The following is a 193,893-nucleotide window of genomic DNA, read 5'->3' as shown; positions in this document are numbered from 1 at the left end:
CTTGCCTCCCGGCCGTCTTTACTTCGTCATCTGCTTCGCAGAATGACGGGTCGCACTATGCGATTATCTGTCTGTCTCATTACGGAAAAGAACAACATCTTGAAGCTCTCTGAACACAAAAATTCAGAGCAAAAAATTGGGTTGAAATCAATTCGAAAATTGGCTTCAACCCATCTCCAAAACGGAAACAAAATATACGACTATAGGGCAGGCATTGTCAATGTTTTTTTGAAAGTTTTTTCCATCATCTTCTTTGAAGCCAAACCTTATGCACTGTCAGGATCTGGACCCAACAAGCTAAATTCCGAAGGATCTTCTTCGTAATTCCTAAATAATTTAACCCCAAGATAAAAAAGTGGGGTATCAAACAATGCAAAGAAGAACTTGAACAGATAGGAATTGAGAATAAGGATGGCCAGGGCTCCGATATTGTCCACATTGTCTCCCAAATTGCCTGCCACATACAAGATTGAGAGAATCGCTGTAGAATCAACCAGTTGACTTACGGTTGTAGAGGCATTATTGCGCAACCAGAGGTGCTTACCCCGGGTCAAACGTTTCCAAAAATGGAACAGGCGTACATCAACTGTTTGAGCCGTAAGGTAGGCAATCATGCTGGCAATAGTATTTCCTACCATAAACTCATAGACTCCCTCAAAAAGACTGGTTCCACCGCTGACTCCTGCCGTATTGGGGAGCCAGTGATTCACGCTCATCAGAAAAAGCATAAATATGTTCATGGCAAATCCCACCCAGATAACCATCTGTGCCTTTTTCCGTCCAAATAGTTCCGAAATAAGATCGGTTGCCAAAAAAGTGAATGGATAGGCGACAACCCCGACCGGAACACTCATCGTATAGATATTTTCGTCCCGCACAAGACTGGGGGTAATTGATTTCAGCCATCCCGGCAACTCTAAGGAGAAAATAGTAACAAATTTAGTCGTGCCGATAACATTCCCCAACACCAGGGAGGTCAGGAAAATGCCGGACAGGGAAAGGAACAAAACATCGCGTTTAAAAGGCGTTCGTTCTGTGAACAGCTTCATCTATATAGCAGGCAGTTTGAGTTGGTCTGAAATGGTATGGGATTTTTCACACTGAGCGTACCGCAAATACCGAAAAACAATTTAAATCCACAATAGTTTCATTTTTTGAGATCAGCACCTAAACTCAATCCAAATTTAGAGCACCCGAATACAGAACACTGCAGACAACAGGAAGCTCAGATCTGAGCACGATCGGTCGCAGAGTCGTAACAGCCAACTCAATACCGGATTAATTTGCCCTCCACTCCTGGTAAGCTTCCCTCAGTGTTTCTGCCACCAGCTCCTGCACCTGACTCCACCGCTTGCCGGAAGAGCGATTTTCGGGAAATTTCTGATTAACCTCGATCTCCAGTCCGGCATATTCAGAGTCGGTATATTTAGTACGCAAATAGGTGGAAAATCCATCCATGACACCGGGATATGGATTGTTAAACTGGATATTCAGATCGGAATCACGCTCAAGCAGTCTTTTCCAAATATGACAAAACCGGGTCTCGCTGGATCGGGACGGGTCAAACAGCAATCCGATATCGACTTCCCGCAATGAACCGTCCAATATGGGGGTAAAGGTGTGTACGCTCACGTGCAGCACCTGGACTTCCTTGCTTACCATCTTCTCAATCTGTGCCTCTACAGTATTTCGGTGCGGCTTGTAATATTGTTCAAGAACCATCTGCCTTCCTTTTTCATCCAGCGATTCCATAAACTCGGAAAACAGTTCAGGGCTGTGAAGAGATCGGTTCAGGTCCACCAGCAAACGAGTGACCGAATGCAGATACGGGCTTACTTTCAGTTTCCTGGCACAGGTGCGGGTGAGCTCAAGCGCCCCGATGTCATAACCTCTATGAGTCTTCAGAATTTCGGGATCATCTTCAAATAGTGACCGGTACCCGCTGGGAACTTCATTGCCTGCATGCTCACAGGTTATGATAAGCTCTTTATCCATACTTTTCGAGGATATCTTCTGGTTCCTGGTAGTTGACAGATCTTGGTTCTATTCGGCCGATTTCAGGTATTTTTACCCTGTTTTGCGAGAGTATTGGTATTTGCCTGACAGACTTAACGCAAGTATTTACCACTATAATTGAAGTGGCAGAAATGAAGTTTCATTCCATTTTCCTTTCCCGGCAGAAGCTGGTCATCCCATGATTTGGATCAGTCAAATTAGTACTTGCGGAGTTACTTTTTTAACAGTACATATGCTAATGGCAGCTTCTCGGAGATCTGCATGAAATAAACCATCTTAAGCCTTTAATGAAAAGATATGCAACGCTATTCCTTTTTCCCGTTTCCCGTCAATATCCGAACCGTTTTCCGGTATCTTCCATGCCTTGCACTATTTATATTTTCCCTGGGTGTTACAAGCTCCCGCGCACAAGAATACACCGCCACTTTTGAGCACCAGGCTATTGTAGTAAGCGACCTGGACAAGTCTGCTGAATTTTACCAGGAGGTCTTGGGCCTTCAGGAAGTAGAAAATAAAACAGAAAAGCCGACCCGCCGCTGGTTTTCAATGGGAGAACATCTGGAACTTCACCTGTTGCTGGAGGAGGAGATGGTGAGCGTTAACAAATACTTGCACATGGCCCTGGCGGTCTCAAATTTTGACAATTTCATTCAGAACCTGCGTGATAAAAAAATTCCTTTTTACAATTGGGAGGGAGATCCCAATAAAATAAAACTGCGTCCCGATGGAGTTCGGCAGGTATACCTTCAGGATCCGGATGGTTACTGGATTGAGATCAATAGCAATGCGCCGTAAACTCAGGGGTAACAATCGCAGCTTCTGAAATAAACCACAGGAGACTTTACAAAATCGCTTTTGTTGCCTGACATCAGTTGTACTGCAATCGACATGCTCATAGAAAGGGTCTCAACTGAGACCCTGAATTCAAACAGTCGTTGATGTTAGTCCACACTCTTGATTTTTGAACTCCACTTTTAAATAAATCCATGCGTTCGCTGTGTCGCTACTGCTTCTCGCCCCGCATCACAACAATCTAATGGCCTGGAAAGAGGCACTGCTGGAGGAAGATCCCAACCTTGACATCGAGATCTGGCCGAATATTGAAGACAGGGAGCGCGTTCAGTTTATCCTTAGCTGGAATCAGCCGAAGCAGACACTGAACCGGTTTCCCAATCTCAAGGTGATTTCTTCGCTTGGAGCCGGCGTGGATCATATTCTGCGGGATGAAGTGCTTCCCGAGAATGTAACCGTATGCCGGATTGTCTCTCCCTCCCTGGTGCGCCAGATGCAGGAGTATATATTAATGACCGTTCTCAACTATCAGCGCAACATGTATGCCTACTACCAGCAGCGAACAGAACGAAAATGGAGCGAGCACCCAAACAAAAAGCCAGACGAGATACCGATCGGAGTTATGGGACTGGGAACACTGGGCAAACCGGTGGCCGAAATCCTGGCACAAAACGGGTACCAGGTAAACGGCTGGTCGCACACCAGGAGGACAATCGAGGGGGTTGACACTTTTGCCTCTGATGAACTCGACCAGTTCCTGGAGTCGACCCGTGTGCTGGTGTGCCTGCTTCCACTGACGAGCGATACAGAAGAGATACTTAACCTGGCCCTTTTCAGGAAATTGCGGCGCCCGGCATATCTCATTAATGCCGCTCGCGGAGAGCACCTGGTGGACGAGGACCTGATCTACGCCATGGATACCGGGTGGATCGAGGGCGCGTGCCTTGATGTGTTTTCTGAAGAACCGCTGCCCGACCGCCACCCGTTCTGGAACCGCCAGGATATTATGATTACTCCCCATTCCGCCAGCTTCACTCTCCCCCGCGAGGTAGCTGGACAAGTGATCGAAAACTACAAACGAGCTCTATCAGGAATGGAAGTAAAAAATAAAATTGATCGGGATAAAGGATATTAATGCCGTTGTACATACCGGCTTATTTCCCGGAACAATTAAAAATGAGGGGTTAAGAAACCCTGCGAGGAATTTTGACAAATGCGCAGACTGTAGAAAATCTCTATTTTAGATAAGTCTGCTACCGGGAACATCTGAGTTTCTTTTAGCCGAAGGGGAAGCGATGACAGACGGTGATTTTTTCGTTTTGTTCACACAAAAAGGAACACGCCTGTCCCGGAAAAAGGCCTGCCGTGACTTTTTGAGGAAGGCCTATATAGTTCATGGATGAGGAGTCACCAACGTCTCTTTGCTTCTGTTTACAGGTCCACCGGGTGAATCCATTGGAAAGGATCTTGCCGCCTGCCAGTTTGAATACCGTAAATTTCGTCATACAATCGCTGTCCCAGCGGACCCCGGCCTTTATCGTGAATTTTTATCGTACCTCCATCGTGCGAAATAGATTTTACCGGAGAAATGACGGCTGCCGTACCCGTTCCGAAAACCTCCTGCAGCGCGCCGTTTTCACCCGCTTCCATGACCTCCCTGATCGGCACGGGGCGTTCTTCAACAGGAATGTCCCAATACTTGGCCAGCTGGATGACCGAATCCCGCGTAATGCCCGGTAGAATCGTACCCCCCAGCTCGGGCGTCACAAGTCGATCTTCAATTAAAAAAAAGATATTCATCGTGCCCACCTCTTCCACATACCGGTGCTGGTCGGCATCGAGCCAGAGAACCTGGTCATATCCCCTGTCGTTTGCCTTTTGTACGGGATACAAGCTTGCGGCATAGTTGCCGGCGGTTTTTATCTCCCCAGTGCCTCCTTTGGCTGCGCGTACATAGTTTCCAGCCGTTACCAGGCTCACCGGCGCAGAGTAGTACGATCCGACCGGAGATGTAATGATATAAAATCGGAACACCTTGGCGGAGCGGGCCGAAATCACCGGCTCAAAAGCCATGGCAAATGGCCGGATGTACAGGGCATTGCCCTCTTTTTGGGGAATCCACCGGTGGTCCAGCCGAATCAGTTGCTCAATGGCCCGCATAAACAGATCAGGGTCCACTTCCGGAATACATACCCGTTTGCAGGACCTGGCCATACGCTCAATATTTTTCTCAGGCCGGAACAGGTTTACCGTATCATTCCCCGCATAATAGGCCTTGGTCCCCTCAAATACCGACTGCCCATAGTGAAACACATTGAGCGCGGGTTCAACCTCTATCGTCCCGTAAGGTTTGATACCGGGCAATCCCCAATGACCGTTCCGATACTCCATTTCAAACATATGGTCGGAAAAGATCCGGCCAAACCCGGGACTTTCAAGATCCACTTCCTGGAGACGACTTTCCTTTACTCGCTGAATTTCGATAGTAGCGTGTTCACTTGGCATACAGACTTACCATTTTAAATGGTTCGGATAAGAGATACGAGAAACATAATAAATGTAACGAAATGGAAAACGTATTGCATTTTTATTGAAAACAAGGGGCTACTTTATTTTCTTCTCATCCGTACACCGATATTTTTTATCATGTTGAAGGCTTTGCAAAACCCTCATATGGTTAACTTCAATCCCGGACCTGAATAAACTACTGTGAAAAAAAGATTAGACCATCTGTTCAACCTCTTGGAAGAAACCCCGGAAGGGTCGTTCTTTAATCCCTGGTACCAGCAGGATGAGAAGCATGATCTTGATGAGAAATCGCCCCGCAGGCGACGCCGGCAGCTACGGACGTACCTTGCCGACCGCCTTGACTCCGCAAAATACCTGTGCGTAGCCGAAGCGCTGGGATATCAGGGGGGACATTTTACCGGCATTGCCATGACCTCCGAGCGTATCCTGCTTGGCCACCAACAAAAACCACACAACATTCCGCCGGATGACGTGTTCCGGGAGTTGAAGCCAGAGCGAACGAGCAGTCCCGAAGTAATTGAAAAAGGGTTTTCTGAACCCACTGCAACCATTATGTGGAAGGCGCTCTACACTCTGGGTTTAGACCCGTTCGAGGTGGTACTCTGGAACGCGCTGGCGTGGCATCCATACGATGCCGGAGATGGGATGCTCAGCAACCGGACTCCCACCGATGCCGAACTGGAGGCCGGTATTCCCGTGCTGGAAGCATTTTTTGATCTCTTTCCTTCCGCAAAAGTCATTGCGGTTGGCCGAAAATCGGAACAGTGCCTTGACAGGCTTGAACTGGATTACATCCCCGTACGGCATCCCGCGAATGGTGGAGCTCCCAAGTTCCGGCGCCAGATGAAGGCGATTATGAACCGCAGAATATCGAACAAGAAATCTCGGATACCGAAGTAAGGAAAATCAAAATTCGGCATTCCTTTTTCTGCGGTTCGATATTCCTACCCGGTGCTCTGCATGGCGGCGGCAATGCCGTTGATGCTGAGAAACAAGGCTTCGCGGAGCTCTTCCTCCTCTTTATCGCCCGCCGCTCTCCAGCGTTTGAGCAGGTTTACCTGCATGAGGTTGAGGGGATAGGTGAACGGATTTCTGAACCAGATGGACCGCTTGATCACCATGCTGTTGTCCAGAATGTCATCCAGCCCGGTGATGGCCGTTATCGCCTCTTCCGCCTTCCGGAAATCATCCGATATGATCCCGTAGAATTTGCCGTCGGCTTCGGCCGTGTATGATTTTGCCGTTGGCAGGTGCGTTCGCGCCATTTCACGCTGGGCGTTATCCAGGATCGTTTTGAAGAAGATCCACTCGTTGTACCACCTGCGAAACAGCTCCAGGTTTTCCTTGTCCTGGTCAATCATCTCCTTGAGTGCCACCCCGATGCCGTACCATCCGGGCACGTTAAATCGCACCTGGGTCCATGCAAAAACCCACGGAATTGCGCGCAGGTTATCAAAATCCGCCGCATCCGGTCCCTTGCGGGAAACCGGTCGTGAAGCGATCGGCAGGCGGCTGATATGCTCAATCGGGGTGATTTCGGTATACCACGGCCAGAATTCCGGATCGTCGATTAGGTCGCGATAGGCCTTCATCGAGCGCCGGGCAATCTGCTCCATAACCTCTTCCAGCTGGTCCCGGTTGCCCTGGGTCGGGTCCTCGTCGGAAACCGTAATTCGCAGCATCGCGTTTACAATCTGTTCAAGGTGCCGGCGGGTAATCGAGGAAAGAGAATACCGGAACGATATCACTTCGCCCTGTTCGGTAAACCGTATGCGCCCATTATTGCTAATGGGCGGAAGTGCCAGAATAGCCTGGTTCGAGCGGCCACCGCCACGACCTACCGTTCCGCCGCGACCGTGAAAGAGCCTAAAATCCACATCATACTCGCGGCATACCTTTCCAAGATCCTGTTGAGCTTTTTCAAGGGCCCAGTTCGCCATCCAGTATCCGCCATCCTTATTACTGTCGGAATAACCCAGCATAATCTCCTGGAAATCGTCCCGGGCGATGACCTGTTTGTGATACAGGTCATTCTCATAGATTTTACTCATTATGGCCCCGCAATCCTCGAGATCCTCAATCGTTTCAAACAGCGGAACCAGGTCGAGCTGGCTTTTAACCTCATCCTGCTCGTAACTCCACAGCCCCGTTTCCTTCGCCAGAATGAGTACCTCGAGCATATCGCTTATACCGTGCGTCATGCTGATGATATAACAGCCAAAACTGTTTTTATCCAGCTCCTGCATCTCCCCAATCATGGAAAAAACATCAAGCAGTTCGCGCGTATTGTCAGAGATATTGGCCTTGGCGGGGCACAGCGGGCGCGGGTTGGAAAGCTCCTGAGTTAACACATCAATTTTCTCCTGTTCCGAGAGTTCGGGGTAGTCATTGGTGACTTTTGCCAGGGAAAGCAGTTCCGTTACCGCCTGCTCATGCAGCTTGCTGTGCTGGCGGATATCCAGTCCCGCAAGATGAAACCCGAAGGTACGCGCTCGAATCAACAAGTTGTTAAGCTTGCCGTAGCTGCTAACTCCTTTCAGTCCACCCTCGGCCAAGCTCTCCCGTATCAGCTGAAGATCCCCGATAAAATCGGACGCCGTATACTTTTGCGCCTCTTCAATCACTTCCGCTTTTCTACCCTCGCGAAGGGCTTTCAGCTGGTGGCGGAGCTTGTGCATGATAAGCGTCACTTTTTGCCGGTACGGCTCATGCTTGTATAATCGCTGGTACCGGTCAGAAAGGGTGAAATGCTGTTTGTCTTGCTCAATAGAAGCTTCAAGGGCCTCCGTGATCGAATACTTGTTGTTGGACACACTCAGGTATCGGCGCATCTCGTCCAGCTCCTCCAGGTACAGCTTCAACACGTTTTCGCGCTGTTCCAGAATTGTGTTCCAGGTTACATCCGTGGTCACTTTCGGATTTCCGTCGCGGTCGCTCCCGATCCAAGACCGGTATTTGAGAATAATCGGCAGTTCGGGGACCGTATCGTAATACGTCTTGAACGCCTCGCGAAGATCATCGTACAGTACTGGAATCGTCTCCCAGATGGAATTCATAAAATAGAACATGCCGTTTTCCACCTCGTCTTCCACCGTAACCCGGGCGGAACGAACCTCATCGGTGGCCAGCAGCAGGTGGATCTCATTCAAAATCTCCAGGACCGCCGTTTTTCGTTCATCCGGGGTGTACTGCTCCTGTTCCAGCTTGGCTATCATCGAGGTAATGTGCTGCTGTTTCACCAAAATACTGTGGCGACGCGCTTCGGTCGGGTGGGCGGTGATGGTGGGCTGAATATCGAGCTTGCCGATAACCTCCAGCGCCTCCTCCTTGCTGTACCCTTTCTCGCTTAGCTGATAGACCGCCTCGGCGATGCTTTCCGTCCGGGGCGCATCGGCCGTGGTATCAAATGATCGCTCCCGGTTGATACGGGTGATTTCGTGCTGTTCCAGCGAATTGATAAGATGAAAATAAACCGTATAATATCGGAGAAGCGAACTGATTTTTTCGGTGGACAAGCTGCCGATTTTTTCTTTCAGCTTTTCCATTGTCTCCTCATCGCCCTCGTCAAAAGCCTTTGAGGCCAGCTTCGGCAGTTCCGTGATATCTTCAATCAGATCGGCGTCATCCTTGTCTCTTATCGCCTCCTCTAAAAATTGAGAAAGACTTTTAATCTGATCTCCGAGTTTTTCACTAATTCCACTTTTCTCGGCAAAATAATTAGTAGTTTGTTCCCACAGCATTCGTATTGGTCTTGTTTAATTACTTTTAACTTGTTCTGTTATTACGCAGGCATTTCTAATCCGACGGAGGCCTAATATATGAAAAATAGATGTGAGTGGTGTGAGGATACTTTCCCCGAATATGTACGATATCACGATAAAGAGTGGGGGGTACCGGTAACCGACGACCGGGTACAGTTCGAGTTTTTGATCCTTGAGAGCGCCCAAGCCGGCCTCAGCTGGAGCACAATTTTGAAGAAACGAGCGGGATATCGCCAGGCATTTTCCGACTTTGACGTTGATAAAGTGGCCCGTTTCAGCGAGAAAAAAATTCAACAGCTTACATCAAATCCGGAGATCATACGGAATGAGCAGAAGATACGGGCGGCGGTCAACAATGCCCGAAAATTTATCGACATCCGGGAAGCTTTCGGCAGCTTCAGCAAGTATATCTGGTCTTTTGTGGGAGGGAGACCGATCAACAACCGCTGGCAGTCCATCCGCGAAGTTCCGTCCACCTCGGAAGAGTCTGACAAGCTCGCATCCGATCTCAAAAAGCGGGGATTCAAATTTGTCGGGAGTACTATTATGTATGCGCACATGCAGGCAGTTGGCATGGTGAATGACCATACGGTTGACTGTTTCCGACACAAAGAGGTTGAAAAAGAGCATCAAAATTTTAGTTTATAAAGGTATTTATCAGCGTTGTCATATGGTTTCAGGTATTGACAAGTGACTAACAGGAAGGGGAACCAGTACGTTTACACGGGATCAACGGCTGGGTAAATTCTAAACCGTTTTTTTAGATTGAAATGTGGGAATTTGAATCCGATAAACCGGCTTGCGAACTCAGGTAGTGGTTTTGCAAAGCTCCCTGCTATTACTCAATCAACACGAAACAGATCAATCATTCTTGCGGGGGAAAAATCTAAAAATATCTTGAATTCCACTAAAGCAAAGTTTTTTCTATTTTATATTTCGTCATAAATCCATCGAATGGTCTATTTCATCTACAATAAAACGAATAAAGCTTACCGCTATGCGTTCAAAATTTTCTATTGAAGAGATAAGTCAAATGCTCGGCATGAAGCCATCAGAAGTTGAATCTGAGATTGACGATGGCTACTTAGGGTATACCTACGACAATGGCGAAAAAAAAGTGACGCTCTACGACCTGGAGAAATATATGGGAGCTGAACGAACCCGGGAAATTACCCAGGAATTTTTACAGGAAAACGGGTAAATCCATTTTGGATATAACGAAAAATCCTCATCATCAGGTATAAAAGTTTAACCATACCTGTATCACTTTTCGCCTGGATGCAACCAGGTGAACAAAGCGGTCGTTTGTTCATTTTCCATTCACCTACTCTAATGGAGACTTTGGAAAAATAGCCCCTTATGTGCCCCCAACCGTTTACGGGGGAACATTTAATGCCTTTCGATTAAATGTTGACTTGTCAGAACCATTCCCCTTACCTTGCGTGATCTTTTTAGATTCACCAACAGCAGACTCTTATGTTTACACTTGGCACTTATCAAACACTGAACGTAGCGCGAAATTCGGAATACGGCTATTTCCTGCGGCATCCCTCCCACCCGGCAGACGGGGAAGTGCTGCTGCCCGGAACGCTGGCCTCACGAAAGCTCCGGAAAGGAGAAAATGTTCGCGTGTTTCTCTATAAAGACGGGGAAGAACGCCTTACAGCCACAATGCAGGATCCCAAAATAACGCTCAACAGCATCGCCTTGTTACGGGTTAACGAGGTCAATATCTACGGGGCGTACCTCGACTGGGGACTTGACAAAGATCTTTTTGTTCCCCACAGCGAGCAAACCCAGAAGATGCAGGAGGGCCAGACGCGGCTGGTTTACATGTATCTTGACGATAAGAGCAACCGCCTGGTAGCAACCTCCAAAATAGATCGCTATCTCGATAACAGTGATATCACGGTGGCCGAAAAAGAGGAGGTAGACCTTTGGATCTGGACTGAAACCGAACTTGGATACAACGTGATCATCAATGAACAGCACAAGGGCCTGATCTACCACAATGAATTTTTCCGGGATGTATATTACGGCGATAAAACCACCGGCTACATCAAAAAAATACGGGATGACCAGAAAATTGACGTGACCCTCCGCCCCATCGGATACGAAAAGGTAGGACCCAACGCCGAACATATTCTGCAGCACCTTAAACAGCTGGACGGCTACCTGGACCTGCATGACAAAAGCGACCCTGCAGAGATCCACCAACGGCTGGAAATGAGTAAAAAAACGTTCAAAAAAGCGATCGGCCGCCTCTACAAGCAGAATATTATAACCATTGAAGACGATGGCATATACCTGGCAGTTTGAGCGGCAAACAGAAAACCGTACGTGTTTCGCATCCCCTCCCTTCGTCCCACAGATTCCCGGCTCTCATTATACGGAAAACAGATCATTGCCTGCCAGATACTGTTGCAAACCCGACAAGAAGCATACTTTTTCCCGAAAAATTAAAATACACTAATTTTTGTAACATTTTGTACCCGGACCACTCTTTAAAGTAAGTGGCAACCAAAATGGAAAAATCATGGAATTTGCAACTGAACTTTTGAACCTGCTGTTCTCCTACGGGGAGCTTGTGGTCAATGTCATTCTCCAATATGCTTCTCCATACAAGCTCGAAATTGTAATGGGTTTGCTGATTACTACCTTTTTCTTTGGGCTGGTTCAAGGATTTAAATAGGATATATCATCTACCAATTCGGTATACGTATTACCCCATTGTGCTTGCCACAATAACTACGTATACCGAATTTTATTAACGGCGTCGTTGGCCATATCGGTGTAGTCCTTGTTGTGAATCTTGAAATGTGCAAGCATGCCCTGACCATCTGCGTCGAAAAAAGCGCCACCTCCCTCCTCAGCCCTTTGACCGTTGCTGTTCTTCAATTCCCCATACTTCCAGATATCCGCCAAAAACTCTGCCTGGGCCTCCCGGTTGAAGAGAGTCCATTCAGCTCTTTTTCGGTCACTAATCTCTTTCTGCCAGTTGTACGCATCGGGGAGAAACCACTGGGCCATCAGGGCATCGCTGGCATATCGCGCACCCATATGCTGATATTGCCATGCGTGGGTGGCTTCGTGAATCAGCAGATAATCGGGGAATATTTCCGTTTTCATGTAGAGCGTATTCCCCAGAGTAAATGCACGCTCACTCAGCCCGAACAGTCCCGAGCGCCCTTCCACCACTCGTACTACGTGGCAGTTTAGCGAATCCCTGAAGACTCTTTTAAGCATTCTCTCCTCGGATGTGGTTAACGGCCGTTCAAAATCCTGGATAGCAATTGCTGCCTGAATCAGGGCGACCAGCTTGCCCGCCACGAGAATAATACTCCCGAAAATCACGGAAACGATATCCCCGGCCCCTTCAGCCATTACCCGTCCCTGTGCTGTCAGCAGTCCACCCGCTATCTTTATGAATCCCCCGACAAGCCCACCAGCGATGCCCAAAACCGCGTTGATGACCGTTGACAAAAGCGAAAATATACCTTTCAGGCTTCCTCCCATCCAGGTAAACAGCGGTTCAATCGCCCTCTTTGCACCTGTGCTGTGCAGCGCGTCGGCAACACCCACACCTGCCGATTCAACAAGAGAGGCCACAATATGGGCCAGCTTGTTGCTCCTTTTTTCTACGGTATCACCCGCAATCCTGACACTTTTTCTGATCCGATTCCAACCAGTCATCGCCGGACCTCCCACCTATTTTCATTTCAAAGAGTGCTTTGAAAAACCAGGAGTTTTGGTCAAGATCAACCCCTGAACGGATTCGGAACCACAGTTTATATCTCATAAATGAGGGGTTCGCATCCGCAAAAATGACGATATTGGCCAAAAACAACGGTTTTGCAAAGACTTTCAAACATACCGTCTTTATTCATCCAGTGAGGCGATCAAATCCTCATCCGCATCGTCAATGACCGAAGAGAGGCCGGTGGTGTCCATAAAATCATTGGAAAACACGCGGGCCATCTCAGGGGAAAGCAGGGCACTCCGCAGCTCTTTCCACTTGTTCACCACATCGGTCCCGTACATATGGTTTACCAGGTTCGGGTATCCCCAGTCGGCATTTTTACCCCAGTGCAGAGTAAACGGGATGTCATTTTCCTGCAGCGCCTCGATCATCATGCGGGAAAATTCGGTGAGGCTGGGAAGTTTATCCGACTTTTCCCACAGCACCCCGTCAATCTCAATCATGCAGGTTATTGGAAATTTTGTGAACGCCAGCATGGCCTCCGACTGCTTGACAAACCGCATGGCAAAAAGCCCGGGAAAAGGACCTTCCTCCCTCGCAACCTTTGCCAGCACTTCCCACGCCTTCGAGGAGTTCCGATGGTCCACCCCGAAAGAGCAGGCAAAAGCCGGTCCCTGGTACTGCGAATCCCAAAAGAGCTCAGCGTGGGTTCCAATCGTCGTTTGGTCAACGGAGGGCAGGACCACATCATTCAGCTGTTTAATGAGCTTGGGAATAATATTTGGGAGATCTTCCGCAATCTTGACAAAAAGATAAATCAGCTCCCGGTATACCGATTTTTGAACAACCGGAAAGGGATCGGGATACGGCACCTCGTACGGCTTTTTATAGATCGCCTCCACCACATACTCCTCCTCGTCATTGTACGGATTCATAAACACTTTGTAGTGATAGGGACGGAGCGGGTTTCCCTCCTCATCGGTTTCCCCCTCGATCTTGAATTCCGAGTTCCTGAAATCCATCGAATCGGCCAGTTCAAGGGCAACATCTTTGTCAACTTTCACCACGTGGCGCCGCAGTAAAAACTTGTCCTCTGCCTCTATCGTTACGCCGTGAATAAATCCAAATCCCCCGAGGCCAACCAGCGCTGCGTTGAACAGCTTGTCATTCCGGATGACTCTCGCCCCTATTTTGTCGGCAAAGGTATTGCTCAGGGCGGGGCGGGTGTGTCGCTCCAGGTAGATAATATCATCAGGCTCCGGGCCGATAATAAGGTTCAGTCCCACCACGTAATCCTGTATGGAGCCGACATCAATCGCGGATCCGTGGACACCGGTTGAAACAGAACCTGCAATCGTCTGGCCGTTGCTGGCCCCGCTTGTCTTCAGCGATTTCCCGTGCGAACTTAACGTCTGGGACAGCTCTTTGATCGTATTCCCGCACTCGAAGAAAAAAAGGTCGGAAGGATCATAGCCAGTCTGCGGATGATAATCCTCACCGGCCAGTGGAAGGTGCAGGTTCATGTATCCGTTGTAATGCATCCGGTCTCTGTGGTGGGCAATGTTCGAGAGCGACCAGCGGGAACCGTATGCCCGGAATCCCTCTCCTGCCTCTGCCGTTTCCCGGATCAGGCGCTGAACCTCTCCCGCGGCGTCCTTGTATCGCTCGGTCTTGGAGGGGAACATGCTCTCTCCTCCCAGCTCAGTTACATAAAGCAGTTTTAACGGGAACGGACCGTTATTGTGCAGCGTATCCCATTCCGACTTTTGATAAGGTGTTGTTTTTGCCATCGTCCTTTAGTTTGAAGGTTTCATGCAAACGTATTTGAGTTTTACCTGTCGTTTTCTTCCGAATGTGATTCCGCTCAGCAAAACACCGCCAAGCGTATTTCTATACTCCACGGTATGCAGCCCGTCGGCCCCACATTCTTTGATCAACATGGTAAAATCCTGTTCTACCGCTCCCATATTTATCACCGTATCCTTTTCTATCACCATCATATCGCGGTAGTAGTCGGTACGGTCACTGACGGGATCGGGCATCGGCACCCCCTCCACCGTCTTGATCCTGACACTGTAACAGGAGCTCAAAAACAACGCTATCAACAACAACCCGAGTGGCTTTATACTTGAAATCATGATTTTTTCCATAACCTGATACTATGCTTTGCAGATATGATTAAAAGAACATTTTTCACTACCGGCGAACGGGAGAAGCCGCTTTTTGTAACGCCGGAAGCTTAATTGACCCATTTAAATTTGGTCAGATTCCGCCCTGGACAAAACTTCTAATTTTGCAAACCCTGCCGGACTGCAAGGGTACTTCTGTTTGCGGCAATATCTGGGTAAACAACCCGGTTTGTGCCCCTCCATGCCACAATTAAACACCACCTTACCCCGAACTTTAAGTTAATTATAAAGTTAAAAGAAATGACTGAATATCAAAGCAGAACCCGGTTTCATCCTTCAACAGGGTATTCACCTTTTTTAACCGGTTCCTGAATAATCTGCGGTACATCATAATGTTACGGCAAATCCTTGATTTCGGTCTTTTCCTGGAAGAACACCAGTACTACCGATATTGCCGATCACCACGGAATATCAGCTTTCACATGATCTGTCTGCAGAGATCGGCTTGACCGGTGTCATCTGCGTTCCGACGAACCCGGACCTTCATCGTTGCTCTATTTTTTTTGGAAGTAGTGCCGAACCGTCCTTACTTTTTCATGCATTAAATTAAACACACCAGAGGAAGAAAGAGATGACCCACGGCACCCACAACGCCCTTGAAGATCCGCGTAACAAAAACGTACTCATTTATATCAACGGGGAATTGAAACCCCGCGAGGAAGCCAAAATATCAGTATTCGACAGCGGATACCTGGTGGGGGACGGCGTCTGGGAGGCCCTGCGCCTGCATGACGGCGTGCTGGTATTTCTGGATGAACACCTGGATCGGTTGTGGACCGGGGCGGCCACCATCGGTCTGGATATCGGGATGAGCCGGGAAGAGCTTACCGACAAGATTTGGATAACCCTGGAAGCCAACGACATGCACAACCACGTACACGTTCGGGTAATGCTGACGCGTGGTATCAAAAAAACTCCCAGCCAGGATCCGCGATTGACGATATCCGGCCCAAACCTGGTCATCGTCGCTGAACACAAAAAGGCTGATCCCGAGAGCCGGAAGCGCGGGGTCACCCTGTTTACCAGCACCATACGCCGGGGTTCGCCGGATTATCTCGATCCCCGGCTAAACTGCCACAGCAAGCTACATGAGGTGCAGGCACTCATCCAGGCGCTGGAAGCCGGGGCTGATGAAGCACTCATGCTTGACATCAACGGGTTTGTATCTACCTGCAACGCCACCAATTTTTTCATGGTCAACGACGAGGAAGTCCAGACCTCCACCGGGCAGTATTGTATGAACGGCATCACCCGGGGCAAAATCATTGAGGTGTGCGAAGAAGCCGGCATTCCCTGCCATCAAAAGAATTTTTCACTGTTCGATGTCTACGGCGCAGATGAGGCCTTTGTGACCGGCAGCTTCGGGGGCGTAACGCCCGTTACAAAAGTAGACGGGCGAACCATCAGTCGCTCGGTACCGGGTCCGGTGACCCAAAAAGTGCACGAACTGTATACGGAAGCGATCCGCAAAGCGGTACAAAAAGGAGACAACTGATGAGTGACACGAAGCGAATCTGCTTGTGGAGCGGACCTCGCAATATCTCCACCGCCCTGATGTACTCTTTTGCCCAGCGAGAGGACACCACGGTGGTCGATGAGCCGCTGTATGCCCACTACCTGACCTCCACTGACGCCGACGAGTATCACCCCGGAGCGGAAGAGATTATTGCCGACCAGCTTAATGACGGTGAACAGGTCATACGAGATGTAATATTCGGTGAGTATGAAACCCCGGTGGTTTTCTTCAAGAATATGACTCACCACCTTGTGGATCTGGACTGGAGTTTCATGAAAGAAACGATCAATGTTATATTAACCCGCGATCCCCGGGATATGCTGCCCTCCTACGCCCAGAAGGTGGAACAGCCGACGATGCGCGACGTGGGCTATGCCAAACACCTGGAGCTGCTGGAATACCTGATTACTCTCGGGCAGGAACCGCTGGTCATCGATTCCAGGGAGGTGCTGATAAACCCGGAAGAAAAGCTGTCCGAAATTTGCGATACTCTTGAAATTCCATTCGACAGAGCGATGCTTTCATGGCCGGCCGGTCCCCGTCCCGAGGATGGAGTCTGGGCCAAATACTGGTACCAGAACGTACACCGGTCCACCGGTTTTCAGCCCTACAAACCCAAAACCGCTCCCTTTCCGGAGCATCTGAAGGAACTTCTGGCAGAATGTGAGCCTATCTACGAAAAGCTCGTCACACGCTCTTAACCAGGTTGGGGAGAAACCGACACCCCCTCCAATTTTGCTTGAATCTAAATTTATCCGCCCAAAATTGGTTATTAGAAGGGGCCTTTGGAGAACCTGCCTTTGATGGGAGGTAGTTATACTACCGACCTTGGTGACCTTTTAACGGGAGTACAACTCCCTCTGAACGAGGAATTGAGGGTTTTGCAAAGCCCTCTAGAAATTACAAGATCCGGTCCTTGTCACTTAAATCGGGAGTACTCCCCCGGTAACCGAATATTTTTTTAATCAGTTTTACCTGCCATTCCGACTGGTTTTTCACATACCACTGGTCGGCTGCCCTGCGAACTCCCAGCCCAAAGGTGGGATAGGGATGAATAGTATCGGCGATATTCCGGAGGGTGACGCCATTGCGCATGGCCAGGGCGTATTCACCGATCAGGTCACCCGCCTGTTTTCCAAAAATAGTGGTACCCAGGATTTTCCCGTTCCATTTTTTGGCAAATACTTTAATAAGCCCATCCGTGGCGTCTTCGGTGAGGGCTCGATCAATTTTATCATACGGGAACCGGTAGGTTTCAAAGGAACTGCCATTCTCTTTCAGCTGCTGCTCGGTTGCCCCCACGTGTGCCAGCTCGGGATCAGTGTAGGTACTCCACGGTACATGCCCGGAATCTATTTTCATCGGCACTTTGAGCAGAGCATTCGTCACCGCCACCTTGGCCATGTGTTCCGACATGTGGGTAAACTGGTACCGGCCGGTCACATCCCCGGCCGCGTAGATATGTTTTTGACTGGTGCGGCAGCGATCGTCAACCGTAATACCTTTTTTGGTGAAGTCGACTCCGGCGTCCTTGAGATTCAGATTTTGATGGTTGGCTGCCCTTCCGGTAGCCACCAAAAGAGCTTCGCCCGACCAGTTTGCTGATTCTCCTTCAATATCGGCAGCTATTTGAACTGTTCCGGACCGGGTCTCCGATATTTTGTTTACAGAAGCCGAAAGCCGAAAATCGATCCCCTCGCGCTGCAGCCGTTCTTTCAGCATGCCGGCCAGTTCCTTGTCGTCATTGGAGAGGATCCGGGGCAGCATGTCGAATACCGTAACCTGGGTTCCCAGCCGCTGAAATGCCTGCGCCATCTCGATACCGATCGGGCCTGCGCCGACAACAGCCTGGGTTTCAGGTTGCTCAGTCGCCTCAAAAAGAGTTTCATTGGTAAGATAGGAAACTTCCGCCAGGCCCGGGATTGGTGGGACAGTCGCCCTGCTGCCGGTTGCAATCACAAAATAGCGAGAGGAGACATCCCTGCTCGCCCCGTCGCCCTGAATGTTCACGGTATGGGCATCCACGAACCGCGCCCGACCAAATTCAATATCGATCCCCATATCGCGATAAATATCCGGGTCGTCGGCTTCCCGGTATACCTCTTCCCGCTTGGCCCGAACATGCTCCATGACGGCGGAAAAGTTTACATTTGAGGATATCTCCAGCCCGAATTTTCCCGCCTCACGGGCATTTTGTGCCAGTTTAGCTGCGTGAAGCAGCGTTTTACTGGGTACGCAGCCGGTCCAGGTGCAATCGCCGCCCAGCTTATCTGCCTCCACCATCATTGTCTTTGCCCCGAAATTTGCGCCCATTCCGGCGGCCGTGAGTCCCGCCGCACCGCCCCCGATTACCAACAGGTCATAGTCGTAACTCATACAGAAATCTCTTTTTTCTTGTTCTTGATTTTATTGAAAGTGGCATAGATGCCGTATCCCAGCAGTCCGACCACAACCACATATACCCAGCCCGGTACATTCTCACCCGCTATCAGCAGGTAAATATAGGCTGAAGAGAGGAAAAAGCCGGTGGAAAAGACCGGCAGGGTGATCGGTTTATCGCGCTTTTTGTTGCGGACAACCCAGGCTACGGAGGCGGTAAAAAAGGGTATCGCCCCCACGTAGATAGCCGCAAATATATAGGGATTCACATTGTAGTCGGCCGACAGATTCATCAGCCACTGGTGGATTGCTTCCAATTCCATAATTTCACTATTCCTTTCATTTATTATGAACACAGAGCGGGTACATACCAGCTATTTCACACGCAGGCTTTGGGGATATTCATTCCCAAAATATTTAAAAAAGCGCCATCTGGTAATATATCACATACGCGCCCGCAAGAATAAGTAATCCGCCGGTAATGCGTTCCATGTGAGGCAGGATTTTTCTCAGGGAGCTCATGAGCAGATCTTTGGCAACCGTGGAGAGCAATATCGTGGCGATCATCATGCCGCTGATTCCCACAAAATACGCCCCGATATAGGATGCGCCCTGCCAGGCCGTCGGGGCTGCCATAGCCTGGGTGGCTACGACCAGGAACAGCGGGAACAGGCACCCGAGCGCCCCGATGGCGTAGGCCACTCCGAAGACAAAGGCCTCGACGAATTCTGTTTTATGCGTCGGGTTGTTAAGGTTCAGGGAAAACGAAATGTTTTTTCCCGCCACCATCAGAATACCCAGCAGAATCAGCACTGCTCCCATACCGATGGTGATCCACTTCATGTACTCTTTCAACACCTGGGCGGCAATAATAATCATCGCCCCGGCGACAGCATAGACCACCAAAATGCCCAGGATGCTGAGCAGCGCCAGTTTAAGCCCCCGGCCCATGCGCGTAACCACGGCCGGATCCCCTTCGGAGTTACGGGAAATAAACGCCACGATATAACCGGGCAGCAAAGCCACGGCACAGGGCGCCAAAAACGCCAATACACCCTGAATAAACGAGAAATAGACAAAGTCCATATCGGTCAGTTCACCAACTCGTCAAAAAGGGCGCGGTACTCTTCCTCACTGAGGGCGGTTTTATTTTTCTGGAAAACGATATCTCCTTCACGATTCACTCCAACCGTGGTGGCCTGGCTCTCCACACCAAAATCGACCATCACATCCGGATATCCCCGGGTAATCGGGAAGGTAAATCCCTTTTCCTCGGAAAGCTCTCTCATCACCTGTTCATCATCAGTCGGATCGATGCCAATCGCGACGAAATTCAGTTTGTCTTTATAATCGGGATATACCACCGAAAGGACCGGCCAGTTTTTTGCGCAGATCGGGCACCATGAAGCGGTAAAATAGACAACCAGCGGCTTGTTTTCTGCCAGCGATTGCTGCAGGCTCACTGTTTCGCCCGCAATGGTAGTCACTTCAAAATCGGGAGCTTCCCCCAACTCGGTTTCACTACCTGTGGATGACTGCTGTTCAGTTGACTCTGACTGTTCAGAAGTACAAGCCGTTACAAGTAGCAAGAGTATTACCAAAAAAGTGGTGCTATTTATTGATTTATACATATACATGAGTACTTAGTGTAATTGAATTATTGATATTGACAGGAGCCCCGTATTGAACTCGTATCTTTCTGACAATCCATTCCGGAATTTCTGTTTCCATTCTTATTGATTGGATCACAACTGGCTTTCTTACGAAATTCGTCTCCAAACTGCCGGCGTGTCGATGACCAAATACAGCCCGTTATCAACACTTTATCAGTGGATTGTCCCAACCTTGTTCTTCCTCTACCGCAATGTGAGAAATGCTTCAACAGGTTGCCGAAAATTGTTCATACCATCGCTAACGAAAGAGTACCTGCCAGGCTCACAGCACCCGGCAGGTACAAAATGCAGTCCAACTTACCCGGTCACTGCTTTTGTGTGATTGATCGTACCGGAGATCGGGGCCCCGTTTGCGATATTGTCGAACATGGGGGAGTTTTTCTCGGCAGCCTCCTTAATTTTCTGCAGCGTTTCCTCATCCGCATCGGTCTCCACATCTACCTCGTAATTAATTTCGGGGAAACCGGGGCGTACGTCGTCGTCAATATCCAGGTATCCCCGCAGGTCGAAGGGAGCCGATACCTTTATCCTGAGATTTTTATAGTCGATATTATGAAAATTGGCGTTGGTCACCCACCCGATCGTAAGACAGGAACCCAGAGAGGCCAGCAGAAGCTCCATCGGATCAATCCCGGTATCTCCACCACCCAGCGGCTGGGGTTCGTCGGTGGTTATCTCAAAACTGCGGGCCTTGTTGACAGCTACAGCCCCATCTTTCCAGATCGTTTCCGTCTCAAAAGCACCCTTGCCTTGCGAAGGGTCCTCTTTTACCGCTTCTTTTGTTTTCGTATACGTTTCGATATCAAGTGTTTGGCATGTACCAGACATAGTGTATTGCTTTTTTGGGTTCGTATTAAAAATAAAAAAGCCTCACCACAAATCGTTGTGATGAGGCTTGATGTTGTAATCAGAACGGTTTTAGCACATTCTGCACATACCCCCATCACACGTTGTTATACAACAGCAACAACAATCAGCGACAGAAAGTATGTGCTTAGAAAAAATCATATCTGCTTTTAGCGTGATCCACCCGTCTAAAGGACAAACACACCGTTCCAAGCGATGGTTCCCGGCAAACGGGTGTAGTTGCCATCCAGTTAACACTGCCAGTTTTTATTGACGACCCCAAGCGACAGGTTCTTACTTTTTCTTAAAGGGACCTTTACAGAACCTGCTATTTTGCTGGGAGGTGGCTTACCACCGACTGTATCGACCTTTTAAACGGAGTAGAACTCCCTCGGAACGAGGAATTGAGGGTTTTGCCCTCTAAAAGACCAAAAAAACATTCGTGGGGAACAAACTCTGTATGACATACCTACACAGCAAACCCGGTTATTTTAAAGGTGCCCTTCTATTAATCCATCCCGGTGGATAAGTAACATATTAAAATGTTAGGGATGGATAGTTAACTAGATGAGGTCGGCCTAATATATTCTAATACAGCGACATTGAAAAAGCGCGTCGATATTCAGCGGATAGCGGGTTCTGCTCACCAAGCATCGTAAAACAGGCGATACATGCTTTTCTCGGCCCGTCATCATCAACAGTTCGATCTACCTGCAATACCCGGATAAATGTGGACAGGGCGGTGTCAAAATCTTTTTCCATCATTGCCGCTGCAGCGTCCCGGTAGAGCTGCAGGGCTTCTTCACTTCCCGAGACTTCCGCTGCTCCCTGCACAATCTCCTTGAGGTGAGACACCGTTTCCAGGACCTGGAACTCGATCTCATATTCATATCTCGCTGCCTCGTCGATCTCCTCCATCCATTCCCGGGCTTCCTCCAGCCGATCCGGCAGCAACAGCATGGCATACCGTACCTTTAATTCCGCGCTGGACCTCTCGGTTACCTCGGCATCAGCAAATGAGCGAGCCCGGTCCCGCTCTCCCTCTCTCAATAGCTGCTCTATTTTTTCCAGGACTTCCTCCGAATGGGCGGCATCGCCGTCGGGAAGGTTTTCCTCCAGCCAGTTCCGGATAAGATGCTCCGGCTGCGCCCCTGTAAATTCGGCAATCACCTCTTCCTGGTATATCATCTTTACCGCCGGAATGCCCCGTACCCCGAATTTGATGGCAAGATCGGGATTTTTTTCGGTATCTATTTTTACCAGCTTCCATCGGCCCTCTGCTTCGCCCGCCAATTTTTCGATCGTGGGACCCAGCTGGCGGCAGGGAGCGCACCACTCCGCCCAAAAATCGATAACTACCGGGGTTGAGCGTGACGCTTCAAGCACATCCTTCTCAAAATCTTTTAAATCGTACTCCATCTTCACTGTCTTGGAAAATTCGGAATTGGCAAACTAATATTGTCGGTCTATTGATTTGTTATCCAGATTCAACAATCTGACACACAGGTTAAAAAGAGGGTTTGTGATCTTTGGACCCCTCGACTCGTTCCTGTTTTTTCTTTTTGTTAATAGTTTGCAGGCGTCCATTATGATCTCGGCGGGATTCGTGCAGCTGGGAATCCTTGATCCAGGCACGGCCTCCGTCATGCTGAAATCGCTTGGTGTTTTTAAACATAAAGGCCTGCTTGTGAAGATCGGGTAGTTCTTTGCTCATCACTGATCTGTTTAATTGGAAAAAGTTCTGTTCGTCTCGGTACAAAAATACTATTTTAGGAATAATCATTCAGCATAATTTTCACTTTGTATTAGGATTGCAAAAGCTTATATTTGGAATCTGTTCAAAAGAAGAAATTATTAATCTAACATCACATTTTCGATGTACGCAGTAGTAGAAATTGGTGGACATCAATATAAAGTATCCGAAGGCGATGTCCTGTTTGTTGACAAGCAAGCCGATGAGTCCGGCGGTACGCTGACGTTTGACCGCGTGCTGTTGATTAACGACGGCAATGGAAAAGTAGACGTCGGCCAACCGGTTGTGGAGGGGGCTTCTATTGAGGCTACCTTGCTCGACAATGTCAAGTCTGACAAGGTAATCGTCTTCAAAAAGAAACGCCGCAAGGGCTATCGCGTCAAGCGTGGTCACCGGCAGCCGATGTCCCAGATCGAAATCAACAAAATCGATACTTCCGGCAGTGGGAGTACAGGCGCTTCGGCCGGAAAATCAGCCGATGAAAAGGAAGAGCCGAAACAGGAGTCTGCACAGGTTTCCACCGATATGACGGCCAAAGAAGCGATCAGTCATATCAGGAACACCCCGCTGGAGGAGCTCGAAGGATTTGTTCCCGAAACAGAAGACCGGGTAACGGTATTGGATGCCTGGGAAAGCAAGCAAGAAGGATAATCAACGAAATTTAGTTCATTATGGCACATAAGAAAGGTCAAGGATCTACCAAGAACGGTCGCGATTCGATTTCCAAACGCTTGGGCGTTAAAAAGTACGGCGGGGAACACGTCCGTGCAGGCAATATTATTGTGCGGCAGCGCGGAACCAAGTTCCACCCCGGCGAAAATGTAGGTCGCGGCAAGGATGACACGCTTTTTGCCAAAGCTGACGGGCAGGTCATGTTTCATGTCCGCGGCGGTGGTCGTAAATATGTAAGCATTGAAACGGCTCAGTAAAACACAATTTTAAAATCTGAAGCCTTAATTCCAGCTGGAATTAAGGCTTTTTTTATGCAGACGGATCTATGAATCGCCCAAAAATACCGGGACTCTCTCCGGCCCTTGAGATTAACACCATTTTCTGTATCGGCCGGAATTATGTGGAACATATCAGGGAGCTCAACAACGAGCAGCCCGACGAACCGCTCGTTTTTTTGAAACCGATCACCAGCCTGCTGTTTAACGGTGGAACGATTCAGCTTCCCAGGAAGAGTGCCGATGTACATCACGAAGTGGAGCTCGTCGTGGCGATCAGTAAAAAAGGAAAAAACATCGCTCCCGGGCGGGCGCTCGAATACGTGGCCGGGTATGGAGTGGGAATTGACATTACGGCCCGCGATCTTCAGCACCAGGCCAAAAAGTCAGGCCATCCCTGGTCTGTTGCCAAAGGTTTTGACACTTTTGCCCCGATCAGTTCGTTTGCTGACGCCAATGCCGGGAAAAATCCGCAAGACCTGGATCTCACGCTGGAAGTAAACGGCACGGTTCGGCAGAGGGGCAACACCAGCCTGATGATTTTTCCGATCAAGCAGCTGATCTCGTATCTTTCGGAGGTGTTTACGCTGCATCCAGGCGACCTGATATTTACCGGAACCCCGGCAGGCGTTTCCCCGCTAAAAAAAGGGGACCAGGTTAAAGCTACACTTGGAGATGAACTTTGCACGTTATCTGTAAACGTCGACAACCAGTAATTACGGGCAATGAGAACTACATCCCTGTTATGGATCCTGCTTATATTTCCTTCCGCTGTTTCGGCCCAGTTTACGCCGGACACGACAGACTATCTCTGGCCCACCAATGCCAGTCCCTACCTCAGCGGAACGTTCGGTGAGACGCGCTCCCGTCACTTTCACGCCGCGCTGGACATCAAAACCTGGGGGCGGCGCGGATATGACGTATATGCTACCCGTGACGGGCAACTCCACCGTATTGCCATCGGTCCCGGTGGGTATGGCAAGGCGATCTACCTGAAACATGATGACGGCTCCTACTCGGTATATGCCCACCTGCTCTCATTTGAAAAAAACATTCAGCAATTAGCCGATTCTCTCCGGTTTCGCGACTACTCCAATAAAATTGACATTGTAGTGGATTCCCTGGAGATCCAGATAAACCGGGGAGACCGTATCGCCTATTCAGGGGCCACCGGCATAGGTCCCCCTCACCTGCATTTTGAGCTGCGCACCCCTTCCGAAAAGCCCTTTAACCCGTTGTTAACGAATTTATCCATACCCGACAACATACCACCCCGGTTTTCAGGACTCGCGATCGAGCCCCTTTCCCCCACATCGCGCATCGAGGGGCGCAACCAGATATACACCAGACGCCCCACCCGCGATTCTACTTTCTATGACTTCGGCACGGTTGTTACCAGCGGCCGCGTCGGGCTGGCAGTCGATATTTATGACCGGGCAAACAGGGTCCACAACGCGTACGCCGTTTACGACCTGAAGCTGATGCGGGATGAAGAGCTCCTGTTCCACTCGCGGGTTGACAGCTTCTCCTATGATGACACCGGCCAAATGTTCCTCGACCGCATCTATCCCCTGCTGCAGCGTACCGGCAAGGCGTACCAGCGGTTATATGTTGCTGATGGAAACACCCTTCCATTTTATCGGGCGGGCTCTCAAAAAAGAGGGATAAACCTGCCGGAGGGACTCCACGAGCTGCGCATTATAGCCGAGGATTATAACGGCAACCAGTCGGTTGCCCATGTAAAAATAGATGTACAGCCCCGCACCATGGCTGAACACGAATACCAGACAAACGAGCCTGGTGGCCCACACGGTGGAAATGGTACGCCGAGATACCCGAAAACGCTTACCGCTGCACAGGATAGCTGGCAATGGCACAAGAACTGGATTAATATCAACAGTGCGGCTGACCGAAGCCAGCCCTATACCCTGATTTCGATAGATCGAAACGGCAGATCGGTGTACCCGAGGAAAGCAACTCCGGATTCTTTTATCGCGATCGATGAATCTGACCTGCTGACGATTCACCAGCCCGGATATGGCCGGCAAGGCAGAACATTGCACCTGTACCGGATGTTCCCGGGCCAACAGGGGCGAGCCTTCGGAGACGGCATTCGTGCGTACGCTACGTTCCTCCCAAACACCGTGTATGATACACTTTCAGTAAGCCTGACCGGTCACATCCATTCGGCCGACTCTGTGGAAATTAATATTCAACCCGATACGCAACCCCTCAAAGGCAGCTTTGAGTTAACCTATATTCTAGACGAGGCGCAGCAGCAGGACACTACCCTTGCACTTTATGAATATGACAAGCGAAAAGGGCGGTTAAACTATGTTGCAACCCGGCGCGGGGGTCCGGTCCTGAAAGCGAAAGGGGACAAGCTGGGCACCTATTACCTGCTACCCGATACCGCCGCTCCCGAAATTCACAGTCCCCGTATCCTCAGGCGGGCAGACGGGACCTGGATGGGGATGGTTCGGGCAGAGGATACGCGTTCCGGTATTGACTATCGCACGACTGAATTTTACATCAATGGTGTACGGGGCATTGCCGAGTTTGAACCTGAAGACGAGCGGATTTTATACTACCACCCGGATTTTAAACCGGCATCGAGCTATATCATGCGGGTGGTCGCAACCGACAGGGTCGGCAACCGTGTAGTGAAAGAGTTTGTGCTCGACTAACCCAAGGCCCATACAGCCAAATATATGCCACTAACCTGCATTTTTCACCAAGAAATTGGTTCATACACAGGTTAAAGGTAAGCGATACAGCTAATCTCGACCTTTGCATTTTTAGGTAGTGTATCTATGGCAACCGTCTCGCGAGCCGGCGGATCCTCCGGAAAATACTCTCCGTAAATTTCGTTTACCACCCCAAAATCATCCATTTGGTCCAGGTAGATAGAGCATTTGATCACTTTGCTGAAATCAGATCCCGCCGCCTTCAGCACCGATTCCAGATTTTTCATCACCTGCCGGGTTTGGGATTGCACGTCCGTGCCTGCAAACTCCATGGTACCAGGGTCCAATCCTATCTGCCCGGAACAGTGTATGAGTCCGTTGTATACGACCGCCTGGCTGTACGGACCGATCGCTTCTGGCGCTTTAGTGGTGTGAATAATCTTCTTCATGTTGTTCCTCGTTGTTTCTTGAACATTGATTCGTTTCTAAAAAATTGATCAGACGGGCGGCAAACTTGTCGGGATGTTCCATCATCGGGGCGTGCCCGCACCGGTCTATCCATGCGAGGGTGGCGTTCGGGAGTTTCTCGCAGAAAAGCTCCGCTACTTCGGGAGGCGTGATCACATCATTTTTTCCCCAGATCAGCAATACCGGCTGCTGTACCTGGTTTAGCTTATCCTCAAGATTGTGCTCATGCGTTGACCGGGCGACTCTCAACAACCGTCCCAGTTTGGAGGGAGATTGCAATATCTCCAGGATCTCGTCAATAATCGTATCATCGACTAGGTCTTCATAAAAAGTAAGTGAAGCGCGCTCTTTCACATATTCGCGGTCATATCGTTTGGGGCGGCTCGAGCCCAGGTCATTTTCAAAAAGCCCAGAGCTGCCCGTCAGGACCAGCGCCTCGACCTCATCAGGATGAGTCAGCGCATACTGCAGGGCGATATGTCCCCCCATGGAATTGCCAAGTAAAATTGGTTGTTTAACAGCGTGTTCTTTCAACACCTGGCTCAACCAGTTCGCGAGCTCGGGAATCGTAAGTCTCGCTTTTTCGAGGGAATAAACCGGAATTTCAGGAACAAAAACAGATCTGTGCTGTACTCTGTTAAGCAGAGGATCGAAATTGCTGAGTCCTCCAAACATGCCGTGAAGCAGGACAAGCGTCCGGCCTTCCTTTTTGGAATCGGCAAGGTCAATATACCGGTATCCCTCGGCTTGCCGGACCTCAAATTTCGTTTTGCCAAACATAAATCCTGAATTTTATCCTGTGATGCCGTTATCTTGACAACTGTTGAATGAGGAACTTTGAAAACGTCATCTTCCCCGGTCCTGGTATTTTTCGTGAATTCGACATCCTCATTTACGTGATATAAACTCCGGTTTCGAATTCACTCAGGTTTGGGGCCAGGGCAAAATCCCTGGTTTTTCAAAGCACTCTTGAATATAATAAATTCTGTAAGGCCATATTGCAGAAAGCTCTTTATATAGTTACTTTAAAGCGGATTTTGGATATGTAATCGCAATTTTTACTTAACTCTCATTATGTTTAGGAAAACACTTTCGTTATCAGTGATCACAGTTCTTATCGGGATTCTTCTGGCCGGGTGTTCCAGCACCAACCCCTATGTTGATGATGCCATATCCCAGATGCAGGATGGGAATCTGGATGCAGCACTTGAGGCAGCACAGGAATCGATAAAAAACCAGCCGCAAGATCCGCTGGGCTATTACTACCAGGGCGTCATTTATGGTGACATCGCCCAGGAGGAAGAGGACCCTGCTGCCAGACAGGAAATTTACAAAAAGATGAATGAATCATTTGCCCAGGCCCAGGAGCTTGCGGAAAAAATGGAAGATCCACCGGGTGAACTTGAGAATCTCGGGGCCGTCAAAACCACGATATGGAGCAATGAACACAACCGCGCTATTGAGCTCGCCACCAGCGACAGCTTGCGCCAGACCATGGAAAACCCTGTTGAGCTGGCTGCCCAGCACCTGCAAAATGCCACTACGATCATGCCGGACAGTGTCCTCTCCTGGGATGTCCTGTCCGAGATCCAGGCGATGAACAACAACATCAGTGGTGCAATCGAAGCCAAGGAAAAGGTCCTGCAGCTAAAAAAGACACCCAGCGCAACCGACTACAACAGGCTGGCTGACTTCTACCGGTTTGAAGAAAACTTCGACCAGGCGATCAATATTTTGAACGAGGCACAGCAGGCATATCCCGACAGTGTTTTCTTGAGCGAAAAACTGGCGGATTCCTACATGAACAATGGTCAGTTTAATCAGGCTATTTCCACGGTGGAGAACTTAATCGAAAGGGACCCGGATAACCCGCAGTATCACCTTGCGCTGGGCACCCAGCTCTACCAAACTGTCCTCCAGCTAAACGATTCGCTCAGCACCAATTACGACAAAATATTTGAGCTGGAACAACAGCTTAAAGAAAACTCCGGCAACAGCAGCAGTATTAAAGAGCAGATATCGAGCCTGCAAAGTACGAACGAGTCTTTACAGAACAGGATCAACAACCTGACAGACCGGGCTATCGAGGAGCTCAATACCGTTCTCGAGTATCGACCGGATGACGCCTCTGCGTACAATACGCTCGGGGTAATCTACCAGAACAAAGCTTCGGCCCTGTTTGAGGAGCGCAATCAAACGACCGACAATCAAAAGGCTGCCGAACTCGATAAACAGGCCCGGGAAAACCTGCAGCAAGCCATGGAGTATTATGAAAATGCCACCGAGATAGATCCGGAAAATACCAGCTACTGGGAGTCGCTCTACCGGGTTTATGTTGCGCTCGGAATGGATGAAAAAGCCAAGGAAGCTGAGCAAAAAGCAGGCATGTAATTCAAACTTTTAAATAGTAATATTTTTTTGAAGCACACGTATTTTACCCGAATGGTGATCCCGGTTATCGGGATTGCATTCGGGTTCTTTATTGGAACCGGATGTTCGACACTGGCACCGCAGAACAGCACGGAGACCGAACGTACCGCAGCTGATCGGGATCTGCAAAAACGTCTTGCCCGTATCGATTCACAAATTGCTGACAACCCCGAAAATGCCGAGGCATATTTTCAAAAGGGAGAGGTGCTGAGCAGTCTTGCCCAGCGGCAAACTCCGCCGGAAAAACGGGCAGATTATTATCGGCAGATGCAACAGGCACTTGCAGAAGCCGGTATCCTGCATCAAAACGAAGGCAATCCGCAGGGAAAAGAAACGGTCGATGAGCTGTTGCAAGTGAGCTGGAGCTTTGAACACAACCAGGGGGTCGAAATTCTCCAGACGGACAGCACCCTCAGCAGCACCGATTTCAACACGGCAGCGGCCCACTTCAACAACGCCATTATCATTATCCCCGACAGTGCCATATCGTACAGGATGAAGGCGCGGGCCCTTTACCGGGATCATCAGACCGGCCAGGCGATTCAGACGCTGGAGGCCGCTCGCCGTCAAATTGATCGCCTGCCCGGATCCTACCTGGAGCAGCTGGCCTACCTGTACCTCGAAAACAGCCAACATCAACAGGCGGTGGAGCTTTATGAAGAGGCAGAAGCTTTTTCAGATGACAATCTGAACCTGCTGCACGGGCTCGCTAACGCTTATATTACATCAAACCGGCATCGGTCAGCAGCGCAGCTGCTTGCCCGGCTGGTGGAAAACGAGCCTGAAAACATCATCTACCTGGAGTCTTACGGGACCGAGTTATACAAGCTGGCAATGCAGCAGCTGGATTCGCTGCGATCCCGTGATATTCAGGATTCCCAGGCGATACAACAAGTAAAAGCCCGCTCCGACACGTTAATGCAGCGGGCCCAAAATCAGTTCAAGAAAACGCTTCAGCTCGACCCCGAAAATCCTGAATTTAAACAGCAGCTGGCCCACAGCTATAAAAACTATGCCGCAAAGCTTAGCCAGGTACAACCGCTGTTCCCCGAAGAGTACCAGGAAACAATTTCGGACCAGATCGAATCCAATTTAACGAATGCTGTTACCCTATATGAAGAGTTGGTTGAACAGCAACCGGATCAGGCCGGGTTCTGGGAGAGCCTGTACCAGGCCTATTCCTACCTCGGAATGGAAGACCAGGCAAACGAGGCAAAAGTCAAAGCAAACTTATAGCTCATTTATGAAATTCAATACCAAAGCAATCCACGCCGGACAAGAACCGGAAGAGACCTCCGGCGCGGTGATGCCCCCGATCTTTCAAACTTCAACGTATGCACAGCAGGCCCCGGGTGTTAACAAGGGACACGAATATGCACGGGTAACAAATCCCACACGAACGGCGCTTGAAAAACTTATTGCCGGCCTGGAAGATGCCGACCAGTGTGCCTGTTTTGCAAGTGGGTGTGCCGCTATGGATGCCGTTATCAAGATGTTTCGGCCGGGCGACCATGTCATCGCCTCCGACGACCTGTACGGTGGCACCTACCGCCTGTTTCGCGAGGTGTTTGAGCCCTACGATATCCATTTCAGTTTTGTGGATATGACCGATACTGATACGGTCCAGGAGGCGATCACTCCCGACACCAAACTGATATGGATTGAAACCCCTACCAACCCGATTTTGCGGGTTGTCGATATCGAAGCGGTAACCGAAATAGCCCGCGACAAAGATATCTGGACGGTGGTAGACAACACGTTTGCCTCTCCCTACCTGCAAAAACCGCTGAACCTGGGGGCCGATGCCGTCCTCCATTCCACCACAAAATACCTGGGGGGACACTCCGACGTGATCGGCGGAGCCGTGGCAAGTTCAAATGAAGAAATTATGGAAAAACTTCGGTTCCAGGTTAAAACCACCGGGGCCGTTCCGGGACCGATGGATTGCTACCTGACCCTGCGCGGCATTAAAACGCTGCATGTACGTGTGCAGCGGTCGGTGGAAAATGCCCGGCAGGTAGCCAAATTTTTAGATGCGCATCCGGAAGTCGACCAGGTCAACTATCCGGGTCTTCCCTCCCATCCCCAGCACCAAATCGCAAAAAAACAGATGAGCGATTTTGGAGCGATGGTTTCATTCTCGCTCAAAGATGATTCGGTGGAAACCGCACAAAACTTTATGGCACAAACCGATATTTTCCTCTTGGCAGAAAGCCTGGGAGGGGTGGAATCACTGATCAGCCATCCCGCCTCGATGACTCACGCCTCCATTCCCAAAGAAGTACGGGAAGCAGCCGGGTTGAAAGATTCACTGATCCGTCTGTCGGTGGGAATTGAAGATGGGGACGACCTCGTTAAGGATTTGGAACAGGCATTTTAACTGTTTGCTGCAAATCAGGGAGTGAATATTTGCAGCAACCCAAGACCCAAGACCCATGAAAAAGGTAGTAATTGCAGAAGCAAAACGAACGCCCATCGGGGCTTTTGGCGGAATGCTCTCTACCTATACTGCCCCCGAACTTGGGTCTTCCGTAATCCTGGAGATAATCAAGTCAACCGGAATTAAACCGGGGGATATTAACGAGGTTGTGCTTGGCAATGTCTTGTCAGCCGGCATCGGTCAGGCCCCGGCACGCCAGGCAGCGTTAAAAGCCGGACTCCCCGACCTTACCCCCAGTACCACAGTTAACAAGGTCTGTGCCTCCGGTATGAAAGCGATAATGATTGCAGCCAATCAAATCCAGCTGGGTGAAGCGGATATAGTGATAGCTGGCGGAATGGAGAGCATGAGTAACGTGCCGTATTACCTGCCGGATCACCGGTTTGGCTCAAAGCTGGGACACGGCAGTGTACAGGATGGCATCCTGGTGGATGGACTCTGGGACGTGTACAACGATTTCCACATGGGAAATGCGGCAGAAATATGCGCCCGCGAATGCAATATCAGCCGGGAGCAGCAGGACCAGTTTGCCGCTACCTCCTACAAGCGGGCGATACAGGCCCACGAGAACGGGTATTTTGAGCGGGAACTCATCCCGATGAAGGTGAAAGATCGAAAGGGTAACACCCAAAAAATGACGATGGATGAAGAACTCAAAAAGGTAAACTTTGATAAAATCCCGCACCTTCGGCCGGTCTTTGAAAAAGAGGGTACCATAACGGCTGCCAACGCCAGCAGCATCAATGACGGTGCCGCCGGCGTGTTATTGATGACTGCTGAAAAAGCGAAGTCCCTGGGGCTCACCCCGCTGGCCCGCATTCTGAGCCAGGCCAGTACGGCCAAAGCCCCTGAATGGTTTACCACAGCTCCCTCCGAGGCGATCCCAAAAGCACTCGAACGTGCCGGGCTCGATAAAAGCAGCATGGATCTTTTTGAGATCAATGAAGCATTTTCCGTGGTTTCCCTGGCAAACAACCAGATCCTGGAACTGGATCCCGAAAAAGTGAATATTCACGGGGGAGCGGTCAGCCTGGGGCATCCCATTGGGTGTTCGGGCGCACGAATTGTCGTCACCCTGATTCACGCGCTGAAACGAACAGGAGGACGGCTGGGATGTGCCGGTATCTGCAATGGAGGAGGCGGGGCCTCGGCTCTGGTACTTGAACGGATGGATTAAACTCCGGACCGGAATGAAAGCCTCCCGGGCCAAGCAGTTCCTCGGCATGCAGAAACAGGTCAGCAAGAACCTTGTCTTTGGGCCCTTTATTATCGCGCAACGGAACTTTAAACAGGAATATGAGGCAAATTCAACGATAAACAACATCGGGAGAGGCGGGGATACAACATACTGTCGCAAACGTAATAAATAATTTCATTGCGGGATAATCGTTGGAAACTTATTCAAATAGCATAATTTTCGCTGCCATTGTTTGCTATAAAGATCAGATTTTCCTGAATTTGGCATTCAAGGACTTAAAAAACGGGTAGGAGCGGAATCAAAGCCCGGGCAAATTCAGAATTTCTGTTTGTATCCCAAAATTGAGGATTTCGAGTGCGAAAGGATGCCGGACGAAGCAAGGCGACGGTTCCGTAATGCCCTCAAATTTCGTTTGAGAAACAGAGGAACTTATACGTGGAACAGCGCTATACTTCAACGCATCATCTTATTCATTATATTTACTGAAACAATACTGATTGAAATTTAGCTGATATGCTTAGAAAAGTACTCTACTCTCTGTCCCTCATATTATTCGTGCTGACGCTCTCCCCATTGAAAGCACAAGTGGGAATTACATCGGTCCCCTTCCTGCAAATTGAGCCCGACTCACGGGGAGCCGGCATGGGGAATACCGGGGTGGCCATTGCCGACAATGCTTCTGCGGTATTCTGGAACCCGGCCGGACTGGCCTATCAGAAGGGAAACCAGATCAGCATCACCCACGCCGAATGGCTGCCCGCGTTCAATGCCGACCTTTTTTATGATTACCTGGTCGGTAAATATTATGTTGAGGGAATCGGTACCATAGGGGGCCATATCACCTACCTGAATCTTGGAGAACAGATCCGAACCAACGAGCAGGGCCTTGAGCAAGGGCGGTTTAATAGTTACGAGTTCGCCGGGGGCGTCTCCTACGGTGGAAAAATAAATGAAAATGTTGCCATCGGCGGGGGAGTGCGTTTTATATACAGCAGCCTCGCTGAAGGCACCGTAGGACAGCAGACCATCAACCCCGGATCCAGCATCGCAGTGGACCTTTCTACCCTGTATCGCAGCAACTCGTTCGAATTTCTACGCCGCGATGCCCAATTCAGCGCTGGTTTTAACCTCTCGAACCTGGGGCCCGGCATACAGTATACCGACAATGCCCAAAAAGATCCCCTGCCCACAGTACTGAGAATGGGCTGGGCACTGGAATGGAACCTGGACCCGGAGGGAATCAATACGATTACCATCGCCAACGATATTTCAAAAATTATGGCCCGGGGCGACTCCACCGGGTCAGAGAGCCCCCTGAAAGCACTGTTCTCCTCATGGGATGAATTCACCCGCAACAACGGGACTGAAAATGTTACGCTGGGTGTAATGGACCAGTTTATGATCGGCACCGGCATTGAATACTGGTACAACGACCTGTTTGCCATCCGCGGGGGTTATTACTATGAGCATCCTGAAAATGGCGACCGGGTATTTTTTACCCTCGGGGCCGGACTTCGATACAGCCTGATTGGCGTTGACTTCAGCTATATCGCCGCACTTGAAGAGGAACACCCGCTGGCCAACACCACGCGATTTAGCTTGCTTATCAACTTTTAACGGGCTGAAATCTGACATTAATGTCGACGCCTGGATCCCATCATTTTTTTCCTGTCAAGAGCGTGCTGTTATCAGGCATGCTCCTGCTTTTGGGGATCTCGCCGGCCTACGGCCAGCAGAATATAGAACGAAGTCGTCCGCTATCCACTAATGAACATGTCGATCTCTCCACCCGTCAAACCGGCAGCGGAACCCTCAATATAGTGGCGGTTCGGGTAGCATTTCAGCCCGACTCAAACCGGCTGACTTCGGGAAATGGAACGTTTCAGCCCGGTTCCCTTCCCTACCTGGAAAACAATGAGGTCAGCATTGATCCCCTTCCCCACAATCGGTCCTATTTTGAGGCTCACCTGGAGTTTGCCAAAAATTATTTTGAGCGCGTATCCGGAGGTGCGCTTTCTGTCGATTACCGCGTACTGGATGACGTCTATCATCTCGAACAGAAAATGGAGTTCTACGCCCCCACCGGAGAACGGTTTACCAACGAAAAGCTGGCACTCCTGGCCCGTGATACCTGGCAGGCCGTGGAGACAGCCGGCGGTTTTAACACTACCGGCCTGAATCCGCAGAACACGGCATTTGTGATCTTCCACGCCGGGGTCGGGCGCGACATTCAACTAACGGGGACCTCCCTGGATATTACGCCTCAGGATATCCCGTCACTCTATCTGAGTACGGAATCGCTGGCTGGCCTGCTTGAGGATCCCGCTTTTGAGGGGTTTCCAGTCAACAACGGGACGTTCAACGTATCCAACTCCCTTATTTTGCCACGCACGCTCTCCCGCCGCGGAGTCGATGTGACGGAGACCGAGTTCGTGCTGCAACTCTCCACAAATGGTCTCATCTGCGCAACCCTGGGAAGCCACCTCGGGCTGCCGGACCTGTTCAATACCCGCACCGGCGCTTCCGGGATCGGGCGCTTCGGACTCATGGACGGGGCGGCCATCTTTTCCTACAACGGTCTATTCCCGCCAGAACCCTCGGCATGGGAGAAGACTTACCTGGGATGGATCAGCCCGTTCAATATAGACCTGGATTCCCCTTCGCCGATCTCCCTCACCGCCACCTCGCTACGCTCCCCTTCCCGTTCGGCGGCCCGGCACGCGCTCTCCAGCAGAGAATATTTCCTTGTCGAAAATCGCCATCGCGATCCCGCCCGGGACGGGGCTACCCTCACCATCCGGCAACCGGATGGATCAGAATTACAGACATCGTTTGACAACTACGACGAGGCGTTTGTCAACCAGGAATCCGGTTTTGAGGAGGAGTTGCCCCCCGGCGTGCTGGTTGATATTGACAATTTTGACTGGAGCCTGCCCGGCGGACTTGATCGGGGGGCAGACGGAGAGCCCGGTACCTCGGATGATCGATTGCTCAACGGCGGGGTGCTGATCTGGCACATCGATGAAGCGGTTATTGAGCAACAGATCGCGGAAAATGGAGTAAACGCCAACACCCGTCGACAGGGAGTTGACCTGGAGGAAGCGGATGGAGCCCAGGATATCGGGCGCCCGGTTGAAGGACAAAACACCAATTTTTCCAACGGCACAGCATTCGATTTTTGGTGGGCAGACAATGATGCATCCGTGATAACCGCTCTCGGGGATACCCTCAGCCTCTATGAAAATCGGTTCGGTCCCGATACCCGGCCCAATAACAACAGCAACTCCGGGGCAGCATCATTTTTTGAATTTTACAACTTTTCCTCCCCCGGTTCCGTCGCGACCTTTCACGCCCGACGCACCGGCAGAGAGACCGTGCAGCCCGTTTCCCTTCCTGAAGAAAACCTGCCCGAAGGGCAAACCTATACTTCAGGCAGCGATTACCACTGGAAAAGTTACCCTCTCTCAATTTCCGGGTACGCCTCCCGGGAAGACAGCTTCCTGGTGATTCCCAGCCGTTCCACCACCTATGCCCTTCAGCTTAATGAGCCTGCGGCCACGCTTTTTGACTTTCAAACAGGTCCCCCGCAACAAGCCTATGTGGGATCAACCCTGGTGCTGGCCGACAAGCCGGAACAAGACGACATCACCATAGCGGCATGGAGCTGGGACGGTAACCAGTGGCAAAACCGCTGGCGTAATACCGGAGTTCCCAATCAGGGATTTTTGAGCTCGGACAGCGACCATATTTTATACCTGGATTTCACCGATCACCGTTACAATATGTCCGATGGCACCCGGCTCACCGACCTGGAGGCTCCCCAGCAACGCGCTTCCAAACTGGGGGGGGGCTACTCATTTCTGTCACAAAACGAACTGCGGATTGAGGGGAGTTCGTTTCGCCTTTCCCTCCCTTCTGGCAGTGCACGGCTGTATACCGGGGCCTTGAAGCTCACTTCCGACCGCAGCCTGTTTTACCTGGCCGAGGATGACTTTTTCTATCTGATCGATCCAGAAGCCGAAAATCCACGCCAGCTGCTTTTTAAATCTCCAAACTACGGCTGGCCGGCCATGGCTGATTTTGACGACGACAACCGCCTCGATTTTCTTTTCGTAAACCACGAACAGAACCGGCTGGATGCCCTCAATGCCAACGGCGCGTTTCTCGGCGGGTTTCCTCTCACACCTCCACAGGGAGCCCAGTTTACCGGGACCCCGCTCATTACTGATCTTGACGGCGACCAGTCGCTTGAGGTTATCGCTGTGGTGCAGGATTCCGTTTCCATGAACCTTGCGGCCTACAATCAGCAGGGCGAAATGATTCCCGGATTTCCCCTGTATGTCGGTCCGGCTGTTCAAGCAGGCCACCAGCCGGTTCATCCGGTTATTTTTGGGACGCGGTTGTATGCTGTGAGCCACAGAGGTGATCTCAAGGCTTGGGCGCTTCCCCGGCTGCAAGATACCCGCTGGGGGAGCCGCTACGGCAATGAACCGTATAACAAGGTTACAGGGCGCATTTCAGGAAGCGCCCCGCCGGAAGCGACATCCTCCATACTGGTTCGGTCAGAGACCTACAACTGGCCCAACCCGGCCAGGGATGAGACCCACATTCGATACCAGACTTCTGGTCCCGGAGAGGTGAAAATAAAAATTATTACCGTGAGTGGCCGCATCATCTTTGATCAGCGTTTCGATGTGCGCGGGGGATCCCCGGAGGAGCAGCGTATTTCCACAGCCGGCTGGGGCAGCGGCATCTACCTTGCCCGGGTTACGGCCAATGTCAATGGAAAAAAAGCAAGCAAACTGGTCAAAATTGCGGTAGTACACTGATGTCGAATCGATCCAAACATATTGGACTCCTGCTTTTCTGTCTCGCAGCCTGCATCTTGCTGCCGCAACAGGGTGCGGCCCAGCTCTCACCCTCAAACTACGACTATCCTTTCCACCACCTCAAATGGTATACTTTGGAGAGTGAACATTTTCTGGTTCACTTCCAGGAGGGGAACAGCCGATCGGCACAGGTAACCTCCCGTATCGCCGAAGAGATTTATCCCCATATTACGGAATTATACGGGCTCGAACCGACCTCCAGGACCAGCATTGTGCTCAATGACCGGGAGGACTACTCCAACGGTGCGGCCTACTTTTTCGACAACCAGATTGAGATCTGGATTCCCGCCCTCAACTCCCCCCTGCGGGGCACCCACAACTGGCTTCGGGATGTGATAAGCCACGAATTTACTCATATCGTACAGCTGGAAAGCGCCATGAAACGGGGACGCAATCTACCCGCAATCTATTTCCAGTGGCTCTCCTACGAGGATGTCCGCCGCCCCGATGTACTGTACGGATATCCCAAAGGATTGATTACCTATCCCTTTTCTTCGATAAGTGTACCGGGTTGGTTCGCCGAGGGGGTCGCCCAGTACCAGCGCACGGGGTGGAGCTATGACACCTGGGACTCGCACCGTGACATGGTCCTGCGCACAGCCGTGCTCAATGACCGGTACCTCTCCTTTGACGAGATGGGAACCTTCAGCTCCAAGACCAGCCTGGAGCGCGAGCAAGTATACAACCAGGGATTTGCATTTACCCGTTATCTCGCCCAGCAGTTCGGGGAGACGATATTTCGCGATATCAGCCAGGCCCTGGGCCAACGGGGTATCACAACCATTGACGAAGCCATTCAGCAGGCCACCGGAACGAGCAGCGGCCGGCTTTTTAGCGAATGGGTCGCCCGGCAAACATCTTTTTACGAGAATGCTGTACGGTCGATCCAACCGGGACGTACCGACGTAGTCGAATCGCAGGGTTTTTTCAACTTCCATCCCCAATATTCTCCGGACGGCTCCCGGGTAGCTTACCTTTCTAACAAAAGGATTACCGAGTCGGCCGTCTCTCTATATGTCAAAAAGCGGAATCAGCAAGATGGCACCCTCACTATGCTGGATCTCGGTTCAGTGCCCGCCGGGAACCAAATCCAATACCAATGCGGGTTTAGTGAACAGCCGCTGATCAACCGCATCCGTTCGTCATTTTCGTTTTCACCGGATGGTAACCGGTTGATTTTCACGAGAGCCGGACTCAACCCGCACGGAGAACGGTATAACGACCTCTTTTTCTATGATTTTGAGACCGAAAAAACCGACCAACTGACGCAAAGTGAAAGGTTGTACGATCCTGCCTGGAGTCCCGGCGGACATCATATAGCAGCTGTCCAGCTGCAGCAGGGAACGGCCAACCTGGTGCTGGTAAATCCCGCTGATGGCTCTATAGAAAAGCTGACTGATTTCAACGACGGGGAGCAAATTTATACTCCAGCATGGCACCCGAACGAGCAATCGATCTATTTTGCCTACGGCGAAAACCACGGCCGTTCCATACGGAGCATAAACCTGCCAGACGGGCAGACCGAGACAGTGCTCAAGAAATCACTGCTTGACTACCGTGATCCCCTTGTGGGAAAAAACGGGCGGTACCTTTACTACAGTGCCGATCCTGATGGAATTTTCAACATCTACCGGATTCCGCTGCAGGGGACCCCAAATCCCCAAAAACTTACCAGCGTTACGGGCGGTGCATTTATGCCTGACGTGGATAGCACTGGAACACTTATGTACGCAGAATATCGGTCGGAGGGATACAAAATCGTCTCCAAAAAACTGCCGGAAACCCAGGACACAGCCGCTCGGGGCCGCTATCAACCCGATTATGGCACACTAATATCGGCCGTTGCTTCCGGAGATTCCGCCAGGTCGTTTGGCGAATACTCAAATATCCTCCAATATGACGATCGGGATCTCGACCCTCTACCGGAATCCACCATTGCGCGGGCTGATACGGGCACCGTTACGTTCAACGTGGCTACCGCCAACACCAGTGACCGGCGGCAACTGTATCGTTATGAGCAGGAGTTCACCAATTTTAATTTTTATCCCGTCATTCGATTCGACAATTACTCCAAGTTCCATGGCAGCAACCATTCGCTGCTCAAGGCGGGCCGGGTCGGGGAACTTGGAGAAAACCTGCTGCGGGATCTGAAAGTGGGGACCTATTTTGACTCCCGCGAAGTTACCGATCGGCTCAACATCTTCGGTGGGGCGCTCTTCGGGCTGGGCTCCCGCGATGCGGATGGTGTAGGCGATTTCTTCAGCCTCTCGCGTCTCAGCGACCTGGATCGCGACCTGTCTCTCATTACGGAATACCGGGGGCTTCCGTTTATCAAGAAACGATGGTCACCCACGCTTGCGGTAGAGCTGTACAACATGCGCCGAAATGTTGACGGTGGACTTTCCGTCGAGGAGTTTCCCTGCACCTCCTGCCTGCCCGATACCACAGCCGTGGATATCGCATACAACATATGGGAGATCGACCTGTTTCTGCGAAGTAAAATAAACGCCTATTCCATGGTTGAGCTCGGGCTCGGCTACACCCCGTACCGCGTACAGACCGACGCCTTTTTCTCACGCGAGCTGCAGCAGCTGGTTCCCTCCAGCTCCACCGAATATTACCGCAGTACCATGCTGACCGCAGCCTATGTCTATGAGGATTTTCTGCCCTATCCACACAGTGACAGCGCTCCCCTCGGCCTGCGCGCCAGCCTGCGGTACAATTACCGGCCCAGCGAACTGCTCGAAAATTTTGAGATTGAGGAAGGTACCCTGTCCCCTGTTTACCGCTCCTCTCGCAACCATTCGATGGAACTGAGTGCGCGCTACGGGTTCAGGATGGGAGAACGCTCCACGGGACAGGTCTTCTCCCGGCTTTTCAGCTACTTCAACAATCCTGCCGACTCCTTTTATCTCGACTACATCGGCGGGTTTACCGGCATGCGCAGTTATCCCTATTTCGCTCTTTCCGGGAATAAGACGGCCTTTTCTCAGCTTTCTTATATTTTCCCGCTGTTTACCGATATCAACGAACAGGTTGGGCGTCATACTTTTGACAAGCTCTTCCTCCGACTGTTCGGGGAGGTCGGCAACGGCTGGAACGGGCCGGAGGGCACAGGTCAACAGCTTAAAACCGGGCTTGGAGCGGAACTCCGATTTTCACTGAACAGCTATTACCTGTACCCGCTCAAATTTTTTATCAGCGGAGCTTACGGATTTAACCAGTTTGATGTTACCTTACCTGATGAATTTATCACCGGATCGGCTTCCAACAAGGTTACCTACGGAAGAGAGCCTCTTATTCATTTCGGGTTAACATTTGATTTCGAAATTCTGAACAAATGACTAGAATATTCAGCTATAGCCTGGTTTTCTTGCTGGCATCCGGAACTCTGGCGGCCCAGCCGTTGAGGAAGAACCTCTCTTCGGATCCGGTAAAGACGGGAAACAGGTTCTCCGTTGAGACCCCGCTAACGATGCGGGATTTCCGCTATCAGGGAGGCCGCTCCTCTTCACCATCCGGACTCGTTCAGGCCATGCGAACCAAACCGGGCGTCGCCCTCCTCAGCTCAGGACTGATCCCCGGGCTTGGACAGGCTGCCAACAGCAAATGGATGCGGGCCGGCGCTTATTTCCTGGCGGATGCGATCCTGCTGGCCGTCCACCTGCGCAGCCGGCAGCGGGCAGAAGAGCTCCAGCAACAGTATGAACAGTTTGCTGACAGGAATTGGAGTGTCGTCACCTATGCCCAATGGCTGGTCGACTACCATAAATCGAACGGGATATACAGCCAGAATGAGCATATCGATGAACTGGAGCAGCAGGTGAACGGGCGGCAGGCCGCCTATAATCCCGACATAGACTGGGAAACAGTAGATTTGCAAACCCTGCGGGAGGTGGAACGCCATACCCCGTTCATTACACCCGACGGAACGGCGGGAAACAACTTCTCCCATTTTATGCCGGAGTACGGGTCCCAGCAATACTACGAACTGATCAGCAAATACTACCAATACGGTCCCGGCTGGAATGATTTTGGGATAGATCGCCACGGAGAGCCCCTGGACAGCCAATATCAACTTTCATGGAACGGGGAGGATATGCCACCCCATTTTTTTGAAGGTGCCAGCCTTGCCGATCAATTTAACGACAAATACCGCGTGGCCGGGAACATGCTGGCCTACATGCTCTTAAATCATGTAGTTTCCGCATTTGATGCGTTTATTACGGTCAAAATCAACAACAACCGGCTGGAAACGGAATCAAGCCTTTTCGGGGCTCGTCAATTTATCCTGAAATATCACTTTTAAGATAACCGTTATGAACCGTATCTTCGAGATATCATGCTACATTACCTGAAAGACATACTAACCAGCAAAAAATTCTACGTTACGCTTTTGAGCGTAATACTTGTGGGATCAGGACTGTTACTGGTCCTCGACGAATATGTCATGCCTGAATACACCAATTACTACGAAGGGGTGACTGTACCGGACGTGCGTGAGCTGTCTCTTGATGAGGCGGAGGAACTGCTGACCTCCTACGGCCTGAGATACGAGGTAACCGACCGCCGGGCAAACATGGCCTTTCCCGCAAATTACGTGATAGACCAGACCCCGATTCCTGCTGAAATAGTAAAACCAAATCGAAAAATATATCTCACGGTAAATACTGAATCCAACCCCACGGTGACGGTACCCAAGGTGGAGGATCTCTCGTTCAGGAACGCAAAAATCCAGCTTCAAAATTACGGACTTGCCGTGGGAACGGTCAGTTATGAGTCCTCGAGATTCAAGAACAGCGTGATGCGCCAGTCGATTGAGCCCGGCCGAACGGTTGACAAGGGAACCGTCGTGGACCTGGTCGTGAGCGACGGACTGGGAGAAAAGATGGTTGACGTTCCGGACATTGTCGGCCTTCGCCTTACCGAATCCCAGCAAAAACTGCGGGAGGCAGGGTTGCGGGTGGGAGAGCTCCGCTTTCAGCCCAGCAAAGAGGTTGAGCCTAACTTCGTGCTTGATTATACTCCCCGGGAGGATCAGGTGGTGGAGGGCGAAACGATAAACCTTGTTGTCTCTGAACGGTTCGACGTCAAAGAGGAGAGCGAATCGGGGGCGGTTCAGGCAGATACCACCTACATTGAATCTGATACCCTCCAGCAAAACGAACAAAATTAACAAATGGATTTTACACTCCCGGTACTGGCACCTTCAATACTGGCCTCTGACTACGCCAATCTGGCCGAACAGATTAACAAGTGCGAGCAGGGGGGGGCGCAATGGATCCACTGCGACAGCATGGACGGCCATTTTGTACCCAATATCACATTCGGGCCCGGAATTATTGAGGCGGTCGGCCGGGTTACCGACCTGTTCCTGGATGTACACCTGATGATTGAGCAGCCCGACCGCTACCTCGAAGATTTTATTGATGCGGGAGCCGATCAAATTACGGTTCACTTTGAAACCTGTACGCACCTGCACCGGACCCTGCAGGTGATCAGGCAGCACGGGGCGCTGGCGGGAGTGGCGGTAAATCCGGCCACCTCTCTCCGAAACATAGAACCCGTACTTGATCTGGTGGACCTGGTATTGATTATGAGCGTCAATCCCGGTTTTGGCGGACAAGATTTTATTCCCAATACCTATGACCGACTGAAAAAAATGGCTGCCTGGCGCAGAGAGGGCAACTTCAACTACCTGATATCAGTAGACGGTGGGGTAAACTCTGAAAATATTGAGAAGGTGACCCGCGCCGGGGCCGACGTACTGGTGGCCGGCAGCGCCGTTTTCAAGGCGAAAAATATCCCCAAACGCATTCAAGTGCTTCAAAAAAAGGCTGTCGCGGGAAGCCAGGAGTGGGTATAGGAACCGGTGACATGCCAGCTGCATGACATGCAGAACATTCGGATCGGCGATCTTCTTCACTCACAATTTTTTTAATACATTTCACATAAATCCTTATCTTTATTTTTGAAATTGGTTTTGGAAACCATGGCGTTTGCCCAAATTCAATTCCCTGAACAAAAAGGGTAACCTGCGGTTTCCCAAAGCCCGTGAATTAAGTGTAATTAAATGTGTTGAGGAACGCCTATCGCGACAGAACAGAACATCGGTGAAGAGACCATTCATATAGAAGATGTAGAACCTGTCCTTGTCCTTGGTTTTGAGGATGAGCATCTCACCAAACTTGAAAAGGCATTCCCGGATACCACCATTACCGTGCGAGGCCGCAGCATCAAACTGAAGGGGCCGGAAAAAGATCTTGATGAGCTGGCAGAAGTGCTTGAAGAGCTTATCGACATGGTCGACCGAAATGGCGACCTGACCACCGGTGATGTCGACACCGTTCTTGCCCTTAAAACGGGTGGCGACTCGACAACCACCACAACCAACCCGCTGCGCGGGCCGTCCGGTACCTCGGAAGATTTTATCCTGAACTCTCAGTCCGGCCAGACCATTACGGCCAAAACGCCCGGACAGAAAGAGATCGTAGAAGCTTCTGAGCAGAATGATATCGTTTTTGCCATCGGTCCCGCCGGAACGGGCAAAACCTATACTTCGGTGGCACTGGCGGTCCGGGCGCTCAAGTCCCGGCAGGTTAAAAAAATCATTTTGGCCCGCCCGGCGGTGGAAGCCGGCGAAACACTCGGATTCCTGCCCGGCGATCTCCGCGAAAAGATCGACCCCTACCTGCGCCCGCTCTACGATGCGCTCGAGGAGATGATCGAGTATGACCGGCTGGAACTGCACCTGGCCAAAAATGTGATCGAAATTGCTCCGCTGGCGTACATGCGCGGTCGTACCCTCAACAACGCTTTCGTTATCCTGGATGAAGCCCAGAACGCCACCAACATGCAGATGAAGATGTTCCTGACCCGCATCGGGTTTAACAGCAAGGCGATCATCACCGGCGATATTACACAAACCGACCTTCCCCAAAAAAGACACTCCGGACTGATCTCAATCCAGGATATCCTCAAAGATATCGACGGCATCCGCTTTGTCTATCTCAATCAAGACGATGTAGTTCGGCACCGGCTGGTTCGCGAAATTATTGACGCCTACGACCGGCATGAATCAAAGAACGACCGTGGCAAGTAGCCTCGGCTTCACACTTTTTTGAATGTTGAAATGTCAGGCCGGAGCAAAAACTAATATTCAGCACTGGATCTTTTAATGGCAGAACAACCCGGAACAAAAACCAGCGCAACAGTCCACCCGCTTTACGAAGGCACCTTCAGCGTGGGCACCGACAAAAAATTTAATAGAATTGATCGTGACGATCCCCCGGCGAAGGGAGCCCTTAAAATATCCCTGAACCCCTTTTTGATCAAAACCGAAACCAGGAACTACCTGTTTGATGTGGGTATCGGCGATTTTGGAGAAGGTACCACCACTGAAACCATCAAGGAAAATCTATCAACCCACGGGGTCGCCGACTATGAAATCACCGACATCATCTGCAGCCATCTGCATTACGATCACATCGGCGGACTCGCGGGACGCAGCTCAGGATTCTGGGAACTGACATTTCCCGATGCCCGGCTCTGGGTTTCGGGCCGGGCCTGGCAGCAGGCCACTCAAAAAGACACCTACTACGACGATGAGAAGACCCAGTTCCTGCACTTTGTCGATGCCCGGGCCGATCTTCATTTTTTGGATGAGCAGGCGGCCCCCTACCCGGAAATTACGGTGGAGGAAGTAGGCGGCCATACCGAGCACTCCCAAATAATCTGGTTTGATGATGGAGAATCCCGGTACATGATGGCCGGTGACGTGCTGGCCGTGCGCGGCGAGGTTAACCGGAAGTTTGCCGCCAAATACGACTTCGAACCGGAACGCAGCATGGAAATACGAAAACGAATATTGGAAAAGGCATATGAGGAAGATTATATCATCATGGGTTATCACGACAGTCACCATCCCCTCTTCCGCCTGAGTGACTACAGTGAAAAAAAAGGCTACACGATCGAAAAGATCGCCGCCGATGCCGATTCCTGATTATATCAGTGAAATTACACGATACCTGTTCAGGAAAGGAGTTCCGGATGCTCCAACATCCGTTATCATACTGGGTTCGGGTCTGGGTGACTTTACCGGTCAGATCGACATTACGGGCGCGATCCCCTATGCTGATATTCCCCGCTTTCCCACAACTTCTGTCGAGGGACATAGGGGAAATCTGATCTGCGGGAAGGTTGGCAGCAGCAACGTTATCGCTTTTTCGGGGCGGTTCCACCATTACGAGGGCTTCTCTTTTGAACAGACCGCCCTGCCGGTATACCTGGCCCGGGCTCTCGACGCGGAAAAGCTGATTATCTCCAACGCTGCGGGCGCCATCAACACCACTTTTTCGGTGGGCGACCTGATGGTGATTGAGGATATAATACGCCAGAACCACGCTGTCTCTCCAACGGGGCACGCAAAGTTTCGCTATTCACATCGCCCGTGGGTGGACCGCGTTCGTAAGCTGGCGGCGGAACGGGACATCGTTACCCGGCAGGGAACGTACCTCTATGCCAAGGGCCCCAACTATGAAACCAAGGCTGAAATTCGCGCTTTTCGCACTATGGGAGCCGATGCGGTGGGAATGAGTACCGTCCCGGAACTGACGGAAGCAGCCCGGCTCGGCATCAAAACCGTCGCAATTTCACTGATCAGTAACATGGCGACGGGAGTCAACCACGGCAAGTTGAGCCACGAGGAGGTCGCCGAGGCTGCCGGCCTCCGAACCACTGATTTCAGCGTGCTGATAAAAGCACTTATCAAAATGTTATAAATTCTTCAGCTTCACCTTTGAATACTTTTTGATATGAAAATAGAAGCCCTTTTTAATAATTCGGAGGGACCTTTGCAGAACCTGCTATTTTGCCAGGCGGAAACGAGGGGTTTGCAAAGCCTTCTAGAAAGCTATTGTTACCGGCTACAATTCCCTGAATACGGTCAAATTACATTCTGTCATCTCTCCGGAATGATCTAACAGGTAGCGAGCTGCATCAACCGGAAAACTCGCTGCAGGATACTGGTACTGCATCCAACTAATAGAGATTCACAATCACACCAAAAATCAATTCTGAACAGATCTGTAACAAGATCACTTCGTTTTTTTGACTGATCTCCCGGCAAATTGTAACACCTGAAGCAATTTTTCGTTAATTCACAACGAGTGTATGCGAGAACAATCGCCAGTTGACAGTTTTATCTCGATCATTATTTTATCATTTCAATGTTTAGAATTCATGAGGTACAATTTTTTTGCATATTTATTCAAGCAGCTCAACAATTCTCATCCAACTTCAAACATTAATCCAATCAGGAGACGCATGAAGTCTAACAACCTGCTCCTCACTATCTGCCTTGCGTTGCTGCTCTTTTCTACGGGGTTCAATGCCGGGGCGCAATCTCTTGAAGATTTCGAAGAAAAAGTAACCGAGTTCACCCTTGACAACGGCCTTACATTCCTCGTCGTCGAGCGACCGATCGCGCCGGTAGTCAGCTTTGTGACCTACGTTGATGTCGGCGGGGCCAACGAACCGGTGGGGCACACCGGCATCGCCCATATTTTTGAGCACATGGCGTTCAAGGGTACCCATTACATCGGCACCACTGACTGGGAAAAGGAGAAAAAAGTCCTGGAAAAGCTGGACCAAACCTACCGGCAGTGGCTCAGTGAGAAGTACAGCGCCACTCCGGACTCTGCCCGGCTCTCCACCCTCTGGGAGCAGTTTCAGCAGCAGCAGGAGGAGGCAAAGCAGTACGTGGTCAACAACGAGTTTTCACAGATTATCGAACGCAACGGGGGGACCGGCCTCAATGCCGGGACCGGCGCCGACCAGACGGTCTATTTTTACAGCCTCCCGGAAAACCGGACCGAACTGTGGTTCAGCCTGGAATCGGACCGTTTTAAGAACCCGGTATTCCGCGAGTTTTATGTTGAAAAAGAGGTCGTCCGCGAAGAGCGCCGCATGCGCACCGAGTCGAGCCCGGTCGGACGTTTGGTGGAAGAATTTCTGGCGGTGGCCTACACAGCCCATCCCTACGGGCGCCCGGTGGTCGGCTGGGATTCCGACATCACTGCCACCACAATGGAGGATGCCCGCCAGTTCTACGACACGTACTACGTCCCCAACAACATCACGATCGCCCTCGCGGGGGATGTGAATCCCGATGAAATAAAAGAGCTGGCCGAAACCTATTTTGGTGACCTACCGGAAGGTCCGGAACCCCCGCCCGTTTATACCGAGGAGCCGGAACAGCGGGGGGAGCGCCGGTTTGAGATGATCGAGCAGAACCAGCCGATCTTCCTGATGGGCTATCACACCGTGGCGCAGGATCACCCCGACTTTGAAGCGCTTCAGCTTTTAGGCAGCGTTATTTCCGAGGGTCGTACCTCCCGTCTTTACCAGCGCATGGTAGAGGATGAGCAGACCGCCCTGCAGGTTTCGGCGTTCAACGGGTTTCCCGGCACCAAGTTTGAGACGATGTTCATGACACTGGCGGTTCCCAACCAGGGCGTCAGCCTGGATACGGTGGAGACGACCATCTACGAGGAGATCGAAAAAATCAAGAACGGTGACATCACCCGGGCTGAACTGGAACGGGCCAAGACCAACGCCCGTGCCAACCTGATCCGCAGCCTTGACTCCAACACCGGGCTGGCCCGCGCCTTCGCCGCTGCCGAAGCTCAAAAAGGCGACTGGCGCAGTGTATTTACCGACCTCGACGACCTGCAGGCGGTCACGCTGGAGGACCTGCAACGCGTAGCGCAGACCTACTTTACCAAAGACAATCGCACCGTTGGTATCATCAGGAACGAAGAACAGTCACAGTCAGAGGAGGTCGCCGATGCAAACTGATAAGAAGAGTAACGTGAATCTCATGAACCAGTCAGGAGAACGAATGATGAAACGGTTTACCAGTCTTGTAGTTCTGATCTTGTGCGCAGGACTTGCAACTGTGCATGCCCAAAAACGGTACGACGAGCTCAACTTCCCCGAACTAAATGAGTTCCAGCGCCCGGAAGTAGAGACCTTTACGCTGGACAACGGCATCAGGGTTTTCCTGGTGGAAGATGACGAGCTCCCGCTCATCGATCTCTCCGTCAACATTCGCACCGGCGGCGTGCTGGTACCCAACGAAAAAGCCGGCCTCGCATCCATCACCGGCTCGGTGATCCGCTCGGGCGGCTCCGAGAACTATCCCGCTGATACGCTCAATAAAATCCTGGAAAATCGGGCCGCAAGCATGGAGACGGGTATCGGTTTTACCTCCGGCGGAGCCAGCATGAATGTACTGAAGGAGGATTTTAGCGAACTCCTTCCAATCTTTGTGGATCTCCTGCAGAATCCGGCCCTGCCACAGGAGAAAATTGAGCTTGAAAAGAAGCAGGTCAAAAGCAGTATTTCACGACGCAATGACAACCAGCAGCAGATCGGATCCCGTGAGTTCGAACGGCTGATCTACGGGGAGGACTCGGTATACGGGCGGCTCACGGAATACGAGACGGTGGATAACATCACGCGGGAGGACCTGGTCAATTTCCACGGCGATCACTTTGTTGGAGCCAATATGATGGTCGGTGTTGTCGGGGACTTTGACGCGGATCAGATAAAAAAGCAGTTGAGCAACGCATTCAGCAGCATTGAGGCGGGGCAAAAAACGGCACTCGACTTCCCGGAAATTGACTACGAGTTCAACCGCACGATCAACCTGGTTGACAAGCCGGATGTAAACCAGAGCTATGTGCTGATGGGACATATCGGCGGGCTGCGCAGCAATCCGGATTACCCGAAAGTGCAGGTGATGAATGAAGTGCTGAGCGGCGGCTTTTCGGGACGGCTGTTCCAGGTGGTGCGTACCGACCTTGGGCTGGCCTACGCGGTATTTGGCTCCTATGAGATGAACACCTTCTATCCCGGGCAGTTTTACACCGGGGTGATGACCAAGAGTTCGACTACGGCCGAAGCGATCGACGCGATCATTGAGCAGATCAAGCGCCTGCAGGAGGAACCGATTCAGCCGGAGGAACTCCGTGATGTCAAGGACCAGTTCCTTAATTCAATGGTGTTCCGGTACGACAGCTATGAAGAGGTGTTGAGCCGCCGCCTATCCAACGAGTACCGAGAACTGCCGCCCGACGCTTTTGAAGAGTTTATCGAAGGGGTCCGCAACACCACCATAGAAGACGTTCAAAAGATGGCACAAAAGTACCTGAAGCCAGACAGCATGCAGATCCTGGTGGTGGGCAACAAGCAGGAGATCGGAGACCAGCTTGAAAAATATGGAACCGTCAACGAAATCGATATCAGTATCCCACAACCGGGGCAGGATGGCGCCGGTGAGGAGGTTGCCGGTGATGCCCAGAAAGGCCGCGCCCTGCTGGATAAAATGTCAGATGCGATCATTGCGCCAGACCAGCAGCTCGACAGCGTTACCGTGGAGGCGGAAGTCACACAGTTTGGCTCCAATGTTCCCGGTGGCAGCATGACCGTGCAGGTTACGCAAACCGTGGACTATCCCGATGCGATTACCCAGACGGTGGAGACCCCCAACGGTACCATCACGCTGAACTATGAAGGCGGTAAAGGCACGATGTCCATGATGGGCCAGGAACGTCCCCTGCCACCGCAGCAAGCACAATCGCTCAGGGAGAGCCTGAACCGAAAATACCTGGCCGTGGCACTCAACAGTGACGAACTGAATCCCCGGTTTATCGGTATGGAAGAGGTCGAAGGCACGCAGTACGCAAAGCTCAGCATCAAAATAAATGATAAAAACATCACCTATCTGGTTGATCCCGAATCCGGTTATCCCGGGATCATGCGGTACCAGCAGTTCAATCCACAGGAGGGGAGCCAGGTGCATGTGGAGGAACGCTATTCCAACTGGCAGACCGTAGATGGCATATCATATGCCTACTCTGAAACTACATTCAGTGACGGTGAAAAAGCGGCTGAATCCGTTATAAAATCTCATGAAGTACATTAAATCCGAACGTGGTTATCGCGTTAAAAACGACCCAGCTTTATTAAAAACAAAAGTTCATTCGCCCTAAGTCTCTCTTCTCCAGAGGGACTTTGGGTATGGCTTTTCAACACTCCTTAAAATAAATTTCAATACTGGATCCATGAAATCTATCTGGAATCCCCGTCCTGCTACTGAAGAATACGGTTCATTCTACCAAAAATATATCGATAAGCTGCCCCCGGGCAATGTCATCGATATATTGGTCAAACAGCGGGATGAGGTTTGTACACTCATCGATTCGCTGGACGAAAAAAAAGCGCTATCCCGCTATAAAGAAGGGAAATGGACGGTCAAAGAGGTGATCGGGCACCTGATCGACAACGAACGCGTTTTTTCCGTACGGGCCCTGGCGATCTCCCGCAACGACCCGGGAGAATTACCGGGGTACGACCAAGAGGCATATGTGAGAGAATCCAATTTGAATCAACGGAGCCTGCAAAATCTACAGGGAGAATATGAAGGGCTTCGCACCTCCAACATTCAGATGTTTTCCGGGTTCAGCGAACAGATGCTCAATCGAACGGGTATTGCTAACAACTACTCGCTGTCGGTCCGTGCTATCCCGTTCATTATTGCCGGGCACGAGCGGCACCACCTGGAGCTGCTGGAAAAGCGGTATGAAATTGAGCTACCCGGTGGATAGGGAATGAAACAGCTCAGCCCGAATTCGTCCCCAAACGCAACTGATGTTCACAATTCCTGATTCCTCGATGAGGCTGTATCTGCGATTTATTCCCTCACCAACTGCTCCTCTTTAACGAAAGAGGGAGACCTGTTTTCCGCGTTACCCAGGGAGAGTATTCCCATAACCACCTGCTCGATATTCGCCACCTCATTCAGGGTGATAATCCGCCCGCATTCCAGCCACTCTTCCAGATGATCTTCCTCCCCAAAGAGCGACTCCAGGACCGTCACCCCGAGCTCTTCCATAGCCGCGGCGTTGCACTGCTGTTCATACTGGTTCCGGATCGGTATCGTAAGCAGTTTTTTCCCCATAAACATCGCCTCTGCGCACATCTCAAAGCCGGAGCTGCTGATGACCCCGCCACAGCTTTCAACACTTTCGAGAAACTCGTTGTTGCCAACCGGGTGTACCAGCACATTCCTCCTCCGGTAAAACTGCTCGCAATCAGGTGAAAAAACATGCCATTGATGGTGATCAAATTTTTGAAATATTGAGATCAGGAGATCCGGGTCGTAAGCCGGAAGATAAACCGTAATATGATTCTGGTGTTCGGGCGACAGCTCAAGAATATCAGACCGGATGATCGGCGGCTCCACAAACCGATCGTACGGCCTGAAATGGAACCCGATGGCGTGATCGGCCGGGGCAAAATGCTTGAGGATCGCCTCGGCCGCCGGCGACCGCTTTTGGGGGCGCGGCGTCTCTTCCGAAAGAAACGCGGCCTGGTGACTAAGCGCTACACTTGGCACATTTTCCTTTCGTGCGGCCCACGCTGTCACCGGCTCATAATCACTGATCACCAGGTCATATTCCAGGACCGGGATGGAATGGATATCGGCAAGGAAGCGGACGGGGCGAAGCGCGCGCAGCGTCTCGAGTATCGATACGCCCCCGGTGTTGTCGTAGTTCATGCTAATGCCATACTTTCGATAACGAACCGGGCGCTCCAGGTTCAGCTGGCAGTTGTGGCCGCTGATCAGCACATCCACCTCTGCGTGCCTCCCAAGTTCCGGCAGCAATTCCCGGGCCCGGCTCAGATGTCCGTGACCGGTGCCCTGTATTCCGTATAATATCTTCATCCTATAACAGCCACTTCGTTCACAGATTTACGGACAGGAATTTCAACCGTGGTTTCTTTATTGATGAACTGATCCTCGTTGTATTTGTACATCGACCACTCCTGTCCGTCAAACTCAAGGGCGGTAAGGTTTTCGACCCAGTCGCCCGAGTTCATATAGATCACGGATCCCTCCTCACTCGTAAATCCCCTGATCTTCGGCTGGTGAATATGACCGCATATCACGTAATCATACCTGTTCTGGATGGCCAGCTCTATCGCGGATATCTCAAAATCATCAATAAATTTGACCGCTTTTTTTACGCTGTCCTTTATTTTTTTGGAGAGCGAGATTTTCCCGTATCCCAGCTTTTCACCGACATAGTTCACTAGACGGTTCAGCAGGATCAACAGGTCGTACCCCTGACCGCCAATTTTGGCTATCCACTTGGTGTGTTTCATGGTAATGTCGAATATATCCCCGTGAAAAATCCAGACTTTTTCCCCGTTCAGCTCCAGTACCAGTTTGTCCCTGACGAAGAGCGGACCAATCTGCAGGCGCGATATCTTGCGGATTACTTCATCATGATTTCCCGTCAGGTAGTAAATATCGGTACCGTTGGCCAGCATGCTCAGGAAACACCGGACCACCTGCATGTGGGAGTCTGGCCAGTAATACTTTTTAAAATTCCAGATATCGAAGATGTCTCCGTTCAGCACCACGATACGCGGTTCTATGGAATTGAGATACTGGGCCAGCTCCACTGCATGGCAGCCCACCGTCCCCAGGTGGAGATCCGAGAGGACGACAACATCAACAGGGCGTTTATTCATGGGTTTGTCAATCATTTATCCCAAATTAAAGAAACCTGTGTTACCTGTTGATATCCAGAATATTAAATTAGTGTGATTGTTCTAACCCGGGTTTACCTCACCAAGAGATTTGTTTTTCAGCAAGGAGAAGGGCAAATGGCTGCGCAGGTGTACATCGGTACGTTGAACAGGTGATTTGTGCTTCAACGCAGCTGGAAAAGGCCAATTTCCAGCCTTTTCCAGACAATAATGATAATTTAAATGATATAAGTTATTGTCACTCATAAAGTGACGTAATTTTATCCGAAATACTTGTGAGAAATTCGGGCTAATATGGTGTGGTAAAAAAATGGAGAAGGGAACGCGGAATCTCGCAGGAACAAACATACAGGGCCGTGTACTCCTTTTTTAACCCCAAAGTTGAAAAAAGTTTGGGCTTCGGGAAACGGCCTATTTTCTTACCTTGACGGCACAAGTTTAACAAAAAAGAGATCCAATGGCTGACGATTCGAAGCAAAAAATTGTACACGGCTTTCTGCCAAAAGATGAGACCTATTCCGTAACCCTCAATGCCGGGAAACACCAGCTCAAGGGCGATGAACCCGAGTCCGTAAAGGGCGGGAAAGATACCGGCCCCGACCCCTACGACTACCTGCTGATGGCCCTGGGATCATGCACGCTCATGACAGTGAAGATGTATGCCAACCACAAGGAGTGGCCGGTAGAGGACCTGTACGTTGAACTCCGGCACAACAAGCGGCACGACGAGGACTGCGAAAACTGCGATGATCCCAAAAGCAAGATCGATTTTATAGAAAAAGAGCTCATAGTAGAGGGTGACCTCTCGGAAGAGCAGATCGAGCGCCTCCTGGAGATTTCAAATCGATGCCCGGTCAACCGGACCCTTTTGGGAGAGATCAAGATCGAAGGGTCCATAACACATAAATAGCGCCAATCCCCATAAAAAAGCCTGCCCGAACATCGCGCAGGCCCTGCATAAAAAATGCCGGGTGTCAAGCCCCGGCTTCTTCCAGCAAATTCACGATACTGTCGTGATGGTAATAGTTGGCTTGGTCTTTGGCAGACCAGCCCCGGTCGTCGACAATATCGACCTCGCATTTGTGGTCAATTAACATTTTAACTATATGGTTGTGCCCCTTGCTTGCGGCCCAGTAGAGGGCGCTGGTTCCACGATTATCGCGGATGTTCACATCGGCTCCCTTGTTTAACAACAGCTGTACAATATCCGCATGGCCGTGCTTGGCCGCCTTCATCAACGCCGTGCGTTTATGTTCGTCACTGGTGTTTACGTCGATACCGCCCTGAATGGCTGACTGTATTGCATCAATATCACCGTTCTCCGAAGCGTCCAGAAAGGTTTTCTTGTCCATACTCTATACCTCCGTATTACTAAATTTAAGGTGGGAATACATTTGTATTGTACGTCATTGGCGGTATATAATCAACTGAATTTGTATTTCTGTGACAGCTCTTTCCGCTGTAACAAGCGACTGGCAAACCGTGTATGTGCCCTCCCGGTACAATCCCCGAGTATCCCCAGGTATGAGAGACAACCTGGGATTTCAAATTTCGTTCAGTCTTTGTCCTTCGATCAGCATCCTTTTTAAAACGTCCCCGAGAAGGAAAACAGATATATTTTTTTACTTTGGATAAGCTTATTATCTTGTATTCGGTCATATACTATTACCTTTTGCGAAATTTGATATATTAGATGCAAATATATGCTTTAATAAATACCATCATCTAAAAGCAATATATTTCAGCATTCAGTGAGAACCGTGCAGCACATAATTTCGACTTTATTCCGTCCCGCCTCTTTTTTTAAAAGAGCTTGTACTCCTTTTCTCCTCTTTTTCCTGTTGCTTGGCGGGATGGCTCATGGCCAAGCCGATGTCGACAATATTTTGAACCGGGTTTCGACCGCTGAACGGAGCGATGGAGAGGGATATGTGGTCCGCTTTCATCTCGAACAGCAAGTCGACTCGTTCAAGGTTATGCAGTCCCGGACCGACCTCATCCAGATGACCCTGTATGGCGAGCAGATCAACAGCTCCGAAATCGAATACGATACAACCACCGTCGTCTATGATGAGATCGGTTTCTACAATCATCCTTTGGGCGTGGGAGTCGACCTCTATATCCCCGAGGATCAATATTTTATTGCCAATGCGTACCACGATCGCCACAGCAGCGACCTGTTGCTGGGGCTTACCTTTTCCAGTGAAGAGCGTGTTTCAACAATAGCTGAAAATATCGACCCGATCATATGGTCCAGTTTAACGATTTCAAGGGACAGCCTGCTGGCAGGTCCCTCAGGCGGCTTTTCAAGCGATAATGACTACCAGCTGATGAAAGATAAGATCCGGTTTGATGTCGTGGTCATTGATCCCGGTCACGGCGGACACGATCCGGGGGCCATCGGCTACAAGGGGACCCGCGAAAAGGATGTGGTTCTGGATATATCCAAAAAGCTGGGAGGCTACATCAATGAGTACCTGCCGGATGTAAAAGTGGTCTACACCCGTGAGGACGACAGCTTCGTGGGCCTCGAAGAGCGGGGAGAAATTGCCAACAAGGCGGAAGGCGACCTATTTATATCTATCCACTGCAACGTATTCAGCAACCGAAATACCCGCGGTACAGAGGTCTATTTCCTGGGACTTCACCGGAGTCAGGCAGCTTTTGAAGTGATGAAAAAGGAAAACAGCGTCATCCGGTTTGAAGAGGGTCCCGACAGAAGCGAAGAGCTCACCGAGGAAGACCTGCTTATTTATGAATTGGCCAACTCTGCCTATATGGCTACCAGTGAAAAACTGGCCGGGATGCTGGAACACCAGTTCGACCATCGTGCCAAACGCCATTCCCGCGGTGTAAAACAGGCCGGGTTTATTGTCCTCTTCCACGCCTCAATGCCGGCTCTTCTCGTGGAAACGGGCTTTATCAGCAATCCGAGTGAACAGCGCTATCTGACGAGCGACTATGGCCAAAGCATTATCGCTTCTGCCATATTCAGGGCCATTCGAAATTACAAGCTCGAATATGAAAAAAGCCAGAATTTTAAGACAAACTGAGATTACTTTTGGATCCCCTCGTCATAGGCGTGGCCGGAGGTACCGGTGCTGGTAAAACGACCGTCATCCGGCGTATTGCCGACCAGATTAACCCTGGAAATATGGTGGTGCTGGAACACGACTCCTACTACCAGGATCTTGCTCACCTCTCTTTCGAAGAGCGTAAAAAGCAGAACTTTGACCATCCCTCCGCGCTCGAAACCGAGTTGCTGGTCCGCCATATAGAAGCACTGAAAAAAGGCTGCCAGGTGGAAGTACCGATCTATGATTTTTCCCGCCACGTCCGAAAAGAGGGAACCAGGGTGGTAACACCTAAACCGGTGATCCTGGTTGACGGCATCCTTATTCTAAGCGAAAAGCAGTTGCGGGAGCTGATGGAGATTAAAATATTTGTCGATACGGACGATGACATCCGGCTTTTGCGGCGTATTCGCAGAGATATCGTTGAACGAGACCGCAGCCTCGAAGGGGTGCTCAATCAATATGAAAAGCATGTGCGACCGATGCACCTGGAGTTCGTGGAACCCAGCAAGCGGTATGCCGATATCATCATTCCGCGAGGAGGAGAAAATGAGGTCGCCCTGGAGATGGTCCAGGCCCTGATCCACAAAAAACTATCTGGTTAGCCAGCATTATCCGCCAATGGGATATTAACGGTATAGCCCGGAACGGTTTTTTACGCTGCTTTGCTCTTACATATGTATCTTCAAAAACAGATAACCTAAAAAACCCAGATCATGAATCTACAAGGCAAAAAGGCGATTGTTACCGGAGCCAGCCGTGGAATTGGCGCGGCCTTTTCACACGCTCTCATCAACAAGGGAACCACCGTCTACGGACTGGCCCGCAGCGAGGATAAACTTCGGCGGATTCGAGAGGCCTTCGGGGATCGTTTCATCCCTGTCAAAATGGACGTCACCGATCATGGAGCGATAGAGGCGTGGATTGCGGAGGAATTTGCAGGTTCTGAAAGTCCGGACATACTAGTGAATAACGCCGGACTGGGCTATTTTGGCAATGTGGATGATCTGCCGCTGGAGGAGTGGAACCGAATGATCGCAACCAACCTGTCGGGAGTGTTCTACCTGACCCGGCAAGTGGTTCCATTAATGAAAAAGCACCCCGGGGTTTGTCATATAGTGAACATCGCGTCCATTGCCGGTAAAATCGGGAACCCGCAGATCTCCGGATATAATGCCAGCAAGTTTGGCGTCAGCGGTTTCAGCGAAGCCCTGTTCAAAGAGCTGCGGTACGACGGCATCAAAGTTACCTGCCTGTATCCAGGCTCTATCGCCACCAACTTTTTTGACAACGCCGACCAGGAAACCCATTCCAACATGATGCAGCCCGAAGACGTAGCCACCGTCTTGACGAACGTGCTTGAGACGCCCGATAATTTTCTTATCAGTGACGTTACGATGCGTCCACTCAATCCCAAACGACCGGAAAATGAATAGGTATCAGGCTGTAATTTGTTTCCTGCTGCTGTCTCTCCTTGCAGCAGGGGTGGGTTGTTCAGAGGAGCTGACCAATCCACCGCCGGAAAATTTGATCGGGGAGGACACCTATATCGATTTGATAATTGAACTGCAGTTGCTTGAATCCTACCGCACCTCGATGCCCAGGGATTCACTCAGGGTCAGTATCGACTCACTCAGGCAGGTTATATTCGACAAATATGACGTTACCGAGCAGCAATTTGTGTCCAGCCATCAATATTTTCATCGGCAGGTAAAACCGCAGGTAGATCGTATCTCGAGGGCGATCGACAGTCTCCGGCAACAAATGGTGCGGGATGGAATCATGGACAGCACCCGGCTCGGCCAGTAATGGATGGGAGACCTGCCTGCGGCCGGCTTCTCTAACTCCAGTAAAATTTATTTTCCCTTGTTATAACCCGGCCCTCCCTGATCAGGAACGACAGCAGTGTCTTCAGCTCTGACCTCTTTTTGCCGGTTATTTCAGCAATTTCCCCGATCGCCTTTCCTCCATCATCCTGTAAAACATTTTGGATTTCCTGCAGATGCCTGCGACGAAGGTGTGCCTCCGGCTTATTGATCACCTCCAGGCAGTTGTCGCAATGGCCGCAGGGCTGAATATTCTCTTCTCCAAAATAATTTCTCAGGTAAACCTCCCTGCAGCCATCCGTCTCGATATATCCCAGCATATACTCCAGCTTCTTCAACAGGCTGTTCCGGTGTCCCTCCAGTTCCTGCTTTTGGAACGGGAGCCTGGAGACGCGCTCTTCGATCAACCGAACGAGCGGCATCTCCCCGATCGCCTCAAACTGCAGGAGCTGGTCGTGATCCTGCAACACCTGCAAGCCCTTAATAACCCCGTTTCGGGAGGTATCCAGCTTTCGTTGCAGGTAATCGAGCTCCAGGTGCTTCTTCTCCGCAAACGCCTCGGCCCCGAACTGCCGGTAGATCGTGTCCAGAAACGCCGACTTTCGCTGGTTCTCCCACTCATCAATCAACTCCCTGATTCGATCCTGGCTGGCCACAAACTGAAGTACGACCTGGGGAACCACCTTCTCAATCAGCTGAATAACACCCAGCTGATTGAGCACTTTCAGGGAAGAGTGCACAATCTTTTTAGGCAGATGCGATCGCTTGGTCAATGCTTCAATCGAAACCTGTTCAGCCTGTTCCATCTCAGATCCCAGGGCCAGGTTCAGCTCATCACACAAAACATGATACACCTGCTCAAGCTGCTCTTGCTCAGGATAAGAATCCTTGAGCCGCCGCTCCGCTTTTACGGCATCTGAAGGATTAAAAAGCAGTATGGGGAAGCTCTCAGTTCCGTCGCGCCCCGCACGCCCCGCCTGTTGGTAATAGGCTTCCAGCGAATAGGGCATCTCATAATGAATGACATACCGGCAGTCTGCCTTGTCGATACCCATGCCGAACGCGTTGGTGGCGACAACCAGCGGCACCCTTCCCTCGAGCCAGTCCTCCTGGATCCGATTCCGCTCCTCATTTTCGAAACCTGCATGATAGGCCGCCGTTTGAATACCAAGCTTCCGGTTTATCAGGTTTGCCAGTCGTTCACAATTACGCCGCGTTCCACCATAAATTAGTCCTGCACCATTATCAGCAGCCCTGCTTACCGCTTTCAGCAGCTTCGCATCCTTCCTGTTGCTTTGAATCACCCACCATTTCAAATTTGGCCGGTCAAAACCTTTGGAGATAATATTCGGGCTTTCAAATCCGAGGTTTTTAACGATGTCGTCACGCACTTCCGGGGTGGCCGTAGCCGTAAGGGCCAGCCATGTTACCGAATCGGCAATCGGTTCCAGCGACGGGCGGATATCCCGGTAGCTCGGTCGAAAATCATGTCCCCATTGCGAGATGCAGTGCGCCTCGTCAATGGCCACCAGGGTGATGTTCAATTTTTCCATTTCGGCTTCAAACAGATCTGTTTTGAGGCGTTCCGGGGAACAGTAAAAAAGCTTGTACATCCCGTTCCGGGCGTTTACGAATCGCTGCTCAATTTCCCAAAAAGATAGCGTGCTGTTGACAAATGTTGCCGGAAGTCCCCGCTCGTTAAGCTGTTGCACCTGGTCCTGCATCAGGGCGACAAGCGGAGAGATAACAAGGGTCAACCCCTCTTGTATGGCTGCCGGCACCTGGTAACAGAGCGACTTCCCCCCGCCCGTGGGAAAAAGCACCAGGGTCTCCTTTCGGTTCAGCACCGAACGAATCGCCTCATCCTGGCCCGTGTGAAAGGATGTATATCCCCAAATCTTCCGGAGACTCTGTTCTGCTTTCTCAAATAGTGATTCGCTCATAGAGTAACAAATATAAATATTAATAAGGGACCTTTGCAGAACCTGCTATTCTGTTGGAAGGGGGTTCCGTATCGACCTTTTAAACGGGAGTCCAACTCCCTCAAAACGAGAAATTGAGGGTTTTGCAAAGCCCTTAATAAGTTAAGTGTTGAAAGGATAAAAGTTGCATGTTTTCACTTCTGTATTCTCTTGCAATATTTAAAATGCAAAACACCTGAATAAATATTTGCATTATGCTGCAGGGAACCGTTATATTTCGATGCATGTTAAAATCAACGGGAAAATATTGTCAATTGCTAAACAGCAGCTTTGCTGTATACGCTCTTCCTGTACCACCACGATGCCTTCCTCTTCTTCCGCCGCGGCCCCTCCGGGCCTCATAAGATATCTCCATTCATCGGAGACAGGTTTACGCCCCTGCTCCGAATCAAACCGCCAAATCAACACCAATCACCAGACAGAATTCCTCTGAACGCTCTGTCTTACGTAAACTTACTACCAACATGGATATCAAAGTCACAATAGCCGACGATTCGCATCAAAAGTATGCCGAGGAGATATGTCAGCTTATGGAGGAGGCTGCTCATAAGCGGGGTACCGGGATTGCCAAACGGGAACCCGGTTATATACGGGCCAAGATGCGGGATGGAAAAGCGGTCATTGCCCTGGACAACGACAAATTCGTGGGATTTAGCTACGTCGAATCATGGAGTAACAAAGAATATGTTGCCAACTCCGGCCTTATCGTCCACCCCGACTATCGCGGCATGGGACTGGGGAAAAAGATCAAGCACAAAATTTTTGAACTTTCCCGCAAGAAATATCCCAAATCCAAAATATTCGGCATCACCACCAGTCTCGCGGTTATGAAGATCAACTCCGACCTGGGCTATGAGCCGGTTACCTTCTCGGAACTGACGCGTGACGACACCTTTTGGGACGGCTGCCAGAGCTGCCCGAACTACGATATTCTGAACAGCAACAATCGTAAAAACTGCCTCTGCACCGGCATGCTCTATGATCCCGAGGAGAAAAAGAAGAAAGAGAAGAAGCGCAAGCAGCAGGAGAAGGAAAAAAGGTGGGAACGCTTTAAACGCTTTCTCAAACTGAAGAAGAAACAGTTTATCCGTAAAACCGAATCGATTCTAAAATTCAAAATTGGATGGCAATGAGTAACAGCAAAAAAGTAGTGCTGGCCTACAGCGGGGGGCTCGACACCTCCTACTGCGTGGCCTACCTGAAGAATGAACTGAATCTCGAGGTTCATACCGTCCTGGTGGAAACCGGCGGATTTACCGAAGAAGAACTGAACGAGGTGGAAGAAAAGGCACTTTCGCTGGGGGCCGCCTCCCACAAAACCATCGACGAAGTAGACGATTTTTACCAGCAGATCATCCGGTACCTCGTATATGGAAACGTGCTGAAAAATCACACCTATCCCCTTTCGGTGAGCGCCGAGCGGGTTTCGCAGGCCATCGCCGTGGCAGAATACGCGAAGACGCTGAATGCTGATTACATCGCCCACGGAAGTACGGGCGCCGGCAACGACCAGATCCGGTTCGATCTCGTATTTAACGTGATGGTCCCCGACCTCGAAATCCTGACGCCAATCCGTGACCAACAGCTTTCGCGCGAGGAGGAAGTCGAATTCCTGAAAGGCTACGGCGTAGACCTGGACTGGGAAGAAGCGCAATACTCGGTCAATAAAGGACTGTGGGGCACCACGGTTGGAGGAGCGGAAACACTGACCTCGCACCTGCCACTGCCGAACGACGCCTGGCCCAGCCAGCTGGAAAAAAACGGCTCAGAAATTGTGGAACTTGAATTTGACGAAGGTGAACTGGTCGGGGTTGGCGGGCGGAACATGGACCCCGTTGAAGCGATCCGCACGCTGGATGAGCTGGGCTCCGCCTACGCCATCGGCCGCGATGTTCACGTGGGCGATACGATTATCGGCATAAAAGGGCGTGTGGGATTCGAAGCCGCCGCACCGCTGATCATCATCAACGCCCACCGGCAGCTTGAGAAGCACACCCTCACCAAGTGGCAACTCTACTGGAAAGATCAGCTCGGCGAATGGTACGGGCAGATGCTCCACGAGGGACAGTTCCTGGATCCCGTAATGCGCAACATAGAGGCGTTTATGGAGGATACGCAGGAGACAGTCTCCGGAACCGTGAAAGTGAGCCTTCATCCATACCGGTATGAAATCCTGGGAATCAGCTCCGACAACGATCTCATGCAATCCTCCTTCGGCGACTACGGCGAAATGAACAAGGCCTGGAGCGGAGAGGATGTGAAAGGATTTTCCAAAATTCTGTCCAATCAAATTAATCTTCACCGATCAGTCCACAACGACCAATCATGATTACCACAGGCATTGTAGGCGGGGGCGGATACACGGCGGGCGAACTGATTCGCCTGCTGCTCCACCACCCCGAAGTAGAACTCGATTTTGTATACAGCCGCAGCCAGGGCGGAAAACCGGTTGCTTCAATTCACCAGGATTTGGTGGGGGAAACCGACCTCATATTTTCCGACGAAGTTAACACCGGTGTAGATGTTATCTTCCTCTGCATGGGACACGGCAACTCGCGACCCTTCCTGGAAGAGCACCCTCTACCTGACGATGTCAACATTGTGGACCTGAGTCGCGATTTCCGGCTCCGGGAGGATGCGAGCCACAACAACCGGGAATTTGTTTACGGTCTGCCGGAACTGAATCGCGAAGGAATCTGCAAAACAGATCAGATTGCCAATCCCGGCTGTTTTTCCACCGGCATTCAACTGGCGCTGCTCCCGATGGCCGCCAACAAAAAACTGCTGGAGGATATAAATATCCACGCCATTACGGGATCCACCGGGGCGGGACAACAGCCCCGTAGTACCACACACTTCAGCTGGCGCGAGGGCAACGTCTCCATCTACAAACCCTTCACCCACCAGCATCTTGACGAGATAAAGCAGAGTGTGGGACAACTGCAGGGCGTCTATAACAAGGATATCAATTTCATCCCGATGCGCGGAAATTTTACGCGCGGCATCTTCGTATCGGCCTACACCAAAACGGATTTGACGGAACCGCAGGCGGTGGAACTCTATGCCGAATACTACAAAGAGGCCACGTTTACCCATGTTAGCAGTGAGCCACTGCATCTTAAACAGGTGGTAAATACGAACAAATGCCTGCTCCATGTCGAAAAGCACGGCGACAACCTGCTGGTTACGAGCATTGTAGACAACCTGCTGAAGGGCGCCTCCGGCCAGGCGGTCCACAATATGAATCTGATGCTGGGACTGCCGGAAGATACCGGGTTGAAACTTAAATCGAGTTACTTCTAGTGTCTTGTTGACAGAACACGGTTAACTCGGATCAGACGGATGAACACCGATAATACTTCTTGATATCCGTGTTTGTCAGCTGAATCCGTTTTATCTGCGTTCTCAATTGAACGAATAGTTTTTATAAAAATCATTGACAAATGAATAAATTCACCCAGGTTTCCGACGTCGAGGATGTCAGTGCGTTAATTACCGAGGCGATCCGCCTGAAAGCCGACCCGTTTCTCTCGGATATCGGTTCCCAAAAAACGCTGGCGATGATCTTCCTGAATCCCAGCCTGCGTACCCGTATGAGTACCCAGAAGGCCGCACAGAATCTGGGGATGAACACCATCGTCATGAATATGGGCAAAGACGGCTGGGCGCTGGAGTTTGAAGATGGCGTGGTCATGGATGGTAACACCGTTGAACACATTAAAGACGCCGCACAGGTGATCAGCCAGTATTGCGACATCCTGGCGATCCGGTCGTTTGCCAAATTCGAGGATCGCAAGGAGGATTACAACGAGCAGGTGCTCAACCAGCTTATCGAACACGCCTCCGTACCGGTGGTCAGTATGGAGTCGGCCACCCGGCATCCGCTGCAGTCGCTGGCCGACCTCGTGACGATTGCGGAAACAGGAATTAAAAAGCCAAAAATTGCGGTAACGTGGGCCCCGCATCCCAAACCGCTGCCCCACGCGGTGGTGAACTCCTTTTTGGAGTGGATTCAAACCACCGAGGCCGACGTAACGCTGACCCATCCCAAAGGGTATGAGCTGGATGAGGAGTTCAGTGGCGGTGTGGAGGTCAATTACGACCAGGAAGAAGCGTTGCGGGATGCTGACTTTGTCTATACCAAAAGCTGGGCCAGCTACACGCAGTATGGCCAGCGGCCGCCGGTCGAGGGCAACTGGACGGTTACGGCGGAGAAGATGAACCTGACCAACAACGGGCGGTTCATGCACTGCCTGCCGATCCGCCGCAACGTGGTGGCCGAGGATACCGTCATTGACAACTCAATTGTTTACGAACAAGCCAGGAACAGGGTATGCTCCTGCCAGGCTGTACTGAAAAATATTTTGTAGGCTCACTAAATGGATTCACTTCACGTCATTAAAATCGGTGGTAAAGTTGTGGCCGATGAACCACTGCTGACCGAATTTTTAGATGATTTCAGCAATATTGACGGGCACAAAATTCTGGTCCACGGCGGCGGTAACATCGCCAGTCAGATCAGTGAAAAACTGGGCGTGGAGGTAAAAATGAATAAAGGTCGCCGCGTCACTGACAAAGATTCGCTCGATGTGGCTGCCATGACCTACGCCGGGCTGATCAATAAAAACCTGGTGGCCAAGCTACAGGCCCGCGGTTGCAACGCGCTGGGGCTTTCCGGGGCCGACTTGAATGCGATTAAGGCTTTCAAACGGCAAGATGCCGAAATCGATTACGGCTTTGTCGGCGATGTGGATGACGACAGCGTAAATGTTCCCGGCCTCAGCAAGCTGCTCAAGATGAACATTTCACCCGTCTTTTGTGCCCTGACGCACGACGGCCACGGGCAGCTGTTCAATACCAACGCCGATACGCTGGCGGCTGTACTGGCGCACTCCCTTTCCAAAAATTTTGAGGTTACCCTGACCTTCTGCTTTGAAAAACAGGGCGTTCTCGCTGATGTGGAGGATGATCGTTCCGTCATCCCCGAAATCGACCGGGAACTGTATGTCGAGCTTAAAGAAGACGGCACCATCCATGAGGGAATGCTCCCCAAAATGGAGAATGCCTTTAAAGCCCTGAGCAAGGGCGTACGGCAGGTTGAGATCAAACATCCTGCCAATCTACTAACCAAAACAGGAACAATACTGACATGATGATTCAGACCTCTACTTCATTACATACCGAAGCGATCGAACTGCTTAAGCAGCTGATTGCCACCCCGTCCCTCTCCAAGGAGGAAGACGATACCGCGGAGGTCATTATTGACTTTCTCGAATCGCACGGCGTGACAACCCATCGCTTGCACAACAATATCTGGGCTACCAACAAGCATTTTGAGCCGGGCAAGCCGACCCTGCTGCTCAACTCGCACCACGACACGGTAAAGCCGAATGACGGGTACACCCGCGACCCGCACAGCCCGGAAGTGGAAGACGGCAAGCTGTTCGGACTCGGAAGTAATGATGCCGGAGGTCCGCTGGTCTCCCTGATGGCGACATTCCTCCATTTTCACGATCGTGAAGACCTGGCCTGGAACGTGGTATTCTGTGCCTCGGCGGAAGAGGAGATCTCCGGTGACAACGGCATGCGCGCCGCCCGCGATGTACTGCCGGAATTTGACTGCGCCATTGTCGGTGAACCTACGCAAATGAAAATGGCCATTGCCGAGAAGGGATTGCTGATCCTCGATTGTACGGCCAGGGGCACGAGCGGGCACGCCGCCCACGACGGCGCCGACAACGCCATCTATAAAGCGATGAAGGATATTGAATGGTTCCGAACCTTCGGGTTCAGCCAGGTTTCTGAATCGCTGGGTCCCATCAAAATGACGGTAACGATTATCAATGCCGGCAGCCAGCACAACGTGGTGCCAGACCGCTGTACCTTTACCGTCGACGTACGAACGACCGACGCCTACTCGCTGGAGGATGTGCTGCAAATCATTGACGACCACACGGAATCGGAGATCGCACCGCGCTCAGTACAGCTCCGGCCCTCCTCGATTCCAACCGACCACCCGCTGGTGACTACGGGAAAAGCGATGGGGATCGAAACGTATGGTTCGCCTACGCTTTCGGACCAATCCCTGCTGCCTGTGCCCTCTCTTAAAATGGGTCCCGGCGACTCCAACCGCTCGCACACGGCCGACGAGTTTATCAAGCTGTCGGAGATCGAGGAGGGCATCGACACCTACATTGAACTGTTAAGCAAGGTTCTGACCATATCATGAAAGTCTGGGACAAGGGTTTCGACACGGAAACAAAGGTAGAAGAGTTCACGGTGGGCAACGACCGTGAACTCGATCTGCTGCTGGCAAAATATGACGTGCAGGCTTCCATTGCCCACGCCAGGATGCTTAAAAAAGCAGGTATTCTCTCCGAAGAAGAACTCGACGGATTGGTTACCGAGCTCCAACAAATCGGTATCGAGGTGGAGGAAGGTACGTTCACTATCGAGCAGGAGTTCGAGGATATCCACTCCAAAATTGAGCACCGATTGACGGAAGCGGTAGGCGATGCAGGCAAAAAAATTCACACCGGCCGTTCGCGCAACGACCAGGTGCTGGTCTGCATGCATCTGTATGCCAAGAGCGAGATTGACCAGATTAAATCACTTATCAAAAGCCTTTTTGACCGACTCATAGAACTGAGCGAACAGCACAAGGACGTACTGATGCCGGGTTATACCCATTTCCAGGTGGCGATGCCCTCTTCGTTTGGACTCTGGTTTGGCGCGTACGCCGAGCAGCTGGTTGACGATCTTCATCAGCTGAAGGCGGCATATAGTGTAGCTGATCAGAATCCGCTGGGTTCGGCAGCGGGATATGGCTCGAATCTCCCGATCGATCGAACACATACAACGAACGAGCTGGGCTTTTCCACGCTTAAATATAATTCGGTGGCGGCGCAGATGAGTCGCGGTCGGCTGGAGCAGTCGCTGGCCACCGGACTATCATCTGTAGCAGCCACGCTTTCTAAAATGGCGATGGACGCCGTGCTCTATGCGGGTCAAAATCACGATTTTATCTCCTTCCCGGATGAACTGACGACCGGCTCCAGCATCATGCCGCACAAAAAGAACCCGGATGTGTTTGAGCTGATCCGGGGCAAGTGCAACGCCATCCAGGCGCTGCCCAACCAGGTGGCGATGATCAACAGCAACCTGCCGAGCGGCTATCACCGTGAGTACCAGATCCTGAAAGAAGCGCTCTTCCCGGCCGTGGAAGTACTGAAATCGTGCCTGGATATGGCCGAGTTCATGCTGCAGCATATCGAAGTCAACAAACATATTTTGGATGATGAGCGGTATAAATACCTGTTCAGCGTGGAAGTGGTGAACCAACAAGTGGGCCGGGGCGTGCCGTTTCGCGAGGCGTACCGGGCGGTGGCGGAGCAGATTGGCAAAGGAACGTTCAACCCGGAGAAGCAGGTGGAGCACACCCACGAGGGGAGCATCGGCAATCTTTGTAATGAGGAAATCCGGAAGAAGTTTGATAACGCTTTTGAGGGATAGCTGTTTAACCGCAATACACGCAGTGATTTAACCTGGGTATTTTTGCGCATTCTTCGCGTCCTTTGTGGTTACATGACTGTTTGAAGAAAGAATTTAATCCAAAACAAAACGCACAACATCATGAAAAAAGAAGTAGCAATTCTGGGTGGAGGCAATCTCGGAACGGCACTGGCCAAAGGACTGGTCGGTACCGACGAAGCCCGTGATCAGTACAATGTAACTATCACCCGGCGGCGAGTAGAGCTGATCAAGCATCTGGAAGAGGATGGAATCAACGTTACCTCCGACAACCTCGAAGCTGTAGAAAATGCAGAGCTTCTCATTCTGGCGGTTCAACCCAACCAGATTGAAAAGCTTATTGAACAGATTAAACCCGTACTCGATCCGGAAAAACATATTCTGATCTCTGCCATTACCGGCCTGACGGATGAAGAAATTGCTGAATTGACCGGTACCGGCTTCCGCATCATTCGTGTAATGCCCAACACGGCGGCCGCCATCAACCAGTCGATGACCTGTATCGAGGAAACCCCTCATAAAGAGGCTGAAGAATCCACCGTAAACCTGTTTAAAACCATTGGTCGTACGCTGGTCATCGGCACTGAACTGATGGAGGCGTCTACAGTGCTGGGAGCCTGTGGCGTTGCATTTTTCCTGCGCTTTATCCGTGCGGCCTCGCAAGGAGGTATTGAAGTTGGATTCCATGCCGAGGAAGCGCAGCTCATTGCGGCCCAGACGGCACTCGGGGCCTCGGCCCTGCTGCTGGAGTCGGGCGGTCATCCCGAACATGAGATCGACAAAGTGACCACGCCCAAAGGCTGCACTATCGCAGGTCTGAACGAAATGGAACACTACGGACTTAGTTCAGCCTTGATCAAGGGGATTAAAACATCCTATGAAAAAATCGAAAAAATCCGGTAAGCGATCTGCCATGTGCGGCACATCCCGCCGGTGCCGCACCAATCTTCCGGAAGGGATGGCAAGTTTCTTCCTTGCTTGTTAAACTTATAGCAGCCAACTAAGACAACGTAGTATTAATTCCCAAAACCTTTTTCATGTTACTTTCCAAAGCTTGCGTATATGGAATCCGGGCTTCCCTCTTCATGGCCTCCAGCTCAGATAACAATTATATGCCGATCAGGGAGATCAGTGAAAAACTGGACATCTCTTACCATTTCCTAACCAAAATTCTACAGGAACTAACCAAGGCCGACCTTGTGGAATCCCTGAAAGGTCCCAATGGCGGAGTTCGACTGAAAAAGCCGGGAAATAAAGTAACCTTGCTCGAAGTGGTCGTGGCCGTCGACGGAATGGATCTGCTGACCGAATGTGCCCTCGGCCTGCCCGGATGTGGCGTCGAAAAACCGTGTCCGCTGCATGACCAATGGGCGGAAACCAGGGACGAAATCCGTAATATGCTGGAAGATACCACCCTCAAAGAACTGGCCGGAAAGGGCAAAGAGGGAAACCTTCGGATTTCAGCCGACGGGAGCTTCGACTGGCAGTAGATGAGCAGGGGATGTGTTATACAATCCTTTATCGAGCTCTGGTACCTGTTACTGTTTGGTAACCCGCAATTTTGAGACAGTCCGTAAATTGCACATAATGTTAACATGAGCTCAATATAACGTCCAACTTTAAAATTGTTTTTTAATTTCTTGGGGGCTGCACTTTAATCTCCCCTTGAGGGGAGCCCCGCTGAAGGCGGGAGGGATGTTATTCTCTGTTTTAGGCTTACACCTCCCGACCCAATCGCGCGCGAACCACGCGATTGGGCCTTCTTCAAGAAGGGTTTTTTGTTTCTATTTCAAGGTAAACGGGCATTCTGGTTGAGATAATTATGTCAAATTCAGGTTAATGTTAGTATATGCAGGTTCGTGCCCCGTTGATCTACTGTTTGGGACCTTTGCAGAACCTGCTATTTTGTTGGGAGGTGGTTGTATTACCGACCTTATTGACCTTTTAACGGGAGTACAACTCCCTCAGAACAAGGAATTGAGGGAGTTGCAAAGCCCTTTGTTTAAAAATTCAGTTCCCGGTTTAACAAAATCCCGCTGCTAATGAAAAAAAAACTGATCTACCTTTTCTCAGGAGTACTGCTCTTGGTGCTTGGCCTGCTTGCCTATCATTTTTATGCGGCCCGCAATGCCGAACAGACTATTGACGAAACGATCCGGGAGATCACCTCAAAATCAACCCCGAAATTGACGGTAGATTTTTCCGCTATCGAAGTGAGCCCTTTTTCCGGGGATATTCACTTCTCCAATATCAATATTATTCAAGACCGGAATATACAGCGCGCCACCTCAGCGCGGTTTAACCTGGCCTACACCGACTTCCTCAAGTTTATGGTATGGGGCACAGAATCAGGACTGAAACAGGTGGAGCACGGCGTGCTGGAACTTGCCGATATCTCCTACACCGACCGTGAAACATTCCTGGAAGTCAAGATGGATTCGCTGACCATCGACTACAGCGGAAATTTATGGAATCTGATTCTGCAGGCACTCACGAACCGGCCTGCCCAGCTTCAGCACAATATTAAAGCCCAGGGCCGGCAGTTTAGCTTCCACCAGCCGGAAGAGGGGATCGGATCCGTGCAGGCCGACTCCCTTTTTGCGGATGCCTACTTTGGGAAGCCCGGTAATGAAACCGACTCTCTGCAGAACAGGATCGAACTCTCAGGTATTACCTGGTCCCCGGTGCCCCCGTTCCGGGAGAAATACCAATTTTTTATCCGGGGATTTGGATTTCAACCAGAAGCGATCCCCCTCGCCGGGGCTTCACTCACGTACCAATATACGCTGGAAGACCACCTTTTCTTTATCAGCGAAATGAGGCTTGATTCCGAACTTTTTACCCTCACGCTCAATGGCCACTTTTTGTTGGATCCGGCCCAGTTCCGGCAATCGACCCTGAGAGATGCCACCCTGCGAATTCACGATACCTCTCCCCGGTTCCAGACATTCCTTCAACAGCTTCAGCAGATCACCAGTCTCAAGCTTCCGGATAACGGTACCGACCTGCAGCTCCGGCTGAATGGACCGCTGGCTAAACCGGATATAACATTTCAACCCTGAATCTTACATTACTAATATATGACCGAGCAGAAATACATCGCAGTTTTTACAAGTTCGCGGCACAATATTTTCGGCCAAAAAACGTTAGACTCCACGAAAAAAAGGTTAACACAAATCGTTAAACCGAAGGAGGAGATTTCACCCCGGTTTACGCCCGAAAAATGAGCTGGAGGCAGATGTAAACGAGATACATTTATATGCTCCGATTATTATTTCTTTTGTGGATAATTCCGGGCTGGACCTCCCCTTTCATTTATTTAAACGACAAGAGGTGGTTACCATGGCTGATGATCGAAAAAAACCGGAGGCCGATCTGCGCAATTATTACACACTGCTCCTGGAAACAGGCCTCATTTTTGTCTTGGCGGTCTTCCTGGTTGCTATGAAAGTTGAAATACAGGCCGTTGAAAAAGAGGTGAACTTGACGGAAGAGCAGGAGGTCGTTGAAATTGAAGACATCGTACGGACCGAACAGCGCGAAAAGCCGCCACCCCCGCCGCGACCTCCCGTTCCGGTGGAAGTTCCCAATGATGAAATCATAGAAGACCAAAATTTTGATATCAGTGCGGACCTCAACTTGCATGAGAAACTCGAGCTGCCCCCGCCTCCCGATGATGAAGGAGCTGAAGAAGAGGAGGAAGACTTCTTCGTGGTTGTTGAACAGATGCCCAAGCTGAAAGGAGGACTGGCCGAGCTGCAGGGCTGCGTTAAATACCCTGAAATGGCCAGAAAAGCCGGTATTGAGGGGCGCGTTATCGTTCAGTTTATCGTAAATGAGCAGGGACAGGTGGAAAACCCTCGCGTAACCCGCGGCATCGGCGGCGGAGCTGACGAGGAAGCTGTCCGCTGTGTAAAACAGGCCGAATTTGAACCGGGTCGACAGCGTGGAGAGCCGGTTCCCGTACAGTACAGCTTGCCGGTAGTCTTCAGGCTGCAAAACTAGGATATCACTACTTCGCGAAAAATAATTTCGCCAAAATGTATTGAGCAGCGGCGGGCCGGAATTGCGTGAATGGTTTACCGGCCCCGGATCTGCTTCTACATCTCCCTCCTTATAACTCCGTTTATTTAGTGCTTCCTTCCTCCAAAAGAGACATTATCACCTTTTCTATGACAGAGGTTCATCATGATAACAGGGTAATCTGTGGCGTATTTGGAGGAAGTGGACCGCATAAATGCAAGGTTTTTGGGCAAACAAGGGAAACTCCTTGCACGTAATTGTCGTAACAAATACTCTAATTTGCTGGTAACCAATGAGTTGATGAGGCCCTTTTTAAAGCAGGCCTGATGCCCATTTTCTGATCACAGTGCCAGTCAGATCCAGCAGATTACGAACGGCCAGACAACTCATCGGCCTTGTTGGCCAGCCGTTTCAGGTACAGAGACCGTGTGACCAGTATCCCCAGGGTCAACAGCGTAATAGGCACCACAAACCAGATCATGACAGTATTGAATCGTGGCAGCAGCTCATGGCCGGTGGTGTCTAAAAACAGGTACACAAGATAGGCCGCATAATAAAACAGAAAGACGCCCCCTTCCCAACGTGCAATACGGTGTCCGGTAAAAAAGATCGGCAGGCAGGCGATACTGACTGCCACCATAAAAGGTATGTCGAGCGCAACCGCCGCCGGCGATACTGCAAAACCACCACTTAGCACAACACTTAAGCCCAGCACCAGCAAAAGATTGAAAATATTGCTGCCCACTACATTTCCCACGGAAAGGTCCTGCTCCCCCTTCAGTGCTGCAATGACAGAGGTGGCAATCTCCGGCAACGAGGTGCCAACTGATATTACCGTTAGGCCAATAATCAGCTCGCTCATTCCCCAGGCCAGGGCTATTTCCACCGCGCTGCCAACCATCCAGCGGGCGCCCAGTATCAGGGTTCCCAGCCCTGTAACGAACAGTCCTATTTGTATCGGCAGGGGGCGGACTTCTCGTTGAACGGGAGGTTCAGCCTCTGCCGGTTCGGGCATGCTGTCTCTTTGAATCTGCTTAATCTGAAAAACAAGAAACCCGGCAAACAGGGTAAGCAGGAGTCCCCCCTCCCACAGCTGCAGCACTCCATCCAGGCTCAGCAGGTAAACCAGGAGCGATAGTACAATCAGGATCGGGATGTCAAGCAGAACAATTCGGCGCCGGATGGCAATTGGAGCGATAACGGCGGTAACTCCCAGAATCAGGAGCACATTTACGATATTACTCCCAACTACATTTCCCAGGGCCAGGCTAGCCTCTCCCCCCAATGCCGCGCCTAGACTTACCGCCACCTCGGGCGCACTGGTCGCAAAGGCGACAATGACCACCCCTACAAACAGTGGAGAAATCTCATAACGGGCAGCAATGCCGGTAGAGGAGTCCACGAGCCATTGCGCCCCTGCCAGCAGAAAAACAAGTCCGATGATAAAAAGGAAGTAAGTAAGCATCATACACAAAAATACGATTTAACTTAACACTATCTAATTACAGGGAGCCTGGTGTAACCTCTCCCGTTCTTCTTCATGACAAAAACTCATTGAGCCCGTTAATCGATCATTACCCCATTCGGTGACAAATCCATAAAATCCGTCTTGGAGAGGACAACGTCACGGAGATTGATCCATTGGGTAAAAAACGCTGTGCCACTTTCTGAAACAGTAAACGTGGTTACATTAATGGATACCACACTCAATTTTGGTTGATACAAGAGAGCTAAAAAAATTGATCCCGGGTTGCTTTATTTTTTCTGCTACTAATTTACTTGCCGAGTAATACGGGTTAAAAAGGCCCAGATCCTATTTACATTTTTTTAAGAAAAACTTATAACTACATACAACCATGTTTTGGAAATCTGATGTACAGTTTATATTCTCCAATCATTAAAATTGAGTTCTGTAAAAAGCAGCGACAATGCTCCGATCATTTGCATTTATATCATTGCAGGAATATCCGAATATACGTTGAATGACCCAGGCGAATTCATTTTGAGGATTCCCCTTTTTTGATATTTTAAGAGCCCGCAATTATCTCTATCAACATAACTGGTTAGAACTTTGAAGTTATCAGCAAAAAGTCTGCTCCTGTCGTTTATTAGCCTGATGGGGTTTTGGTATCTTATGAGTGGCTTTTTTGACCTTGTCCACACGATCATGGGATTGATAAGCGTGGGTATTGTCATGGGGATTAATCACAAGCTCAAAACCTTCTCGTTTTATGAAAATGAAACCGATGTTCTAAAAGACCTTCGCATCTTGTACGCTCCCTACTATTTCGGCTGGCTGCTGGTGCAGATTGTGATATCGGGAATCGAGGTGGCAAAAATTTTGCTAAACCCGTCGCTGCCCATTCAAACCACCGTTGTCCGTTTCAAGGTAGATTATCCCAACCCCCATTGTAAAATGATTTTGGGCAATTCCATTACGCTCACCCCCGGAACGTTGACGGTGGATATTCAGGATAACGAATTTGTTGTACACGCCATCACTCCTTCATCATTTGAGGGGATCGCAAGCGACAAAATGCCGAAACAAGTGTTACGGCTCTTCACTGCCGAAGACCGTTCGGTCGTATCAGACTTTGAGGTTATCAAAAGCAGGGAGGAAATATAATGGAAACCTTTTTTCTGATCAGCGCCGTCGTTTTAACTGCCATTATAGCGGTTCCTGCTTATCGCGTTATTAAGGGGCCTACTGTATTTGACCGACTTGTCGGCACCAACGCCATTGCTACCAAAACGATCGTGCTGATTATTTTAATCGGGTACGTTTTCGGGCGGATCGACATGTTTATCGATATTACGCTGGCGTACGCCATTCTCGGGTTTATAGGATCGCTTACTATTGCAAAATACTTTTCAACAACCAAGGTGCGATTTGATGACTGATATCACCGCTGTTTTAACCATCCTATTTATTGTACTGGGTATTTTCTTCCTGCTGATCGGCAGTATAGGGACCATTCGTCTTCCTGATTTTTATTCCCGCACCCACGCCACCAGCAAAAGCGACACGCTGGGCATGATCCTGATCATTATCGGGCTGATTATTTTTGAAGGGTTTACCCTTAACAGCGGCAAGTTATTCCTGGTACTGCTTTTTATACTCCTGGCCAATCCTATTGGAGCACATGCGCTGGCCAGAGCAGCCTACTCCTCAGGACTTTCGCCGCAATTTCTCGACAAAAAAAATGACTAACGAATGTACTGGGCACTTGAACTCATACTTTTTTTATTTCTGCTGATTACCGCCTATATCGCCCTGGAAGCGGATGACCTGCTTGTGGCAGCCGTCATGCTGACCACATTCAGCTTTTTGATGGCCCTGCTTTTTACAACGATGGGGGCTGTAGACGTAGGTTTTACCGAGGCCGTGGTCGGAGCCGGGGTAACAGGGATCCTACTTGTAATAGCAATTTATCAAACCAAATTCACCACAGTAGATTGAAGTACTTAAAATTACTTTTAATCCTCACATTTACCCTGGTGCTTGTTTTTGCCGCGTCTGATCTGCCGTACCGCGGCAATCCCGACAATCAAATGAACCAGGAAACAAGCATGACGGGTACCGAAGTGCCGGGCAACTACTATATCCAGGAAGCATACAATGATGCTCATACGCCCAATATCGTCACGGTTATCCTGGGCGATTATCGTAGTATCGATACGCTTGGAGAACAGATCGTAATTTTCTCAGCTGGCTTGATATGCTTTTTACTGTTAAGGAGACGGGGGCAGGAAGATGACGAATAGAGAACACAGTCCCATTATTTTATTGGGCACCCGATTTTTGAGCCCCTATATCATGATTTTCGGCTTTTATGTGATCTTCCACGGGCACTACTCCCCGGGCGGGGGATTCCAGGGCGGCACGCTGCTGGCTGCATCTCTGCTGTTGATCCGTATCTCAAGCGGTACCGAAATTGCCAACCTGCAATTCAGGGATTACCTGGCCACCCCCTACGCCGCGCTTGGCGTTCTCATCTATTTTGGAACCGGACTCGTCGCACTACTCTGCGGAGGATATTTCCTGGATTACGAGCAGCTGCCCATTCCGGGGTTGGAAGGCGCAGATCTTCGGTACTGGGGCATCCTGATCATCGAACTGGGCATTGGCATAACCGTGATGACCGTACTCGTACTCATTTATGACAACATGGTAAAAGGTGAAGACTATGCTTGATTTTCTTATGGGCCATTACGCGTACTGGTTTACCATTATTTTACTGGCCATTGGCCTGTACGGCATGCTCCTGAAAAAAAACCTTGTCAAAAAAACGATCGGGCTTTCCATTTTTCAGGCCGCTGTAATTCTGTTTTTTGTATCCGTAGCCATGAAAGACGGTGCCACCGTTCCTGTAAAATCAGATAACCTCCCGGTTAGTGAAGTCTCGAATTACATGAATGCCCTTCCGCACACCCTGATGCTGACAGCTATTGTCGTGGGAGTGGCAACATTGGGTGTGGCCTTTGCACTGATCATCAGAATATATAACCGCTACGAAACACTCAACGAAGAAGAAATTTTAGATAAGATTCAATGATCGGATCAGAGATACCGGCTTTAATCCCCATTACGTATATCTTATTTGCGATCCTGATTCCCGTTATCGGGCTGTGGAAGCGGGATATAACATGGCACCTGGCCCTGCTGGGCTCAGGCATCGCCACCTTCTTCTCCACTTATGGATTGTGGTATTTACTTCAAACCGGTGAAACCGTTCGGTACTTTTTCGGCGGATGGCCGCCCCCCATCGGCATTGAGTTCGTTTATGACGGGCTTGCCGCGTTTATTGTGCTCGTGATTAACGCGATTTCCTTCCTGGTTCTTATTCATTCCAGGGAGATCAGTCAAAATGAATTTCCCGGCAAATTAATGGGATATTATTCGGTAGCCATGCTGATGATGCTTGGCTTCAACGGCATGGTGCTTACCGGCGATCTGTTTAACCTCTACGTGTTTTTGGAAATCTCTTCCCTCTCCAGCTATGCACTCATCGCTATTGGAGAAAAACGGGCCCCTTATGCTGCTTTCCGGTACCTGATTATCGGTACGGTTGGCGGATCGCTCTACCTGCTGGGGGTTGGATTTTTATACACCGTCACCGGCACGCTGAACATCATTGACATGCACGACATGCTGCCGCAGGTTATCGGGCACTCTTCCGTCATAGTAGCAATAATATTGATGGTCGTCGGTATCGGCGTAAAAGCGGCACTGTTTCCCCTGCACGGCTGGCTGCCCGATTCCTACACCTATGCTTCATCGACCTCATCAGCCATTATTGCCCCCATCGGCACCAAGGTAGCAGCCTACATTCTCTTCCGCGTGGTACTGTTTTTGTTTGGAGTAGAGCTTATTGATGCAGCTCTTCCAGTTACAACCATTATCGGAATATTTGCGGGTATCGGGATCCTCTACGGATCGATTATGGCGATTGCCCAGAGCGAGCTCAAAAAGATGCTGGCCTACAGCAGTGTTTCGCAGATTGGCTACATCATTATGGGACTCAGTCTTGCCAATCCCTTCGGTTTTATTGGCGCCATACTTCACGTGTTAAATCACGCAATAATGAAAGCCCTGCTATTCCTTGTATCGGGGAGCATGCGACTTAAAGAGGGCCACTCCCTGATTACAAAATTTGACGACAGCTATCGCAAAAAATATCCGTGGACCATGGCCGCTTTTACTACCGCGGCGATCTCAATGGTGGGATTGCCGCCGCTGGCAGGTTTTTTCAGCAAGTGGTACTTGGCACTGGGCACCATCGAAAACAGCAGCTGGATGCTACTGGCTGTCATTTTAATTAGTTCACTGCTCAATGCGGTATACTTCTTTCGAATTTTGGAAAAAGTGTATCTGCGCAATCCCGAGTCCGAAGAAACCGCTGTTACCGAGACTACCCGAACCAATGAAGTTGGCTTTAGCATGATGATGCCGATGGGCATAATGGCGATCGGACTTTTGATCGTAGGGATCTTCAATGCCTACATCGTTGATATCATTGTAACTATGTTCCCGGCAGGATTTTAACCAAAGTATTTACCCATTAACATGGAGCTTACGTATATCCCCTTATTGGCAGTCCTGGTATCGCTGGCAGCGGTACCGTTTATATTACTGAGTTCTGGCAAGCCGAACATACGCGAATTCTGGACCATCCTGGCCGGAGTCGTCAAGTTTTTGCTTGTTCTTACACTCCTCCCCTCGGCCCTGGATGGCGAAACCGTTTCCATCACCCTCTTGGAAATTGCTCCTGGCCTACCGCTGGTTCTTGAGGCGGATATCTTTGGCGTCTTTTTTGCCATTATTGCCTCAGGCTTATGGATTTTCACCTCATTCTATTCGATCGGCTACATGCGCGGTCATCACGAGAAAAAGCAGACCCGCTATTTTGCCAGCTTTGCCGTCTGCCTGTCTTCCACCATCGGCATCGCGTTTTCCGGCAACCTGCTGACGTTTATTATCTTTTACGAGATGCTCACGCTGGCCACCTACCCGCTGGTCGTTCACAGTGAGAATAAAAAAGCTGTTGCAGCTGGCCGCAAATACCTGACCTACACGTTAACGGCGGGCCTCCTGTTAATCGCCGCAGCCGGAATTACCTATTCCATTACCGGTACGCTCGATTTTCAGGCTGGCGGAATCTTTGGAGACTCTGAGCTTTCCCCCGCCATGGCCGTTACCATCTTCCTGCTTTTTTTAGGCGGAGTTGGAGTTAAAGCGGGTATTATGCCCCTGCACAGCTGGTTACCCTCGGCGATGGCGGCGCCCACTCCCGTCAGTGCTCTATTACACGCGGTAGCAGTGGTTAAATCGGGGGTATTCGGGGTCATCCGTGTAGTTGGATTTATCTTTGGTCCCGATGTGATGGCGGCCTTCGGTCTAAACGAAATTTTGTTGGTGCTGGCCGGCTTTACCGTTATTGTGGCATCACTGCTGGCATTTGCCCAGGACAATCTCAAGCGGCGGCTGGCATACTCTACCGTGGGACATTTATCATATATCGTACTCGGTGCTGCCCTGCTCACCGAAACGGGACTCATCGGCAGCATCATGCATATTTCCACCCACGCGACCATGAAAATTACCCTCTTTTTCTGCGCCGGGGCTATCATGGTGAATCTCCATAAAAAAAATATCAGCAACATGAACGGCATCGCAAAAGTTATGCCGTGGACGATGGGAGCATTCACTGTTGGATCGATGGGGCTGGCCGGCATACCGCCTGTCAACGGGTTTGTAAGCAAATGGTATCTCGCTTCCGGCGTACTGGAGGGAGATATGATAATCCCCCTCATAATTCTGGTCATCAGCGGATTGCTGAACGTGGGATATTTCTTTCCCATCATCCACCGGGCCTATTTTAAAAAGGGCGGACCGGAACTCGAGGGCCATACCGAGGCTTCCCCGTTTATGGTTGTTCCGCTGACCGGCACCGCCATACTTTCGGTTTTATTTGGCATATATCCCGACCTGTTTTTCAGCTTTTTTGATCTGGCAACATCAATAGCTTCAACTATTTTCTAACACCTGTATCTATGAAGAAGTGGCATTGGATAGCACTCGGCATTATTTTCGTCATCAGCTTGATCCTGGAGTTCACCTTCCTGGCAGGCTATGACTCCCACTGGTGGAACCACATTCCCGCATTTTATGCCATCTGGGGATTTGTGGGATGCGTTGCTGTCATCTACATCTCAAGGTGGTTAGGCAAACTTTTCATTTTAAGCGACGAAGACTACTATGATCGTTGAGCTCCTTACCGTCCCTGCAATTATATTAATTCTGGGAGCCTTCCTGCTCCCGCTGATACCGAAACGTCTTCGGAGTAGCAGTTTTATCCTGTTTCCCCTGATAGCTTTAGGAGTACTGTGGACCCTACCTGAAGGCAGTTTGCTGCAACTGCCATTTGCCAGTTACGAGCTACACCTGCTCACGGTTGACCCGCTAAGCCGCATATTCGGTACCATCTTTGCGATGATTACGATCATCGGCGGGGTGTATGCCTTCCATCTTAAAGACCTGGGGCAACAGACCTCGGCCCTGGCCTATGCCGGCGGTGCACTCGGCGTTACTTTTGCAGGTGATTTCTTTACCCTGTTTATCTTCTGGGAAATTATGGCTGCGGCTTCAACATGGCTCATCTGGGCTCGCAAGACCGAAGCATCCGACAAAGCCGGCATGCGTTACGTGCTGGTTCATATTTTTGGAGGCGGACTTCTGTTTTCCGGAATTTTACTGCACCTGAATAGCGGCGGATCTTTTTTAATCGAAAACCTGGAACAAACCTACACCCTTGCCAATGTATTGATACTTTTAGGAGTGGGACTTAACTCTGCGATCCCTCCCCTGCACGCCTGGGTGGCCGATGCTTATCCAAAAGCGACCATTACCGGTGCCGTTTTTATGTGCGCCCTGACTACCAAATCCGCCGTATATGTTTTAATTCGGATGTTCCCGGGCTGGGAAATCCTTATTTGGGTAGGCGTTGTGATGGCTATTTACGGTACCATTTATGCCCTGCTTGCAAACGATATCCGCGAGATCCTGGCTTACAGTATTATCAGCCAGATCGGGTATATGGTCACCGCTATCGGTATTGGTACTGAACTTGCCCTAAATGGGGCCACCGCTCACGCTTTTAACCACATTATTTATAAATCCCTCTTATTTATGGCAGCAGGAGCTGTCATCCACGCCACCGGGAAAAGCAAACTGAGCGAGCTGGGAATAGGCGCAAAAAAAATGCCGCTGATTATCGGTTTATACATGGTGGGTGCCCTCTCTATTTCGGGAATGCCCCTGCTAAATGGGTTCATCAGTAAAACCATGATCTCAACAGCCCTTGGAAATGCTCACCTGGAATGGCCAATTTTACTGTTGCTTTTGGCCACCATCGGTACCTTTATACACACCGGGCTCAAACTCCCCTATTTCACATGGTTTGGGAAAAATAAAAATGAACTCAGCCTCTCCAATATTCCATTCAACATGAAAATTGCGATGGGAATCGGCGCCTTTTTCTGTCTGCTTTTCGGCCTGTATCCTGCACTTCTCTACAACTATTTGCCTTATGCGGCTGATTACGAACCCTACACCATCTATAACCTTGTAGAGATGACTCAGATCCTCGTATTCGCTTTCATCGGTTTTTGGCTGCTGCGTAAAAAGCTGGAAGGAACGCCCCAGATTGCCCTCGATACCGACTGGTTTTACCGGCGTCCGGCGGATAGTGTAGAACGCCTGTTTGTAACGATGCCCAATACATTGTTTGGGAAGGCGGAGAAAATCGCACTGAATATTGCAAATTCCCTGTCCGGAACGTCCAGGAATCCTCTCAAACTACTGTTACCAGCCTTTATAACAGAAGGCCGGAAAGTGACCTCCGATGACTTTAGCAGTCCAATTGGCACGGCCCTGGCGTTTATCCTCTTCGGCTTTATTTTCGCCAGCCTGGTCGTCCTTCTCTGAATCTATTAAGGGCACCATCCGTTCTGCTGCTTATCCAACCAGGGCTTTTCTCAAAAGTCACGGTAGGCTTTCCCCTTCTGGGGCTTTCTAATCACTTTTCCATGTTCGTTTTTTAGTCATTTAAAAAATAAACAACCCATTTCGTTGGTTATGAGTGGTTATGTTTTGTCAGGGCCCGGGGTGGGTGCCACACCCGTAACAAATTCAATGAAATTTGAAAAAATCCGTAAAACCCGGCATTCAAAAAAGCCTGTTTTTCCATAGCTATTGATAAAATAAGTTCCATTACAAAATGGGAACCTACGAGCCACGACAAAAAATACGCAATCTACAGACTTTGACGGCTTTCAAAACCATCACATATCCTGGAGTCTACCAGCACCTGATCTACAATACCATAAAATAACAAAGAAGCAGAGAGCTCCCCTGAACAAGCCTTAATTACCGCCCCTCTTTAACCTCCTCACTTCGTCGATATCTTCACTATCACCTATGATGGAAAGTTCATCATTTTCATGGATTTCAGTATTGCCGTGGGGTATGATAATATCATTGTCACGTTTCAGGATAGCGACAAGACTTTTACCCGGCAGCTCAATATCTTTTATTTTTTTCCCAATCATCTTGGCGGTCATGTCGTCGGTGGTGACCTTAAGGTTGATAAAGCGTTCGTCGCGCAGCATAATTTCACGCAGCGCCCCTTCATCCTCGGCAGCCAGCCAGCGATCCATGAAATGCTTGTTGTCAATCATTTCCGCAAGATGGGCCAGAATACGCAGATGCGAGCTCGAATGCTTTTCCGAACTTATCAGGAAGATAAAGGCCCGTACTTTCTGGGATGGATCTTCCGCACTTTGGCTCAGCTGTTCAAAATGATCAGTATCCATCGTGATTCCCTCCTTCATCCGCACCAGCACCATCTCGGAACTGATATCCTTCTCAACCCGCAGGTGGTTGAGCGCCACCCCGCGCCCCATCGGTATCAAACCCGACTGATTGATATTACAGAACGAATCGAACATCTCGCTCTGGTCAAGGTTCACCCGAACAGCCAGCCGGGAAGAGGCCATGCGTATGATCTCCCGGTAGGTGGTATTCGGTTCAAGATCGTCAATAACCATGGAGCGGGCCACCACCTCTTCGTAGGGGTCCTCCTCCCGCAGTCCCTTTTCACGGAGTATGCCCCTCATTTCGTGCTCAAGTCCGCTGTCCTGCTTTTCGCCGAGACGAGCATGGATGTGAAATATCGCTCCCTGGCGATCAATTTCGCTGTGGGCGTAGTAATAATACCAACCCACGGAAAATGCCGACACAGCTACCGTAAACAGTATTGACAGGATGCCCATCTCAAAAATAAGAACAAACGACAGTACCATGCCGGCAATTTGTAGCCAGGGATACCAGGGTGCATTGAAGCCGGGATCGTACTCCTCAATCTTGCTCTCCCGCATCACAATAACCCCGAGGTTCAACAAGGCAAAAAGCAAAAGTTGAAAGGCGCTTGCCAGCTTGGCGACAGATGCAACATTAAACGCAAGCAGGAAAAAGATCATCAGGCCCACCGTGGCCAGGATAGAATTTTGGGGCGTATTGAAACGTCCGAGTTTTGCAAAACGCGGTTCAAACAGGGAATCCCGCGCCATCGCCATCGGGTAGCGGGAAGCGGACATAATCCCGGCATTTCCCGTTGAGGCGAAGGCAGCTATGGCGGCAATCACAATCAAGATCAGCCCGACATCTCCCGGCAGCCAGTCCATAAACACCTCTCCGGCCGTGGCCACAGGGGTCAAATCCTGGCGAAACGCCTCCGGCTCCAACACGGCAACCATTAAATAGACCCCCAGCACATATACCGTAATCGCCGACAAGACCGACAAAAACATGCCCAGCGGAATATTGCGATCCGGGTCTTTTACCTCTTCGGCAATGCTGGCAACTTTGGTAAGTCCGGCGTAGGAAACAAACACCATTCCTACTGTTGCAAAAAAACCGCTGGCACCCTTTGTGAAAAACGGTGTGAACTGCTCCTCGGTTATCCCGAGAATATCCATTGAGAGCAGATAGCCGATACCCTCAACAAGATAGCCAAACATAATGGTGATCAGGGCAGCCACAAGCACTTTCTGCAGGGTTGTTGTCTCTTTGGCCCCCACAATATTCAGCATGCCAAAAGCGATGGTGAGACCTATGGCCACAACCGTAATGTTAATATCATAAAACAGGGCGATATAGGCTCCCATCCCGATCAGGGCAAATGCACTTTTAAGCACCAGTGCCAGCCAGGATCCAAATCCCCCGATACTGCCCATCAAAGGTCCAAGGCTGCGGTCAATAATATAGTATGTCCCCCCGGCCCGGGGTAGCGCAGTAGAGAGCTCAGCCACGCTGAACATCGTGGGGAGAATGAGCAACCCGGAAACCAGGTATGCCAGGAAAACAGAAGGACCCGTTTCTGCAGCGGCGATACCGGGAAGCAGGAAAAACCCTGAGCTGAACATAGCCCCTGTTGCTATGGCGTATACGTCAAATAAGTTGAGCTCTTTTTTTAGCTTGTCGGACTTCTTCAGTTTTGGCAAAATGCTGTGATGCTTTAAATATTTGTTTTAAAAAATAAAAAGGAATAAATCTTATCCTTCAATTCCAATTAACTTATCATCTCTTTGATCGCTTCTATATCCTGTTTCTCTCCAATGATCGACAACTGGTCCCCCTCCTTAATAATAGTGTCTCCGTGAGGGATCGTGATTTTGCCGTCTCTTTTAATGATCGCCACCAGACTTTCACCCGGCAGATCGACCTCCTTGATTTTCTGCCCGGTCAGCGTTCTGGTTTTATTTTCCATACTGATCGTAATATTGATAAAACGTTCGTCGCGCAGCAACACCTCCCGGAGTTCGCCTTCATGCCGCGCATTGTTCCAGCGATCAATAAATGATGGATTATCAACCATCTCAGCCAAATGCGCCAGCGTTCGCAGGTGCTGGCCGGAATTGTTTTCTGAACTTACGATAAACAAAATTGCGCAAATTTTTTCTGCCTCGGCCTGCCCGTTTTTATTAAGCGGATGGTATCCCTCGGTCTTCAATTTAATACTTTCGGGAATTCGAACCAGTGCCATTTCCGTGGGACGGTCGCGGTCGATCCTGAGATGATTGATGACCACACCACGCCCCAGTGGCACCGTACCGGTATCCTGGGCTTTGATAAAAAGCTCACTCAGTGCGTCAGCTTCAATATGGAAACGGGGGGCAAGCTGCTGTGATACCTGCTTGATGATCGTGTGATAACTGAGATCGCCCCGTTTTTCATCGATAACCACCGATCGTGCCACAATTTTTTCATACGGATCCTCCTCGCGCAGTCCCTTTTCCCGGAGAATATCACGCATCTCGGTCTCCAGCCCGTGGTATCGGCGCTCACCCAGTCGTGCGTGCACGTGGTAAATAGCCCCCTGCCGCTGCACCTTTGCATATGCATAGTAAAAATACCACCCGATGCAGGCTACCGTCATAAGACCGGTAAAAGCGATGGGCAATATCCCCATCTCGATAATCAAAAATGTGGAGACCAACATCCCGGCCAGCTGCAGCCACGGATACAATGGGGAATTGAATCCGGGATCATACTCCTCAATTTTACTTTCCCTCATCACAATTACAGCCAGGTTCAGCAACCCAAAAATCATAAGCATGAACGCGCTGGCGAGCTTGGCGATATCCTCCACATTCATAACCAGGATAAAAAACACCATCAGCAGGGAGGTAATTATGATGGAGATGGTCGGTGTTTTAAATTTGCCAACCTGAGACATCTTCTTCCAGATCAGGTTATCACGAGCCATTGCCAACGGGTAACGCGCCGCCGACATAATTCCCGCATTCCCCGTAGAAGCAAAAGCCGCAATGGCGGCAATAACTATCAAAATTAATCCCGTTGGCTCAGGGAAAAGATCGAAAAACTCAACAGCAGCGGTAGCTACCGGGGTCAGGTCTTCGCGAAGCATATCGGGATCAAGTACGCCCACCATTACAAATACGCCCAGCACATAAATAACGGTAGCCGTGAGAAGCGACAGAATCATTCCCAGCGGGATGTTGCGGTCCGGGTTTTTCACCTCCTCGGCCACGCTGGCTATCTGGGTCAACCCGGCATATGATACGAACACCAGTCCGATTGTTGCCAGCAATCCCTCGTATCCAAACGGCAGGAACGGTGTCAATTGCGTTGAGGCAACTTGTTGCATTCCTATTCCAAACAGCTCAAATAACCCTTCTACCACGAAGAGCAGCAGTATCCCGACAAGGATGATCACAAATGAGTTTTGCAGGCGTGTCGTCTTTTTGACCCCGATGATATTCATAATCATAAAAAGGAAGGTCAGCGTAACGGCAACAGGCTTAATTTGAACATCAAAAAACAGTCCCAGGTAAGCGCCCATTCCTACCAGGGCAAATGCACTTTTGAAGATAAGGGCCATCCATGTTCCCAGTCCCCCAACGGTACCTACCATGGGACCTAAACTTCGGTCCAGGAAGTAATACGGTCCGCCGGCACGGGGTAACGCTGTTGACAGCTCGGCTACACTCAACATTGCCGGCAGCACCAGTATACCACCGATTAAATATGCAATAATTACAGAGGGACCGCTGTATGCACTGGCAATACCGGGAAGCAGGAAAAATCCAGAGCTGAACATAGCGCCGGTGCTAATGGCATACACATCAAATAATCCAAGTTGCTTTTCTAGTTTTTCGTGCTTCATGCATTTACAAATTTGGTATATCTAATGTTATTCTGATGGTTACTGTTTGGAACTAAAGAGAGTGGCAGGCAGGCAGTTCCCGGCAATATGATTGATAAGTACACTACTTATTGGATGTCATAGTGTCAACCTCGTTGCAATGGGTCCATAATCTAATAAATATATCCCGATTCAGGTAATCGCAGATAGTTTACAGATGGTCTTTTCATAGTGTCGTACTGCTTTTATAATCAATAAACAGGTGATTTAAGTATGCACTAAACTGACAATTAAATATAAAGCGTTTCGAGTTTCTACAAAGTTTTTCTTTTAGGGATTGTATTCACCCGGGAAGATAAAAAATAGATACCATCCTTACCTATCCTTTACGTTTTTTAACCCTGCTCTTGAAAACATGGCACCGATCAGGACTTACTACTTCAAGCAGGTAACCCTGTATTTCGAACTGTGGAACATCCCATTTATCAAATCCGGGAAATACGGTAGTAAGTACTGATGGAACCCGACATAAGTCCAGCTAAATTTTCCCTCACTAATGAGGACTGTCCGACTTGTTATGTTCTGGCTGTCGAGGATAATGTCGATATCTACAAAAAATGTAAGAACACCGTTATGGGATGCTGCAACAAAGTCCAACCCGGTTTACATGTCTCTGGTTTAACAGGGAGCGTTAAAAAACCCTCAATTTCTCGTTCTGAGGAAGTTGTCCTCCCGTTTAAAAGGACCAATGGTCGATGGTAAAACCACCTCCCAACAAAAGAGTAGGCTTTCAACGCCCTTTAACAACAGTAAAGATATCAAATAACACTGTTGAGTATAAATTTTTTGTACAAATTCAGAGTGCTTTGTTAAATAATTACTTTTAACTTGGCCCCCTTTGGGTCTCCACACCAATCAGCGGTTCATTTCACTGATAGATTTTATGAATTTCCCCGATTTATCTCTCCCTTTTCAAGATCCCGTGCTGGTATTCGCCATGGTAATGCTCATTGTGTTTCTGGCGCCCATGCTCTTTCGGCTCATCAAAGTGCCGGGGCTGGTCGGACATATTGTTGCCGGTATTATTATTGGTCCTTATGCCCTTGGCGTGCTACAGCGCGGAAGCACGATGGAGCTGTTAGGAACGGTGGGACTACTCTTTCTGATGTTCATTGCCGGGCTGGAGATTGACCTCAATAAGTTTGAAAAATTAAAGGGACGCAGTATTGTCTTTGGATTAGTTTCATTTTTTATCCCCCAAATTGGCGCCCTGATCGCAGGCATATACCTGCTCGATTTTTCGCTCTACCAAGCCCTTCTACTGGGCTCTATCGTAGGTTCTCATACCCTGCTGGCCTATCCGGTGGCCGAGCGAATCGGTATCACCAAAAACACGGCTATTACCATGACGATGGGGGGTACCATTGTCACCGATACCCTGTCGCTGCTTATTCTGGCGATTGTCTCGGGTGCGGTAACGGGAGATATCGGTCCCGCTTTTTGGATTACATTCATTACGCTGGTTGCTGTTTACACTTTCGTAATGATTTACGCCCTTCCCCGTTTGGGACGCTGGTTTTTCAAAGACACCCGCAACGATACCAATACCGAGTTCGTATTTATGGTCACCGTGCTGTTCCTGGCCTCATTTATTGCTGACTTTGTCGGCCTGGCCGCTATCATCGGTGCGTTTCTGGCCGGATTATCGCTGAACCGTCTCGTTCCCGGATCAAGTCCGCTGATGAGCCGGATCCAGTTTGTAGGTAATACGCTTTTCATTCCCTTCTTTCTTATTTCAACCGGCATGCTGGTGGATGTATCCGTCCTCCTGGAAGGCACCGAAATCTGGATCATGGCCGGAGCTTTTACCGGCCTTGTGCTCGTCGGCAAATTTTTAGCGGCCACCATAATCCAAAAAATTTACGGATACACTCCCACTGAACGGACTTCGATATTTGGTTTGTCGGTCGCACAGGCAGCTGCTACCCTGGCCGTTACGCTGGTGGGATATGACATTGGACTTTTCAGCGGTGAAGTCGTCAATGCCGTCGTAATTATGATTCTGTTAACCTGCCTGATCGGTCCCTGGCTCACAGAAAAATATGGACGCAAACTGGCACTCGAAGAGCAAAAAAAGCCCTACGAACCCTCCGAAGCTCCACAACGTATCCTGGTTCCGTTGGCTAATCCCGTGACCTCCCAGGCCATGATCGACCTGGCGATGATCATTCGTGACGAAGATTCCCCGGAGCCGATTTTTCCCTTGACCGTGGCTCCTGAGAAAGGCGATATTGAGGCCGAAGTAGCCGCAACCGAAAACATGCTGGGACACGCCGTTGTGCATGCTGCGGCTGCCGACGTTCCTGTAACGCCCATCACCCGGGTAGACATGAATATTGCCAACGGCATCATGCGAGCGGCCAAAGAACTGCGTATCTCCGATATCATTATAGGCTGGAACGGCGAACCATCGGCCAAACAGCGAATTTTCGGAAGCATCCTGGATCGGGTGCTCGAAGAGAGCAAACAACTTGTTATCGTCTCCCGAATCGTGCATCCCGTCAATACTTCCGAAAGAATTATCCTTGCCATCCCTGAAAATGCCGACCGGGAACCTGGATTTCCAAGTGCCATTCGTGATATTAAAAATATCATCAATGAGCTGGGAACCCAGCTTATCGTTTTTTCTCCGGCAACCATGCACCGCTCCCTCCGCACTGTTATCGAAAGTACCGAGCCGGAACTGGAGGCCACCTTCCTGGATATTAAACATTGGCGGAATCTTCTTTCCGATAAACTGACGATCGATGAAGACGACCTGTTTATACTGCTGAGCTCGCGGGAAGGATCCATCTCGTGGGATAAAGATCTCGAACGCCTGCCCGGCCTTATTGCCGAACGCTACCCCGGCAACAACTTTCTGACCGTTTATCCCAATGAGCAGGCAGCAGGCAACAATACCGGACTCAAACTCAGGATCGAGCGCAAAGCCCAGCTGCCTGATATCGAATCCCGGCACATCGCTTTCGACCTGAATACCCCAGATGCCGCTGACGCTCTTACTCAAATGCTCAATCCCCATTTCGGAGACAAACCTGACATCCTCGAAAGCCTGGTTAAAAATATTCTGAATGTGAATCCCGACAACCTCCCGGGAGATATTCCGGGTGTTGCCATTACGAAACTCCGGTCTTCGTTTGTAAATGATCCCACCTTGTTCCTGGGGATCAGCCCGGACGGGGTAAATTATCCTGGGCTAGACCAAAAAGTACACGTAATTTTTCTGCTGATCTCTCCCCGCACCGTACCCTACGAAAAAAGCTTGAAAATGCTCGGGAAACTGGCCTCCCACCTGAGCCAGGCCGAGGCCATAGATCACATAAAAAACGCCAAAACCATAAAGGAAATCAGTACCTTCTTTAAAGAAGGTGAGCTAAAGACCTAATCCGGATTATTCACAAAATGAATCAACAATCCTGGGATATTTGGATCGACACGGGCGGGACTTTTACCGATTGCATTGCCCGCGATCCCCACGGTACATTCCATAAAACCAAAGTGTTGAGCAGCAGTGCTCTCCGTGGTACCATTACCGAATGGATTGATTCCCGAACTCTCCGGGTTGAAGAGAGCTGGAATGCACCAGACGATTTTATCAGGGGATTCCATTTTCAATTACTTGATTCGAGCCATCCGCCTGTCGAAATTCATGCATTCGATGCCGAGACCTCCGTCATCGTACTCAAGCATGCCATGGACGTACGGGAGCTATCCGCTTTCGAGTTGACGAGCAATTTTGAGGCCCCGATTCTTGCCGCGCGGCTCATCACCCAAACCCCGGCCGGTGAACCCCTTCCCCCCGCCGACCTGCGACTGGCCACCACCAAGGGCACGAATGCCCTGCTGGAGCACAAAGGCGCCCACACCCTGCTGCTGGTCACCGAAGGCTTCCGCGATCTCCTGAAGATTGGAAATCAAAAACGACCCGAACTTTTTTCGCTGCAAATCAATAAGCCGCAACCACTGTATGAGCAGGTTATTGAAGTACCCGAACGAATTGATGCCGATGGTAAAATTATCCGGCCGCTGAATCTGAACCTGCTCAGCAAACATCTGCACTCCGTAGAAAAACCCGCTGAGATATCTGTAGCGCTCTGCCTGATAAACAGCTACAAAAATGATGAACATGAGCAGCAAATTGCCGGTTTGCTGGATGAGCTCGGCTTTAATCATGTCTCGGTTTCTTCGGAATTAAGTCCATTCATCAAGATTTTGCCGCGGGCGCAAACGGCGGTAGTCAATGCATACCTTGCTCCTATTCTGCACGAATATGTCTACAATGTACGGGAACAGCTCTCGGCAGGCTCGTTCCGGTTGATGACCAGTGCGGGCGGCCTGGTACAGTCTGAAAAGTTCAATCCCAAAGACAGTCTTCTCAGCGGTCCCGCAGGGGGCGTGGTCGGGGCCTCCACCGCGGGGCGGCAAGCTGGATTCAACCACATCATCTCGTTCGACATGGGAGGAACCAGCACCGATGTTGCCCGCTATGACAATGAATACGACTATCTTTTTCAACACCAGGTCGGGGATGCACAGGTCGCCGCCCCGGCTCTCTCTATTGAAACGGTCGCCGCGGGGGGAGGATCCATATGCTCCTTTGATGGGTTTAAACTGTCAGTCGGGCCGGAAAGTGCGGGGGCCGACCCCGGACCGGCCTGTTATGATGCTGGCGGTCCTCTCACAGTAACGGACGTCAACCTGCTGCTTGGACGACTGGAACCTGAGAACTTTGGTATCCCCATAAACAAAGAGGCGTCACAGAGGCGGCTGGAGGAAATCCTTGCCGAAGTCCGGAATCTCAACAACCGGGACGTTACACCAAAACAGATCCTGGAAGGGTTTCTGCAGATTGCCAATGAACGCATGAGCGATGCGATCCGGAAAATATCGCTGCGAAAGGGATACGATCCCGCAGAATACGCTCTCGTTTCATTTGGCGGAGCGGGTGCCCAGCACGCCTGTGCCATCGCCGGGCAGCTCAATATCAGCAATATTGTGATCCCGGCCGATGCCGGTTTGCTGAGCGCTTATGGACTGGGAAATGCCGTCATAGAGCAATTTGAGGAACAGCAGGTGCTGGAACCGCTGCGCGAGCTGGGAGACAGGCTGGAAGTGATGTTCAGTGAATTGGGGAATAAAGCGGTTCGTACCCTGTCAGAGCATATCCCGAAATCGAAAATAGAGCTGCGCCGGCATTCAGTCTTTATGCGACTTGCGGGCCAGGAGTCGACTCTTGAAATCGCTTTTGAAGAAAACAAAAATCTTGCGGACGCATTCCGGCATGCCTATCAAACCCGCTATGGGCACTGGGTCAGTGACCGTGAAATTGAGGTGGAATCGATCCGGGTGGTGGCCTCCAGCCGCAAACCTGAACTCAACCGCAGTATAGAGGCAGCCTCCCCCCGTTCCGATAAGCCGGCTAAAGTCCGGCCGGTGGTATTTTCCGGAAATAAGATCGATACCCCGGTCTACAATCGCGGGCAGCTCGCCCCGGGGGAGAAACTTGACGGCCCCGCCCTGATCCTGGACCCGTACAGCACTATCGTTGTTGAGCCGGGGTGGACGCTTGCCGTTGAGGGAAACGGTTCCCTGATCCTCTCACAGTTGAAGAACAGGAACCACCAGAATTCTTCAGATCACGATTCCCGATCCGAGGCGGTAGCGCTGGAACTCTTCACCAACCGGTTTACCTCAATAGCCGAGGAGATGGGAGAGATGCTCCGGCGGACGGCGCTCTCGGTCAACGTCAAAGAACGAATGGACTACTCCTGTGCCCTGCTCAACGCCGAAGGGGAGCTCATCGTCAATGCACCCCATATCCCGGTTCACCTGGGAGCGCTCGGTATCTGCGTTCGACGCCTCAAAAAAACTATCGAAATGCGGCCGGGAGATGTGGTAGTTACCAACCATCCCGCCTTTGGTGGGTCGCACCTTCCGGATGTTACTGTAGTCACGCCCATTTTTACCGGCAAGGATGAACCGGAACTGATCGGTTTTGCTGCCAGCCGGGCCCACCATGCAGAGATCGGCGGAACGCGACCCGGCTCCATGCCGCCCGGAGCAACGACCCTGGCAGAGGAGGGCGTTGTTCTGCCCCCGACGCACTTGATCCGGCTGGGGAAGGAACGGTGGGACGACCTCCGCAACCTGCTCAATTCTGCAGAGCATCCCACGCGAAGCATTGAAGAAAATATGGCCGACCTGCAGGCAGCTGTTGCAGCAAACCAGCGCGGCAGCCGATCACTGCAGGCGCTGGTGACCGCCCACGGGAGAAAACAGGTACTGCACTACATGCACGCCCTAAAGAGTTATGCAGCCCAAAAAATGAGGACGACGCTCCGCCGGCTGCCGGATGGCACGTTTGAGACCACTGAAAAAATGGATGACGGCACCCGCCTGCACGCCGCTATCACTATTGCTGAAGAGACGATCACATTTAATTTCGAGGGAACCGCCCCGGTACACCCCGGCAACCTGAATGCGACTCCGGCCATCGTGAGCAGTGTGATTATCTACATCCTGAGGCTCCTGGTCGATGAACCGCTTCCCCTGAATGAAGGATTGCTCGAGCCCGTCACCATACAGCTGCCGAAGGGATCTATCCTGAACCCGGACTTTGCGAGTGATCCCCGCAAGTCGCCCGCGGTTGTGGGAGGCAACGTGGAAACAAGCCAGCGGCTGGTGGATCTGTTGCTAAAACCCTTCGGAAAAATGGCCTGCAGCCAGGGAACCATGAACAACGTGCTGTTCGGCAGCGACACGTTCGGCTACTACGAAACCATTGGGGGAGGAACCGGCGCCGGACCTACTTTTGACGGCGCAGATGCTGTTCACCATCATATGACCAATACCGCAGGTACTGACCCGGAAATTCTGGAACAGCGCTACCCGGTGCGGCTTGACCGTTACAGCATTCGTCCCGGCTCGGGTGGCGAGGGCGCTCACTGCGGTGGAAATGGAATCCGGCGTGAAATGACCTTCCTGAAACCCGTACGCCTGTCGCTGCTCACCCAGCACCGGGTGGAGGGACCCTACGGCCTGGAAGGAGGGAAAGCGGGCGCCAACGGACAGCAGTGGATTGTTCGAAAAAACGGGGAGCGGGAACCGCTCGCCTCTATCGACGGGGCGGACCTGGAGCCGGGCGACCGTTTTATAATCCTGACGCCGGGCGGCGGTGGTTATGGAGTCGACCACTCTTCAAGGAAAAAATCATGACTCCGATACCGGAATATACGCAATAGTCTGCCCGGAACGTTGTAATAAACAGTCAGGAATTCAACGCAAAAGAATAATGGCCCAATGCCGGGAAGAGACGCCAAATTCCTGCAGACCTGTTCCATTATTTTTTAGCTAAAACAGCGGTTTTGCAAAAACCTCACAAATCAAACCGTAGGTGAATGATTTTCTTTAGACAGATCGGCCTCTGTATAGCAGCATTCATGTTCATATCGGGATGTGTCTCTACGGAACTAGGAGTACAATCGTCCTCCGCGGGAAGTGATAACAGGCGCAACCTGCAGGAGGAGTATACATCCGCTTTTCCCACGAAAGATATATCTGCAAACATCAGTAACGTTTTTCGGTCCGTAAGGCGAATCACGATATCGGGAATTTACCGTATCTTTTATTTTGAAGAGGAACCGGTAACGCTCCCTCAAATCCGTGGCGCCGACTTGATGCAACTCTCCTCCCGCTCAACAACCAAAGAGGAGAGCGTTGCCGGAACAGCCATCTCCATTGCCCAGGATAGCCGGTTCATATCGCTGCTCACATGCGCGCATATAGTTCAGTTCCCGGATACACTGATCGAATATGTTGAAACAGGCGATCTTCCTGAAAATGAATATATCCGGTCTGTAGCCGTAAAATTCACCCAACACAACCTGGTTTATGGAGAAAGGCACCTCGCTCCTTTTGAAGTAAAATCAGTTGACCCCGTCAAGGACCTGGCACTTATTCAAGTTCAGAGGCAACAAGAGCCCAACCTGCAAATACCACCGCTTTCGATTCAGCTGGGAAATTCAAAGGATCTGAAATGGGGATCATTTCTCTATATTGCCGGCTATCCAAGAGGGAGAGCTGTAGTAACCCGCGCCATCGTCAGCGATCCAAATCGTACCAGTCGAGGAGACTTCCTGACCGACGGACTTTTTAACCAGGGTATGAGCGGTGGTATCATATTGGCCAGCAGAGATCATTATTCCAGCTTTGAATGGGTTGGAATGACCAATACCGCATCAGCCGAAGAAGAACACATTTTGGTTCCCGCCCCGAATCGATCCACCAGCGACAAACTAACAGAGCCGTATGACGGTCCCGTCTACCAGGAAAAAAAAGTTCGTATTGCATATGGCGTTACCCAATCAATTCCCACCGGAGATATCGCTGATTTTTTAGATGAAAACCGGCAGCTCCTCCAAGCTTCAGCGGTTAGTTTTCCCAGCTTTTAGCTGGCGCAAACCATGCAACTACCGTTTTCATCATTCTTCTCAACCTGCAAGATATCATTCCGATTTTATCGATACTTGGGTTCAGGTAATATTTGAAACGAGCATTTCTATTTAAATCTGTAGCCTCAGTTTGGTATCTTTGGCACTGTTTGTTTCAGCTTATAAAATGGTATCATGAAGACAACACGCGTACTCAAATTCGGCGGCACTTCCATGGGCGACGAGCACACATGGCGCATGGTGCTGGAGATCGTCAAACAATATGAACAGCCCGTGGTTGTGGTCTCTGCCACCTCCCGAACTACGCGACAGCTGCTGGCCGCCGTCGAGGCGGCACCGGACCGCTATGAGCGCTCGCTCGAAATAAGCAGTGAAATACGTTCACGTCACGAAACCCTGATCCGCCGATTTCTGCAGGAGTTCGACCATCATGATGCGGCCGATGCCCTTGAGCAGTGCCTGGCATGGATTGAAAAGAAGATCCGTGATCTGAACCGGCATCTCAGGGAGATCAACAAAAGCAAAAAAACAGATGCTGCCCGCAAAGATGCCGTGGCAAGTATCGGGGAACAGCTCTCCTCCGGGCTTTTTGCGACATGTGGAAAAGTGTTTGGCCTGAATACCACGTTTATGGATGCGCGCGATATTATCAAGACGAACTCCGATTTCGGTCACGCCACTCCCGACCTCCGCAGGATTAACCAACAAGCCCGGAAAATACGCCAGAACATTGAGCAGTCGATAATCCCGGTCATCGGCGGGTATTACGGCGAAAACGATCAGGGAGAACTAACCACCCTCGGATTCGAGGGATCCGACTACACCGCCAGCCTGATCGGGGCCGCCCTCAACTGCGAGGCGATTGAAATATGGACCGATGTCAGCGGTATTTTTACCTGCGACCCACGGGTGGTGGAGGAGGCCCGGCCTATCCCGGAAATCAGCTTTCGGGAAGCCACCGAGATGGCCTATTTCGGGGCACGGGTGCTGCATCCTTCCACACTGAAACCGGCGGCACAAAAAGAGATCCCGGTATATGTCCGCAACATTTTTGATCCCGGTCATCCGGGAACCAAGATCTACTCCAATGCCGAATCCGGGCGGCCGGTACGCGCACTTGCATTCCTGGAAGACGTTGTTATCATAACGGTCAACGCCCCCAGCACGTTGATGGGATTTCGTTTCCTGTCGAACGTGTTCCAGATCCTGGAGCATCATCATATTACGGTAGATGTGGTAACCACCACTGAGGCTTCCGTTTCGATCGCCCTGGAACGGCCGGAGAAGCTCGATCTGGTTATAAACGAGCTGCAAGGAATTGGGGAAGTCACAATAACGGAGCAGCAGGGCCTGGTCAGCCTGATCGGCTTCGGGCTTTCGAATGTGGAGTCGATCACAAGCCGCGTCTTTTCCTCGGTCAGGGGCGGTCCCCTTTCGCTGATCTCCTTCAGCCGGGATAAACGGAACCTGAACCTGGTGCTCCCGGAACAACAGCTGATCGCCACCGTTCGCTCGCTTCACCGCTCACTCTTCAGAACCGAACTTTCTTCAACATCCTGACATGCTGGCACTTGAAAATATATCACTTACGCTGGGAGATCAGCCCCTCTTTAATTCGATCGATGCGCTGATCAATCCCGGGGAACGGATCGGGCTTGTGGGACCCAATGGAGCGGGAAAATCGACCCTCCTCAAAATTATTGCCGGGCAGATCGAGCCAGACGAGGGCCAACTGAAGCTGTCCAAATCGGCCACGGTCGGATACCTCCCGCAGGACGGGGTGGATCCGGACCCGTCACTGACCGTGCTGGAAGAGGTGAAAAGCGCCTTCTCCGACCTGCAGGAACTGCGAGAAAAAACCCGGAAAGAACAGCAAAAATTGAGCCACCTGGAGTCCGACAGTGATCAATACAAGCAGACCCTGGAGCGCATGGGGCGGTTGCAGGATCGCCTGGAGCAGTCGGGGGCCTACTCACTGGATTCTGACATCGAAAAAGTGCTGATGGGTCTGGGCTTTACGAAAAAGGATTTTAACCGGTCGACCACTGAATTCAGCGGGGGCTGGCTAATGCGAATTGCCCTGGCCAAGCTGCTGCTTCAGCAGCCGACCTATCTCATGCTTGACGAGCCGACCAATCACCTGGATATCGAATCCCTGCAGTGGATCGAGAATTTTCTCCTTAGCTACAAGGGGGCGGTCATCGTCGTCTCCCACGACAAGGCATTCCTTGACAAAATCACCGGGCGAACGCTTGCGCTGGACCGTGGAAATCTTTACGACTATGCGGGCAACTATTCATACTACGTGGAAAAGCATGAGGAGCGGATGGACCATCTCCGCAAGGCCTACAAAAACCAGCAGCGGGAGATCAAGGAACTGCAGGAGTTTATTGACAAATTCCGATACAATGCCAGCAAGGCTTCGCAGGTACAGAGCCGGATCAAGCAGCTGGAAAAGATGGACAAAATTGAGCTGGATGAACACGAGGAGGAGATCACGTTTCAGTTCCCCCCGCCCGAGCGAAGTGGTGCAGTAGTCATGAAGCTGCAGAATATCAGCAAGAGCTACGGCGAAAACCAGGTATTTGACGGCCTGGACTATTCCGTGGAGCGCGGGGATAAAATTGCCGTCGTAGGTCCGAACGGCGCGGGAAAATCCACCATGGTGCGCATTCTGGCCGGACTTGAAGATTATGACGGGGGCAGCCGCGAGCCGGGACACAATGTCACCACAAACTATTTTGCCCAGCACCAGGCCGACGAGCTCGACCTGTCGAAGACGGTGTTTGAAATTATGCGAGAAGCGGCCCCCAACGCCCGGGAAACCCGCTTGCGCACCATCCTGGGCTGCTTTTTGTTCCAGGGGGATGAGGTCTTTAAAAAAGTGTCGGTGCTGTCGGGGGGCGAAAAAAGTCGCCTTGCCCTGGCCCGTATGCTGGTGAACTCGGCCAATTTCATGATTTTTGACGAGCCGACCAACCACCTGGATATGCAGTCAAAACAGATCCTCCAGCAGGCTCTCGACCAATATGAGGGGACATTCATTATCGTTTCGCACGACCGCGATTTTCTCGATCCCATCGTCAGCAAAGTGCTGGAAGTTCAGCCGAATCGCGTGCGCACGTTTCTGGGGAATGTTTCCTACTATCTTGAAAAAAAGAGAGAAGAAGAGAATGAAACGTTAAACACGGCCTCAGCCAACAACAGAACGGGGCCGCCACACTCAGCAAACGGCTCCGGTTCCGGGTCTACCCTCTCACGTAAGGAAGAACGCCGGGTAGAAGCTCAAAAACGGCAGGAAAAGTATAACAAGCTCAAGCCGTTTAAAAAGAAGATCGATCCCCTGGAAGAAAAAATAGAAACCCTGGAAAATCGCAAGCAGGAGATTGAGCAGGAGATGGCAGAGCCCGATTTCTACGATGATGAAGTGCAGGTGAAAGAGATCTCCCTGGAGTATGAAAAGCTGAAGGCCGAGCTCGTGGAGACCTACGCGGAATGGGAGAAGCTGGCCATGAAGATCAGCGAAATTGAGGAGGAGTTTGAATAGCAAGACCCAAGAAAAAAAGATATGAAGAAACTAGACGGTAAAACAGCTATTGTTACCGGTGCCACCCGGGGGATGGGGCGCGCCGTGGCCGAACTTTTTACCGCTGAGGGGGCTCGCGTAGTCATGAATGGACGAGATACACAGCAGGGACGGGAGGTGGTGACGAAGATCACTTCCCGCGGGGGAGAAGCCATTTTTATCCCGGGCGATGTCAGCTCTCGGGATCTCAACAAGCAGCTCGTGGAACGGGCGGTCTCCGAATTCGGCGGACTTGACCTGCTCGTGCCCAACGCCGGGATGCTGGGACTGGGATCGATCACAGAGGTGACCACGGAAACCTGGGACAAAACGCTGGATACCAATCTGAATGCCGTTTTTTACCTGCTGCGTGCCGGCATCCCGAAAATGCAGCAGACAAAAGGCGGCGGAGCTGTGGTTGTGACCGGCTCCATTGCTGCACACAAAGGGTTCCCGAATCACGCCGCCTATTGTGCATCAAAAGGTGCATTGGAGGCGTTGGTACGGCAGGCGGCCGTCGATTACGCCCCGGATATTCGGATCAACCTGGTGCAGCCCGGTCCGGTAGACACCAAGCTCTATAACGACTCTGCAGAAGCATTTCCCAATCCGGATACCATCCTGGATGAAGTGCCCGGCACGCTGCCGATGAAACGGATCGGCTCCCCGGAAGAGATTGCAAGAACCGTGCTGTTCCTGGCCAGCGATGACGCAGGCTGGACGACCGGCTCCGTCGTCACGGTGGACGGGGGCGCCTCAGCGGCGGGATGATTGTTTGTTTGTAGACGTGAGACGTCAGATGTGAGATGGGAGACGAATTTGACATCTTGTTCTGTACCTCTCACGTTTGACGTCTCACATCTCACGTCTGTCCTCCTCATCCTCGTCCGAGACGATACCGAGGCGGGCCGCGCGTTCTCTCCACTTTTTACGAGCCAGTTTCTGCATATCTTCATAGGCATCCACCTCGTCAATAATCTCCATGCCCAACAGGGTTTCCACCAGGTCTTCCATTGTCACCACACCTGAAAATCCGCCATATTCATCCACTACCAGCGCAATATGATCCTGCTGCTCCAGCAGCCGTTCAAAAAGGATTTTCAGGTTGGCATTTTCCGGGACAACCAGAATCTCCCGTTTCAATTCTTTGAGCTTTTTATGCTTCTCATCGCGCGCCAGTTGTATTAACAGGTCGTTTTTAAGCACATACCCGGTGATGTTGTCTTCGTTGTCCTCATAAAGCGGGAGCCGCGAAAAACGCAGATCTTCCACCTTGTCTGGAATCTCCTCAATTGTCCGTTCCTGGTTGTAGTATTTAACGACAATCCGGGGCGTCATGATATCCTTGACGCGAAGCGAGCTGAACCGGATGAGATTCTTAAAAATCATTGACTCCTCCTCCTCAAAGATTCCCTGCTCCACCCCACGCTCGGCCAGTGCGCTGAATTCTTCCCGGCTGAAGGAGGGCGGACGGTTATCGCTTGAAAGCAGACGCGTGATGCCGTTTGACAGTGCTACAAAAGGATACATCAGGAACATAAGCACCCGCAGCGTGCGCGCAGCCAGCGGCGAAAGCGTTTTCCAATAGGTTGCTCCCAGCGTTTTGGGGATAATTTCTGAGAAGACGAGAATAAGCAGGGTAAGTACAGCCGATATTATACTGACGTATTCATTGCCGAAAACCGCCTGGGCCTGGGCTCCGACACCCGCCGCTCCCACGGTATGGGCAATGGTGTTGAGGCTGAGAATTGCCGACAGGGGACGATCGATATCCTCCTTGTACCGGGCAAGCAACTCTCCACCCTGCGTGCCCTTCCGCTTCATAACGGCAACATACGATTCGCTGACCGACAACAGCACCGCTTCCAGAATAGAACACAGAAACGATACTCCCAGAGCGAGGAACAGGTAGAATAAAAGCAGTGTCATAGGCTGGATTTGAGACTCAAAAATTTAATCGGAAAATGAACATTGTATAATCCCACTATCAATCTGTTACCCTGCAAAAATTTGATCCTCATTTTTAAATGTTTTGAACTCCATGGTGTTGCCGCTCGGGTCCCTGAAAAACATCTTGCCCTCCTCTTCCGGCAATCCTTTGTCTCTGACATAGGGCTCAAAGACAAAATCGTGTTCCGAGGCCCGAATCCGCTCGGCCAGTGCTTCCCATTCGTCCCACTCGAGGATCACCCCGAAGTGGTGCACCGGTACCGGGTTACCGTCAATTTCATTGGTGCCGTGTTTTCCCGCGAATTCCGGGATCAGGTGTCCGACAAGCTGGTGCCCCCAAAAATTGATATTAATCGTCCGTTCGGAGCTCCGTACGATGTCACATCCCAGTATTTCCCCGTAAAATTTACGAGTCTCCTCAATATCGGATATGGGAAATCCAAGATGAAAACGTTTAAAAGATTGCTCAGCCATCAGTTTCTAAAAATTGCTCTGGAGTTAATGTTTCGCTTAAAATAGGTATTTCACGTGAAGTGAAAAATTTTGACCGAAATTATATCCGTATTTTGTGGATACTGGTCGTAAAATATTATTTTTTGCAGACTACCGGCCCTCGGCTGGTACCGTACTCTTACCCACCCAACAAATATTCCACGAAAACACCCATCTCCTTTTTTAAAACGGTCAATCAAATTTGCAGATGTATCCAACATAAGATTTATTGAATGCCGAAGCCTGGCAAGTTGTTAACAACTACCCGTAATTTCTAACAAAATATTTCTCTAAACCATGAAACACATTTCAAAAATATTTTCGATCCCTCTCATAATTGTAGCATTTGTAATCGCCGGTTGTGCGCAGCCGCAACAGCAGGAGTCTGCCGAAGAGGAAACCACTACCGCTCCTTCTACCAATTTTACTAAAGCGGTTGCAGTTGTCCATCCCACGGAAGGCAATGAGGTCAGTGGTACCGTTACTTTTGAGCAGACCGCAGAAGGCGTGCAGGTGACGGCTGAATTGAGTGGACTTGAGGAAGGCCGGCACGGGTTCCACATCCACCAATATGGAGATTGCACTGCCAGCGACGGGACTTCTGCCGGCGGTCACTACAACCCGGCTGGAAATGATCACGGTGCGCCCACCCAGGATGATCGTCACATGGGGGATATGGGCAATATCGTTGCCGACAGTGAAGGAAATGCGACCATCGACTACACTGATTCCGTGATTGAGCTGAATGGTCCTGACAGCATTATCGGTCGCGGTATTGTGGTGCACGGCGGAGAAGATGACCTGGAGTCGCAACCCTCTGGTGCGGCCGGTCCCCGCATTGGCTGTGGCGTAATCGGTATTGCGAATACTTCCCAGTAATAGAGTTTCAACGACAGGCAGGGGACATATCATTTAGGATATGTCCCCTTTTCTTTTGGAATCGTTCTCTTTCTTCTTTCGACCCGATTTTTCCTGGTTTTCATGAACCCTTCCTCCCATATATTCACCATTACTCAGAAGCAACCGGCATCTGCCCGTTCGTGCGGTTGTAATTCGTGAGCCAGAAGAACAGAACCAGGCCCGACAGAAAAATTCCGGCCGAAAACAGAATCAGCATCCCGGAGGGACGGATAATCAATATGGCGCTGACGAACTGTACAAGCAGGATAGCATAGAGTAAAACGGCAATATACAAGCGGTTTACCTTGCTGATGACGTAAGCCCCCATTGGTGCTCCCAGGACGACCACGGGAATACAGACCAACCAAAAGTTGATCGCTTCCGGCTGTAGATCCTGCAGTATCAGCCCGTGCAGCAGAGTTCCCACCACGGCATTCATCGCCATCAGGATGACGGAAGTTGGGGTCGCGATTTTCTCCGAGAGACGATATTTCAGCGTCACAAATGCGAACGAGCAGATATCTATCCCGTTGCCGAGGATGGCACTCAGGATACCCCCGACAAAGCCGACAGCCACCAATTCGATCTTTTGTCCCGGGGTGAGAGCGGGCAGTGCCTCTGCCGATGTTCGCTTCCGGATGTGATTGATAAAAAAGAGCGCGATTCCGTAGCTGAGCCAGAATGATACAAACATCATTTTGGCGTAAGCCGGTAAAACGTAGGGGGCGATGAGGTAGGTGCCGAAGATGATGCCGCCCGTCCCGCCAGCGGCTACGATCCAGAGGTACGTTTTCTCAATTGGAACCTTTTGGGCAATTATCCAGAGGGAAGCCGCCGTCATCCCCACACTTTGGATCGCCAGGCTGAAATTACGCGCCACCGAAGGATCGATCTCGAATATCAGCGTCATTACCGGGTAGGCGATGGCACCGCCACCCTCAGAGCTGGCTCCCGCGATAAACGAGCCAAATACCATGGTCAGGGTCATGTACCAGTCTGACAGGAACAGATGCCATCCATTTTGGGAGATCATCCAGAAGAGCCAGATTCCGTAAACCAGTAACACCGGACCAAGAAAAATGAGTATACGCTGCTTGGCGAAATCTGTTGGCCTGTGCTTTTGCAAATCGGGCGATTCCAAAGAGTTAAGGCGGGAGCCATCCAACCCGGAACTAATCTTCCGGACTCCAGGATTTCATTTTGTCGTTGATCACTTCTTTAAGACGACTGACCGGCACGCGATCCTGCGTCATATCATCGCGGTAGCGGATGGTGACCGTATCTTCTCCCTCTGACTCAACCCCGTCAAAGTCGACCGTGATGCAAAAGGGCGTACCGGCCTCATCCTGCCGGCGATAGCGTTTCCCGATAGATCCGGATTCATCATAAAGCACGGTGTATTCCTCTCGCAGGTCCGCTTCAATCTTTTTGGCCAGGTCGATCAGCTTGTCTTTTTTGATGAGCGGGAAAATGCCCAATTTTCGGGGCGCCACTTCCGGATTCAGTTTTAATACCGTACGCGTGTCTCCGTCCACTTCTTCCTCGCGATAAGCGTCGCAGAGCACCATCATGACGGTCCGATCAAGTCCCACGGAGGTTTCTATAACATAGGGAATGTAGCGTTTCTGCTTGGCCTGGTCGTAATACTCCAGCTTTTTACCGGAAAACTCCTGGTGCTGGCCCAGGTCAAAGTCGGTGCGGTTGTGGATGCCTTCCACCTCCTGCCAGCCGATCGGGTATTCATACTGGATATCAGCCGCAGCTGCAGCGTAGTGTGCCAGCTTGTCTTCGGGGTGGGGAGCTGTACGCAGCTTTCGGGGGCGGATGCCCAGGTTTTTGTGCCACTCCAAGCGGTCCGCAAGCCAGTTGTCATACTCCTCCTCGTCGGTGCCCGGCTCCACAAAGTACTGCATCTCCATCTGCTCGAACTCCCGCATGCGGAATACAAACTGCCGGGCCACCACCTCGTTACGGAACGCCTTGCCGGTCTGGGCAATGCCGAACGGCACCTGCTGCCGGGCGGTATCCATCACGTTCTTGAAATTCACGAAAATGCCCTGGGCCGTTTCCGGGCGCAGGTATACTGCATCGTCATCATCCCCAGAAGAGACCGCTCCGAACTGGGTCTTGAACATCAGGTTAAACTGGCGGACTTCGGTCCAGTCGAACGCCCCGGATTCGGGCGCCCGGATTTCGTTGTCGATGATGATCTTGTGGAGATCCTCGCACAATCCCTCGCGCGTGCCGGCGGTATCGAGCAGTTCCTGTAGCTGGTCGGCCTCCTCCGCCTTTTCTTTGCTGCGGAGCTTGGCGATATGCCCTTCAATAAGCATATCGGCCCGGTACCGCTTGTTCGACTGCCTGTCATCGATCATCGGGTCGTTGAAGCCGGAAACGTGTCCGCTGGCCTCCCACACTTTGGGATGCATGAAAATGGCGGCATCAATGCCCACGATGTTATCATGCTTTTGGGTCATCTCCCTCCACCACAGGTCACGGATATTGCGCTTCAGCTCCACTCCCAGCGGGCCGTAGTCGTAAACGGCCCCGAGCCCGCCGTAAATTTCAGAAGATTGAAAAATAAGGCCGCGCGCTTTGGCCAGCGATACGATTTTATCCAGACTGTCGAGTTCGGTTACTGCCATTGAAGTGTGTAAAAATTATTTTGGGTTCAGATTCATCGATGCCAAAGATAAAAAAAGTACGTTTAATTAATGAATTCTAGTTTTTTAATTCCGATATTCCCTGCCTCCTGTATTTCCGGCCCGGTTTACTCCCGGAAACCGGCAGCGGGAGCAATCAACTTTTTAAACCCACAGAAATCATAATACAATGCACAGTTTCAACGTAGGAATTCTCGGCGCAACCGGCGCTGTCGGACAAAAATTTATCCGTTTACTTCGCAGGCATCCCTGGTTCACGATCAAGGCCCTGGGTGCTTCCAAACGTTCGGCCGGAAAGACCTATAAACAGGCCGCTCACTGGATTGAGGATATTGAACTTCCCGGGCAGGTAGCCAAACTGAAGGTTTCTACGTGTGAACCTGCACATTTTGAAGGGGTCGATTTCGTGTTTTCCGGGCTCGATTCCTCCGTGGCCAAAGATATTGAGCAGGCCTTTGCGACTGCGGGTATCCCGGTAATTTCCAATGCAAAAAATCACCGGATGTTTGACTCGGTACCGCTGCTGGTCCCGGAAGTGAACCCGGATCATGTTGAAATGATCAAATCACAGGATTTTACCGCCGACGGCAGCGGTTGGATCGTCACCAATCCAAACTGCGTGTGCGTGCCGCTGTCGATGTCGCTGCGCCCGATCTTTGACGCCTTTGGGATCGAATCGGTCGTTGTTACCTCGATGCAGGCGGTTTCGGGGGCGGGATATCCCGGCGTTCCCAGCCTCGATATTCTGGGCAACGCGGTTCCCTTTATCGGAGGCGAAGAGGACAAAATTCACACTGAGCCGCTGAAGCTGCTCGGAACCCTTAACAGCAACGGTACCGTGACGCATGCCGACTTTGGCGTTCAATCCACGGCTGTTCGCATTCCCACCGTTGAGGGACACCTGCTTTCTGTTGCCGTTAAATTAAAAGAGAAGCCCTCGGATATCTCGGACGTACAGAAGGCGATTGAAGACTGGAAGAGCCCGATTGCCGACCTTGATCTCCCCTCGGCGCCCAAGCAGCCGGTCAAGCTGTATGAAGAGGAGCGCCATCCACAACCGCGCCTGCACTCTGCCCGCGAAAACGGGATGCAGCTCGGTATGGGACGCCTGAGAACGGGCTCTGTATTTGACATTTCCTATATCGCGCTGGCCCACAATACCGTTCGCGGTGCAGCCGGCGGAGCGATCCTGAATGCAGAGCTGCTGGCCGAGAAGGGCTATCTGAATTAGCAAGTTGAGAATATCGAACAAGGAATGTCGACTGAAGGGACGTTCCCTTTACCATTCCTTGTTCTTTATTCGATGTTTACTCTTCATTCAGGTCGTTTAACTTAATTTCTGACATCACAAGGCGTATTTTGGAGACCAGCTTTTCGGCTTCCTTTCTCTCCTTTCGCTTTATCTTGAGTATACATTCGCCCTGGTCAGCGCCCGGGATTTCATCAAAGACCCGCAACGAATCTGCCTCCAGGACAATCCTGGAGCTGAACCATCCTTTTTTGTATTCAACGGACTGCAGCGCCCGGAGCGGAATGGCGACCTCCTCCACATCCGACTTGAATACTTCAAACAGGGCGTCTTTCACCTGGAATTCGATCAGAAGCTCTTCCCCCTCCAGCTTAAGTAATCCGCTGGCCGTTTGAAGCCCGTAATTTACTGCAGGGATCTCAAATTGTACCGCTTTGGTCTCAAATGGCATGGTATGTGTAACGCAATTGAATTTATGGGAGACATTTGCAACGAAAATTCCATCTTGAACATACAAATTACAAACTTTTCAGGATCCGAATTTTGCAAAAACCTGTTCGCCACATCTGCTACCTGTCACTTCAAGTTATTTTCACGTCAAACCCTGGATAGCGGCCTCTCCCTGACAAACCGAGGATAACACCGATCATGCCGATCGATGTAGACAGGTCATGTATCAGGTACTGCCTGAACTGCTATCCCGTGATGATCTGCACCTTTCGTGTCATCTGCGCTCCGGTAAGCCCTGAATGTTCATAGTTAAAATCGCGCTGTTATATCCTCCAGCTCAGAAAAAAATTAATTTTTTTTGTAAGGATTGCCCTGTTTACCGGTCTAGTAAGTAGAGATGAAGATAACTCATCTTTCACAAGCCGTTGAATGAGAGAGCACATTCAATGTCCTTCCGAGGTGAAGAGGCTGACCCCTCTTCACCTTATTTTTTACCGTTGGCTTCCAACCCGCCCCCTTACCTCAGATATGAACATCAAAACAAGAGAGCTATGAACAATTTCCTCGCAACGTTACTTGTCGTTCTTTTAATTCTGCTACTGCCTGGGCAGACAAGTGCCCAGACAACCATTATTGACGAAACCTTCAGCGACGGCGATTTTACCGCTGATCCTGCATGGACCGGATCCGTGGATGACCATATTATTTTCGACGACCAGGGAAACAGCAAACTTCGGCTGGATGCCTCCGGTGGAGGCGCCTCCTATTTAACAACCGAAAGCACCGCGGCCTACGGAACCTGGGAGTTCCTGGTGGAGTTCGATTTCAACCCCTCCTCAACCAGCTATTCCAGAATCTACCTGTTGGCCGATCAGCCCGAGCTTGCTGAACCGGTCAACGGCTATTACGTCCGGGTGGGCCATACAGATGACGAAGTCAGCCTCTTCCGGCAGACAGGAACCGAGCAAACAAAAATTATTGATGGAGCAAACGATTTAATTGATCATGATCCCGTTGCCGTTCGCATAAAAGTTACAAGAGACCTGGAGGGACACTGGAAGTTCCTTGCAGATTCCACCGGGGGTAATGATTTCACATCCCAGGGATCTGCCCGGGATAACACTCATCGTTTCAGCAACGTTTTCGGGATCTACAGCCAATATATCGGAAGCCGCACATCCCACTATTTTTATGACGATATACAGGTGCGCAAGGTAACACCCCCGCTTAAAATTGCAGATATAATTCCCTCCGAAAACAGAATTATGGATGTTGTATTCAACACCAGAATTGCGCCCAACAGTGTTGCTGCCGCAGACTTCACCTTAAATAACGGTATCGGGACTCCCTCTTCTGCACGTGTAACCGACCTGAATACGGTACGGCTGACCTATTCCCAACCGCTCCCCGGCGGCGACTACACACTGACGGTCAACAACATCGATGATGCCGCAGGAAATACCATCAATACGGATTCAACAATCGATTTTGTTCTTTTTGACATTTTTAACCAGGGCGATATCGCTATTACCGAGGTTATGTATGACGAGCCCCGGGAACAGGCTGAATATATTGAAATCACAAACAGGAGTTCAAAACGCCTGAACCTGGAAGACTGGCTGATTGGTGATGAACAGGCGATGGTCTCCCTCAGCAGGGATACTCTGGTGATCGGGGCTGGTGATTTCCTGGTATTTTCCTCCGATACCACTGCTCTCTTCAACACCTACGGTTCCCGGAATTACGTTCCCGTGGCCTCGCTTCCCGCCTTCAATAACGGGGGAGATGCAGTCCGGATCCATACCGAGAGTGGCATACGGGTCGACTCCCTCTTTTATTCTCCCGATTGGGGTGGCTCAGAGGTCGCCCTGGAACGACGTTCAACCTCCACGACTGCAATCTACCGTTCCAACTGGGGAGATTCGCCGCACCCCACCGGCGGAACACCCGGGCGGCCGAACACCATACCCGATGACACCATGCCTCCCTCCGTCATCGAATTTAATATTCTTGAGGATCAAAAACTGCAGCTCCTGTTCAATGAGAGGGTAGATCGACGTACAGCCGGCGCTATTTCGCGCTACAGCATCAGCGGGGAAATTGGCTTCAGCGGCGTACAGGTTTCAGAGCCGGATACCGTACTTCTACTGCTGGATACCCCACTGAAAAATGCGTCCCGGTACACCCTCACCATCTCCGGCGTAGAGGATATCTTCGGCAACTCCCAGGTGTCGAGCAACATCGATTTCACATACTACCATATCTCGCGCGCCGACTCCGGTGATATTTTTATCAATGAATTTATGTACGAGCCGCCGGAAGGCGGTACGGAGTTTGTTGAGCTGTACAATCCCACTCAGCGGTCGTTCGACCTGCAGGGATGGACGCTCAGCGACAATACCGGCAACCGGAAGGTACTTGCCTACAAACCGTTTGTACTGCCCCCTGATTCGTTCGCCGTCATTGCCCCGGACAGCACCCTGGCATCCCGGTATCCGGGCATCCATATCCTTACGACCGGGAGCCGGTTTCCATCGCTAAACAACGGTGGCGACGACATCGTACTCCGGCGGCCCGATGGAACGCTGGTGGATTCTCTCCGGTACCACTCAGGCTGGGGCGGCGACAAGGTTTCGCTGGAACGACGCACATCCCGTGTTCCCGCCTACCACCAGGCCAACTGGGGAGACACGCCCCAAGGCACCGGCACACCCGGAACCGGCAATGCAATACCCCCGGACACTACCCCTCCGAAGTTATCGAAATTCCGGATTCCCGACGCTTCAACGATGAAGCTGGTATTTTCTGAACCCGTTTCCAGCGAAAGCGCCCGCAATCCTTCCAACTACTCGGTCACTCCTCCGGTGGATATTCAGATGAGATCGGTGGCAGGCGACACCGTTACGCTCCTTCTTGCCGAAGATCTTGTCTCGGGCACCGCATATAACATAACGCTCAGCAACCTGCAGGATATTTTTGGGAATGCGATGGAGACCGTTTCCCGGACCCGCGAATACCTGGAGTTTGCCTCTGCAGAGCGCGGAGATATCGTGATCAACGAAATCCTGTATCATCGATCCGGGGCCTCAGGGCCTGAATTTGTAGAGCTGTACAATCCCGGCAGCGAACACTACGACTTGTCGGGCTGGCAGCTGGGCGACGGGGTCGCTGTAACGGATCTCTCCCGCGGAATTCAGCTCAAAGCGGGAGAATATGTTCTGTTGACGGGTCACAAGAAATTCGCCTCCACTTTAGACAACGGATACTATCTATCCGGCTTCCCGTCTCTCAATGATGATGAAGACGCGATATACATACGTTCAAGCCAGGGTACAACAATAGATTCACTTTACTACAAGGCCCGATGGGGCGGTGATGAAGGAATATCGATAGAGCGAAAAGACCCCCTGGCGGCCTCCAACGACGGGTCCAACTGGACCAGCAGCGGATCCCCGGAAGGAAGCAGCGGGGGAACAAAAAACAGCCGTTTTTCACCAGACCGATCACCTCCCGGCGTGCTCTTTTCAACCCGCCGGCCGGATGGCCTGATCGAAGTCCGGTTTGACGAATTTATTCAACTTTCGCCGGAACTTACTTTTATGCTGGAAGGAAAGTCATTATCGGTAGAAACATTCACTCCCGGGAATGGCAACACAATTTTACTGCAGCAACCGGCTTCGGGTAGCAGCAACCCCAAACCGAGGGAGCTCAATATCCGAAACCTGGCGGATGTAAAAGGAAACATCACCAGAGCAACATCCATACCGGTGGCTGAGCCGATCGAAGCGGGCAGCGTAGTAATCAACGAGATCATGTACAATCCGCTGAACGACCCGGAGGATAACCAGCCTGATCAGCGTGAATATATTGAACTCCGGAACACCCGGGATTACGCCGTCTCGCTTGAGGGATTCACCCTGCACGATGCGCCCGATGAAACCGGGGCAACCCGTTCGCTCATACCGGTTAACTCCCGCGCAAAATTTCTGCCTCCCCAGGGACACGTATTGGTCTATGCGGATGAAAAAGACACATTTTCCGACAGCCAGACCGCCCTCTTTTTTGAACTCGACGATCTCTCTCCCACCCGCACAGTGAGAATTGACCGGGGAACATTAAGCCTCGCTTCCAGAGATGATGCGATCTACCTGGCCGACAGCACCGGGGCTACGATCGACTCGGTCTACTATGATGAAAGCTGGCACAATCCCAATATCATTGACACACGCGGAGTGGCTTTAGAACGAATAAATCCGTCCGGTCCCAGTGGAAGTGCCTCCAACTGGAGCTCCAGCACCACAAAAAAGGGCGGAACCCCCGGAACGGAAAACTCGATCTACCAGGTACCCGGGCAACCGCCGGACGAGATCGGCATCAGCTTCAATCCCAATCCCTTTTCCCCGGATGGGGACGGCCACGAAGACAACCTGTTTATCAACTATACGCTGGATCACCCCAACTACCTGTTGAAGGTTCGCATTTTTGACCGATATGGACGCCTGGTCCGTGAACTGGCGGACGGCAAGCAGGCGGGCTATGAGGGCTCCCTCCAGTGGGATGGCACAACCGATGACGGGAATCGCAACCGGGTGGGCATCTATATTGTGCTGTTCGAGGCGTACGACAGCAGCAACGGCAGCAACCGCACATTCAAAGAAGTCGTCGTGCTGGCACGGCAAATGTAGGAGGTTAAATGTTTGATGTTGAAGGTTGAAGGTTGAAGGTTGCAAAGTTGAAGGTTACAAGGTCCGAGATGGAAAGGAATTTCGAGTGTCGGACTTTCAATAACGCGCGGTTCAGCATTCGTTACGCTAAATCCCTTGTTCGATATTCCTTTCTTCAATACTTTGCCCTCTCCTGAAATTACAGTTTTAAAGCGATCTACATGAGTAAAAAAGCGGCTCCCATCGGCATTTTTGATTCCGGCATCGGCGGACTTACCGTTGTAAAGGCAGTTCGCGAGGCGCTCCCCAACGAGAATATTATCTATTTTGGGGATACCGCCCGTGTACCCTACGGTATTAAATCGGAAGAAACCGTACGAAATTACGCGCTACAGATCACTGATTTTCTGTTGGATCGGAATGTGAAGATGATCCTGATCGCCTGCAATACCGTTTCGGCTTCCGCCAAACGAGAGGTACAGAAGGCCGCCGGAGACATTCCCGTGCTGGATGTAATCACCGCCGGAACGCGCGCCGCGATGCAGCACAAACATCGACATATTGGAGTAATTGGTACGCTTGCTACGGTGGGCTCAGGAGCCTATGAGACCGCAATCCGGGAGTACAACGGGGGCATCACCATTACCTCAGCGGCCTGTCCACTGCTGGTGCCGCTGGCCGAAGAGGGATGGACCGACAACGAAATTGCCGAAAAAACCCTGCAGACCTATCTCAAAAAATTTGAAGGCAGCAACATCGACAGCCTGATTCTCGGCTGCACGCACTATCCGCTCTTCAAGGAATCGATTCGCCGAATCCTGCACGATCCAAAGATTGAGATCGTGGACTCGGCCTTGTCGATAGCTGAGATGGCCCGCACAGAACTGCAAAACCTGGAGCTGCTGAATGATGAAGCAGAGGGAAAATTAGAAACATTTGTGAGCGACCGCCCCCAGCGTTTTCATGAACTTGCGGAGCGCTTCCTGGGCCACCGTATTGAGGATGTGGAGATTGTTGCCCTTCCCTGATCATTTCACAGTAGCGCTAATTTATCTAAAGAAGGCACAGAAGTTCACAAAGTTTTCTTTGATATTCTTCGTGACTACTTCGTGTAACTTTGTGATATAACCTTCTCAGCGGTTTAACTAACTTTAAAATGTCTCAAAATTCCTTTAACAAAAAACTAGCTGTCATAGGTGGTGGTGCAGCCGGCTTTTTCGGGGCCATTCGTGCGGCCCGGAATAATCCTGATCTCAATATCACTATTTTCGAACGCAGCCGGGAAGTGCTCTCCAAAGTGCGCATTTCAGGTGGCGGGCGGTGCAACGTAACGCATCACTGCTTTGATCCCGAGCTGCTCTCCAAAGCCTACCCTCGGGGCGAGAGGGAACTGCGCTGGGCGTTTGAACGATTTGATGCCAAAAATACGGTGCGATGGTTTGAGGAGCGCGGCGTGGAGCTCAAAACTGAGGAGGATGGACGCATGTTCCCGGTTACCGATGACTCCGCCACCATCATCAATTGCCTGAAGCGGGAAGCCCTGGAAAGAGGTATTCAAGTACGCACCAAAACCAAGATCGAGCGAGTGGAGCCTCTGAAGAATGGACGCTTCAACCTGCATATCCACAACTCAAATCCGGCAACTGTGGATCTCGTACTTATCGCAACCGGCGGCAGCAACCGCCGTAAGTCCTACGCCTGGCTGGAGGAGCTGGGACACTCCATCGAAGAGCCGGTGCCCTCACTATTTACGTTTAACTTTCGGGATAAAATTTTCAGCGATCTGGCGGGCATTTCGGTGCCGGAGGCGGAAGTCAGTATAACAGACAGCCCCTACACGCATACCGGTCCGCTGCTGATTACGCACTGGGGGCTCAGCGGTCCGGCGGTGCTGAAGGCCTCGGCCTGGGCGGCCCGCTACCTGCATGAGCAGGAGTACCGGTTTACGATCCAGGTCAATTGGCTGCATCCCAAAACCGAACAGGAGGTGCGAAAAATACTTAAAAAGCTGAGGCAGGAAAACGCTAAAAAGCTGGTCACTAAACAGGACCGGTTCCCCATACCCAACCGACTGTGGAAGCGTTTCACTGGGCTCGTACAGATCAATGCCAATACCCGCTGGGCCAATCTTTCCAACCAGCAGATCCATGAACTTGCTCATCAGCTGGTCAATGGCACTTACCAGATCCAGGGCAAAACCACTTACAAAGAGGAGTTCGTCACCTGCGGCGGCATTCCACTCACCGAAATCGATTTCGGGACGATGGAGAGCAAGAAATGTCCCGGCGTTTATTTTGCCGGCGAAGTGCTGGATATTGATGCCATCACCGGCGGCTACAATTTCCAGTCGGCCTGGACCACGGGCTGGATTTTTGGGGAGAATTGGCAATGAGTGATAAGTAAGGAGTAATACTTCAGTCTCCTTAGTGATAAGCTGTGGCTTTTCGTTTTACCTATTTCGTATTGCGTACTGCGTATTTTTCTTGTCCTTTATCTCTGTGCAGATCTGTGGTCTACAGCAGTTTGCTTGCCAGGTTGGCCAGTTCGGAGCGTTCGCCTTTCTCCAGGTTGATGTGGGCATACAGGTCGTTGTCGTGCATGCGATCCACCAAGAAGGAGAGCCCGTTGCTCTGGGTATCCAAGTAGGGCGTGTCAATCTGGTAAATATCGCCGGTAAAAATGATCTTGGTATTTTCGCCGGCCCTGGTGATGATGGTCTTAACCTCGTGCGGCGTCAGGTTCTGGGCTTCATCCACAATGAAAATGACGTTGGACAGGCTGCGACCCCGGATGTAGGCCAGCGGCACAATGCGGAGTTTCTCGGTTTTCACCATCTCTTCCACCCGCTTGTACTGCTTGCTGGTTTCCGGGAACTGGTTTTTGATAAAGTTCAGGTTATCCCACAGCGGCTGCATGTAGGGATCGATCTTGGACTTGATATCGCCGGGCAGGTAACCGATATCCTTGTTGCTGAGCGGCACGATGGGGCGCGCCATATAGATCTGCTTAAAATTGCGACGCTGCTCCATAGCCCCGGCCAGTGCAATCAACGTTTTTCCTGTACCCGCAGCCCCGGTAATGGTTACCAGTGATATTTCAGGGTCCATAATAGCCTGCAGGGCAAAGGTCTGCTCGGCATTGCGCGGGTTTACCCCGTAGGCTGCCATCTTGCGGACGGGTTCAATGTGCTGGGTCCGAGAATTATAAAATCCGAGCGCCGAGCTGGAGTGGTTTTTAAGGATGAAAAAGTGGTTGCTCACCGGCTTGTCATCCCCCACCTTTTTGGGATCCAGCTTGCCATCGTTGTAAAATTCATTGATTACTTCTGAATCGTTGTATTTCACCTCGGTTTTGCCCTTGTACAGGTGATCGATATCCTTGACGCGCACCGTTTCATAATCCTCCGCCTCAATGTTCAGCGCCCGCGCCTTGATACGCAGATTGATATCCTTGGAAACCAGGATCACTTTTTTATCCGGCTCATTCTCCATCAGCTTCAGGGTGGCATTCAGTATGCGATGATCTTTCTTCTTGGAGCCAAATACTTCAGCGGCATCCGTCTCGCTGCCTTCATCGTTCAACACCCGCAGCTTGCCGTGCGAGCGACCATTGAGGGAGATCCACTCCTGCAGCATGTTTTTGTCTGAAATTTTATCCAGATAGCGGATAAACTCGCGGGCGTGCAGGTTGATAACGTCGTTGCCTTTCTTGAATGTGTCAAGCTCTTCAAGAACGGTAATGGGAATGGCAATGTCGTTTTTCTGGAAATTTTTTACGGCATCAGAATCATACAGGAGAACGGAGGTATCGAGTACAAAAATCTTCTTTTGCTTGGCTCTTGGCATAGACAGAAGTCCAATTTAGTTATAAAAGAACGTCGCAGATGATAGCGAAACCTAGTCTATTTGAACGATAGCTAAACAGAGGAACAGAAGCAATTCTGAGGGGCTTGTTTATGAAAAATTAATTTGATATTGGCCAGGAATGATTTTGGTGGATCTGCTGAGGGTTAAAGGTATGCAAGAACATTATAAATGAACCGTACCGCGAGCTTCAGCTCGCGATCTCAGCCCTATTTAAAAGCTGCTGCTCATCCAAATTAACACTTTTGATCATTAATGCCCTTTCACACCAGCAGACGCTGTTCTAAATCTAAGTCGCGAGCAGAAGCTCGCGGTACAGGTTGCTTTTATCAGGACTCCTTAGTTATTACTCAGGTCTGGCCACTCAACGCATAAAGTGCTATGGAAAGCGCAATCGAGGCATTCAGGCTCTCTACCTGTTTCTCTTTTTGGGGATGGGGAATTTCGACAACTCTGCGGTTTCGTCCAGCCATTAAACTCGGATCAACGCCATTTGCTTCGTTGCCGATCACCACAATGGTTTGGGGGGCGGCCTCAACCGTACGCAGGCTTTCTGCATGTTCGGAGGTATCGAGCAGCAGCACCTGCCAGCCCTTCTCCTCAAAAAAAGAAAGTGTTTGCTCCAGGTTCACATTCACAAACGGGATTGTTCCCGTGGCCCCCGCCGTGCTGCGCACCACTTTGGGATTAAACAGATCTACCGTTCCCTTGCCCAGCAGCAATCCCTGCACGCCAAACCACGCTGCCGAGCGCAGAATAGTGCCCAGGTTGCCGGGATCCTGGATGCGGTCGGTTGCCACAACCACTCCCTGTTTGTCCGAAAGCTCGTCGAGCGCAACCTCCGGCGGCATCTCGCAAAGCGCCAGTATCCCCTGGGGATTGTCCGTGTCGGTAATTTCACGGAATGACTGAGGATCTATTTTGGCAGAGAGTAGTTGCCCGGCCCGCTCGCTCCAGCCCGGCCTCTTCCACAGCTGCTGGTTTTCATCCCAAAAAAGATGCGTCACTTGAACTGTCCCGTTTTGGATAACCTGTTCTACAGCCCGCTCGCCCTCCACGAGGAACAACTGCTCACGTTCGCGATATTTTTTCTTCTGCAGTTTTCTCAGAAGTGTCAACTGCCGATTTGAAATGGTATCCATACAAATTCTTAGATTCTTTCGTGTGATTCCCGGGATAATACAAAATACGCAGCCGGCAAGAAAAATAACCCGGACTATTCACAAAATTATAAATATAAAAGGTTAAGCCTTTGATTTTGGTTGACATATCGAAAATAACCTGTAGCTCAAATTTGAGTGTCGTTGCAACGGGCTGCAAAATTTGGCCGTGCCCTTCGTTGTCCCGACAATGGCTCCTCAACGTACCTCGGTACGTCTGCTGGTGTCATTGTCAGGACGCCTCGTTCACAACCAAATTTCTTGGTGAATAATCCGGGTTAAGCAGATGATCAGGGTTTAAAACCTCCGCAGTATCGTTATCTTTACAGTGTACAACGAGAATAAATAAGCAAGGATCGTCATGGAGTTTTTGAAAAAGCTTGGCATTGAGGGTACAAATTACGGCACCAGTACGGGGCAACAATCGCTGGGCGACGGCAGTGAGCCGCACATTGAAAGCAGCACGCCGATTGACGGCAGCCATATTGCTGACGTCACTGTAACCACCCGCGAGCAGTATGAACAGGTGATAGAACAAGCGCAGCAAGCGTTCAAGCAGTGGCGGATGACGCCGGCACCCAAGCGCGGGGAGATTGTACGACAGATCGGCCTGCGGCTGCGCGAATACAAGGAGGACCTGGGCAAGTTGGTAACCTACGAGATGGGAAAAATTCACCAAGAGGGACTCGGCGAGGTGCAGGAAATGATCGACATCTGTGACTTTGCGGTAGGGCAGTCGCGCCAGCTCTATGGCAAAACGATGCAGTCTGAACGTCCTGATCACCGTATGTACGAGCAGTGGCATCCGCTGGGGCCGGTGGGCATTATCACGGCCTTCAACTTCCCGGTGGCGGTGTGGTCCTGGAACGCCATGATTGCGGCCGTCTGCGGCGATGTGATGATCTGGAAGCCCTCCGAAAAGGTGCCGCTGTGTGCCGTGGCCGTGCAGAATATTGTGGCGGATGTTCTCAAGGAAAATGACCTGCCGGAAGGCATCTTCAACCTCGTCACCGGTGACAAAGAGGTGGGCGAATGGATGACCAACGATGAGCGGCTGCCGCTGATCTCGGCCACCGGCTCCATCCGGATGGGGCGGCAGGTGGCGCAGACCGTAGGGGCACGCCTCGGTAAAACAATCCTGGAGCTGGGCGGTAACAACGCCATCATCGTCACAGAAAATGCTGACCTTGAGATGGCCGCCCGTGCCACGGTGTTTGGCTCAGTAGGTACCTGTGGGCAACGCTGTACCACAACGCGCCGGCTGATTGTTCATGACTCTATTTTTGATGAGTTGAAAGATCGGCTGGTAGAGCTGTACAAGGGCGTAAAAATCGGGAATCCATTGAATGAAGATACCTTGGTCGGTCCGCTGATTGATGAACAGGCCGCCGAAAGCATGCAACAAGCCTTGGAGGAAGTGCAACGGTCGGGCGGCGAGCTGATCTACGGTGGTGAGCTGCTGGAGGGCAACAATCTGGAAGTCGAAGGCGGTCACTATGTGTGCCCGGCCATCGTTATCGCTGAGCATGACTACCCTATTGTGCAGGAGGAGACTTTTGCCCCCATTCTCTACCTGATGAAGTACAGCGAGCTGGATGAGGCGATTGATATCCACAACAGCGTGCGGCAGGGGCTCAGCTCGGCAATGTTTACCCTGAATGTGCGGGAGGCGGAGAGCTTCCTTAGTGCACGTGGTTCCGATTGCGGCATCGCAAATATTAATGTGGGTACCAGCGGTGCGGAGATCGGCGGGGCATTTGGCGGCGAAAAGGATACCGGTGGCGGACGCGAATCGGGATCGGATGCATGGAAAGCCTACATGCGCCGGCAAACCAATACCATCAACTGGAGTGATGAGATGCCACTGGCACAGGGTATTGAGTTTGATGTTGACCCATGAGCCACAACCTGCAATCTACGGATCGTTCAAAGAATGCTGTAGGAAAATCCCACGGAAAGAACCTGTTTGAGCTGAACCTCCCTGGAGAAATCTTCGTCATAGACCAACACAAACTGGAAGGTCGTATTAAGGTAGTCGTTGATCTTTCCGACTATTTCGTTTGAAAAATTAATATCTGTTTTTCTCACATTCTCCTTCAGGTTGGTGAAGGTCTCCAGCGTACTGTTTAGCCTTACATTACTTACAATTTTTTTCTCGAAATTGAATATTAATGAATATCCGGGCTCAAACCGGAATTTTTCTCCCCTTTCCAGGCCATATCGTTCAGACAGGGTTTTATCCCGCACAATGGTCTCCTTCATCGCTACGCCCCCCTCTGCAGAGAAATAATCTGCGGGGTGAAATCCCAGGCCGAACACCTGCGACAGGTAGGCCGGGGCCAAAAACCTTGAGAGCAGCAATTTGGGATCTTCCCCGTAATCATATCCCCTGTCAAACTGGGTAGTAAAATTGATGTTTCCAAATACATTAAACCGCTCATCCCGGAACCGGTAACTAAATTTATTTGCGATGGCGATCCTGTCATCGGTTTTCCGGGTACCCTCGTCCTCGATCCGCGCCTGCCCGTATTTAAAGTTGGTCACAAGCTGGTAGCCAAATCGTTCTTTGCGGTATTTCAGGTCAAAAAGAGTAGACGCTGTTACACTGATGGTGTTGACCCCACCCTGGCTCCAGTTTCGATATGAAGCCTGTGATCCATTCAGTCCTCCAACCCAGTTGAAGCCCCAGCCGTTGGTCGTGTCTTGCAGTATTACATCGCTTTCCGCCGAAGTAGAATAGATCATATCCACGTAGTCACGGTCGCTCTGGCCAAATCCACTCCTGACAAGGATACACAACAGTATCGGGATTAAAAATAGAGACAGCTTAAAATGCATGAAAACTTTACAAAAATCGTGTTATTTGGTTACAATGATGAAGTTCGGCCTTACCCCATCTGCAGTACCACTTTTTCCACCTTTTCCTGTTGAACCACGACAGAGACATGTTCCTTCAATTTTGTTGACAGTTCCAGCCCTACAAACTGGGCCTGGATCGGAAACCTGCGATGCCCCCGGTCTACGAGAACGGCAGTATGTATTTCATCAAAACTGAAAAAATCATAGATATGGTTGAGCGTGGTAAACATGGTATGCCCGCTGAAGATCACATCATCTACAACCAAGAGGTAGCACTCCCTCAACCGGCGGGGGGAGATCTTCTTGCCGGAAAGTGTTTTTTGGGGTTCCAGCCGTGTGAGAACAAATTCAGTGCCGTAAATATCAGCAAGGTAAGCGTTCAGTCGAGAGGCGACGGCAAAACCGCGGGAACCGATTCCAAAGAGGCAAATATCCCGGTCCTGTCGATTGTCTTCTGAAACCTGATAGGCCATCCGTTTGAGCGTACGACCTACCCGATCGCTATCCATATAAATTAACTCAGAACTATCTGACATAAAAAAATTATATCTTGAAAATAACGTCTAAAATATGAATTTATAACCTGCTTTACGAGTACTAAACTCCGGAAAAATCACGTTCAAGGTTTAGAGAACGATCTCAGGTTTATTAAATTTTATTCCCTGCAAAAATGAAAAGAGAGGACTATCAGCGATGAAAGAGAAAAAAAGCATGAGGCTGTTTCTCGTTGCCGCCAGCTCATTTATCGGAGGGGTGGGACTTGGCCTTCTTATGGCTCCAAGAAACGGGCGACAGAACCGGCAGTGGCTGATCCAACACGTCTCAGAATGGTCTCCACGCCGGACGAACAACAAAAAGCAGCACACCCTCAAACGGCAGCTCCGCAAGCTGCGAAACCGTGTGAAACGCGGGTATCACAACCGCGTACCAGACCTGTATGCTGCAACAGACCAGCTGGATCTCGGCTATTAAAAATCACAGATGAAAGATCTTGAAGAGAAATACCATGAGCACCTGCTCCACTGGATTTGGCAGACTCTCCATTTTGATGCCGGCAACCTGGAAACTACATGCGGACAGCCTGTTACCATTCTTGAACCGGGAAGACTGAACTCCTCTGGCGGACCTGATTTTAAGGAGGCGCGCCTGCAGATCGGCGATCTCCGCTGGCACGGCGATATCGAATTTCACTGGTCAGTCGCCGACTGGCGGAGACACGGGCATCAGCACGATCCCGGATACAACCAGGTAATTCTCCATGTCGTATATCAAAATCCCGACGGGAAAAGGACATACCGCCAAGACGGCTCCGCTCCCTTTCTGCTGCATCTCCGCCCCCACCTGCCGGAAAACCTGGAAGAGCTGCTCGCCGCCTTCCGTCAGCCCGACCGGCTGCCGTGTGCCGGACAGCTCCGCTATATTTCCCGGGAAGCACTGGAACAGCAATTCAGGAAGGCTCATCGCGAATATTTTGAAACCAAGGCCGATGCCCTCCTGAACTTTTATGACCCGGATTTAGCCCCTGCAACAGCCTGGAAAAAAGTATTTTCTCTCGGATTGTTTGACGGGCTCGGTATCTCCCTGAACCGGGAACCGATGCTCCGCGTCGGCCGCCGCCTTTACAATCATGTGTTACAGGAGGAGACGTTCCCGGCGGTAGAAGAGCTACAGTTCCTGGCCTTGCAATTCGGTGGGTTCGGATCTGCCCGCTCCGCCGCGCGCTGGAGCTACAAGGGCGTCCGGCCCGCCAACCGTCCCAAAATTCGGTTGCAACAAGCGGCCACGCTGATGGGGACAATTCACCATGAGCCGCTGGATGCGTGGTTCAAGGGAACCCCGAGCGACCGATGGGAGAGGCTACTCAACACGGTTGACACCGAAACAGGAATCGGCCGGCAACGAAGTGACATCCTGTACGGCATCGTCTACCTGCCCGCCCTGTGGCTGCTGGGAACCCTCTTTCATATTGACCGCCTGAAACAACGCGCCTTTGAACTTTGGATGAATCACCGCGCACAGGTTCCCTCCACCCTGTTCAAGCTTTTCGCACAATCAGATTTTCCGCCGGATCTTTACAAGCAACGACTCGGAGCCGTATTTCAGCTCAAACAGTATTGCAAACCCCGCAGGTGTAGCCAGTGCAAAGTATTAAAAGAAATAATTTCTTCTTGATTCCAAATCGGTAAATTCATATCATCTGAATCTCTCGAAAACGACATTGCCCGGTCGTCTAATGGCAGGACAGCGGTTTTTGGTACCGTCAGTGGGGGTTCGAATCCTCCCCGGGCAACAAGGGTAATATTAAACTCTTAGAAAGGATGACTGTAAAGCCATCCTTTTTCTTTTATTTTGAACCACTGAATGCTTTGCCTCGTTGGACACACCTCTAGCCATATTTGCCGGACGCAGCAACCTGGCGCTAGCTCGGGCTATTGCGGAACATTATGGCACTACGCTTGGAGAAGTTACCATCAAGCCGTTTTCGGACGGAGAACTTTATGTTAAATACGAGCAGAGCATACGCGGCGAAGATATTTTCGTGGTTCAATCTACGCCTCCGCCGGGCGACAATATTATTGAATTATTGATGATGCTCGATGCAGCCAAGCGGGCTTCGGCCAAGCGGGTAACGGCTGTCATCCCCTATTTCGGGTATGCCCGGCAAGACCGGAAAGATCGCCCGCGGGTCTCCATCGCCTCCAAGCTGATGGCAAACCTGCTGACCGAAGCCGGGGCCGACCGCGTGTTAACGATGGACCTGCACGCAGCGCAGATCCAGGGTTTTTTTGACATACCGATGGATCACCTGTATGCAAGCCGATTGTTTATTGACTACTTCAGGGAAAACCCGATTGAAAACCTGGTGGTGGTAGCCCCGGACGTCGGGAGCCTGAAGATGTCCCGGTCGTATGCCAAACGCATTGGAGCGCGACTGGCATTCATCGACAAACGGCGCCCAAAGCAGAATGTGGCAGAGGTGATGAATATCGTTGGTGAAGTGGAAGGCAAAAATGTATTGATTGTAGATGATCTGATTGATACGGCCGGCACTTTGACCAACGCCGCCGCAGCGTTAAAAGAACGAGGGGCGTTAAACATTATCGCCACGTGTACGCATCCCATATTGTCGGGGCCCGCGTACCAGCGGATTGATGATTCACCTATTGACGAGTTGCTGGTTACGGATACCGTACCGCTGCAGCGCCCATCGGATAAAATCCGGGTGTTGAGTGTCGCAGGAATTTTTGCCGAGGCGATACAGCGTATTCACACCAACGACAGCATTAGTGTTCTATTTGATGATTAAATTCAATTGTTAAAATTATGATTACGCCAGAAGTAGTTACCCTAAAGGGAAAAGTAAGAGAAACCGGACGTAAAGTGGCAGATGCCCTCCGCGATTCTATGAGAGTTCCTGCCGTCCTCTACGGACCTGAAGTTGAAGAGAATGTCCATTTCTCTATTGATGAACTTGAGCTCGAAAAAATTCTTTCCAACAGAAAGCGTCAAATCATCGAACTTGAAATCGATGGCACGACGTACCGAACACTCCTCAAAACCACCGATTTCCACCCGGTCTCGGATCGGGCCGTTCACGCCGATTTTTATGTGCTCGACGACGACCACAAGGTAACCCTCAGCGTCCCCCTCAGGCTGACGGGGACCGCCATCGGGGTTACGGATGGGGGAGGCCGCGTATTCCAGCCGATGCATATCCTCAGAATTCGCACCTATCCCGACAGAATACCGGGTGAATACAGCGTGGATATCACGGAACTGGCTATTGGCGATTCGGTCCACGTACAGGACCTGGAGCTCGAGGGCATTGAAGCTCTCGACGAGGGCAGCCGAACAATTGTGACCGTCGTACCTCCGAAATCCGAAGCCCTGCTTACATCTACACTCGTTACCGAAGAGCCTGCTGAAGAAGAGCTTGAAGAAGGTGAAGAACCTGTTGAAGGCGAGCTTGAAGAGGGTGAAGAGCCCGCAGAAGGCGAAGAAGAGGATGGCGAAGAAGAGGATATTGAATAAAACGTATCCATCACCTGTACTAAATAACTATATGTTGACCCCATGCCCGTAATTGTTGGCTTAGGTAATCCCGGCAGAAAGTACGCCGGCACCCGTCACAATATCGGGTATGAGGTTATTGACAGGCTGTCCGATCGCCTTTCTGTCAGCCTGGGGCCTGGGAAGGGCCCTTTTCATATCGGGGACACTCATTATCACGGACACAAATTACGGCTGGTAAAACCGACCACCTACATGAATAAAAGCGGAGACGCTGTTGTTCAGGTACTCAACTGGTATAAAACTGAGATCTCCGAATGTCTGGTGTGTTACGATGACCTGAACCTGCCTGTAGGTGCCATTCGAATACGTCCCGGGGGCAGTGCCGGCGGACATAATGGAATCAAGGACGTCATCAACAAGGTTGGAACCAAGCAGTTTCCACGCCTCCGGATCGGCATAGGAGACGACTTCCGCAACGGTAACCAGGTGGGATATGTACTCTCGAAGTTTTCAGATGAAGAGCGGCAACTTATGGATGACACGCTGGATCGAGCTTGCGATGCCGTGCTTACATTTGTAGAGTATGGCATAGATACTGCGATGAATAACTATAACTAAATCTTAACAACGCTAACTACCAGAAACCTAAACCGTAAACATGAATACACTCATAACCTATTTAGTACCTGCAGCAGGGATCATTGCGCTGTTATATACCTACCTGAAGTCTTCCTGGGTAGGGAAACAGGATCCCGGTACCGAAAAAATGTCAAAAATAAGTGCTCACATTCAGCGGGGCGCCATGGCGTTTCTCAAGGCCGAGTACAAAGTACTGTCCATTTTTGTAATCTGCGTAGCCATCCTGCTGGGTGTAACTGCAAATCCTGAAACCTCTCACTGGCTGATTGCAGTTTCATTTGTTGTGGGAGCTTTCTGTTCGGGCCTGGCCGGATTCATAGGCATGAGAGTGGCGACCAAAGCTAATGTGCGAACAACAAATGCCGCCCGTAACAGCCTGGGACAGGGCCTTAATATCGCATTTGCCGGTGGTTCGGTCATGGGTCTTGGCGTTGTTGGTTTGGGCGTTCTCGGCCTTGGCGTGCTGTTTCTTGTTTTTGGCGATATGTTCGGCATCGGAAATGCTGCCACTGTCAACAAGGTGCTGGCGGTTGTTACCGGGTTCTCTTTCGGGGCCTCTTCCATCGCTCTTTTTGCTCGTGTTGGCGGCGGTATCTACACCAAGGCGGCAGATGTTGGTGCAGACCTTGTCGGTAAAGTTGAAGCAGGAATTCCCGAGGATCATCCCCTGAACCCCGCCACTATTGCAGACAACGTTGGGGATAATGTAGGGGACGTTGCAGGAATGGGCGCTGACCTGTTTGAATCGTATGTCGGCTCTATTATTGGCGCCATGGTTCTGGGCGCGGCATTTATTGGACTGGACGGCTTTGCAAGCGCCAACACCTTTGGAGGACTCAACGCCGTTCTTCTACCGCTGGTTCTTGCCGGAGTCGGTATACTGACTTCCATCCTCGGAACGTTTTTCGTACGGGTCAAAGAGGGCGGCGATCCCCAAAAGGCACTAAATATCGGAGAATTTGTTTCCGCCGCTGTCATGCTGGTGGCTTCGTACCTGCTCATACACTGGATGCTGCCAGGCAGCTGGACGTTTAACGGAATTGAGTATACTCCCGGTGGCGTCTTTTGGGCCACCATTTTCGGTCTCGCGGCCGGACTCCTCATCGGGCTTATCACTGAACACTACACCGGTACCGGCACCGGACCCGTCACCTCCATCGTTCGGCAGTCGTCCACGGGGGCGGCAACCAACATTATTTCCGGGGTAGGCGTTGGCATGATGTCAACCGCTATTCCGATCGTCATTATCGCAACTGCCATTATTGGTGCTTACCACCTGGCCGGTCTCTACGGAATTGCTATTGCTGCTGTGGGAATGCTCTCCAACACCGGGATCCAGCTCGCTGTAGATGCCTACGGCCCGATCTCCGACAACGCCGGGGGAATTGCAGAAATGTCTGAACTGCCGGGCGAAGTGCGCGAACGTACCGACAAACTTGATGCCGTTGGCAACACCACGGCGGCTATCGGTAAAGGATTCGCTATTGGATCTGCAGCCCTTACGGCACTTGCTCTTTTTGCAGCTTTTATCACTTCCTACGAAGCGGTAAATCCGGGTGCGAACATATCAATCAGCGTTACCAACCCGTATGTCATGGCTTCCCTCTTTATCGGAGCGATGCTCCCATTCCTGTTTTCCGCCCTCTCCATGAACGCAGTGGGCCGGGCAGCCATGTCGATGATTGAGGAGGTCCGCCGCCAGTTCAACGATATTCCCGAATTACGCGCCGGCCTTGATGCCATGAACAACAACAAAGGTGAAAAACTGGAAAACTGGCCAGAGGAAGACCGCAAAGCGTTTGAAGCGGCAGACGGCAAGGCGGAATATGAGAAATGCGTCGCCATTTCCACAACTGCCTCTATTCGCGAGATGGTCGCTCCCGGCGTACTTGCCGTTGCAGTTCCCGTGGCATTCGGGTTTCTGGGAGGACCTGAGATGCTTGGCGGACTGCTGGCCGGTGTTACCGCCGCGGGCGTACTGATGGCCCTGTTCCAGTCTAATGCCGGCGGCGCCTGGGACAACGCCAAGAAGATGATTGAAGAAGGCTTTGAACACAATGGGGAAATACTTGGAAAAGGTTCGGAAGCTCACAAAGCCGCCGTTGTAGGCGATACTGTCGGCGATCCCTTCAAGGATACTTCCGGCCCCTCCCTGAATATTCTCATCAAGCTCATGTCTGTTGTGGCTCTCGTTATCGCAACCATGATCTAAGTTGAAAATATACCTGTTTTTATCGCCTCGTCGCGTTACCGCGGCGAGGCTTTTTTATTTGATTTACCGCGTACCTTGTATTTCGTATTTTGGAATCTGCAGACACATCAAAATATCTAACTGGTTTAACAACGTTATGGCTGACATTTTCAAGCTTTTTTTCGAACACGATCTCCGACTTGACAACCTGAGAGAACGACATACCGCAAAGAATCCCGAAACAGGAATCTCTATTGAAGATTTTATGACTCCGGATCCCACCTACTCCAAATTCTATTTCACCGGTACTGTGCTCAAAGAGGAGAAATTTGGCCTGAACACGCTCAGCAATTATAACGAGCTTCTGCTCTGCCTGGAGGATGCTTTCCACGACCTGTACTTTATCACGGCATACGGTACAAACTCCAGTCTTGGAGAAGCCCTTCAGCGAATTTCCATCGGTGAGGCTATCCTGATCAGTCCTAAGCCTGAAACCGATTTCAACCCGCCGGACCTGCACGTAGACCGCAACTCAAACGTGGGGCATTTCAAGGAAGAGCTGAGCCAGGTGTTGGAAGCAGGCTTGCTGGTTCTCTATAAGGAGAAAGCGCACCATGGATTTGACCTGCATCTTTTTTCGCGGGAAAATATCTATGAAAAGCTATTCTATCCTCTCCGGGGGCTGGTAAACAGCACCTTCCGCTTTTTCAGCATCAATAACAAGCGGATCGGTTCAGAACGGAAGTTTTATTTTGAGACGTGGACGCTTGACAAACCTCCCCATGGAGTCGAGGAGGTTTCAGCTGAGACGGTTTTGTAACCTATCCCGGAGCGCAGGAACCGATAATTCAACCTTTTAAAAATCGACCGATTCCGAGAGGGCCTTGCAAAAGACTGAATTCCTTGTTCTGAGGGAGTTGCACTCCCGTTTAAAGGTCAATACGCTCGGTGGTACAACCAGCTCCCAACAACACAGCAGGTCCTGCAAAGATCTCTCCAACATTATTTCGTTTTCCCGGCTCTCTCTCGTAAAACCATTTCGCTTATTCCAGGTGACTCACAATCATCAGGCGGGGACTGCTTTCAGGATCGAACCTGTGGCCGTGATAATCGCCGTACAGGTGATCGATCTGTAAGTTTCGCTTCTCAAATTCCTTTTTAAACCAGTCCAGTTCATAAAGCTTAACTCGCTCAGAATACTGTTTCTTTCCCTTGATGGGTCCCCCGGAAAACTCAATATCCTTGATAATCGATCCGCGGCTGATATACCGGTGCACTTTAAAACTGATATCCCGGAACCGTCCATGATCTGTTGGCTGGAACGTCTTTTTCACCTTGTTTGAATTCATATAATCCAACACGAACATTCCGCCGGGATCCAGCATCTCGGTGACGCTGTCCAGCACGCGGGTATTTTCCTCATCCCTTGCAAAATAGCCAAAGGTGGTGAAAAGGTTTACGATCGCATCAAACTTCCGGGGCAGTGGGTTGCGCATATCGCGGACCTCAAACCGGATCTTCAGCCCCATGCGCTTCGTTTTCTCACGAGCCGTTTTTATCGCCTCTTCAGACAGGTCAATTGCCGAGACCCTGTAGCCCCGCTGAGCCAGGCTGATTGCATGACGTCCCCGGCCGCAGCCCAGATCCAGTATTTCGGAACACCCGCTCAAATTGAGCGTTTTTTCCAGCAGGTCGATCAGCTGTTTAGCCTCCTCTTCATCACGGTTTGCATACAGCTTTTCATATAGTGGGCTGTCGAACCACTCTTCAAACCAATTCGCTGTTTTCTGCAGTTCTTCTTTCATAGAGGGCTGAATATAATGATTACACCTGTATTAATTAATGCGAACTTCAGGAAGATATTTTAGATGACCAGAGACTGCGTACGAACTGTTCATCCTTGAAAGCAGTAGCCACCACAAGGTAAATACAACTCGAATTCGTAGCACAGTATTTGTACCTTCTACTGGAATTTAATATCAGAATTATGGCAACATTCAGCGATAAAATAAGGCAGTCGATCGGGGCGGCCGGTTCTACCCTTTGTGTCGGGCTTGATCCCCATCTCCACCTTTTGCCCTCGCACCTGGCGGAGGAGTTCCCGGATCAAAACGAGCGCGTGACCTATTTCTTGAAAAAAGTTATAGATATCACTCATCCCTACTGCGCTGCATACAAACCCAACCTTGCTTTTTTTGAAGCTCTTGGCAGGCAGGGGCTGGAGACCTTTTCGCAGGTTCTGGAATATATTCCCACAAATAAAATCGTCATCGCCGATGCCAAACGTGGCGATATCGGCTCCACTGCCGCCAACTACAAAACAGCATACTTCGACCACTGGGATGTGGACGCCATAACGCTGAATCCCCTCATGGGTTTTGAAACACTTGAATCCTATTTCAACTACCCGGAAAAAGCGATCTATGCCTTGACGCTCACCTCCAATCCCGGTGCTGCGGACTTCCTGGAAAAACCATTCGCGGGATATCGTTCAATGGCGGAATATATCGCTGCCAACCTCGAGCGACACCAATCCAACAGCAAAACGGCATTGGGACTTGTAGTCGGGGCTACCCAGCCCGCGCATCTTGAATCTGTGCTCTCCCAACACCGCACCTCTCCACTGCTGATTCCCGGTGTCGGTACACAGGGCGGCACAGTCGGGGAGCTCGTATCAGTACTGAAAGATCACTCCGGCATCCCCTTGGTGTCCTCCAGTCGCAGCATCCTTTTTGCGGGCGGCGACAGTACGAACTGGCAAGAAGCCGTGCTGGAAAAGGTCACTTCATACCGAGAACAGCTAACTCCCATAACGGAACGATATGCCTGACCCCAAAAAACCTTTTGTATTAATTTATACTGACGGCGCCTGCAGCGGGAACCCGGGCCCGGGGGGCTGGGGCGCTCTGCTCAACTGGAACGGCAAGGAGAAGGAGCTCTCGGGAGGCGAACCTGATACTACCAATAACCGGATGGAGATGCGGGCCATTATCGAGGCGCTCAAGGCCCTCACCAAACCGTGCAAAGTGGAAATCCGAAGCGACAGTGCCCTTATTATCAACGCCTTTAAACAGGGCTGGATTGACAGCTGGCAGAAACGGGGATGGCGAAAAGCCAATAAGAAGCCGGTGGAGAACCAGGACTTGTGGAAAGAGATGCTCAAAGCGATGGAACCCCACGAGGTCAAATGGACCAAAGTCAAGGGACATGCCGACGACGATCGAAACAATTACGTAGACGGATTGGCGGTCGAGGCCTCAAAGCAGTTTCAGTAGGTCATGGGTCTTGGGTCTTGGGTCTTGGGTCATGGGTCATGGGTTTCACTCACCACCCAAGACCCACGACTACCTTAATTGCGCGAATGGTTTTAAATTCATATCCGAAAATTTACCGCGCTCTGCCAGCATTGCTCCAGTTATGGCTATCATTGCCGCGTTGTCGGTACAGTATTCGATCCGGGGGATATGTATGTTCAGCTCTTTTTCCCTGGCCAAATGCCCGGTTTTCTCCCGCAGCATGGAGTTTGCAGACACCCCCCCGGCCAGTAAAACCGTTTTCACCCCGGTCGCTTCCACCGCCCGGGAAAGCTTTTTCACCAATACTTCTGTGATCGCGTGGGAGACACTGGCACAGATATCGTTCAGATGTTCGTTCACAAAGCGGTCATCCTTCTCCTGGAGATAATACAATACAGAAGTTTTCAGGCCGGAAAAACTGAATTCCAATCCACCGTCCAGCATCGCCTGCGGAAAATCATGAAATGATGGATCGCCTTCTTTGGCCTTTTCATCGATCACCGGCCCCGCCGGGTAAGGGAGACCCAGAATTTTCCCAATTTTATCAAACGCTTCACCGGCGGCATCATCGCGGGTTTTACCCAGCATGCGGTGCTCGAAAGGCGCGGTCACATGCACCAGGTGCGTATGTCCTCCGGAGACAGTCAGGGCTACAAAAGGATACTTGGGCTTCTGTTCAATGAAGTTCGCATAGATATGCGCATCCATGTGATTAACACCGATCAGCCTCATCCCCCTTGCAAGTGCCAGGCCCTTGGAAAAGCAGAGCCCCACCAGCAACGCCCCCATCAGACCGGGTCCCCGGGTCACGGCAACAGCTTCTATCTCATCCAATGAGATGTCTGCCTCGTCCAGGGCTTGCTGTACGGTCCGCCATATCGTCTTATGGTGGGCCCGCGAGGCCAGCTCGGGGACAACCCCGCCATACTGCTCATGAACTGTTTGTGAGGCGATAACATTGGATTTGAGGCCATCAGAAGTATAAACGGCGGCCGCGGTCTCATCGCAGGAGGATTCAATACCGAGAATAATCATGTGTGTTACGTATTGCGTATTGCGTATTGCGTATTGCTTAAAGGCTCGCCAAAATACACGGTACGCAATAAAATAAAAAGCCCCGAATCCCGGCGGACGCCGAAATTCAGGGCTAAATCTTCATTAAATATTAGTCGCTTACTTATCGTCTTCGTCTTCGTCGACCACCTCGAAATCGGCGTCAACCGCGTCTTCTCCTTCATCGGAATCCTCAGCCTGTCCCTTTTGACCGTTGCCCGGACCGCCGGCAGCCCCTGCGGCTCCGGCAGCTCCAGGTCCTCCTGCGGCCTGTTGCGCGGCCTGATAGATCTCCTGGGAGGCTTCATTCCAAACTTCGTTGAGATGCTCCATGGCCGATTCGAGCTCTTCCATGTTCTCTTCCTGCCGAACCTTTTCTACCTTGTCGGCTGCTTCTTTGATCTTCTCTTTGTTTTCGTCAGAGATTTTGTCTTTGTGCTCGTCAAGCTGCTTTCGGGTTGAAAAGACGAGGTTATCCGCTTCATTGAGCTTTTCAGTTTTTTCTCTGATTCGCTCATCCTCTTTGGCATGCTCTTCCGCATCTTTTTTCATCTTTTCGATCTCCTCTTCAGAGAGTCCGGAAGACGATTCGATACGGATGCTCTGCTCTTTGCCCGTGCCCTTGTCCTTGGCGCTTACATTCAGCACACCGTTGGCATCGATATCGAAGGTTACCTCAATCTGCGGGACACCGCGCGGGGCCGGAGGAATTCCATCCAGGTGGAACCGGCCGAGGGTGCGGTTGTCTTGCGCCTTGGCACGTTCACCCTGCAACACGTGGATCTCCACGCTGGTCTGGTTGTCAGCAGCTGTGGAGAAGGTCTCGGTTTTGCTGGTCGGGATGGTGGTATTGGCCTCGATCAGCTTTGTGGATACGCCCCCGAGCGTTTCGATACCGAGGGTAAGCGGGGTCACGTCAAGCAGTACCACATCGTCGACATCGCCTGACATTACGCCTCCCTGGATGGCCGCTCCGATCGCAACCACTTCGTCGGGGTTGACACCCTTGCTCGGATCTTTGCCAAAGAACTCCTTGACGACCTCCTGGATCTTCGGAATCCTTGTCGATCCGCCAACCAGGATAACCTGGTCTATCTCGTCTTTCGTAAGACCTGCATCATCAAGAGATTTTTTGCAGGGATCGATTGTTTTCTGAATCAGATCGTCGATCAGCTGCTCAAACTGGGCGCGCGTGATATCGATATTCAGGTGCTTGGGACCCGAATCCGTGGCGGTAATAAACGGCAGATTCACATTCGTTTTCTGCGAGCTGGACAGCTCAATTTTGGCTTTTTCAGCCGCATCTTTCAGCCGCTGCATCGCCATCGGATCCTCACGCAGATCGATGCCCTCATCCTTTTTGAACTCTTTGGCCAGATGGTCGATCAGGCGGGAGTCGAAGTCGTCGCCGCCCAGGTGGGTATCGCCGTGCGTGGACTTCACTTCAAAAACGCCGTCACCCAGCTCAAGGACCGACACGTCGAAGGTACCTCCACCGAGGTCATAAACAACGATTGTTTGATCCTGATCTTTTTTGTCAAGGCCGTATGCCAGTGAAGCGGCCGTCGGTTCGTTGATAATACGTTTTACATTGAAACCGGCAATTTCACCCGCCTCCTGGGTGGCCTTACGCTGCGCATCGTTGAAGTAGGCCGGCACCGTAATAACGGCATCGGTCACCTTTTCTCCGAGGTATTCCTCGGCAGTCTGCTTCATCTTTTGCAGCACCATCGCAGAAATTTCCTGCGGGGCGTATGTTCGGTCTTCAATTTTGACGCGGGCCGTATTGTTTTCGCCTTTTACGATTTGGTAGGAGGCCTGCTTGGCTTCCTCCTTCACCTCATCGTAAAATCGGCCCATAAACCGCTTGATTGAAGAGATCGTTTTATCAGGATTCGTAATCGCCTGACGCTTTGCAGGGGCACCGACCAACCGCTCTCCTTCTTTGGAGAAGGCAACGACAGAGGGAGTCGTACGCCCACCTTCGGAGTTCTGGATAACCGTGGGTTCATTGCCCTCCATCACGGCTACGCAGGAGTTGGTGGTACCTAAGTCAATTCCTATGATTTTTCCCATAATATTAATGTTCCTTTTTGGTTATGTGTTTAATTTTCTTCAAACAGGTATTCAATTTCTTTTTGTGTAGTACCGGTAAAGATTTCCTCATTTAATCGGAATCGATTGCGTGTCATTGAGAACTTCCGATTTCGGCAGTGTAATACTTAACACTCCATTCCTGAGCTGTGCTTCAGTCTCGGCGGTGTTGACGTTCTCAGGCAGCGCAAATGACCGGGAAAACACTCCGGATTTGCGTTCCTGCCTCCGGTAGGATTCCTCCTCCGAAAGCTGGTCAGCCCGTTCGCCTTTGACCGTTAACACATGCTCTTTCAACGCAATATGGATCTCCTTCTTCGACAAACCGGGAAGGTCCAGCAGAATTTTAACCTGCTCTTCACTTTCTATGATGTCACACGCGGGAGTGAAATCATGCCCCTGGTCTTCCAGCGGGACGATCCGCTCCACAAAATCCTGAATATCCTTTCCCAGCTTGCTCAATTGTCTTTCAATATCAATTACAAATTCACTCATAAGCTTTTCCGCTTGTTCAGTTTCACAATATTATGAGCAATCACAATGCCAAGGGATAGAGGAATCCCCGTTTTATGACGTATTGACATTAAAAAGAAATGAGGCCGCGGTATTTGTCAGAATTGCGGACGAATAACGGGCGGTGAGCTCAATTCGTCAGGAATTGCAGGTCATCCCAGAAGGAGGGATAGGAGATGGCCGTACACTCGGCTCCGAGTACCGTACTTGGGCTGTCGGCAAGCAGGGACAGTACGCCGGCCGCCATTGCAATGCGGTGATCGTGGTAGCTGTTGTAACGGGCCGGACGAGGAGTGAAGTCCGGACTGCCGTTGATTTCGAGACCGTCCTCGTATTCCGTAAAGTCGGCCCCGGCATTTTCCAATATCTCTGCCACCGCATTAAGGCGATCCGTCTCTTTGTGTCGCAGCTCTTCAGCGCCCGATATACGGGAGACCCCATCCGCAAAAAGCATGGCAACAGCCAGTATCGGCAGCTCATCGATACAGTTGGGCACGCGTTCGGAAGAGATGGTAATCGGCTTGAGCTCGCTGCCGGCCACCGTTATGTCGCCCACAGGCTCCTGGCCTGCCCGGCGCTCCTGCTCAATCCTGATGTTGGCTCCCATCTCCCGAAGGATATCCAAAAAAGCGGTGCGCGTGGGATTAAGCCCCGTACCCGGGAGCTCAATCTCTGCCCGGGGATGTATAGCTCCCGCCGCCAGCCAAAACGCCGCCGCCGAAAAGTCTCCCGGAATGGTGTAACTCTGTTCCGGGATCACATCCTGCCTGCTGCTGGAAATAATGCGTGTATTCCCCGCCTGTTCAATACCCAGCTCCAGCAGGCGTTCGGTATGATCCCTGCTCGGGATCCGCTCAATAACCTGCGTGGGCTCTTTTCCAAAAAGGCCGGCCAGCAGTACACATGATTTAAGCTGGGCACTGGGAATCGGCAATTCGAAACGTAGTGGGATGAGGGATCCCGGGCGGCTGATACTCAGCGGGGCGTAGTCATCCTGGCGGGCTTTAATCCTGGCTCCCATCTTCTCCAGCGGATCAATAATGCGGCGCATCGTCCGGGCGGAGAGCGACTCATCGCCCACCAGCGTACAGCTGAGACCTGCGCCGGCCAGTATTCCCGACAGCAGCCGCATGGTGGTGCCTGAATTTCCACAGTCCAGATCTTGCTGTGGGTCCCGGAATCCATCTCGTCCCACCCCGTGCACTGTTAGTGTTGAACGGTGCTGCTCAATCTCCACGCCCAGCGAACGAAAGCAGCTAACGGTGCTGTGGGGATCGGCCGCTTCCGAAAAGTTTTCGATCGTGGAGACCCCCTGGTGCAGGGCGGCAAACATAACCGACCGGTGAGAGATTGATTTGTCTGGAGGAGGAGCAATCGTGCCCTTGAGTTGTGCTGCCGGTAAAACCTTCTGATCCATCTGTTTAGTTTGCGTTGAGCATCTGTTTAGCTTTTTCTGCTTCCGGGGTTCCCGTATAATTCTCCATGATGGCGTTGAGCGTGCTTCGCGCCTCTCCGGTATTGCCCAGTTGAATATAACATTCCGCACTTCTCAGCATCGCTTTGACGACCCATTCATCAAACGCCTCGTACAGCACGCTGACGTTGGAATAAGCTTCCAGCGCCTGCTTGAAATTTTGCTGCTGCTGAGCCACATAGCCAAGCAGGTACTGCGCTTCCGCCCCGATTTCCGTGGTGTTGGATTCAGCCACGAGCCCCAGCAGATCGCGGGCCTCCGAGTAATTCCCCTGCTGGAGCTCCACTTTACCCAGCCCCACCTTTGCCGGGTCATAGTCGTTATTTACTTCAAGAGCCGCCTCATAATGCTTGCGCGCCGCATCCACATTACCCATGGCCAACTGCGACCGCCCCATGCCGACGTGTGCTTCCATGCTGAAATCCGATCGTTCATTCAACAACTGCTCGTAGTACTGAAAGGAGGTGGAATACTCGCCGCGCTCGTAGTAGATGCGGGCCAATGCAACCAGTGCTGAGCCCATCTGTTCAGAGTCGGAATAATTTTCTATAATCGCCCTGTATGAGTCGATCGCATTTTGAATCTCTCCGGTCTGTTCATACGCATTGGCCAGGCTGAAATGAGCCTCGGGCAGCAGGTTCTGATTATTGGTAATCCGGATATACTGGCGAAACTCCTCTATGGCGCCGGTGTAATCTCCCGACTGAAACAGGTTTTCGGCTTGCCGGTAACGAAGTCGATCTGCCGTTGACGACTGGGGGTGATCGTCGAGGAAGCTCTCCAGAATCGCCGAACTCGAATCCTGCTGTCCCGATGAGAGCTGGGCGTATTGTATGCCGTTGATCGCCTCGATCAGGTAATCGCTTTGGGGATAGTCCTCCAATACTTTTTTATACGCGGCTATCGCTTTTTCGTAATCCCCGGCGTTGTAGTATGCATCACCGATATTATACTGGGAGCGGGCCGCCCAGCTGGTATTCGGGTACTTGTTAATAGCGGCCTGAAACTCATCAATCGCCTGGGTATAATTCCCGGTATTCAGGTAGATATAGGCGATATTGTACTGCGCCTGCTCCCGGAGCTGGGTATAGGGATATATACGGAGAAGCCGGCGAAAGGTGGTCACCGCTTCATACGTTTGGTTGGCCCGGTAATAGCTGTTGGCCACCTGGAACATCGCATAATCTCCTCCGGGCTCGGCCCCGATCGCCCGTTTGTAGGTTTCAATGGCCTCATCGTACTGGTGGGACGCGTAGTAGGAGTCGCCCAGCCGCAATATCGCATCCGTGTCATACGGGTAAAGTGCAATGGGTGGCGGATCATACTCCTCCAGGAACCGGGTAAAGGGGTCGATGGCGTTCTGGTACGCGCCGTTGTTAAAATAGCTCCACCCCAGGGAATAGCGTGCGGCCCCGTTCAGCTCATGGTCCGGGTATCGATTTACAAAGGCCGAAAACCGGTCGCTGGCCGACCCGTACTGTCCCATCTGGTAGTAGCAGTCGGCACTCCAGAAAAGGGCCTCTTTACCGAGATCGCTGTTCGGGGCTTCGTTGTAGATACTCTCAAACACCGGCTGAGCCTGCTGATACGCCTGGTTGCGATATTGTACCCATGCTTTCTGGAACCGCGCCTGGCGTTTTACGTTGTCCTCGATATCGGTAAGTTGTTCGGCCTCCTCAAATGCCTGCAGGGCGCGGGTATATTCTTTATTGGCATAATATGCCTCCCCTAGCAGGGTATACACCTTTCCCGCCCAGTCCAGGTCATCGTCATTGCGGACAATGGTGAGCAGCGTTTCAATCGCCTCGGCATAGATTCCCATCTCGTAAGCTGTTACAGCCCACTCGTAATACGCCTCCTCTACCCAGAGACCTTCGTTGTACTGTGATCCGAAGTTGCGGAAAGTCTCGATCGCCTGGTCGTACCGCCCGCCCAGTTTTTCATTTACCGCCTTGTAATAGAGCGCCTTGCGGGCCGTTTCGTCATCTCCCTGCGCCGCCTTGCTGAAGGAGTCGGCCGCCCAGTGATAAATCTGCTGCTTGTGGTATATCCACCCGAGACCATAATGGGCAATGCGCACCCGATCTGTCCCTTTGTTCATGTTGATATACTGGAGATAATATTTTGAGGCCTCATCAAAATTATTCAGGTAGTTGTGGCTTTCCGCAATCAGGTAGACCGCCTTTGAACGCAGCTCATCCTCGAGGTAGGCCATGGCGTTGTCAAGAGCGGTTATCGCCTCTTTATATTTTCCCTGCTGGTAATAGGATTCTCCCAGGGCCGTACCGATACGGCGGGTCATCTCGTGGTTGGGGTAGCGGTCTTTGAGCACCTCAAAAGCGATGGAGGAGGAATCAAATTTGCTGTCACTCAGATAAAGCCTGCCACGCGAATAGAGTGCTTTTGGCGCCCACTCCGACTCGGGATACCGGTCGGCAAGCCTCAAAAAGTAGTTGCGGGCCTGATGGTTATTCCCGTTTAGCACCGAAGTTTCCGCAAGCCAGTAGTGAATCTGTGCACCCTGCCGGTCGTGCGGCTTATGCTGCAGCGAACGCTCATAATACCGTAATGCTTCTGTATAATTGCTGTCTGCTTCAGATGCGCTGGCAAGTTCAAACAGCAGCTTTCGGGCAAATTCGGTATTGGGATACTCCTGTATATACTGCTCATAATTGTGTTTTTTCGAGGCGGGATCGAGGCGGGCCTGCGCACGGATACGATAGAATTCGGCCGATTTTCGCAATTCATGGCCGTGATATTTTTCACCAAACTGTGCAAGCAGGTCAGCCGAGTCGTCATACAAGCCCCTGTCAAACAGGGTTATCCCTTTTTGATACAGGGCTTCAGGAGAGTCCGATTTCTGCTGACCTGATACAATGACCGGAAACAAGATGAACAGAAGGATGGAGAAGTAACAAACATTCCGGATCGAGATCATTCAGATTTTGGTGCCTTTTGCTTTATGGTTTTGTATAAAATATACCAACTATACGAAAAATGTTCCCAGATTTAAAGAGGAATCAATCCAAAAAGAAGTGAATAACCTACATATCAATATATTTAAGTAATTCATCGGCCCGGTTTTCCATATCGAACCCGAATACATCTCTGCTGATATCGTCAACAATCACATCATAATCATGGCGGCGCAGCGCCGACGTTATGCGGGAGGCATCTCTCAGATTGATCTTGATGGAAATTCTGAACGTTCCACCCTCAGATTTTGGACGCTCCACGGAAAGAGCCAGGATTTTGGCCCCCTCCACTTCGATCAAATGGATAATTTCGGACAGTGAAAAATCGACCCTTTCCAGCTGTATGGTCAGTATCGCGCCGTTCGTCACCAGATTCATTATATCGGGAAGCGTTTGCAGGATATGCTGCTTTTCTATCGTCCCGAGAAACGTGATCTCCTCGTCAACGACCGGGAGCAGCTGCAGCTCATACTGCAGCATCAGCCGGGCCGCCTCAAAAATATGCTGGCGGCTGAACACCTTCACCGGTTCATCCAGCTCCAGGGTTGCAATGGTGGCCTGCGGATCTTCCTTTTCCCGCAACTGCGAACCGCGAACCTGGCCGATCAATTTTTTTGTCGTCGGGTCCACAACCGGCAGGCAGTCGATCTCCAGCTCCTGCATCTGCTGTAAAGCATCGGTAATGGTATCTTGCCCGCTGAGTGGAGCTATATCGGTGTTAAGTATATCTGCTGCCTGCATATCTGCATCGTTGGTTAATGGAACTATCTACTTCTATTTAAACAACTGATTCGGGAGAGTCAATATTATCCAACAAGTTTTCCAGCCGCATAAAATCTTTTTTTGAAATGCTGAAGGTTATCTTCACGTTTGCTCCCACATATTCTTTAGAATGAATATGGGCTTCACGATGCAGAAACGCCACTCCTTCATATTTTGCGGCGGGAATTTTCATCGTTTTTTTGATGTAGTCTTCTTCGATCAGGACTTCAATCTGCTCTTTGAGCTTTCCGATGCCGATACCCCGTTCCGCCGACACAAATATGGCATCCGGGTAGGCAGATTTAAGCTCTGCAATTCGGTGGGGCTGCAGTTTGTCAATTTTGTTAAAAGCCAGGATTCCCTTTTTGTCCTTCGCATCCAGGTCTTCGAGTGTATCCCGGACCACTTCAATATAATCCTCGATCATCAGCGCCGAAGCGTCTACCAGGTGAATAAGAATATCGGACTCGCGCACCTCGTCGAGGGTGGACTTGAAGCTTTCAATCAGGTTGTGGGGCAGCTTCCTTATAAAGCCAACCGTATCGGATATCAAAACCTCGTGGTGACCGATATTACAGCGGCGCACGGTGGAGTCGAGGGTGGCAAACAGCCGGTCTTCGGCCAGGACTTCCGTATCGGTCAGGGTATTCATCAGCGTTGACTTGCCGGCATTGGTATATCCTACCAGGGAAACGCGAATCATTCCGGAGCGACCTTTTCGCTGCGTCTGGCGCTGCTGGTCCAGCTTGTCGAGCTTGTCTTTCAGCGTGGTAATGCGTTTGTCGATCAGCCGGCGGTCCGTTTCAATCTGGGTTTCTCCCGGTCCCCTTGTGCCGATCCCCCCCTGCTGCCGCGAAAGGTGGGTCCAAAACCGGGTAAGGCGGGGCAACAAATATTGCAGCTGGGCGAGCTCAACCTGGGTTTTTGCCGCAGAAGTTTGCGCCCGCGTGGCAAAAATATCGAGAATCAGTCCACTGCGGTCAAGCACCTTTGCTTCTGTTTCCCTCTCCACGTTGCGGATCTGTGTGGGAGAAAGATCGTCATCAAAAATAATAGTTTCCAGGTCATGTTCGCCCACCATCCGCCGGATGGTGCTTAACTTCCCTTTACCGATATAGGTAGAGGGGTCGGGATGGGTCCTGTTCTGCAGGATAGTATCAATCGGTATGCCTCCCGCCGTTTTGGTAAGCATGCCAAGCTCTTCGATATATTCCTCAGCTACCACTTTTGGCGTTTCCGGGCCATATACGCCCACCAAGAGGGACCGTTCTTGTATTATGTCGGATTTTTTTAAGTCTTCTAACAAAAATATGCAGGTGTGAGTAACGTTTTTGTCAATGTAACATAAGGTATCACTTCAAATCAAACTGTTCCAGATCAAAGCTGGCTGTATTATAACAATTTATCTGTCTTCCGAGTTTATGCGCCAGCAGTTTATGGAAGTCCTCGAGATGTTTTTTGGGTACATCCAGCTCCAGCCTGACAAACTGGGTGTCCTGGTCTACTTCATCCTCCTTGTATAAAAATATATATTTCTGATATCGATCCTGATCCTGTTCCAGGTAGTCCCGAATTTGGTACCACTGCACAGACTGGGAAGGGTCATTAATATTTTTGACAATGCCGTTGTCGGTAATATACCGCTTTGAAGCCAGGTAACTGTTGACAAACCAGCCGCCGCTCATCCAGACATAGAGCAAAAAGCCCACCCAGTGCGTGGCCGATCCCGTGTGGAATGCCAGGGCGAAAAGTCCCAGGCTGAAAAAAAGAAAGAGGGTTGAAAACAGGGGATACCCGTTCAGCTTTCCTGCATTCCAGCTCAACCGTACATTGCGCAGTCGATACTTATTCAACAAAGTGGCTGCAGCCATGACTGTTGCCGAAAAGGCAAAAGTGGCAACCAGCAGGATAATAAAAAATCCCGGTTCGACAGGTAGTGATGATTCGTTCATGTTATGGACTCTGCCCTGTAGAGCTTTGAAATGAGTGTTTCGGCGACCAACAGTGCCAATGCAGCCCAGATAAACCAACTCCAGATTTCCCGCCCCATACCGGCGGACTGCAACTCGGCAACCAGGTTGTCTTGCGAGAGCTCATTCGTATTCAATACGGTGGTTATAGTTACGGGGATTTCGGAAAAATTTTCAAGTTCTTCTTCTGATAATGACTGAAAATCGGACTCTGCCACCTCTTGATTTACGGCAACCAGGCGCTGCTGATCACCCGCGCTTATCTTGAGGAGACCCGGATTCCATTCCCTTCCTGTGTATTGAACGGAAACACCGTTGGGTATATTTTGCACTTCCGGCTTGTATGTGAAGTCATTTAGTGATAATTCCACGGATGGGTTGGCCAACACCCCGTTCCAGGCGAATGTGCTGCCCAGCTCATGGCTGTTGAGCCCGCCCTGTTCAGAAGCCGAGGCATACAGTACCGACCGGAAGTAGATCGGCGCAAAAAGCGCGTTTACCGGGAAATTGGACCATCCGGGATCGGCACCCAGCGTTGAAACCAACAGCCGCCCGTCGCCAAAACGTTGTTCAACCAAAATTTCATCCTCCGTCGTAGATGAAAGTATGGTATACGTTCCGGTGCCGGAAGCCTGCTCCAGCTCGTAATAATAAAACAGTTCGGGAAGATCTACCTGTATCTGCTCATCCTCCTCTTTCTCGAACATCCCTTCCAGGATCGGGTGCCCCTCTACCAGCCCGGCTACTCTGCCCACCGGCTTAAAACTGGCATACTCACCGCGAATTCCAGTAAACCGGCCGGCATTAAACAATCCCAGGAAGCGGTTATAGTTTTCAATACTTCCCTGCTCTGACGGTAAAAAGAGCAGTCCCTTCCCGTTTTGCACATATCGCTGCAAGTCCTCGCTCCAGTATTCGGGAATCTCCTCCAGCCCGTCCAGGATAATCACATCATTCTGCAGCCAGGTTGACTGGTCTACTTCCTCCGGTTGTTGGCGGGTAAACTCAATCTGGGTATTGGCGCGCCGGGCTGCCTCCAGCGCCGGGCGCAGGTAGGAGACAAACTCCGAAGCCTCATCTTCCGAATCGCTGATTAACAACACCGTTCGGGTCTCAGGAATCCTCAGCACAAAATAGCGCTCATTGTCGTAGCTGATCTCATCCCCTTCAATCACAACTTTTCCCGCAATATCCCCCACATTTTGAGGTACAATTTCAAAACCGAGCTGTCTTGTTTCCCCCGGATCCAGGTTAACCTCATACTGGCCCACCATGCGGCCCTCCACTTCCAGGGAAACGAACTGGTTTGCAGCTCCCGCATCTCCATAATTACGCACCTCCACCTGCAAGGTAACAGGGGTTCCCTGGCTGAGCATCCGCGACTGAAGCTCTAAATCCGCAACAGCAACATTGGGCTGGCTGGAGGCCCCGAGGGTTATAATCTGCAGTCCCACCCGCCTGCTTTCATCCAGTTGCAGGTCATCCAGCTCCTTCAAGTCGTCCAGCTGGCTTTTCTGGGCATCAGTGATCAGGTAGATAACGGCGTGCTGCATCGCCGAATTCTTGAGCTGATTGGCCACCATCTCAATAGCATGATTGATCTGGTTACCCGTATTCGTCACAGAAATCTCCTCAATCAGGTCCAGCGCACGCGCCCCATTCACCATCTGCGCGCCCTGTTCTGAATGGTTTGTACCCGTAACAATAAACCGGTCGTCACTCTTTGACTGCTCGACAACCTGCTTTGCCACTTCCCGGGCCTGCTCAAAAAAAGGTCCCTCCGCCCCAATACGGTTCATACTGGGACTGTTATCCATCAACAAAACAGCGAGCTTGGGTTCATTGGCGTCCGATGCACCTCCCAGTGTGGGACTCAGCAGCGGTCTCGCCAAAGCCAGGGCCAGCATTAACACGGCCAGCACGCGCAGGGCCAGCAAAATGTACTGTTTGATCCGAATCTTGCGAATGGTACTTTTCTGCAGCTCTTCAAAAAAGGCGAGCGTTGAAAATGAGACCTTCTGCGGGCGCCTTAGGTTAATGAGGTGTATGACTACGGGAATAGCCACCGACAAGGCCCCCAGCAAAAAAAAGGGATTCAAAAAATTCATTTAGTTTTAAAATTATTACTTTTGAGCTGTCTGATTTGCAAGTAACAGTTTCGAAACTTTTTTTCGTTGTTGGTATAAGCTATAAAATAAAACATCCTATTCCCTAACATTATTTCACTGAATTTTCAATTCCATTTTTTATGAAGAAGTTTGTTCTTCCTGTTCTTTGCACAGTGTTGACGCTCGTACTGCTTTCGTGCCAGGGCCTCCCGGAAAAGCACTGGGTAACATCGATTCCGCAAACGACGCCTGCCGTTATTATTCCCTCTGAAGAACTTTCTCCCCGTGAGATGCTTGAGCAGGACTATACCCCGTTTGTGGATGACATCACCTCCTCGGCTCTTCAGCTTGTTTCCGAAATCGACTCCTACCCCACCGTCAACCTCCGGGTCAACGCCCTTGCACTCTATCCGGGCGCAGATGATCAGTTACAACCCGTATGGCTGATCCAGGCTCCCGACCAATTTGCAAAAAACCTTCACCAAACGTTTTACAAGGATTTCACCCAAAACAGGTACAATTTTCACCAGCAGGTCATCTATACACTCCACGTCAAAAACCGCGTGATCTATGCCAGCCAGCTACACGGCCTGTTGATTCTCTCAGAATCGAGCCTGGGAATTGAAGATGCTATCCGCGCATACCTGGGCCGGGTACCATCCATCCAGCTTGACCCTGCAGAGCTTCGGCCCTCCTCACTGGTATTGAACACTCCATCCCTGGACCGCTGGATTGAGCAACTCGCAAAAGTTGAATATCGGCCGTCCATCAAGGGAGCCTTCCGCGGAACCGGGCCTGTTGTACTTGATCTGGAAACCCTTTCTGACGAAGAGGAGAACAGCCAGTACCGCTTTACCGGGAATATTCCCCTGGCTGAAGATGACCGGACGGGGTTGGTCGACGCTTTCTCATCCCAAAATGCTCCCATCTCGCTCGACCGGTATATTTCGGGCAACGCCTCGTCATTCGGTATCTTTCGTCTCCCCCCCCGTACGGTTCCTCCGGATTCCGTTCCCAACAGCACCCGGCTGGATTCCCTTTTAATGGCGGAAAGTGGACCGTATTCCGCGCTTGCCGCAACCCTGAACGCCGAATTCTCCATTGTTACCTATACCGAATCGGGATTTCTTTCTACCGGGGAATACCTGTTTTTACGCAAATTGCGGGACCCCGCAGATCTCGCCGGCCAGCTCGATGACCTCGTCTCGCGGCAATTTATACAAAAATCCGATGACACCTATTTTATTCAAAGTCAGGTACTGGGAAGCCTGATCGGCTCCGAGCTCTGCAATTACACCGATTTCTACCTGAATATCACCGGTGATGCGGTCGTCATATCAAAACGGAAAGGACTGGCAGAGATCGTTGAATCTGACCGCAACCGAAGGCGGGTGATCTACTATGATCAGAATTACATGGACATACGAAGCAATCTGCCCGAAGAGGTGAGCGGCTACCTTTTTGCCAACAGTGATTTCTACGATTTCATCAGCACCTATCTTGATCCGGGAACCTATGTGAATGCCATTACCTCCCAATTCAATCAGCTGACAGCCTCATTCCAGCTGCAAGAAGAGCAGCAGCTGGCATTTGAAATGCGCACCTATACACGCCAACAGAGCGATATTCCCTATGAAGAGCAGTGGTTGTTTCCCACCGGGGGCGCTGAACTATCCGGGGCGCCGGTCCTTTCCGACCTGAGGGGCAGTGCACGCAATGAAATCATATTTGCCACCACTTCGGGCAGCGTGTACGCCCTGGCCTCTGATGGTACTACCGTGATGCAGGCCAGTACCGGGAACGATGAACCCGTCGGCTCTCCCGTGGTATATGACTGGTATGGCACCAACCAGCAGGTGATATTGCTAGCGGCGGGCAACAAAATCTACGGGTGGAACGACACCGGATCTACTCTCCCAAAATTTCCGTTTGAGCTTACCGAGACTATCACTACGCCTCTCACCGTAACCGATATCGACCAAAACGGTTTGCCCGAAGCGGTAGTGGCCACCGCCAACCGGCAGCTTCACGCGCTCGACGGACGCGGAGAAAACATCAGCGGATGGCCGGTAACTACCAATGCCGTGATCCGCAGCAAACCGGCCGTTGAGCTTTTCAGGGGTGGAATCGGGGTAGTGGCATTCTCGGAAAACGCCGTTCATGCCTGGAACCAGGATGGCTCTCCCAAGGCCGACTTTCCCAAGTTCGTTAATGCTTCCCTGAACGGTTCACCCGTGCTGCACAAGGGGAACATCCTGGGAGGGGCCGCCGATGGATATCTCTACGCGGTGGGCGGGGAGCCGCTGTTTCCCGACTCCGTTGACGTGTACAGCAACCGGACGGAGACGGACGAACTGCAGGCTGTGTATGTCTCCAACAGTGCCCTCTCCGGTACGCCCTCCCTCCATTCTGCTTCTGTACAGATAGACGAGGATCGGACTGTCTCCGAAGATATGATCCTGACCATGAGCAGCAACGGCTCCCTCTTTTTGATCAATGAACAGGGACAACTGCGGTTTACGGCAAGCATGGGGCAGCCGGCGGCCCAAAATTTCTCCCCATTTATCACCGATATCAATGGTGACGGCACGGATGAGATTATCGGCCTTGCCAGTTTCGGACGGCTGTATGCCTGGCAGGTACGTGACGGGGAGCGCCTCTATTCGCTTCCTACTAGCGGCATGCAGTATCCTGTGGTTACCGACCTGGACGGGGATGGCTACAAGGAACTGATTGCCCAAACCAGCGAGGGCGTACGCAGCTGGACGATATACAGGACCAGTGACTAGATGGCAGAGACTATTGGTTTTAGATTTCGTTTCAAAGTCATTTTTTGGAAATACAGTATTTTGGGTACTGCGTGATAAATAAAGAGGAGGATACCTGTTCTCGCATTACATACCACGAATTATGTATCTGGCATCTGCGCAACTCCACCGGGCTGTTTGGCGAGGCCATAAAATTAAATAAATTCTCTATTGAATTTACCCCCGCAAGATCCCTATATTTGCACTCCAATTGAAATGGTGCCGTAAGTAGTTGAGCAGCTGGAGGGTTGAATAGAAATTTTATGCTTCAGGAATTGCTCACATCCTGTTTCAATTGCACTTTCTTTATTGTCAAGCCCAAGTGGCGGAATTGGTAGACGCGCATGCTTCAGGAGCATGTGACCATCTTGGTCGTGGAGGTTCGAGTCCTCTCTTGGGCACTCTGGCCCTTGCAAGTCGTTGACTTGCAAGGGCTTATTATTTACACCCATTCAATATACTGGCAATATTGCCATCTCTTCTCAATACGTTTAATTACGGTGTTGCTTAGCCCTCTTATCGGTTCCCTGCTTTATCATTTTCAATCAGCCTCTCAAAATTGTTCTCTGCATTTGCTTTAAAGTGATGCGATGTAACTGTTGCCTCAGTTTACGATAGTGCAGAAGTCTGGTACTTTTTAGTGTGAAACGTAACAATTTTCCCGGATTTGGTCCTTAACGGAACAAATCTGCAATTTTCCCATAAGAATAGACGTAGCATTCACTGAATATTTAACCATCAACCTAACAAATACAGGTTATTGTTATGTTTAACTTTAACAAGGCAACATTTTTTACCACTATTTTGGCGCTTATCTTCAGTTTGAGTTTCTCCACCAGCTATGCGCAGGAGAACAACTCAGATACCGAAAAATACAAGCTGACGCTGAATGTGGTGGATGCTGAATCCGGGGAAGCTTTAATGAATGCCAACATTCAAATCCTGGGAATCTATTCCCCGCATACCACCAATCAGGAGGGACAACTGGTATTTGAAGAAATTGAGAACGATCCCCACACATTCAAAATCTCTGCCGATGGGTATCAAACCTGGAAGAAAACAGTGACGGTTACTGACGATTCCAAGCTAACCGTTGAACTTACTCCCACTGGATAAGCATTCGCTGCCAGTTTTAAAGCACCGGGTTTGCCACCCGGTGCTTTTCATTTTTCGTTACTTAAAAGAGGGCTTTGCAAAACCCTCAACTCCTCGTTCTGAGGGCGTTGTACTCCCGTTAAAAGGGCACCAGGGTCGGTAGTACAACTACCTCCCTCAAAATAGCAGGTTCTGCAAAGGTTTCTTGAAAATGATACGTCACCGGCTATCCACAGGATATCAGATGTAAGATCTCGTCAATATTTAACCTGGCAGGAGTTTACGTTGCGTTTGACTTCTGAAAAAGTTTGGAAAGTCTCCCGTTTTTTAGCTTTACCGTTATAACAAATATTTCCCCACCTTACATTACGCGGCGAGCCCCAAGGTAGCGGTTGGCCCAGTAGCTGTCATACAGGCTGCTCAGCGTCACCCCCTGGGAGGTCGAGGCATGCAGGAACTCTCCATCTTCCACAAGAATCCCCACATGAAAGGTTCGCCTACCGGTTTTAAAAAAGATAAGATCGCCGGTGCGTACCGAGCGTCGCCGGATGCCTTCGCCCCGGTTTAGTAATCGCTGCGTATGCATCGGCAGGTCGATGCCGAAATACTCATCAAAAATAATGCTGACAAAAGAGGAGCAGTCTACCCCGGAAGCCGACCGGCCGCCCAGCAGGTAAGGCGTTCCCTTCCAGTCGCGGTAGGCCTGCTTTAATGAAACCCGGGTCTCACTGTATTTATTGACGGAATAGGCCACGGGAGAAGAGGAACTACTGCCCGAAGAGTGTGTGGCACGTCGGGTTGAAATACCACAAGCCGTCAACAGGGTGGTTATCACTATGTATATGATCAGATGCCTCATTAGAAAGTGTTGCCGTGGCTGTCTATTTTGTCCTCTAAATGATCTATATTTAGAGAATGAAACACAACCCGAAAATGCTTAACAAGTAACCAATATGCGACTTTTGGTTAATATCGACCATGTAGCTACACTCCGAAACGCCCGGGGAGAGGGATATCCCGACCCTGTGAAAGCGGCCCACGTATGCGAAGAGGCCGGGGCCGCCGGAATTGTTTTTCACCTTAGAAAAGACCGCCGACACATCAGGGAAGCGGATGTTTACCGGCTGAAGGAGTCGGTCCGGGGCATCCTGGATTTTGAAATGGCGGCTACCAAGGAGATGATAGAGACAAGTATCGACGTAGACCCGCACCTGGTGACGCTGGTCCCCGAGAGTCGTGAAGAGCTGACAACCGAAGGCGGACTGAGCATGGATACCGTGTTTGAGGATTTCAGAAACCGGGTATTTCCCCGTTACAGGGATACCGATATTGAAGTAAGCCTGTTTATTGATCCCAACCCGGAAGATATTGACGATGCGGCCGAACTGGGCAGCGACGCCGTGGAGCTCCACACCGGTACCTATGCAAATGCGCGAACCGACGAGGCCCGAAACCATGAGCTGCAGCGGCTGAAAGAGGCGGCTAAACGCGCACATAACCTGGGGATGAAGGTAAATGCCGGGCATGGATTAAACCTCGACAATCTTGAAGCACTAGTCAAAACCGTGCCCCACCTACATGATGTAAGCATCGGGCACGCCCTGGTTTCAACAGCTGTTTTTAACGGATTAGAGAACACGGTAAAGGCGTTTCTCAATATCATGAACAAATACAACGATTAAATTTCAGCTTTAGATGATTTCAAATTTCGAATTTTCATCCACGGAGATAAATGACTGAGAATCCAAACAAGGAGGAACACAAGTCCGGCTACGTGGCCATTGTTGGCAAGCCCAACGCGGGGAAATCAACCCTGATGAACCAGATTCTGGGCAGCAAAATATCGATTACCACTCCCAAGCCGCAGACCACGCGTCACCAGATCATAGGGATCCATTCGGAAGAAAATCTGCAGATCATCTTCCTGGATACCCCCGGCATCATCCACCCGCGCTACGAGCTGCAAAAAGCGATGATGAGCTTTGTAGACCGGGCACGCAGCGATGCCGATATCATCCTCTTTTTGGTGGAGGCCGGAGAAGACCGCATGCCCGACTACGCCTTTGACATATTCAAAACCATGAACAAACCGATTGTGCTGGTTGTCAACAAAATGGACATCAGCAGCCGCGAGCGGGAACAGGAGATGGTGGCATCCCTGCAGGAGTCCTACCAGTTTGCCAATACCGTCTATATCTCTGCCCTCACCGGGGAGGGCGTGCCGGAGCTGATGGAGGTCATCTACCAAAACCTGAAGCCGGGCCCGCCCTATTATCCGAAGGATATGCTCAGCGAACAGCCGGTACGCTTTTTCGTGGCCGAGCTGATCCGCGAGCAGCTTTTCATGCAGTTTGAACAGGAGATCCCGTACTCCTGCACCGTGGATGTGATACAATACGATGAGCGGGACGAGCTGGACTACATCAATGCGGAAATCATTGTCAACAGAAACTCTCAAAAAGGCATTTTAATCGGCAAGGGCGGGAAGGCGATCAAAGAGCTGGGCAAAAACGCGCGGCAAAAAATCCAGGATTTTATCGGCAAAAAAGTGTTCCTCGATCTTCATGTTAAAGTGCGGGACAAGTGGCGAGAAAACCCGAATATGATCCGTAATTTCGGGTACCGGTAAACTGGATTTCAGTCGTAGTCGTTTTTCCGACTGTTTTCCCGAGCCATCCACCACATTTTGTAAGAAAATAGATATTACACTTTGGCAGATAATGCTTATATTTAAGGTCTAATTTGGAAAGAAAACTTTATAAGGCAGGTGAATTAGTAAATGGTTGGAGTAAACGTAAAAGACAACGAAAGCATTGACCGCGCGATTAACCGGTTTAAGAAGCTGGTAACACGTTCCCGGATACTGAATGAATACAAAGAAAATCAACAGTATACGAAACCTTCCGAGGAACGTCGTGAAGCGCTGAAAAGAAGCATTCGTGAACAGAAACGACGAGAACGTAACAATTACTGACGTTTCTGTACTACACTACCAACGTTAAGCCCTGTGGCCTTGCTACAGGGCTTTTTTTATGGCTTCGCTAAAATATTGAACGCCTTCCAGTGCAATTGAACTCTTTTTTTTCTTGTTGATATTGTTGGCGCGCGGGATAACTGCCCCTTCAAAACCCATTTTCTCGATCTCTCCCAGGCGTTGCTCCAGCTTGGGTACCGCCCGAATTTCTGACCCAAGTCCCACCTCTCCCAGGAACACCAACTCACTGGAAATCGGTTTGTCCAAAAAACTGGAAACCAGTGCACAAATCACCCCCAGGTCGCCGGCGGTGTCGCTCAACTTAATTCCGCCGGCCACATTAAGATAAACATCCTGGCCCGAAAACTGGTAGCCTCCCCGCTTTTCGAGGACTGCCAGCAATAACGAAAGACGCCGATGGTCGAAACCGCTTGCCGTACGTTGCGGAGTCCCGTAGTTGCTGGGCGTGACCAGTGCCTGTACTTCAATAAGAAGAGGCCTGGAGCCCTCGATAGTACAGACTACGGCATTGCCGCTTACCTTGTTGTTATAGTCAGACAGGAAAAGCTGGGAGGGATTCAGGATATCGGTAAGCCCGTTTTCATTCATCTCAAAAACCCCGACCTCCTGGGCCGGACCAAACCGGTTTTTTATACTGCGAAGTAACCGGTACGTATAGTTTTGATCCCCCTCGAACTGGAGTACCGTATCCACCATATGCTCCAGTACGCGCGGACCTGCCAGCGTACCCTCCTTGGTTACATGCCCGATCAACAGGGTGGTGATCTCCTGCTTTTTGGCCAGCTGCTGGAACAGGGCGGCGCACTCTTTCACCTGCTGGATGCTGCCCGCCATGCTGGTCAACTCGGTGCGATAAACGGTTTGTATGGAATCCACAATCAGCAGGTCCGGCTCCATCTTTCGGGCCTCTTTCAGGATGTTGCTCACATCCGTTTCGTTGTAAATGAACAGGTTTTCAGAGTCGACCCCGAGGCGTCGGGCCCGCTGCTTGATTTGCCCGGCAGATTCCTCCCCCGCGCAGTACAGGATCTTGAGGCCGGGATTCGATTTGCTTATCTGCAGTGCCAGTGTACTTTTCCCGATGCCGGGATCTCCCCCAATCAAGACAAAAGAGCCCGGGACAAAACCGCCGCCGAGAACCCGGTCCAGCTCAGCAATATTGCTGGCAAAACGGGCTTCCTCATTGAGCTCAATATCGTCAAGTGATTTGGGAGCTCCGGCATCTTCAAGTCCCTCGACCTTGCCCTTGTGAGATTTGTCGGACTTTTTTTCCCGCTCTACGGTAAACTCTTTAAACGTATGCCAACTACCGCAGGAGGGGCAGTTCCCCAGCCATTTTGTTGATGTGTGCCCGCATTCACTGCAAACGTATTCAATTCTGTTTTTCGGCAACTTTGGTGCTGTTTATTTTATCTCTCCGATTACATCCGAGTCGCTTCTGGGCTCGGTTTTATCCTCCATTTTCTGTACCACAGACTGGTTTATATACCACGTGGTTGCCATCATCCCGAGTCCTATACTTATGTAGTAGCTGATAATTCTCCATGCAAAAACGGCCAGCCCGATGAATGCTTTTCGATCAATCAACGGGCCCTGAAAAATTGCGAAAAGCCCCTCCACACCACCACTACCGCCCGGGGTGGGCATGATAAGAAAAGCGAGATTCATCGCCAGGCTTCGCAATAGCGATAATATTTCGTCTGCGGGAAGCAGACTCAGTATCACAATCGTTGGCAGTGCGATGCGGCACAGCCACGACATGGTGGAGAGAAAAAAAGCTTTCAGCAGAAAAGAAGCCGGCTTCTTTCGCAGCTCGTGGGAATACTCCTCCAGGTGTTCCGCCTCTTCCTTCACCTTTTCTTTCCATTTCCGCAGGAAGGGGAGACGAAAAACCGCATTTACCACCTTTTTGAGTGCAGTGGGATTTTTTAACACCCCGTAGGCGAGCAGTCCTGCATAAGTAAGCAGCCCCGCGTAGAGCAGCAGCATCGAAATGTCGCCCACCATCCCGATATTTTCCGGGACCACTTCGTAATAGAGGCCTGCGATAAGCAATATGGGAATCGCCATCGCGAACCACAGCTGATCCAGCAGCACGCCGTACAAAATAATGGCCGTGGACTGGCCGGCTTTCAGCCCTTCTTTGGTCATGGCATAGGTAGCCACCGGAGCGCCCCCAATCGTTGAGGGAGTGACGGAAGAGGTAAAATCCCAGCTCAGGATCACCCGGAATGACTGCATCCAGTTTAGCTGGTCTTCCGCCAAAAACCGGATTTTGGCAGCTGAAAACCAGACCCTCAGCAGGGAAACAATCACGGCGATGACCAGTCCCGGCATACGCTTCGGCCTCAGATGTTCCAACACACCCGGGGTGTATGTCAGGTAAATCACGACCCCCATCCCAAGAATACTTAACCCAATGGAGATGAATAAATATCGCTTGGAGAAGAAGCTCTTTGGATCCTCTTGTATATGTTCTGTGTTATCACTCAAAAGTTAATCATTTGTAATACCGGTACGAACCGCATTTGGTAACCAAAGGTAGCGCGCTACATTGAATAAGTCTAACTGGCTGTGTCAAGGCGTACAGTACATTACCAAAAGAAGTTTTTGAAGCCGTTGTTCTGCCCATTTCAGTATTTCCGCGAATTAAAAACCTCAATCCATGGACTGAAAACCGCGATTTCGATTTTACTCAGGAGTTGACTTTGGACAAAGTTCCCGGTTTTCAAAGCTCTCTTAATAAAAAAGCCTTATGGAAAGCGATCTCCATAAGGCTTTAAACGGATCAAGCTGATCAGGCCACAGTGATGTTGTCGTCAAGATATACATCCTGGATAAAGTTCAGGATCTTGACTCCTTCATCCATCGGCCGCTGGAATGCCTTGCGCCCGCTGATTAATCCCATTCCGCCGGCACGCTTGTTGATTACTGCCGTGCGCACGGCCTGGGCAAAATCGTTTTCACCGGAACCACCACCCGAGTTGATCAGCCCTGCCCGGCCCATATAGCAGTTGGCTACCTGGTAACGGGTAAGGTCGATGGGATGATCGGAAGCCAGTTCGGTATAAATGCTTTCATCAAGCTTGCCATAGGAGGAATCCCCGATATTAAGTGCCTTGTACCCGCCGTTGTTCACCGGCTGTTTCTGCTTGATGATATCCGCCTGGATCGTGACCCCGAGATGGTTGGCCTGACCGGTAAGATCGGCCGAGGCGTGGTAGTCGGTGCCGTCTACATTGAAGGCGGAGTTTCGGGTGTAGCACCAGAGAATGGTGGCCAGGCCGAGCTCATGCGCATACTCAAACGCTTTGGCAACTTCCTGTATCTGGCGGCTGGACTCTTCTGAACCAAAATAGATCGTGGCACCCACTGCAACAGCCCCCATGTTAAACGCTTCATCAATGCTGCCAAACATAATCTGGTCATAGGTATTCGGGTAGGTCATCAGCTCGTTGTGGTTGATCTTGACCACGAACGGAATTTTGTGGGCATACTTGCGAGCCACGGCACCAAGCACTCCGTATGTTGAGGCCACGGCATTGCAGCCGCCTTCAATTGCAAGCTTTACGATATTTTCAGGATCAAAGTAGGCCGGATTCGGAGCAAAAGACGCGCCCCCGGAATGCTCAACCCCCTGGTCCACGGGCAAAATTGAGAGGTAACCGGTTCCCCCGAGGCGCCCGTTGTCAAACAGGGTCTGCAGGTTCCGCAATACGCGAGGATTCCGATCCGAATCGATCCAGACCTGGTCTACAAAATCCGGGCCGGGCAGGTGTAAATTTTCTTTTGAAATGGTCTCGCAAGAATGATTTAACAGGTCATCCGCCTCATTTCCAAGCATCTCTTCAATGCTTTTAGCAGCAAGTGCCATAGTAATAACTCCTAATTTAATTGGTATAATGGTTTATGAATTACTAGGAGCCCAATATAAGTGATCTGTCTAGAAATGACTAAAAAGGTTTCCGGGAATTCCGTTCTCCTGCCATGGGAATCGACCGCTCGCGGCATCCGCGTAAAGCGTGCTGACAACAGTAGAGTGCAGCCTGGAAGCCACTTCATCCAGCAAGGGACAAATCCGGCGTCCCGGGGATAATTCCCATCGACCTTGAGACTAAATTTTCCTATATTTTCACCTTGCATTTTTAACCCTTGAAAAGCATAGAATATGAAAATCGGTCCCATAGATTTGGGCGAAAAACCACTGCTGTTGGCCCCCATGGAAGATGTAACGGACTCCCCCTTTCGGCTGATGTGCCGGCGAAGAGGGGCCAGCATTGTCTATACGGAATTTATCAGTTCTGAAGCTATCGTTCGCGATGTAAATGGGGCGAAGCAAAAAATGGATTTCAGAGAAGAGGAACGTCCCTTCGGAATTCAGATTTTCGGCAGCCGCGAGGAAGCGATGGAAGGCGCAGCCCAAAAAGCCGAAGCGAACAACCCCGACCTGGTCGATATCAACTTCGGATGCCCGGTGTACAAAATTGCCAAAAAAGGAGCCGGGGCCGGCTGCCTTAAAGACCTGGCGCTGATGGAACGGATGGCGGGCAGCGTAGTAGATGCGGTGCAAGACAAGCCGGTGACTGTAAAAACGCGCCTTGGCTGGGACGACCGAACAATCCGTATCCGGGAGGTGGCCCTGATGCTGCAGAAGCTGGGCGTCAAGGCGCTGACGGTTCATGCCCGCACGCGGAACCAGAAATACAAGGGAGAAGCACGCTGGAACTGGTTGAAAAAGCTGAAGGATACGCCGGGACTCGAGATTCCAATTATTGGCAACGGCGATGTAACATCCCCGGAGGATGCCAAGCGGATGTTTGACGAAACCGGGGTCGACGGCGTGATGATCGGGCGCGGGGCCATCGGCAGCCCCTGGATTTTTGAACAGACCCGCCATTACCTTGAAACCGGCGAACGGCTGCCTCCGCCCCCGGTGGAGGAGCGCATCGAACTGGCGGCTGAACAGTTGCGGCGTTCCGTAGAACACCACGGAGAACGATACGGCGTTATCATCATGAAAAAGCATTACGGGCAGTACTTAAAAGGGGTCCGCAACAGCCGTAAACTTCGGGGAGCGATTATGGAAGAAAAGGAGATGCAGCCGATCCTGGAACTGCTACTCAACTTCAAGGAACAGGAACTGTACGCAGCTGCTTCCTGAAACAGATGATCCACCGGCAATTTGCGGGATGTTTCCCGATCCGTTACTTCAGGGTGGACAAGTTAAGATGTATGCCCAGCGAAACCAGCGCCGGGCGATAGTCAAACGCCACCTCCTCCTGCAGTAGATCGGCGGTTCCCAACTGTCCCTCTATCTTGATATTTTTCCAGCCCAGCCGGGCATAAAGGGCAGGTTCGAAAAAAGTGCCGGCCTCCGCCTCTTCGTAGGTGGTGGCAGATGTTTCAAACTCGGTAAACCTGACCTGTCCCAACCTCAGCGCCAGCCCTGTTTCAACCCAGGCGGTCTCCAGCCCGATATTGGACTGCAGGAACAGCTTGTTATATCTGCCTGTAGCCTGAACCGCCCGATCTGTACCGGCAAAAGCATAATTGTCGACCGAGGTTGCGGATCCCAGTCCGGCTCCTCCCAGCAGTTCAAATCGACCGATATTTCCGATCACGCGAAAATATTCCACGGCAATCTCCCCGTAGGAATGCTCGTGGTAATCTTCGTTTCCCTCTTCCTCATTATCGCCGAAAGACGCGGCTCCTGCAATACCAAAACGGTCTGAAACCGCATACGCTCCCTGCAGATCGATGCCGTTGGTACCCACAAAAGCCGCACCACTTAATTCTCCTTTATGATCCAGTTGATGGGTGTGCCGGGCACTGGGAATATAAACTGGGGCACAGGCCTGAAGCGCCATCAGCGGCAAAGCAAGTATCAAAAGTCGCAGTTTCATGACAGTTCCCGTATTATTGCAATTGACATGAGTTGCCACCCCTGTAATCCTGCTCTATATCATTTTCGCACCCATATGGGGCTGAAGCACTTCGGGTACTCTGATATTCCCGTCCTGATCTTGATAAGTTTCCAAAATGGCTGAAACGACCCGCGGCAACGCCAGTCCCGAGCCGTTGAGCGTATGCAGGATCTGGGTATTCCCCTGCTCGTTGCGAAACCGAAGCTGCATGCGGCGGGCCTGGTAATCCACAAAGTTGGAACAGGAGCTTACCTCCAGCCAGCGCTGCTGACCCGGACTCCAGACTTCAAGATCATACTTTTTGGATTGCGTAAAGCCCATATCGCCGGTGCACATCAGCAGGGTTCGATAGGGCAGGTCAAGCTCTTCAAGCAGGGATTCCGCATACTCCCGGAGGGTCTCCAGCTCGTCATAGGAATTTTCGGGCTGTACAATTTTTACCAGCTCTACCTTGTCAAATTGATGCAGCCGGTTCAATCCCCGCACATCCTTTCCATAAGAGCCGGCCTCGCGTCTCCAGCACGGGGTGTACGCTACATAGTATATCGGGAGCTTGTCTTTCGGTATTATCTCATCCCGGTGAAAATTGGTAACCGGTACCTCGGCAGTCGGAATCAGAAAAAATTCGTCGCGGGGTATCTCGTACATCATATCCTCTTTATCGGGAATCTGTCCGGTACCGCGGGCGGAATCCTCATTTACGAAGAAAGGCGGCTGAATTTCGATAAATCCCTGTTCGGCAGCTTTATCCAAAAAATAGTTGATCAGCGCACGCTGCAGGCGGGCAATCGGCCCGATATAAAACGGGAAGCCTGCGCCCGTTACCTTGGCTCCGCGTTCAAAATCGACCCACCCGGAATCTTCCGCGAGCTCCCAGTGGGGACTTCGCCATGCCTCCTCTGCCGGATCTCCCCAGGTTTTGTAAATTTCATTGTCCTCTTCCGTCGCTCCCACGGGCACTGATTTATGAGGGACGTTTGGGATCTGCAACAGCAGCTCATCGCATTTATCCCTGAGCCGATTCAGATCCTCCTCCTTTCGCTTGATCTTCTCCTTTAGTTTGCTGGTGTACTCAATAATCTCCCGGGCTTCCTCTTTCCGGCCCGAACCCATCAGCTGGCCAATCTCCTTCGCCTTTGTATTACTTTCGTTTCGGAGGTCATCCACGCTTTTGACCAGCGAGCGCCAGTTCTTATCGGCTTCAAGAAGCTCATCGACCACCTCCACCGCTTCTTCCCCCTTGTTTTTCATTCCTTCCTTAACCACATCGGCATGTTCTCGAATAAACGCTATGTCAAGCATACAATTAACATTTGAATTTAAATTTTCTTCTCGTCAAAGATAAAAGAGTTTTGCCAAGTAATGAACCAATTTTTAGTTTGCAACAGGTTGGCATTTCAACAAATATATTTTAAATTCTACCATCATATATTGGGTTGCCTACCTAAATAATTTAAGTTAAATTAAATAGTTCATAGATAAATAAGGGTCGGATTTATAAAATGGCGCATACCTTAGACGAAATTGATATCAAGATTCTGAAGCACCTTCAAAAAGATGCAAGAGCGCAGCGGAACAAGCTGTCGGAGATCGTGCATCTTTCGGTTCCCTCTGTTTCCGAACGGATGAGGAAACTGGAAGAACGCGAACTTATCGAGGGGTATCATGCCGTGCTCAATTCACGCCGTTTTGAATTTGATATTACCGCGTTTGTGTTTGTTGAGGTGGATGGCTCCGACAATTATCCAAAGTTTGTCGAAAAAGCTATTGAAGAACCTGAAATCCTGGAGTGCTACTCCATCACTGGTGATGGTTCCCACATCCTGAAAATACGAACCTGGAACACCGAATCTTTTGAAAAGCTGTTATCCAAAATACAGTCGTGGAGCGGCGTCCATAAAACACGTTCCAACGTTGTGTTGACCAACTTCAAAGAAACACGTGAACTGCCCATAGAGCTGACCGGTACCATAGAAATCAAGTAAACTTTCATTTTCGCGTTTCTGCATTTCACTTATGAGCAGAATTCCGGTTGCACTCACGCTTTTGGCGTTTCTACTTGTATTGCCCCGCCCCGTCACTGCACAGCGCACGTTTGGCGTAGTCTGGGATGTGCCGGAAGACACCGGCGAAGCCCTGAACCAGCTTGACGACTTTAAGGACCTGAAAATAACCTATCTGGAGCTGGACGAACTGGTCTCCGACGCACTGTGGAAAGAGATCCAGCAGCGTAATTTCAGCGTTTTTATCCAGGTCCCGGTCCAGTATCCGGTGGTTGAAACGTTTGCGCGAACAGATTCCGCCCTCGCGCAGATTTACCAGCGCTTCCTTACGCACTACCAGGGGAAACAGGTGGAAGCGATCGGGGCCTTTGCTTATGGACAGACACACGACCCATCATTTTCCGAAGCCGTTAAACCTTTTACGGCCGAGCTTTCCTCCACGCTTTCAGTGCCCCTTTACTACAAAGAGTGGAACGCCGTCGGCCACCCCACAAGCACGTTGTTTGACTTTACCCTGACCAGGGTGAATGTGGATGCCGGTTTTACCTCGTCCTCATCCCCTGACTACCGCCTTCCGGCCTCTGGCGCATACCTGTATCATCCCTCTCCCTCACTGGCATCAAAAATGGCTCCCCTGAAATGGTTTTTCCAGACTACACGGGACACCCCCGATGCGATCCTTTTTTTTGACTCCGGCTGGCTATTGAATTTTGTTGAGGTTCATCAACCGGTTCAGCAAATACTGGTCGAACACGCCACCTTCCAGGATGCGGTATTTCCCCTGCCCCGGGAACGTATGCCCTCCGGCCATTCCCACAGCATTATCGTCCTGATACTGGTACTGGTATGGGGTACGGTTGCCCTGAACTACAGTTTTATGCCGACGTACCGGCGCTCGCTATTCCGTTTTTTTCACAGTCACAGGTTCTTCATTGAGGATGTTATCAAGCGCCATATACGGTCTGTTGTTCCCAGCCTTTTGCTTCTTATCCAGCACTCGATACTGAGTGGAATTTTCCTTTATTGTGCGGCAAGCACCTTTTTTTCCAGAGCCGGGCTAGAGGTTTTCTACCACTATTTTCCCACACTTTCGCTGTTTGGCAACGAATACTTCTCCTTTTTTGTGCTTGGACTGATCACTGCGTTCCTGTTTCAGACCGTATCCATACTGTGGCTCTATTTTGCCAACCGCAGCATCAATTATTTGAGCCAGATCTCCATTTTGTATTCCTGGCCTTTTCACCTGAACCTCGTTATAACCACGATCATTGTTACTATGCTGATGGCAGGCGCCAACGCTTACCTGCTTTCCATCTTTTTTATTCTCTTTACCGTGGTGCTGCTGCTCGATTTCCCGGTTACGGCGTACGATGCCGGGCAGAACGTCAATAGTTACAGGGGGCTCTACGCGATGGGCACCATCGGGCTGTATACGTTGCTACTGGCAATAGCGCTGTCTGCGATCTTCACCAACAGCTATCTGCTAAATATCATGGACCTGGCGATCGCCATTACGTAATCACATAATCTGCTTGCGAAGGCGGGCAACAGGAATATTCAGCTGTTCCCGGTATTTACTCACCGTCCGCCGGGCCACTTTGTATCCCTCTTTTTTCAGCTTGTCGGCGATAGCCTGATCGCTCAGTGGTTTCTGTTTATTCTCATTGTCAATGATCTGCTGAAGGGCATTTTTTACTTCGCGATTCGAAACCTCTTCCCCGCTTTCCGTCTCAAGTCCTTCACTGAAAAAATATTTTAACTCAAACACCCCAAAATTGGTTTGTACATACTTTCCGTTCACCACCCGCGATATCGTCGAAATATCCAGGTTTACCCGTTCAGCGATATCTTTCAAAATCATCGGTTTCAGCCCCTCCCCGTGCTTAAAAAACTCCTCCTGCAGGGCTACGATCGTCTTCATCGTATTCATAAGCGTATTCTGGCGCTGGCGGATAGAATCGATAAACCATTGGGCCGAATCGATCTTGTCTTTTATGAAGTTTTTTGTCTCTTTTACGCTTTCATTTGCTTCCTTCTTGTTCTTTTTTTTGAGGTCATCCCACATTTTTTTGTAGCGGGGAGATATCCGAAGGGCCGGTACATTCCGGTCGTTCAGCTTGATAATAAAATCTCCCTCCCCGGTCTCTTTTCCCTCTTCATCCGTCATCGGCTGGTAGCGAACCTCAAAATCCGGTTCGATATAATTCTGGGTATCCTCTACTTCCGTACCTCCCCCGCCCGGTTTGGGATCGAGCCCCTTGATACAGTCGAAAGCCTCTTTCAGCTGTTCATCCCCGATATTGAGTTTCTTTTTCAGCTTGCTGAAATGTTTTTTTTCAAACAATTTCCAGTGATTTTCGAGCATCTTGATCGCGATTTTTCTGCCGCTCGATTCATCCTCCATCATCTCCAGCTGCACCAGCAGACAATCCCGCAGATCGGTTGAGGCGATGCCCGGCGGATCAAGCCGCTGGATCTGTTTTCGCACTTTTTCGATCTCCTCTTCTGAAACCAGCACCCCCTCGTTGAAGGCTATATTATCGACCACCGCTTCCAATTCCCGGCGGAAATAGCCGTCATGGTCGAGAGAGCCGAGGATCTGGTCGGCAATCAGTTTTTCATTTTCATTCAAATTGAGCAGGCCTACCTGCTGTTCCAGCTCTTCCAGCAGCGACTCGTGGTAGGGGTTAGGCAGGTCGCGCCACTCCTCATTGGCCCCGGACCCGGAATACCCGCCGTAGTTCTCCCCTTCGTACTCCGTATTGTGCATAAATTCTTCCCAGTCGACCTCCTCATTTTGGTCCACCGGATCAAGCTCATCGCTTTTCTCTTTTTGCTCTTCCCAGTCTTCGGGCGAATCCAGCCGCTCATCGGTCTGCAGCTCCTCCGGTTCGGCTTCCTCAAGCACCGGATTCATCTCCATCTCCTCCTTGATGCGCTGCTCCAGGGCAATAGTGGGCAGTTGCAGGAGCTTGATGTACTGGATCTGCTGCGGAGATAGCCGCTGTTGCTGCGACTGTTTTTGACTTAACTGTTGGCTCTGGCCGGTTTTAATCATACGTCAACCGTTTCATTATTAACTCTGATCTTGTTGCATGCTTCAAGGAACTCGCTGTACCACTCTTCCCCGTACCGTCGGATCAGCGGCTTTTCCAGGAAGTCGGACAGCCATATGCCCTCCTTCTTTCCACGGTCGCACCCGGCGCTGCAGAGACTGGGGAAATAGGTAAAATTCGCATAATCCAGGTCAACTAAACGTTTCAGACGAATCGGGAACAGATGACAGCTCAGCGGTTTTTCCCAGGAAAACTCATCCTTGTAATAGGCTTCCTGTATGGCACATTTCGCATTGCCATGCGGATCAAAGGTCACAAAAATGCACTCGCCGTCATCCACGCAGCTGAGTTCATAACCGTGCTTCTTATCCCCCTGCACAAGTCCCTGCTCCTCCACCGCCTGCACTGCCTCCGGTCGGAGCCGGTCTTTCAACCGTCGATACGCTTTTTTTAGCACGGGTATCTCTTTTTTGTCAACCGGGGCGCCCGCATCCCCCACTACGCAACACGCTCCCCTGCATCTGCTTATGTTGCAGGCGAACTTTGCCGTAGCGATATCTTCCGATAATATAGTGTTTTGTACTCTAAACATTGGGCTCCCAAAATACCTTTTCTATCTCCTAATTTAAAAGACGAATTGAATAGCCGTTCACTGTTCAGCCTGGCACGGGCTTCTCGGCCTCGTGAGGGTTCCTGAAAGTCCGGCAATTTTATCAATAGTTTACCGCAACTCAAAATTTTTACCCGCGGTTTGGCGTACGCACTCCTGTATCTCCAGCTCAAGCAATTTTGGCAGCAGTTGGTGGGTGGACCTGCCGAGCCGCTCCGCCAGCTCATCGACATGTTTTGGGGATTCCTCCAGCAGTTCACATATGGAAACCGACAACGAATCCAGCTCTTTACGCTTCCATCTTCGCTCGGCGGGCTCATGATCATTTTGTACCGGATTTTTCCGGTGGATATCGATCTCGTATAAAATATCATCCACCGTTTGAATCAGCTTGCCCTGCCCGGTTTTTATTAGATGGTTGCAGCCGATCCCCGTTTTGGAGCGAAGAGAGTGGGGTACCACAAAGACCTCCCGGTTTTGGTCCAGGGCCGAAGAGGCGGTGATCATACTTCCGCCTTTCAATCCGGACTCGACCACCACCGTCCCCAGTGTCAACCCGCTGACGATGCGGTTGCGAACCGGGAAATTTCCCGCATCCGGCTCGGTACCGGGGGGGAACTCGGTAATAACCGCCCCGCCCTGTTCGGCCATCTCAAAAGCAAGCCGAATATTTTTGGAGGGATAGATATTGTCAATCCCGGAACCCAGTACAGCAATAGTTCGGCCCCCGGCCACCAGTGTACCACGGTGAGAAGCCGCATCAATTCCATATGCCAAGCCGCTTACCACCGTGAGTCCGGCGGCAACGAGCTCGCCGGCCAGGTCCCTGGCGATATCCTTCCCGTAGTCCGAGGCGCTGCGGGTGCCCACTATTGCGATCGCATCAGTGTCGAGAACTGCTGCATCTCCCCGAACCCAGAGCAGGATGGGGGGATCGTAGATCTGTTTCAGGAGCTTGGGGTAGGCTTCGTCGGCGATGGTAAGTAAAGAAAAGTCGGCGTGCTGCGTCTTCTCTATGATTCGGTCGGCTTCTTTCCAGTCATCAAAGGCCAGGATCTGGTTGGCTGTAGCCTCCCCGATACCATAAACGGACGTAAGCTGGGTACGGCTGAGCCGGAATACATCCTGCGGTTGGTCCACCGCCTTCAGCAGCGCCCGAATGCGCTGGGCACCCAGGTTCGGTATCAGATTTAATGCGACAAGCTCTCTAAGATGTTGATTCGTTGTCTCCAATGGTAGATTTCAGTTGCTCCCAGATGAGTTCTTTAAGTTCTTCCATATGGTACCCTGTTGCAGCCGAAATTTCAACCGTGGGAATATCGAGGTCTATCTCCTCTTCCAGCTCATAATTTTCCTTCAGATCCATCTTCGTGATTGCCAGAATGCGGGGTTTATCCAGCAGATCCGAACGGTAGGCCTCCAGTTCGTTAAGCAACGCGTTATATTCATATTCCACATCCTGCTGGCAGCTGACCATAAAAAGGAGCAGGCTGTTACGCTCAATATGACGCAAAAACTGGATTCCCAGCCCGCGCCCGTCGTGTGCCTCTTCGATGATCCCGGGAATATCGGCCATGACAAACGTACGGTAGTCAGCCAGCGTGATAACTCCCAGGTTTGGTTCAAGCGTAGTAAAGGGATAGGAATCGATCTTCGGCTTTGCCCCTGACATGGCTGAGAGCAAGGTGCTTTTACCGGCGTTGGGAAATCCCACCAAGCCCACGTCAGCAAGCAGTTTAAGCTCAATTTCAATCGTTCGCTCTTCGCCCGGTCTTCCATCCTCCGCCTTGTTGGGCGTCTGGTTGGTCGAACTGCGAAAATGCCAGTTCCCCCGCCCCCCCTTGCCTCCGCGGGCCACTACCATCTGCTGCTCGTGTTCCGTTATTTCGCCCAGTCGTTCACGGGTATCGGCGTCATAAATCACGCTGCCGAGCGGAACTTCCAGGAGCTCATCCTCCCCGTCTTTGCCCCGCTTCTTGCTGGATTTTCCATTTTCGCCATGACCGGCCTTCACAAATTTTCGGTAGCGCAGGTCGAGCAATGTGTTGAGCTGTTCATTTCCCTGCAGGATGATGTCGCCGCCGTCGCCGCCGTCGCCGCCATCCGGTCCTCCGCGAGGTACATACTTTTCCCGCCGGAAGTGAACAGAACCATCCCCTCCACTTCCCGCTGTTAAATAAATTTTGGCGTAATCGGCAAAGCGCATGGCAATATCGATTGAAATATTATGAACAAGTAGATTAAATGTTCGATGTTCCCTGTCCGGGATTTGAGTTTCTACAACTCTTCGAGGATGAAATCGGTCATCATCCGGTAGAGATGGCGCCGGGTATTGCCTCCGTAAATCCCGTGGTTTCGATCCGGGTAGAACATCGATTCAAACTGTACTCCCGCCTCGACAAGTTGATTTACCAGCTCAATACTGTTTTGGAAATGGACGTTGTCATCGCCGGTGCCGTGAACGAGCAGGTATTCACCTTTGATATTATCGACCTTGTAGATGGGTGAACCCTCCTGATATCCATCGGGGTTCATATCGGGGGTCTGCATAAACCGCTCGGTGTAGATCGTATCATAAAAACGCCAGTGCGTAACCGGGGCCACGGCGATACCGGCCTTGTATAGATCGCTGCCTTCGGCCATCAACAGGGTCGACATGTAGCCGCCGTAACTCCATCCCCAAATACCAATGCGGTCGGGATCCACATATTCATACCGGTCGATAACATACTCGATGGCATCAATCTGATCTGTGACTTCATACTGCCCCAGTTTTTTATACACCTGTTTCTCAAAGTCGCGCCCCCGGCCACCGGTACCCCGGTTGTCGATACTGAGGATGATATATCCCTTCGTAGTCAGGTAGCGATGCCACATGGGACGCTGCCCTGTTCCAAACTCTTTGTCCACTGTCTGGCTGCCCGGTCCCCCGTACACATATACCAGCACCGGATATTTCCTGGAGGGATCAAAATCGTGCGGTTTCAGCATGTAGGCATTAAGTTCAGCCTGCGGGAGAGAAATCCCGAAAAACTCTTTCCGGGGCATGTTGTATTCCTCCCACTGGCTGTAGAGGGGGGCGTTGTCCTGCAGCACTCTTACCTGCCTGCCATCCCCCCTGTGCAGGGTGTAGCGGGGCGGGTCCGCGGGACCTGATGAGGTCTCGATATAATATTTATAATCGCGGCTCATATTCACCGAATTCCAGTTATCTCCGTCACTCAGCTTCCTTTTGTTCTCCCCCGTAATGCTGATGCTGTAAAAATGCCGTTCCAGCGGCGACTCTTCCGTGCTTATATAATAAAGTTGCCGGTTCTCCTCGTTAAAACCCAAAAAATTAGTGACCTCCCAGTCTCCTTGTGTTATCTGGCGTATCAACTCTCCCTCCATACTGTACAGGTACAGATGGTTGTAGCCCGACTCTTCACTTGCGTAGATAAACTGTTTGCCGTTTTCCAGGAAGGTCAGATCATCATTGACATCAATCCAGGTTTCACTTCGTTCAGTCTTGATAATTTCCGTTTCACCGGTTTCCGCATCTGCAAGTATGAGCTCCTGGCGATTCTGCATCCGGTTCATGCGGCGTATAGCCAGTGTCTCAGAACTCTGTGTCCAGTTTACCCGGGGAATGTACTGATCACGATCGCTGTCGATATCCATCCAGGTGGTGCGGGCGGATGCGAGATCGTATACTCCTATTTTGACAACAGAATTTTGCTCACCCGCCTTGGGATATTTAAATTCAGTAAGCTTGGGATACAGCGGGCCCCAGTCGGTCATAAAAAACTCCTTGACGTCTGTTTCATCAAAACGATAGAAGGCGATTTTTGACCCGTCGGGCGACCAAAACCATGCTTTGGCAAATCCGAATTCCTCTTCGTAAACCCAGTCGGCAGCCCCGTTTATTATTTTACCCTTCTCCCCGTCGGTTGTAATCGGGGTTTCTTCGCCGGTATTCAAATTCACCCAATACAGGTTGTTATCAATGACAAACGCGGCTTTGTCCCCTTCCGGCGAAAGCTGAGCATACTGCTGTTTTTTTTCCGAACGGGTCAACTTCTGGAGTTCGCCGGTCTGCAGGTCATATACAAAATAGTTCTCTTTTGTACTGCGCCGCCAGATCTGCTCAACGTCCGTCTTAATCATGAGCTTGGATTCGTCAGCGGAAAACTGGTAATCCTGGATGATAATCGGGTGATTCCGCCCGTCGTTTTCGAGTTCTGAACTTGTTACGATAACCTCGTATTCTCCGGAGGTAATATCGTATTTCCGGAGCTCCAGGTCTCTCTCCGTCCGCACAAGCGTAGTGTAAAACTGTCCGTCCCGCATCCAGTTTACATTGCGAACAGATTCCGGCTCAAAGGTTCCGTCAAAGATATGATCAAATTCCAGTTGCTTCGTTTGCTGAGCAACTGCCGGTCCGCTGACAAATGCCCAGGAAAAAAGTACAGAAAGCAGTAAAATATTCTTCATAAATTTAACTAATTTGAGTAAAGAACTTATTGTCACACTACCGGTGACCGTTGCTGCCAACGGGAGATGGCATTGCAGCGGAGCCGTACTCCTGGAAACCAGCTGTCCCTGCATACCTCCCTGCAGGTTGACAACGTTTTATTCTTCGAATTTGTGTGTGACGATTTTTAACAGTTTGGTGAGCTTCGATTTCATCTGTGTACGTTTAACGATAAAATCCAGAAATCCGTGTTCAAGCAGATATTCTGAAGTCTGAAACCCCTCGGGCAGATCGCGACCAATGGTTTGACGAATAACGCGCGGGCCTGCGAACCCGATAAGCGCCCCGGGCTCGGCGATATTGAAATCCCCCAGCATGGCAAAACTGGCCGTAACCCCCCCGGTAGTGGGATTGGTCATGACGGATATATAGGGAACGCCCGCCTCTTCCAGTTGTGCAAGCTTGGCAGAGGTTTTGGCCATCTGCATCAGACTGAGTACGCTTTCCATCATGCGGGCACCGCCTGATTGTGAAATAATGATCAGCGGTATTTCATTTTCGCGGGCATGATCAATCGCCCGTGCTATACGTTCTCCCACAACCGACCCCATGCTGCCGCCAATAAAGTCAAAATCCATGCAGGCGATCACCACCTCCAGCTCATTCATCCGGCCTATTCCTACACGGAGAGCATCGGAATGACCCGTCTTATCCTGGTATTCTTTCAAGCGATCGCTGTACTTTTTTCGATCTTCGAACTCCAGGGGATCGGCAGGCTGTATCTCCTGCCCGATTTCTTCAAACTCCCCGTCATCAAACAGGAACGAAAAATACTCTTCGCTGCCTACCCGGAAATGATACCCGCTCATGGGATCGACCCACAGGTTCTCCTCCAGCTCGCGCCGGTGAACCGTTTCGCCGGTGGTCGGTACTTTTACCCAGACACCTTCCGGCATCTCCTTGCGCTGTTCGGTCTGGATGTTTTTGTCTTTTCGTTTAAACCAAGCCATGCATCATTATTTTAGTTCAAATGAAAGCCCAAAATAACGATTCTGCACCGAAGCTGAAACGGTTTATTTTAGCTGGCTTTTGACCTCTTTTCTTGGCTTTACTCCCGAGCATAAAAAACTACTGGCGCAAGCCTATTTTTTTGCCTGCCGAGAAGTGTAGTATTTGGGATCGTAGCTCTCGGGATCGGCTCGGGTAATGAAAGGAGAGCCCTGGCCGGAATTATTGTAAAGTGTAATGAGCGCCCGAGCGGTAATCTGTTCAGGACCGAAAACGGAAGCATTTTTCAAGACCTCTTCATCAATGCGCTTAGTCCCTGTTCCTACGACGGTATCACCCGGTTTTATCATCTCCTGTACCTGCTCAATCGGCTTAATTTCTACCTCGGTCTCTGCCTGCAAGCCATCTTCTTCAACAGCAAAAGCCTGGTGGTACAGGTGTACCCGCCGTGCATCAATGACTGAATGAATGGTTTCGGATTTTATTCCCTGATCAAACACCGACTGCGCAAACCCGGCCAGCGTGTTGATGGCATACAGCGGAATTTCGGTACCAAACAGCAGCCCCTTTACCGCACTGGCGCTGATCCTCAGCCCCGTGTAGGAACCCGGTCCCTCGCTTACCAGTACCGCTTTCAGGTCCGAAACGGCAAATCCCTGCTCCTTCATCAGCTCCTCCAGAAACAGGAACAGTTGTTCTGAATGAGCACCGCGTTTCTCAATCCGTTTCTCATGGATTTGACCGCCATCGTCTTTGAAGGCCACGGAGCATACGTTGGTAGCAGTTTCAAACGCCAGAAGCATTTTAGTTATTTGTGATTAGTTATTGGTTATTAGTGATTGGCTGATTCCAAGATAAATGTCAGAGCAATATATTTCGTATTGCGTACTGCGTATTTGAAAGAGCCTCTTCTTGAACCGGCGCGAGGGCCCCGATCGTGTCCCATATGGTATAGACTATCACGAGCAGATGCCTGCGCTGGTAGGTGGATACAGGCAAAAGTAATACGCATTACGGAATACGAAATACGCAACTTTCAATTCCGTTTAATCTGCCAAGTCATATTGCTCAGTTTCACCCATCGCTCATACAGGTCCAGCAACTGGGGATATAGCTCCGGCTCAAACTGCTTGCGCGCTATATCAATCTCATACCCGTAGCGGACCCACTGCCCCAGCGACTGGTATGACTCCATCAGTTCGGCCCCTGACAGCTGTATCGAGCGGTTCTGGGTTCCTTCTCCCAGGGTATACCCGTCCGGAAGCTTGATTCGAAAGGAGAGATCCAGCCTCTCCGGGGCATCAAGCGTGACGGGCAGATCCCGCTCTTCATCACCGAAGGGATTGCTCATCAGCGAACCCACAACCAGTGGCCGGTAGTCTAGGCCATCCGTGTAGCTGGTAGCGTATCCCCTGATTGCAACATTCGCAATTATCTTAACCGTATCCTTGTACTGTTGCAAATTTTGTATCCGTACGTCTTCCAGCGCTACATCGGGATATCCCTCGAACATCGCCTCCCGCAAAATCTGATCATACCCTGCCCCCCCTGCCGCCTTTTCACGAATCAGTCGTGCGGGATACCCCACATGTTTCGTCGTAATCGTACCCCTGAGATTGCCCTGCGGATCGAGTTCAGCATCCAGGTTTGTATTAATGGAAAATATGCTGAATTCCGGCCTGAGTTCAATCCAATCATACGATTCCTTCTTCAGGAGCAGGCCGGTTTCATTATAGGTTTCCACCGGCAGCAGGTTTGGATGGCTGTGGGAATAACTCGCATCCATAAAATAGCCTTCTCCGTCAATTTCGGAATAGGCAAGCATTCCGTTGAACTGGTAATAGGAGGGAAATGATCGGTTGATCCGGCCATACTGCCGGGTAGAGATAAGCAGCGGCCACGCATCAATCCCTGCTCCCCGCAGCATAGCTGTCAATGTTTGATTTATGGCCGGTTGGCTCACCAGTGCTCCGCCCAGCACGCTGTCGCTCCGCATCTCGCTGAACGCCCCCCTGCTATCGCTAAACCGGGCCATACTGTTCAGGTACCGGAAGATACTGTCCTGTGCCAGTACCGGTGTTTCAAACTCATCCGCAATCTGTTTGCCCGCCTTACGGGCCTGTTCGTCCTTTTCTATTACCGACCAGGGATTTTGGTTTCGCCGCAGCTGCGCTACGACAATTTCCCAGCTGTTCTCCAGGCGCTGTCTCGGAATACCGAACTCCTTCAACTGGAATTTGAGTTTTCCCCGGTAGTCATCGATGGAGGAGATAAACGCCTCTTGTTCAACTCCCGGAACGTCGCGGGCGATCCAGTGATCCAGTACCAGCGGATTTGGGCGCGGCAGTGAAAACACTTTGGGCACGGAACTGGTGTCAATACGCTGTCTTACATGGTGAATCTCCCCGTCAAAGTCGACGGGAACCACTTCGTAGCGCAAATATTCGGGATTCTGAATGGTCGCCTTGGCAAATGCAGTTGGCACCTGGTGAGCAAGGTAGAAGTCCGGCAACTCCTCTATATAACGTCTCTTCTTTTTATAGGTATATTCAATGACCGAACCGTCGGTCACCCCCGGCATCGTGAACTCCTTCACATTATACCGGGTATTGAGATTGATAGTGCGGATTTGCTCCTCCTGCAGGGGCAACTGGTCTCCATCCGGCGTGTGGGTGTAGCCTTCAATCTGTTCAACGGCTTCTACTCCATCTTTGAAATAGTATGGAATCGCAATAATGGACGCCTGCGTGGCCCGGGCGTCAAACACTTTGATCCGAATGTGATAGTCGAGTGTGGCTACAATGGATTTTTCATCCTCTTCGAACGTAATATTCACGTCCTTGTAGGCATAAAAGTAGGGCGCCGAAGGGTCCTGCTGATACGCCTCCAGGGCAAACAGGGAATCCGGAATTTCACCAAACCGGGCATCCGGGATGCCCTCCGCCCCGTTGATATGCCGATCCTGCGAAAACCCGTTTAAAAAAAAGAAAAACAGGAGCAATCCCAATACAGCAAGATGCCTGGCCAACGGAGCCCCGTTTACCTGCAAACAGACCGGTTTATTTTTCCGGCGTACAGAAAATTCATATGACAAGCGGTATTCAGTACCAATCATGGAAGATCACATCAAATTCCAAGCGTATCCAATACTTTCATTTATATCTAAAAAATAGCTAACGCAGTTGTCGCAGATCCATTCCAGCTGAAGCTCCTGACCGTTTAGCCAGCGGGTAGCATTTAGGGAGAGCGTTGCCCAACGGTTGTTGAGCCCGCCCCAGGATCCCGGCACGTCTCCGATGCCTTTTCTAACCCGGATTTCTCACGATTATTTTGGGTGAAATCATGTAAACTCATGGATGACCATAACTTATCCCATTTTTACTGCCAAATTATCATTACAGTCTGTAACAGGCTGTGAAATGGGCCTTTCAGCTGCGTTGAAGGACAAATCACCTGCTCAACGTACCAACGTACGCCTGCACGGCCATTTGCCCTTCGCCTTGCTGAAAAACAAATTTCTTGGTGAGGTCCGGGCTAAAGGGTATTCAAAACAAAACGGCCTTTGTTATAGATCGCTTCGGCACGTCCAGTCATTTTGCTGCCCAGGTAGGGTGAATTCCCGGATTTCGATTTTACATGCCGCTCCTCGAATTTCCACTCCTGGTCGGTATTAAAGATTGTCAGGTTGGCAGTCGCGCCTTCCTCAATTTTGGGAATATCCAGGTTCAGTATTTTGCGGGGATTGACCACCAGTTTCCGCAGTAGCTGATCCAGCTCAAGCTTGCCCGGCTTGAGCAGGCGGCGCACGCATACGCCCCAGGCGGTTTCCAAACCGATAATGCCGTTCGGGGCATAGATAAACTCCACCTCTTTCTCTTCTATAGCGTGGGGGGCATGGTCGGTACAGATCGCATCGATGGTGCCGTCGGCCAGCCCTTCAATCATCGCTTCCACATCTTTGGCGGTGCGCAGCGGAGGATGCATCTTGCAGTTGGTATCGAAATCACGTTTTTCAATTTCCTCATCTGTAAGGTCAAAATGGTGGGGACACACCTCGGCCGTTACATTTACGCCGTCCGCCTTTGCCCGCCGTACCAGTTCAACCCCTTTGGCCGTGCTGATATGTGCAATATGAATATGTCCGCCGGTAAACTCCGCCAGCAGCAGGTCCCGGGCTATCATTACTTCTTCGGCGATGCCGGGTGTCCCGTCGAGTCCAAGCCGGGTAGAAACTTTGCCCTCGTGCATATGTCCCGGCCGGGACAGTTTAAGATCCTCCTCGTGATTGATGATCGGCATGCCCAGCATGGAGGAATATTCCAGCGCCACACGCATCAGCTGTGCATTGGAAACCGGATCGCCGTCGTCGCTGAACGCCACGGCGCCACCCGCCTGCATGTCCGCCATTTCAGCAATAGAATCTCCTTCCCGCTCTTTCGATACACACCCTATCGGATGGACTTCAACCGGCAGGTTCTCCGATTTTTTCTTAATAAACTCCACTACATCGCGGGTATGAATGGGGGGATTTGTATTTGGCATGCAGGCTACTTCCGTAAACCCGCCAAAAGCTGCTGCCGCGGAGCCGGTTTCTATGGTTTCCTTGTGCTCAAACCCCGGTTCGCGAAAGTGCACGTGCATGTCTATCCAGCCAGGCGAAATGCAGGCGCCATCAAAATTTCGGACTTCTTCACTTTCACTGGAATTCAGTTTTTTCCCTATCTCAACAATCTTGCCATCCCGGATACGCAGATCCAGGGATTCGCGGTCGCGGTGGCGCCGGCTGACCGGAACAACATTTTGAAACAGAATATCGGGCGTATCACTCATGCAAACTTTCCTTTATTTTTGTTGGCAAATATACGTGTTTTAAGGTGAATTCAATAACGGCCTTGCAGGATGGGATTCTACCCTCTGGTCGCATCATTATCATTTTAAAAATATCCCGATTTAAATTTTAACCTGTACAGCACTCAGTATCTGACAGTTCATGTTCCTCCACTACTGGGAGCTGGTCTCTTGAAATCACGCTATGTCGCAATCCGATCTTTTTACTCCGTCTGTACTCTCGGTTTCCGAGCTTACCGAAGATATTAAAACCCTGCTTGAGGGCAATTTTATGGATATCAAGGTGGAAGGGGAGATCAGCAACGCCAGTACCAGCGCCAACGGTCACACCTATTTTACCCTGAAAGATGAGGATGCCCAGCTTTCGTGCGTCATCTGGCGGGGAGTTGCCCGGCGCATCGGGGGGGAGCCGGTCATCGACGGCCAGCAGATCATTGCCGGCGGGGATATCCAGGTGTATCCTCCTCACGGCAAGTACCAGCTTATCGTGCGATCGGTAAAACAGGCGGGGTTAGGTGCCCTGCAGGAGGCGTTCGAAAAACTAAAAGCCCGGTTAAAGGAAGAGGGCCTGTTTGATGAGAAACACAAGAAGCCGCTTCCCAAATTTCCGCAGCGGATCGGCGTCATCACTTCCGAAACCGGGGCTGCCTTTCACGATATCCGCGACACCCTGGAACGGCGCTGGCCGGTGGCCCGGGTTCTGCTTCACCATGCCAGCGTACAGGGCGTAAACGCCGCGCCGGAGCTCGTCAAAGCCATCAACTGGTTTTCCAGCCGTCAAAATGTGGACCTTCTGATCGTCGGGCGCGGGGGTGGTTCGCTAGAGGACCTCTGGCCGTTCAACGAGGAAGCGGTGGCCCGGGCTCTGTTCAACTGCACGATACCGACAGTCAGCGCGGTGGGACACGAGGTCGATTTCAGCATTTCCGACTTCGTGGCTGACGCCCGGGCTGCCACGCCGACCCAGGCCGCCATCGTCGCCACCCCGGATATCAACGAGTACCGGATGCTCGTGGACGATCTCAGTACCACGCTAAGGGAATCGGTTACAGGTCGCATTGAAGATCAGAAGGAGCGCGTTCGTCAACTTGTAAAGTCACATGCCCTGCTGGCTATCAAGCAAAAAGTCGTTACCAATCGCGAGCATATACATAGTCTCCTCGCACGCCTCAGTCACCGCCGGGAGATGCTCTTTATGAAGAAAAGAGAACAGCTTACCGATCTTGTTTACCGCATGGAAAACAAGAATCCGAACCTGCCGCTGGAGCAAGGCTATGCCCGAATCTGGCAAGAGGACCGGTGGATCAAACAGGCTGCAGAATTTGAATCTGACCGGGCTGCCCGGCTCGAGTGGAAGGATGGAGAGGTGACCGTACGAGACGAATCCTAACTTTATCCCTGTCCCAAACAGTTTCGGTTTCTTCGAGGGTTTTGCAAAATCCTCAACTCCTCGTTCAGAGGGAGTTGTACTCCCGTTTAAAGGTCAATAAATAGAGTCGATGGTACAACCCCCTCTCAACACAACAGCAGGTTCTGCAAAAGTCTCTTTCATAACTTTCTCCGTTTACCCTGCATATTTTTACCAAACACCGACCCAGAAAGTGCACCTGCTAATCCTGTTCATCCGAGTGCCATCCCATCTGGGTCGGGTAGCAGCCAAGTATTTTTAATGAACTGGATTTATCCCGTAGCTCATCAAGAGCGGCATCCACATCGGGATGATCCATATTGCCTTCGATATCCAGGTAGAACTGGTATTTCCAGGGCTCATTGGGCTTGGGACGGGATTCCAGCTTCACCATGTTGATGCCGCGATCGGCCAAAATATTGAGGCAGCCCACCAGGTCTCCCTGCTGGTGCCCGGTAACCAGTAACATGGAGGTTTTGCACGGAATCTGGGGATCGCAATGTATCGGTTCGGGAGCCACGATCACAAATCGCGTAAAATTCTCTTTTTGATTGGCGATATCCCGCTCCAGGATCTGGAGTCCGTAAAGGTCGGCGGCGTGCGCCCCGGCGATCGCCGCCTGGGAAAGATCCCCGTCCTCAACCACTTTTTTAGCAGCCATCGCCGTATCGATATACGATTCCACTTTGCAGCGGTGAAGTCCGGCCAGGAAGTTACTGCACTGGGCGATCGCCTGCGGGTGTGACATAATGCGGCGGATACGATCTACAGGGATCGATTCCAGTGCCAGCAGGCAATGGATAATCCGGATTACCTCTTCACCCACGATATGCAGATTATCCTCTCCCAGGATATCGTAGGTTTCATTAATAGACCCCGCGGTGGTATTCTCGATCGGGAGAATCGCATAATTGTGCTCTCCCTTCATCACCGAATCCGCGGCCTGCTTGAAGGTATCATATCCATAACTTTTAACTTCGGAATAACGCTCCTCAAAATGCCGGAACGCCGCCTGGTGGCTGAATGCCCCCTCGGTACCCTGGTATGCCACGGATACACTTTCCTGCTTTCCCTTTTTATTCTGGTGGTCTACAAGCGAATGCGTTTGAAAGCGAACGGAGTGATCCAGGATATCGCGATAAAGCTGTTCGGCAAAGTACCGATCCAGGCCGTGCTCCCGCGCCAGGTTAGTAATGCGCTGCAACAGCTGTTCTTCCCGCTCGTGATCCCGTATTGCTCCCTGCTCCTCAATTTTGAGCGAAGAAACCTGCTGAATCACTTCCTGCCGCTTGGCCAGCGATTCAATAATATTTTTGTCGATCCGGTCCAGTGCATCCCGGATTTGTTTTAACTTTTCGTCCATGGGTTTCCGTAAAGATCCTGTTTGTAAAATGAAGCGGAATATAAGAAGAGCAACGCAGAATTATGAATGGGATTGTTGGCAGATGCTGCTTGTTTCTGAGAGCCGTGTCAAGAGGAATTTATGTACAATTTTACCTGATTGATAATTCTTTATCCAATTACGAATTACGCGGAGGGGGGGGGGAACTCTCCCCAACGCTGGCTGCAGCTCCCAACGGCCATTGTTCATTGCTCATCGACACACTCCGCACGGCTATTCTATCCGGTATTTTAGCGTCTCAATCTTGTCGAGTATTTCGCCGCGGTCCATCTCCTGGTAGCGTTCCGGCAACAGCTCTTTTGAGGTACACTCGATAACGGCGCTCAATGTCTGGAGTTCGATCTCCTCGGGATATGTCGGGGGGAGGAAATCGGTCAGGGCGGCGTCCAGTATCTCAGGGGTAACCTGCTCCTCTCCTTCGGCGGCAGCGCGGAATTTCGCCCGGGTCAACGCCGCCTCCATATCGGCCCCGGAAAATGTTTTAAGCCCGTCTTTAATTATTTTGGGCAGGTACTCCTCGGTTAGCTGAATTCCTGTTTTTTTTCTCATTACTTCAAAAAGTTCCACCCGCTCCTCTTCTGTGTAAGGGTGAAACAGGGCCAGGTGCTCTTCGGCTCTTCCCTGGCGCTTCAGGTCGACCGGCATCAGGTCGGGTCGGGCCGTCATCAGGAACCAGATAATTTCGCCCCGGTGGCTGGTATCACTCATAAAAGAAGCGATCTGCGAAAATACGCGGCTGGAGACGCCGCTGTCTCCGCTCGAATCGCGATCCCCCAGGTAGGCATCCGCTTCATCGATCATCACCGCAACAGGGGCCATCGCCTCCAACAGGTTTAGGATTTTTTCCAGGTTCCCTTCGGTCACTCCCTGCCACTGGCTGCGGAAATTTTTCAATTTCACCATCGGTATGCCGACCTCACTGGCGAAGCAGGTCACCATAAAGGTTTTGCCGGTGCCGACGGGTCCACATACAAGGTAACCCATCGGCAGTACATCCTGGCGCCCACGCTTTAGAGCCGTGACCGCCTGGCGCAAATGCTTCTTAACCTTGGTATGTCCTGCAACATCATCAAGGTCATAGGCAGTTTCAACAAATTCCAGCAGGCCGTAAGCTTCTGCTTCAATTAGCTCTTTCTTGGTTTCAGTCAGCCCTTCATGGGTGATCTTTTCCCTGTTTTCCTTGGCATTTGAGATAATGCTGCGAATATTAATGAAATTTAGTCCCGCCGTTTGCCGGGCCAACACGCCAGGGGGTACAGCAGAAACGGTGGAATACTCATCACCGGCCGTCTCCGACTCAATAAAAGTGAGTCGCTGTTTTTCGTCCGGTATGCCGATCCCGATATTGGTGGTATAGGGATTCTGGATGAGCGTCCGGTTGAGATCGGTCATGTTTTCCGTAATCAGAACTGTCGTAAAATCAGATGCCAGGAAAAGAGGGTCGTGCGCCCATCGAGAAAGGTAGACCAGGGAATTTCGATCTTCAGATCCCGATGAGCCCGCCTCATTCATCGGCACGATTGTTTCGGCATAATCTACAATCAGGGCGATGCTCTTTTGGTTTTCCAGCCGTACACGCAAGTACTGCTCAAGAATTGAAAACACGCGAACAGGATCTTTGGGCAGGTTTTTGGCGTATTCCGTTCCCACAAGAGAATCTCGACCGGCAATGGCCCGGTTAAAATCTTTTTGACTCTCCTTGTCCCGAAAATAGATACCCGAGGAGCGATCGTAAAAAATCACAAAATCGCGTGCCCCGAAGAAGTCGTCAGAGAGAAACGATTTCAGCCTTAAAAAATCGGTTTTTCCGTTTCTCTCAAGAGGTACCAGATCATGAACATTGCCGTGAAGAATAAACTGATTAATGGTACGTCCCAAATACTTTTGCGCGAACTCCTGCGCCCACTCCGGATAATGCTCAAACATTCTTGGTTATTCGTTATTGGTTAACTCGTTGTTGGTTAGCAGAGGCTGCTTATTTCTAAGTACATAGTCAATGTTTGACTTAACGTATTGCGTATATGGGACTATTGTCTGAAACAACGATTTATCCAATACGCAGTACGAAATACCATATTGCATCTCCCCCCGAACGCCGGCAATAATTATCAATTGCTCACCGTCACTGTTCGCTGCCGAGGATCAGCTTTACATTTTCTATGCGACTTGGGGAGGCTTTGCTTATGATAAATTTATTGCCGTCAAGCAGCAGCTCCTCGTTCACTTTCGGGATCCGGCCCAAAGCGTTGATAATGTACCCCGCCACAGTTTCATAATCGGCCGTTTCTTCCGGCAGGTTGATCTCGGGATAGGCCTCCAGGAGATCCTCAATCTCCACATTGCCACTCAGCACGTAGGTATTGGGAGAAAGTCTCTTCATAACCTGATCCTCGGTATCATACTCGTCCTGGATATCCCCGACCACCTCTTCCAGCAGATCCTCAATGGTTACCATCCCGGCGGTTCCCCCATATTCATCAATAACAACGGCCACCGAAAGATTAGATTTGCGAAATTCGGATAACAGGTCTTTTGACCGCTGGGAAGGCGGAATCAACTTGATCGGGCGCATTATCTCGGTAAGGCTGCCGGGATTGTTAAACAGATCATGAGCAAAGATTACGCCCACGATATCGTCGATGGTCTCTTCATAAACAGGCAGTTTTGAAAAGCCCGAAGAGATGAACACCTTCAGTGTCTCTTCAATGCTCGTGTTCTTTTCTATGGCCACCATATCCGTGCGGGGTATCATCGACTCCTTTACCCGTTTGTTGGAGAGCTCCAGCACATTATGCAGTATTTCAGAATCCTCCCTGTCGAGATCAGAGCCGCCCACATCCCGCAGCTCCTTGAAAATGAGTTCGATATCCTGCCGCCTGAATACCTGTCCCGTGCGATCGATTTCCGGGTTTATTGTCCTGATAATAGCATCAGACGCTATATCAGCAATAACGATCAGTGGCTTGAACAGCCAGTGGAAAATCTGCTGGGGAACTGAAATCAGCCGTACGATCCAGTCGGAATGGATCCGGAAAAGCGCCTTCGGCAAAATTTCTCCAAACAGCATAATAACAACCGAAGCCACGATGGTCTGGATCGCCAGCATCATTGCTGGTGAGGGAATATGGCCAAACCAGTTCTCATAGATCATTGACACCGGGGCCGCAAGGAAAAGCGTCATCAGGGTGGCATAAATAACGTTCACAATATTATTGCCGACCAGCGTGGTGGTAAGAAATGTTTCCGGATTCCGGATAAAGTAGTTGACCGACCGGCCGACCAGCGACTTTTTGCGAGATTCAATCTCCAGCTTCAATCGGTTTGCCGAAACGAATGCGATCTCAGAGCCGGAGAAAAAACCGCTGAGCAGTATCGTTACCAGTATGAGCAGTAGTTCAATCATTCAGGTGGATTAGAAAATCAGAAGAAACAGTGTTATTGGCAACCAGGAGGAACAAATATTAATCCTGTTCATTTTCCCTGGAATTCAGGGGATCTTTTTTCAAGAAATGCGGTCGTGCCCTCTTCTGCATCCTCGGTGCTGCAGAGGTAACCAAAAAGTTCAGCCTCGGACTGGAATCCCCCGGCCGCACCCGACTGGTAAACCGCCTGTAGTGCCCCGCTTACTGCAAGTGGACCATTTTCAAGAATCTCATTCATCAGATTTTGGGCGCTCCCCATCCCCTCGGTCTCCGGCACCAGCATATTGACCAATCCCAGCCGGTGGGCTTCTTCAGCGGAAATATGATTGCCGGTTAATATCAGTTCCAGGGCTTTGGCACGTCCAACGATGCCCGGCAGGCGCTGTGTTCCCCCGTACCCGGGGATCAGTCCCAGACTAACTTCCGGGAACCCAAAAACAGCCTTCCGGGTTGCCACCCGCATGTGGCACGCCAACGCCAGTTCAGCCCCTCCGCCCAGGGCATATCCATTTACAAGGGCGATGACCGGCTTTCGGATCTCTTCGACAGACTGGAATACCTGTTGTCCTTTCAGAGATTTTTCCCTTCCGCTTTGTTCATCCAGTCCACGCAGCTCCCGAATGTCGGCACCGGCGACAAACGCCTTTTCTCCGGACCCGGTAATAATAACTCCCCGCGTTGAATCGTCCTCTTTGATTTTATTGATTACCTGCCCCAGCTCATCGAGAAGCGTGCCGTTCAGGGCATTGAGTTTATCGGGCCGGTTAATCGTTATGTAGGCGACTCCGTGTTCATCCAGCTCGAAACGTAGGGTTTTGTAGGTATCACTCATAATTCATGCCAATGATGTAGCCTTGCCTTTTCTATTCCTGCATTCTTTCACGGGAGGTACCGCCCGTTGATTCAATATCCTTCTCGATCTCCGGAATGTCGATACTGATGTCTTCTTCAAAATCCATTTCATCGAGATCCGAATACAGGGGAAAAATATTCTTGTCGAGGTCCTCGATAATCTGGGACGTCTCCTCCACCTCCTCGAGGAGATTGTCAAGCTGAAAGCCGATCTCTTCGGGATTGCTCATGGTCATCGACTGCTCATAGATGTATCGTATCGCATCCTCGATCGTCTCCAGGTGGGTCTCGCAGATCAGGTATTTCTCCTTGGCGATTTCAAACTTTTTCAGGCGCTTCTTTAATATCCTGATGCGACGGGCCTTGGTACGTTTCAGCCGCTCCGATTCCACTCCTTCAATCTCCGCCTCCTCTTGTTCCACCTCCCTCTTCAGTCCCTCTTCCACCGAGGTGTTCATATACAGCTGATAGCGCTTGTGGAGGTCGAGCAGGGTGAGGTAGTTGGAAATCAGTTCCTCAATCTTTTTGCGAATATTCTCCAGCAGCCCCTGGGAGCTGTAGGGCAGTTTGTCAAAATTCTCTTTAGTGAGTTTGGCCAGGTGCTTCAGTACCAAAAACCGGCGCCTGCTTTTTTCATCCAGATCGCGGAATACCGTTTTGTCCCCGGCAGCAGCATTTCGCTCCCGGAGCTTCTTCAATTTTACATTTTTGCGGAATCGCGGCAGTCGGGGTACAATCCCCAGGTACATCAACTCGGTACCAAACGTCATGGTCAGTATCAGGTTCGAGATCAGTCCGACGTCCGCCAGGACAAAAGCCGAAATCGCCGCCACGAGCAGCCCCCCCATATTAAGGGGATGTAAAAACGCTTCCCGTGTGTAGTTTATCGAATCATCTTTTTCCATATTGTAAGCCTCAGCTTTCGCTCTGGGTAGTATCATCTTCCGGCGGGGACTTTGCCGACCCCACCGTCTTCTCTACATGCATGTTGCCGGCCTGCCGCTCGATCTCATTGTACAGCTTTCCCATTTCAAGCTTTACCTGCTTCAGGGTTTCCCGGGCCTTCGTTTTCTGCATCTCTTCATCGCGCTCCTGTTCACTCATGCCCCCGTGTTGCTTTTCATCCTCAGCCAGGCTCTCCATCGCCACATCCAGCCGGGCTTCCACGCTGGCGATCTTGCTTTTAACCGTAAACAGCAAATCGTCGAACGAGTCCATCAACTCGGACGTATCCATGTTGCGCAGGGCTTCCGTGATATTTCTTTTGCGCCTGGTGCGGTTTAGCTGCTCTTTGGCCTCCCGCATTTTGCGGTAGTGCTGCTTGTATTCCTCTTTCAGGCGTTCGCGCTGTTTCCGGCTTTCTTCGGACATCGGTTCTGGCCCGGTTACGATTTGGATTTTTCTTTCTTGCCGACTGTCTTTGAGGATTCAGACTGCTTTTCCTCCTGCTTCTCCCCGATATCAACCTGCCCGTCAGCAGTTGCTTCCTCATCCACCTGTACTTCCGGCTCGCCTTTTCCCATCTCTGATTTAAACTGTTTTACCAGTTCACTGGCCCGAAGCTTTTCGGCATTCGCCTCGATCTCCATCGTCTCAGTGTCGATGCTGTCGAGCGCCAGCTCCATGCGTGCTTCATTCTTGGCCGTTTCCTCATTGAGCCTGTTCAGCATTTCATCGTGGGTCTGATCGAGCCCGCCCACTTCGAACTGCTCAAGGGCATCGGCCACTTTCGACTGCCACTCGGCCCGTTCGCTGGCCCGAAGCGCCTCTTTGGCTTCCTGGATTTTGCGATCTTTTTCACGCACAAACGCTTTCTTCACCTTCAGCGCCTTCTCGTAGGCCTGTTCGGCAAATTCGAGCTGTTCCCTGGAATGCTGGAGATTCTCCCGGGCCTTTTCCAGCTGCAGTGCATATCCTTCGGCGATATCGTCCCGATCGGCGTTGATCGCAGATTTTATTTTGGATGTCAGGTCCTGGATCTGCTTCTCATACTTTTTGACCTCCTTCTGCAGCATAATCATATTGGCCTTCACCGTGGAGATATTCTCATTCATCTGCGGAATCTGGTCGTTCAGATCACGGATATTCTGTTCGAGAATCAGCTTGGGATCCTCGATGGAGCTCACAAATCCACCAAACAGTGATTTTAATGCTCTGACTAATCGTTTAAACATAGTGTTCTTTGTTTTATTAACCTTTGCCCTGCCCTGTTATTCATTATGTTGGTTGCTTATCCAACGACTGAGGGTTTGCAAACCTGTTGTCTTGTTCAGGACCGGCATATTTTGACTGAAACTACCGGTTTTTCAAAACCCTCTCACACTTTATAACTAATATAATGGATATAAGTTATGTGATTTTGTTGATATTGCAATAGTAATCAGGATTTCAATGGGTGAACGCCGCGGCTATCTGCCCTGTACTGTATCAGCCGTGAAGTTTCGGGGCGTTCATCTCCTATCGAGACCGCTTCTTCCATTACGGGTAAGACCGACTCGACTACAGCTTCCTTGTTCGTATAACCGCGGGCAATTGTTTCACCGCTGTTCACATAATCTCCACGTTTCCTTTCCAGGAGGATACCGGCAGAGGGGTCGATCGAATCCTCTTTTCGGCGCCGGCCGGCCCCCAGTTCCAGCGATGCCATGCCCATTTTATACGCATCCATTTCGCGGATGTATCCATCCCGGGCGGCCTTCAGCGTAAACCGGTGGTCCGCTTGCTCATATCTTTCCGGGTGCCGGATCAGTTCCGTATCTCCCCCCTGTTCCCTCACCAACGCCAGCAACTTCTCAAACGCCTGTCCATTGGCAACAGCTTCCCTGCTCATCTCCACCCCTTCATCGATCGAGTCGGCCTTTTCTGCCAGACAGATCATCGTACCCGCCAGCGTGTGGGTAATTTCCATCACATCATCCTGGCCCTCGCCTTTCAGGGCGTCAATCGACTCTGCCACCTCCAGCCAGTTGCCGATGGCACGGCCCAGCGGCTGATTCATATCGGTAAGGTAGGCGATGGTCTCTTTGTCAAAACGCTCTCCGATTGCTATCAGTGCCTCAGCCAGTGCAATCGCCTCGTCCAGCTCCGTCATAAACGCCCCGGAACCGAATTTTACATCCAGAACCAGGGCATCGATCCCCTCGGCCAGTTTTTTACTCATAATACTGCTGGCGATCAGCGGAATGGACTCTACCGTGGCGGTCACATCACGCAGAGCGTACAGCCGCTTGTCGGCCGGGGCCACCTCTTCGGTCTGGCCCGCCATCACCATGTGTATCTTTTCCAAAATATGCCGGTATCGCTTCAGCGACAGGTCCACGGTAAACCCCGTAATCGACTCCAGCTTGTCAAGCGTGCCACCGGTATGGCCCAATCCCCGGCCCGAGATCATCGGTACCGGGATACCCCAGCTGGCCACAATGGGGGCCAGAATCAGGGATAATTTATCGCCGACACCGCCGGTAGAGTGCTTGTCAACTTTTTTCCCGGGGATATCGCTCAAATCCAGGATCTTCCCGGAATGAAGCATCGCGTCGGTCAGGGCCGCGGCTTCACGGTCATCAAATCCGCGGATAACCCCTGCCATCAGAAAGGCACTCATCTGGTAGTCGGGAAGCTGGTCTTTTGTAAATTCTTTGATGAAGTAATGAATTTCGTCGGCCGAAAGACTGCTTCCATCTCGTTTTTTCCGAATCAGGGAAACAGGATTGAAATTATGTGACGACATTGTTAGTCTTGACTTGATTTTTTGTGGACTTTAAGTGAACTATATTGACGGTAACTTTCAACCTCTAAATCCCTGTTTGTGCTTACGGTATTTGCAGATCAACATCTCTTTAAAGCCAGAGAGATTGTACCCGACGAAATAGATCTCCGGTTTTATGATCCGGAGAAGGGACTGCCCGCCCCCCTTGACGAGGTTGACGCCCTGTTAATCCGAACCGTTACCGGGATTAATGCCGGCACGCTTGGGGAGCCCCCTCCAACACTGAAATTTGTGGGGACCGGGTCCGCCGGCACCGACCATGTTGATACCGATTTTTTGGCCGCTCACGGAATCCGGTTTGCCCACTCCGCCGGGTGCAATGCCCGCTCTGTAGCTGAATATGTGGTTACCAGCTTGATCATATGGAGCGATCGCAACAATATCGACCTGGAGCAGGAAATAATCGGTATTGTAGGCGTGGGACATGTGGGCACCGTTCTGCAGCAGATGTGCGATGATCTGGGTTGGCAGCATATCCTGTTTGATCCACCACGAGCTGAACGGGAGAAGGCGTTCAAATCGGCCGAGCTGGTGGAGCTGCTGGAAGCATCTATTCTTACCTTCCATACTCCACTGCATGACCACGGAGTACATTCCACCTATCACTGGTTGAACCATGAGTATTTAGCAGACCATCGATTTAAACTGGTGATCAATACCTCCCGGGGAGGCGTGGTTGATGAGCAGGCCCTTCTGAGGGCAATAAGCAGCGGAACCGTCGACGACATGATCATCGATGTGTGGGAAAACGAACCGAACTTTGACAACGAAGTGGCTGAAAACGCTTTTATCGCCACTCCGCATATTGCGGGGTATTCTGTTCAGGCCAAATACCGCGCCACAAAGATGGTGGTCGATCAAATGATTGAGCACTTTTCACTTGATCTGCCCGTCAACAAGCTCACAAACTCTAAAGAAGCGGTCTGTTTTGAGGGACAAGATATTGAAACTCTTTCGCTAGCCCAGGTACTTCAGCAGGTTCACCCCGTTCAGCAATATGCAGATGCCCTCAACAAGCTGGTCGGGCTGGCCATAGATCTCAAAAAGAAACGGTTCAACAGGCTGCGGACCTCCATGCCGTTCAGAAATGAATACACCTTCCTTAAGGTCCCCGAGCCGCTTGTCAGGCGTTTCCCGGTCTTGTCAAAACTGGGAATATCTCCTCCGGCGTAACCCGGTTCTGGAATGCACCTTGCCTTTTAAACATGCCAGGCTCGATGCCGATATGACAGAGTGAAAAATCACAGATAAATACCGTCCTGGAGTTTGAAGAGCTTCATCGCGTTCTCCGTGGTGCGACGGTCGACCTCGTTGAGCGACAGGTTCATCACCTCAGCCAACCGCTGTGCTGTATACCGGACAAAAGCGGGTTCATTGCGTTTTCCCCGTTTGGGCTCGGGAGAAAGATAGGGAGCATCGGTCTCCAGGATCATCTTTTTAAGGGGAAGGCGAGCAACCGCCTCATCAACACCGGCATTGTTAAAAGTGAATACGCCTCCTATTCCCAGGTACAGACCCAGATCCATCGCACGCCTGCCTTCGTCCGCCGACCCGGTAAAGCAGTGCCAAACGCCGGTGAGGCTGCCATCCTGCTCCTGTTCAATAATATCGAGCAGGTCGCCCGTGCTCTCCCGGTTGTGCAGTACAACTGGTTTTCCCACGCTCTTTGCAACCCGGCAATGCAGTTTCAGGCTTTCCTGTTGTTCTTGCTTGTAGGCCCTGCTCCAGTGGTAATCCAGCCCGGTTTCCCCGACCGCCACAATATCTGCGGAGCTGCAATACTCCGACAATTCCGATTCGGTTGTTGAGACGCCCTCATTTATTTCGGTGGGATGTATGCCCGCCATCTTGTGGAACCGGATCTTCTCATGCGCCATTTGATCCATCCTGGGGAGGGAACCAAAATTGATGGCCGGCATCAAAATCCGGCGAACCCCCGCTTCCGCGGCGCGGTCGAGCACCTGCAGCAAATCCTCCTCAAAATGTTCCATGTAGATGTGGCAGTGCGTATCAATCATGAACCCGCCGGGTATGATATTCCATGAGCCGCTGCATCGGTTTCTGGATAAACCCGCCGGCCTTCATGCCATGGGACTCCAGTATTTCCGTGAGCATACCTTTGTAGGCGTGGCCCACCGACCCTATAAAACGCACCTCATAATCCTGTGCGTTGGTGTAGTTCATCAGGATGCGGGTGATAAAATTTTCAAATCCCTCGCGCAACATTTCCTGGATAAAAGGATGGTCGGAATGCTCTCCCAAAAAGGCTCCGTAGGAAGCGATAAACCGGCTTTTCTGAGCTCCGTCATAAACTCCCTTGGTGATGTATTCGAGCGAGGTGTTATAGTTTTCTTCAAACGCCTTTTCCAGCTCCGGGGGTAACTCAAAGCGAAAATAGCTGTTAATTATTTTTTTTCCGAAATACCCGGCACTCCCCTCGTCACCCAGGATAAATGCCAGGGAGGGGATATGCTCCACGATCTTCTCCCCGTCATACAGGCAGGAATTGGAGCCGGTCCCCAGAATACAGGCGATACCGGGCTTGTCGAGGAAACAGGCACGGGCTGCTCCCAACAAGTCATGATATACTTCAACTTCCGCTCCTTCAAAAAAGGGTTGGAGAGCTTCCAGCACTACCTGTTTTTTGTCTTCAGAGTCGCATCCCGCCCCGTAAAAGAATATTTTTTCGCCCTCTTCTGCGTCAATCTGGGTGATTACCTCTTCTCGTAATACATTCCGAATGCTGTCGGTGGTATGGTAGTAGGGGTTCAATCCCTCCGTAGCAATAATATCGCTTTCACCATCTTCCCACACACACCACTCGGTTTTGGTGGCTCCGCTATCTGCTATAATAATGCTCATCAATAGAAGTTTCGTTTTCGTTTTTTATACTGCCAAATCTAATGATTTTTGATCATTTCCCACAAAGTTCCTGCGCTGTAGAGATCAACTTAATTTCTGCCTATACTTTCGGTCAAGCTGAATAAAAAATTTAAATATGAATCTCACATACGGAAAATATTTAAAGATTGAGGAGCTCCTCAACCTGCAGCAGCCCCTCTCCCAACCCGAGGAGCACGACGAGATGCTCTTCATCGTCATCCACCAGGTGTATGAATTGTGGTTCAAACAGATTTTGCACGAATTTGATAAACTGAGGACCCGGCTCAAGCAGGGAGAGACGTGGACTTCTGCCAAAACCATGAGCCGCGTTCTTACCATCCTTAAAACCATGGTTGCACAGATAGATGTACTGGAGACGATGACCCCGCTGGAATTTGAAAGCTTCCGGGGGTTCCTGCAAAATGCCAGCGGATTCCAGTCGGCCCAGTTCCGCGAAGTCGAAATTCTGTGTGGACTCCGCTCGCCCCACATGCTCAAAGCCCACAAAGACGAGCCCAAAAATTTAGAACGACTGCAGAAAAGACTGGGTGAGCTCACCTTGTGGGAATGTTTTTGCATCTATCTCGAAAAACGGGGATATCGGATTCCACAGCCTGAGCGAGTTCACGATCAGGGGCTGCTGTATGAGGCGAACCAGGAAATACAGCAGACATTGCTCCACATAATGAAAAACGACCCGGAGACAGCCCTGCTCTGTGAACGTTTTGTAGATTTTGACGAGGGCATGCAGGAGTGGCGCTATCGGCATGTGAAAATGGTGGAACGAACGATCGGAAACAAGCAGGGAACCGGCGGGTCCAGCGGGGTGGAATACCTGAGAGGCACCCTCCACCAGCGGATATTTCCCGACCTGTGGGAGATGAGAGCACAAATATAGTTTTTTGAAGGCTTTGCAAAAAACGGAGATGCTCAGGGATTACTGTTCAACTTTTATAACTCCAGCGAATTCCTTCTGCCTTTCGGAGGACTTTGAACAACCAGGGATTTGGGTCAAGATCAACGCTTGAGCGAATTTGAACCCGGGGCTTATTAGCTATAAGTCAGAATTCCAAATTCACGAAAATACCAAGCTTGGCCAAAACAACGGTTTAGCAAAGCCCTCGTTCGGATAATACGCACCTACTCCTTGTGGCATGGCTCTCGTTCTGATCTGGGGAACAAGCCCAACATTTTACGCTATCCGGTAAAAAATTGTAAGGATCGGCCTGTAAAAGGGTCTAGTAAGTAGCAGAAAGCTGTTGAAAGCCGGTTTGACCCATGCGGCTGTTCACGCTGAGGAGACCTTACGGATATATTAACCGCGGTTTGGGATGCGCTAAGGGAGCAATCCCGACAAAATACCGGCGGCTGGGCGCTTCGTGGGGGTAAAACTTCCACCGAGAGGTTTGGGCGACCAGGCAGACCGCAAACTGCAGTTTCTGCTCCCGGCTTCTTAAGCTTCAAGTAGAAATTGAACATTTTTATGGCAAATAGCAGTTAGCGAAACATCGGGGACGGGCTATTCGAAATCTAACAGGTGCAAATTGATGATCTATTTGTTTTGGGTGTGACAATGGGTTGTCAGCTTTATTTTTTATCTTCGGTTCGAAATTGAATAAAAAGCCAACAATTATAAATCTTCATTATGTCTGACAAGAACAACGATCGCGAGAAAGCCCTTGAGATGGCCATCGGCCAGATAGAAAAACAACACGGCAAGGGCACTATTATGCGGCTGGGAGAAGAAGCCAACAAGAACGTACCCACCATATCAACCGGGTCAATTATGGTTGACTACGCGCTGGGGGTGGGGGGAATACCTCGCGGGCGGGTGACCGAAATTTACGGGCCCGAAGCCAGCGGAAAAACGACCCTGGCACTCCATGTCATTTCCGAAGCACAAAAAACGGGGGGATACGCCGCCTTTGTTGATGCCGAACATGCCTTTGACCCCCGCTATGCCAAAAATCTTGGGATCAACACGGATGAGCTGCTGGTTTCACAACCCGACTCCGGCGAACAGGCCCTGGAAATCACCGAAACGCTGATTCGTTCAGCCGCCCTGGATGTTGTCGTCATCGACTCGGTGGCCGCCCTCGTACCGCGCGCCGAGCTGGAAGGGGAGATGGGAGATTCCCACGTCGGGCTGCAGGCACGGCTGATGTCGCAGGCGCTGCGTAAAATCACCGGAATTGTCAACAAAACCCGTACAGCCGTTATCTTTATCAACCAGATTCGGGAAAAGATCGGGGTCATGTTTGGCAACCCGGAAACCACCTCGGGTGGACGGGCGCTTAAATTTTATTCCTCCGTCCGTCTCGACATACGGAGAATCGGATCCCTGAAACAGGGCGATGATGTAGTGGGCAACCGCACGAAGGTTAAAGTGGTCAAAAACAAGGTCGCCCCCCCCTTCAAAGTGGTCGAATTCAACATCATGTACGGCAAGGGGATCTCCCGGCTGGGCGAAATACTTGATCTCGCCGTCGAGCTTGACATCATAGAAAAACGGGGCAGCTGGTATCGATATGACGGCGAGCCGATCGGGCAAGGTACCGACAACGCCACCGATTTCCTTGAGAATGAACCGGAACTCACGAAAAAGATAGAGGCAAAGATCCGTGCTGAGCTCCTCCCCGACGAGGAGGGCAGCGAGGAAAATGGGGAACCGTCCGACGAGGACCAATCCGACGCTGACGAGGATTAATCATTCACACCCTTTAACCATTGAGTACCGACAACTCCGACCGGCTGCCGGCGTCCATCACTTCCATCGTAACGCAGAAAAACAACAGGGAGCGGTATTCCCTGTTTATCGAGGAAGGATTCCTGATCGGGGTGTCCGAATCGACATTGCTGGAGTACAAGCTGCGGAAGGGACTCGAAGTGACGCCCGCTCTCTTCAGGAAGCTCCAGCGGGCCGAGGGGCGGCATGCCGTCAAATCATACTGCATGCGGATGCTGGCCCGGCGCGACTACTCCCGCAAAGAGCTCTTCCAGAAGGTGGCCAAAAAGGAGCATCCCCCCGGGATCATCCACGCTGTGCTTGATGAACTGGAGGAAAAAGGGTATGTAAACGACCGCACGTTTGCCGAAAAATACGCTTCCGACAAAAGCCGGCTTAACAACTGGGGGCCGGCAAAGATAACATCAAAACTCTACCAGAAAGGGATATCAAAACATGTGGCTCAAGAAAGCGTTGAAAAGGCATTTGAGGGGATCGACCTGCAGCAGGTATTTCTTGAGCTGGTCAACAAAAAGAGCCGGCGGTTTCTCCGCGAGGAGGATCCGTGGAAGCGAAAGAAGAAAATTTTTGATTATTTACACAGAAAAGGGTATCGATCAGACCATATTTTTAAATACCTCGACATGTTGATGGAATCGTTGGATTCATGAACAACCTTACACTGGATAAAATCGTAAAATTCCTGCTCGGAACCGCGGCGTTTGCGGCAGTTTTAATGGTGTTGTACAACTACAGCAACCTGCTGACCTACGCCATCATCGCGATGATTCTCAGCTACATTCTGGATCCCATTGTGAACCGGATGCAGTTCGCCGGCATGAATCGAACCGTGGCGATAACCCTGACCCTGAGCTCTGTCATTCTGCTGCTGGTGTGGATTTCAACCACCGTTATCCCGATCATTGCCACCCAGATGGTACAACTGGCCAATCAGCTCAACATCGAGACGATCCGAAATATCCTGAACCAGGTGGAAAGCCGCTTTACCGAGAACCTTACCTTCCTGCCGGAAGGATTCCTGATCGAAAATGTAACCCAAATTCTCGAAGAGCTGTTTGACGTGGGAGAACTTCCCACCGCGATCAGCAATATTATAGATCTTTTCACCAATCTTTTTTCCGCGTTCCTGGTTATCCCGTTTGCCACATTTTTCTTCCTGAAAGACGGCAGCAAAATCCGGCGCGACCTTCTTCAATTTGTGCCCAACAAGTATTTTGAAACCACCCTCAGTCTCATCGATAAAATTGAGACGCGGCTGGGACACTATTTCAGGAGCGTTGTCTTCCAAAGCTTTCTGGTTGCCACCTCATCCTATATAGCCTTGTCGGTCGTCGAGCTCAATAACGCGCTCTCCGTCGGTATTTCGATCGGTATTGCCAACTCCATCCCCTATTTTGGACCCATTATCGGGTATATTCTCTCTATCATCGTATCCATCATCGAGGTGGGTGATTTCTCGCTCATCCTTCCCTGCGTGCTTGCTATTTTAGTCGTTCAAATTCTGGACAACGCCGTGTTCCAGCCGCTGATCTTTTCCCGGTCGGCCGACATGCACCCCGTTGCCATCCTCTTTATCATTTTAATCGGCGCTGAAACCGCCGGCATCCTGGGCATGCTCATCGCTATCCCGATCGCCACCATTATCAAGATTACTATTAACCAGTTCCGATGGAGTTTCAACAACTATTACATCTTTAGAGCGGGGAGCCAAAAAGAGTAATATTTGTATTATAGTTGACCTTTATTTTTCATTATCTTTGCCACGCAACTAGATCGACAATTTTCTTAAATCATCTCAGGTTGAATCATATTGTTGTTTTTGCCTCAGGTTCAGGCACCAATTTCCAGGCTATTATCGATGCTGTTGAGGAGGGTCGTATTGAGGCCCGTATCAATGGGCTTATTGCCAGCAAGCCAGGCATTCAGGCGCTGGAACGAGCCCGGAAGCACAACATCGACACGGAGGTCCTCATTCCTTCTGATTTTGATACTCTCGCTGCTTACGAAACCAAACTGCTTCAAACCCTGGAACGATGGGATACGGACCTGATCGTTCTGGCGGGCTATATGCTGAAAGTACCAACTGCGGTATTAGAACAATACCCGGAAAAAGTTATCAATATTCATCCCTCGTTGCTTCCCAAATACGGCGGCAAGGGTTTTTACGGGAGCAACGTGCATGAGGCGGTCCTCGCAAACGGCGAGAAAGAATCGGGCTGTACAGTCCACTATGTTACAGAGCAATATGATGAAGGTCCCATTATCGACCAGGTTAAAGTTCCCGTACGGGAGACCGACGACGCCGAAACACTGGCTGCCCGCGTGCTGGAGCAGGAACACAAGCTGCTGCCTCGCGTAATTGCTGACCTGGTAAATTAGTTGCCAGTTATTTGTTATTAGTTATTGGGATTGCCCGAATACAGCTCCCACACTTGTAACTAATACCAAATAACTAGCAACCATTAACAAACAACCAAGTTGTGGCGGTAAAACCCTTAGACAAGCTACCCGAAGAACCCCTAACCATCAACCGGGCCCTGTTGTCGGTATCCGACAAAACGGGACTGATACCTCTGGCCAAAACGTTGCACGAGGCTGGAGTTGAACTGATCTCTACCGGGGGAACGGCCCGTAAAATACGATCGGCAGATATCCCCGTAACGGATATTTCTGAGCTGACCGGCTTCCCCGAGTCGCTCGACGGCCGCGTGAAGACCCTGCACCCCCGCGTCCATGCCGGACTGCTGGCACGCACGAGCTACCAACCTGATCTCGATGAACTTAAAAAGTTGAATGTGAAGCCGATTGAACTGGTCGTTGTCAACCTGTACCCGTTTAAGGAGACAGTGGCCGACCCGGACTGCAGCCCGGCGACAGCGACCGAAAATATCGATATCGGCGGGCCGACGATGATCCGCGCCGCGGCCAAAAATTTTGCCCATGTGTCGGTGCTGACAGCCCCCGGCCAGTACGAGCATTTTATCCGGCAGCTCAAGGAACACAATACTGTCGATTTTGAGTTCCGCAAGGCGCTGGCCCGCGAGGCGTTCAACCATACGGCGAACTACGACGCCCACATTGCCGACTATTTCAACCGGTTGTTTGAGGAGGACAATCCCCCGCAGTTGAACATCTCCCTGCCCAAATATCAAGAACTGCGGTATGGCGAAAACCCACATCAAAAAGCAGCCGTCTACGGTAACCAGCCCGCATTTATCGACTGCTTCCACGGCAAAAAGCTCAGCTACAACAACTACCTGGATTTAGACAGCGCCCTGAACCTTATTGCCGATTTCGAGGAGTCGGCACCCACTTGTGCCATCTTCAAGCATACGGTACCCTGCGGTGTGGCCACCGGCCAAAACCTGGCCACCGCCTGGGAAAAAGCCTTCGCCACCGATACGAAATCCCCGTTTGGAGGAATCGTGGTGGTCAATCGTCCCCTGGATATTGAAGCGGCCAAAGCAATCGATGAAATTTTTACTGAAATAATAATCGCCCCCTCCTTTTCAGATGAGGCCGAAACGCTGTTGAGACAGAAAAAGAAACGACGGCTTGTTCGATTAAAACAGTCTGTCCGCGGAACACAAACCCGCCATTTTCGTTCAATTTTCGGGGGAGCACTCAGCCAGCAGCCTGACTTTGTGACCGAGCGGATGGAAGACTACGAGGTTGTTACCGAGCGGGAACCCACCGAGCAGGAAATCCGGGATCTTTTATTTGCGTGGAAAGTAGTAAAACATGTGAAATCGAACGCCATCGTTTATGCCAGAAAAGAGCAGACAATTGGTATCGGAACCGGCCAAACCAGCCGGGTGGAAGCCTCTGAAATTGCCATTGCCAAAGCCGAAGAAGAGGGACTTTCAACAGAACATACTGTAATCGCCTCCGATGCGTTTTTTCCTTTCGCAGATGGTGTTGAAGCCGCCGCAAAAGCCGGATCTACCGCCGTGATACAGCCGGGAGGAAGCATCCGCGATGAGGAGGTCATAAAAATGGCCAACAAACATAACCTGGCCATGGTATTTACTGGAAAACGCCATTTCAGGCACTGAAAGCCCGGCATTCCTCTTTTAAACAAGGAAAAATCTGTTTATATATTTATCGCTATTTATTCGCAAATAGCTGCACAATATTGTATTTTCGATCACGCGATTTTCTATGTAACTGTAATGTAGTTTGTTCATCACGCCTATGATTGAGTCCATGCCAAAGAAGAGCTCACAAAAAAATAGTAAAAATAAAAAAAACGGACTATTTGATTGGCTCTATACCGATATTGCCATCGACCTTGGGACGGCTAATACCCTTATCTATTCCCGCGGTGAAGGGATTGTGCTCAACGAGCCCTCCATTGTTGCCCTGAATATGCAGAACGAGCCTGTGGCCACCGGTCACGAGGCACGGCTGATGCATGAGAAAACCCATAAAAACATCCGGACGGTGCGGCCGCTCAGAGACGGCGTTATCGCCGATTTTGAAGTGGCGGAACAGATGATCCGCGGGATGATCAAGAAGGTAAAAATGAAGTGGTACTCCAGCACCCGCCAGATGGTGGTGTGCGTGCCCAGCGGCATAACCGAGGTAGAGCGCCGCGCCGTGCGAGACAGTGCCGAACACGCCGGGGCCAAGGAGGTCTACCTGGTGGATGAACCGATGGCCGCCGCCATCGGGATCGGGCTCAACGTTCACGAACCGGTGGGAAATATGATTGTCGATATCGGGGGGGGGACCACGGAAATTGCGGTGATTGCCCTTTCCGGCATTGTATATGCCCAGTCGGTGCGTCTGGGCGGCGATGAACTGAACGAGGATATCATCAACTACTTCCGGCGCAACCACAACCTGCTGATCGGTGAACGCACTGCAGAAAATATTAAGTGCGAAATCGGTACGGCCGCGCCGCTCGAGGAAGAACTCGAGATGGTAACAAAAGGTCGGGACCTGGTCAACGGGGTGCCCCGGACCCGGCATGTGACATCAAAAGATGTGCGGGAGGCGATCCAGGAATCGGTCAATACCATTGTAGAGTCGATCACAAAATCGCTGGAGCAAACCCCGCCCGAACTCTCGGCAGATATCCTGGACCGTGGCATTATGCTTACCGGCGGCGGTGCCCTGCTTAAAAATCTGGACAAACTGATAATCGAGACAACCGACCTACCGGTCCACATTGCCGAAGACCCGCTTACCGCGGTCGTGCGCGGAACCGGTGCAATCCTTGAAGATCTGGAATATTATCGAACAGTAGTGTCATAATGAACGGAAATGAATGCGCTTTCGATTACCCCGAATAACCGATGCTAAAGACCATTTAATAACAGCGGTACTGCTGGTTCTGTCCCTGGTGTTGATGGTGAGTCGCCACCAGGGCGGCATCGAAAACCTGCGCAAAGTTTCCATCACCCTGTTCAGCTACCTCGAAGAACCGCTCTCCAACATACGGGTATACCGGCAGGCCCTGAAAACCAATACCTACCTTCGCAAGCAAAATATTCTTTTGCTGGATGAGTTGAGCCGGCTGCGTGCGGCGGGCCAGCAGAACCGGGAACTCCGGGAACTACTGGAACTGAAACGGGAAACCGAGCTCCAGCTCTATCCCGTGCACATTGTGGGCAAAGAGCTCAATGAAATTAACAATTCCATTACTGTAGACGCCGGTACCAACCAGGGCATACAGATGGGCATGCCGATGGTTTCTGCTGACGGCCTGGTGGGGCGGGTCATACTGACAGCCCCGAACTACTCCCAGGTGATGCCTTTCTACAATACGCTGTTCCGGGCTAGCGCCAAGCTCCAGCAGTCCGGGGCCTACGGCATCGTATCGTGGAATGGAGAAAGCATTCATGAGCTGGTGCTCAACTTCGTTCCCCAGACGGTACCGGTAGATACGGGCGAAGTGGTGGTAACTTCGGGGTACAGCAACCAGTTTCCACCGGACATCCCGATCGGCAAGGTGGTCCAGACCCAGCCGGAGCGGGGCAAGGAAACACAAAAAATTTTCGTGGAGCCGTTTGTCAACCTTCATTCCATAGCAGAGGGTTTTATTATAAAAATCACCCCGGATACCACTATTCAAAATCTCAATCAAGAATATCAGCAACAGTTTGAATGAATACAGAACGGCTTAAAGATTTTGGAATCGGCCTGGGTTTTGTGGGATTGCAAATCGTTATGTTCCGGCACCTGAAGGTCTGGAATATGCAGCCGGACCTGGTGCTCATCTATATCCTATGGCTGATTACCGTTCGCGATCGCACCTCCTGCCTCTTCATGGCGGCTGCACTGGGGCTGTTCCAGGATGCCCTGCTGGACTTGTGGGGACTAAATATGTTTTCCAAAACGCTGATAACTTTTGCCGCTTACAACTTTATCCCAAAAAGTGATAAAGTACGGCTGCTAATTGGACAAATTTTTCTTACTGTGTTTATTGCTTCACTGTTTCACAACATAATATTTGTGGGATTGAGCGTTATTGTAGAAAGCTATTCTGCGGAATTCCTTTTCTGGCAACAATGGCTGGGGAACGCAGTTTACACTACCCTTGTAGCAGGCTTAATACAACTTTTCAGAACCCAATAACAAGTAGCAGAATACTCTGCCCATGATGCGGCATCGACGAGAAAAGAGACAAGAAACATCCATCCGCGTATTGCAGATCGCAATGCTTGGGCTTGGTGTGCTTATCCTGGGACGTCTTGTGC

General features: G+C 50.8%; 165 protein-coding genes and 2 tRNA genes (1 of these 167 cut by a window edge). 99 read left to right on the top strand and 68 right to left on the bottom strand.

Annotated elements, in window-relative coordinates:
• Positions 1-266 precede the first annotated feature (266 nt).
• Both ACG2F4_RS02865 and ACG2F4_RS02860 read right to left on the bottom strand, forming a co-directional pair.
• A complete protein-coding gene (locus ACG2F4_RS02865) occupies positions 267-1,049 on the bottom strand; it encodes a queuosine precursor transporter (protein ID WP_395258164.1) in 783 nt (260 codons plus the stop codon).
• A 229-nt stretch (positions 1,050-1,278) separates the two neighbouring features.
• A complete protein-coding gene (locus ACG2F4_RS02860; RefSeq protein WP_395258161.1) occupies positions 1,279-1,995 on the bottom strand; it encodes an N-formylglutamate amidohydrolase in 717 nt (238 codons plus the stop codon).
• Positions 1,996-2,313: 318 nt separating this feature from the next.
• On the opposite strand from ACG2F4_RS02860, the gene ACG2F4_RS02855 reads away from it, so the two are divergent.
• Both ACG2F4_RS02855 and ACG2F4_RS02850 read left to right on the top strand, forming a co-directional pair.
• On the top strand, positions 2,314-2,811 hold the full coding sequence (locus tag ACG2F4_RS02855; protein ID WP_395258158.1) for a VOC family protein: 498 nt from the start codon (positions 2,314-2,316) through the stop codon (positions 2,809-2,811).
• Positions 2,812-3,013: 202 nt separating this feature from the next.
• Positions 3,014-3,943, top strand: coding sequence for a 2-hydroxyacid dehydrogenase (locus ACG2F4_RS02850; RefSeq protein ID WP_395258155.1), 930 nt, complete (start codon positions 3,014-3,016; stop codon positions 3,941-3,943).
• Positions 3,944-4,239: 296 nt separating this feature from the next.
• Here the strand turns inward: ACG2F4_RS02850 and ACG2F4_RS02845 are convergent, their stop codons facing one another.
• Positions 4,240-5,313, bottom strand: coding sequence for a branched-chain amino acid aminotransferase (locus tag ACG2F4_RS02845; protein WP_395258152.1), 1,074 nt, complete (start codon positions 5,311-5,313; stop codon positions 4,240-4,242).
• 204 nt (positions 5,314-5,517) lie between these two features.
• On the opposite strand from ACG2F4_RS02845, the gene ACG2F4_RS02840 reads away from it, so the two are divergent.
• Positions 5,518-6,237: a uracil-DNA glycosylase gene (locus ACG2F4_RS02840; RefSeq protein ID WP_395258150.1), complete on the top strand. Its 720-nt coding sequence runs from the start codon at positions 5,518-5,520 to the stop codon at positions 6,235-6,237.
• A gap of 44 nt (positions 6,238-6,281) precedes the next feature.
• Here ACG2F4_RS02840 and ppc read toward each other — a convergent pair whose 3' ends face one another.
• Complete coding sequence (gene ppc, locus ACG2F4_RS02835; RefSeq protein ID WP_395258147.1) at positions 6,282-9,077, bottom strand: phosphoenolpyruvate carboxylase; 2,796 nt, start codon at positions 9,075-9,077, stop codon at positions 6,282-6,284.
• A 78-nt stretch (positions 9,078-9,155) separates the two neighbouring features.
• On the opposite strand from ppc, the gene ACG2F4_RS02830 reads away from it, so the two are divergent.
• From ACG2F4_RS02830 to ACG2F4_RS02815, 4 genes are all read left to right on the top strand, one after another.
• A complete protein-coding gene (locus ACG2F4_RS02830; RefSeq protein WP_395258145.1) occupies positions 9,156-9,746 on the top strand; it encodes a DNA-3-methyladenine glycosylase I in 591 nt (196 codons plus the stop codon).
• Between the two features lie 349 nt (positions 9,747-10,095).
• Positions 10,096-10,299, top strand: coding sequence for a hypothetical protein (locus tag ACG2F4_RS02825; protein ID WP_395258142.1), 204 nt, complete (start codon positions 10,096-10,098; stop codon positions 10,297-10,299).
• A gap of 275 nt (positions 10,300-10,574) precedes the next feature.
• Positions 10,575-11,417, top strand: a complete 843-nt coding sequence (locus tag ACG2F4_RS02820; RefSeq protein ID WP_395258140.1) for a S1 RNA-binding domain-containing protein — start codon at positions 10,575-10,577, stop codon at positions 11,415-11,417.
• 217 nt (positions 11,418-11,634) lie between these two features.
• A complete protein-coding gene (locus ACG2F4_RS02815) occupies positions 11,635-11,790 on the top strand; it encodes a hypothetical protein (RefSeq protein ID WP_395258137.1) in 156 nt (51 codons plus the stop codon).
• Positions 11,791-11,846: 56 nt separating this feature from the next.
• Here ACG2F4_RS02815 and ACG2F4_RS02810 read toward each other — a convergent pair whose 3' ends face one another.
• From ACG2F4_RS02810 to ACG2F4_RS02800, 3 genes are all read right to left on the bottom strand, one after another.
• Positions 11,847-12,791 carry a hypothetical protein gene (locus ACG2F4_RS02810; RefSeq protein ID WP_395258134.1) on the bottom strand — a complete coding sequence of 315 codons (945 nt, stop codon included), beginning with the start codon at positions 12,789-12,791 and terminating at the stop codon, positions 11,847-11,849.
• A gap of 186 nt (positions 12,792-12,977) precedes the next feature.
• Positions 12,978-14,588 (bottom strand): FAD-linked oxidase, encoded by a 1,611-nt coding sequence (locus ACG2F4_RS02805; protein WP_395258131.1) that lies wholly within the window; start codon positions 14,586-14,588, stop codon positions 12,978-12,980.
• Between the two features lie 6 nt (positions 14,589-14,594).
• The gene (locus ACG2F4_RS02800) at positions 14,595-14,936 is read right to left on the bottom strand and encodes a hypothetical protein (RefSeq protein ID WP_395258128.1); all 342 of its coding nucleotides are present in this window, start codon (positions 14,934-14,936) and stop codon (positions 14,595-14,597) included.
• Positions 14,937-15,558: 622 nt separating this feature from the next.
• Here ACG2F4_RS02800 and ACG2F4_RS02795 point away from each other — a divergent pair.
• Together ACG2F4_RS02795 and ACG2F4_RS02790 are read left to right on the top strand one after the other, a co-directional pair.
• Complete coding sequence (locus ACG2F4_RS02795; RefSeq protein WP_395258125.1) at positions 15,559-16,482, top strand: aminotransferase class IV; 924 nt, start codon at positions 15,559-15,561, stop codon at positions 16,480-16,482.
• Positions 16,482-17,204, top strand: a complete 723-nt coding sequence (locus ACG2F4_RS02790) for a sulfotransferase family protein (protein ID WP_395258123.1) — start codon at positions 16,482-16,484, stop codon at positions 17,202-17,204. The genes ACG2F4_RS02795 and ACG2F4_RS02790 overlap by 1 nt, the downstream gene beginning before the upstream one ends.
• 199 nt (positions 17,205-17,403) lie before the next feature.
• On the opposite strand, the gene ACG2F4_RS02785 is transcribed toward ACG2F4_RS02790, so the two are convergent.
• The 7 genes from ACG2F4_RS02785 to ACG2F4_RS02755 form a co-directional block, all read right to left on the bottom strand.
• Entirely contained in the window at positions 17,404-18,879 is a 1,476-nt protein-coding gene (locus ACG2F4_RS02785; protein ID WP_395258121.1) for a dihydrolipoyl dehydrogenase family protein, read from the bottom strand.
• Complete coding sequence (locus ACG2F4_RS02780; RefSeq protein WP_395258119.1) at positions 18,876-19,205, bottom strand: hypothetical protein; 330 nt, start codon at positions 19,203-19,205, stop codon at positions 18,876-18,878. The genes ACG2F4_RS02785 and ACG2F4_RS02780 overlap by 4 nt, the downstream gene beginning before the upstream one ends.
• Before the next feature lie 94 nt (positions 19,206-19,299).
• Positions 19,300-19,968: a cytochrome c biogenesis CcdA family protein gene (locus ACG2F4_RS02775; RefSeq protein ID WP_395258116.1), complete on the bottom strand. Its 669-nt coding sequence runs from the start codon at positions 19,966-19,968 to the stop codon at positions 19,300-19,302.
• A 5-nt stretch (positions 19,969-19,973) separates the two neighbouring features.
• A complete protein-coding gene (locus ACG2F4_RS02770; protein WP_395258113.1) occupies positions 19,974-20,513 on the bottom strand; it encodes a peroxiredoxin family protein in 540 nt (179 codons plus the stop codon).
• Between the two features lie 339 nt (positions 20,514-20,852).
• Complete coding sequence (locus ACG2F4_RS02765) at positions 20,853-21,383, bottom strand: OsmC family protein (protein ID WP_395258110.1); 531 nt, start codon at positions 21,381-21,383, stop codon at positions 20,853-20,855.
• Positions 21,384-21,989: 606 nt separating this feature from the next.
• Positions 21,990-22,820, bottom strand: a complete 831-nt coding sequence (locus tag ACG2F4_RS02760; RefSeq protein ID WP_395258107.1) for a tetratricopeptide repeat protein — start codon at positions 22,818-22,820, stop codon at positions 21,990-21,992.
• 88 nt (positions 22,821-22,908) lie between these two features.
• Positions 22,909-23,115 carry a hypothetical protein gene (locus ACG2F4_RS02755; RefSeq protein WP_395258104.1) on the bottom strand — a complete coding sequence of 69 codons (207 nt, stop codon included), beginning with the start codon at positions 23,113-23,115 and terminating at the stop codon, positions 22,909-22,911.
• Between the two features lie 162 nt (positions 23,116-23,277).
• On the opposite strand from ACG2F4_RS02755, the gene rplU reads away from it, so the two are divergent.
• From rplU to ACG2F4_RS02735, 4 genes are all read left to right on the top strand, one after another.
• On the top strand, positions 23,278-23,805 hold the full coding sequence (gene rplU, locus ACG2F4_RS02750) for a 50S ribosomal protein L21 (RefSeq protein ID WP_395258101.1): 528 nt from the start codon (positions 23,278-23,280) through the stop codon (positions 23,803-23,805).
• A 20-nt stretch (positions 23,806-23,825) separates the two neighbouring features.
• On the top strand, positions 23,826-24,083 hold the full coding sequence (gene rpmA, locus ACG2F4_RS02745; RefSeq protein WP_395258098.1) for a 50S ribosomal protein L27: 258 nt from the start codon (positions 23,826-23,828) through the stop codon (positions 24,081-24,083).
• 68 nt (positions 24,084-24,151) lie between these two features.
• Positions 24,152-24,817 carry a fumarylacetoacetate hydrolase family protein gene (locus ACG2F4_RS02740; protein ID WP_395258096.1) on the top strand — a complete coding sequence of 222 codons (666 nt, stop codon included), beginning with the start codon at positions 24,152-24,154 and terminating at the stop codon, positions 24,815-24,817.
• 9 nt (positions 24,818-24,826) lie between these two features.
• Positions 24,827-26,788, top strand: coding sequence for a M23 family metallopeptidase (locus ACG2F4_RS02735; RefSeq protein WP_395258093.1), 1,962 nt, complete (start codon positions 24,827-24,829; stop codon positions 26,786-26,788).
• A gap of 71 nt (positions 26,789-26,859) precedes the next feature.
• Here the strand turns inward: ACG2F4_RS02735 and ACG2F4_RS02730 are convergent, their stop codons facing one another.
• Positions 26,860-27,237, bottom strand: coding sequence for a RidA family protein (locus tag ACG2F4_RS02730; protein ID WP_395258090.1), 378 nt, complete (start codon positions 27,235-27,237; stop codon positions 26,860-26,862).
• On the bottom strand, positions 27,212-28,036 hold the full coding sequence (locus ACG2F4_RS02725; RefSeq protein ID WP_395258088.1) for an alpha/beta fold hydrolase: 825 nt from the start codon (positions 28,034-28,036) through the stop codon (positions 27,212-27,214). The genes ACG2F4_RS02730 and ACG2F4_RS02725 overlap by 26 nt, the downstream gene beginning before the upstream one ends.
• A gap of 321 nt (positions 28,037-28,357) precedes the next feature.
• Between ACG2F4_RS02725 and ACG2F4_RS02720 the strand changes: the two genes are divergently transcribed.
• The 16 genes from ACG2F4_RS02720 to ACG2F4_RS02645 all read left to right on the top strand — a co-directional run bounded on the left by ACG2F4_RS02720 (position 28,358) and on the right by ACG2F4_RS02645 (position 51,883).
• Positions 28,358-29,647, top strand: a complete 1,290-nt coding sequence (locus ACG2F4_RS02720) for a tetratricopeptide repeat protein (RefSeq protein WP_395258085.1) — start codon at positions 28,358-28,360, stop codon at positions 29,645-29,647.
• A gap of 27 nt (positions 29,648-29,674) precedes the next feature.
• Positions 29,675-30,922 (top strand): tetratricopeptide repeat protein, encoded by a 1,248-nt coding sequence (locus tag ACG2F4_RS02715; RefSeq protein ID WP_395258083.1) that lies wholly within the window; start codon positions 29,675-29,677, stop codon positions 30,920-30,922.
• A gap of 7 nt (positions 30,923-30,929) precedes the next feature.
• Positions 30,930-32,066 (top strand): cystathionine gamma-synthase, encoded by a 1,137-nt coding sequence (locus tag ACG2F4_RS02710; protein WP_395258080.1) that lies wholly within the window; start codon positions 30,930-30,932, stop codon positions 32,064-32,066.
• 55 nt (positions 32,067-32,121) lie between these two features.
• Positions 32,122-33,303: an acetyl-CoA C-acyltransferase gene (locus ACG2F4_RS02705; RefSeq protein ID WP_395258077.1), complete on the top strand. Its 1,182-nt coding sequence runs from the start codon at positions 32,122-32,124 to the stop codon at positions 33,301-33,303.
• Between the two features lie 534 nt (positions 33,304-33,837).
• Positions 33,838-34,941 (top strand): type IX secretion system outer membrane channel protein PorV, encoded by a 1,104-nt coding sequence (gene porV / locus ACG2F4_RS02700; protein WP_395258074.1) that lies wholly within the window; start codon positions 33,838-33,840, stop codon positions 34,939-34,941.
• Between the two features lie 20 nt (positions 34,942-34,961).
• On the top strand, positions 34,962-38,153 hold the full coding sequence (locus ACG2F4_RS02695; protein WP_395258070.1) for a T9SS type A sorting domain-containing protein: 3,192 nt from the start codon (positions 34,962-34,964) through the stop codon (positions 38,151-38,153).
• A complete protein-coding gene (locus ACG2F4_RS02690) occupies positions 38,153-41,557 on the top strand; it encodes a hypothetical protein (protein ID WP_395258068.1) in 3,405 nt (1,134 codons plus the stop codon). The genes ACG2F4_RS02695 and ACG2F4_RS02690 overlap by 1 nt, the downstream gene beginning before the upstream one ends.
• Positions 41,554-42,522 carry a hypothetical protein gene (locus ACG2F4_RS02685; RefSeq protein WP_395258065.1) on the top strand — a complete coding sequence of 323 codons (969 nt, stop codon included), beginning with the start codon at positions 41,554-41,556 and terminating at the stop codon, positions 42,520-42,522. Before ACG2F4_RS02690 ends, ACG2F4_RS02685 begins: the two co-directional genes overlap by 4 nt.
• 33 nt (positions 42,523-42,555) lie before the next feature.
• Positions 42,556-43,389, top strand: coding sequence for a PASTA domain-containing protein (locus ACG2F4_RS02680; protein ID WP_395258062.1), 834 nt, complete (start codon positions 42,556-42,558; stop codon positions 43,387-43,389).
• Positions 43,390-43,392: 3 nt separating this feature from the next.
• A complete protein-coding gene (rpe, locus tag ACG2F4_RS02675) occupies positions 43,393-44,079 on the top strand; it encodes a ribulose-phosphate 3-epimerase (protein WP_395258059.1) in 687 nt (228 codons plus the stop codon).
• A 243-nt stretch (positions 44,080-44,322) separates the two neighbouring features.
• Positions 44,323-45,315: a PhoH family protein gene (locus tag ACG2F4_RS02670; RefSeq protein WP_395258173.1), complete on the top strand. Its 993-nt coding sequence runs from the start codon at positions 44,323-44,325 to the stop codon at positions 45,313-45,315.
• Between the two features lie 75 nt (positions 45,316-45,390).
• Positions 45,391-46,215, top strand: a complete 825-nt coding sequence (locus ACG2F4_RS02665; RefSeq protein ID WP_395258057.1) for an MBL fold metallo-hydrolase — start codon at positions 45,391-45,393, stop codon at positions 46,213-46,215.
• On the top strand, positions 46,202-46,993 hold the full coding sequence (locus tag ACG2F4_RS02660; RefSeq protein WP_395258054.1) for a purine-nucleoside phosphorylase: 792 nt from the start codon (positions 46,202-46,204) through the stop codon (positions 46,991-46,993). The genes ACG2F4_RS02665 and ACG2F4_RS02660 overlap by 14 nt, the downstream gene beginning before the upstream one ends.
• Positions 46,994-47,537: 544 nt before the next feature.
• Positions 47,538-49,070, top strand: coding sequence for a M16 family metallopeptidase (locus tag ACG2F4_RS02655; protein WP_395258052.1), 1,533 nt, complete (start codon positions 47,538-47,540; stop codon positions 49,068-49,070).
• A gap of 22 nt (positions 49,071-49,092) precedes the next feature.
• A complete protein-coding gene (locus tag ACG2F4_RS02650) occupies positions 49,093-51,201 on the top strand; it encodes a M16 family metallopeptidase (protein ID WP_395258049.1) in 2,109 nt (702 codons plus the stop codon).
• A gap of 139 nt (positions 51,202-51,340) precedes the next feature.
• Positions 51,341-51,883: a DinB family protein gene (locus ACG2F4_RS02645; RefSeq protein WP_395258046.1), complete on the top strand. Its 543-nt coding sequence runs from the start codon at positions 51,341-51,343 to the stop codon at positions 51,881-51,883.
• 86 nt (positions 51,884-51,969) lie between these two features.
• Here ACG2F4_RS02645 and ACG2F4_RS02640 read toward each other — a convergent pair whose 3' ends face one another.
• The 3 genes from ACG2F4_RS02640 to ACG2F4_RS02630 form a co-directional block, all read right to left on the bottom strand.
• The gene (locus ACG2F4_RS02640; protein ID WP_395258044.1) at positions 51,970-53,004 is read right to left on the bottom strand and encodes a glycosyltransferase family protein; all 1,035 of its coding nucleotides are present in this window, start codon (positions 53,002-53,004) and stop codon (positions 51,970-51,972) included.
• Positions 53,001-53,816 carry a UDP-2,3-diacylglucosamine diphosphatase gene (locus ACG2F4_RS02635; protein WP_395258041.1) on the bottom strand — a complete coding sequence of 272 codons (816 nt, stop codon included), beginning with the start codon at positions 53,814-53,816 and terminating at the stop codon, positions 53,001-53,003. The genes ACG2F4_RS02640 and ACG2F4_RS02635 overlap by 4 nt, the downstream gene beginning before the upstream one ends.
• A gap of 81 nt (positions 53,817-53,897) precedes the next feature.
• Positions 53,898-54,080 (bottom strand): hypothetical protein, encoded by a 183-nt coding sequence (locus tag ACG2F4_RS02630; protein ID WP_395258039.1) that lies wholly within the window; start codon positions 54,078-54,080, stop codon positions 53,898-53,900.
• Positions 54,081-54,291: 211 nt separating this feature from the next.
• Between ACG2F4_RS02630 and ACG2F4_RS02625 the strand changes: the two genes are divergently transcribed.
• Positions 54,292-54,744, top strand: a complete 453-nt coding sequence (locus ACG2F4_RS02625; protein ID WP_395258037.1) for an OsmC family protein — start codon at positions 54,292-54,294, stop codon at positions 54,742-54,744.
• A gap of 64 nt (positions 54,745-54,808) precedes the next feature.
• Here the strand turns inward: ACG2F4_RS02625 and ACG2F4_RS02620 are convergent, their stop codons facing one another.
• Entirely contained in the window at positions 54,809-55,186 is a 378-nt protein-coding gene (locus tag ACG2F4_RS02620) for an ankyrin repeat domain-containing protein (protein WP_395258035.1), read from the bottom strand.
• 501 nt (positions 55,187-55,687) lie between these two features.
• Between ACG2F4_RS02620 and ACG2F4_RS02615 the strand changes: the two genes are divergently transcribed.
• From ACG2F4_RS02615 to ACG2F4_RS02600, 4 genes are all read left to right on the top strand, one after another.
• On the top strand, positions 55,688-56,887 hold the full coding sequence (locus ACG2F4_RS02615; protein ID WP_395258033.1) for an N-acetylmuramoyl-L-alanine amidase: 1,200 nt from the start codon (positions 55,688-55,690) through the stop codon (positions 56,885-56,887).
• Between the two features lie 8 nt (positions 56,888-56,895).
• Positions 56,896-57,513: a uridine kinase gene (gene udk / locus ACG2F4_RS02610; RefSeq protein WP_395258031.1), complete on the top strand. Its 618-nt coding sequence runs from the start codon at positions 56,896-56,898 to the stop codon at positions 57,511-57,513.
• Between the two features lie 111 nt (positions 57,514-57,624).
• Positions 57,625-58,344, top strand: coding sequence for an SDR family oxidoreductase (locus tag ACG2F4_RS02605; protein ID WP_395258028.1), 720 nt, complete (start codon positions 57,625-57,627; stop codon positions 58,342-58,344).
• Entirely contained in the window at positions 58,337-58,717 is a 381-nt protein-coding gene (locus ACG2F4_RS02600; RefSeq protein ID WP_395258026.1) for a DUF4296 domain-containing protein, read from the top strand. The genes ACG2F4_RS02605 and ACG2F4_RS02600 overlap by 8 nt, the downstream gene beginning before the upstream one ends.
• Before the next feature lie 31 nt (positions 58,718-58,748).
• Here the strand turns inward: ACG2F4_RS02600 and ACG2F4_RS02595 are convergent, their stop codons facing one another.
• Entirely contained in the window at positions 58,749-60,677 is a 1,929-nt protein-coding gene (locus ACG2F4_RS02595) for a RecQ family ATP-dependent DNA helicase (RefSeq protein ID WP_395258023.1), read from the bottom strand.
• A 503-nt stretch (positions 60,678-61,180) separates the two neighbouring features.
• Between ACG2F4_RS02595 and ACG2F4_RS02590 the strand changes: the two genes are divergently transcribed.
• The 11 genes from ACG2F4_RS02590 (at position 61,181) to ACG2F4_RS02540 (ending at position 72,251) form a co-directional block, all read left to right on the top strand.
• Complete coding sequence (locus tag ACG2F4_RS02590) at positions 61,181-61,849, top strand: GNAT family N-acetyltransferase (protein ID WP_395258020.1); 669 nt, start codon at positions 61,181-61,183, stop codon at positions 61,847-61,849.
• Entirely contained in the window at positions 61,846-63,045 is a 1,200-nt protein-coding gene (gene argG / locus ACG2F4_RS02585) for an argininosuccinate synthase (RefSeq protein ID WP_395258018.1), read from the top strand. The genes ACG2F4_RS02590 and argG overlap by 4 nt, the downstream gene beginning before the upstream one ends.
• Positions 63,042-64,019 carry an N-acetyl-gamma-glutamyl-phosphate reductase gene (gene argC / locus ACG2F4_RS02580; RefSeq protein ID WP_395258017.1) on the top strand — a complete coding sequence of 326 codons (978 nt, stop codon included), beginning with the start codon at positions 63,042-63,044 and terminating at the stop codon, positions 64,017-64,019. Before argG ends, argC begins: the two co-directional genes overlap by 4 nt.
• Before the next feature lie 140 nt (positions 64,020-64,159).
• Positions 64,160-65,086: an N-acetylornithine carbamoyltransferase gene (locus ACG2F4_RS02575; protein WP_395258014.1), complete on the top strand. Its 927-nt coding sequence runs from the start codon at positions 64,160-64,162 to the stop codon at positions 65,084-65,086.
• A 9-nt stretch (positions 65,087-65,095) separates the two neighbouring features.
• Positions 65,096-65,869 carry an acetylglutamate kinase gene (gene argB / locus ACG2F4_RS02570; protein ID WP_395258012.1) on the top strand — a complete coding sequence of 258 codons (774 nt, stop codon included), beginning with the start codon at positions 65,096-65,098 and terminating at the stop codon, positions 65,867-65,869.
• Positions 65,866-66,945 carry a M20 family metallo-hydrolase gene (locus tag ACG2F4_RS02565; protein ID WP_395258010.1) on the top strand — a complete coding sequence of 360 codons (1,080 nt, stop codon included), beginning with the start codon at positions 65,866-65,868 and terminating at the stop codon, positions 66,943-66,945. Before argB ends, ACG2F4_RS02565 begins: the two co-directional genes overlap by 4 nt.
• Positions 66,942-68,228, top strand: coding sequence for an argininosuccinate lyase (argH, locus tag ACG2F4_RS02560; RefSeq protein ID WP_395258007.1), 1,287 nt, complete (start codon positions 66,942-66,944; stop codon positions 68,226-68,228). The genes ACG2F4_RS02565 and argH overlap by 4 nt, the downstream gene beginning before the upstream one ends.
• Before the next feature lie 120 nt (positions 68,229-68,348).
• A complete protein-coding gene (gene proC, locus ACG2F4_RS02555; RefSeq protein ID WP_395258004.1) occupies positions 68,349-69,149 on the top strand; it encodes a pyrroline-5-carboxylate reductase in 801 nt (266 codons plus the stop codon).
• Positions 69,150-69,283: 134 nt separating this feature from the next.
• On the top strand, positions 69,284-69,736 hold the full coding sequence (locus ACG2F4_RS02550; RefSeq protein ID WP_395258001.1) for an RrF2 family transcriptional regulator: 453 nt from the start codon (positions 69,284-69,286) through the stop codon (positions 69,734-69,736).
• Positions 69,737-70,288: 552 nt separating this feature from the next.
• Complete coding sequence (locus ACG2F4_RS02545; RefSeq protein WP_395257999.1) at positions 70,289-71,308, top strand: hypothetical protein; 1,020 nt, start codon at positions 70,289-70,291, stop codon at positions 71,306-71,308.
• A 280-nt stretch (positions 71,309-71,588) separates the two neighbouring features.
• On the top strand, positions 71,589-72,251 hold the full coding sequence (locus ACG2F4_RS02540) for an energy transducer TonB (protein WP_395257997.1): 663 nt from the start codon (positions 71,589-71,591) through the stop codon (positions 72,249-72,251).
• A gap of 385 nt (positions 72,252-72,636) precedes the next feature.
• On the opposite strand, the gene ACG2F4_RS02535 is transcribed toward ACG2F4_RS02540, so the two are convergent.
• Entirely contained in the window at positions 72,637-73,737 is a 1,101-nt protein-coding gene (locus ACG2F4_RS02535; protein ID WP_395257995.1) for a calcium/sodium antiporter, read from the bottom strand.
• A gap of 603 nt (positions 73,738-74,340) precedes the next feature.
• Between ACG2F4_RS02535 and ACG2F4_RS02530 the strand changes: the two genes are divergently transcribed.
• From ACG2F4_RS02530 to ACG2F4_RS02480, 11 genes are read left to right on the top strand one after another with little or no spacing between them, the layout of a single operon-like run.
• Positions 74,341-74,895: a Na+/H+ antiporter subunit E gene (locus ACG2F4_RS02530; RefSeq protein WP_395257993.1), complete on the top strand. Its 555-nt coding sequence runs from the start codon at positions 74,341-74,343 to the stop codon at positions 74,893-74,895.
• Positions 74,895-75,170 carry a monovalent cation/H+ antiporter complex subunit F gene (locus tag ACG2F4_RS02525; RefSeq protein ID WP_395257991.1) on the top strand — a complete coding sequence of 92 codons (276 nt, stop codon included), beginning with the start codon at positions 74,895-74,897 and terminating at the stop codon, positions 75,168-75,170. Before ACG2F4_RS02530 ends, ACG2F4_RS02525 begins: the two co-directional genes overlap by 1 nt.
• Positions 75,163-75,480 (top strand): monovalent cation/H(+) antiporter subunit G, encoded by a 318-nt coding sequence (gene mnhG / locus ACG2F4_RS02520; protein ID WP_395257989.1) that lies wholly within the window; start codon positions 75,163-75,165, stop codon positions 75,478-75,480. The genes ACG2F4_RS02525 and mnhG overlap by 8 nt, the downstream gene beginning before the upstream one ends.
• Positions 75,481-75,483: 3 nt before the next feature.
• Positions 75,484-75,729, top strand: a complete 246-nt coding sequence (locus ACG2F4_RS02515; protein ID WP_395257987.1) for a Na(+)/H(+) antiporter subunit B — start codon at positions 75,484-75,486, stop codon at positions 75,727-75,729.
• Positions 75,726-76,034: a hydrogen gas-evolving membrane-bound hydrogenase subunit E gene (gene mbhE, locus ACG2F4_RS02510; RefSeq protein ID WP_395257985.1), complete on the top strand. Its 309-nt coding sequence runs from the start codon at positions 75,726-75,728 to the stop codon at positions 76,032-76,034. The genes ACG2F4_RS02515 and mbhE overlap by 4 nt, the downstream gene beginning before the upstream one ends.
• The gene (locus ACG2F4_RS02505; RefSeq protein ID WP_395257983.1) at positions 76,024-76,464 is read left to right on the top strand and encodes an MnhB domain-containing protein; all 441 of its coding nucleotides are present in this window, start codon (positions 76,024-76,026) and stop codon (positions 76,462-76,464) included. The genes mbhE and ACG2F4_RS02505 overlap by 11 nt, the downstream gene beginning before the upstream one ends.
• Complete coding sequence (locus tag ACG2F4_RS02500; RefSeq protein ID WP_395257981.1) at positions 76,457-76,825, top strand: cation:proton antiporter subunit C; 369 nt, start codon at positions 76,457-76,459, stop codon at positions 76,823-76,825. Before ACG2F4_RS02505 ends, ACG2F4_RS02500 begins: the two co-directional genes overlap by 8 nt.
• A complete protein-coding gene (locus tag ACG2F4_RS02495; RefSeq protein ID WP_395257979.1) occupies positions 76,822-78,315 on the top strand; it encodes a complex I subunit 5 family protein in 1,494 nt (497 codons plus the stop codon). Before ACG2F4_RS02500 ends, ACG2F4_RS02495 begins: the two co-directional genes overlap by 4 nt.
• Positions 78,316-78,336: 21 nt before the next feature.
• Entirely contained in the window at positions 78,337-79,812 is a 1,476-nt protein-coding gene (locus ACG2F4_RS02490) for a monovalent cation/H+ antiporter subunit D family protein (protein WP_395257976.1), read from the top strand.
• Positions 79,813-79,823: 11 nt separating this feature from the next.
• Positions 79,824-80,039, top strand: coding sequence for a hypothetical protein (locus ACG2F4_RS02485; RefSeq protein ID WP_395257973.1), 216 nt, complete (start codon positions 79,824-79,826; stop codon positions 80,037-80,039).
• Positions 80,029-81,756, top strand: coding sequence for a Na(+)/H(+) antiporter subunit D (locus ACG2F4_RS02480; protein ID WP_395257971.1), 1,728 nt, complete (start codon positions 80,029-80,031; stop codon positions 81,754-81,756). Before ACG2F4_RS02485 ends, ACG2F4_RS02480 begins: the two co-directional genes overlap by 11 nt.
• A gap of 437 nt (positions 81,757-82,193) precedes the next feature.
• Here the strand turns inward: ACG2F4_RS02480 and ACG2F4_RS02475 are convergent, their stop codons facing one another.
• Together ACG2F4_RS02475 and ACG2F4_RS02470 are read right to left on the bottom strand one after the other, a co-directional pair.
• Entirely contained in the window at positions 82,194-84,332 is a 2,139-nt protein-coding gene (locus ACG2F4_RS02475) for an amino acid permease (protein WP_395257968.1), read from the bottom strand.
• 68 nt (positions 84,333-84,400) lie between these two features.
• A complete protein-coding gene (locus ACG2F4_RS02470) occupies positions 84,401-86,518 on the bottom strand; it encodes an amino acid permease (protein ID WP_395257965.1) in 2,118 nt (705 codons plus the stop codon).
• 922 nt (positions 86,519-87,440) lie between these two features.
• Here ACG2F4_RS02470 and ACG2F4_RS02465 point away from each other — a divergent pair.
• From ACG2F4_RS02465 to ACG2F4_RS02440, 6 genes are all read left to right on the top strand, one after another.
• Positions 87,441-89,942 (top strand): cation:proton antiporter, encoded by a 2,502-nt coding sequence (locus ACG2F4_RS02465; RefSeq protein ID WP_395257962.1) that lies wholly within the window; start codon positions 87,441-87,443, stop codon positions 89,940-89,942.
• Positions 89,943-89,959: 17 nt separating this feature from the next.
• Complete coding sequence (locus tag ACG2F4_RS02460; RefSeq protein ID WP_395257960.1) at positions 89,960-93,772, top strand: hydantoinase B/oxoprolinase family protein; 3,813 nt, start codon at positions 89,960-89,962, stop codon at positions 93,770-93,772.
• A 182-nt stretch (positions 93,773-93,954) separates the two neighbouring features.
• A complete protein-coding gene (locus ACG2F4_RS02455) occupies positions 93,955-95,007 on the top strand; it encodes a serine protease (protein ID WP_395257958.1) in 1,053 nt (350 codons plus the stop codon).
• Positions 95,008-95,181: 174 nt separating this feature from the next.
• Positions 95,182-96,567 (top strand): aspartate kinase, encoded by a 1,386-nt coding sequence (locus tag ACG2F4_RS02450; protein WP_395257956.1) that lies wholly within the window; start codon positions 95,182-95,184, stop codon positions 96,565-96,567.
• Position 96,568: 1 nt separating this feature from the next.
• Entirely contained in the window at positions 96,569-98,554 is a 1,986-nt protein-coding gene (locus tag ACG2F4_RS02445; RefSeq protein ID WP_395257954.1) for an ATP-binding cassette domain-containing protein, read from the top strand.
• 21 nt (positions 98,555-98,575) lie between these two features.
• The gene (locus tag ACG2F4_RS02440) at positions 98,576-99,343 is read left to right on the top strand and encodes an SDR family NAD(P)-dependent oxidoreductase (RefSeq protein WP_395257952.1); all 768 of its coding nucleotides are present in this window, start codon (positions 98,576-98,578) and stop codon (positions 99,341-99,343) included.
• An 84-nt stretch (positions 99,344-99,427) separates the two neighbouring features.
• Here ACG2F4_RS02440 and ACG2F4_RS02435 read toward each other — a convergent pair whose 3' ends face one another.
• Both ACG2F4_RS02435 and ACG2F4_RS02430 read right to left on the bottom strand, forming a co-directional pair.
• A complete protein-coding gene (locus ACG2F4_RS02435; RefSeq protein ID WP_395257950.1) occupies positions 99,428-100,501 on the bottom strand; it encodes a CNNM domain-containing protein in 1,074 nt (357 codons plus the stop codon).
• 66 nt (positions 100,502-100,567) lie between these two features.
• Entirely contained in the window at positions 100,568-100,996 is a 429-nt protein-coding gene (locus ACG2F4_RS02430; protein ID WP_395257948.1) for a VOC family protein, read from the bottom strand.
• Between the two features lie 315 nt (positions 100,997-101,311).
• Between ACG2F4_RS02430 and ACG2F4_RS02425 the strand changes: the two genes are divergently transcribed.
• Positions 101,312-101,893: a superoxide dismutase family protein gene (locus ACG2F4_RS02425; protein ID WP_395257946.1), complete on the top strand. Its 582-nt coding sequence runs from the start codon at positions 101,312-101,314 to the stop codon at positions 101,891-101,893.
• Between the two features lie 130 nt (positions 101,894-102,023).
• Here ACG2F4_RS02425 and ACG2F4_RS02420 read toward each other — a convergent pair whose 3' ends face one another.
• Entirely contained in the window at positions 102,024-103,040 is a 1,017-nt protein-coding gene (locus ACG2F4_RS02420) for a TSUP family transporter (protein ID WP_395257944.1), read from the bottom strand.
• Between the two features lie 46 nt (positions 103,041-103,086).
• Positions 103,087-104,559: a glycine--tRNA ligase gene (locus ACG2F4_RS02415; protein WP_395257942.1), complete on the bottom strand. Its 1,473-nt coding sequence runs from the start codon at positions 104,557-104,559 to the stop codon at positions 103,087-103,089.
• Between the two features lie 187 nt (positions 104,560-104,746).
• Here ACG2F4_RS02415 and asd point away from each other — a divergent pair, with 187 nt between their 5' ends.
• Entirely contained in the window at positions 104,747-105,808 is a 1,062-nt protein-coding gene (asd, locus tag ACG2F4_RS02410) for an aspartate-semialdehyde dehydrogenase (RefSeq protein ID WP_395257940.1), read from the top strand.
• Positions 105,809-105,884: 76 nt separating this feature from the next.
• Here the strand turns inward: asd and ACG2F4_RS02405 are convergent, their stop codons facing one another.
• Positions 105,885-106,277 carry a hypothetical protein gene (locus ACG2F4_RS02405; RefSeq protein ID WP_395257938.1) on the bottom strand — a complete coding sequence of 131 codons (393 nt, stop codon included), beginning with the start codon at positions 106,275-106,277 and terminating at the stop codon, positions 105,885-105,887.
• A gap of 550 nt (positions 106,278-106,827) precedes the next feature.
• Between ACG2F4_RS02405 and ACG2F4_RS02400 the strand changes: the two genes are divergently transcribed.
• The 3 genes from ACG2F4_RS02400 to ACG2F4_RS02390 all read left to right on the top strand — a co-directional run bounded on the left by ACG2F4_RS02400 (position 106,828) and on the right by ACG2F4_RS02390 (position 113,332).
• Positions 106,828-110,961, top strand: coding sequence for a lamin tail domain-containing protein (locus ACG2F4_RS02400; protein ID WP_395257936.1), 4,134 nt, complete (start codon positions 106,828-106,830; stop codon positions 110,959-110,961).
• 200 nt (positions 110,962-111,161) lie between these two features.
• On the top strand, positions 111,162-111,968 hold the full coding sequence (gene murI / locus ACG2F4_RS02395) for a glutamate racemase (protein ID WP_395257934.1): 807 nt from the start codon (positions 111,162-111,164) through the stop codon (positions 111,966-111,968).
• A gap of 128 nt (positions 111,969-112,096) precedes the next feature.
• Positions 112,097-113,332 (top strand): NAD(P)/FAD-dependent oxidoreductase, encoded by a 1,236-nt coding sequence (locus ACG2F4_RS02390; protein WP_395257932.1) that lies wholly within the window; start codon positions 112,097-112,099, stop codon positions 113,330-113,332.
• 121 nt (positions 113,333-113,453) lie between these two features.
• Here the strand turns inward: ACG2F4_RS02390 and ACG2F4_RS02385 are convergent, their stop codons facing one another.
• Complete coding sequence (locus tag ACG2F4_RS02385) at positions 113,454-114,785, bottom strand: PhoH family protein (RefSeq protein WP_395257930.1); 1,332 nt, start codon at positions 114,783-114,785, stop codon at positions 113,454-113,456.
• Between the two features lie 368 nt (positions 114,786-115,153).
• Entirely contained in the window at positions 115,154-115,945 is a 792-nt protein-coding gene (locus tag ACG2F4_RS02380; RefSeq protein WP_395257928.1) for a TrmH family RNA methyltransferase, read from the bottom strand.
• 379 nt (positions 115,946-116,324) lie between these two features.
• On the opposite strand from ACG2F4_RS02380, the gene ACG2F4_RS02375 reads away from it, so the two are divergent.
• On the top strand, positions 116,325-117,863 hold the full coding sequence (locus tag ACG2F4_RS02375) for an aldehyde dehydrogenase family protein (protein WP_395257926.1): 1,539 nt from the start codon (positions 116,325-116,327) through the stop codon (positions 117,861-117,863).
• Between the two features lie 26 nt (positions 117,864-117,889).
• Here ACG2F4_RS02375 and ACG2F4_RS02370 read toward each other — a convergent pair whose 3' ends face one another.
• Together ACG2F4_RS02370 and ACG2F4_RS02365 are read right to left on the bottom strand one after the other, a co-directional pair.
• Positions 117,890-118,801, bottom strand: a complete 912-nt coding sequence (locus ACG2F4_RS02370) for a DUF3078 domain-containing protein (RefSeq protein ID WP_395257924.1) — start codon at positions 118,799-118,801, stop codon at positions 117,890-117,892.
• Between the two features lie 50 nt (positions 118,802-118,851).
• Positions 118,852-119,358, bottom strand: coding sequence for a phosphoribosyltransferase family protein (locus ACG2F4_RS02365; protein WP_395257922.1), 507 nt, complete (start codon positions 119,356-119,358; stop codon positions 118,852-118,854).
• A gap of 157 nt (positions 119,359-119,515) precedes the next feature.
• Between ACG2F4_RS02365 and ACG2F4_RS02360 the strand changes: the two genes are divergently transcribed.
• From ACG2F4_RS02360 to ACG2F4_RS02325, 8 genes are all read left to right on the top strand, one after another.
• A complete protein-coding gene (locus ACG2F4_RS02360; protein WP_395257920.1) occupies positions 119,516-119,794 on the top strand; it encodes a hypothetical protein in 279 nt (92 codons plus the stop codon).
• Positions 119,795-119,803: 9 nt separating this feature from the next.
• Positions 119,804-120,994: a DUF2851 family protein gene (locus ACG2F4_RS02355; protein WP_395257918.1), complete on the top strand. Its 1,191-nt coding sequence runs from the start codon at positions 119,804-119,806 to the stop codon at positions 120,992-120,994.
• Positions 120,995-121,041: 47 nt separating this feature from the next.
• Positions 121,042-121,112 (top strand) — tRNA-Gln (locus tag ACG2F4_RS02350).
• Positions 121,113-121,196: 84 nt separating this feature from the next.
• Positions 121,197-122,129, top strand: coding sequence for a ribose-phosphate diphosphokinase (locus ACG2F4_RS02345; RefSeq protein WP_395257916.1), 933 nt, complete (start codon positions 121,197-121,199; stop codon positions 122,127-122,129).
• 17 nt (positions 122,130-122,146) lie between these two features.
• Positions 122,147-122,854 (top strand): 50S ribosomal protein L25, encoded by a 708-nt coding sequence (locus ACG2F4_RS02340; protein ID WP_395257914.1) that lies wholly within the window; start codon positions 122,147-122,149, stop codon positions 122,852-122,854.
• A 42-nt stretch (positions 122,855-122,896) separates the two neighbouring features.
• A complete protein-coding gene (gene pth, locus ACG2F4_RS02335) occupies positions 122,897-123,454 on the top strand; it encodes an aminoacyl-tRNA hydrolase (protein ID WP_395257911.1) in 558 nt (185 codons plus the stop codon).
• Positions 123,455-123,494: 40 nt separating this feature from the next.
• Entirely contained in the window at positions 123,495-125,687 is a 2,193-nt protein-coding gene (locus tag ACG2F4_RS02330) for a sodium-translocating pyrophosphatase (RefSeq protein ID WP_395257908.1), read from the top strand.
• Positions 125,688-125,823: 136 nt separating this feature from the next.
• Positions 125,824-126,486, top strand: coding sequence for a hypothetical protein (locus ACG2F4_RS02325; RefSeq protein ID WP_395257906.1), 663 nt, complete (start codon positions 125,824-125,826; stop codon positions 126,484-126,486).
• A 223-nt stretch (positions 126,487-126,709) separates the two neighbouring features.
• Here ACG2F4_RS02325 and ACG2F4_RS02320 read toward each other — a convergent pair whose 3' ends face one another.
• Positions 126,710-127,471: an SAM-dependent methyltransferase gene (locus tag ACG2F4_RS02320; protein WP_395257904.1), complete on the bottom strand. Its 762-nt coding sequence runs from the start codon at positions 127,469-127,471 to the stop codon at positions 126,710-126,712.
• 182 nt (positions 127,472-127,653) lie between these two features.
• Here ACG2F4_RS02320 and pyrF point away from each other — a divergent pair, with 182 nt between their 5' ends.
• Positions 127,654-128,496: an orotidine-5'-phosphate decarboxylase gene (gene pyrF / locus ACG2F4_RS02315; RefSeq protein ID WP_395257902.1), complete on the top strand. Its 843-nt coding sequence runs from the start codon at positions 127,654-127,656 to the stop codon at positions 128,494-128,496.
• The gene (gene rnhA, locus ACG2F4_RS02310) at positions 128,489-128,941 is read left to right on the top strand and encodes a ribonuclease HI (protein WP_395257900.1); all 453 of its coding nucleotides are present in this window, start codon (positions 128,489-128,491) and stop codon (positions 128,939-128,941) included. Before pyrF ends, rnhA begins: the two co-directional genes overlap by 8 nt.
• Before the next feature lie 69 nt (positions 128,942-129,010).
• On the opposite strand, the gene tsaD is transcribed toward rnhA, so the two are convergent.
• From tsaD to ACG2F4_RS02265, 9 genes are all read right to left on the bottom strand, one after another.
• A complete protein-coding gene (tsaD, locus tag ACG2F4_RS02305; RefSeq protein WP_395257898.1) occupies positions 129,011-129,997 on the bottom strand; it encodes a tRNA (adenosine(37)-N6)-threonylcarbamoyltransferase complex transferase subunit TsaD in 987 nt (328 codons plus the stop codon).
• A 138-nt stretch (positions 129,998-130,135) separates the two neighbouring features.
• Positions 130,136-132,091 carry a molecular chaperone DnaK gene (dnaK, locus tag ACG2F4_RS02300; protein WP_395257896.1) on the bottom strand — a complete coding sequence of 652 codons (1,956 nt, stop codon included), beginning with the start codon at positions 132,089-132,091 and terminating at the stop codon, positions 130,136-130,138.
• A gap of 87 nt (positions 132,092-132,178) precedes the next feature.
• Positions 132,179-132,604, bottom strand: a complete 426-nt coding sequence (locus tag ACG2F4_RS02295) for an Hsp20/alpha crystallin family protein (protein ID WP_395257894.1) — start codon at positions 132,602-132,604, stop codon at positions 132,179-132,181.
• A gap of 148 nt (positions 132,605-132,752) precedes the next feature.
• On the bottom strand, positions 132,753-134,039 hold the full coding sequence (gene aroA, locus ACG2F4_RS02290) for a 3-phosphoshikimate 1-carboxyvinyltransferase (RefSeq protein WP_395257892.1): 1,287 nt from the start codon (positions 134,037-134,039) through the stop codon (positions 132,753-132,755).
• A 4-nt stretch (positions 134,040-134,043) separates the two neighbouring features.
• Positions 134,044-137,034 (bottom strand): tetratricopeptide repeat protein, encoded by a 2,991-nt coding sequence (locus tag ACG2F4_RS02285; RefSeq protein ID WP_395257890.1) that lies wholly within the window; start codon positions 137,032-137,034, stop codon positions 134,044-134,046.
• A gap of 106 nt (positions 137,035-137,140) precedes the next feature.
• Positions 137,141-137,812 carry a CBS domain-containing protein gene (locus tag ACG2F4_RS02280; RefSeq protein WP_395257888.1) on the bottom strand — a complete coding sequence of 224 codons (672 nt, stop codon included), beginning with the start codon at positions 137,810-137,812 and terminating at the stop codon, positions 137,141-137,143.
• Positions 137,813-137,849: 37 nt separating this feature from the next.
• On the bottom strand, positions 137,850-139,088 hold the full coding sequence (hflX, locus tag ACG2F4_RS02275) for a GTPase HflX (protein ID WP_395257886.1): 1,239 nt from the start codon (positions 139,086-139,088) through the stop codon (positions 137,850-137,852).
• A 97-nt stretch (positions 139,089-139,185) separates the two neighbouring features.
• Positions 139,186-139,785 carry a hypothetical protein gene (locus ACG2F4_RS02270; protein WP_395257884.1) on the bottom strand — a complete coding sequence of 200 codons (600 nt, stop codon included), beginning with the start codon at positions 139,783-139,785 and terminating at the stop codon, positions 139,186-139,188.
• Positions 139,782-141,911: a BatA domain-containing protein gene (locus ACG2F4_RS02265; RefSeq protein WP_395257881.1), complete on the bottom strand. Its 2,130-nt coding sequence runs from the start codon at positions 141,909-141,911 to the stop codon at positions 139,782-139,784. Before ACG2F4_RS02265 ends, ACG2F4_RS02270 begins: the two co-directional genes overlap by 4 nt.
• 140 nt (positions 141,912-142,051) lie before the next feature.
• Here ACG2F4_RS02265 and ACG2F4_RS02260 point away from each other — a divergent pair, with 140 nt between their 5' ends.
• The 3 genes from ACG2F4_RS02260 (at position 142,052) to ACG2F4_RS02250 (ending at position 145,834) form a co-directional block, all read left to right on the top strand.
• On the top strand, positions 142,052-144,700 hold the full coding sequence (locus ACG2F4_RS02260; RefSeq protein ID WP_395257879.1) for a hypothetical protein: 2,649 nt from the start codon (positions 142,052-142,054) through the stop codon (positions 144,698-144,700).
• Positions 144,701-145,034: 334 nt separating this feature from the next.
• Positions 145,035-145,119: transfer RNA gene (locus tag ACG2F4_RS02255), tRNA-Leu, on the top strand.
• A 364-nt stretch (positions 145,120-145,483) separates the two neighbouring features.
• Positions 145,484-145,834 carry a carboxypeptidase regulatory-like domain-containing protein gene (locus ACG2F4_RS02250; protein WP_395257877.1) on the top strand — a complete coding sequence of 117 codons (351 nt, stop codon included), beginning with the start codon at positions 145,484-145,486 and terminating at the stop codon, positions 145,832-145,834.
• A 340-nt stretch (positions 145,835-146,174) separates the two neighbouring features.
• Here the strand turns inward: ACG2F4_RS02250 and ACG2F4_RS02245 are convergent, their stop codons facing one another.
• Positions 146,175-146,672: an NlpC/P60 family protein gene (locus ACG2F4_RS02245; protein ID WP_395257875.1), complete on the bottom strand. Its 498-nt coding sequence runs from the start codon at positions 146,670-146,672 to the stop codon at positions 146,175-146,177.
• 94 nt (positions 146,673-146,766) lie between these two features.
• On the opposite strand from ACG2F4_RS02245, the gene ACG2F4_RS02240 reads away from it, so the two are divergent.
• From ACG2F4_RS02240 to rpsU, 3 genes are all read left to right on the top strand, one after another.
• Positions 146,767-147,495, top strand: a complete 729-nt coding sequence (locus ACG2F4_RS02240) for a pyridoxine 5'-phosphate synthase (RefSeq protein WP_395257873.1) — start codon at positions 146,767-146,769, stop codon at positions 147,493-147,495.
• A gap of 50 nt (positions 147,496-147,545) precedes the next feature.
• Positions 147,546-148,442 carry a GTPase Era gene (gene era / locus ACG2F4_RS02235; protein WP_395257871.1) on the top strand — a complete coding sequence of 299 codons (897 nt, stop codon included), beginning with the start codon at positions 147,546-147,548 and terminating at the stop codon, positions 148,440-148,442.
• Positions 148,443-148,592: 150 nt separating this feature from the next.
• On the top strand, positions 148,593-148,787 hold the full coding sequence (gene rpsU / locus ACG2F4_RS02230) for a 30S ribosomal protein S21 (RefSeq protein WP_310681356.1): 195 nt from the start codon (positions 148,593-148,595) through the stop codon (positions 148,785-148,787).
• 42 nt (positions 148,788-148,829) lie between these two features.
• On the opposite strand, the gene radA is transcribed toward rpsU, so the two are convergent.
• From radA to ACG2F4_RS02215, 3 genes are all read right to left on the bottom strand, one after another.
• Positions 148,830-150,200 (bottom strand): DNA repair protein RadA, encoded by a 1,371-nt coding sequence (gene radA, locus ACG2F4_RS02225; RefSeq protein WP_395257868.1) that lies wholly within the window; start codon positions 150,198-150,200, stop codon positions 148,830-148,832.
• A gap of 12 nt (positions 150,201-150,212) precedes the next feature.
• Complete coding sequence (locus tag ACG2F4_RS02220; protein WP_395257865.1) at positions 150,213-151,301, bottom strand: YbhN family protein; 1,089 nt, start codon at positions 151,299-151,301, stop codon at positions 150,213-150,215.
• 304 nt (positions 151,302-151,605) lie between these two features.
• Positions 151,606-152,682: a class I fructose-bisphosphate aldolase gene (locus ACG2F4_RS02215; RefSeq protein ID WP_395257863.1), complete on the bottom strand. Its 1,077-nt coding sequence runs from the start codon at positions 152,680-152,682 to the stop codon at positions 151,606-151,608.
• A 294-nt stretch (positions 152,683-152,976) separates the two neighbouring features.
• On the opposite strand from ACG2F4_RS02215, the gene dusB reads away from it, so the two are divergent.
• Positions 152,977-153,969 carry a tRNA dihydrouridine synthase DusB gene (gene dusB / locus ACG2F4_RS02210; RefSeq protein WP_395257861.1) on the top strand — a complete coding sequence of 331 codons (993 nt, stop codon included), beginning with the start codon at positions 152,977-152,979 and terminating at the stop codon, positions 153,967-153,969.
• A gap of 43 nt (positions 153,970-154,012) precedes the next feature.
• On the opposite strand, the gene ACG2F4_RS02205 is transcribed toward dusB, so the two are convergent.
• Positions 154,013-154,711: a hypothetical protein gene (locus ACG2F4_RS02205; protein WP_395257859.1), complete on the bottom strand. Its 699-nt coding sequence runs from the start codon at positions 154,709-154,711 to the stop codon at positions 154,013-154,015.
• A 54-nt stretch (positions 154,712-154,765) separates the two neighbouring features.
• The gene (serS, locus tag ACG2F4_RS02200) at positions 154,766-156,034 is read right to left on the bottom strand and encodes a serine--tRNA ligase (protein ID WP_395257857.1); all 1,269 of its coding nucleotides are present in this window, start codon (positions 156,032-156,034) and stop codon (positions 154,766-154,768) included.
• Between the two features lie 200 nt (positions 156,035-156,234).
• On the opposite strand from serS, the gene ACG2F4_RS02195 reads away from it, so the two are divergent.
• Both ACG2F4_RS02195 and ACG2F4_RS02190 read left to right on the top strand, forming a co-directional pair.
• The gene (locus ACG2F4_RS02195; RefSeq protein ID WP_395257855.1) at positions 156,235-156,717 is read left to right on the top strand and encodes an Lrp/AsnC family transcriptional regulator; all 483 of its coding nucleotides are present in this window, start codon (positions 156,235-156,237) and stop codon (positions 156,715-156,717) included.
• Positions 156,718-156,748: 31 nt separating this feature from the next.
• Positions 156,749-158,254 carry a hypothetical protein gene (locus ACG2F4_RS02190; protein WP_395257853.1) on the top strand — a complete coding sequence of 502 codons (1,506 nt, stop codon included), beginning with the start codon at positions 156,749-156,751 and terminating at the stop codon, positions 158,252-158,254.
• On the opposite strand, the gene rpoN is transcribed toward ACG2F4_RS02190, so the two are convergent.
• The 9 genes from rpoN to ACG2F4_RS02145 all read right to left on the bottom strand — a co-directional run bounded on the left by rpoN (position 158,255) and on the right by ACG2F4_RS02145 (position 170,692).
• On the bottom strand, positions 158,255-159,793 hold the full coding sequence (rpoN, locus tag ACG2F4_RS02185) for an RNA polymerase factor sigma-54 (protein ID WP_395257851.1): 1,539 nt from the start codon (positions 159,791-159,793) through the stop codon (positions 158,255-158,257). It abuts the gene before it with no gap.
• Positions 159,790-160,383 (bottom strand): DUF3109 family protein, encoded by a 594-nt coding sequence (locus ACG2F4_RS02180; protein WP_395257849.1) that lies wholly within the window; start codon positions 160,381-160,383, stop codon positions 159,790-159,792. Before ACG2F4_RS02180 ends, rpoN begins: the two co-directional genes overlap by 4 nt.
• A gap of 129 nt (positions 160,384-160,512) precedes the next feature.
• On the bottom strand, positions 160,513-161,634 hold the full coding sequence (gene dprA, locus ACG2F4_RS02175; RefSeq protein ID WP_395257847.1) for a DNA-processing protein DprA: 1,122 nt from the start codon (positions 161,632-161,634) through the stop codon (positions 160,513-160,515).
• Positions 161,609-162,607: a GTPase ObgE gene (obgE, locus tag ACG2F4_RS02170; RefSeq protein ID WP_395257845.1), complete on the bottom strand. Its 999-nt coding sequence runs from the start codon at positions 162,605-162,607 to the stop codon at positions 161,609-161,611. Before obgE ends, dprA begins: the two co-directional genes overlap by 26 nt.
• Before the next feature lie 71 nt (positions 162,608-162,678).
• Positions 162,679-164,874, bottom strand: coding sequence for a S9 family peptidase (locus tag ACG2F4_RS02165; RefSeq protein WP_395257843.1), 2,196 nt, complete (start codon positions 164,872-164,874; stop codon positions 162,679-162,681).
• A 138-nt stretch (positions 164,875-165,012) separates the two neighbouring features.
• A complete protein-coding gene (accD, locus tag ACG2F4_RS02160) occupies positions 165,013-165,864 on the bottom strand; it encodes an acetyl-CoA carboxylase, carboxyltransferase subunit beta (protein ID WP_395257841.1) in 852 nt (283 codons plus the stop codon).
• Between the two features lie 132 nt (positions 165,865-165,996).
• A complete protein-coding gene (tsaB, locus tag ACG2F4_RS02155) occupies positions 165,997-166,665 on the bottom strand; it encodes a tRNA (adenosine(37)-N6)-threonylcarbamoyltransferase complex dimerization subunit type 1 TsaB (protein ID WP_395257840.1) in 669 nt (222 codons plus the stop codon).
• A gap of 233 nt (positions 166,666-166,898) precedes the next feature.
• Positions 166,899-168,977 (bottom strand): DUF3857 domain-containing protein, encoded by a 2,079-nt coding sequence (locus ACG2F4_RS02150; RefSeq protein ID WP_395257838.1) that lies wholly within the window; start codon positions 168,975-168,977, stop codon positions 166,899-166,901.
• A 419-nt stretch (positions 168,978-169,396) separates the two neighbouring features.
• Complete coding sequence (locus tag ACG2F4_RS02145; protein ID WP_395257836.1) at positions 169,397-170,692, bottom strand: dihydroorotase; 1,296 nt, start codon at positions 170,690-170,692, stop codon at positions 169,397-169,399.
• 202 nt (positions 170,693-170,894) lie between these two features.
• Between ACG2F4_RS02145 and xseA the strand changes: the two genes are divergently transcribed.
• A complete protein-coding gene (gene xseA, locus ACG2F4_RS02140) occupies positions 170,895-172,100 on the top strand; it encodes an exodeoxyribonuclease VII large subunit (protein ID WP_395257834.1) in 1,206 nt (401 codons plus the stop codon).
• A gap of 220 nt (positions 172,101-172,320) precedes the next feature.
• On the opposite strand, the gene pheA is transcribed toward xseA, so the two are convergent.
• The 8 genes from pheA to ACG2F4_RS02100 form a co-directional block, all read right to left on the bottom strand.
• A complete protein-coding gene (gene pheA, locus ACG2F4_RS02135) occupies positions 172,321-173,481 on the bottom strand; it encodes a prephenate dehydratase (RefSeq protein ID WP_395257832.1) in 1,161 nt (386 codons plus the stop codon).
• 252 nt (positions 173,482-173,733) lie between these two features.
• Positions 173,734-175,446 carry an ATP-binding protein gene (locus ACG2F4_RS02130; RefSeq protein ID WP_395257830.1) on the bottom strand — a complete coding sequence of 571 codons (1,713 nt, stop codon included), beginning with the start codon at positions 175,444-175,446 and terminating at the stop codon, positions 173,734-173,736.
• Positions 175,447-175,642: 196 nt separating this feature from the next.
• On the bottom strand, positions 175,643-176,923 hold the full coding sequence (locus tag ACG2F4_RS02125) for a hemolysin family protein (protein ID WP_395257828.1): 1,281 nt from the start codon (positions 176,921-176,923) through the stop codon (positions 175,643-175,645).
• 68 nt (positions 176,924-176,991) lie between these two features.
• Positions 176,992-177,774 carry an enoyl-CoA hydratase/isomerase family protein gene (locus ACG2F4_RS02120; protein WP_395257826.1) on the bottom strand — a complete coding sequence of 261 codons (783 nt, stop codon included), beginning with the start codon at positions 177,772-177,774 and terminating at the stop codon, positions 176,992-176,994.
• A gap of 31 nt (positions 177,775-177,805) precedes the next feature.
• Positions 177,806-178,699, bottom strand: coding sequence for a hypothetical protein (locus tag ACG2F4_RS02115; protein ID WP_395257824.1), 894 nt, complete (start codon positions 178,697-178,699; stop codon positions 177,806-177,808).
• Positions 178,700-178,709: 10 nt separating this feature from the next.
• Positions 178,710-179,165 carry a hypothetical protein gene (locus ACG2F4_RS02110; protein ID WP_395257822.1) on the bottom strand — a complete coding sequence of 152 codons (456 nt, stop codon included), beginning with the start codon at positions 179,163-179,165 and terminating at the stop codon, positions 178,710-178,712.
• A gap of 14 nt (positions 179,166-179,179) precedes the next feature.
• Complete coding sequence (locus ACG2F4_RS02105) at positions 179,180-179,968, bottom strand: PspA/IM30 family protein (RefSeq protein ID WP_395257820.1); 789 nt, start codon at positions 179,966-179,968, stop codon at positions 179,180-179,182.
• Between the two features lie 206 nt (positions 179,969-180,174).
• The gene (locus tag ACG2F4_RS02100) at positions 180,175-181,521 is read right to left on the bottom strand and encodes a thymidine phosphorylase (RefSeq protein ID WP_395257818.1); all 1,347 of its coding nucleotides are present in this window, start codon (positions 181,519-181,521) and stop codon (positions 180,175-180,177) included.
• Positions 181,522-181,599: 78 nt separating this feature from the next.
• Here ACG2F4_RS02100 and ACG2F4_RS02095 point away from each other — a divergent pair, with 78 nt between their 5' ends.
• Positions 181,600-182,733 (top strand): 4-phosphoerythronate dehydrogenase, encoded by a 1,134-nt coding sequence (locus ACG2F4_RS02095; protein ID WP_395257816.1) that lies wholly within the window; start codon positions 181,600-181,602, stop codon positions 182,731-182,733.
• Positions 182,734-182,801: 68 nt separating this feature from the next.
• On the opposite strand, the gene ACG2F4_RS02090 is transcribed toward ACG2F4_RS02095, so the two are convergent.
• Together ACG2F4_RS02090 and ACG2F4_RS02085 are read right to left on the bottom strand one after the other, a co-directional pair.
• Positions 182,802-183,578 carry a TatD family hydrolase gene (locus ACG2F4_RS02090; protein WP_395257815.1) on the bottom strand — a complete coding sequence of 259 codons (777 nt, stop codon included), beginning with the start codon at positions 183,576-183,578 and terminating at the stop codon, positions 182,802-182,804.
• On the bottom strand, positions 183,571-184,422 hold the full coding sequence (locus ACG2F4_RS02085; RefSeq protein ID WP_395257813.1) for a hypothetical protein: 852 nt from the start codon (positions 184,420-184,422) through the stop codon (positions 183,571-183,573). The genes ACG2F4_RS02090 and ACG2F4_RS02085 overlap by 8 nt, the downstream gene beginning before the upstream one ends.
• Positions 184,423-184,558: 136 nt before the next feature.
• Here ACG2F4_RS02085 and ACG2F4_RS02080 point away from each other — a divergent pair, with 136 nt between their 5' ends.
• The 10 genes from ACG2F4_RS02080 to mrdA form a co-directional block, all read left to right on the top strand.
• Entirely contained in the window at positions 184,559-185,341 is a 783-nt protein-coding gene (locus ACG2F4_RS02080; protein WP_395257811.1) for a tryptophan 2,3-dioxygenase, read from the top strand.
• A gap of 747 nt (positions 185,342-186,088) precedes the next feature.
• Positions 186,089-187,150, top strand: coding sequence for a recombinase RecA (gene recA, locus ACG2F4_RS02075; RefSeq protein WP_395257809.1), 1,062 nt, complete (start codon positions 186,089-186,091; stop codon positions 187,148-187,150).
• Positions 187,151-187,170: 20 nt separating this feature from the next.
• Complete coding sequence (locus ACG2F4_RS02070) at positions 187,171-187,839, top strand: regulatory protein RecX (RefSeq protein WP_395257807.1); 669 nt, start codon at positions 187,171-187,173, stop codon at positions 187,837-187,839.
• A complete protein-coding gene (locus ACG2F4_RS02065) occupies positions 187,836-188,909 on the top strand; it encodes an AI-2E family transporter (RefSeq protein WP_395257805.1) in 1,074 nt (357 codons plus the stop codon). The genes ACG2F4_RS02070 and ACG2F4_RS02065 overlap by 4 nt, the downstream gene beginning before the upstream one ends.
• A gap of 80 nt (positions 188,910-188,989) precedes the next feature.
• Positions 188,990-189,568, top strand: coding sequence for a phosphoribosylglycinamide formyltransferase (purN, locus tag ACG2F4_RS02060; RefSeq protein WP_395257803.1), 579 nt, complete (start codon positions 188,990-188,992; stop codon positions 189,566-189,568).
• A gap of 101 nt (positions 189,569-189,669) precedes the next feature.
• Positions 189,670-191,244, top strand: coding sequence for a bifunctional phosphoribosylaminoimidazolecarboxamide formyltransferase/IMP cyclohydrolase (purH, locus tag ACG2F4_RS02055; protein ID WP_395257801.1), 1,575 nt, complete (start codon positions 189,670-189,672; stop codon positions 191,242-191,244).
• A gap of 151 nt (positions 191,245-191,395) precedes the next feature.
• Complete coding sequence (locus tag ACG2F4_RS02050; RefSeq protein WP_395257799.1) at positions 191,396-192,448, top strand: rod shape-determining protein; 1,053 nt, start codon at positions 191,396-191,398, stop codon at positions 192,446-192,448.
• Positions 192,449-192,461: 13 nt separating this feature from the next.
• A complete protein-coding gene (gene mreC / locus ACG2F4_RS02045; RefSeq protein WP_395257797.1) occupies positions 192,462-193,304 on the top strand; it encodes a rod shape-determining protein MreC in 843 nt (280 codons plus the stop codon).
• Complete coding sequence (mreD, locus tag ACG2F4_RS02040) at positions 193,301-193,771, top strand: rod shape-determining protein MreD (protein WP_395257795.1); 471 nt, start codon at positions 193,301-193,303, stop codon at positions 193,769-193,771. Before mreC ends, mreD begins: the two co-directional genes overlap by 4 nt.
• A gap of 22 nt (positions 193,772-193,793) precedes the next feature.
• Positions 193,794-193,893 carry the 5' end (the start) of a penicillin-binding protein 2 gene (gene mrdA, locus ACG2F4_RS02035; protein WP_395257793.1) on the top strand. Its footprint extends 1,754 nt past the window's final position, so 100 of the gene's 1,854 nt are visible here — the first part of the coding sequence; it begins with the start codon at positions 193,794-193,796; the stop codon falls past the right edge of the window.

Source organism: Halalkalibaculum sp. DA3122 (assembly GCF_043951865.1).
In the GTDB taxonomy this organism is placed as follows: Bacteria; Bacteroidota; Rhodothermia; order Balneolales; family Balneolaceae; genus JAMQKA01.
Note: the sequence above shows the minus strand (reverse complement) of the source record. Positions and strands in the feature narration are given on the sequence as shown.

What these genes read in the sequence shown, in the direction of transcription:
- mnhG (WP_395257989.1), top strand. Translation starts at nt 75,163, where the DNA reads ATGACTGATATCACCGCTGTTTTAACCATCCTATTTATTGTACTGGGT.
- ACG2F4_RS02820 (WP_395258140.1), top strand. Translation starts at nt 10,575, where the DNA reads ATGTTTACACTTGGCACTTATCAAACACTGAACGTAGCGCGAAATTCG.
- ACG2F4_RS02645 (WP_395258046.1), top strand. Translation starts at nt 51,341, where the DNA reads ATGAAATCTATCTGGAATCCCCGTCCTGCTACTGAAGAATACGGTTCA.
- ACG2F4_RS02765 (WP_395258110.1), bottom strand. Translation starts at nt 21,383, where the DNA reads ATGTCTGGTACATGCCAAACACTTGATATCGAAACGTATACGAAAACA.
- ACG2F4_RS02240 (WP_395257873.1), top strand. Translation starts at nt 146,767, where the DNA reads ATGCGACTTTTGGTTAATATCGACCATGTAGCTACACTCCGAAACGCC.
- ACG2F4_RS02485 (WP_395257973.1), top strand. Translation starts at nt 79,824, where the DNA reads ATGAAGAAGTGGCATTGGATAGCACTCGGCATTATTTTCGTCATCAGC.
- ACG2F4_RS02120 (WP_395257826.1), bottom strand. Translation starts at nt 177,774, where the DNA reads ATGAGTGATACCTACAAAACCCTACGTTTCGAGCTGGATGAACACGGA.
- ACG2F4_RS02650 (WP_395258049.1), top strand. Translation starts at nt 49,093, where the DNA reads ATGAACCAGTCAGGAGAACGAATGATGAAACGGTTTACCAGTCTTGTA.
- ACG2F4_RS02480 (WP_395257971.1), top strand. Translation starts at nt 80,029, where the DNA reads ATGATCGTTGAGCTCCTTACCGTCCCTGCAATTATATTAATTCTGGGA.
- ACG2F4_RS02625 (WP_395258037.1), top strand. Translation starts at nt 54,292, where the DNA reads ATGGCTGACGATTCGAAGCAAAAAATTGTACACGGCTTTCTGCCAAAA.
- ACG2F4_RS02365 (WP_395257922.1), bottom strand. Translation starts at nt 119,358, where the DNA reads ATGTCAGATAGTTCTGAGTTAATTTATATGGATAGCGATCGGGTAGGT.
- rpoN (WP_395257851.1), bottom strand. Translation starts at nt 159,793, where the DNA reads ATGATTAAAACCGGCCAGAGCCAACAGTTAAGTCAAAAACAGTCGCAG.
- ACG2F4_RS02465 (WP_395257962.1), top strand. Translation starts at nt 87,441, where the DNA reads ATGAATTTCCCCGATTTATCTCTCCCTTTTCAAGATCCCGTGCTGGTA.
- dusB (WP_395257861.1), top strand. Translation starts at nt 152,977, where the DNA reads ATGAAAATCGGTCCCATAGATTTGGGCGAAAAACCACTGCTGTTGGCC.
- ACG2F4_RS02205 (WP_395257859.1), bottom strand. Translation starts at nt 154,711, where the DNA reads ATGAAACTGCGACTTTTGATACTTGCTTTGCCGCTGATGGCGCTTCAG.
- ACG2F4_RS02380 (WP_395257928.1), bottom strand. Translation starts at nt 115,945, where the DNA reads ATGGATACCATTTCAAATCGGCAGTTGACACTTCTGAGAAAACTGCAG.
- ACG2F4_RS02165 (WP_395257843.1), bottom strand. Translation starts at nt 164,874, where the DNA reads ATGAAGAATATTTTACTGCTTTCTGTACTTTTTTCCTGGGCATTTGTC.
- ACG2F4_RS02195 (WP_395257855.1), top strand. Translation starts at nt 156,235, where the DNA reads ATGGCGCATACCTTAGACGAAATTGATATCAAGATTCTGAAGCACCTT.
- dnaK (WP_395257896.1), bottom strand. Translation starts at nt 132,091, where the DNA reads ATGGGAAAAATCATAGGAATTGACTTAGGTACCACCAACTCCTGCGTA.
- ACG2F4_RS02425 (WP_395257946.1), top strand. Translation starts at nt 101,312, where the DNA reads ATGAAACACATTTCAAAAATATTTTCGATCCCTCTCATAATTGTAGCA.
- ppc (WP_395258147.1), bottom strand. Translation starts at nt 9,077, where the DNA reads ATGCTGTGGGAACAAACTACTAATTATTTTGCCGAGAAAAGTGGAATT.
- ACG2F4_RS02100 (WP_395257818.1), bottom strand. Translation starts at nt 181,521, where the DNA reads ATGTCGTCACATAATTTCAATCCTGTTTCCCTGATTCGGAAAAAACGA.
- argC (WP_395258017.1), top strand. Translation starts at nt 63,042, where the DNA reads ATGATTACCACAGGCATTGTAGGCGGGGGCGGATACACGGCGGGCGAA.
- ACG2F4_RS02635 (WP_395258041.1), bottom strand. Translation starts at nt 53,816, where the DNA reads ATGAATAAACGCCCTGTTGATGTTGTCGTCCTCTCGGATCTCCACCTG.
- ACG2F4_RS02690 (WP_395258068.1), top strand. Translation starts at nt 38,153, where the DNA reads ATGTCGAATCGATCCAAACATATTGGACTCCTGCTTTTCTGTCTCGCA.
- mreD (WP_395257795.1), top strand. Translation starts at nt 193,301, where the DNA reads ATGAATACAGAACGGCTTAAAGATTTTGGAATCGGCCTGGGTTTTGTG.
- argB (WP_395258012.1), top strand. Translation starts at nt 65,096, where the DNA reads ATGGATTCACTTCACGTCATTAAAATCGGTGGTAAAGTTGTGGCCGAT.
- accD (WP_395257841.1), bottom strand. Translation starts at nt 165,864, where the DNA reads ATGGCTTGGTTTAAACGAAAAGACAAAAACATCCAGACCGAACAGCGC.
- ACG2F4_RS02390 (WP_395257932.1), top strand. Translation starts at nt 112,097, where the DNA reads ATGTCTCAAAATTCCTTTAACAAAAAACTAGCTGTCATAGGTGGTGGT.
- ACG2F4_RS02355 (WP_395257918.1), top strand. Translation starts at nt 119,804, where the DNA reads ATGAAAGATCTTGAAGAGAAATACCATGAGCACCTGCTCCACTGGATT.
- ACG2F4_RS02855 (WP_395258158.1), top strand. Translation starts at nt 2,314, where the DNA reads ATGCAACGCTATTCCTTTTTCCCGTTTCCCGTCAATATCCGAACCGTT.
- rpsU (WP_310681356.1), top strand. Translation starts at nt 148,593, where the DNA reads ATGGTTGGAGTAAACGTAAAAGACAACGAAAGCATTGACCGCGCGATT.
- serS (WP_395257857.1), bottom strand. Translation starts at nt 156,034, where the DNA reads ATGCTTGACATAGCGTTTATTCGAGAACATGCCGATGTGGTTAAGGAA.
- era (WP_395257871.1), top strand. Translation starts at nt 147,546, where the DNA reads ATGACTGAGAATCCAAACAAGGAGGAACACAAGTCCGGCTACGTGGCC.
- ACG2F4_RS02860 (WP_395258161.1), bottom strand. Translation starts at nt 1,995, where the DNA reads ATGGATAAAGAGCTTATCATAACCTGTGAGCATGCAGGCAATGAAGTT.
- ACG2F4_RS02825 (WP_395258142.1), top strand. Translation starts at nt 10,096, where the DNA reads ATGCGTTCAAAATTTTCTATTGAAGAGATAAGTCAAATGCTCGGCATG.
- ACG2F4_RS02815 (WP_395258137.1), top strand. Translation starts at nt 11,635, where the DNA reads ATGGAATTTGCAACTGAACTTTTGAACCTGCTGTTCTCCTACGGGGAG.
- ACG2F4_RS02775 (WP_395258116.1), bottom strand. Translation starts at nt 19,968, where the DNA reads ATGGACTTTGTCTATTTCTCGTTTATTCAGGGTGTATTGGCGTTTTTG.
- ACG2F4_RS02250 (WP_395257877.1), top strand. Translation starts at nt 145,484, where the DNA reads ATGTTTAACTTTAACAAGGCAACATTTTTTACCACTATTTTGGCGCTT.
- ACG2F4_RS02550 (WP_395258001.1), top strand. Translation starts at nt 69,284, where the DNA reads ATGTTACTTTCCAAAGCTTGCGTATATGGAATCCGGGCTTCCCTCTTC.
- ACG2F4_RS02215 (WP_395257863.1), bottom strand. Translation starts at nt 152,682, where the DNA reads ATGGCACTTGCTGCTAAAAGCATTGAAGAGATGCTTGGAAATGAGGCG.
- ACG2F4_RS02295 (WP_395257894.1), bottom strand. Translation starts at nt 132,604, where the DNA reads ATGAGTGAATTTGTAATTGATATTGAAAGACAATTGAGCAAGCTGGGA.
- ACG2F4_RS02260 (WP_395257879.1), top strand. Translation starts at nt 142,052, where the DNA reads ATGAAGAAGTTTGTTCTTCCTGTTCTTTGCACAGTGTTGACGCTCGTA.
- ACG2F4_RS02090 (WP_395257815.1), bottom strand. Translation starts at nt 183,578, where the DNA reads ATGATTGATACGCACTGCCACATCTACATGGAACATTTTGAGGAGGAT.
- ACG2F4_RS02515 (WP_395257987.1), top strand. Translation starts at nt 75,484, where the DNA reads ATGTACTGGGCACTTGAACTCATACTTTTTTTATTTCTGCTGATTACC.
- rnhA (WP_395257900.1), top strand. Translation starts at nt 128,489, where the DNA reads ATGCCTGACCCCAAAAAACCTTTTGTATTAATTTATACTGACGGCGCC.
- ACG2F4_RS02440 (WP_395257952.1), top strand. Translation starts at nt 98,576, where the DNA reads ATGAAGAAACTAGACGGTAAAACAGCTATTGTTACCGGTGCCACCCGG.
- ACG2F4_RS02845 (WP_395258152.1), bottom strand. Translation starts at nt 5,313, where the DNA reads ATGCCAAGTGAACACGCTACTATCGAAATTCAGCGAGTAAAGGAAAGT.
- ACG2F4_RS02270 (WP_395257884.1), bottom strand. Translation starts at nt 139,785, where the DNA reads ATGAACGAATCATCACTACCTGTCGAACCGGGATTTTTTATTATCCTG.
- ACG2F4_RS02245 (WP_395257875.1), bottom strand. Translation starts at nt 146,672, where the DNA reads ATGAGGCATCTGATCATATACATAGTGATAACCACCCTGTTGACGGCT.
- ACG2F4_RS02630 (WP_395258039.1), bottom strand. Translation starts at nt 54,080, where the DNA reads ATGAGTGACAATAACTTATATCATTTAAATTATCATTATTGTCTGGAA.
- ACG2F4_RS02865 (WP_395258164.1), bottom strand. Translation starts at nt 1,049, where the DNA reads ATGAAGCTGTTCACAGAACGAACGCCTTTTAAACGCGATGTTTTGTTC.
- ACG2F4_RS02405 (WP_395257938.1), bottom strand. Translation starts at nt 106,277, where the DNA reads ATGCCATTTGAGACCAAAGCGGTACAATTTGAGATCCCTGCAGTAAAT.
- rplU (WP_395258101.1), top strand. Translation starts at nt 23,278, where the DNA reads ATGTACGCAGTAGTAGAAATTGGTGGACATCAATATAAAGTATCCGAA.
- ACG2F4_RS02780 (WP_395258119.1), bottom strand. Translation starts at nt 19,205, where the DNA reads ATGGAATTGGAAGCAATCCACCAGTGGCTGATGAATCTGTCGGCCGAC.
- ACG2F4_RS02660 (WP_395258054.1), top strand. Translation starts at nt 46,202, where the DNA reads ATGCCGATTCCTGATTATATCAGTGAAATTACACGATACCTGTTCAGG.
- aroA (WP_395257892.1), bottom strand. Translation starts at nt 134,039, where the DNA reads ATGGATCAGAAGGTTTTACCGGCAGCACAACTCAAGGGCACGATTGCT.
- ACG2F4_RS02280 (WP_395257888.1), bottom strand. Translation starts at nt 137,812, where the DNA reads ATGCAGGCAGCAGATATACTTAACACCGATATAGCTCCACTCAGCGGG.
- ACG2F4_RS02755 (WP_395258104.1), bottom strand. Translation starts at nt 23,115, where the DNA reads ATGAGCAAAGAACTACCCGATCTTCACAAGCAGGCCTTTATGTTTAAA.
- ACG2F4_RS02760 (WP_395258107.1), bottom strand. Translation starts at nt 22,820, where the DNA reads ATGGAGTACGATTTAAAAGATTTTGAGAAGGATGTGCTTGAAGCGTCA.
- ACG2F4_RS02150 (WP_395257838.1), bottom strand. Translation starts at nt 168,977, where the DNA reads ATGATTGGTACTGAATACCGCTTGTCATATGAATTTTCTGTACGCCGG.
- ACG2F4_RS02710 (WP_395258080.1), top strand. Translation starts at nt 30,930, where the DNA reads ATGAAATTCAATACCAAAGCAATCCACGCCGGACAAGAACCGGAAGAG.
- ACG2F4_RS02330 (WP_395257908.1), top strand. Translation starts at nt 123,495, where the DNA reads ATGAATACACTCATAACCTATTTAGTACCTGCAGCAGGGATCATTGCG.
- ACG2F4_RS02265 (WP_395257881.1), bottom strand. Translation starts at nt 141,911, where the DNA reads ATGAATTTTTTGAATCCCTTTTTTTTGCTGGGGGCCTTGTCGGTGGCT.
- ACG2F4_RS02415 (WP_395257942.1), bottom strand. Translation starts at nt 104,559, where the DNA reads ATGGCAGTAACCGAACTCGACAGTCTGGATAAAATCGTATCGCTGGCC.
- ACG2F4_RS02125 (WP_395257828.1), bottom strand. Translation starts at nt 176,923, where the DNA reads ATGATTGAACTACTGCTCATACTGGTAACGATACTGCTCAGCGGTTTT.
- murI (WP_395257934.1), top strand. Translation starts at nt 111,162, where the DNA reads ATGAGTAAAAAAGCGGCTCCCATCGGCATTTTTGATTCCGGCATCGGC.
- pyrF (WP_395257902.1), top strand. Translation starts at nt 127,654, where the DNA reads ATGGCAACATTCAGCGATAAAATAAGGCAGTCGATCGGGGCGGCCGGT.
- ACG2F4_RS02370 (WP_395257924.1), bottom strand. Translation starts at nt 118,801, where the DNA reads ATGCATTTTAAGCTGTCTCTATTTTTAATCCCGATACTGTTGTGTATC.
- ACG2F4_RS02145 (WP_395257836.1), bottom strand. Translation starts at nt 170,692, where the DNA reads ATGAGTGATACGCCCGATATTCTGTTTCAAAATGTTGTTCCGGTCAGC.
- ACG2F4_RS02785 (WP_395258121.1), bottom strand. Translation starts at nt 18,879, where the DNA reads ATGAGTTACGACTATGACCTGTTGGTAATCGGGGGCGGTGCGGCGGGA.
- ACG2F4_RS02805 (WP_395258131.1), bottom strand. Translation starts at nt 14,588, where the DNA reads ATGGCAAAAACAACACCTTATCAAAAGTCGGAATGGGATACGCTGCAC.
- ACG2F4_RS02540 (WP_395257997.1), top strand. Translation starts at nt 71,589, where the DNA reads ATGGCTGATGATCGAAAAAAACCGGAGGCCGATCTGCGCAATTATTAC.
- ACG2F4_RS02360 (WP_395257920.1), top strand. Translation starts at nt 119,516, where the DNA reads ATGAAAGAGAAAAAAAGCATGAGGCTGTTTCTCGTTGCCGCCAGCTCA.
- ACG2F4_RS02445 (WP_395257954.1), top strand. Translation starts at nt 96,569, where the DNA reads ATGCTGGCACTTGAAAATATATCACTTACGCTGGGAGATCAGCCCCTC.
- pth (WP_395257911.1), top strand. Translation starts at nt 122,897, where the DNA reads ATGCCCGTAATTGTTGGCTTAGGTAATCCCGGCAGAAAGTACGCCGGC.
- ACG2F4_RS02490 (WP_395257976.1), top strand. Translation starts at nt 78,337, where the DNA reads ATGGAGCTTACGTATATCCCCTTATTGGCAGTCCTGGTATCGCTGGCA.
- ACG2F4_RS02080 (WP_395257811.1), top strand. Translation starts at nt 184,559, where the DNA reads ATGAATCTCACATACGGAAAATATTTAAAGATTGAGGAGCTCCTCAAC.
- rpe (WP_395258059.1), top strand. Translation starts at nt 43,393, where the DNA reads ATGGATTTTACACTCCCGGTACTGGCACCTTCAATACTGGCCTCTGAC.
- ACG2F4_RS02565 (WP_395258010.1), top strand. Translation starts at nt 65,866, where the DNA reads ATGATGATTCAGACCTCTACTTCATTACATACCGAAGCGATCGAACTG.
- ACG2F4_RS02325 (WP_395257906.1), top strand. Translation starts at nt 125,824, where the DNA reads ATGGCTGACATTTTCAAGCTTTTTTTCGAACACGATCTCCGACTTGAC.
- ACG2F4_RS02285 (WP_395257890.1), bottom strand. Translation starts at nt 137,034, where the DNA reads ATGATCTCGATCCGGAATGTTTGTTACTTCTCCATCCTTCTGTTCATC.
- ACG2F4_RS02435 (WP_395257950.1), bottom strand. Translation starts at nt 100,501, where the DNA reads ATGACACTGCTTTTATTCTACCTGTTCCTCGCTCTGGGAGTATCGTTT.
- ACG2F4_RS02600 (WP_395258026.1), top strand. Translation starts at nt 58,337, where the DNA reads ATGAATAGGTATCAGGCTGTAATTTGTTTCCTGCTGCTGTCTCTCCTT.
- ACG2F4_RS02385 (WP_395257930.1), bottom strand. Translation starts at nt 114,785, where the DNA reads ATGCCAAGAGCCAAGCAAAAGAAGATTTTTGTACTCGATACCTCCGTT.
- ACG2F4_RS02065 (WP_395257805.1), top strand. Translation starts at nt 187,836, where the DNA reads ATGAACAACCTTACACTGGATAAAATCGTAAAATTCCTGCTCGGAACC.
- ACG2F4_RS02050 (WP_395257799.1), top strand. Translation starts at nt 191,396, where the DNA reads ATGCCAAAGAAGAGCTCACAAAAAAATAGTAAAAATAAAAAAAACGGA.
- ACG2F4_RS02105 (WP_395257820.1), bottom strand. Translation starts at nt 179,968, where the DNA reads ATGTTTAAACGATTAGTCAGAGCATTAAAATCACTGTTTGGTGGATTT.
- ACG2F4_RS02450 (WP_395257956.1), top strand. Translation starts at nt 95,182, where the DNA reads ATGAAGACAACACGCGTACTCAAATTCGGCGGCACTTCCATGGGCGAC.
- ACG2F4_RS02590 (WP_395258020.1), top strand. Translation starts at nt 61,181, where the DNA reads ATGGATATCAAAGTCACAATAGCCGACGATTCGCATCAAAAGTATGCC.
- recA (WP_395257809.1), top strand. Translation starts at nt 186,089, where the DNA reads ATGTCTGACAAGAACAACGATCGCGAGAAAGCCCTTGAGATGGCCATC.
- ACG2F4_RS02605 (WP_395258028.1), top strand. Translation starts at nt 57,625, where the DNA reads ATGAATCTACAAGGCAAAAAGGCGATTGTTACCGGAGCCAGCCGTGGA.
- ACG2F4_RS02615 (WP_395258033.1), top strand. Translation starts at nt 55,688, where the DNA reads ATGGCTCATGGCCAAGCCGATGTCGACAATATTTTGAACCGGGTTTCG.
- ACG2F4_RS02830 (WP_395258145.1), top strand. Translation starts at nt 9,156, where the DNA reads ATGAAAAATAGATGTGAGTGGTGTGAGGATACTTTCCCCGAATATGTA.
- ACG2F4_RS02705 (WP_395258077.1), top strand. Translation starts at nt 32,122, where the DNA reads ATGAAAAAGGTAGTAATTGCAGAAGCAAAACGAACGCCCATCGGGGCT.
- ACG2F4_RS02725 (WP_395258088.1), bottom strand. Translation starts at nt 28,036, where the DNA reads ATGTTTGGCAAAACGAAATTTGAGGTCCGGCAAGCCGAGGGATACCGG.
- obgE (WP_395257845.1), bottom strand. Translation starts at nt 162,607, where the DNA reads ATGCGCTTTGCCGATTACGCCAAAATTTATTTAACAGCGGGAAGTGGA.
- ACG2F4_RS02595 (WP_395258023.1), bottom strand. Translation starts at nt 60,677, where the DNA reads ATGAGCGAATCACTATTTGAGAAAGCAGAACAGAGTCTCCGGAAGATT.
- ACG2F4_RS02545 (WP_395257999.1), top strand. Translation starts at nt 70,289, where the DNA reads ATGAAAAAAAAACTGATCTACCTTTTCTCAGGAGTACTGCTCTTGGTG.
- ACG2F4_RS02685 (WP_395258065.1), top strand. Translation starts at nt 41,554, where the DNA reads ATGACTAGAATATTCAGCTATAGCCTGGTTTTCTTGCTGGCATCCGGA.
- ACG2F4_RS02620 (WP_395258035.1), bottom strand. Translation starts at nt 55,186, where the DNA reads ATGGACAAGAAAACCTTTCTGGACGCTTCGGAGAACGGTGATATTGAT.
- ACG2F4_RS02110 (WP_395257822.1), bottom strand. Translation starts at nt 179,165, where the DNA reads ATGTCCGAAGAAAGCCGGAAACAGCGCGAACGCCTGAAAGAGGAATAC.
- ACG2F4_RS02800 (WP_395258128.1), bottom strand. Translation starts at nt 14,936, where the DNA reads ATGATTTCAAGTATAAAGCCACTCGGGTTGTTGTTGATAGCGTTGTTT.
- porV (WP_395258074.1), top strand. Translation starts at nt 33,838, where the DNA reads ATGCTTAGAAAAGTACTCTACTCTCTGTCCCTCATATTATTCGTGCTG.
- ACG2F4_RS02665 (WP_395258057.1), top strand. Translation starts at nt 45,391, where the DNA reads ATGGCAGAACAACCCGGAACAAAAACCAGCGCAACAGTCCACCCGCTT.
- ACG2F4_RS02505 (WP_395257983.1), top strand. Translation starts at nt 76,024, where the DNA reads ATGACGAATAGAGAACACAGTCCCATTATTTTATTGGGCACCCGATTT.
- ACG2F4_RS02655 (WP_395258052.1), top strand. Translation starts at nt 47,538, where the DNA reads ATGAAGTCTAACAACCTGCTCCTCACTATCTGCCTTGCGTTGCTGCTC.
- ACG2F4_RS02115 (WP_395257824.1), bottom strand. Translation starts at nt 178,699, where the DNA reads ATGGAAAAAGATGATTCGATAAACTACACACGGGAAGCGTTTTTACAT.
- ACG2F4_RS02455 (WP_395257958.1), top strand. Translation starts at nt 93,955, where the DNA reads ATGATTTTCTTTAGACAGATCGGCCTCTGTATAGCAGCATTCATGTTC.
- ACG2F4_RS02495 (WP_395257979.1), top strand. Translation starts at nt 76,822, where the DNA reads ATGATCGGATCAGAGATACCGGCTTTAATCCCCATTACGTATATCTTA.
- pheA (WP_395257832.1), bottom strand. Translation starts at nt 173,481, where the DNA reads ATGGACGAAAAGTTAAAACAAATCCGGGATGCACTGGACCGGATCGAC.
- ACG2F4_RS02470 (WP_395257965.1), bottom strand. Translation starts at nt 86,518, where the DNA reads ATGAAGCACGAAAAACTAGAAAAGCAACTTGGATTATTTGATGTGTAT.
- ACG2F4_RS02525 (WP_395257991.1), top strand. Translation starts at nt 74,895, where the DNA reads ATGGAAACCTTTTTTCTGATCAGCGCCGTCGTTTTAACTGCCATTATA.
- argG (WP_395258018.1), top strand. Translation starts at nt 61,846, where the DNA reads ATGAGTAACAGCAAAAAAGTAGTGCTGGCCTACAGCGGGGGGCTCGAC.
- ACG2F4_RS02810 (WP_395258134.1), bottom strand. Translation starts at nt 12,791, where the DNA reads ATGACTGGTTGGAATCGGATCAGAAAAAGTGTCAGGATTGCGGGTGAT.
- ACG2F4_RS02085 (WP_395257813.1), bottom strand. Translation starts at nt 184,422, where the DNA reads ATGAGCATTATTATAGCAGATAGCGGAGCCACCAAAACCGAGTGGTGT.
- xseA (WP_395257834.1), top strand. Translation starts at nt 170,895, where the DNA reads ATGTCGCAATCCGATCTTTTTACTCCGTCTGTACTCTCGGTTTCCGAG.
- tsaB (WP_395257840.1), bottom strand. Translation starts at nt 166,665, where the DNA reads ATGCTTCTGGCGTTTGAAACTGCTACCAACGTATGCTCCGTGGCCTTC.
- proC (WP_395258004.1), top strand. Translation starts at nt 68,349, where the DNA reads ATGAAAAAAGAAGTAGCAATTCTGGGTGGAGGCAATCTCGGAACGGCA.
- ACG2F4_RS02575 (WP_395258014.1), top strand. Translation starts at nt 64,160, where the DNA reads ATGAATAAATTCACCCAGGTTTCCGACGTCGAGGATGTCAGTGCGTTA.
- ACG2F4_RS02375 (WP_395257926.1), top strand. Translation starts at nt 116,325, where the DNA reads ATGGAGTTTTTGAAAAAGCTTGGCATTGAGGGTACAAATTACGGCACC.
- ACG2F4_RS02790 (WP_395258123.1), top strand. Translation starts at nt 16,482, where the DNA reads ATGAGTGACACGAAGCGAATCTGCTTGTGGAGCGGACCTCGCAATATC.
- ACG2F4_RS02680 (WP_395258062.1), top strand. Translation starts at nt 42,556, where the DNA reads ATGCTACATTACCTGAAAGACATACTAACCAGCAAAAAATTCTACGTT.
- ACG2F4_RS02640 (WP_395258044.1), bottom strand. Translation starts at nt 53,004, where the DNA reads ATGAAGATATTATACGGAATACAGGGCACCGGTCACGGACATCTGAGC.
- ACG2F4_RS02740 (WP_395258096.1), top strand. Translation starts at nt 24,152, where the DNA reads ATGAATCGCCCAAAAATACCGGGACTCTCTCCGGCCCTTGAGATTAAC.
- ACG2F4_RS02190 (WP_395257853.1), top strand. Translation starts at nt 156,749, where the DNA reads ATGAGCAGAATTCCGGTTGCACTCACGCTTTTGGCGTTTCTACTTGTA.
- ACG2F4_RS02320 (WP_395257904.1), bottom strand. Translation starts at nt 127,471, where the DNA reads ATGAAAGAAGAACTGCAGAAAACAGCGAATTGGTTTGAAGAGTGGTTC.
- ACG2F4_RS02430 (WP_395257948.1), bottom strand. Translation starts at nt 100,996, where the DNA reads ATGGCTGAGCAATCTTTTAAACGTTTTCATCTTGGATTTCCCATATCC.
- argH (WP_395258007.1), top strand. Translation starts at nt 66,942, where the DNA reads ATGAAAGTCTGGGACAAGGGTTTCGACACGGAAACAAAGGTAGAAGAG.
- ACG2F4_RS02730 (WP_395258090.1), bottom strand. Translation starts at nt 27,237, where the DNA reads ATGAAGAAGATTATTCACACCACTAAAGCGCCAGAAGCGATCGGTCCG.
- ACG2F4_RS02735 (WP_395258093.1), top strand. Translation starts at nt 24,827, where the DNA reads ATGAGAACTACATCCCTGTTATGGATCCTGCTTATATTTCCTTCCGCT.
- ACG2F4_RS02180 (WP_395257849.1), bottom strand. Translation starts at nt 160,383, where the DNA reads ATGTTTAGAGTACAAAACACTATATTATCGGAAGATATCGCTACGGCA.
- ACG2F4_RS02460 (WP_395257960.1), top strand. Translation starts at nt 89,960, where the DNA reads ATGAATCAACAATCCTGGGATATTTGGATCGACACGGGCGGGACTTTT.
- ACG2F4_RS02500 (WP_395257981.1), top strand. Translation starts at nt 76,457, where the DNA reads ATGCTTGATTTTCTTATGGGCCATTACGCGTACTGGTTTACCATTATT.
- mreC (WP_395257797.1), top strand. Translation starts at nt 192,462, where the DNA reads ATGCGCTTTCGATTACCCCGAATAACCGATGCTAAAGACCATTTAATA.
- asd (WP_395257940.1), top strand. Translation starts at nt 104,747, where the DNA reads ATGCACAGTTTCAACGTAGGAATTCTCGGCGCAACCGGCGCTGTCGGA.
- ACG2F4_RS02340 (WP_395257914.1), top strand. Translation starts at nt 122,147, where the DNA reads ATGATTACGCCAGAAGTAGTTACCCTAAAGGGAAAAGTAAGAGAAACC.
- ACG2F4_RS02695 (WP_395258070.1), top strand. Translation starts at nt 34,962, where the DNA reads ATGTCGACGCCTGGATCCCATCATTTTTTTCCTGTCAAGAGCGTGCTG.
- ACG2F4_RS02130 (WP_395257830.1), bottom strand. Translation starts at nt 175,446, where the DNA reads ATGTTTGAGCATTATCCGGAGTGGGCGCAGGAGTTCGCGCAAAAGTAT.
- ACG2F4_RS02795 (WP_395258125.1), top strand. Translation starts at nt 15,559, where the DNA reads ATGACCCACGGCACCCACAACGCCCTTGAAGATCCGCGTAACAAAAAC.
- tsaD (WP_395257898.1), bottom strand. Translation starts at nt 129,997, where the DNA reads ATGATTATTCTCGGTATTGAATCCTCCTGCGATGAGACCGCGGCCGCC.
- ACG2F4_RS02535 (WP_395257995.1), bottom strand. Translation starts at nt 73,737, where the DNA reads ATGATGCTTACTTACTTCCTTTTTATCATCGGACTTGTTTTTCTGCTG.
- rpmA (WP_395258098.1), top strand. Translation starts at nt 23,826, where the DNA reads ATGGCACATAAGAAAGGTCAAGGATCTACCAAGAACGGTCGCGATTCG.
- ACG2F4_RS02400 (WP_395257936.1), top strand. Translation starts at nt 106,828, where the DNA reads ATGAACAATTTCCTCGCAACGTTACTTGTCGTTCTTTTAATTCTGCTA.
- ACG2F4_RS02770 (WP_395258113.1), bottom strand. Translation starts at nt 20,513, where the DNA reads ATGTATAAATCAATAAATAGCACCACTTTTTTGGTAATACTCTTGCTA.